The sequence below is a fragment of the Dictyobacter sp. Z7_2 genome (assembly GCF_057551105.1).
In genome coordinates, this window is sequence record NZ_BAAJPE010000002.1 from 4555644 (window position 1) to 4786329 (window position 230686).

190 protein-coding genes, 2 CRISPR repeat arrays and 1 riboswitch (2 of these 193 only partly in view) are annotated in these 230686 nt (G+C 51.7%); of the genes, 113 read left to right on the forward strand and 77 right to left on the reverse strand.

Features of this window, described 5'->3' with window-relative positions; all coding sequences use genetic code 11:
• Positions 1–158, reverse strand: the 5' portion of a protein-coding gene (locus AC27N8_RS32480) for a hypothetical protein (RefSeq protein ID WP_487073354.1). It extends 148 nt beyond the left edge of the window; 158 of the gene's 306 nt are visible here — the first part of the coding sequence; its start codon is at positions 156–158; the stop codon falls past the left edge of the window.
• A 24-nt stretch (positions 159–182) separates the two neighbouring features.
• A CRISPR array of direct repeats spans positions 183–1111; the repeat unit is 37 nt; unit sequence GTAGCAGACTCATCGATCCGAGAGAGGATTCTGTAAG.
• 66 nt (positions 1112–1177) lie between these two features.
• Between AC27N8_RS32480 and AC27N8_RS32485 the strand changes: the two genes are divergently transcribed.
• Positions 1178–3883 (forward strand): tetratricopeptide repeat protein, encoded by a 2706-nt coding sequence (locus tag AC27N8_RS32485; RefSeq protein ID WP_487073356.1) that lies wholly within the window; start codon positions 1178–1180, stop codon positions 3881–3883.
• Between the two features lie 349 nt (positions 3884–4232).
• Positions 4233–6734: direct repeats of the CRISPR family, unit length 37 nt; unit sequence GTTACAGACTCATCGATCCGAAAGAGGATCCTGCAAG.
• Between the two features lie 185 nt (positions 6735–6919).
• On the opposite strand, the gene AC27N8_RS32490 is transcribed toward AC27N8_RS32485, so the two are convergent.
• Entirely contained in the window at positions 6920–7543 is a 624-nt protein-coding gene (locus AC27N8_RS32490; protein ID WP_487073358.1) for a TetR/AcrR family transcriptional regulator, read from the reverse strand.
• A 188-nt stretch (positions 7544–7731) separates the two neighbouring features.
• Here AC27N8_RS32490 and AC27N8_RS32495 point away from each other — a divergent pair, with 188 nt between their 5' ends.
• Positions 7732–8475, forward strand: coding sequence for an SDR family NAD(P)-dependent oxidoreductase (locus AC27N8_RS32495; protein ID WP_487073360.1), 744 nt, complete (start codon positions 7732–7734; stop codon positions 8473–8475).
• 78 nt (positions 8476–8553) lie between these two features.
• Here the strand turns inward: AC27N8_RS32495 and AC27N8_RS32500 are convergent, their stop codons facing one another.
• Positions 8554–9408 carry a TrmH family RNA methyltransferase gene (locus tag AC27N8_RS32500; RefSeq protein ID WP_487073362.1) on the reverse strand — a complete coding sequence of 285 codons (855 nt, stop codon included), beginning with the start codon at positions 9406–9408 and terminating at the stop codon, positions 8554–8556.
• 499 nt (positions 9409–9907) lie between these two features.
• On the opposite strand from AC27N8_RS32500, the gene AC27N8_RS32505 reads away from it, so the two are divergent.
• Entirely contained in the window at positions 9908–10441 is a 534-nt protein-coding gene (locus AC27N8_RS32505) for an NADPH-dependent FMN reductase (RefSeq protein ID WP_487073364.1), read from the forward strand.
• Between the two features lie 61 nt (positions 10442–10502).
• On the opposite strand, the gene AC27N8_RS32510 is transcribed toward AC27N8_RS32505, so the two are convergent.
• Entirely contained in the window at positions 10503–11708 is a 1206-nt protein-coding gene (locus AC27N8_RS32510) for a PQQ-dependent sugar dehydrogenase (RefSeq protein ID WP_487073366.1), read from the reverse strand.
• Between the two features lie 593 nt (positions 11709–12301).
• Between AC27N8_RS32510 and AC27N8_RS32515 the strand changes: the two genes are divergently transcribed.
• Entirely contained in the window at positions 12302–13555 is a 1254-nt protein-coding gene (locus AC27N8_RS32515; RefSeq protein ID WP_487073368.1) for an MFS transporter, read from the forward strand.
• A 7-nt stretch (positions 13556–13562) separates the two neighbouring features.
• Here the strand turns inward: AC27N8_RS32515 and AC27N8_RS32520 are convergent, their stop codons facing one another.
• Complete coding sequence (locus AC27N8_RS32520; RefSeq protein WP_487073370.1) at positions 13563–13712, reverse strand: hypothetical protein; 150 nt, start codon at positions 13710–13712, stop codon at positions 13563–13565.
• Positions 13713–13764: 52 nt separating this feature from the next.
• On the opposite strand from AC27N8_RS32520, the gene AC27N8_RS32525 reads away from it, so the two are divergent.
• A complete protein-coding gene (locus AC27N8_RS32525; protein WP_487073372.1) occupies positions 13765–13908 on the forward strand; it encodes a hypothetical protein in 144 nt (47 codons plus the stop codon).
• Positions 13909–14053: 145 nt separating this feature from the next.
• Here the strand turns inward: AC27N8_RS32525 and AC27N8_RS32530 are convergent, their stop codons facing one another.
• Positions 14054–14695, reverse strand: coding sequence for a hypothetical protein (locus tag AC27N8_RS32530; protein WP_487073374.1), 642 nt, complete (start codon positions 14693–14695; stop codon positions 14054–14056).
• Positions 14696–14739: 44 nt separating this feature from the next.
• Complete coding sequence (locus AC27N8_RS32535) at positions 14740–15792, reverse strand: hypothetical protein (RefSeq protein ID WP_487073376.1); 1053 nt, start codon at positions 15790–15792, stop codon at positions 14740–14742.
• A 573-nt stretch (positions 15793–16365) separates the two neighbouring features.
• Between AC27N8_RS32535 and AC27N8_RS32540 the strand changes: the two genes are divergently transcribed.
• The 3 genes from AC27N8_RS32540 to AC27N8_RS32550 all read left to right on the forward strand — a co-directional run bounded on the left by AC27N8_RS32540 (position 16366) and on the right by AC27N8_RS32550 (position 19724).
• On the forward strand, positions 16366–17616 hold the full coding sequence (locus AC27N8_RS32540; RefSeq protein WP_487074794.1) for an MFS transporter: 1251 nt from the start codon (positions 16366–16368) through the stop codon (positions 17614–17616).
• A gap of 162 nt (positions 17617–17778) precedes the next feature.
• The gene (locus tag AC27N8_RS32545) at positions 17779–18795 is read left to right on the forward strand and encodes a carbohydrate-binding protein (protein ID WP_487073378.1); all 1017 of its coding nucleotides are present in this window, start codon (positions 17779–17781) and stop codon (positions 18793–18795) included.
• Between the two features lie 149 nt (positions 18796–18944).
• A complete protein-coding gene (locus AC27N8_RS32550; RefSeq protein WP_487073380.1) occupies positions 18945–19724 on the forward strand; it encodes an SDR family NAD(P)-dependent oxidoreductase in 780 nt (259 codons plus the stop codon).
• Positions 19725–19751: 27 nt separating this feature from the next.
• Here AC27N8_RS32550 and AC27N8_RS32555 read toward each other — a convergent pair whose 3' ends face one another.
• Positions 19752–20729, reverse strand: coding sequence for a helix-turn-helix transcriptional regulator (locus tag AC27N8_RS32555; RefSeq protein WP_487073382.1), 978 nt, complete (start codon positions 20727–20729; stop codon positions 19752–19754).
• A gap of 121 nt (positions 20730–20850) precedes the next feature.
• Here AC27N8_RS32555 and AC27N8_RS32560 point away from each other — a divergent pair, with 121 nt between their 5' ends.
• Positions 20851–21258, forward strand: coding sequence for a VOC family protein (locus tag AC27N8_RS32560; RefSeq protein ID WP_487073384.1), 408 nt, complete (start codon positions 20851–20853; stop codon positions 21256–21258).
• An 18-nt stretch (positions 21259–21276) separates the two neighbouring features.
• Here AC27N8_RS32560 and AC27N8_RS32565 read toward each other — a convergent pair whose 3' ends face one another.
• The 3 genes from AC27N8_RS32565 to AC27N8_RS32575 are packed head-to-tail and all read right to left on the reverse strand — an operon-like array spanning position 21277 to position 23223.
• Positions 21277–22059, reverse strand: coding sequence for a hypothetical protein (locus tag AC27N8_RS32565; RefSeq protein WP_487073386.1), 783 nt, complete (start codon positions 22057–22059; stop codon positions 21277–21279).
• 19 nt (positions 22060–22078) lie between these two features.
• Positions 22079–22312, reverse strand: a complete 234-nt coding sequence (locus AC27N8_RS32570; RefSeq protein ID WP_487073388.1) for a type II toxin-antitoxin system antitoxin — start codon at positions 22310–22312, stop codon at positions 22079–22081.
• Entirely contained in the window at positions 22309–23223 is a 915-nt protein-coding gene (locus AC27N8_RS32575) for an SPFH domain-containing protein (RefSeq protein ID WP_487073390.1), read from the reverse strand. The genes AC27N8_RS32570 and AC27N8_RS32575 overlap by 4 nt, the downstream gene beginning before the upstream one ends.
• A 346-nt stretch (positions 23224–23569) precedes the next feature.
• Between AC27N8_RS32575 and AC27N8_RS32580 the strand changes: the two genes are divergently transcribed.
• The 4 genes from AC27N8_RS32580 to AC27N8_RS32595 all read left to right on the forward strand — a co-directional run bounded on the left by AC27N8_RS32580 (position 23570) and on the right by AC27N8_RS32595 (position 29846).
• Complete coding sequence (locus AC27N8_RS32580; protein ID WP_487073392.1) at positions 23570–25345, forward strand: hypothetical protein; 1776 nt, start codon at positions 23570–23572, stop codon at positions 25343–25345.
• Positions 25346–26258: 913 nt separating this feature from the next.
• Positions 26259–27419, forward strand: coding sequence for a sugar ABC transporter substrate-binding protein (locus AC27N8_RS32585; protein ID WP_487073394.1), 1161 nt, complete (start codon positions 26259–26261; stop codon positions 27417–27419).
• A 398-nt stretch (positions 27420–27817) separates the two neighbouring features.
• Positions 27818–28591: an ATP-binding cassette domain-containing protein gene (locus AC27N8_RS32590; RefSeq protein WP_487074796.1), complete on the forward strand. Its 774-nt coding sequence runs from the start codon at positions 27818–27820 to the stop codon at positions 28589–28591.
• On the forward strand, positions 28584–29846 hold the full coding sequence (locus AC27N8_RS32595; RefSeq protein WP_487073396.1) for a sugar ABC transporter permease: 1263 nt from the start codon (positions 28584–28586) through the stop codon (positions 29844–29846). Before AC27N8_RS32590 ends, AC27N8_RS32595 begins: the two co-directional genes overlap by 8 nt.
• Positions 29847–29988: 142 nt before the next feature.
• On the opposite strand, the gene melA is transcribed toward AC27N8_RS32595, so the two are convergent.
• Positions 29989–31293 carry an alpha-galactosidase gene (gene melA / locus AC27N8_RS32600; protein WP_487073398.1) on the reverse strand — a complete coding sequence of 435 codons (1305 nt, stop codon included), beginning with the start codon at positions 31291–31293 and terminating at the stop codon, positions 29989–29991.
• A gap of 251 nt (positions 31294–31544) precedes the next feature.
• A complete protein-coding gene (locus AC27N8_RS32605) occupies positions 31545–32477 on the reverse strand; it encodes a hypothetical protein (protein ID WP_487073400.1) in 933 nt (310 codons plus the stop codon).
• A 114-nt stretch (positions 32478–32591) separates the two neighbouring features.
• On the opposite strand from AC27N8_RS32605, the gene AC27N8_RS32610 reads away from it, so the two are divergent.
• On the forward strand, positions 32592–33953 hold the full coding sequence (locus AC27N8_RS32610; protein WP_487073402.1) for a hypothetical protein: 1362 nt from the start codon (positions 32592–32594) through the stop codon (positions 33951–33953).
• A 167-nt stretch (positions 33954–34120) separates the two neighbouring features.
• Positions 34121–35050, forward strand: a complete 930-nt coding sequence (locus tag AC27N8_RS32615; RefSeq protein WP_487073404.1) for a lysophospholipase — start codon at positions 34121–34123, stop codon at positions 35048–35050.
• Here AC27N8_RS32615 and AC27N8_RS32620 read toward each other — a convergent pair.
• Complete coding sequence (locus tag AC27N8_RS32620) at positions 35026–36279, reverse strand: MFS transporter (protein WP_487073406.1); 1254 nt, start codon at positions 36277–36279, stop codon at positions 35026–35028. The two genes, AC27N8_RS32615 and AC27N8_RS32620, sit on opposite strands and share 25 nt — an antisense overlap.
• A 400-nt stretch (positions 36280–36679) precedes the next feature.
• Here AC27N8_RS32620 and AC27N8_RS32625 point away from each other — a divergent pair, with 400 nt between their 5' ends.
• Positions 36680–37123 carry a zinc ribbon domain-containing protein gene (locus AC27N8_RS32625; RefSeq protein ID WP_487073408.1) on the forward strand — a complete coding sequence of 148 codons (444 nt, stop codon included), beginning with the start codon at positions 36680–36682 and terminating at the stop codon, positions 37121–37123.
• A 48-nt stretch (positions 37124–37171) separates the two neighbouring features.
• Here the strand turns inward: AC27N8_RS32625 and AC27N8_RS32630 are convergent, their stop codons facing one another.
• The gene (locus AC27N8_RS32630) at positions 37172–37954 is read right to left on the reverse strand and encodes a hypothetical protein (RefSeq protein WP_487073410.1); all 783 of its coding nucleotides are present in this window, start codon (positions 37952–37954) and stop codon (positions 37172–37174) included.
• Positions 37955–38326: 372 nt separating this feature from the next.
• Here AC27N8_RS32630 and AC27N8_RS32635 point away from each other — a divergent pair, with 372 nt between their 5' ends.
• Positions 38327–38788, forward strand: a complete 462-nt coding sequence (locus AC27N8_RS32635) for a hypothetical protein (RefSeq protein WP_487073412.1) — start codon at positions 38327–38329, stop codon at positions 38786–38788.
• Positions 38789–38982: 194 nt separating this feature from the next.
• On the opposite strand, the gene AC27N8_RS32640 is transcribed toward AC27N8_RS32635, so the two are convergent.
• Positions 38983–41751 (reverse strand): tetratricopeptide repeat protein, encoded by a 2769-nt coding sequence (locus AC27N8_RS32640; RefSeq protein WP_487073414.1) that lies wholly within the window; start codon positions 41749–41751, stop codon positions 38983–38985.
• Between the two features lie 283 nt (positions 41752–42034).
• Here AC27N8_RS32640 and AC27N8_RS32645 point away from each other — a divergent pair, with 283 nt between their 5' ends.
• Positions 42035–43642, forward strand: a complete 1608-nt coding sequence (locus AC27N8_RS32645; protein ID WP_487073416.1) for an alpha-amylase family glycosyl hydrolase — start codon at positions 42035–42037, stop codon at positions 43640–43642.
• Between the two features lie 107 nt (positions 43643–43749).
• Here AC27N8_RS32645 and AC27N8_RS32650 read toward each other — a convergent pair whose 3' ends face one another.
• Positions 43750–44082 carry an ArsR/SmtB family transcription factor gene (locus tag AC27N8_RS32650; protein WP_487073418.1) on the reverse strand — a complete coding sequence of 111 codons (333 nt, stop codon included), beginning with the start codon at positions 44080–44082 and terminating at the stop codon, positions 43750–43752.
• A gap of 198 nt (positions 44083–44280) precedes the next feature.
• Here AC27N8_RS32650 and AC27N8_RS32655 point away from each other — a divergent pair, with 198 nt between their 5' ends.
• Positions 44281–45495, forward strand: coding sequence for an MFS transporter (locus AC27N8_RS32655; RefSeq protein ID WP_487073420.1), 1215 nt, complete (start codon positions 44281–44283; stop codon positions 45493–45495).
• 87 nt (positions 45496–45582) lie between these two features.
• Here the strand turns inward: AC27N8_RS32655 and AC27N8_RS32660 are convergent, their stop codons facing one another.
• Positions 45583–46743 (reverse strand): GntR family transcriptional regulator, encoded by a 1161-nt coding sequence (locus tag AC27N8_RS32660; RefSeq protein ID WP_487073422.1) that lies wholly within the window; start codon positions 46741–46743, stop codon positions 45583–45585.
• 186 nt (positions 46744–46929) lie between these two features.
• Here AC27N8_RS32660 and AC27N8_RS32665 point away from each other — a divergent pair, with 186 nt between their 5' ends.
• The 5 genes from AC27N8_RS32665 to AC27N8_RS32685 all read left to right on the forward strand — a co-directional run bounded on the left by AC27N8_RS32665 (position 46930) and on the right by AC27N8_RS32685 (position 53791).
• Entirely contained in the window at positions 46930–47121 is a 192-nt protein-coding gene (locus tag AC27N8_RS32665) for a hypothetical protein (RefSeq protein WP_487073424.1), read from the forward strand.
• 221 nt (positions 47122–47342) lie between these two features.
• Complete coding sequence (locus tag AC27N8_RS32670) at positions 47343–48242, forward strand: carbohydrate ABC transporter permease (RefSeq protein ID WP_487074798.1); 900 nt, start codon at positions 47343–47345, stop codon at positions 48240–48242.
• Positions 48243–48361: 119 nt separating this feature from the next.
• On the forward strand, positions 48362–49252 hold the full coding sequence (locus AC27N8_RS32675; protein ID WP_487073426.1) for a carbohydrate ABC transporter permease: 891 nt from the start codon (positions 48362–48364) through the stop codon (positions 49250–49252).
• Positions 49253–49335: 83 nt separating this feature from the next.
• On the forward strand, positions 49336–50694 hold the full coding sequence (locus AC27N8_RS32680; protein WP_487073428.1) for an ABC transporter substrate-binding protein: 1359 nt from the start codon (positions 49336–49338) through the stop codon (positions 50692–50694).
• Positions 50695–50785: 91 nt separating this feature from the next.
• Positions 50786–53791: an alpha-mannosidase gene (locus AC27N8_RS32685; protein ID WP_487073430.1), complete on the forward strand. Its 3006-nt coding sequence runs from the start codon at positions 50786–50788 to the stop codon at positions 53789–53791.
• Between the two features lie 41 nt (positions 53792–53832).
• On the opposite strand, the gene AC27N8_RS32690 is transcribed toward AC27N8_RS32685, so the two are convergent.
• Both AC27N8_RS32690 and AC27N8_RS32695 read right to left on the reverse strand, forming a co-directional pair.
• Positions 53833–54354 (reverse strand): hypothetical protein, encoded by a 522-nt coding sequence (locus AC27N8_RS32690; RefSeq protein WP_487073432.1) that lies wholly within the window; start codon positions 54352–54354, stop codon positions 53833–53835.
• A gap of 31 nt (positions 54355–54385) precedes the next feature.
• Complete coding sequence (locus AC27N8_RS32695) at positions 54386–56113, reverse strand: S53 family peptidase (RefSeq protein ID WP_487073434.1); 1728 nt, start codon at positions 56111–56113, stop codon at positions 54386–54388.
• 475 nt (positions 56114–56588) lie between these two features.
• Between AC27N8_RS32695 and AC27N8_RS32700 the strand changes: the two genes are divergently transcribed.
• From AC27N8_RS32700 to AC27N8_RS32715, 4 genes are all read left to right on the forward strand, one after another.
• On the forward strand, positions 56589–58352 hold the full coding sequence (locus AC27N8_RS32700) for a Kelch repeat-containing protein (protein WP_487073436.1): 1764 nt from the start codon (positions 56589–56591) through the stop codon (positions 58350–58352).
• Between the two features lie 359 nt (positions 58353–58711).
• Positions 58712–59629 carry an ABC transporter ATP-binding protein gene (locus tag AC27N8_RS32705; RefSeq protein ID WP_487073438.1) on the forward strand — a complete coding sequence of 306 codons (918 nt, stop codon included), beginning with the start codon at positions 58712–58714 and terminating at the stop codon, positions 59627–59629.
• A 5-nt stretch (positions 59630–59634) separates the two neighbouring features.
• Positions 59635–60483: an ABC transporter permease gene (locus AC27N8_RS32710; protein WP_487073440.1), complete on the forward strand. Its 849-nt coding sequence runs from the start codon at positions 59635–59637 to the stop codon at positions 60481–60483.
• Between the two features lie 204 nt (positions 60484–60687).
• Positions 60688–60903, forward strand: a complete 216-nt coding sequence (locus tag AC27N8_RS32715) for a hypothetical protein (RefSeq protein ID WP_487073442.1) — start codon at positions 60688–60690, stop codon at positions 60901–60903.
• Here the strand turns inward: AC27N8_RS32715 and AC27N8_RS32720 are convergent.
• Positions 60871–62439, reverse strand: a complete 1569-nt coding sequence (locus AC27N8_RS32720) for an MptA/MptB family glycosyltransferase (RefSeq protein WP_487073444.1) — start codon at positions 62437–62439, stop codon at positions 60871–60873. The two genes, AC27N8_RS32715 and AC27N8_RS32720, sit on opposite strands and share 33 nt — an antisense overlap.
• 294 nt (positions 62440–62733) lie before the next feature.
• Here AC27N8_RS32720 and AC27N8_RS32725 point away from each other — a divergent pair, with 294 nt between their 5' ends.
• From AC27N8_RS32725 to AC27N8_RS32760, 8 genes are all read left to right on the forward strand, one after another.
• Positions 62734–64041 carry an L-fuconate dehydratase gene (locus tag AC27N8_RS32725; protein WP_487073446.1) on the forward strand — a complete coding sequence of 436 codons (1308 nt, stop codon included), beginning with the start codon at positions 62734–62736 and terminating at the stop codon, positions 64039–64041.
• A gap of 97 nt (positions 64042–64138) precedes the next feature.
• Positions 64139–64915, forward strand: coding sequence for an SDR family NAD(P)-dependent oxidoreductase (locus tag AC27N8_RS32730; RefSeq protein ID WP_487073448.1), 777 nt, complete (start codon positions 64139–64141; stop codon positions 64913–64915).
• 142 nt (positions 64916–65057) lie between these two features.
• Entirely contained in the window at positions 65058–65429 is a 372-nt protein-coding gene (locus AC27N8_RS32735; protein WP_487073450.1) for a hypothetical protein, read from the forward strand.
• A 3-nt stretch (positions 65430–65432) separates the two neighbouring features.
• Positions 65433–70148 (forward strand): DUF4132 domain-containing protein, encoded by a 4716-nt coding sequence (locus tag AC27N8_RS32740; protein WP_487073452.1) that lies wholly within the window; start codon positions 65433–65435, stop codon positions 70146–70148.
• Positions 70149–70528: 380 nt separating this feature from the next.
• Positions 70529–71269, forward strand: coding sequence for a (Fe-S)-binding protein (locus AC27N8_RS32745; protein ID WP_487073454.1), 741 nt, complete (start codon positions 70529–70531; stop codon positions 71267–71269).
• Positions 71269–72690: a LutB/LldF family L-lactate oxidation iron-sulfur protein gene (locus AC27N8_RS32750; protein WP_487073456.1), complete on the forward strand. Its 1422-nt coding sequence runs from the start codon at positions 71269–71271 to the stop codon at positions 72688–72690. Before AC27N8_RS32745 ends, AC27N8_RS32750 begins: the two co-directional genes overlap by 1 nt.
• A complete protein-coding gene (locus tag AC27N8_RS32755; RefSeq protein ID WP_487073458.1) occupies positions 72687–73316 on the forward strand; it encodes a LutC/YkgG family protein in 630 nt (209 codons plus the stop codon). The genes AC27N8_RS32750 and AC27N8_RS32755 overlap by 4 nt, the downstream gene beginning before the upstream one ends.
• Positions 73317–73341: 25 nt before the next feature.
• Positions 73342–73635, forward strand: a complete 294-nt coding sequence (locus AC27N8_RS32760; protein WP_487073460.1) for a hypothetical protein — start codon at positions 73342–73344, stop codon at positions 73633–73635.
• 40 nt (positions 73636–73675) lie between these two features.
• Here the strand turns inward: AC27N8_RS32760 and AC27N8_RS32765 are convergent, their stop codons facing one another.
• Together AC27N8_RS32765 and AC27N8_RS32770 are read right to left on the reverse strand one after the other, a co-directional pair.
• Entirely contained in the window at positions 73676–74935 is a 1260-nt protein-coding gene (locus AC27N8_RS32765) for an MFS transporter (RefSeq protein ID WP_487073462.1), read from the reverse strand.
• A 113-nt stretch (positions 74936–75048) separates the two neighbouring features.
• Positions 75049–75525 (reverse strand): Rrf2 family transcriptional regulator, encoded by a 477-nt coding sequence (locus AC27N8_RS32770; protein ID WP_487073464.1) that lies wholly within the window; start codon positions 75523–75525, stop codon positions 75049–75051.
• Between the two features lie 288 nt (positions 75526–75813).
• Here AC27N8_RS32770 and AC27N8_RS32775 point away from each other — a divergent pair, with 288 nt between their 5' ends.
• From AC27N8_RS32775 to AC27N8_RS32800, 6 genes are all read left to right on the forward strand, one after another.
• Positions 75814–76557: a response regulator transcription factor gene (locus AC27N8_RS32775; RefSeq protein WP_487073466.1), complete on the forward strand. Its 744-nt coding sequence runs from the start codon at positions 75814–75816 to the stop codon at positions 76555–76557.
• A gap of 239 nt (positions 76558–76796) precedes the next feature.
• On the forward strand, positions 76797–77708 hold the full coding sequence (locus AC27N8_RS32780) for a CPBP family intramembrane glutamic endopeptidase (protein ID WP_487073468.1): 912 nt from the start codon (positions 76797–76799) through the stop codon (positions 77706–77708).
• Between the two features lie 115 nt (positions 77709–77823).
• Complete coding sequence (locus AC27N8_RS32785) at positions 77824–79290, forward strand: ATP-binding protein (protein ID WP_487073470.1); 1467 nt, start codon at positions 77824–77826, stop codon at positions 79288–79290.
• A 275-nt stretch (positions 79291–79565) separates the two neighbouring features.
• Positions 79566–81305 (forward strand): hypothetical protein, encoded by a 1740-nt coding sequence (locus AC27N8_RS32790; protein WP_487073472.1) that lies wholly within the window; start codon positions 79566–79568, stop codon positions 81303–81305.
• A gap of 403 nt (positions 81306–81708) precedes the next feature.
• Positions 81709–82491, forward strand: coding sequence for a hypothetical protein (locus AC27N8_RS32795; RefSeq protein WP_487073474.1), 783 nt, complete (start codon positions 81709–81711; stop codon positions 82489–82491).
• A 71-nt stretch (positions 82492–82562) separates the two neighbouring features.
• Positions 82563–83114 carry a COG4315 family predicted lipoprotein gene (locus AC27N8_RS32800; protein WP_487073476.1) on the forward strand — a complete coding sequence of 184 codons (552 nt, stop codon included), beginning with the start codon at positions 82563–82565 and terminating at the stop codon, positions 83112–83114.
• A gap of 162 nt (positions 83115–83276) precedes the next feature.
• Here AC27N8_RS32800 and AC27N8_RS32805 read toward each other — a convergent pair whose 3' ends face one another.
• The gene (locus AC27N8_RS32805; protein WP_487073478.1) at positions 83277–85409 is read right to left on the reverse strand and encodes an RICIN domain-containing protein; all 2133 of its coding nucleotides are present in this window, start codon (positions 85407–85409) and stop codon (positions 83277–83279) included.
• A gap of 498 nt (positions 85410–85907) precedes the next feature.
• On the opposite strand from AC27N8_RS32805, the gene AC27N8_RS32810 reads away from it, so the two are divergent.
• Complete coding sequence (locus tag AC27N8_RS32810; protein WP_487073480.1) at positions 85908–87986, forward strand: heavy metal translocating P-type ATPase; 2079 nt, start codon at positions 85908–85910, stop codon at positions 87984–87986.
• Here the strand turns inward: AC27N8_RS32810 and AC27N8_RS32815 are convergent.
• Together AC27N8_RS32815 and AC27N8_RS32820 are read right to left on the reverse strand one after the other, a co-directional pair.
• Positions 87981–88562: a hypothetical protein gene (locus AC27N8_RS32815; protein WP_487073482.1), complete on the reverse strand. Its 582-nt coding sequence runs from the start codon at positions 88560–88562 to the stop codon at positions 87981–87983. The two genes, AC27N8_RS32810 and AC27N8_RS32815, sit on opposite strands and share 6 nt — an antisense overlap.
• A 306-nt stretch (positions 88563–88868) precedes the next feature.
• A complete protein-coding gene (locus AC27N8_RS32820; protein WP_487073484.1) occupies positions 88869–89633 on the reverse strand; it encodes a DeoR/GlpR family DNA-binding transcription regulator in 765 nt (254 codons plus the stop codon).
• A 674-nt stretch (positions 89634–90307) separates the two neighbouring features.
• Between AC27N8_RS32820 and AC27N8_RS32825 the strand changes: the two genes are divergently transcribed.
• From AC27N8_RS32825 to AC27N8_RS32870, 10 genes are all read left to right on the forward strand, one after another.
• The gene (locus tag AC27N8_RS32825) at positions 90308–91567 is read left to right on the forward strand and encodes an ABC transporter substrate-binding protein (protein ID WP_487073486.1); all 1260 of its coding nucleotides are present in this window, start codon (positions 90308–90310) and stop codon (positions 91565–91567) included.
• A 202-nt stretch (positions 91568–91769) separates the two neighbouring features.
• Positions 91770–92645 (forward strand): carbohydrate ABC transporter permease, encoded by an 876-nt coding sequence (locus AC27N8_RS32830; protein WP_487074800.1) that lies wholly within the window; start codon positions 91770–91772, stop codon positions 92643–92645.
• A gap of 135 nt (positions 92646–92780) precedes the next feature.
• Positions 92781–93635: a carbohydrate ABC transporter permease gene (locus AC27N8_RS32835; RefSeq protein ID WP_487073488.1), complete on the forward strand. Its 855-nt coding sequence runs from the start codon at positions 92781–92783 to the stop codon at positions 93633–93635.
• Positions 93636–93722: 87 nt separating this feature from the next.
• A complete protein-coding gene (locus tag AC27N8_RS32840; protein WP_487073490.1) occupies positions 93723–94961 on the forward strand; it encodes a Gfo/Idh/MocA family protein in 1239 nt (412 codons plus the stop codon).
• A 41-nt stretch (positions 94962–95002) separates the two neighbouring features.
• A complete protein-coding gene (locus AC27N8_RS32845; RefSeq protein WP_487073492.1) occupies positions 95003–95986 on the forward strand; it encodes an ROK family protein in 984 nt (327 codons plus the stop codon).
• Between the two features lie 12 nt (positions 95987–95998).
• The gene (nagA, locus tag AC27N8_RS32850) at positions 95999–97174 is read left to right on the forward strand and encodes an N-acetylglucosamine-6-phosphate deacetylase (protein WP_487073494.1); all 1176 of its coding nucleotides are present in this window, start codon (positions 95999–96001) and stop codon (positions 97172–97174) included.
• A 42-nt stretch (positions 97175–97216) separates the two neighbouring features.
• A complete protein-coding gene (locus AC27N8_RS32855) occupies positions 97217–98302 on the forward strand; it encodes an SIS domain-containing protein (protein ID WP_487073496.1) in 1086 nt (361 codons plus the stop codon).
• 4 nt (positions 98303–98306) lie between these two features.
• Positions 98307–99248, forward strand: coding sequence for a 1-phosphofructokinase family hexose kinase (locus tag AC27N8_RS32860; protein WP_487073498.1), 942 nt, complete (start codon positions 98307–98309; stop codon positions 99246–99248).
• Between the two features lie 69 nt (positions 99249–99317).
• Positions 99318–100340, forward strand: a complete 1023-nt coding sequence (locus tag AC27N8_RS32865; RefSeq protein ID WP_487073500.1) for a tagatose 1,6-diphosphate aldolase — start codon at positions 99318–99320, stop codon at positions 100338–100340.
• A gap of 128 nt (positions 100341–100468) precedes the next feature.
• Positions 100469–100771 (forward strand): hypothetical protein, encoded by a 303-nt coding sequence (locus tag AC27N8_RS32870; protein ID WP_487073502.1) that lies wholly within the window; start codon positions 100469–100471, stop codon positions 100769–100771.
• Between the two features lie 97 nt (positions 100772–100868).
• On the opposite strand, the gene AC27N8_RS32875 is transcribed toward AC27N8_RS32870, so the two are convergent.
• Together AC27N8_RS32875 and AC27N8_RS32880 are read right to left on the reverse strand one after the other, a co-directional pair.
• On the reverse strand, positions 100869–102353 hold the full coding sequence (locus tag AC27N8_RS32875) for an IS4 family transposase (protein WP_487064900.1): 1485 nt from the start codon (positions 102351–102353) through the stop codon (positions 100869–100871).
• A 419-nt stretch (positions 102354–102772) separates the two neighbouring features.
• Positions 102773–102904, reverse strand: coding sequence for a hypothetical protein (locus tag AC27N8_RS32880; protein ID WP_487073504.1), 132 nt, complete (start codon positions 102902–102904; stop codon positions 102773–102775).
• A 142-nt stretch (positions 102905–103046) separates the two neighbouring features.
• Here AC27N8_RS32880 and AC27N8_RS32885 point away from each other — a divergent pair, with 142 nt between their 5' ends.
• On the forward strand, positions 103047–103532 hold the full coding sequence (locus AC27N8_RS32885) for an Lrp/AsnC family transcriptional regulator (RefSeq protein ID WP_487073506.1): 486 nt from the start codon (positions 103047–103049) through the stop codon (positions 103530–103532).
• A gap of 99 nt (positions 103533–103631) precedes the next feature.
• On the forward strand, positions 103632–106022 hold the full coding sequence (locus tag AC27N8_RS32890) for a S9 family peptidase (protein ID WP_487073508.1): 2391 nt from the start codon (positions 103632–103634) through the stop codon (positions 106020–106022).
• A gap of 40 nt (positions 106023–106062) precedes the next feature.
• On the opposite strand, the gene AC27N8_RS32895 is transcribed toward AC27N8_RS32890, so the two are convergent.
• The 3 genes from AC27N8_RS32895 to AC27N8_RS32905 form a co-directional block, all read right to left on the reverse strand.
• On the reverse strand, positions 106063–108204 hold the full coding sequence (locus AC27N8_RS32895) for an ArnT family glycosyltransferase (protein WP_487074802.1): 2142 nt from the start codon (positions 108202–108204) through the stop codon (positions 106063–106065).
• Positions 108205–108445: 241 nt separating this feature from the next.
• Positions 108446–110443, reverse strand: coding sequence for a protein kinase domain-containing protein (locus tag AC27N8_RS32900; protein WP_487073510.1), 1998 nt, complete (start codon positions 110441–110443; stop codon positions 108446–108448).
• 249 nt (positions 110444–110692) lie between these two features.
• Positions 110693–112183 (reverse strand): carbohydrate binding domain-containing protein, encoded by a 1491-nt coding sequence (locus AC27N8_RS32905; protein WP_487073512.1) that lies wholly within the window; start codon positions 112181–112183, stop codon positions 110693–110695.
• Positions 112184–112638: 455 nt separating this feature from the next.
• Between AC27N8_RS32905 and AC27N8_RS32910 the strand changes: the two genes are divergently transcribed.
• Both AC27N8_RS32910 and AC27N8_RS32915 read left to right on the forward strand, forming a co-directional pair.
• Positions 112639–114762, forward strand: coding sequence for an alpha-galactosidase D (locus tag AC27N8_RS32910; RefSeq protein WP_487073514.1), 2124 nt, complete (start codon positions 112639–112641; stop codon positions 114760–114762).
• A 247-nt stretch (positions 114763–115009) separates the two neighbouring features.
• Entirely contained in the window at positions 115010–115546 is a 537-nt protein-coding gene (locus AC27N8_RS32915) for a hypothetical protein (protein ID WP_487073516.1), read from the forward strand.
• Positions 115547–115623: 77 nt separating this feature from the next.
• Here the strand turns inward: AC27N8_RS32915 and AC27N8_RS32920 are convergent, their stop codons facing one another.
• A complete protein-coding gene (locus AC27N8_RS32920; RefSeq protein WP_487073518.1) occupies positions 115624–115992 on the reverse strand; it encodes a nitroreductase family deazaflavin-dependent oxidoreductase in 369 nt (122 codons plus the stop codon).
• Between the two features lie 217 nt (positions 115993–116209).
• Between AC27N8_RS32920 and AC27N8_RS32925 the strand changes: the two genes are divergently transcribed.
• Positions 116210–117010 carry an alpha/beta fold hydrolase gene (locus AC27N8_RS32925; protein WP_487073520.1) on the forward strand — a complete coding sequence of 267 codons (801 nt, stop codon included), beginning with the start codon at positions 116210–116212 and terminating at the stop codon, positions 117008–117010.
• Between the two features lie 48 nt (positions 117011–117058).
• Here the strand turns inward: AC27N8_RS32925 and AC27N8_RS32930 are convergent, their stop codons facing one another.
• Positions 117059–117706, reverse strand: a complete 648-nt coding sequence (locus AC27N8_RS32930) for a PadR family transcriptional regulator (protein ID WP_487073522.1) — start codon at positions 117704–117706, stop codon at positions 117059–117061.
• A gap of 197 nt (positions 117707–117903) precedes the next feature.
• Between AC27N8_RS32930 and AC27N8_RS32935 the strand changes: the two genes are divergently transcribed.
• Positions 117904–118713 carry an alpha/beta fold hydrolase gene (locus tag AC27N8_RS32935; RefSeq protein ID WP_487073524.1) on the forward strand — a complete coding sequence of 270 codons (810 nt, stop codon included), beginning with the start codon at positions 117904–117906 and terminating at the stop codon, positions 118711–118713.
• 253 nt (positions 118714–118966) lie between these two features.
• Positions 118967–119329, forward strand: a complete 363-nt coding sequence (locus AC27N8_RS32940; RefSeq protein ID WP_487073526.1) for a hypothetical protein — start codon at positions 118967–118969, stop codon at positions 119327–119329.
• Positions 119330–119474: 145 nt separating this feature from the next.
• On the opposite strand, the gene AC27N8_RS32945 is transcribed toward AC27N8_RS32940, so the two are convergent.
• The gene (locus tag AC27N8_RS32945) at positions 119475–120044 is read right to left on the reverse strand and encodes an HNH endonuclease (RefSeq protein WP_487073528.1); all 570 of its coding nucleotides are present in this window, start codon (positions 120042–120044) and stop codon (positions 119475–119477) included.
• Positions 120041–121189, reverse strand: a complete 1149-nt coding sequence (locus AC27N8_RS32950) for a phosphotransferase family protein (RefSeq protein WP_487073530.1) — start codon at positions 121187–121189, stop codon at positions 120041–120043. The genes AC27N8_RS32945 and AC27N8_RS32950 overlap by 4 nt, the downstream gene beginning before the upstream one ends.
• 124 nt (positions 121190–121313) lie before the next feature.
• On the opposite strand from AC27N8_RS32950, the gene AC27N8_RS32955 reads away from it, so the two are divergent.
• A complete protein-coding gene (locus tag AC27N8_RS32955; RefSeq protein WP_487073532.1) occupies positions 121314–121898 on the forward strand; it encodes a nitroreductase family protein in 585 nt (194 codons plus the stop codon).
• A gap of 64 nt (positions 121899–121962) precedes the next feature.
• Here the strand turns inward: AC27N8_RS32955 and AC27N8_RS32960 are convergent, their stop codons facing one another.
• From AC27N8_RS32960 to AC27N8_RS32970, 3 genes are all read right to left on the reverse strand, one after another.
• Positions 121963–122400, reverse strand: coding sequence for a hypothetical protein (locus tag AC27N8_RS32960; protein ID WP_487073534.1), 438 nt, complete (start codon positions 122398–122400; stop codon positions 121963–121965).
• Positions 122401–122671: 271 nt separating this feature from the next.
• Positions 122672–123535, reverse strand: coding sequence for a DUF72 domain-containing protein (locus AC27N8_RS32965; RefSeq protein WP_487073536.1), 864 nt, complete (start codon positions 123533–123535; stop codon positions 122672–122674).
• Positions 123536–123574: 39 nt separating this feature from the next.
• Entirely contained in the window at positions 123575–124096 is a 522-nt protein-coding gene (locus AC27N8_RS32970) for a GNAT family N-acetyltransferase (RefSeq protein WP_487073538.1), read from the reverse strand.
• A gap of 241 nt (positions 124097–124337) precedes the next feature.
• On the opposite strand from AC27N8_RS32970, the gene AC27N8_RS32975 reads away from it, so the two are divergent.
• Together AC27N8_RS32975 and AC27N8_RS32980 are read left to right on the forward strand one after the other, a co-directional pair.
• Positions 124338–124613, forward strand: a complete 276-nt coding sequence (locus tag AC27N8_RS32975; protein WP_487073540.1) for a hypothetical protein — start codon at positions 124338–124340, stop codon at positions 124611–124613.
• A gap of 456 nt (positions 124614–125069) precedes the next feature.
• Positions 125070–126551, forward strand: coding sequence for an RICIN domain-containing protein (locus AC27N8_RS32980; RefSeq protein ID WP_487073542.1), 1482 nt, complete (start codon positions 125070–125072; stop codon positions 126549–126551).
• Positions 126552–126605: 54 nt separating this feature from the next.
• Here the strand turns inward: AC27N8_RS32980 and AC27N8_RS32985 are convergent, their stop codons facing one another.
• Entirely contained in the window at positions 126606–127784 is a 1179-nt protein-coding gene (locus tag AC27N8_RS32985; RefSeq protein ID WP_487073544.1) for a WD40 repeat domain-containing protein, read from the reverse strand.
• A 274-nt stretch (positions 127785–128058) separates the two neighbouring features.
• Positions 128059–129150: a WD40 repeat domain-containing protein gene (locus AC27N8_RS32990; RefSeq protein ID WP_487073546.1), complete on the reverse strand. Its 1092-nt coding sequence runs from the start codon at positions 129148–129150 to the stop codon at positions 128059–128061.
• A gap of 368 nt (positions 129151–129518) precedes the next feature.
• Here AC27N8_RS32990 and AC27N8_RS32995 point away from each other — a divergent pair, with 368 nt between their 5' ends.
• Positions 129519–131186, forward strand: a complete 1668-nt coding sequence (locus tag AC27N8_RS32995) for an RICIN domain-containing protein (protein ID WP_487073548.1) — start codon at positions 129519–129521, stop codon at positions 131184–131186.
• Between the two features lie 5 nt (positions 131187–131191).
• On the opposite strand, the gene AC27N8_RS33000 is transcribed toward AC27N8_RS32995, so the two are convergent.
• Positions 131192–132067 carry a tachylectin-related carbohydrate-binding protein gene (locus AC27N8_RS33000; RefSeq protein WP_487073550.1) on the reverse strand — a complete coding sequence of 292 codons (876 nt, stop codon included), beginning with the start codon at positions 132065–132067 and terminating at the stop codon, positions 131192–131194.
• Positions 132068–132426: 359 nt separating this feature from the next.
• On the opposite strand from AC27N8_RS33000, the gene AC27N8_RS33005 reads away from it, so the two are divergent.
• Positions 132427–133392 (forward strand): collagen-like domain-containing protein, encoded by a 966-nt coding sequence (locus AC27N8_RS33005; RefSeq protein ID WP_487073552.1) that lies wholly within the window; start codon positions 132427–132429, stop codon positions 133390–133392.
• A gap of 21 nt (positions 133393–133413) precedes the next feature.
• Here the strand turns inward: AC27N8_RS33005 and lacZ are convergent, their stop codons facing one another.
• Positions 133414–136497 (reverse strand): beta-galactosidase, LacZ type, encoded by a 3084-nt coding sequence (gene lacZ, locus AC27N8_RS33010; RefSeq protein WP_487073554.1) that lies wholly within the window; start codon positions 136495–136497, stop codon positions 133414–133416.
• A 184-nt stretch (positions 136498–136681) separates the two neighbouring features.
• Between lacZ and AC27N8_RS33015 the strand changes: the two genes are divergently transcribed.
• The 3 genes from AC27N8_RS33015 to AC27N8_RS33025 all read left to right on the forward strand — a co-directional run bounded on the left by AC27N8_RS33015 (position 136682) and on the right by AC27N8_RS33025 (position 142508).
• Positions 136682–137473 carry a methyltransferase domain-containing protein gene (locus AC27N8_RS33015; RefSeq protein ID WP_487073556.1) on the forward strand — a complete coding sequence of 264 codons (792 nt, stop codon included), beginning with the start codon at positions 136682–136684 and terminating at the stop codon, positions 137471–137473.
• Positions 137474–137596: 123 nt separating this feature from the next.
• Positions 137597–140683 carry an FxSxx-COOH system tetratricopeptide repeat protein gene (gene fxsT, locus AC27N8_RS33020; protein WP_487073558.1) on the forward strand — a complete coding sequence of 1029 codons (3087 nt, stop codon included), beginning with the start codon at positions 137597–137599 and terminating at the stop codon, positions 140681–140683.
• Between the two features lie 340 nt (positions 140684–141023).
• On the forward strand, positions 141024–142508 hold the full coding sequence (locus tag AC27N8_RS33025; protein WP_487064900.1) for an IS4 family transposase: 1485 nt from the start codon (positions 141024–141026) through the stop codon (positions 142506–142508).
• 201 nt (positions 142509–142709) lie between these two features.
• On the opposite strand, the gene AC27N8_RS33030 is transcribed toward AC27N8_RS33025, so the two are convergent.
• From AC27N8_RS33030 to AC27N8_RS33040, 3 genes are all read right to left on the reverse strand, one after another.
• Positions 142710–143714, reverse strand: a complete 1005-nt coding sequence (locus AC27N8_RS33030; RefSeq protein ID WP_487073560.1) for an extracellular catalytic domain type 1 short-chain-length polyhydroxyalkanoate depolymerase — start codon at positions 143712–143714, stop codon at positions 142710–142712.
• Between the two features lie 151 nt (positions 143715–143865).
• A complete protein-coding gene (locus tag AC27N8_RS33035; RefSeq protein ID WP_487073562.1) occupies positions 143866–145404 on the reverse strand; it encodes a sensor histidine kinase in 1539 nt (512 codons plus the stop codon).
• An 8-nt stretch (positions 145405–145412) separates the two neighbouring features.
• Positions 145413–146114, reverse strand: coding sequence for a response regulator transcription factor (locus AC27N8_RS33040; protein ID WP_487073564.1), 702 nt, complete (start codon positions 146112–146114; stop codon positions 145413–145415).
• Positions 146115–146395: 281 nt separating this feature from the next.
• On the opposite strand from AC27N8_RS33040, the gene AC27N8_RS33045 reads away from it, so the two are divergent.
• The 3 genes from AC27N8_RS33045 to AC27N8_RS33055 are packed head-to-tail and all read left to right on the forward strand — an operon-like array spanning position 146396 to position 150689.
• Complete coding sequence (locus AC27N8_RS33045; RefSeq protein ID WP_487073566.1) at positions 146396–147790, forward strand: MFS transporter; 1395 nt, start codon at positions 146396–146398, stop codon at positions 147788–147790.
• A gap of 5 nt (positions 147791–147795) precedes the next feature.
• Positions 147796–149388 carry an AMP-binding protein gene (locus AC27N8_RS33050; protein ID WP_487073568.1) on the forward strand — a complete coding sequence of 531 codons (1593 nt, stop codon included), beginning with the start codon at positions 147796–147798 and terminating at the stop codon, positions 149386–149388.
• 2 nt (positions 149389–149390) lie between these two features.
• Positions 149391–150689, forward strand: coding sequence for an acyltransferase (locus tag AC27N8_RS33055; RefSeq protein WP_487073570.1), 1299 nt, complete (start codon positions 149391–149393; stop codon positions 150687–150689).
• 69 nt (positions 150690–150758) lie between these two features.
• Here AC27N8_RS33055 and AC27N8_RS33060 read toward each other — a convergent pair whose 3' ends face one another.
• On the reverse strand, positions 150759–151157 hold the full coding sequence (locus tag AC27N8_RS33060) for a winged helix-turn-helix transcriptional regulator (RefSeq protein WP_487073572.1): 399 nt from the start codon (positions 151155–151157) through the stop codon (positions 150759–150761).
• A gap of 247 nt (positions 151158–151404) precedes the next feature.
• Here AC27N8_RS33060 and AC27N8_RS33065 point away from each other — a divergent pair, with 247 nt between their 5' ends.
• The 3 genes from AC27N8_RS33065 (at position 151405) to AC27N8_RS33075 (ending at position 153458) form a co-directional block, all read left to right on the forward strand.
• Positions 151405–152256 carry an NAD(P)H-binding protein gene (locus AC27N8_RS33065; RefSeq protein WP_487073574.1) on the forward strand — a complete coding sequence of 284 codons (852 nt, stop codon included), beginning with the start codon at positions 151405–151407 and terminating at the stop codon, positions 152254–152256.
• Between the two features lie 63 nt (positions 152257–152319).
• Positions 152320–152586, forward strand: a complete 267-nt coding sequence (locus AC27N8_RS33070; protein WP_487073576.1) for a hypothetical protein — start codon at positions 152320–152322, stop codon at positions 152584–152586.
• 227 nt (positions 152587–152813) lie between these two features.
• Positions 152814–153458, forward strand: coding sequence for a class I SAM-dependent methyltransferase (locus tag AC27N8_RS33075; protein WP_487073578.1), 645 nt, complete (start codon positions 152814–152816; stop codon positions 153456–153458).
• On the opposite strand, the gene AC27N8_RS33080 is transcribed toward AC27N8_RS33075, so the two are convergent.
• From AC27N8_RS33080 to AC27N8_RS33090, 3 genes are all read right to left on the reverse strand, one after another.
• Positions 153406–153933: a GNAT family N-acetyltransferase gene (locus tag AC27N8_RS33080; RefSeq protein WP_487073580.1), complete on the reverse strand. Its 528-nt coding sequence runs from the start codon at positions 153931–153933 to the stop codon at positions 153406–153408. The genes AC27N8_RS33075 and AC27N8_RS33080 overlap by 53 nt on opposite strands.
• Before the next feature lie 41 nt (positions 153934–153974).
• Positions 153975–155468 carry a discoidin domain-containing protein gene (locus AC27N8_RS33085; protein WP_487073582.1) on the reverse strand — a complete coding sequence of 498 codons (1494 nt, stop codon included), beginning with the start codon at positions 155466–155468 and terminating at the stop codon, positions 153975–153977.
• Between the two features lie 312 nt (positions 155469–155780).
• Positions 155781–156815 (reverse strand): Gfo/Idh/MocA family protein, encoded by a 1035-nt coding sequence (locus AC27N8_RS33090; protein WP_487073584.1) that lies wholly within the window; start codon positions 156813–156815, stop codon positions 155781–155783.
• A 148-nt stretch (positions 156816–156963) separates the two neighbouring features.
• On the opposite strand from AC27N8_RS33090, the gene AC27N8_RS33095 reads away from it, so the two are divergent.
• The 9 genes from AC27N8_RS33095 (at position 156964) to AC27N8_RS33135 (ending at position 167319) form a co-directional block, all read left to right on the forward strand.
• The gene (locus tag AC27N8_RS33095; RefSeq protein WP_487073586.1) at positions 156964–157563 is read left to right on the forward strand and encodes a hypothetical protein; all 600 of its coding nucleotides are present in this window, start codon (positions 156964–156966) and stop codon (positions 157561–157563) included.
• Positions 157564–157613: 50 nt separating this feature from the next.
• Positions 157614–158654, forward strand: a complete 1041-nt coding sequence (locus tag AC27N8_RS33100) for a GNAT family N-acetyltransferase (RefSeq protein ID WP_487073588.1) — start codon at positions 157614–157616, stop codon at positions 158652–158654.
• 140 nt (positions 158655–158794) lie between these two features.
• Positions 158795–160891, forward strand: coding sequence for a TerD family protein (locus AC27N8_RS33105; RefSeq protein WP_487073590.1), 2097 nt, complete (start codon positions 158795–158797; stop codon positions 160889–160891).
• Between the two features lie 381 nt (positions 160892–161272).
• Entirely contained in the window at positions 161273–162001 is a 729-nt protein-coding gene (locus tag AC27N8_RS33110; protein WP_487073592.1) for a DUF7873 family protein, read from the forward strand.
• A 529-nt stretch (positions 162002–162530) separates the two neighbouring features.
• Complete coding sequence (locus AC27N8_RS33115; protein WP_487073594.1) at positions 162531–163508, forward strand: DMT family transporter; 978 nt, start codon at positions 162531–162533, stop codon at positions 163506–163508.
• A gap of 100 nt (positions 163509–163608) precedes the next feature.
• Positions 163609–164373: a DUF2232 domain-containing protein gene (locus tag AC27N8_RS33120; protein ID WP_487073596.1), complete on the forward strand. Its 765-nt coding sequence runs from the start codon at positions 163609–163611 to the stop codon at positions 164371–164373.
• Complete coding sequence (locus tag AC27N8_RS33125) at positions 164339–165211, forward strand: energy-coupling factor transporter ATPase (protein ID WP_487073598.1); 873 nt, start codon at positions 164339–164341, stop codon at positions 165209–165211. The genes AC27N8_RS33120 and AC27N8_RS33125 overlap by 35 nt, the downstream gene beginning before the upstream one ends.
• Positions 165204–166079 carry an energy-coupling factor transporter ATPase gene (locus tag AC27N8_RS33130; RefSeq protein ID WP_487073600.1) on the forward strand — a complete coding sequence of 292 codons (876 nt, stop codon included), beginning with the start codon at positions 165204–165206 and terminating at the stop codon, positions 166077–166079. Before AC27N8_RS33125 ends, AC27N8_RS33130 begins: the two co-directional genes overlap by 8 nt.
• Before the next feature lie 454 nt (positions 166080–166533).
• Positions 166534–167319, forward strand: coding sequence for a TIGR01458 family HAD-type hydrolase (locus AC27N8_RS33135; protein WP_487073602.1), 786 nt, complete (start codon positions 166534–166536; stop codon positions 167317–167319).
• 10 nt (positions 167320–167329) lie between these two features.
• Here AC27N8_RS33135 and AC27N8_RS33140 read toward each other — a convergent pair whose 3' ends face one another.
• Entirely contained in the window at positions 167330–168232 is a 903-nt protein-coding gene (locus tag AC27N8_RS33140) for a helix-turn-helix transcriptional regulator (RefSeq protein WP_487073604.1), read from the reverse strand.
• A 177-nt stretch (positions 168233–168409) separates the two neighbouring features.
• Between AC27N8_RS33140 and AC27N8_RS33145 the strand changes: the two genes are divergently transcribed.
• Positions 168410–169354, forward strand: coding sequence for a zinc-binding dehydrogenase (locus AC27N8_RS33145; RefSeq protein WP_487073606.1), 945 nt, complete (start codon positions 168410–168412; stop codon positions 169352–169354).
• A gap of 249 nt (positions 169355–169603) precedes the next feature.
• On the opposite strand, the gene AC27N8_RS33150 is transcribed toward AC27N8_RS33145, so the two are convergent.
• Together AC27N8_RS33150 and AC27N8_RS33155 are read right to left on the reverse strand one after the other, a co-directional pair.
• Complete coding sequence (locus tag AC27N8_RS33150; protein WP_487073608.1) at positions 169604–170407, reverse strand: SDR family NAD(P)-dependent oxidoreductase; 804 nt, start codon at positions 170405–170407, stop codon at positions 169604–169606.
• Positions 170408–170545: 138 nt separating this feature from the next.
• A complete protein-coding gene (locus AC27N8_RS33155; RefSeq protein WP_487073610.1) occupies positions 170546–170917 on the reverse strand; it encodes a hypothetical protein in 372 nt (123 codons plus the stop codon).
• A 130-nt stretch (positions 170918–171047) separates the two neighbouring features.
• On the opposite strand from AC27N8_RS33155, the gene AC27N8_RS33160 reads away from it, so the two are divergent.
• The 3 genes from AC27N8_RS33160 (at position 171048) to AC27N8_RS33170 (ending at position 174097) form a co-directional block, all read left to right on the forward strand.
• Entirely contained in the window at positions 171048–172079 is a 1032-nt protein-coding gene (locus AC27N8_RS33160; protein WP_487073612.1) for an energy-coupling factor transporter transmembrane component T family protein, read from the forward strand.
• 66 nt (positions 172080–172145) lie between these two features.
• A complete protein-coding gene (locus tag AC27N8_RS33165) occupies positions 172146–173012 on the forward strand; it encodes a DUF1003 domain-containing protein (RefSeq protein ID WP_487073614.1) in 867 nt (288 codons plus the stop codon).
• Positions 173013–173239: 227 nt separating this feature from the next.
• On the forward strand, positions 173240–174097 hold the full coding sequence (locus AC27N8_RS33170; RefSeq protein ID WP_487073616.1) for an EamA family transporter: 858 nt from the start codon (positions 173240–173242) through the stop codon (positions 174095–174097).
• Positions 174098–174143: 46 nt separating this feature from the next.
• Here AC27N8_RS33170 and AC27N8_RS33175 read toward each other — a convergent pair whose 3' ends face one another.
• Together AC27N8_RS33175 and AC27N8_RS33180 are read right to left on the reverse strand one after the other, a co-directional pair.
• On the reverse strand, positions 174144–174284 hold the full coding sequence (locus AC27N8_RS33175; protein WP_487073618.1) for a hypothetical protein: 141 nt from the start codon (positions 174282–174284) through the stop codon (positions 174144–174146).
• Positions 174272–174538 carry a hypothetical protein gene (locus AC27N8_RS33180; protein WP_487073620.1) on the reverse strand — a complete coding sequence of 89 codons (267 nt, stop codon included), beginning with the start codon at positions 174536–174538 and terminating at the stop codon, positions 174272–174274. Before AC27N8_RS33180 ends, AC27N8_RS33175 begins: the two co-directional genes overlap by 13 nt.
• 164 nt (positions 174539–174702) lie before the next feature.
• On the opposite strand from AC27N8_RS33180, the gene AC27N8_RS33185 reads away from it, so the two are divergent.
• Positions 174703–175260, forward strand: a complete 558-nt coding sequence (locus AC27N8_RS33185; protein WP_487073622.1) for a transposase — start codon at positions 174703–174705, stop codon at positions 175258–175260.
• A 28-nt stretch (positions 175261–175288) separates the two neighbouring features.
• Here AC27N8_RS33185 and AC27N8_RS33190 read toward each other — a convergent pair whose 3' ends face one another.
• On the reverse strand, positions 175289–175489 hold the full coding sequence (locus AC27N8_RS33190; RefSeq protein WP_487073624.1) for a hypothetical protein: 201 nt from the start codon (positions 175487–175489) through the stop codon (positions 175289–175291).
• A 153-nt stretch (positions 175490–175642) separates the two neighbouring features.
• Here AC27N8_RS33190 and AC27N8_RS33195 point away from each other — a divergent pair, with 153 nt between their 5' ends.
• From AC27N8_RS33195 to AC27N8_RS33220, 6 genes are all read left to right on the forward strand, one after another.
• The gene (locus AC27N8_RS33195; protein ID WP_487073626.1) at positions 175643–177865 is read left to right on the forward strand and encodes a S53 family peptidase; all 2223 of its coding nucleotides are present in this window, start codon (positions 175643–175645) and stop codon (positions 177863–177865) included.
• Between the two features lie 54 nt (positions 177866–177919).
• Positions 177920–179170 (forward strand): WD40/YVTN/BNR-like repeat-containing protein, encoded by a 1251-nt coding sequence (locus AC27N8_RS33200; protein ID WP_487073628.1) that lies wholly within the window; start codon positions 177920–177922, stop codon positions 179168–179170.
• Between the two features lie 136 nt (positions 179171–179306).
• The gene (locus AC27N8_RS33205; RefSeq protein ID WP_487073630.1) at positions 179307–180041 is read left to right on the forward strand and encodes a cytidylate kinase-like family protein; all 735 of its coding nucleotides are present in this window, start codon (positions 179307–179309) and stop codon (positions 180039–180041) included.
• Positions 180042–180232: 191 nt separating this feature from the next.
• Positions 180233–181528, forward strand: coding sequence for an MFS transporter (locus AC27N8_RS33210; protein WP_487073632.1), 1296 nt, complete (start codon positions 180233–180235; stop codon positions 181526–181528).
• A 354-nt stretch (positions 181529–181882) separates the two neighbouring features.
• Positions 181883–182617, forward strand: coding sequence for a LuxR C-terminal-related transcriptional regulator (locus AC27N8_RS33215; RefSeq protein WP_487073634.1), 735 nt, complete (start codon positions 181883–181885; stop codon positions 182615–182617).
• Positions 182589–183089 carry a hypothetical protein gene (locus AC27N8_RS33220; protein WP_487073636.1) on the forward strand — a complete coding sequence of 167 codons (501 nt, stop codon included), beginning with the start codon at positions 182589–182591 and terminating at the stop codon, positions 183087–183089. The genes AC27N8_RS33215 and AC27N8_RS33220 overlap by 29 nt, the downstream gene beginning before the upstream one ends.
• Here the strand turns inward: AC27N8_RS33220 and AC27N8_RS33225 are convergent.
• On the reverse strand, positions 183063–186617 hold the full coding sequence (locus AC27N8_RS33225; RefSeq protein ID WP_487073638.1) for a WD40 repeat domain-containing serine/threonine protein kinase: 3555 nt from the start codon (positions 186615–186617) through the stop codon (positions 183063–183065). The two genes, AC27N8_RS33220 and AC27N8_RS33225, sit on opposite strands and share 27 nt — an antisense overlap.
• Positions 186618–187154: 537 nt before the next feature.
• Between AC27N8_RS33225 and AC27N8_RS33230 the strand changes: the two genes are divergently transcribed.
• On the forward strand, positions 187155–187895 hold the full coding sequence (locus AC27N8_RS33230) for an SGNH/GDSL hydrolase family protein (RefSeq protein ID WP_487073640.1): 741 nt from the start codon (positions 187155–187157) through the stop codon (positions 187893–187895).
• Positions 187896–187940: 45 nt separating this feature from the next.
• Here AC27N8_RS33230 and AC27N8_RS33235 read toward each other — a convergent pair whose 3' ends face one another.
• From AC27N8_RS33235 to AC27N8_RS33255, 5 genes are all read right to left on the reverse strand, one after another.
• Positions 187941–188897, reverse strand: a complete 957-nt coding sequence (locus AC27N8_RS33235) for a 2-hydroxyacid dehydrogenase (protein WP_487073642.1) — start codon at positions 188895–188897, stop codon at positions 187941–187943.
• Between the two features lie 221 nt (positions 188898–189118).
• A complete protein-coding gene (locus tag AC27N8_RS33240) occupies positions 189119–190150 on the reverse strand; it encodes a ribonucleotide-diphosphate reductase subunit beta (protein ID WP_487073644.1) in 1032 nt (343 codons plus the stop codon).
• 248 nt (positions 190151–190398) lie between these two features.
• Positions 190399–192888, reverse strand: coding sequence for a ribonucleoside-diphosphate reductase subunit alpha (locus tag AC27N8_RS33245; RefSeq protein ID WP_487073646.1), 2490 nt, complete (start codon positions 192886–192888; stop codon positions 190399–190401).
• Between the two features lie 160 nt (positions 192889–193048).
• Positions 193049–193187, reverse strand: a riboswitch (cobalamin riboswitch).
• Positions 193188–193314: 127 nt separating this feature from the next.
• Positions 193315–194175 (reverse strand): aldo/keto reductase, encoded by an 861-nt coding sequence (locus tag AC27N8_RS33250; RefSeq protein ID WP_487073648.1) that lies wholly within the window; start codon positions 194173–194175, stop codon positions 193315–193317.
• Between the two features lie 428 nt (positions 194176–194603).
• Positions 194604–196070 carry a cytochrome P450 gene (locus AC27N8_RS33255; protein WP_487073650.1) on the reverse strand — a complete coding sequence of 489 codons (1467 nt, stop codon included), beginning with the start codon at positions 196068–196070 and terminating at the stop codon, positions 194604–194606.
• Positions 196071–196455: 385 nt separating this feature from the next.
• Between AC27N8_RS33255 and AC27N8_RS33260 the strand changes: the two genes are divergently transcribed.
• Entirely contained in the window at positions 196456–197814 is a 1359-nt protein-coding gene (locus AC27N8_RS33260; RefSeq protein ID WP_487073652.1) for a cytochrome P450, read from the forward strand.
• Positions 197815–197824: 10 nt separating this feature from the next.
• On the opposite strand, the gene AC27N8_RS33265 is transcribed toward AC27N8_RS33260, so the two are convergent.
• Both AC27N8_RS33265 and AC27N8_RS33270 read right to left on the reverse strand, forming a co-directional pair.
• Positions 197825–199093, reverse strand: a complete 1269-nt coding sequence (locus AC27N8_RS33265; protein WP_487073654.1) for an MFS transporter — start codon at positions 199091–199093, stop codon at positions 197825–197827.
• A 342-nt stretch (positions 199094–199435) separates the two neighbouring features.
• Complete coding sequence (locus tag AC27N8_RS33270; protein WP_487073656.1) at positions 199436–199720, reverse strand: hypothetical protein; 285 nt, start codon at positions 199718–199720, stop codon at positions 199436–199438.
• A 226-nt stretch (positions 199721–199946) separates the two neighbouring features.
• Between AC27N8_RS33270 and AC27N8_RS33275 the strand changes: the two genes are divergently transcribed.
• A complete protein-coding gene (locus AC27N8_RS33275) occupies positions 199947–201338 on the forward strand; it encodes a hypothetical protein (RefSeq protein ID WP_487073658.1) in 1392 nt (463 codons plus the stop codon).
• A gap of 183 nt (positions 201339–201521) precedes the next feature.
• Positions 201522–202148 (forward strand): hypothetical protein, encoded by a 627-nt coding sequence (locus AC27N8_RS33280; RefSeq protein ID WP_487073660.1) that lies wholly within the window; start codon positions 201522–201524, stop codon positions 202146–202148.
• 508 nt (positions 202149–202656) lie between these two features.
• On the opposite strand, the gene AC27N8_RS33285 is transcribed toward AC27N8_RS33280, so the two are convergent.
• Positions 202657–203175, reverse strand: a complete 519-nt coding sequence (locus AC27N8_RS33285; RefSeq protein WP_487073662.1) for a methylglyoxal synthase — start codon at positions 203173–203175, stop codon at positions 202657–202659.
• 363 nt (positions 203176–203538) lie between these two features.
• Between AC27N8_RS33285 and AC27N8_RS33290 the strand changes: the two genes are divergently transcribed.
• Positions 203539–204297 carry a YjbE family putative metal transport protein gene (locus tag AC27N8_RS33290; RefSeq protein WP_487073664.1) on the forward strand — a complete coding sequence of 253 codons (759 nt, stop codon included), beginning with the start codon at positions 203539–203541 and terminating at the stop codon, positions 204295–204297.
• Between the two features lie 97 nt (positions 204298–204394).
• Positions 204395–205621, forward strand: coding sequence for a calcium/proton exchanger (cax, locus tag AC27N8_RS33295; RefSeq protein WP_487073666.1), 1227 nt, complete (start codon positions 204395–204397; stop codon positions 205619–205621).
• 54 nt (positions 205622–205675) lie between these two features.
• Here cax and AC27N8_RS33300 read toward each other — a convergent pair whose 3' ends face one another.
• From AC27N8_RS33300 to AC27N8_RS33310, 3 genes are read right to left on the reverse strand one after another with little or no spacing between them, the layout of a single operon-like run.
• Positions 205676–206437 carry a response regulator transcription factor gene (locus AC27N8_RS33300; protein ID WP_487073668.1) on the reverse strand — a complete coding sequence of 254 codons (762 nt, stop codon included), beginning with the start codon at positions 206435–206437 and terminating at the stop codon, positions 205676–205678.
• 34 nt (positions 206438–206471) lie between these two features.
• Positions 206472–207545: a sensor histidine kinase gene (locus AC27N8_RS33305; protein WP_487073670.1), complete on the reverse strand. Its 1074-nt coding sequence runs from the start codon at positions 207543–207545 to the stop codon at positions 206472–206474.
• 60 nt (positions 207546–207605) lie between these two features.
• Positions 207606–208025: a FixH family protein gene (locus tag AC27N8_RS33310; protein ID WP_487073672.1), complete on the reverse strand. Its 420-nt coding sequence runs from the start codon at positions 208023–208025 to the stop codon at positions 207606–207608.
• A gap of 267 nt (positions 208026–208292) precedes the next feature.
• On the opposite strand from AC27N8_RS33310, the gene AC27N8_RS33315 reads away from it, so the two are divergent.
• From AC27N8_RS33315 to AC27N8_RS33330, 4 genes are all read left to right on the forward strand, one after another.
• Positions 208293–209075, forward strand: coding sequence for a GntR family transcriptional regulator (locus tag AC27N8_RS33315; protein WP_487074804.1), 783 nt, complete (start codon positions 208293–208295; stop codon positions 209073–209075).
• Positions 209068–209922, forward strand: coding sequence for a sulfite exporter TauE/SafE family protein (locus tag AC27N8_RS33320; RefSeq protein WP_487073674.1), 855 nt, complete (start codon positions 209068–209070; stop codon positions 209920–209922). The genes AC27N8_RS33315 and AC27N8_RS33320 overlap by 8 nt, the downstream gene beginning before the upstream one ends.
• Before the next feature lie 65 nt (positions 209923–209987).
• On the forward strand, positions 209988–210254 hold the full coding sequence (locus tag AC27N8_RS33325) for a DUF1634 domain-containing protein (protein WP_487073676.1): 267 nt from the start codon (positions 209988–209990) through the stop codon (positions 210252–210254).
• A gap of 131 nt (positions 210255–210385) precedes the next feature.
• A complete protein-coding gene (locus AC27N8_RS33330) occupies positions 210386–211456 on the forward strand; it encodes a 1-aminocyclopropane-1-carboxylate deaminase/D-cysteine desulfhydrase (RefSeq protein ID WP_487073677.1) in 1071 nt (356 codons plus the stop codon).
• Positions 211457–211577: 121 nt separating this feature from the next.
• On the opposite strand, the gene AC27N8_RS33335 is transcribed toward AC27N8_RS33330, so the two are convergent.
• Positions 211578–212339: a DeoR/GlpR family DNA-binding transcription regulator gene (locus tag AC27N8_RS33335; RefSeq protein ID WP_487073678.1), complete on the reverse strand. Its 762-nt coding sequence runs from the start codon at positions 212337–212339 to the stop codon at positions 211578–211580.
• Positions 212340–212525: 186 nt separating this feature from the next.
• Here AC27N8_RS33335 and AC27N8_RS33340 point away from each other — a divergent pair, with 186 nt between their 5' ends.
• Complete coding sequence (locus tag AC27N8_RS33340; RefSeq protein WP_487073679.1) at positions 212526–213743, forward strand: MFS transporter; 1218 nt, start codon at positions 212526–212528, stop codon at positions 213741–213743.
• Here AC27N8_RS33340 and AC27N8_RS33345 read toward each other — a convergent pair.
• The 3 genes from AC27N8_RS33345 to AC27N8_RS33355 all read right to left on the reverse strand — a co-directional run bounded on the left by AC27N8_RS33345 (position 213740) and on the right by AC27N8_RS33355 (position 217028).
• On the reverse strand, positions 213740–214246 hold the full coding sequence (locus tag AC27N8_RS33345; protein WP_487073680.1) for a hypothetical protein: 507 nt from the start codon (positions 214244–214246) through the stop codon (positions 213740–213742). The two genes, AC27N8_RS33340 and AC27N8_RS33345, sit on opposite strands and share 4 nt — an antisense overlap.
• A 954-nt stretch (positions 214247–215200) precedes the next feature.
• Entirely contained in the window at positions 215201–215746 is a 546-nt protein-coding gene (locus tag AC27N8_RS33350; protein ID WP_487073681.1) for a hypothetical protein, read from the reverse strand.
• 55 nt (positions 215747–215801) lie between these two features.
• Entirely contained in the window at positions 215802–217028 is a 1227-nt protein-coding gene (locus AC27N8_RS33355; RefSeq protein WP_487073682.1) for a hypothetical protein, read from the reverse strand.
• A 562-nt stretch (positions 217029–217590) separates the two neighbouring features.
• Between AC27N8_RS33355 and AC27N8_RS33360 the strand changes: the two genes are divergently transcribed.
• Positions 217591–219147 carry a cache domain-containing protein gene (locus AC27N8_RS33360; RefSeq protein WP_487073683.1) on the forward strand — a complete coding sequence of 519 codons (1557 nt, stop codon included), beginning with the start codon at positions 217591–217593 and terminating at the stop codon, positions 219145–219147.
• The gene (locus AC27N8_RS33365) at positions 219147–220298 is read left to right on the forward strand and encodes a sugar ABC transporter substrate-binding protein (protein ID WP_487073685.1); all 1152 of its coding nucleotides are present in this window, start codon (positions 219147–219149) and stop codon (positions 220296–220298) included. Before AC27N8_RS33360 ends, AC27N8_RS33365 begins: the two co-directional genes overlap by 1 nt.
• A gap of 80 nt (positions 220299–220378) precedes the next feature.
• On the opposite strand, the gene AC27N8_RS33370 is transcribed toward AC27N8_RS33365, so the two are convergent.
• A complete protein-coding gene (locus AC27N8_RS33370; protein WP_487073687.1) occupies positions 220379–221161 on the reverse strand; it encodes an alpha/beta fold hydrolase in 783 nt (260 codons plus the stop codon).
• Positions 221162–221697: 536 nt separating this feature from the next.
• Between AC27N8_RS33370 and AC27N8_RS33375 the strand changes: the two genes are divergently transcribed.
• From AC27N8_RS33375 to AC27N8_RS33385, 3 genes are all read left to right on the forward strand, one after another.
• Entirely contained in the window at positions 221698–222969 is a 1272-nt protein-coding gene (locus AC27N8_RS33375; RefSeq protein ID WP_487073689.1) for a glycosyltransferase family 4 protein, read from the forward strand.
• Positions 222970–223438: 469 nt separating this feature from the next.
• On the forward strand, positions 223439–224602 hold the full coding sequence (locus AC27N8_RS33380; RefSeq protein ID WP_487073691.1) for a hypothetical protein: 1164 nt from the start codon (positions 223439–223441) through the stop codon (positions 224600–224602).
• Between the two features lie 57 nt (positions 224603–224659).
• Positions 224660–225346, forward strand: a complete 687-nt coding sequence (locus AC27N8_RS33385; protein ID WP_487073693.1) for a GNAT family N-acetyltransferase — start codon at positions 224660–224662, stop codon at positions 225344–225346.
• Positions 225347–225496: 150 nt separating this feature from the next.
• On the opposite strand, the gene AC27N8_RS33390 is transcribed toward AC27N8_RS33385, so the two are convergent.
• From AC27N8_RS33390 to AC27N8_RS33400, 3 genes are all read right to left on the reverse strand, one after another.
• Complete coding sequence (locus tag AC27N8_RS33390) at positions 225497–225766, reverse strand: hypothetical protein (RefSeq protein ID WP_487073695.1); 270 nt, start codon at positions 225764–225766, stop codon at positions 225497–225499.
• Between the two features lie 260 nt (positions 225767–226026).
• Positions 226027–226710 carry a VIT1/CCC1 transporter family protein gene (locus AC27N8_RS33395; RefSeq protein ID WP_487073697.1) on the reverse strand — a complete coding sequence of 228 codons (684 nt, stop codon included), beginning with the start codon at positions 226708–226710 and terminating at the stop codon, positions 226027–226029.
• Between the two features lie 103 nt (positions 226711–226813).
• On the reverse strand, positions 226814–227185 hold the full coding sequence (locus AC27N8_RS33400) for a hypothetical protein (RefSeq protein WP_487073699.1): 372 nt from the start codon (positions 227183–227185) through the stop codon (positions 226814–226816).
• Positions 227186–227555: 370 nt separating this feature from the next.
• Between AC27N8_RS33400 and AC27N8_RS33405 the strand changes: the two genes are divergently transcribed.
• Both AC27N8_RS33405 and AC27N8_RS33410 read left to right on the forward strand, forming a co-directional pair.
• On the forward strand, positions 227556–228092 hold the full coding sequence (locus AC27N8_RS33405) for a response regulator transcription factor (protein WP_487073701.1): 537 nt from the start codon (positions 227556–227558) through the stop codon (positions 228090–228092).
• 33 nt (positions 228093–228125) lie between these two features.
• A complete protein-coding gene (locus AC27N8_RS33410) occupies positions 228126–228314 on the forward strand; it encodes a hypothetical protein (protein WP_487073703.1) in 189 nt (62 codons plus the stop codon).
• A gap of 121 nt (positions 228315–228435) precedes the next feature.
• On the opposite strand, the gene AC27N8_RS33415 is transcribed toward AC27N8_RS33410, so the two are convergent.
• Together AC27N8_RS33415 and AC27N8_RS33420 are read right to left on the reverse strand one after the other, a co-directional pair.
• Complete coding sequence (locus AC27N8_RS33415) at positions 228436–228675, reverse strand: hypothetical protein (RefSeq protein WP_487073705.1); 240 nt, start codon at positions 228673–228675, stop codon at positions 228436–228438.
• Positions 228676–228902: 227 nt separating this feature from the next.
• On the reverse strand, positions 228903–229193 hold the full coding sequence (locus tag AC27N8_RS33420; protein WP_487073707.1) for a hypothetical protein: 291 nt from the start codon (positions 229191–229193) through the stop codon (positions 228903–228905).
• Between the two features lie 244 nt (positions 229194–229437).
• Between AC27N8_RS33420 and AC27N8_RS33425 the strand changes: the two genes are divergently transcribed.
• Positions 229438–230686: the 5' portion of a M20/M25/M40 family metallo-hydrolase gene (locus tag AC27N8_RS33425; protein WP_487073709.1), read on the forward strand. It continues 110 nt past the right edge of the window; 1249 of the gene's 1359 nt are visible here — the first part of the coding sequence; it begins with the start codon at positions 229438–229440; its stop codon lies beyond the right edge, outside the window.

Here is a 230686-nt window from a genome sequence, read left to right on the forward strand (position 1 = left end):
TCCTGGTGCCTTCCGAAAATCGAGCGGGTTTTGATGACAGAAATCGATTTTTGAAATTGCCCGAAATATGCTATACTGGATGGGTAATCTGTAATAAAAACAATGCATTCAGAGCCTAAAAAAGTGGCATTGCTAGCATTTTTGGTTAAATATAACATTGGTATGCTCCTACAAGACCTGCGGTAGCAGACTCATCGATCCGAGAGAGGATTCTGTAAGTGTTTGAAATAGCGAACCTGTGGCAATGCTTTGGTTTGTAGCAGACTCATCGATCCGAGAGAGGATTCTGTAAGATGCTGTAGGCATCTACGGCAACACAGGAAGCAAGTACGTAGCAGACTCATCGATCCGAGAGAGGATTCTGTAAGCATCAATAAATTGCCGACTTGGTTTGACATTCCGGTTAGTAGCAGACTCATCGATCCGAGAGAGGATTCTGTAAGATGTAAAATCGTCTTGATCTCCTCAAGGCTCTTTGTCGGTAGCAGACTCATCGATCCGAGAGAGGATTCTGTAAGTAGGTGAAGATGTCATATTGCAGAAGATAGAGAAAACTGTAGCAGACTCATCGATCCGAGAGAGGATTCTGTAAGGACATGAGCAAGCTGTCAGGTGACATAGCTTTTTGAAGTAGCAGACTCATCGATCCGAGAGAGGATTCTGTAAGTGATTATCTGCATGGATAGTGTTGGATACAGCATCACGTAGCAGACTCATCGATCCGAGAGAGGATTCTGTAAGGTGTCAAAAGCTTGTATACTCTTCCCGTTATTCATGGTAGCAGACTCATCGATCCGAGAGAGGATTCTGTAAGTATGAGAAGGCAATCACAATCGCAGATCCATCATGCTTTGTAGCAGACTCATCGATCCGAGAGAGGATTCTGTAAGTGCTGCAATGGATGCGATGCTGACACGCCTTGAATGAGTAGCAAACTCATCGATCCGAGAAAGGATTTTGTAACTACGTTGTTAAAGATCTCGTCGCCAGGGTATTTAGGTAGCAGACTCATCGATCCGAGAGAGGATTCTGTAAGTGCCACTGGTCGCATCAGAAGGCAAAACACGTATAGCAGTAGCAGACTCATCGATCCGAGAGAGGATCCTGTATCAAAATAAACTCATTTTCCTGTATATGTTGAATGAAATGAAGAAAGCTTTGATATGGAGTAGCGGAGATGTCTGCAACGCGGAAGCCAGTTGAGATATTTTGTTCCTATGCGCCGCTGGATGAAGCTTGGCTGGGTCAGCTAGAGAAACATCTAAGCCTGCTTAATCGGCAGGGTTTCATCTCAGTTTGGCATAGACGACTCATTGAGCCGGGTATGAACTGGCAAATGGATATTGATGCCCATCTGGAAACGGCATCAATTATTTTGCTACTAATAAGTGCTGATTTCTTTGCTTCCGATTATTGTTATGGTATTGAAATGTGTCGCGCTCTTGCTCGACATAATGAAGGGGCCGCACGCGTTATTCCGATCATTGTGAGACCATTTTACTGGAAAGATGCTCCATTTGCTCATCTTAAAGTTCTTCCGGTTAATGAGGAGCCACTTACAAAGTGGACAAATCAAGATGAGGCCTTTGCAGACATTGTGGCCGAGCTTAGTGAGGTTATAGAAGAAGTGCAATCATCGCTGGTTGGTGGTACGCTTCGCCCGATCTCATCCACCATCGAGAACATTCCGTATCAGCACAATAATTTTTTCACTGGCCGCGACGATGAGCTACGCGAGCTGTATGAGCAGTTGCTGGGAGAGCGTCGTGCGACGATTGGTCAGGTGCTGGCGATTAGCGGATTAGGTGGTATTGGAAAAACGAGTCTTGCGCTTGAGTATGCTGATCGCTATGGGAGCAAATACACGGCCATCCTCTGGGTGCGTGCGGAAACTCTAGATGCGTTCAACGCTTCTAATCTTGCACTTGCTCAACTTCTCAATCTGCCTGAAAAAGAGGAGCATAATTCACAAAAAGTCGTATCGGCGATCAAACACTGGCTCCAGACCCATCAAGACTATCTGCTCATCCTGGATAACGTTGAGGAGCCAGATATAGTTCATCCCTTTACTTCTGCGCGAATCGGTGGTCATCTCCTTATCACCACACGCTCTGCTCACATGCGTAGCCAGCACATCGCGCATCCCCTCGAGCTCAAAACACTTGCGCCTGCACAAGGAGCGCTTTTGTTGTTGCATCGCTCTGGATTGCTAGAGCCTCAAGCCACTTTGGAGCAAGGATCACCAGAGGAGCAGTTGCTGGCACAGCAGATCAGTCAGATGTTCGGTGGATTGCCGCTGGCATTAGAGCAGGCTGGAGCCTATCTTGACGCTACCAGAATGAGCCTGGCAGAATATAAGGGCCTCTATGAGCAGAACCATGCTAGATTGCTTGCAGAGAATGGACCAGCATCAGAAATTTATCCATACACCGTTGCCACCACCTGGCTAATCTCATTTCGCAAGGTTGAGGATAGTAGTCCTGCGGCCGCAGACCTGCTGCGCTTCTGCGCCTTTTTAGATCCTGATGCCATCCCGGAAACCTTTTTTGGCAGAGGCGCTGACGAACTTGGTCCTGTACTCTCACCCATTGCTCGGGATGCATACTTATTTAATCAGGCATGTATTGTTCTGAATACCTACTCGCTTATCAAGCGTGATCCCAGTAAGAGAGCTATCAGCATCCACCGACTCGTTCAGACAGTCTTACGGAATAATCTTGATGACGATCAGAAACGTATCTGGGCGGAACGTGTGATCAGCGTAGTAAGCAAGGCCATGCCCGAGCCTGATGTTCTCGTCTGGGAAAAAGATCAACCAAAATGGCAGGCATATGCTCCTCAGATTCAATCTTGCGCTCTACTCATCGAGGAGTATAAGCTTACCTCGCCGACTGCCATGCTGTTCTTAAATCAAGCAGGCGGTATGTTACGTCATTACTCGCGGTATGCCGAGGCGCAAAAAATATATAAGCAAGCATTGCAACTCCATGAAAGCGTTTTAGGGAGAGAGCATCCAGACACAGCCACCACCATTGATAATCTTGCCACAATTCTGGGTATCCAAAAGCAGTTCGATGACAGCCAGAAGCTTTTTGAAGAGGCTTTACAGATTCGGGAACGCCTGTACGGTCCTGACCATCTCTCAATCGTTAGTACCCTCAATGGTCTGGCCTTGCTTTACTTCAAATGGGCCAAGTATGAGCAAGCGCAAAAGATGTATGCGAGAGCTTTACAGATCTACGAACGTGAGCTTGGTCCCGACCATCTTGATACTGCCAGGACACTTGATAATCTGGCTATGGTCTATCGTAAATGGGAACACTATGAGCAAGCCGAGCATGTCTTCTTGCGAGCGTTGCAGATTCGTGAACATGTATATGGCTCTGAACATTTAGAGACTGCATCAACCCTCAATCATCTGGCAGGACTATATCGCTTCGAAAAGAAATACGAACAAGCCGAGTCATTTTACATGCGTGCACTGGACATTCGAGAAAAGAGATTAGGACCTGAACATTCTGTCACCGCGACGGCAATCGGTAACCTTGCCTTGCTCTACTGTGAGCAAGGTAGATATGAGCAATCACTAGAAAAGTATTATCAAGCGCTGGCAATTAGAAAAAAAATATGGGGTTCTGATGATTTCCAAACAACCATAACACACTTCAATATTGGAGAACTGTATTGTGCTATGGGGGCGTATGAGCAGGCAAAAAAATATATGGAGCATGCATTGAGAACGCATGAGAGCGTGTTTGATGATAAAAATCCGAGGCTCAAAAAAATTCTAGATGGATATGCTCAAGTGTTACGCAAACTAGGACAAGATGAGGAAGCTGCAAAGATAGAGGCACGCTTGCTACCGATCCGAGCACGTAAGTAAATATCTATGTTTGGATGCATGAATACAAACCAAAAAGGATAATAAGACCCCAAAAGGAGCCTGAAATGGGTCTGTTTCGAAAATCGGATGGAGCGCTGGTTTAATCAGGGCAAAAATGTCCTAATTAAACCTTTAAAGGCTATTTATTGTGAACTCATGACGCTTTTGATGCTGGTTGCACCTCGAAAATCCCCCCTGTTTTGACGCAGAAATCGATTTTCGAAAATGCATGCAGTATGGTATACTAGATGATAGATGACGCATGAAATTGAAGCTCTCAGAGCCCAAAAAAGGGCCTTAGACAAGCGTTTTTGATGAATATGCCTCTGACTATTGTGACAAGATGTGCGTTACAGAGGAATCGATCCGAAAGAGGATACTGCAAGCTTCATTGCGTCCGGTCAATATCATCGCTGTATTACGTTACAGAGGAATCGATCCGAAAGAGGATACTGCAAGGAACGTTTGTTGCTCCGCTAGGATAGGCGGCAAACGTGCGTTACAGAGGAATCGATCCGAAAGAGGATACTGCAAGGACATTTCATCTTTCACTTGCGATGTACCATACAACGTTAGTTACAGAGGAATCGATCCGAAAGAGGATACTGCAAGAAAGTTTGACAGTCCTGTAACTGCCAGTCCTGTTATAGTTGTTACAGAGGAATCGATCCGAAAGAGGATACTGCAAGCAGAGGCTTGCCATAGCATCAGGCAGGTATCAACTCCGTTACAGAGGAATCGATCCGAAAGAGGATACTGCAAGTTTGCGTATCTTCGATTGTGTCATGTGCGACAGCCGGAGTTACAGAGGAATCGATCCGAAAGAGGATACTGCAAGTTCCGAATAAACTCACACCTTCAGCATGCAGCACCGTCTCGTTACAGAGGAATCGATCCGAAAGAGGATACTGCAAGTTGGGACTGGGCTGGGCTACAGCATTTTCCCTCCCGATGTTACAGAGGAATCGATCCGAAAGAGGATCCTGCAAGTGTCGTCCGGGTAGATCCGGTGTGGTCTACCCGGTGTTACAGAGGAATCGATCCGAAAGAGGATACTGCAAGTGTCGAACGGGGCTGTTGCTGGTCGTGGGGAGAGCGCTGTTACAGAGGAATCGATCCGAAAGAGGATCCTGCAAGTCGCTGTTTTCGTCTTTTTCTGGGCTGATTTTGAGGTTACAGAGGAATCGATCCGAAAGAGGATACTGCAAGGTTAGCAGCTTGTGACGTGCTACCACTAGTATTACTGTTACAGACTCATCGATCCGAAAGAGGATACTGCAAGTCACATGGCTCACAGGTATAGGAACGGAGCACTTCACCAGTTACAGAGGAATCGATCCGAAAGAGGATCCTGCAAGATAGCCGTTGTTGTATGCATCATCCACAATATCAATGTGTTACAGACTCATCGATCCGAAAGAGGATCCTGCAAGTGAAAAGATAGGGCTGTTGTGAGCTGTTAGCGGAGAGCAGTTACAGAGGAATCGATCCGAAAGAGGATACTGCAAGGGTGGTAAACAGCGGCAAACTAAACGTTTGTTGTGGGGCAGTTACAGACTCATCGATCCGAAAGAGGATCCTGCAAGTCACGCACTGGGGGAGGTTTGTGAGGGAGTTGGGGAGAGTTACAGAGGAATCGATCCGAAAGAGGATCCTGCAAGCTATAACTCCCATGATGATCTACTCCATAGTTCCGAACAGTTACAGACTCATCGATCCGAAAGAGGATCCTGCAAGCACATGCCGCAGGAACTGCGGGTGGAGCAACGGCAACGTTACAGACTCATCGATCCGAAAGAGGATACTGCAAGAGCGGTGATAAACCTCCGTCACCAACAAATCCGTTGTTACAGAGGAATCGATCCGAAAGAGGATCCTGCAAGCATATAATCCGCCGTATTCGTTGCATACCTCTAGCTCGTTACAGAGGAATCGATCCGAAAGAGGATCCTGCAAGAATATCCAACGCCATAGCATGATTGGACTCCATTCCTGTGTTACAGACTCATCGATCCGAAAGAGGATCCTGCAAGATACGTTTGTGTTCGTGGAGCACGCGAAGATGTCTAGTTACAGACTCATCGATCCGAAAGAGGATCCTGCAAGGCTGGACAATCTCCAGCATATCGCCATTGTCTTTCGGCGGTTACAGACTCATCGATCCGAAAGAGGATCCTGCAAGATGCCGGACATAGATGTCCAGATGGTCATCTTCGCGCCGTTACAGACTCATCGATCCGAAAGAGGATCCTGCAAGGCGTGAATGTGACCGCGAGCAGCGACTCGACTGTGTAGTTACAGACTCATCGATCCGAAAGAGGATCCTGCAAGGATAGTTATAGCCATACACTGTGTTGGCTTGGCTTGCGTTACAGACTCATCGATCCGGAAGAGGATCCTGCAAGTGTCTCTAAACTCTGGGAGACGTGCTTTAGCGAGGAGTGTTACAGACTCATCGATCCGAAAGAGGATCCTGCAAGTCGACTAACTGTTGGGCCACAGAGCGAATTTTAAGCGTTACAGACTCATCGATCCGAAAGAGGATCCTGCAAGACAAGGAGTAACAATGGCGACAAAGTCTATATGCGGGTTATAGACTCATCGATCCGAAAGAGGATCCTGCAAGATCACTGATGGAATATCAAAAAGGTACCTCTAATATAGTTACAGACTCATCGATCCGAAAGAGGATCCTGCAAGACTACGAATACGGACATTGCGTTTAACAGCTTGAGCAAGTTACAGACTCATCGATCCGAAAGAGGATCCTGCAAGGTGCTGAGATTGCTGTATTACTTGTCGGGTGGTATCAGCTTTACAGACTCATCGATCCGAGAGAGGATACTGTGGCACTGCCTTTGCTCCTGGAGGATTTTCTTGCGAAGAACGTATTGCTGGAGAGAAAAAGCTATATAAATCTAATGAGGGGAAGAACTCTCAAGCCAATTACCGCATGACAATCCTGTTTAGATTGCATTGAATCACGATGCTTATCGAGGGAAGGGCTTGCATTACGCGCAACTCGACACAGCATTTTTAAGAAGCATCGAGCCGAGAGGCAAAGGAGCGGACATAGGTAAATGCAGCATGAAGGGCAATCTGCAATGGTCGCGTCGTCTTGCGAGTCTGAGACAGGAGGAGTCCTCCCTGCAAGCTGGTCATCACGGCGACCGCGAGTTCGGCTGGATCAGCATCCTTGCGGAGTTCACCACGCTCTTGCAGAGAAGTCAGCCCCTCGATCAGGTACTGCTCCCATTGATCGAAAGAAGAGACCAGAGCAACGCGACTGGTCTCGTTGTGATCTGCCAATTCACTCGCCAGTGAGCCGATCGGACACCCTCCGACGCACTGACGTTCTTCTAAAGAGGCAACGAGCAATGCCCCCCAGCGTTCAAGATTCTCCCAACTGTCGAGATGATCGAGGAAGGGCTGTTGTCCGGTCAGGACCGTGCTTGTCTGTTGTTTAATGATTGCCAGAACGAGGTCTTCTTTATTCGTGAAGTAATGATACAGCTGGCTTTTACTGACAGAAGCTGCCTTGCAGATGTCATCAAGGCTGGTGCCCTGAACACCCTTCTCATACACAAGCTGAGTGGCTTGCGTAAGAATACGCTCACGACTACTGTGACCACGTGCGGTGAGGAACTCTTTCGGCATCATTAATACTCCTTTTTTTCCTGCTCCAATGCGCGTCATAAGAGGACGTGGGCGGAGAGGATGCTTGATCTTGAGTATATCATACTCTGGACTTTCTAGTCCACTTCGTTTATAATGGACTACATGGTACATTTAAATAAACCATGTAGTCCATTATTGAGATATTTCCAGGGAAGAAAGAGGCAATATATATGCGTTTACAAGAAAAAACGGCGCTTGTCACCGGATCTACCTCGGGCATTGGGCAGGCCATTGCGGAAGCCTTTGCTCGTGAAGGAGCGAGTGTCGTCATTTCCGGACGTGACGAGCAACGTGGAAAGACCATTGTCGAGGCGATTCGCTCGGCTGGTGGATCGGCTGCGTTCGTATTTGCTGATCTGTCCTCAAAAACGGAGGTTGATCGTTTGGCGAAGGAAGCAATTGAAGCGTTCGGGCAGATCGATATCCTCGTAAATAATGCTGGTATATCTGCAATGGGTCCAACCGCGCACATAGACGAGGCGACCTTCGATACTCTACTGAACATCAACGTGAAAGCTCCTTATTATCTCACAGCCGCCCTTGCTCCTCACATGGCGGAGAGAGGAGCGGGAAAAATCATCAACATTACGAGCATGGCTGCTCAGATAGGGATGCCTGGATTGGCGCTCTATGGGGCAACGAAGGCGGCTTTGACGCTTCTCACGAAGTCCTGGACTGCGGAGTTTAGTCCAAGCGGGGTTAATGTGAATGCTATTGCGCCTGGACCGACACGCACTCCTGCGAACGCAGCTTTCGGAGAGGCTCGACTGGCTCAATTAACCAGTACCCTGCCAGCAGGGAGAGCGGCCGAGTCCTCCGAGATTGCGGAAGCTGCTGTCTACCTCGCCAGTTCCGAAGCCAATTTTGTGCATGGAGTCACGCTCCCTGTTGATGGAGGGCGTACAGCCATCTAAAAAACAGCATGAGAACTGTCAAGGAACAAGCTCTACTAAAAAAGAGAACCTTGTCATAAGATTCCTGACTTTATATAACTAATCTCGCTGCTCAAAGATCTCGTAGAGCACGATCGACGTCGCCACAGCCACATTCAAAGAATCGCACCGTCCATGCATCGGGATGCGGACCATCTGATCGCAAAGACTTTGCTGTTCTGGAGAAAGCCCCTGTCGCTCGCTGCCCATGAGCAGGATCACGGGTGATGGATAGTTGACTTTCCTATAGTTTAGCTGTGCGGCATCCGAAGTGCCTATGATGGGATATTGATGCGTATGTTTCCAGGAGGTGAAAGCGTCAAAGCTGGATTTGACCAGTCGACGTGAGAAGATAGCTCCCAAACTGGCGCGCAGCGTGACCGGATCGTAGGGATCGGTGGCGTTATCGAGTAGCATGACGCCGCAACTGCTGGTGGCGTCGCAGCTGCGCAAGATTGTTCCCAGATTGCCCGGGTCCTGGATCGCTTCAAGTGCGATCCAGACGTCGCCGGGCGACAGCCTCAACTGCTGTATCTGTTCCCAGCGTTGTGAGATGACGGCCGCAATCCCCTGGGGACCCTCTCTGAGTGAGAAACTTTGAAATGCTTCGCTGCTGACATGTAAGATTGGATGTCCCATCCTCTCATGTTCATGAAACAGTTTTTGTCCATGTGGACTTTTCAATAGTTCTGGAGCGACTATAAGTTGATTGACAATCTCTGGATGACGCAGTGCCTCGGTGACCTGACGTAGCCCCTCTACGAGGGCTAATCCTGTTTGCTCGCGTTCTGAGCGTTTCAGGAGAGCGCGGATCTGCTTAATCTTTGGATTATTTCTGCTCACAATGATGGCATCTGACGCGTGAGCTGTTGTATATGATGGTGCTACTTTTGAATGATGATGTTGTTTATCCATAGCAAATGTGTTGTCTGCTTTCCTGATCTCATAGAAACGATGAAGGAGAAAAGCTCAACCATCCTCGCTAACATGTCTACAGACAGAGTGATAGTGGAGGTGGTGAGAAGGGGGGCAAGAGCCTGATGCAGACTTTTGATGGAGGAGGAATTGCAGGCAGGAAAACATACTACTTATCTACTAATGGATAAGTAGCTATAGAATTGAAAAACATCCGCTATTGATACCCGGCCTCCTTGTAAGCGTAGCGTTCAGGCTCCCAAGGAGGCTGGGACATTTGCTTGGACTATGCGTAAATTGATAAGATTCATGAAAATAATGTAACATAGTTCATCTCTTGCTGTCAATATTGGCAGTGGCACTGTGTTGTTGTCTGATCGTGCGTATCCGCTTGAACGTAGTCATCATTCATAAATAGTTGCAGCGTGATAAAATTCACTTATAATAAATCATTGGAGATACCATCCCTGAGGTGGCGAGAGATAGAAAGGAACGAGGCATGCGTATCCTGGCGATATCGGGGAGCCTGCGGGCGAGTTCGACGAACGCGGCCCTTGTACGTTTAGTCAAGTCGTTGGCGCCTGAGAACATGGAACTGATCATCTATGAGGGTCTGGGAGATCTCCCGCACTTCAATCCTGACATTGATGGAGAGGCTTCGCCGGCTTCGGTACTGGACCTGCGCAGGCTGCTTACTACAGTTGATGGAGTGCTCATCTGCACGCCCGAGTACGCCTTTGGAGTTCCTGGAGTGCTCAAGAACGCCTTCGATTGGACCGTCTCCACGGGCGATTTTTCGGGCAAACCAGTTGCCTTAATCAGCTCATCCTCGCTGTGGACTGGCGGGGATAAGGCTCATGCATCCCTGCTGCTGACTTTGGCTGCCGTTGGTGCGAACGTGCCTGAGGCAGGGACTCTAATGATCGGAACCATCAATAAGAAACTGAATGCTCATGGCGATGTGCTGGATGCGGCACTTCCTCAATCCCTCACAGAGGTTCTCAATGCACTCGCGCAAGCAGTCAATGCCTGATTGTCAAAGTAATTAGACTCTTCCGTGAGTGCATTTGTGTTGAGCCTGAGCAAAAAGAAGGTTATCCGCGATACCAGATATGGTAAATGACGTTGAAGGTATCGTCGCTGACGAACAGAGATCCATCGGGAGCGACTGTGACGCCTACCGGTCTGCCATTCACCTTGGTACCTGACAGCCAGCCAGAGGCAAAATCCTCGGCGGGACCAGACACTTTCCCATCCTTGAGCGGAATGCGCACGACCTTGTAGCCGGTGGGAGGTGTGCGGTTCCATGATCCATGGAAGGCGACATAGAGGCTGTTTCGATATTGCTCAGGAAACTGCTTCATGGTATCGGTATAGAACGCCAGACCGAGCGGAGCCGAATGAGCTTGCATCTTTACCAGAGGAGCCTGGACACCCTGACAGGCATCACCGCCCGTGCCAAACTGAGGATCGGGGATATCCCCCGAGTGACAGCGAGGCCAGCCATAATCGCCTTGATCGATCAGATTATAGACCGTTTCTGGTGGAGTATCATCACCCAACTCGTCGCGCCCGTTATTAGTGGCCCAGATCTGCTGATTCCAGGGATTGATTGCCAGTCCGACTGCATTGCGGAGTCCTTTGGCGAACATCTTGCCTCCGGTGCCGTCGAGATTGTAGACCTGGATAGTGGCGAGGATTGGATCGGTCTCCTCACAGACGTTGCAACTTGATCCAATTGAGACGTAGATGCGGTTATCCGGGCCGATGAGGACGGTCCGCGTGACATGATCCGTGCTCGCCGGGATGCCTGTAATGATGCGCTCGGTTTGTCCAGGCTTAAGATCATTGCCGAGTTTCACTCGTGAGATACTGGTCCGCTCGCCGATATAAAGATAGCCTGCATGGAGATCGAGGCTGCTTGGATCATTGAGACCAGTGATCAGCGTCCGAGACTGTGCGGCCTGCTTGGGATCTGATCCAGGGGACAGAGCCACTATCGAATTGTTCTGTCGATTTGCGACTAACAATGTGTTGTTAGGACCAATCGTCATAAGGCGAGAAACTTGCAGGTCCTTCGCATAGATGCTGATCTGGAAGCCAGCCGGAAGCGTGATTCCGGGAAGACTCGATGTTGGCAATGATGTGGTCACGTTTGTTGCGCTGACCGCAGGTGAAGGCGTTGTCGTAGCCTGATGTGTTGCTACCTGCGTGGGTACCTGTGTCGTACCTGATCCGCTGACGTCGCAACTGGACAAAAATACTACAGCGAAAACGAGTAAGTAAACATATCGTCGCATGAATGCTTTTCTCCTATATGGTGAGAGCGTTAGGATTGTAACTGAACCAGATATTGAAGAAGTCCATGATTGATTTGATGGTGGGAACTAACAGGTTACTCTTACCTTTCTTGTACCTTTCTCGACAGCGTAATTTCTCATCTATTTACGTCGTCTAAGGACATTGTAACATGTTGTCTGGAGCCTGTGGGATGCATGATGATGCTGTCGTAGAGGATTGTCTTATGTCTCTTTCTATGGTAATCTTGTGAAAGACAGCAATAGAGTTACAAAAGGATATTTCTATGTTAAGTAGTGGGGACTTTATTCCCACCGCTGCCATAGCCGCTCGGGTAAATACACCGGACCTGGAGTGGCTGATGATGACAATAGAAGAGTAATCGCTTTTTCATCCGGGATGATCTCTGATCTGTGGGTATCCGGGATGATCTTCTCCAACCGCGTGTATTTGCCGTACCGGGCATTCCTCGATGCTCCGAGTGTCTACGGCTCCTCTTTGTTGCACGCTGTTTTCTCCTCTGAGTGTTGATAAATGCCATCCTTATGACTTTTTCTCCAATGTGACACTTTGATTGAAAAGGATGTGCACTTCAATGAAACAATCGGATACCGCCTCTTTACAGGCATCGTCAAAACCTGCTGCGCTCTGGCGTAACCGGAACTTTTTGATTTTGATTAGTGGACAAGGTGTCTCGCTGACCGGGACTCAAATCACGCAGGTAACGTTGCCATTGCTCTTGCTGGCTTTGACGCATTCGCCCGCCGTCGCAGGATTGATCTCGGCGATCGGATCGCTTGCTCTGCTGTTGTTCTGTCTGCCAGCCGGCGCGCTGGTGGATCGCTGGGATCGCAAGAAAGTCATGATCATCTGTGACACGCTCAGCACGCTTGGATTAACAAGTCTTGTGCTGGCCTTGCTCTTTGATCGACTTACCTTGATCCACGTGGCTCTTATCGCCTTTAGTAATGAATCGTTAGGTATCTTCTTCAGCCTGGCGAATTCGTCGCTACTGCCGAACGTTGTTGAGCGTGAGCAGATACCTCACGCACTGGGTGCTAATGAGTCTGCATATTCGCTTGCCAATACCGTCGGCCCGGCTTTAGGGCCGCTGCTCTTTGGAGTCGGTCAGGCGTTTCCCTTTCTGGTCGATGCTCTCTCCACAGCGACCTCGGTGCTCTCGCTGCTGTTCGTGCGCACGAAAACTCAGCCCGAGCGTGCAGTTGCGGGCGACGCCCTCTTGACCGAGATCTGGGAGGGGATTGTCTGGCTCTGGCATCACAAATTGATCCGCTTTCTGGCGCTGCTCACCTTTGGGATGATCGCGCCCTGTTCCGGCTATCTGCTGATTATCGACCTGATGGCCCAAAAGCTGCATGCCGATACGACTGCTCTGGGACTGATCCTGGCCGGAGGGGGGATAGGCAGCATTATTGGATCTCTTATCGCAGGCCCACTGTATCGGCTGCTGGGCCTGGCGCGTTTGATCATTGGATCGGTCTGGATCTGGGGATTGACCTGGCTTTTGTATGCCTTTGCCTGGAGCCCCTTTATCCTTGGCCTCGTCAACATGATAAGTTTTATTATCGTCCCTGTCTATATGGTCCTCCAGACGAGCGTGCGGATGACATTAATCCCTGACCATTTGCGTGGTCGCATCAATGCTGTCTTTCGCTTGATTGCGTTCAGTAGCCTGCCGCTTGGTCTGGCGCTGACAGGTATCCTGCTCCAATATCTGGAACCGGCTGTGGCAGTCGTGATCCTGTTTATCCCGCAACTTCTGCTGGGGATCAGCCTGCTTTTTCGTATCAAGTTCCTGCGTCAACTGGAGCAAGAAAACCAAAAGTAGTACTTTGTCAAAGGTCATCGCACCGATGTCGCATGGGAGACGCGCATCCCAATGGGGTGAGACGCCCACCGACGTAGCGGCGCGGCAATTCGCTTGATCGCGACGTACCGCCGTGCTGTCTGTGACTCGTACGACCACGCTCCTTATGAAGTTCCATTGCGTGATCTTTCCACTGCGGATCGTCTCGTTTGCGTTGCTTTTAGATACAGGTGGGACATTCTCGTGCGTCCAGTGACAGCACGGCGGTACGTCGCGATCAAGCGAATTGCCGCGCCGCTACGTCGGCTGGCCTGTCACCCCACTGCTTCACGGATCTGTTTTGGAGACAGGTCTCCTCTGCGGCCGAGGCGTAATGACATTTGACAGAATAGTAGCGTCGCACGCTCGCGTGCGATGTCCCAGTTTTTCGTACGAGACAGTTGGATTCAGGTGAGCAACGCAGTCCTGCCTGATCGTACGTCGAGTGGGACATCGCACGCGAGCGTGCGACGCTACTAATTATCCTGCCAGGACGGCGACAAGTAATGTGATCAGACCTGAGGCGCGTACAATATCTCCAATATTATCGAAAATTTGTGTATTCGATGTGTAGTATTCTTGCGCTATGATGAGATAGCCGAAGCCGAGCAGTAGAAATCCAATGCCCATCAGCAAGCTAAAGCGTGTCTGTTTGCGCAGGAAGGCGGAGATGTAGAAGTAGAAGATGCCGAAGCAGAGGATGCAGCGTGTTCCTCGCAGGATCGTTTTGAGTAAGATGTTTGAGACTGGTGGCAGGGCAGGTGATAGGAATAACAATGCCACCAGTAGCACAGAGGCGACGATCTGCCAGCGTATGAGCCCCTGGAAGTAGCTATCTTTGTTGCTGCTCAAGCTCAATAAGATAAAGAGGAGGCTGACGGCCTGACCAATATAGAGGAACCAGTTGGTACTGAGTGTGATGGCTGTGACGTTACTCGAGATGAAGTCAGCCAGCGCTGAGAGGGCGAAGATACCCATCGACAATCCCAGGATGAGCAGCCGTGGATTGCTGACCTGGCTGTTGACGGAAAATGCACGAATCGAAATAAAGAGTGTCACGAAAAATAGTAAGATATCGAGAAGATCGGGGATGAGAATAGTGCTTATGAAATCTGCTGACATGCTGAAAACTCCTTGATGAAAGAGATAGACGAGATCTGTTTGTATTAAATGTCGTTGTGCCAGGGAGGAATAGTGACTATTTGTCCATTTGGTTGATAGAGTTCAATGCGCTGTTGCGTGATGAGAAATTGCAGGGCGAGATAGACCTCTTTCGTACTCATGCCTGTATCGTTACTGAGCTGAGCGATGGTGCTTTGACCATTGATGGCTGCGAACAGACGGCGAGCTTTCTTATCAGAGATGACATCCTTTTTGTTGGCGAACGGATTATCTGAAAGGAGGAGATCAGCATTTTGTTTGCGATGCGGGATGAGTTGCTCCAATGTTGGCAGCGTTGGTACGATCTCCGGCTGCGGAGGAAATGGCGTGAATGGGTCGGCTGATCGCGGCGTGGGCGTAAATTGTGCGTTGATGGGCGGTGGGGCAGGCGTAAATTGATTCGATACAGCCGGTGCGGGTGTGAATTGCGCTCCTGCCGCTGGATTGTAGGGATTTACTCTGGGCGATTGGAGTAAGCCACGACGTTCTGCAATCGCGGTAGCTTGATCCAGCAGCGAACTGATGGTGATGGCGACGTCAGGCTGGGGATGCTGTTGCATAAAGAGCAATGTTGTCATCGCCAGAGGGACAGCTTGTCCTTGATTGAAAAGCATATTTTCTGGAGCAGCAATGAGAGCATTTCTACTGATAAAGCAAGCGCCGCAATAATAGAGCCCGTAGCGTTTGAGTAATAATGCTTGATACGATGGAAATATGGTTTCTACTGCCTGCGGCTGATACGATCGCCTTTCACTCATGACGCGCTGAGCTAAAGATGTCATGAGCTCATTGATCACTAATTGCTCCGGTATTGTCGTATCCAGACGTACAATCGTCCTCAAGTGTGCGGAGAGCCGCCCCGATTGATTAAGTTGATTCGTCCAGCATTGGATGAGTTGGATATTGAAGCGTCGTGCGAGCGTATAAGCCAACCACTGAAACAACTCATCGATATGGTGCATCGTTGCGGTTGCCTGGAAAAGCTGATTCAAAAAAGCTTTTTGCTGTCTTCCCATATCATTTGCTAGAGAGTTGCCATCTGTCTCATCTGGGTTCATCGAGAAACACCTCTTTGTTTTAATCGTGCTTATGCTACTTGATCTTTCATGCCCCTTCCAAGGTAATGGCGTCAAGGTTTCTGAACACGTAGCGCATTATATATTGAATAATGAAGCGATAGTAAGTAAGGCCTCTGATGCAAAAATATGTAGGCAGTAAATGCGCCAGTATACACACTAAAAGTAGGATACAGTACTAAGCTACCAAGTATTTGCAACCATGTCAAATGAAATAGTACTAAATAGCCTGTAAGTGAATTTTTATGCAATTTGTGAGCCACATAATTCTTCATGACTATACTAAAGATCGTGAAACTTACAAATGAATAACGGGAGACAAATTTTTCTATTGATGACTTTTTTCTCTGCCGGGGGATGTGATGTATTTATCCGGCTGTGCTTAAAAAACGTGTGATATTGACCCTGAATGCTACTAGCCTGACAGGCCTATACTGGCTCATACTTTGAGTACATCTATCTGGATGTGCATATTTTTTGCCATCATGTATCGCCGGTTGGCACATGATGTTTGTCCACAATCTATACGGAGAGAAATAAGGAGAGGGGCTAATAATACAATCAAACACTGTTTCTCTAGATACCTATCAGGAGCCTGTCGCGCTCAGGCGTAACAAGAACTTTTTGATCCTGGTTGGTGGACAAGGCATTTCGTTGACCGGAACTCAAATTACGCAGGTGACCTTGCCTTTACTCCTGCTGGCTTTGACAAATTCGCCTGCCATTGCCGGTCTGATCTCCGGGCTTGGTTCGCTCTCGTTACTGTTTTTCTGCCTTCCGGCGGGGGCTCTGGTGGATCGCTGGAATCGCAAAAAAGTCATGATCGTTTGTGACACGCTCAACGCGCTGGGGCTGACGAGCCTTGTGGTCGCCTTATTTTTTAATCGACTTACCTTGATCCATGTAGCTCTTATCGCCTTTACTAATGAATCATTGGGTATCTTCTTTAGCCTGGCGAATACATCGCTGTTGCCGAATGCCGTTGAGCGCACGCAGATTCCTCGGGCGCTGAGTGCTAATGAGATAATCGTTTCGCTTGCTAACACAATTGGCCCGGCTCTTGGCCCGTTCTTGTTTGGAGTGAGGGGAGCTTTTCCTTTTCTCGTCGATGCCTTTTCTACCATAATTTCAGTGCTCTCCCTTTTTTTTGTCCATACGAAGACGCAGCCTGAGAGCACGGTGGCACGTGGAGCTTTATTGATCGAGATGAGAGAGGGGATCTACTGGCTCTGGCGTCATAAGCTGATGCGCTTCCTGGCGCTGCTCACACTGGGATTGATTGCGCCCGGTTCAGGCTACCTACTCATTATCGATGTCATGGCTCAAAGACTGCATGCGGATACAACTGCGCTGGGACTGATTCTTGCTGGAGGAGGACTCGGCAGTATCATCGGATCGCTTATTGCAGGCCCGTTATATCGACGCTTAGGCTTGACGCGTCTGATCATAGGATCTGTCCTGATCTGGGCATCCACCTGGCTTTTGTATACTTTTGCCACTAATTCACTGATGTTAGGCATTGTTAACGTTGTCGGTTTTATCATCGTGCCTATCTATATGGTTCTCCAGATGAGTGTGCGCACGACATTGACCCCTGATCATTTACGCGGTCGTATCAATGCTATCTTTCGCATGATCTCCTTTGGAGGTCAGCCGATTGGCCTGGCACTGATTGGGATTTCTCTCCAATATCTGGGACCGATCATCACTGTTGTAATGCTATTTGCTTTACAATTCTCTATGGGAGTAAGTCTGCTTTTTCGCATTAAGTTTTTGAGTCAGTTGGAAGTAAGTATGACCATGTAGCCCAACAGGCCTATCTTCTCACTTATTTGGGAGGGCTACATTGATAGACGTGTATAATTTCTTATATTGTCATTATGTATTACCTATATCACGGCAAACAAGGAGGTAGTACACGCGTTCCCTGGGATGCAAGCATGCTAGCGAATGTGTGTCATCTGAGCTATGAAGGCAATTCAAAATAGCCAGAGTAAACGCCTATCCCATTGGCGTATGGCTCATATCGGCTTTTTCTTAGTCTGTCTCAGTTTGATTCTTGCGCTCTTCCTGAGTCCATTCTCTCCCCTGCGCGCAGCAGCGGCGCCAGCCTGGAGTGGCGACTCGGTCTCGTATCAGACAGGAGATGTGGTCTCCTATGAGGGGAAGGACTATATATGTCTCCAGGCGCACACCTCTAACGCTGCCTGGGACCCGGCGGATACGGTGGTGCTCTGGGGACTGCAAGATGATACCTCGGACTCGAGCACGTCTTCACAGGGAGGCTCTACTCCAGCCTGGAGTGGAAACTTCATCTCCTATAAAGTAGGAGATGTGGTGACCTATAAAGGAAGCAGCTATAAATGCCTCCAGGCGCACACCTCCGAGTCCACCTGGGACCCGGCGGATACGGCAGCGCTCTGGACTCTGCAAGCGGGCGATACGCTGACCACTGCTGCATCCCCAACTGACACTGCTACCGCGGAGGATACTCCAACGCCAACGCCGACGCCAGATAGTGATACGCCACCAGTGAATGTAGCTACGAATGATACGCCGACGCCGACGCCGACGCCAACTGCGACTCCAACCTCGACGTCGACATCCGTGAGCACCTCGACTGATGGGCCGATAACGGTTTCGGTGACCTTTTATACCGATGAAGGTTTTATGGCAGATGGTCAGCAGGCTCATCTGGGTGCGTGCGCAGTCTGGTCTGTCCAGTTTCCATTGGGAACGAAGATCGAGCTCTATGATCCCGGCGATCTCAATCATGCTGTCTATACATGTACTGCCGAGGATACTGGGACTCATATCTGTGTCAACGATATCGATGTTGCCATGCCGGGCCAGATCACGGAAGCCATCCAGCTTGGTGTCAAATCGATGGTGCTTAAAGTTGTGGGCTTTGATCAAACGGTGGCCGACGAAGCCGTTGCCAATCATCCGAGCAGCCAGGGCTGTGAGCTAGGGATAACACACTGATCATGTTGATCGGGATGATCCTTCTTTGCACTCTTGCTGGCGTTTGTGTCGAGAGTTATCATGGAACGTCCATACCTCCGTGTGGACGTTCCATTTGTTATCTCTTGAATATTTAGGCGTTTGGATAGTATCAGGGGGAAGATATACATATGTACACCTATCAAGGAAAGACAGCATTAGTAACAGGTGCCTCGTCAGGTATCGGGAAAGTTATGGCGTCTGCATTGGCGTCTCGGGGCATGAATCTCATACTGGTTGCACGCTCTGAGGAGGCGCTCAATCAGATTGCTCAGGAGCTTGCGCAGTTGCATTCTGTGCGTACCGAAGTGATTGTTGCCGATTTAAGTCAGTCAGCAGCCATTGCAGAGATCCGGAACGTCGTGCACGAGCGCGAACTGGTGGTTGATCTACTGGTAAATAATGCCGGTTTTGGTACCTATGGTCATTTTGACACGCTTGATATCCAGCGCGATCATGATGAGGTTATGGTCAACGTCACAGCGGTTGTCGACCTCTCCCATGCATTTCTGCCTGCCATGGTTGCTCGTGGCGAAGGAGCTATCATCAATATCTCCTCCATTGCCGCCTTTCAACCATCTCCATATATGGTTGTTTATGCCGCGAGCAAGGCATTTGTGCTTTCGTTCAGTGCCGCACTCTGGGCAGAATACCGCCAGCGTGGTATCCGCGTGGTAGCAATCTGTCCCGGGCCAGTCGAGACCCAATTTTTCCATGTCGTCGGCTCTAAAAAAATGGAGACCGGCCAGAAAGTTTCGCCCCAGGTGATTATCGCCAGAGGATTAAGAGCGTTGGAGCATGGAAAGAGTCACGTCGTTCCGGGTAGCGGGAATGTCATCCTCTCGATCGTAGCCCGCCTGTTGCCGCTTGGATTCTCCACACGCATGCTTGAACGCATGATTCGCGCGTAGCTGTAGCTCATAGGCGTGTATATGACGCTACTGTTGGCCTTTCCCGGCGTCGTCGGTAGCCGTCGCTATCTGGACAATTTGTTGTGCCAGTTGCATCATTGCTGTACGTAGCTCTTCAGGCTGATGAATGATAAAGGGAATATTGAGACCTATCAGGTAACGTGCCATGGCGATGAGGTCGTTATGATGTGTTTGGAATAGTGCACCTGTATCCGTTTTTGTCAGGGTGCCGGTGGTCGAAGGAATTCGTTGTTGTACTGTATAGAGTTCAGTTTGAAATTCGACTTCGATCGACCAGGTAGCGGGGATGCTGGTTAGATGCTTGATCACATAATCCAGACAATCGAAGTCGGCGGGACGTGTGAACGTTGCGGAGAGGTCTTGTACGCGACTGATGCGATCGAGTCGAAAGGTGCGTAGTCCCCGGCGCAGGCAGCAATAGCCGACTACGTACCAGTGTCCGCGCCAACCAGTGACGCCATAGGGTTCAATTTGTCGCAGCGTTGCTTGATTATGATATGAAGTGTAGGTGATCTCGACCCGATGTTGCTCCTGCGTTGCTTCATGAATCTTGACCAGGAGCGACACATCTGGTTTGACTCGATCCGGCAGAGGTGAGATCAGCGTGTGTTCAGAGAGTGATTGCAAGCGTTCGCGCCCTTGTAAGGGGAGGATACGATAGACTTTGGCCAGTGCACCCTCAACGGCCATCCCGGAGAGATCGATCCCCAACCAGGGAGCACCTAACAAGCTCAGTACAATTGTTGTCGCCTCCTCCTCCGTAAACAGCAAAGGTGGTAATTTGAAGCCCTGTCGCAGGCGATATCCGCCACCGGGACCCTTCATCCCCTCGATTGGCATGCCTAACTCCTGAAGCATCATCACGTAACGACGCACCGTGCGAGGCTCGACCTCCAGGCGGCGTGCCAGCTCATCGCCGCTCAGATGAGCATGCGTTTGTAGTAATTCCAGGATCGTTAGCAGCCGTGTCGTTGGATGATACATCAAAATCTCCTGCAGCCAAAAGACTCGCTCAATGTAGGACATATCTTAACCTATACATCCGTTATACTGCAAGAGATACCAGTGATAAAGCAATCAGATGAGAACTATCAAGGAGATCAACATGAAACTTTTTTCTTTCCGCCTACTTGTTGGAGATTTTTCTGCCTCGCTTCGCTTCTGGCGCGACGTCATGAAGCTCAAGCTGACATTTAGCGACGATGAGATAGGCTATGCTTACTTTGAGACTGGCGGTTCTGGATTGGAACTCTTTGATCGTCAAAAATCGGCCGACGCCCTGGCGGAAGCCGATCCGGCGCCAGCCTCGGTGGCTCGCTCGCTGATTATCACCTTCAGCGTCGACGACGTTGATGCCAGCTATGCCGAGCTCGTGGCCCTTGGAGTCCCCTCCATCGCCGTCCCGCAGGATCGGCCCGTCTGGAGGGCTCGCACGGCCCATCTTGCCGATCCTGATGGTTACATCATCGAAATTTACACCTCCTTGAGCGATGACGCCGTCCCGACAGCCTGAATCTCCAGCCAAGAAGTGTTAAGACGAGCTGGGGGCAGCCTCACTCAACTTCTCTCCTCGCGAGGTCATATCCTCGCGAGGACGAGCTGGCAGAACAGGCTTCTCCCGGTCGCGCAAAAAGAGCGAGATGGCTACCGCAAAGGCCACGATTTTGGAGAGTATGTTCATTGCTATTGGAAAAGGCGTGGAGGGATAGGCAAAGCCAGTCAGTGCCCAGATGGTGAAGACAAAGAACATCCCGGCTAACAGGAAGAAGGTGGTCTTCGAGAGCTTCATGGCCGGGGAAAGGGTAAGCAAGGCGAAGCTGAGGATTTCTATGAGATAAAGCGGGAAAAAGAACAGGAGCGTGTATAGGATTGGCGGCGATGGCGGAAATGTCCGCCACATTACGATGAGATCGAAGGGCAGCTCAAAGATCAGCGGCGCGGCGATGGTGCCAACGATGGCGCTGCCAATGGCAGCTCTGGCTCCACTTGTGCGCGTCAGGTACAGGATGACACAAAAGGTCATGATGGCCGTCATCAGAGTGACAGGGGTAATAGGATTGGTGGACGTAAAATGTATCCCCTGTTGTACGTCAGCCATTGCGTAAAGCGAGATAGCTGTCAGAAAGGTCAGAACAGCTAAGACCAAACTGCTTATGAGCAGCGTGGCGAGAAATCTCCCTGGTCGGCTCCCAGGCTGCCCTTGTCGAAAACGCATACCACCATATATTAAAATGATCGTGGCGAGGAGTAACATCCCCGCCAGTATAAAGGAGTTACTCCCCGCATAGGAGCTCCAGTTCACATCATGTGTCATTGCAATCTCCTTCTGTGGTTTATTGCGCCGTATCTTCCTCCTCCCCTTGCTCGCTATCGGCGGCCAGTGGCCGACCTCGGCGCGGCAAGGGAGCAGCATTCTTAGGCATCCTGCCTGCATCGATAAGAGCTTGTCGTAGCAGCAGCTCGATCTGTGCGTTGAGGCTGCGGAACTCGTCCGCAGCCCATCCGCTCAGCGCGTCATGCACGGCTGGATCGAGGCGAAGCAGGATAGGTTTGCGTTCTCTACTCATGGATAAAGGGTTCCCGCATTGATAACTGGCGAGGCTGGTTGGTCTCCGCAAAGCACTACCATCAAGTTACTAACCATGCTGGCGGTGCGCTCCTCGTCGAGTTCCACAACTCCTGTCTGGGTCAGCCGGCTGAGGGCCATCTCCACCATGCCCACCGCACCCTCGACGATCAGTGACCGTGCGGCAACCACGGCGTTAGCTTGCTGGCGACGCAGCATCGCCTGGGCGATTTCGGGGGCATAAGCGAGGTGGCTGATTCGAACTTCCACTATCTCGATGCCCGCTATAGCTACGCGCTCGGCGACCTCTCTGGCAAGTTGGTCAGCGACGGCGTCGGTTGAGCCGCGCAGTGAGGTTCCTCCTCCCTGGGTATCCTCATAAGGATGACCCATGGCGACATGACGAAGTCCCGCTTCTGACTGGATCGACACGAAGTCGGGGTAGTCGTCTACCCCGTAGACGGCCCTGGCCGTATCGGCGACCTGCCAGACCACAATGGCGGCGATCTCGACCGGATTACCGTCGGCATCGTTGACCTTGAGACGATTGGTCTCGAAGTTGCGCACCCGGATGCTCACGACGCGGCGGGCCGTCAACGGATAGACACACCAGAATCCTGGCCGGCGGACCGTGCCCACATAGGTTCCGAAAAATTGCACGACCCGGCTCTGGCCAGGCGGAACGATAACAATCGAGCTCGTGACCAGGACGAAGGCGATGATGGGCAGGCTGATCACCCAACCCTCCGCCTGCGCCTGAATGGCGGCATAAACTGCTGCCGCCAGCGCGAACAAGGCAAGTACTCCCAACCAACCGGTAATTGTGGCTGCCTGCCGCTGCTGGATCTCTACCCTCGCCCCTTGACGGCCGACCGGCTCGATCATCGAGGTGGGGTGCTCCTGCTCACTCATAAGTGACCTCCCAGAAAAGTGATATCAAATTGATATCTATATGATATCGAATTTTCTGGGAAAATGCAAGAGGAGTGTCGAGCGAAGCGAGGACACCGTAGCGTCGCACGCTTGCGTGCGACGCTACTCGACCTTTTGGTGCAAAAAATGAAGTGCATTTCTGGCCTGGGAAACAGTGGAAATTTATCATATTATGTGTATAATATAGTAGATACGCTTATAGATGTGTAGACGGCGCTGTAAAATATCAGGGAAGATGATGCGTACTGCAAAAGATTTTTTATTGCGAGTTGTGGCTGTATTCCGTCATTCTATAATGGCTGTGCGGATCCGCTCGATAAGGAGCGTGCTACGTTCCCTCTGGCGCGATCGTCGACGATTGGCCGCATTTGGGACAGCCTTGATTCTCTTATGTATCTCGTTGGTAGCGCTCTACTTACAGTATCAGGGCACGCAGGCCAGTAGAGAGACATCTCGTCGTGTCGAGACGGGTATGTTTCCGCAAAAGACGCCGAAACTTACAGTGACGCCTGGGATCTTCCCGACTGGCACGCCTGGATATCCGCTCACACCTGCCTCTGGAACAGCCACACCATCATTTTCTGTGCCACCATCTGGTGTCCTGCCCTCAAACAACAACAATAACATTTACCCCACCATTGTAGTGACGCCGACGATCGCCGCAAACCCTCCTCCATCGAACAAGAGCGCCGGGACGAATGCGGGAACGGCGACACCCAGGTCGCTTGCGCCGAAGTCGACCGCAACTCCGCGGCCAACCCGAACATCTGAGCCGACCGTAGGACCAACCATTCAACCGACGTCAACTACTCCTATAAATCCGACGATCATTGTGACAGATGTGCCAGATCCGACGCCAACCAGTGAACCAGAACCAACGATCACGCCGTCGCCGATTGTTGGAGTGCCGACGTTGACCCGGCTTGAGCGGGTGACGAGTAATGCTTATGGCGTAGATGGCAATTATGTGCCGAATAGCTGGGGTGTGCAGAAGAACAGACTCATCCGTACATCCAATGGAGATATCTTCACGGTCTATATCTCCGCTGGGGTGGGTGCGAACAATCGTGAGTGGCATTTGATGCGCCGGGATCAGCAGGGAGTCTGGCAGGAAATGGCTAGCGGCAATGCTGGTGAGGAGGAGATTAATATTCTGTTGGGACCACACGATCAGATTAATTTGTTTGTGTGGCCGGGAGCCCAGGGGATTCTGGAGCATATTGTCTCGACCGATGAGGGGAAGACCTTTCAGACAGAACGTGTGCCGGGTCAGTGGCTCGTGGATCAGGGATATAGTGGCAGCACCATCGATCCTGCAGGCAACATGATCATCTTTCAGTCGGGAGCGGATAAGCCGGGGAGTTTTCTCTGGTCATATTACTCTGTGCGGACGCGGCAGTGGACGTTTCATAAGACGACCTTTGATTATCGCTATACCTATGCCTTTTTCTTTTTGATGCCCCATCCTGGTCCAACCGACGAACTGACGATAACCGCTATGCGCGATGTGTTGCGTCAGGAGTTGGGATATCCTCCGGCGCCGAGTGGAGATTTTGACTATATCTTTAATGCTATCGAATACTTTCATCTGGCGGATATCTCGCAGCCAACCTTTCAACAACTTCAGGTGGCCGAAGTTGAGCCACAGAGCAATAGCGATGCCGATGTGACCTACATTCTTGATAGCTATGTTGATAGTTATGGTCGCACGCATATTATCTATAATGACCTTTATGATGGCACTCATCACGTTATCCTTGTAAATGGCAAGGTGATCAAGAATGTTCTGATGAACGTCTCTTCGCCATTGAAGGTCAGGATCACTCAGGATGCTGCTGGCCATTTTTATGTCATCACCATGAGTAGTGATGGGAAATCACTCAACGTCTATCCTGGTGTGGCTGGTGACACCGATGGCACTCAGTTGGATACGGCTGTGCATCTTGATATCTCCGCCTTGCCTGGCTGTAACGATTACGATTTTTGTCACGAGCCGACCTTTACTATTCCGCGAGCTGGCAATGCGACCTCGGATATCATCGATGGTGTCTACGGTAACTATGACAAAGAAATCTATTTTCAGATCAATCTGCATGGGTAGGTTCAAGCTACGTTTGAGCCTCATATCTGCACGATCGATCAACATTTTTTCGCATCTTTCCTACGAGGAGGGGTGGATCGTTGCGCGATTGTGCAAAGATCGAAATACTTATATAAAATGTGTAATCTTCATCGTTCTGATCTCTACTTATTAAATACTAAAAATGCAAATCGAATTGCGCAGTAGCAAATCGAATTGTATCTTTCTTCTGTAGATAAATACTTTGCCTTCTACCCACGATTGGCGGACGAGACGAATTTGCTTTATTGACAAACTTCTATCGCTGTGATACATTCTCACTGTTAGGTAACTTGTCCATAGTACCAGAAGCAGTGTTGCTTGCTGGTGGTGTCTTTTATAGCATCCTTGATAATTATCGCTCTACCATTCTGGCCTTGAACACATGTGTGGATTGGTTGTAAGCAAGAATTACAAAAAGTTGGATGAGGTAGGCTTTTCAATCTGAGGCGCTAGCATCGCTTAGAGTTTTTCTGAGCTTTGTATACGTGTTGGGTTGGATTGTCTTACACACGAAAGGCTTTTTTTTGTATTCTTTATTACACAAAAGGTCGAGCATTCTTGATATAGTGTCAGTTCGCAACGCGTTTTATTATTCATTATCGTATGATCTCTCATGCGTATTTCTTTGAGTATGTTCCGCTGTGAATCGATCTGTAAAGGATCGAGCTGAGGCTCAGAAATTCCTGTCGAGAGTGTTTAGCGACTGCCTATTTGTCTAGTTCTCGGAATTATGGCTTTCTTACAGCTATAATCTGCTTGTGTGGTTCTTGCGCGAGAGTGGTAAATATAACTATCAGGATCTAGGAAGCGTTCGTTTGAGTGTTACTTTCTGTATAGATGAAACATACACGGTTTCAAAAAGAAAGTTTGCTTAAAGAAGGAAGGTTTCACGATGAAACTCTCAAAGGGTCAACGCAGCAGATGGGGCCTCATGGCAGGTCTAATTTTGTTCACACTTCTTCTCTCAGCCTGCGGTAGTTCAAACACTGGTAGTACCACTACTGGTACATCAACTGCAACTACATCTACTTCGAAAGGGGTTGGATGTAAAAAGGTTGGTATCTCCTTTCCTGAGACCAACACTTCATATCGTTGGGATAACCAGGACAAGCCTTTGCTTGAAGCCGATCTGAAGAGCACATTGGGTTTGACTGACGACCAGATCATTTATAATAATGCGAATGGTAGTTCAGCCACACAGCAGACTCAGGCTGAGTCTGAGCTTACCAATGGCGCTTGCCTTCTCATCGTTGCTCCCAATGATGCCAGCGCAGCAGCGGCCATTGTAGCGAAAGCCAAAGCACAGAACGTCCCTGTTATCTCCTATGATCGTTTGATCGATAGCGCAGACGTCACAGCTTATGTCTCTTTCCAGGGACAGACAGTTGGCCAATTGCAGGGTCAGTACATCTCTGATCATTATGCCAGCTATGTTTCGGCTAACGGTAACAACAACATTGCAGTCATCAACGGCGCACAGACGGATAACAACGCTATCCTTTTCCGTGAAGGCCTGCACACTGTGTTGGATCCTCTGGTTACCTCGAAAAAGCTGACCAATGTCTACGAGCAGTACACCGACTGGACTGGTCCTACAGCGCAGAAAGACATTCAGGCTGCCCTGTCCAAAACAGGTAACAAGCTTGCTGTGGCCTATGTTGCCAATGACAACATGGCTGAGTCCGTTATCGCAGCTCTCAAAACTGTTCACCTGGACAAGAAAGTGCTCGTCACTGGTCAGGATGCAGCTCAGATTGCTATCACCAACATCCTTTCTGGTGAGCAGGCGATGACTGTTTACAAACCATACAAAAAAGAGGCTCAGGATACAGCTAACGTTGCCAAAGCTATCATTGCCGGTACGGCTGTAACATCGGTAGCTACTGTGACTTCACAGACTCCTACTGCCAAAGCCTCGATCCCATCCGTTCTGGAGACCCCTATTGCTGTGGATATCAAAAATGTCAGTTCCACCATCATTGCTGATAATTTCTACACCAAGGCTCAGGTCTGCACATCAGCTGTTCCAGCTGGTGCTGGCGGCGTTTGTTAATAGCGTGCCTGTAGAATAGTTTGGTGGGAGCAGCTATTATTGAGCCAGATATTCATCGTATGAAGAAGATCACGGCAAGCTAAGGTTGTTCCTTCCGGACAATGCAGAACACCGATCTCGGACCCGCGTATGAGCCCTGGTACCGTGTTCAACCAACATTGTACCAGGGCTCATTGTTTTGACAGGATGGAGTGGTGATAGCTGCATTGCCAAAGATTTTTTGCATCTATCATCGCCAAGCCATTCACGGATGGCTCCTTTTTTTCTGTTAGTAGAGGATGTTTACCTTCTTTTTACTCTAGTGAGAGGTCAATATGGCTGATAATGAGAAACTGCCAGAGAGCCAGAGCGAACAATCTGTTGCAGTGAATACGGGGCGTAAAGATCCGTTACTGCGAATGGTCGGCATTGGGAAGACCTTCGGTGCGGTACGCGCATTGTCCGGCGTCAACCTTGAGGTCTATCAAGGGGAAGTACTCGGCTTAGTTGGAGACAACGGTGCCGGTAAATCGACGTTGGTCAAAACCATTTCTGGCGTGGGACCAGCCGATGAAGGCGAAAGTTTTTTTGAGGGACGACCGGTCGTGATCAATAGTCCGCAGGCTGCGACAAGGCTGGGCATTGAGACTGTGTATCAGGATCTGGCTTTGTGTGATAATCTTGATGTTACTTCGAACCTCTTTCTTGGTCACGAGCTGCGCACACCATATAGAACACTCAATAGCACCGAGATGGAGAAGCGTGCACTGGCTGTTTTAAGAACACTGGATGTGAAGCTTCCCTCGGCCAGAGCCTTAGTGGCTATGCTCTCTGGTGGTCAACGTCAGTCCATCGCGGTTGCCAAAGCCATTCTGCGCCAGGCTAAAATCGTGATGCTCGACGAGCCCACTGCTGCCCTTGGTGTGGCGCAGACTCGTCAGGTACTGAATCTAATTAAACGTCTGCGTGATCAAGGTCTGGCTGTCGTAGTCATTTCGCATAATATGGCTGACGTCTTCGAGGTTGCTGATCGTGTCGTCGTGATGCGCCTGGGCAAAAATGTCGCGACCTTCAATGTGAAAGAGTCTACATCAGGACAAGTTGTGGCTGCGATTACAGGTGCCGAATACGGCAACGGCCAGGGAGCATATTCACAGACCAACGCTGCTATCGGAGGAAGTACAAATGAGTGACAAAATTATAGAGCAACATGGAGCTGACGCCAGTGCCGAAGATGTACAAGTAGCAGCGAGCGCAGTCGAAGTTCCCAGCTATCAGCCGAAACAATCGATTGGTCAATTGTTGCGTAATGACCTTGGGTTTTTACCTGTTCTGTTTACGCTGCTCCTGATTATCGTCCTGTTCGAAGCTCTTAACCCTATCTTTCTGCAAGGTGAAAACTTTACCAATCTTCTCTCGCAAAGTGCCTCCCTTGGTATTTATAGCTCTGGTATCGTGCTGGTGCTCCTGTTGGGTGAAATTGACCTCTCGGTCGCAGCCGTTGGAACACTTTGCGCTGTGGTGATGGCCATTTGTACCGAGCGCCTGCATTGGCCTGCGGCCCCGGCAATCCTTGTTGCCTTGCTACTGGGAGCGCTGGCGGGTTTCATCAATGGCTTCTTCGTCGCCATCCTGCGTATCCCATCCTTTATTGTGACGCTGGCCTTCTTTATTGTCTACTCGGGACTGCTACTCTTCCTGCTGGGAACGCAGACGACGCAGAGTATCGGCAATCCTTTCATCCTGGCGATTGCAGGCACAAGCGTGAGTTACTTTACAGACACGCTGGGTGTTGGTTTGCCAACCATTGCCGTCCTGCTGTATGTTGTCAGTCTGATCCTGGAGTATCGTCGCCGCAAAAGTGCCGGCTTGCGTACTATGTCCATGACGCGCCTGATTATTCAATCAGTGGTAGCGGTTGCCATCGTTGAAGGCATCGTGGGCGTGCTGGAGAATTATCAAGGCGTGCCATACTCGATGGGCTTGCTCTTTGGTATTCTCCTGATTTTATGGCTGGTGTTGACCCGTACAGCCCTCGGACGCCATATCTATTCCGTGGGTGGCAACGCCGAAGCTTCCCGCCGTGCTGGTATCAACGTGGTTGGGATCAGAATTCTGGTCTTTGTACTGTGTTCTATGATCGCAGCGATTGCGGCCATCGTGAATACATCGCTTCAGAACTCGGTTGCCAGCGCCATCCCCTCCATGCTCCAATTGGATATCATTGCCGCCGCCGTTATCGGTGGAGTCAGCCTCTTTGGCGGACGTGGTTCTATCTGGGCAGTGGTGCTAGGAATGCTCATCGTGCAATGTCTGGACAATGGTCTGGCACTGCTAAACCAGACCACCGATGTACAGCAGATGGTCGAGGGTCTCGTCTTGATCCTGGCTGTTACCTCTGATGCCCTGATCCGCCGTGCGCAGACACGTAGCCGCAGCGGTCGGTGACCTTAACGCTTGCCAGGGGAGACCGGAGCGTCTCCTGCTGGCGCAGCAGCAGCGCCTGACTTGTGAGAAAGATATCTTCACAGTGTCAGGCGCTTCTTTCTTTTTAGCCTGAATGGCTTCTTCGTATAGTCAAGGTTTCCTGCTATGCAAATGGCTGTAGGTAGTCGCGCTCGGCCTCCCACATCTCATCGAAGAGCGTACTGATCTCCGCTGGCGAGCAGACCGCCGCGCTGAGTGGATCAAGCAGAAGTGCCATGCGAGCTGCCTCCTTATTGCGTGTCAGCAAGGCATCGCACATCAGCGTATGGATCGCCATATGGCTTCGATTGAGCGCTGCCAGCTGTTCCGGCAGGGCACCGAAGTGACAGGGCTGGACGCCATTTTGATCGACCAGACAGGCGACCTCAACGCAGCCATCGGGCAGATTATCGATCAGACCGGTGTTGCGCACATTGCCATAGATCACTTTGGGACTTCGTGTGGTGATGGCTTCGATGATAAACGATCCATATTCATGACTACGCTGCAAAGGGATCTCACGCGTGCCGGCCAGCATCTCCTGAATCGAGGCATCATTTTTGGCACGCCATGCCGGCCAATTATTGGCATAGAAGCCTGTCTCGCCCAGATAGCCGTCGCGACAATAGCGCTCAATCAGCTCGGGACGCTTGCGGAAATAGGGGACATATTCCGAGAAGTGTCCACTGCTCTCCGTCACAAAGGCTCCGAAGTAGCGCATGAACTCGAAGCGGACAGGATCACGTTCGTAGAGCTCCGGTACCTGGATGCGCTCGCGCAGCCGTGGATACATATCCTGACCCTGATACGTCAGCTCGGTAAACCAGGCATTGTGATTAATCCCCGCGCAGCGCCAATGGAGTTCGTCGTAGGGAACATCCAGATAATCGGCCAGCTGCTTGGACGATCCCTGGACACTATGACATAATCCAACGGTCCGCATCTGAGTCCCCTTGAGTGCCGCCAGCGTCAGGATCGACATCGGATTGGTATAGTTGAGCACCCAGGCCTCCGGACAGAGCTGTTCCGCATCGTGCAAAATATCGAGCCACGCCGGACCAGTTCTGAGCGCCTTGAAGATGCCTCCCGGACCGATCGTATCGCCGATACATTGATTAATCCCATGTTGCATCGGCAGATCAAAATCGTGGCGCACATTCGCCATCCCCGCCACCTCAATCGAATTGATAATAAAATCGCTCCCCGCCAGGACATCGCGACGCTCAGTCGAAGCAAGCACGCGCCAATGTTTCTTCTCCTGAAGAGCAACCAGACGCTCCGCAATCTGACGCGCCAGATCCAGCCGCCTGGGATCGATATCCACCAGAGCAAACGTCCCCTCATCCAGACCCTCGACCTGGAGAATATCTGTCATCAACTGACGAGCGAAGACAGTGCTTCCCGCTCCCAAAAGCGTAATATATGGCATCCAATCAACCTCCTGACAACTACAGACAACATGTGGTCATCTTGCAAGTTAATGCATCGCTGCTTGGTATTGTCAAGTGCTGTTCAGTAGGAAGAAGACTCTTTCACTCGTGATGCAAACGCCCACTCACATAGCGTCAGGTCTTGGGCCTGACGCTACGTGAGTGAAAGGGACGCTTCGGCTTATAAGATGCGCAACGAGCATGGGCATCTTGTTGCTCATCCCTACCACGCTCCTCTTTTAGTCAATCGTTATGTATTTATGCTCAGGGCAAGCCAGCAGACGAGCACAAGTGTTTGAATATCGGTGGGCAGAGAGTGGAATATCTCCTGCACATCGATATTCCAGCGTGGATAGTCTTCGGGGAGTCGATCCCGATAGCGCCTGGCGTATCCCTGGCGCATCAGCCAGGAGCGGAGATTATCGCGTGCCTGGAGCAGCTCGAAGTCGGTCACGTGCGGCAAGATCTGTTCCCATTGTATCTTTTGCAGCTTGCCAAAGAGCCAGCGTAGCTGTGGGATAAATATCTGCACAAGATAATATTCGAGTGAAACCTGCTTCTGCACAAAGCGCTTCTCCAGACCCAGTCCCAGGGCGAGGATGCGCAGATTCAATAGTCGCTCATGATTATCATATACGCTGGAGATTTCATTATCCTTCTCAGTATCCTCGGTTGCCAGCTCAATCAGGAGACAGAGGAATGTGGGAAAATGAGCACGCCCAATCCGTTTACGTATCCGGCGTAATGCTTGCAGGTTGAGAGGTCCAGCCGCATAACGTTCGATGCTATCGAGAGCCTCTTCAGACGTGCTACCTTCCTGGAAGGTATGCGCTAACGTAGCGAACCATTGCATCCCCTGTGAGAGGCGTTGAGCCGCATCGTACATTTGTGGCCGAATAGTCTGCGTTGGCACGCGATAGCCGAGCAGCCACAGTTGCCAGGCCAGGTGGGAGAGGCGGCGCTCGTGCTGACGCAATGAGCAGAGCGTCAATAATTGTTCGCTCGTGCCAATTGGATAGAGCGCGTACGTTCCTCTTGCCTCCTTGCGTGGCTGCTGCTGTGGACGCGGTAGTAATCCTGCGCGATGCCAGCGCGCCAATTGAAGTCCCGTGATATTGTATCCTTGCTGTCGCGCCAGGACTAACAGATCTTCACTTTTCTCATATGCTGCATTGGTCTTCATGGATAAAGTATAGCAGAATTTATCCGTTTGATCAGCCTGACGTGAAAGCCGTCCAGAAGTGCAGAGTGGTTTATGCTACAGTGTGGGAAAAAGAGAAATGAGAGAATCATTGCTATGCACTTCCTTTATACACGTAATTCCTGGTCCTACAGTATTGATTATAGTTATGCGATCGACTTCTGTCTCTGGGCTTTGCAGGTTGACGGACTACAGGTGCCGCCATTTGATCAGCATAGCGCGGGTGATGGCTCATTACGCGCTGCCGGAATGACGGCCAATACCTGGCAAGCATGGTTTCTGCATGTGATGGATCAGCAAAGTGAACGAAAGCAAGCCCTACAAAAGCGATTACAGCAACAGAGAGAGGAACGGCAGCGTGCTCTTAATCCTTTCAACGTTCAGCAGGATCAGTTGTGGCAATATATAGTAGAGCCTGATCCTCCTTCAACCTGGAGCGGTAGTGAAGCGGTGGGAGAAAGGCTAGTCGAAATATGGGATCTGTATGGATCGGTCGCCAATCAGCGAAAAAAGCGAGAGGCTACATTTAGTCTCTCATTGAACAAAGCGGAGAGGAAATCTGGCAAATACCTGTATGACGAATTGCGTCCATATCATACACGCCTCCCACCGTTATTTATCTATCTCGCTGAATATGAGCGACCACTTGACTATCTGATGGCTCCGGCAATGCTCTTGATGACGGTGCAGGAAGGCCAGCCCGATCCGGAGGAGTTTCGCGAGCGCGTACTGACAGCCGTGGCGGAACTGAGCGCACGTCCGAGCCAGCGCAAGGGCAAACGCTCAGAGTATATCAGGATAGAAGATGCTGATAGTCCTTTTAATGCCGTGTATCGTCCCTATGAGCGCAAGCCAATTCCACCCATGCCTGTACGTCAGCCCGTTCCCCAACTTGAAGATCCTATCAGGCAGCTGATCGTGGATCAACTGGCTGATGAGACGAATCCATCCTACGAAATTGTAGACATGGCCACACTCCAATTCTTGCGCGAGAAGCAGAGACCGGGATGGAAACTCTATGAAGTCACTTTCCAGGAGATCGATGGAGAGTTTCATCGTAGCATTTTTATATTCCAGCAGAATGCAGAAGGTTCCTGGGATATTACTGTAGGAGGAGAAACCAGCGCCGATCCACAGCATCTGGTTAAAGCCGATGCACCCGTGCGTGACCATCCCCAGATTTTTCTCTCTGTGGGCTGGGTCGGTCAGCGTACGTTACGACATGCATGTGGTCATGTCATCGACAATGGCTTTCACGTTGCTCGTATGCGTCTGATCAACGATGCCGGACAGATCCTCGAAGATGCTGTTGAGGATGGCTATGTCTTTTTTGCCCCTGGACCGGGAGAGCAGATACAATTGCCCATGCAAGCCGAGCTCTATGATCAGCAGGGCCAACTCGTCTGGCGGCAGACCGTACCCGATATCGGCCAGGGTCGGCTCCCCTGGCAGAAGTGATCGCGTGTTTTGTCTTGGAAGGCCAGCAGAAAGCTGTCAAGCGAAGCGAAGACACAGGTTGCCCTATCCCAGGTAATTGTAGAGTATGCTATACTCATAATCTAGCGCGATGACATGCATAAATCCCTGTAGAGGCATATATGGGTGCAAAAAGGTGGAATGTAAAGATGCGTTATCAGCCAGAAGCCCCTGGAGTATGGGGCGAGATCGGTACAGAGCAGGCCGATCATTATAGTAGCGAATACGTGACGCTCAAAGACCAATGTAAGCTTTTCGTGCGCTCGTGGAAGCGTTCAGAAGGTGATGTCCTGCTCATCCTCCATGGCCTGGGTGGACACGGCGGATGGTATGTGGATATGGGTAATGAGTTGTTTGCGCGTGGCTTGAATGTCTACACGGTCGATCATCGAGGCTTTGGCAACTCGGGAGGCATCAAAGGTCATATCGATGCTTATCAACAATACGTCGCAGATATCGCCGAGCTGCTTGCCGAGTTGCGTCGGCGTCATCCAGATGCGAAGATTTATCTGCTGGGACACAGCATGGGAGGCATCTTCACCACCCATGTCGCCGCCACCTATGGACAGCTGCTTGGCGGCGTGATTTTTCTGAATCCCTGGATTCAAGATACTACCCGCATTTCACTGCTCACAACGGTGCGTATCTTTGTTGGAGGACTGCTCAAATCGCAGCGTCCCTGGCAAGTCGGCGGGGGACACGAGAATATGACAACGAATCCGGAAGCCGCCCGCATGCTCGATGCAGATCCCTACTGGGTTCGTGCCCAGACCGCAACCTTTCTCCTTCAGATCATGCGCATGCGTCTGGCGGTACTCAAGCTGGCTGCAAAGATCACCATCCCAGCACTCGTCCTGCAAGCGGCCAGCGACAAAGTCGTCGTCATCCCGGCAACCCGCACATTCTATGAGGCACTCGGCAGTGCCGATAAGACCATGCATAGCTATCCCGACTGGTATCACGACACCCAGTTTGAAGCCGACCGTACCGCCCTCGATGACGATATCGCCAGCTGGATACAGAAGGATCGCCGTACACCTGATGGTGAGATTCCTCAGAAAAGGGAAACGTCCCTCTGAAAAGAGCCGCGTCGCAATGTGGTGAGCCATCCGATCATCACCACCAGCAGGCAGAGCAGGGCGCCAATGAGCAAGGCGATGGGTGCTCCATAGAGGCTTGAGAGCCAGCCTATCAGCAGATATCCCAGTGGTAGGCTGCCATCGAAGAAGAGCATCTGCACACTCATGACGCGCCCGCGTAAGTGATTGGGCGTGACGGTCTGGAGTGTGATGAGCGACTGGGTGGCGAAGGCGTCCTCTAAAAATCCGATACCAGCGATCAGGAACAGGGAGAGGAGATAGATACGCGAGATGGCAAAGATTATTTCTACAATGCTGAAGAGGAGCATGTAACTGAAGAGGCTGCGGATCGTGGGCTTCTGATTGCTCCAGGCCAGCCAGAGCGTCGCGACCAATGCACCCGCGCCGCTGGCAGCCGAGAGAAAGCCAAAACCTGTCGCGCCTCCATGCAACACATCATCCGAGAGGAGAGGAAGCACAACATTAAAGTTTGATCCAAAGAGCAAAATCAGGCCGACCACAAAGATCACTAACAGCACGGTGGGAGTCTGCCAGACATAGACCACGCCTTCACGTAGACTCTGCCAGGTAGTTTGTCGTGCGCCGTCACGCATATGGGGAAGTGCCTGAGCATGGAGGGCCTGTACATCGATCATAGCCAATCCGATGAGTAGCGCCAGGAAGCTGAGCGCGTTCAGGAGAAAGAGCATGGGGATGCCGCTGATGGCTATGATGATACCTCCAAGACCTGGACCGACAATGCGTGCCAGGGTGGAGAGCGAGGAGTTCAAAGCGATCGCGTTTGGTAACGCTTCGTATCCTACCATCTCGACGATAAATGCTCTGCTGCTTGGAGTGTTTAAGCAGCGGGTGATGCCCAGCAGCGTTACCAGGAGGTAGAGATGCCAGAGCTGGATCGTCCCAGTGGCCACCAGCGTCCAGAGCAGGAGCGCCTGAATCATATTTGCTGTCTGGGTAAAGAGGAGGATACGTCGCCTGGGCCAACGATCGGCGAAGATCCCGCCGAAGACCGAGAAGAGCAGGATCGGGAGCGCCTGGAGAGCTCCTACCAGACCGATCTGCCAGGCACTATGTGTCAATGTTAGCACCAGCCAGACCTGTCCAATGCTTTGCATCCCCGAACCAATCAAAGAGATCAACTGACCAAACCAGAACAGGCGAAAATTGCGCTGACGTAATGACGTAAAGGTGCGCAGCAGCTCTTTCATAATTGCAATCCTCAATGTGACTATTTATAGATATCTCCGCAGAAGCCTGACACCTGAACGTCTTTTTTGTCTCAGCGCCAGCCAGGAAATGCCTTTACTTTGTGGTAAAAAGGCCCAGAGGAGAGTATATGGGAGCTGCAAGCAAAAAACACCGTCCCAAAGGACGATGTAAGTTATTGACAGGAGTGGTACAATTAAAATAAGAGTTGATACTTCTGCCTACGTTAGCTGCAAGCGCTATTCTACTATTTGTAAACATGCCTCCTCTCAAAAACTGTGCTGGACTTACATTGAAGCTGTGAAATGCACCATAAAATGTACTCCGATGGAGCTCTGGCACCTTTTTTTCATGCTCATCCGTATACTATATAAATACAGACAAATCGGAAGGAGAGTATCTATGTTTTGTGCAGCCTGTGGGAAGGGTGTGAAGGATGGAGCCCATTTCTGTGATAACTGCGGTGCTCCTCTACAAAATCCTGGAGCCGTGACGGATTATGAGCCCGGGGTACCTATGCGCCCATCACGTGGACGTTCATCTGGTGATCCCTACAAGGATCAGATCAGTCAATTACGCTTGCAGATCAAGCAGGTAAAGTTGAACTTGAAACAGGTCAACACTGGTATGTCCAAGACGCGTTCTCGCTATTATCAGACCGCCGCCTTTGTGCCGCGAGGTATCCTGGACGGTTGGCTGAGGCGCGGTTATAAGATGACTGAGGATATCCAATTGCTCGGACCTCAGCAGGAGAAGCAGCGCTTGCAGCAGGAAATTATCAACCTGGAACAGCAATTATTGGGGCTTCAGCAAGCGCAAGCAGAATGGAAAGCAGGACGGCGTTAAGCCGTCCTGTTTGATCGGGATAGGTGTCTTTACGGTGAGACCCTGGTGCTAAAAATTACCACTGGCACCACCACCGCCGCCACCGCCGCCACTGCCACTGCTACCACCACCGCTGTTGCCGCCGCCCCAACCGCCTCCGCCATAATATCTTCTTCTGTTGCTATACCCGTCCCCTGAATTGCCAGAGATCACCGAATAGCCAATACCGATGATCACTATCAGGCCAATGATAATAAATGGAAGTGCCTTTCCCACGCCACTCCAGAAGCGATTAGAGGAATCTTGTAATGTATTGAGCGCTGCTACCGTTGCTTTTGTGTAATCATCATTATTTTTATGCATCGTATCGCTAAAAGCAGTGATCGCCTTCGAGTAAAGATCACGATCGATTTTGACCTTCTTGCCTGAGTAGATTGCGACGTGTCTTGTGGCGGCATTGATACCAATCTCGACGCTTGAGGCTGGATCTCCCTCTCTGTATTGCGTGGTATAGCTACCGGAACCAACTTCTGAGTAGAGCTCACAGCCAACATCCTTTGCTGGATCACAGGACGTATCATACATATCGTAGGAAGAAGTAAGCCTTTCTATCTCATCATCGAAATCGTTGTCGCTGCCCTCGAACGTTCTCGTTGTAAATATGTCAACCGTGTAAGAGAATGAGGCCGTAGTCTGTTCCACCGTTGTAGTATTCAAGACATCCGCATGATCGGCGATCGTGCCCGTCTGCGCCAGACTCTGAGTGGGAAGTAAAAACCATGCCAGACTGGCGAGCATACAAGGTATCCAGATCCAGGACAAAGATAGCTTATCGCGATGAAATGCAGTCATAGTTTATATGATCCTCCTTGATTTATGATAGTATTTAGCTAGAAAGTGATGCGCTAACTTTCTATATAAGTAATAAACGAGCAAACGCCGATCTTTTCAAATCCTCACTTTGTATAACCCCTCTTCTGAAAACCATGCAGATGAATATTGATAGGCGAATTACTCGCAGGATATGACACTATGAGATGATGGATAGGCACATTCGTGCTGAATTCTCTGCTTAAAAAGAGTGTCATCTATAAAAGATAATTTATACGATATTTCAGATAAAGTGTCACAAAGGTGACAGATGGTTGTCATGGTTAAAACCGGTATGCATACCTATACTTTCAATAGATAGTTTTTAGAACAAGAAAGGTAAGGATTCAGACATTGAAAAAACTCTTTCTATTATCCTTTATTGCAACGTTATTGGTAGCTCTGGCACTGTTTTCACCTATCGCCATTGGAAATGCCTCAGCACATGCCAGAGCAGTGCAGCCACAATCTTCTGTTAGTCACTCTATCCAATTGCAGCCGCTAAACACTTCTGTCTACATTTGGGGAACTAATGTTAATGGCCGATATTTTTCCTCATCAGGCCCGTTTACTCCATGTTTTTACTATCCATCAACTAATTGTAGTGTTCTCACGCATTTCAGCCGGCAATGGGTAAGTGCCCTATGCCAACAACAAGGTGAAACTGTTACAGCTGAAGGCATTACTAATAACTGGTGGTCTTTGATCTATTCATCAAGTCTCCAGCAATATGTATGGGTGAGTAACATTTATATTCGAGGCGGACAAACAATAGATGGTGTTCCTTACTGTGAATTTAGCGTAACTCCATTGTAACTTTTCTTGAGGTGATGTTTCACTGAGCTGCGGCCTTGTACCGATGTTTATTGGGCACGCGAACTAATAGTCGCATGTTCTTTGCGCCTGATCGCATACTTTTACTGGTGTCTCTCAAAAGTATGCGATCAGGCGCATTATTATGCCACTGAGCTGCTAAAGGGAATAGCGATAAGTATGAAGATATGCAGGCTTCAAGAATTTTTAGCAGTACTACTGATATCTTCTTGTTGAGCTATTACCCAGAGCAATTTAGAATAGGCCTTTTGCGTTATCATGGCCGTTGGATGCTGTACTCCAAAGATCTGTTCTTGGATTGCCAGTGCACGTTGATACAGGATTGATGCTTCCTGGTTTCTGCCTTGCCCTGCACGAAAAACAGCGAATTCAAAGATTATATGTGCTGTATCAGGATGCTGTAACATCAGATGTTTTTCACGAATATGTAAGGCTCTCTGGAATGATACTCCTGCCTGTTCCTCCATATGCAATTTTTGGTAAAGGTCAGCTAATCTAGTGAGAGGATAGATTGCGAAAGGATGTTCAGGGTCCAGTGCTTGTTCAATAATAGCCAGGCTTTTCTTGAATAGGAGTTCGGCTTGCACATATTTGCCTTGCGTGCTATAGAGTTCAGCCAGATTATTGAGGCCGAGGGACGTGTCTGGATGCTCAGGTCCTACTGTATGCTCCCAGATCTTTACAGCTCGCAGGAGTAATGTCTCTGCCTCTGTATACTTTTTGTTCTTCCTATAGAGAGTGGCTAAATTGTTAAGTACCAAAGCGACCTCAGGATGCTCTTGCCCTAACGTCCGTTCGCGGATATGCAATGCTTGTTGATATAATGGTTCTGCTGCTTCATATTTGCCTTGTTCAGTATAGAGAGTTGCAAGATGGTTGAGTACTGAAGCAACTTCTGGGTGCTCCGGTCCCATCTCCTGTTTGCGAATATCTAAGACCTGACGATACAATGGTTCAACTTGCTCGTATTGTCCCTGTCGATAATAGATGCGAGCTAATCCCATCAGTGGCTCTGCGGCATTGGACGGTTTCAATCTTAGCGCTTGTTCGTAGATACCTGTAATCTTTAGGAAGAGCGACTTCGCCTGTTCGTATTGTCCCTGTCGATAATAGATGCGAGCTAATCCTATTAATGGGTCTGCTCCATCAGGATGTTCCAGTTTTAAGGCTTGTTCGTAGGTATTTGCAACCTTTAGGAAGAATGACTTTGCTTGCTCGTATTGTCCCTGTCGATAATAGATGCGAGCTAATCCCATCAGTGGCTCTGCCATATCGGGATGTTCTGGCCCCAATACCTTTTCATAGATATGTATCGATTGTTCATACAACTGTGTCGCACGCGATATTTGGCCCGATTTCTTATAGGTTGTCGCTAAATGGTTGAGTACGGCGGCCACATCGGGATGCTCCGGCCCTAACATCTGTTGGCGAATATGCAGGGCTTGTTGATATAGCAATGCCGCTTGCTTATAGAGGGCAGACACTTGTAAATAGGTGGCAGTCCGAAAAAGCAGTGATGATGCTTCCGCACATGAGAGTTGGTAGTCCTGGATCAATCCATAACATGACTGCGCTTGAGGGAGGTAGTTGCGACAGCGAGTCCATGTGCTTACCTCAACATACTCCGGGAATAATGCATTAATCGCCTGGACAGCTCTTTTTGCCCATTGACACTGTATCTCTCTTTCCATAGTTTCCTTGAGTACTGCTTGCACCAGGCAATGGATGCGTAGTACCCCGGTTTCTGGATAGCGTTGAATTAAGGAAAACTTACGCAGTTCTTCAATGGCTTCATTTAATTTAAATCTGTTGGTTGCTATGATACTTAGAACAGGACCAAGGTACATTGCCCCTTCAATGATAAGATCTTCTGGGATTGTGTCCGGCTCCAGAAAGCCGCACAGGCGTAGAAGGTCTGCTGCTGCAAGGTTGGCTTGTTCGACTTTCTGAAACGAGAGAGACCAGGTTGTTGCTACTGATTCGGGATGAGCCGCTGGGAGGTGACCACGTCGTTGAAGGAGTTCTTTCCGATGAGCTTGATAGAGTTTCAGGTATTCAGTGAGGCTACATCCAACCTCTTCGATGTATGCTCCTGCCTGATCGAGCGCGAGCGGGAGAAACGCTACTTCGAGTACGATCGCATTGGCGATGGCAAGTTCTTTTTCATCCATCATATCAAGAAATGTGTCAGGCTTAAGTAGTTTGGCCCGGCGGAGTAAGAACAGCGTTCCTTCAGCGAGCCCCATCGTCTCAACATCAATTCGTTGGGCCAGTGATCCCAGAGCTTGCGCACGGCTAGTTAGTAGGAGATGTCCTGAGTACTCGGTTGGGAGGATGTCGTATATCATCGTTACGTCATCTGCATTATCCAGTATCCAGAGCCATTCTTCATGTGTGGCGAACCATTGCTTCACTGCCTGAAGTGCTTTTTTTTGACCCTGCTCGTGGCGTTCGGGTAATTGCAAGAGATTCGCAAGCGTTACTATCTCAGCCTCTAGTGTCTCGCGTGTTGCTGCATTCATCCAGCAGATGAAGCGATAGTCTTGACGATACATATAGGCATATTCGAGTGCGATCTGAGTTTTGCCAATGCCGCCAAGTCCACTAATCGCCAGCGATCGTGTTGGGGCCATTGCGTGTTCCTGGTTAAGTTGTTCGTGAAGCGCATGAAGGATTTCTTTTCGTCCAGTGAAGAATGGATTGCGAGGATAGGGCACATTCCAAGATGGCGGATTGGGCGTATGCACTTTATCGTCTTCGAATAGCTCGTTGGGGCGAAGGCTGAAAAACTGGCTGAGGAGTAGTCGTACAGATGCTTGTGGAATGGCTTGACCTTGTTCCCAGCGCACGATACTCCGTGGAGAAACACCTACTGATTCTGCTAATGCTTCTTGAGTAAGATGGCGGCGCAATCGTTCCTGATGTAAACGCTCAGCAAAGCTCATAAATTCTTCCTTGCCTTTCTGCTTCTCTATTCTTAATTTGGAGCGTGTTAGAAAAAATGTTAATAAAGTGTTTGCGGAAAGAGATATGCTGTATATGATATTCACTATATAATATAAATGACGCTTAATTTGGGAAGAATCACTCATTCTTTTTCACATCCTGCATGAGAGAAAACCTCTCAGGTACCAATCTCTATGAGCTACTTGGTGCTGCTCAAACGTTGTACTGGTAGAAGTAAAAGCTTGTCAGTATTAGGTATTAGCTAAAAAGGTGATAGATTTTATGGCACAACTATTTTCGTGGTGGCAGACTGGAGTGATCTATCAGGTCTATCCGCGTAGTTTTATGGATGGGAATGGTGATGGCATTGGTGATCTGTCAGGCATTGAGCAGCGTCTGGATTATCTCAGCTGGTTGGGCATAGACACGTTATGGTTATCGCCGATCTATCCATCGCCGATGGCCGATTTCGGCTACGATATCGCCGATTATACCAATGTCGAGCCGCTCTTCGGCTCTCTGGATGATTTTGACCGCCTGGTGGACGCTACCCATCGGCGTAACATGAGGTTTGTGCTCGATTTTGTGCCGAACCACACCTCCGATGAGCATCCCTGGTTTCAGGAGTCGCGTTCGAGTCGGGAGAGTGCCAAACGTGACTGGTATATCTGGCACGATCCGGCTGTTGATGGAGGACCTCCGAACAACTGGACCAGTTTATTTGGTGGCCCGGCGTGGCAGCTGGATGAGTCCAGTGGACAATACTATCTGCATATGTTTGATGTCAAGCAGCCGGACCTCAACTGGCGGAATCCGCAGGTGCGACAGGCTATGTACGACGTATTGCGCTTCTGGCTGGAGCGTGGCGTGGATGGTTTTCGCGTCGATGTGATCTGGATGATGATCAAGGATGATCAGTTGCGCGATAATCTGGAGCGACCGCATTGGCAGCCGGGAGATCCTCCATACGCTCGCCAGGATGGTCGCTATACCGAGAATCAGCCCGATGTCCATCAAGTGATCCGCGAGATGCGTAGCGTGACCGATGAGTACGAAGATCGTGTCCTGATCGGTGAAATCTATCTACCGGTGCCACAATTGATGGAATATTACGGCCATAGCCGGGATGAAGTACAGCTACCATTTAATTTCCAACTTTTGGAATTGACCTCCTGGGATGCCCAAACTTTGCGTCAGTGCGTCGATGACTACGAAGCCGCCTTACCGCCAGATGCCTGGCCGAACTGGGTCCTGGGCAATCATGATCGCCCTCGGATCGCCAGTCGCATCGGACAAGCACAGGCACGCGTCGCACAGATGCTTCTGCTCACGCTGCGCGGCACCCCGACCTGCTACTACGGCGACGAACTGGGCCTGCTGGATACCACTATTCCAGTCAGCATGATCCAGGACCCTCAGGGTAAAATCAATCCTGCGCACAGCCGCGATCCCCAACGCTCGCCGATGCCCTGGCATCCAGGACCCAACGCCGGTTTCTCCGCACCCGATACCAGTGCCGCCCTCTGGCTACCCCTGCCTGATGACTATCAGAGCCACAACGTGGCCACCGAGCTCGCCGACACGCATTCCTTTTTGATGCTGGTCAAACATCTGCTCACCCTGCGTCGTGAGCATCCAGCTCTGGCACGTGGCAGCTATCGCTCGCTTGATCAGGTCCCGGAGGCATGCTTTGTCTATCTGCGCACATACGAGCAGAAACGCTATCTGATCGCCCTGAACTGCTCCGCTACCGAACAGACCATCGCGTATCCCCAGCTGGGAACTGGTCGCGTCATGCTCTCAACCCATCTCGATCGCACTGAGGTAACTGATCTATCCGCTTTCCATCTGCGTGCCAACGAGGGATGTATTCTGGAACTCGATGCTTGACAGGATGCATCTCGTCTACGTTTCTGCATCAGAGATATTGAGGATGTTTATAAGTCAATGCCTGTATTCCTGATAAAGGCAAAGCATTTCGTCTTCTGTGGGTACCTCTATCTGGCAGCGCCAATGGAGGTATCCTGTTCTTCTTTTGCGCAGGCAGCGAGAATGGAGTCGAGCAGGCCGGGGAAGCGTGCGTCAAGATCCTCGCGTCGCAGCGATACAAAGCACATCGTTCCGCCCTGCTGAGTCTGCGTCAGGCCAGCTTCGCGTAGCGTTTTGAGGTGATGTGAGAGTGTCGACTTGGCAACCTCAGACTCAAAGTTTTTAGCATTTAATACCGTTTTTTCAGCCAAATCTCTGACAATGCTCTGCCGGGTAGGATCGCTTAAGGCGAAGAAGATATCCGACAGCTTGATATCATCTCTGGCTGGATGATGCAACATCCTCACTTGAAATTCCTTTTTTTCTATGGTACAATCTCGATTGTTCGATTGTTGTAGAACAATGAAAATTACTAGGAGAGAAACAACGCGTTGCTTGACACATCTGGCGATGTTCTCTTTAATCCCTATTGTAGCACTTTTGGGAGCATAATTTCAATTGTTCGTAAAGAATGAAACGAATAGTTGAGGAGAAACTATATGTGGTTTCGTATTCTGGTGCTGGCGGTGGGAACCTTTGCGTTAGGAACTGACGCATTTGTAATTTCCGGCATTTTGCCTGATATTGCGCATCAGCTCAATATATCGGTTGATCTGGCAGGCCAATTAGTGACTGTATTTTCCCTGACCTATGCGCTGGGAGCGCCTGTGCTGGCGACGCTGGCTGGTAATGTAGGACGTAAGCGATTATTATTATTCAGCCTGGCTCTGTTTGTCGTGGCGAACGTGCTGGCGGCTGTAACGACCAGCTTTGCTATCCTGATCGTAGCACGAGTCCTGGCTGCAATCGGCGCGGCTTTATATACCCCCACTGCATCGGCGGTAGCGGTGGCCTTAGCCCCGGTTGAGAAGCGCGGGCGAGCGCTCTCGTTGGTACTGACCGGGATGACTGTTTCGTTGTTCCTGGGCGTGCCGCTAGGCATTGTGATCGGCTCGCAATTTGGTTGGCAGATGACCTTTGTGCTGATTGCGACCTTGAGTGCGCTTGCCCTGGTTGGGGTACTGACTCTCTTTCCGACTGTTGCCAATCCTCCAGCGGTTAAGCTGAGTACGCGTCTGACTCTTTTACGCAAGCCAACTGTATTTGTGACGTTGCTGGTCACGCTTGCCTGTATCTTCGGCAATTTTACCGTCTATACGTATCTTGGTCCCTTATTACAGCAGGTGACGCATCTGAATGGCGTTGGCATCAGTGGTATCTTCTTCCTTTACGGAGTGGTGGGTTTACTGGGGAACGTCATTGGCGCCTATAGCATCGACCGTTGGGGAGCTGTACGAACCATCGTGCCCTGTCTGATCGTAGTCGGGCTGGCGTTTCTAACGCTCTCCCTGACGGCCACTTCGTTTCTTACCGTGGCCGTGGCAATTGCCATGTGGAGCATCGCCGGAACAACGATCTTGCCTGCCCAGCAGCATCGTTTGATCACGTTGTCGCCGGAAGGGGCGGGAGTAGTTCTCTCGCTTAATAGTTCCGCGATCTACCTTGGCTCTGCCGGAGGGGCTGCTCTTGGTGGTCTGGTGCTGCGTTTTGCTCCACTGACCACCCTTGGCTGGATAGGGAGTGGCTGGGAATTGATTGCTCTTGTCGTGTTGTTCTGGAGTATCTGGTTGATAAACAGGGCGGTGCGGCGAAGCGATCAGCCGGAATATGCGATTGAAAAGGGTGATGAGGAGCGAGTCTATGAAACATTTTAAGTACAGATTTTTTTGAAATCCTTGATAAGAGGGACAGATTACCTATGAGGATCTGTCTCTCTTATGAGCGCTTCCGTCGCGCTATCCCTACTGTGACTGAGAGGAGAGCATGTGATTCTTAATTTTGAGTCTGGTCCCACAAGATTCGCGTACAACGAGCTGCGTGGGCAGTTCAATATGTCTGGGGGGACCGACGATCTTTCCCTCAATGCGATCCAGCAGTAGGTTGGCGGCCTGGATGCCGATCTCCTGGCGTGGCTGCGCGATCGTGGTGAGCGCGGGATAGACATGCGTAGCGTAGCTGACATCGTCGAAGCCGACGATCGCCAGTGCTTCGGGAATCGCAATCTGAGCGCGTTGCGCGGCGCGCACGAGTCCCAATGCAATATAGTCATTGACCGTAAAGATGGCGTCGGGTCGGCCCTTGCGCTGTATGTATTCATCGTAGGCATTGGGCGCTGGTGCCGTCGATAATGGAGCATCACGGAGTAGCATAAGATTGTCATCGTAGGGTAAATTATATGCCTGGAGCGCTTTCCGATAGCCTTTCCAACGGTCACGAACCGAGGTTGTCTCCAGGCGATCACCGGCTGAATAGCCGAAGCCAATCCGCAGATGACCGAGAACGATCAGATGCTCTGTCGCTCGGTAGCCGCTTTCGATGTTATCGACGCCGACATAATCGCTATCGATATCGCTCAGATAGCGATCGGTTAAGACATAGGGGATCTGTTGCTGCTCCAACTGCTTGATGGCTTCAATGTAGGGAGTATCGCCAGTAGGAAAAATGATCAGTCCAGCCGTACGCTTGCGCAGGCGATCGATAATTGTAGTGAGCTGTGTCGTATCATTGTCGACAAAAGCGACATTGAGATGATAATCGCGTGCTTTAGTAATCTGTTCCGCGCCCAGCAAAATCCCCATACTGAGCTCATCGGCAGTCGAACCACTCAAGATTAGCCCGATACTTTTCTCATGAGGAACCTCAAGCGACTCATCAGGGAGCGCAGGCACTGAGCGTACAAACGTCCCTTTCCCTTGCACACGTTCAAGCAGTCCCTCGGTGACCAGCAACATCAGAGCCTGTCGTACCGTTCCCCGGCTGATCTGATGCTCCTGAGCGATCTCCATTTCTGTCGGTAGCTGCGTTCCTGCTGGTAGAGCCCCACTGAGAATACGTTCTCGATAAAAAGACATGATTTGTGCATAGCGTAATTTTGCATGTGGTTCATTATGCGATGTTTGCACTATATACCTTCTTATTTTTTAGATGAGTTTTATACATAAGATGAAACGTCTTTCGCTGCTAAATTAAAAGATACATTTCATTGCGAAAATTGTCAAGCCATTTGTATAGACAAATTCCACTTGGTAGTAATGCTCTCCGATGTTGTACCTGTCAAGACTCAGCGAAATGTAGCTCGGCAAAGAAAGATGACCCCTTTGCACCAGGCGCACAGGCCAGCCGACGTAGCGGCGCGGCTCCGCCGTGCTGTCACTGGACGCACGACAACGTCCCACCGTGGGAAGATCGCGCAATGGAACCTCATGAGGAGCGTGGTCGGACGAGTCACAGACAGCACGGCGGAGCCGCGCCGCTACGTCGGTGAGCGTCTCCCCCATTAGGATGCGTGTCTCCAATGTGACATCGGTACGATGACCCTTGCCTGAGCACTACGTCGGCTGGCTTGGGTATTTGTGGGGCAAGGAAACCTCGTGGTGGGCCTGTGTATGTTCATGAATGTATAGACAACCATTGACAAATGCACATGTAAAATGTACAGTGTCTGTAAGAGGTCGAGGTTGACTTCATGATTGTATCTGCTAGGAGGCATAATTTGATTGCAATGAAACATACCCGCATGAGCAAGCGTGAACGCTCTAACCTGTTCAAGGGCTTATTATTTATCAGCCCATGGATTGTCGGCTTCTGCGCTTTTGTGCTCTATCCCCTGATCTACTCGCTCTTCATCAGCTTCACGCGCTATTCGGGTATTAAGCCACCTGTCTGGTTGGGACTCCAAAACTACGTGCGCTTGTTCACCGATCCCATTACGTGGCAATCGATCAACAACACCTTGTTCTACACGATCCTGGCCGTGCCGATAGGTATCGTCGTTGCCATCCTGCTTGCCATGGCGATGAATACCTCGGTGCGTGAAGTTCCCGTCTATCGAGCGGCTTTTTATCTGCCATCGATCCTGCCCATCTTCGCGCTCTCGTTTATCTTTATCGTGCTGGTCAATCCGCAATACGGCCTGGTCAACTCGGTCATGAACCTCTTTGGTGCTCCTACCACCAACTTCCTTGGAGATCCGACCAGTGCCAAAGTCGTAATTGTCGCTCTGGCGCAGCTCGGAGCTGGCAATGCTGCTCTGATCTTTTTAGCCGGTATCAATGGCATTCCCTCGACCTTATACGAGGCGGCTCGCCTGGATGGCGCTGGTCGCGTGAGACGTTTCTTCAGTATCACATTACCGCTGCTCTCTCCTGTCATCCTCTTCAACCTGATCACCGGTCTGAGCCAGGGATTGCAGGTTTTCACACCATCGTACATCATGACCCAGGGTGGTCCGAACAACGGAACGCTCTTTTACATGTACTACATGTATCAGAACGCCTTCAGCTTTGCCGAGATCGGCTATGCCTGTGCACTTTCGTTGATGCTCTTTCTCTTTGGAGTCGCATTGGCGTTGATTCTATACGCAATCTCCAGACGCTTTGTCAACTACGAGATCGTCGGCTAAAGGGGATGAAGATGCTGCACGTGGCGGCATCGAGATGATTTTCGACGCTCCTCCGCAGCTTTGAGTTCCTGACTGGAACATTGTGACGATGCGTGAGGATTAAAAAGAGAGAGGCAATTATGAAAGCAACTATTGATACACCTGTGATACAGCCAGAGATCCATCATCCGAGTCGTAAGCCCATCACGCTGCAAAAAGTATGGCAGCAGGTAGGGCCGCGCATCTTTCTGATCATCATGGCGATCCTGTTTCTGACGCCTATTTATTGGATGGTGATCAGCGCCTTGAAATCCAACGCTGAATTCGTGCTTTTCCCGCCGACGCTCTGGCCTGCGAGTCTCCAGTGGGAGAACTTTGCCAAAGCGTTCCAGACAATTCCTTTCGGCACCTACTTTGTGAACACGCTGATCATCACGATCCTGAGTGTGGTTGGAGCGGTCGTCTCGAACCTGATCATCGCCTACGGCTTCTCCTGCATCGAATGGCCTGGACGCGAGGTCGTCTTCTATCTTGTGCTGGCCACGATTTTTATTCCTTTCTCGCTTGTGATCATTCCGCAGTTTGATATGTTTGCTCGCCTGCACTGGATCAATACATTCTTGCCATTGATTGTCCCCACGTTTTTTGGTAGCGCCTTCTACACCTTCTTAATCCGTCAATTTCTGCTGCAACTGCCCAAAGATCTGCTTGAGGCGGCGCGTATCGACGGAGCCAGCGAATGGAATATCCTCTGGCGCATCGTCACGCCCATGGCGCGTCCGGCCATCGCGGCGGTTGCAATCTTTGCCGCCGTGGGAGCCTGGAATGACTTTCTGGGACCGTTGCTCTATCTCCAGGATGACTCGGTCCATACGCTCGCCATCGGACTTCAATCCTTCCGCTCGACGCACGACATTCAGTTCAACTTGCTGATGGCTGCATCGGTGATGGTCGTGATCCCGGTTGTGATCCTCTTCTTTGCCTTCCAGCGCTTCTTCATCAAAGGCGTCACCATGGGAAGCATCAGATAGGAAAGGCACGTGGCTACAACGATGTTGCGACACATTTGTTCTCTGAATGCACAGATATATCAAGGTTGAGGAAGGATTCAATTATGAAGCGACAACCATCTACGAGCAAGCTTATGCTTGCCCTGCTGGCGGTCCTGATGATCTCAGTACTGTTTGTTGGATGCTCGTCTGGCTCTGAGCCAGCGCACACGGTGACATTCTGGTCCTCGGATACAGCCACGCTCGATATGCAGTCCTATCAAAGAATCGTCGACGCGTTTGAGGCGGCTAATCCAGATATTCATGTCAATCTCGTTGGTCAGCCAGCGCAGGCGCAGGGAGATAACTCATCGATTGTCACCGCCGTGCGTGGCGGACAGCCTCCCGACGTCTATCTGACGGACCGTTTTACCGTAAACCAGCAGGCGGCCACGGGATTGCTGACAGATATCTCTTCCTATATCCAGAAAGACGACCCGACGCTCTCGCAGAGCTATCTGCCGTATGCCTGGAACGAAGTCCAGTATCAAGGGGGAGTGTATGGTATGCCCATGGATACTGATGCCCGTGCCTTGTTCTATAACAAGGATATGCTCAAGCAGGCAGGCATCGATCCCGGCGTCCTGGATGCTTCTCATGGACCGATTACTCTGGATACGCTTGAGCAGATCGCTTTGAAGCTGACCAAGACCGATGCTCGTGGCAACTATACTCAACTGGGCTTTGTCCCCTGGGCCGATGAGGGCTATGCTCTGACGTGGGCGCTTGATTATGGGGCCAATTTCTTCAATAATAGTAGCTGTCAGGTGACGGCAACCGAGCCGGCCATGATCAAGTCTCTGACCTTTTTGCACGATTGGGCCAAGAAGCTAGGATATCAGAAAGCCAACGCCTTCCAGGCGACCTATCAGCCGCCGAACGCGCCACCCAGCGAGACGCCCTTTTACACAGGTCATGTCGCCATGCAACTCAGCGGAACCTGGAATATCGCCTCTTTGAAGGAGTATGCTCCGAAAATCAATTACGGCATTACCTACGTTCCGGTGACTGAGGAAGGACAGAAGCCATTTACCTGGTCGGGAGGCTATGGACTTGTGATGCCGACCGGCGCTCAGAATCCCACCGATGCTTATCGCTTTATGAAATTCATGACCGGCTCTCAAGGCCAGAGCATCTACACAAAAGATACCGGACACTTACCAACCTGGGCCGCGTTGAATAACGATCCCCAACTGGTGAACGGGAGCATCAAGTTTTTTGCCGACCTGCTACCGCATTCAGAGAGTCGAGCACCGTTGCCAGCGGGAGCACAACTCTGGGCAGCACTCTATACGGCGCAGCAAGGAGTCACGATTAGCGATGAAACGCCACAAAGTGCCGCGCAACAGGTGCAACAGCAAGTTCAGCCTGATATGCAGCAATATTGTCCCTATGAGTTACAATGGGAAAGGCCTGCTCGCTGATAGCATGGCCTTCTGGCCTTTTTTGTAATCCATCGGGATTTTAATCGTTGTGATGGGTCCTGGGTTTGATGATAGAAAGAGCAGGGATACTTTGCCGTACTATACGTCACAGACACTTCTCGCGGTCGCGAAGACGCTGGAAAAGATTGAACAGGCTATTTATACGCCTTTGTCAGAGCTGACTATCGAGGGCTGGATCACTCCTGAGCCGGTTCCCTTTGCCGATCGTCAGTCAGGAGAGTATCAGAGTTTCATACTTGGACAAAGCTGGGGCAAGCTCTGGGATTGTGCCTGGTTTCATTTTCGCGGTCGTGTGCCGGAGCGTGCTCGCGGGAAGTCGGTGGTGCTGCTGATTGATCTGAGCGGTGAGGCTGCTGTGGTTGATCATGAGGGCTGTCCGATATTGGGATTGACAACGGTCAGCTCTGAATTCGATTATAGCCTGGGACGTCCCGGCAAGCGCGTCGTGCCGTTGTATCAGGAGGCGCATGGTGGCGAAGAGATTGATCTGTGGGCCGACGCTGGCTGTAACGATCTATTTGGGAAATATCCCGATAGTGGTACGCTGAAAGAAGCCCATGTGGCGCTCTGTGACGAGGAGATGTTTCAACTCTATCATGACTTTGCTGTGCTGCACGAATTGATGCTGCAACTGTCAGCCGAGAAAGCTCGTTATCAGCGCATTTTGACTGCCTTACGTAAAGCGTCCAATGTGATGGCGGACTACACGACGGAAGAGGCACAGCAAGCGCGAGCGTTTCTGGCGCCCGAATTGGCGAAGACCGGTGGCACGCCCTCATTGAACATCAGCGCGATCGGGCATGCGCATATCGATCTGGCCTGGCTCTGGCCGCTACGCGAGACGATTCGTAAGGGAGCCCGTAGCTTTTCGACGGTCCTTGCCAACATGGAGAAGTATCCTGACTACATCTTTGGAGCCAGTCAGCCGCAACTCTATCAGTGGATGAAGGACTACTATCCGCAACTGTACAAAAAAGTGCAAGCGAAGGTCGCCGAGGGACGCTGGGAGACGCAAGGAGCGATGTGGGTTGAGCCCGATACCAATCTCTCGAGCGGAGAGGCTCTGGTGCGACAGATTATGCACGGTAAACGCTTTTTCCGTGAGGAGTTTGGCACCGATCCACATATGTTGTGGTTGCCTGATGTCTTCGGCTACTCGGCCGCCTTGCCTCAGATTCTGAAGAAGGCAGCGATCGACTACTTCCTGACCATCAAGATCTCGTGGAACACCTTCAACGTCTTCCCGCATCATACCTTCTTCTGGGAAGGCATTGACGGCTCACGCGTGCTGGCCCACATGCCTCCGGAGGGGACCTATAATAGCTCGGCGGCGCCGCGAGCGCTGGCCGCGATCGAGACAAATTTCGCCGATAAAGCTGTCTCCGAGCATGCCGTGCTCCTCTATGGGATCGGGGATGGTGGTGGCGGCCCTGGCACCGAGCATCTTGAGCGGCTCAAGCGTGAAAAGAATCTTGCTGGTCTGGCCCCCGTGCAGCAGGAGCATATAGAACCCTTTTTTGAACGCATCGCGCAAAGCAGCGCCGACTATCAGACGTGGACTGGTGAGCTCTATCTGGAGAAGCACCAGGGCACCTACACCACCCAGGCCAGAAACAAGCGCTTCAATCGCAAAATGGAACTGGCGTTGCGTGATCTGGAATGTATTGCCACGCTGGCCTTTCTCCAGGCTGAACATCCCTATCCGCGTCGGGAGCTGGATGCGATCTGGAAAGAAGTGCTTCTCTACCAGTTTCATGATATTCTGCCAGGCTCCTCGATCACACGTGTCTACGATGAATCCCTGGAACGCTATCGGCAGCTACTGGATCAGACTCAGCGACTGACGCTGGCTGCGCAGAATGCTATCGTACAGCCAGATCTGGCTAACACGGCGGTCACTATCTTCAACACGCTCTCCTGGGAACGAAATGAATGGCTCTCTATCCAGGATCAATGGTACTACGTCACCCTACCGCCGCTGGGTTATGTCACGCTTGATCTCGCCGCGCAGACCAGCTACGACATAGAGAGTCAGGCTTTAGAGATGGCCTCGCCAGGCACCGATATCCTGGAGAATGACCTCTTACGGATTCAATTTGCGACCGACGGAGCGATCCAGGCCATCTTTGATAAAGAGCGGCAACGTGAGGTACTCGCCAGTGGAGCATCCGCCAACAAGCTTGCCGTCTACCTTGACGACGGCGATGCCTGGGATTTTTCCATCGCCTATGCCGAGCGAGCTCCCGACTACTTCGTTCTGGCAGGCACAACCGCCTTCACCGATGGTCCGCAGAGCATCGTGGAGCAGGACTACACTTTTGGTCGATCGACTCTGAAGCAGAGGATTGTCCTGACGGCTGGCAGTCGTCGCGTCGATTTTATCACCACAGCCGATTGGCGTGAGGACAACAAGATGTTGCGCACCAGCTTCCCGGTCAGTGTGAGAAGCACGGAGGTCACCTGCGACATCCAATTTGGATCGATCAAACGGCCCACGCACACCAATACCAGCTGGGATATGGCGAGGTATGAGATCTGTGCGCACAAGTGGATCGATCTCTCGCAGTGGGATTACGGAGTTGCTCTGCTCAACGACTGTAAATATGGTCATAAAGTTACCGAGAACGTTCTGGACCTCAACCTGCTGCGTAGTCCCGGTTATCCAGACCCGCAAGCGGATCGAGCTCAGCACGAATTTACCTACTCGCTGTATCCGCATCCTGGCAACCATATCGTTGGAGACGTCATCCATGCTGGCTACGAACTGAACGTCACTCCGATTATTGCAGCAGGTAGTGCATCTCTCAGTGGAATCACACTTGTCCAGATCGGAGCCGAAAACATCATCCTGGAAGCTGTTAAGCAAGCCGAGGATGGCGATGACATGATCCTGCGCCTGTATGAGGCCACTGGTGCCACGACCACAACAGCCATCAGCTTCGCCATGGAGATCGCTCAGGTCTGGCTGACTAATCTGCTGGAAGAGCAGCCCGAGCCGATCGAGATGCAGAACAAAGGTATCTCTCTGGCCTTCCAACCATTTGAAATCCAGACCCTGCGTATCCGAAAAAAGTAGCGTACGATGCTCCTTTTGCCAGAATGAGCGCGAAGTATGTATCATGAATGCTGTGGTGGTAACAGCGTCGAGTGCAATATTCGTTGAATCGCTTTGACATCATGGTAGAGCGCTTCTCCTAGATGATCGGATGAGCAAGAAACGTCAGGACTTTTTTGTGTTTGTAGGATCAGGTAGATATTGCTACTGAAACTGACAGATTTGAGGCATCCATGGTTGTCGGGAAGCGTGTTTAAGGGGAGCGCAGTATGGATGTCTTGAAAGAATGTATTTGTCAGTTCTTTTGAAATGATGATGAATTTTCGCAGCAGGCAGGAGAAATAGACAACAGAACCATTAGTCCGTACAAACAAGATTTGTGCACAATTATTGGTCGTTCCTGAGATGGAAATGATCACTGTCTCTACGGATGTATTGCTTGGATTTCCCCAGAATTCTATTTGATATGTATTTTGTACACCTGTAAGCGGATCAGCCAATATTGGTGTTGCCTGCAAGCTTTGAGTGAGAAGTGCTCCCAGTAGTGTGCAACTGGCAAAGAACAAACGAGATTTCTTTCGCATATGTTTCTCCATTTTTTGTCTCTATGACGAGTTATTTCCTCGGCAGATAGAAGATGCCCGTCAGATCGCGGGCAAAGTTCCAGGCATCGGGAGATCCAAGCCCGGTGGCCAGATCGTAGCCGCTGCCGGCCTTGTAAAAGAGATTGGTCCCGGTAGTGATATCGTGGTAGGCTGGATAGGGTTGTGAGGTATTGTAGAGCGTATATAAGGTGGCATTGATATTGCCCACTATCCCCTTTTTTTGCGCCCCGAGATAGCCGTTGATATCAGCGACGATTGCGGCCCACAAGGGAGCGGCCGCACTGGTGCCACCGACCACGCTCCATTCCTGTCCCTTTTCTGCGTTGACGCTGCAATAGATGGAGTAGCCAGTGGCGGGATCGGCGTTGGCGGAGACATCGGGAACCATGCGAAAGTGATTGACGGCGTTTGGGCCTTTCTGATAGACCGGATGTGTGAAGTAGAAACTAAGACCCCCTCCACCTCCGCCCTGGGTTGTATTGTTGGACCAGGCTGATTCGCTGTTATAGGAGCCGTCCGCGTTGGTGATGAGCCTGGTGCCACCGACGCCGACGACATTGGGCTGATTGGCCGGGGAGTCGACGGAGAGACTATTATCGCCACAATCATAGGCCCCCGCATCACCGCTGGCGGCGAAAAAGGATTGCCCTTGTGCGGCTCCCTGACGAAAGATGTCACGCAAGGTCTCGATCTCCGCGTTTCCTGTGCCCGCCTCGCATTGTCCCCAGCTGATACTGACGATTTTGGCGCTGTTGTCGTTGACGATCTGACTATAGATATCATTGACCCCCTTGGTTGTATTGGGGCCGATGTAGACTTTCTGCATGGCATTGGGGGCGAGCGCGGAGATCACCTCCATATCGAGGGTGGTTTCGATGGCACCTTCGCCAGGCGTATTGGTCGTGCCATCCACCAGCACGTCTGAGTACTTCTTTGGGCCGAGTCCATACTTGTTGAGATAGGTATCGATATCGCTTGGTTTGTAGCCATCGAGTTCAAAGAGGGCGATGGTTTGTCCTCTGCCATCGGCACCGGAATTGATAAGCGGATTGACATCATAGGCGCTACGCAGGTCGTTGGGCGTGTAGCCGCCAGCTTGAAACGTGTGGTGGGATCGTGGTGTCTGGTAGTGAGGTTTGTAGACGGAGAGGTTGTCCAGACCGGTGATGTTTTGGAGGCTGGGGACGATGTGATCGGGAATGGCAGGATTTAACGATGGCGCGTAGATGGTATGGCCGTCTATCTGGTAGTTGTGGATCGAGAGCAAAAAGGTTTTTTCGACCGTGGAGACCGATCCCGAGGCATGAATCACGAGGTTGTTGGGGGCGATTGATGTGATGCGGAGATGATGGCTTTGCAAGAAATCGGTCACACTATTGATTGAATCCGTGGTTGGTCCAAATTGGCTCTTGAAGACTTGTGGCGTCAGGTAATGATGATAGAAGGGCGAGCGAGGGTCCGACTGCCCGGTCAGGAGTGTATCCAGGAGGGTCTGGTTGCGTAGAGAGAGATGCAGCGAGATCTGTAACACTTTGCTTTGTAGTGTCAGACCGGTGCTGGCATGGTTGAAGAGGCGAGGTATGACCACACCCGGAATACGGTAATAATGAGTGGTTGTCATTCTGGATATGGCAAGTGTAGGTGTGGTGTGCATGAACGCTTCAGCGATTAAGCATGCTAGAAGCATAAAAATACGTATATTTGCCCTTTGTCTTTCATCCGTTGCTGATACAGACATTTTAATGGACCTCCTGAACAACTGAGAGCCTGGAAATAATCGGTGATGCATCTAAATGATTAAGTTATGTCAATCCTGCGCAGAACCAGGAGTATGAAGGAAGGATTCGATAATGAATGATCTCTTTATCAATATGCCTGATAAAAAGGATGTCTTTAGTTTAGTATAAGTGTAGGTGGAAATATTTATTATCTATATAATATATACTATATAGATAATCTTTAAAATGAAGTATTGATCGTGTGGCATGTCTGACTATTCATCTGTTTTATCTGCATATGCGCAGGAGGTAAGCGTATTGACGTGAATAACTTGTGTTCCATGTTATGGTGAAAGTGGGAGGGATTTATCTGTCAAAGGCAATGAACTGGCACATTTTTTACTGGCTCATGGATTGTGATTGTTCTGCTCGTCTCTTGAACTCACAGTAATAGTTTAACTCCCTGTTTAAATGAGAGAAAAAGTGAGGAACCTGATGAAGAGAATCTCTATCCTGCTCGCATTGCTGCTCGGAGTAAGCGCGCTAACTGCATTACCACGCATGCATGTGCACGCACGGGCTCTGGTTGGACCCTGGGTGGTGACAGGCTCGCTCCATGGACCCCGTTATTTCTATACGGCAACGCTCTTGCCTAATGGGCTCATACTGGTGGCTGGCGGCATTGGTCGCAATGGTGATGTAGTTGATACGGCCGAGTTATATAATCCAGCCAGCGGGATCTGGTCTGTAACAGGCTCTCTTCATGTGGCGCGTGAGAATCACTCAGCTGCTCTTCTGCCGAACGGACAGGTATTAGTGGCGGGTGGTGATAGCATCAATGGGAGCCTTGCGACGGCTGAGTTATATAATCCGGCGAGTGGGAGCTGGTCTATGACGGGCTCAATGCATGTGGCACGGACGCTGCGTAATGCCGAGCTCTTGCCCAATGGTTTGGTGCTTGTGGCCGGCGGGATTGATCCCTCAGGAGAGATTGCCTCGACGGCTGAGTTATATAATCCGACGAGTGGGAGCTGGTCCATGACTGGCTCGATGCATGTGGCGCGTGAGAATCACACGGCGACACTCTTGCCCAATGGAAAGATATTGGTCGCAGGTGGCATTGGTATCTCTGGCGGCGCTGTCTTTACCGCTGAGTTGTATGATCCAGCCAGCGGGTCCTGGGTCCTTACAGGCTCGATGCATAGCGCGCGTGCGTTGCGAGCGGCGACGCTCTTGCCCAATGGGAAAGTGTTAGTGGTTGGTGGTGTGGGTTCCAGCGGCGTTATTGCTTCGTCTGAGCTCTATGATCCAGTGAGCGGAACCTGGACGCTAACGGGCTCACTGCATATAGCGCGTTGTGAATATACGGCAACGCTCTTGCTCAATGGGCAGGTGCTGGTCGCTGGGGGTATTAGTGCCACCGGTGTTACTATGGCTTCTGTGGAATTGTATGATCCAGCCAGCGGCATCTGGACACCTATCGAATCAATGCATGCGGCGCGTGAGAATCATACGGCGACGCTCTTGCCCAATGGGAAGGTCTTGATTGCAGGTGGCTTTGGCAATGGCAGTTTTGTCGTAGGGGCATCCGAACTCTTCATACGCAGTATCAATCCGGCTATCCAGGTACCTATCACGATTACGACCATGGCGACGAGTACGCGGGGAGCGATCGTTCAGTATAAGGTGACTGCCCTCTATCCAGATAAGCCTGTCCATCAGGCTACCATTACCTGCACGCCTATTTCGGGTAGCCTCTTCCCGATCGGAACCACTACGGTACATTGCCGTGCGCTTGATCTCTCTGGTGTGGTGGCAACGGCCAATTTTCAGGTTATCGTAAAGAATTCTTCGCCAAATGCGAGTGTCACGCCACCTCTTCTCAACATTATCAAGCTTCCCGAGTATGGTTTTAACTATCATATCGGACAGCTGGTCATCTACGACATTACTGTTCAGAATGATCGACACGCTGGGCCGGAGCAACAATCGGTCACGGTGGTCGATACTCTTCCTGCTGGATTCAGTCATCTGACCTTCTCGGGGAGTGGATGGAGTGGGTATTTCAGCTCAACGACCAGTCCCGCTATCTTTACGGCCATGCATACGGGGGGATTTGGTCCCGGTGTATCGTTGCCCACGCTTAAAGTGATCGGGGTATTAAATAAGGACGCTGTTCCTGCTATGACAAGTATTGCTGCCGTTACCTCGTCGGATAATGCGAATATTCCAGTTGTGACCATTTTTGTCTCGCCGTAGCCATCAAGCTTTCTTTGTCTCTCAAAATCATGTTTGTATGGAACCTTTTTGATGGTGCGTCGTTATTTGGTTCCTTTACTGATGATCTTTCCATCTGAGTACTCGTTGGCATGACAACGCTGTAAATGAAAGAAGGAGAAGATATGATAGTGAGGCAGAGTTTACGTCTATATTAATAGCAAATTCTTGTCTGCCTGTAATACATAGTGGTGGCTACCAGGTCTGGATAAAAAAGATATGAGCAGACTTATGTGTGTGCAGTTGCTAGATGAGAAATCAATGCTACAATGGCGCTATGGACACATAGAGATCGTCTCTTGATGAAAAAGATATTCTGATAAAAGATGAAAGGCACGTTCTTGAGTACCGAATTGGTTCTTACAACGCATCATTTAAAGAAATACTATCGTTCTGTGCATGCCGTTGAAGATATCTCCCTCTCGATTAAAAAAGGAGAAATCTTCGGCTTTCTTGGTCCCAACGGTTCTGGCAAGACGACGACGATTGGTATGATTCTCGGCCTGATTGCTCCGACGGGTGGCACGGTTGAAGTGTTTGGTCAGCCGGTTACCTCGGCACACAATGCTGTGCTGCGGCGCGTAGGGACGATGATGGGCGCTCCTTCTATGCTGATGGGCTATTCTGCTCGTCAGAATCTGCGTATGCTGGCGCGTCTCTATCCCGAGGTGACGGAGTCACGGATCGAGGGGCTGCTGGCAACGGTCGGCTTGAAGGAGATTAATAATCGACCGGTGAAACAGTTTTCAACCGGTATGAAGCAGCGCCTGGGGATGGCGATGGCCTTGCTTGGTCAGCCTGACCTGCTGATCCTCGATGAGCCCACCAATGGTATGGACCCGATTGGCATGCACGAGATGCGCGAGTTGCTTCGACGACTGGCGAGCGAGGGCATCACCATCTTTCTCAGTAGCCATCTCCTGCACGAGATGCAGATGATCTGCGATCGTGCGGCTATCGTGAGCAAAGGTATGGTGGTGACTGAGGGCAGCATTACTGATTTGATGGCGGTTGAGGCGTCGACACGCGTCAAGGTGGCCGACCTACCGAAGGCTATGAGTGTATTGAAAGATATCGATGCTGGTGTCGTTCTCACGCAGACTGGCCCGGATTATCTCGATGTTCGAGGCATTACGGCCGACAAGATCGTCATAAGTCTGGTGCAGCATGAGGTTGTGCCCACGGAAGTGTTTCCTGTGACAAACAATCTGGAGAATGTTTTCCTGCAATTAGCGCATACTTCCGGGGAAGGGAAATAAGTAACATGTTTTTGCAACTTTTGCTTTTAGAGAAGGATAAGTTAGCCGGACGACTTGTGTTATGGATCGAACTGGGCATCCTGGCTCTGGTGATTGTGCTCGTTGATCTGGTTGAGTACTTGATCTCGATTAATTCTTCCGGAGTGACTCAGGCGGGCTTGAACGGGATATTAGAATGGCCGCATTCCGCCATCAACGCGGTCTCTTTCAGCGAAGTACACTCTCTGGGAGGCATACTCCTTGTGATCATCATCGCCGTCGTAACGGCCAGAGAATATACCTGGCGTACGTTTCATCTCTGGCTGAGTCGAGGCGTCTCGCGTCTGTCATTGATGGGAGCTAAGAGCGTTGTCATCATCGCGCTCAGCCTTTTCCTGGTGCTGACATCGCTGGTAGTCGGATTGATCGTCACCGGCATCATCACGCTACTGTTGCATGGATCGCTACAACTCTCGCAGGATAACGTGCAGCAACTGGTGCTTAACTTCCTGGCTACCGATCTGGGATTACTCCCTTACGCGGCACTTACCTTCATGTTTACTATCCTGTTTCGCAATTCAGCCGCCTCAATGGGCATCGCCCTGGTCCTGCTCTTGCTGGTCGAAAATGGAGTATACGCCGCTGCTATAACCTTCGGAACTCCATTCATGGCCCAGGCCGCTCAATACCTGCCGGTCGGTTTAGGGGAGAGCATCCAGAATGCCATCTTCAACCCGTCAACGCCGGCGGCGGCGGCGCCTACCACTTATCACCTTGCTACACCTTTAGTGGCTTGCATCGGCCTGGGCGTATATACCATCGTCTTCGCGGCCATCGGTGTCTGGCGCTTCACACGTCAGGACTTCACCGACTAGACGCTAAGACCTCTTGATCCTGCTGGGAAGACGGCGGGATCGGCGTATGACCGATGATGGCGACTGCTCAGACCGATGAGTGGTCGCCATCTTTGTCTCTGCCGCGCGCGTAGAGCTCAATACTGTTAAGATAGAAATAATCCTTTGCCCACGGCGTCAACGCTCACCGACGTAGTACTCAGTCAAGACACAGAAGGACGTTGCGTGGCAAAGGAGGATGGCTCCTTGAACCAGGCACTCAGGCTCGCCGACGTAGCGGCGCGGCTCCGCCGTGCTGTCACTCGACGCACGAACACGTCCCATGCGCATCTGAAAGCAACGCAGACGAGACGATCCACGGTGGAAAGATCACGCAATGGAACCCTATGGGGAGCGTGGTCGGACGAGTCATGGGGTTCCATTGAGACGGCCGTCCCTTGAGATGCGCACCCGAGCCGAATCATACGAGTCGCTGACAGCACGGCGGAGCCGCGCCGCTACGTCTGCTGGCTTGATCTCTTTGGGGGTGAGCTTGCCTCGCAGGTGTATCTGTCCCAGCAGCAGAAAGAGCGCCGGGCCAAAGAGGAGCAGGTAGGTGCTACTGTTTATGATGGTGAAGCTTGCTCCTCCCAGCGAGACGCTCCAGGGCCAGATATAGGTGTGAACAAGCTCGGTCATGGAGGCCATGTAGGTCAAGAAGAAGGCGACGTGGCGTATCTGCTTGTGCGGTATCAGTATCGCTGGTATGATCGCCCAGATGAAATACCAGGGCTGGAGATACACAATCGCAAATGCCAGCAGCGCGAATTGGCTACAGAATAAGCTCAAGAGGAAGCCATCGCGGCTGCGAGCTGCCAGGAGCAGGCAGCCGATGTAGCAGAGCAGAAAGATTGCGTATCCAATATATTTGTACTGCGTATTCATGGTGTGGGTGGGAGATAGGTCGGAGAGAAAGGTATTGAGCGAGTATAATGGCACTTGCGAGATATTGATGGCGTTGGTAAACGTTTTTGTTCCGGCCCAAAAAGGTGCAAAAAAGATCAGCAGCATGCAGAGGATACTACCGCTCAGGCGTAGGAGGTAGGTGGTTTTGTGCTGGCGCTCTTCTGTGCGGCAGAGGATATAGATGATGAAGAGTGGGAGTAGTGGTAAGAGTGAGTACTTGATCAGGATGCCTGCTACTAAGGCCAGGATGGCGAGGGTGTTTTTGCCTCTGAGCAGGAGAAAGACTGCCAGGAGAAAGAAGCTCATCATAAAAATATCGTTGTGGCCATTGATAATATACTCTAATTGTACATAGGGATTCCATGAGAAGAGCAGGAGGGCCGGAAGTGCCAGTCCAGGCTTCATCTGCTGCACGATTTTGTAGATCAGATACCCTGAGCCTGCCACGCACAAACCGCAGACGATTTTTAGTCCCAGCACACTTATAAAAAGATTGTAGCCCGCGAGCAATGCCGGTAGCGCAGCGATCATCATGGCCAGCGGACCATAGGGGGTTGGTACTCTTCCAAAGGCGGTCAGTGACTGGCCAAGGGTATCGTGATAAAAGGAGCCCGGCGCGACTAGCATCGGATTGGCATGATAGAAGGCCCAGACACGACTTTGCGCGATCCAGCCATAAATATCGATGGCGGTAATCGGATACACAAAAATCGAGGTACTCGAAAAGAGCAGACCAAAGCCCATCACCAGTCGCGGAGAGACAGCTATCCTGGAGGTGGCACAGGTTTTCCATGCCAGTATAAACAGGCCAAACAGTGCACTGAATATCAGGACAAAGAAAAGGAAGCTGGCATGCGTGTATTGGTTGAGACGGCCCAGATCAGTTAAACTCAAGATGTAGGTGTTGAGGGGGAATTTGTAGAGAAAATAACACAGATAGATACATTCAAGCGCGCTTCCCAGGATACAAAGCCAGATATTGGTCCAGATATACGCGCAGACCCGCAGGAAACGGCTCTGTAGTGTACTCATGCTATACTTTTCCTTTCCATTTATGTCTCCTTCTACATCCATGATACGCGCTCGACCTACAAGCGAAGCGAGGACACCGTAGTGTCGCGCCCTCGGGCGCGATGTCCCACTCGACGTACGATCAGGCAGGCTAGCGTGGCTCGCCGAGATCCTGCCGTCTCATACGAGTTACAGGGACATCGCACGCGAGCGTGCGACGCTACGAGGTCTTCGCTTTCGCTCGACCTCTTTCGATGACGTATACTTATATATATGGTGCTTGCTTGCCAACGACCTCGATGAGCAAGAGAGGAGATGCTTGTGGTACTGACGATTACTCATCTGGAGACGCATGATGTGCGCTTCCCGACTTCTCGTACGCTGGATGGCTCCGATGCGATGAATCATGATCCCGACTATTCGGCGGCCTATGTGATCCTCTTTACCGATGATCCGGGCGGCCTGGAGGGGCATGGACTGACCTTTACGATTGGACGCGGCAATGAAGTCTGCGTGGCGGCGATCCATGCTCTGGCCCCGCTGATTGTGGGACGTACGCTGGAGTCGTTTACGACGAACATGGGCGCGTTCTGGCGGTACATTACCAGCGACAGCCAGTTGCGCTGGATTGGACCAGAAAAGGGAGCGATCCATCTGGCGACGGCAGCCATCGTCAACGCTGTCTGGGATCTCTATGCCAAAGTCGAGAGGAAGCCGCTCTGGAAGCTGCTGGTAGATATGACTCCGGAGCAACTGGTGGACTGTCTCGACTTCCGCTATATTACTGATCTGCTGACACGTGAGGAAGCTCTAGCCCTGCTGCGTCGTCATGCGGACAGCAAAGGTATACGCGAGGCTGAGATGCTACAATCCGGTTATCCTGCTTATACCACCTCTGCCGGCTGGCTTGGTTATTCCGATGAGAAGATACGCCGCTTGTCTCGCGAGGCGATCGCGCAGGGCTGGACGCACTTTAAGCTGAAGGTGGGATCTGATCTGCAAGATGATATCCGCCGTGCGACGCTGATGCGCGCCGAGATTGGTCCCGAGCGCTACTTGATGCTCGATGCGAATCAGGCCTGGGATGTGGGTGAGGCTCTGACACAGATGCAGCAGTTGGCAAGCGTCAATCCCTGGTGGATCGAGGAGCCAACCAGTCCCGATGATGTTCTGGGCCATGCGACGATTGCGCGGGCGATCGCTCCGATCCGTGTGGCGACCGGCGAGCATGTCCAGAACAGGATTATCTTTAAGCAGCTCTTGCAGGCGCAAGCGATCGGCTTCTGTCAGATCGATGCCTGCCGCCTGGGTGGCGTCAACGAGGTGCTGACCGTCCTGTTGATGGCGGCCAAATGCGGTATCCCCATCTGTCCGCACGCGGGAGGCGTGGGATTGTGCGAATATGTTCAGCATCTCTCGCTGTTTGACTACATCGCCGTGAGCGCCTCGCTGGAGGATCGGATCGTCGAATACGTCGATCACCTCCACGAACATTTCGTCACTCCGGTCGTGATTCGTGATGGACATTATATGCCACCACAGGCTCCCGGCTACAGCATTGAGATGTATCGGTCCGTCTTCCCTGTGTATGATTTCCCGGATGGAACTGTGTGGCAGTCATAACTGTTGTCCGTTCATTGAGCTGTTTTTGCATGATGCGTCAGGATATTTTCTGCGATGCATGATCGATCAATGTCGATCAGTAATGAGAGGAAAAGCTATGTTTCGTTTAGATCATAAAGTGGCCATCGTGACCGGTGCCGGTTCTGGCATCGGACGTGAAATCGCTCGTCTGTATGCTCGTAGTGGTGCTACCGTCCTGGTGGCCGACGTGCAGACTGAGCCAGCAGCCAGCGTGGTCGATGAGATCCGCGCCGAGAGTGGCAATGGAGAAATTCTTCCACTCGACGTCCGTTCGGAGGAGGATGTCCAGAACGCCATCGCCACGGTCGCTCGGCAGTATGGTCGCCTGGATATTCTTGTCAACAATGCAGGCGTCAGCCACGTCGGAAACGTAGCCGAGACCAGCGCGGACGATTGGGATCGTGTCATGAACGTCAATGCGCGTGGAGTCTTTCTCTGTGCCAAGCATGCGATCAGGCAGATGCTGGCTCAGCAGCCAGCGGGAGGTGTCCTGGTCAATATGGCCTCCACGGCAGGCATGATCGGCGTCGAGCGCCGCTTCCCCTACAGCGCCAGCAAAGGAGCCGTCATCAGCATGACGCGCTCGATCGCTATCGACTATGCCACACAGAACATTCGCTGTAACGCCATCTGTCCCGGAACGGTCCACACGCCCTTCGTCGACGGCTATCTGGCCCGCGATTTCCCCGGACGTGAGCAGGAGGTCATGCAGCAATTGCACAATCGACAGCCGATTGGACGCATGGGCCTGCCTACGGAGATTGCCTCAGCGGCGCTGTATCTCGCCTCCGACGAAGCTGCCTTCGTCACCGGCTCGACCCTCGTCATCGACGGCGGCTGGACCGCTAAATAACAGCGTGATCAGGTGACATTGAACCCAACGTTTTCGGAAGGCCCACATAGCTAATAGTACCTCTGGCTCACATCCTTTCCGTTTTAGGCCAGAAGGCGCAGAATAGAATAGCATCAAGAAAAAAACAGGGAGGTTTAATAGAATGCCAACGATTACCGTGAAGGACGCAACACTCCAGGGCACACAACCCGCCTGGGAATTCGCATTGAACCAACAACAGACCACGCTGCGCGAGCTTATTCGCGGCCGCATCTACCAGGAGGTTCGAGAATATAACGCCAAAAAGCGCAGCAGCCTTCATTGCCTGATTCCTCCCACACCAGCATGTCAGGAGACCGGCGAACTGGCCGCAATGGTAGATTGGCAGGCACAATACGAGCGAGCCATCACAGCCTTCGAGAAGAGAAGCTACATCATTATCGCGGATGGTCTCCAGATCACCCAACTCGACACCCCACTCCAGACCCCCGAAACCATAACATTTTTACGATTAATCCCACTTATTGGAGGTTAAAGCATGACAGCCAGCACCTTGGAGCAGGCTTTACCGATCTTACAGCGTTACTATGAAGCTTGCGAGCAGGGCGCGGAGGCGCAGGCAGCATTCGTGGCACAAATCGATCGCGCCTACGTTGGGGCTTTGATGTATCAAGCCCTCTCCGCCCTGAGACAGATGGTAGCAGGCTTTACCCATCATCCCAACGAACAACAACGGCGAGAGCAGCACCACTACCTGATTACTGCACTACACAAGCACACACACACATACATTGTCGATGAGATCAGAGCTATCCTCCCCATCCTGACCGATCTCAGCCAGATAGACAAGTACGATCACTATTACAAAGAGTGCCTGGTCTGGGGTTTGAGCAGCCTTGAGCTCGCCCTCCAACAAACAGAGATTCTGGAGGCCTGCCGCCAGGAGTTGGAAAAACTCTACAACTATAGCCATCTCTGGATAGGATTTCCCCCCATTCAGGAAAGCTACCGCCTGCACATTCTGCTGGGAGACGTATTGTATGGTGAGCAAGCCGTGGGCCTGGCACAATACTTGCGCAAGAGCACACACCATTCCCAGCCATTAGCAGAACAGGCAAAAAGTGTCTATGAGCTCTATCAGCAAGAATTTTGGTCCCGCCCACCCGCATCCGATCATCCCGTTTTCGCCCTCATCAAAGGGCAGACCAGCAAGGCATTGCAAACACGCATCATTCTGGAAACCTTACGCAGTGTGCAACACAAAGACCAGTATAGCCTGTATCAAGATGCGGCATTGCTCAAAACGCTTCTCACTGAACCACCTCTCTATGAGAGCGACGCGGAGATTCGCGAACTTCTGCGACAGATAAGCATCCTTTGTGTGAAGGATCGGACTGACTGTAACGAAGCGATATTCCGTTTGCTCCAATACCTCGCCCCAGAGTTCAGGCAGGCCGAGAAACGTGCGCAATGGCGTGAGGAACTGGAAGCGATCTACACTCATGTCCAGACATGGGTTGGGTATTATCCTCTGGAACAGGCCTATCAAACGCGCCTCCTCCTCGAAGAGGTACTTCAGATAGAGCGGACGAGCACACACTCGCTCTTGCAGAAACAGGGGCAGGTCGCGGATGCCGAACTGGCCCCCCTGCTCCTGATCAGCTATAACGAAGAAATCTGGGCAAATATCAGAGACTGGGACATCACGCCCGCACTGACATCCATCCAGAATCAAGGCAGCCCCCGTCTAAAAATCGAACTCATGCTTGCTGTCATCAACAAGCTCGTCACAGAGCTGCCAGATGCACATTGGAATCACGGCTCGATCTCTTATACCGTCACGCTTTTTTCAGTGCTGGTCCAGGAGGAGCTCCCCTATACGGTCGAGGATATTCACACCATTATCAATCACTTCATCGCAATTGTCTCTCAGGAAAGCTATGCTAACGGCGAGTATCGTTCCTTTAATCATGACTTAAATACAGGCATTTTTCGTTTTCTGCGCAAATTTGAAGGGGAATGGGGCCAGGGAGCAACGTTTGAGCAGTGCAAAGCAGATCTGGAGCGCCTCTACGAGCTTGCACACATTTGGGGCAACATGAGCCCACAGGATCAGGCCTACCAGTTACGCCTCATGTTGGGCAACCTGCTTTTCGCCGGCAATCAAGCAGGTGTGGACAGAGAGCTGCGTGAGGCGGTCCAGGATCACACTCTCGCCGAGCACGAGATGCGGGCAAAGGCCCTACTGGCCATCATCCAACAGGAACTTGGTGGTATTCAGTATAACTCATCGAACCCATCACCGATGTTCGCCCTTATCGACCAGCAAGGTAGCCCAGAATTGAAAATCTGGTTGCTGCGATTGGGCCTGCGCAAAGCAAGTGCTGAGATCATCAGGGCAGGCTCGACCAACCTCGCACTCCATACTGTCAAATTACTACGTAGTCTGACCCTGGCCGATCTGCCATACACCCAGGAAGATATACGCGACCTGATCGATTATATTGGCTACAGCTATAAGCACCTGGATCCCAAGGCCTACGAGATATTGGATGAGCATTACTACGATCCAGAGAACAGATCGTTTTTGAATAAGATCCTTTTGAGCTTCTCTGATCGGCTCCAGGAAAAAGAGCTTCGCGCTTATTGCTGGCAAGCAGTGATACAGCTTTATGAGGCAGGGATGGAGACTGAATGGGCGCAGGGCAACGACACTAATGGGCTACAACTACGCCAGATCGTCCGCTCTATCGTCTATCCAGGAACCCAGGGGCCACTACTAGATTACATCCATGATCAACACATCACATTCACGAGCGAGGCCGATTTCCAGGGTTTGCTCCTCGCCTTCCATCAGGAATTGGGGCGCACAAGCTCATTTCATAGACTGAACGCAAAATTGTTGGCCCCGGTGCGCAAACGCCTCAAACCGCAAGGCACTATTCGCCTGATCTGTCAGGCGCTGAAAGAGTGTCAGAGTCCTGAACTTCCTGATCACCACAAATTTGACACTCAAAGGCTTATCACCCTGCTCTGCACCAGACAGCTTCCATTTAGCAGCGAGGATCTCGCAACCATTTTCCAGGAACTGGCAAACCTGGCAACAGAAGAACTATGGCTAACGGTAACGATCCTCCAGCGACTTGGCCCCCTGCTTGAGAATCCCGAGGCCGTAGCACGTTGCTATAGCTCTCTGGAGAAAATCCAGCGGATCGCAAACGAGCTCGTCCCTGTCAATAACGACCTCCCCCGGCCAAGAATCGATTGGATCGATGCACCTCAGAAACGCCTCTTCCTGTTTCAGTTGGATACGCTGCTCGCAAGCCAGCAAAGCTCACACCCTCCCTTTTTACCGGACACCTGGACTACCCCTATTATTCAGGAACTTGCACAACTTCCTCAACCCACACAACAGGCCTGGGTCAACATCCTGAAACACTGCGCCGCCGCCAAAGCGGTCGCCCCCTCTACAAGCTGGATCGCACAAGGGCAAGACCTTATACAAACCACAGACATCGAGGATGCACTCGGCACTATTCAACGCTGGATTGCCAGCTTTGCGGTCAAACGCGATGAGCGCATGGACGCACACAATAGCGACATCCTGCGCGGCCTCATCTACCTCTGCTGGGGCAGCGATAAGCGCGGCCTGGCCGCCACCCTCGCCGATGCCGCCATCGAGGGCTTCCGCAAAATACCGAGCGTCGGGCCACGCTGCCCTAAAGCCGGCGATGCCACCATTCCTGTGCTAGAGAGCATGCGCGGACACGCAGCCATTAGCCAGCTTCAACGCGTGCGCCTGCACGTCAAACAGCCCTCCTACCAGGGCAAGCTGGAACAGGTCCTCAACTCTATCGCCGAGCGCGAACAGATGACACGTACTGATCTCGAAGAGCTGCTAGTGCCCACCTACGATCTGCGCGATGGCGAACTGGAGATGGCAGTGGGTGCGTGGAAAGTGATCCTGAAGGTTGGTGGCCGCAAAATCGAGCAGGTCTGGCTCGATGAACAGGGTATTCCCCAGAAAAGCCTGCCGCCCAAAGTGAAGAGCGGACTCAAGGCGGAACTCAAAGAGGTGGAGCGCATCACCAATGAGATCGAGCACCTCTTTATCACGCGTCGCGACCTCATCGAGCGCCAGTTTCTCGCTGAGCGCCAGTGGAGCCTGGAGGATTGGCACGAGCGCTACCTGGAGCATCCTCTCGTCAGGCTGCTGGCGAGACGCCTCATCTGGCAGGTCACGGCTGACGAGCAGGTCTGGTTGGTGATCTGGCACGAGGGGCGACTCGTCGATGTTGAGGGACAGGCGGTCGAGCTGCCAGCGCAGGCCCAGGTGCGGCTCTGGCATCCTCTCATGAGCGAGGCCGAGACGGTGCGAAGCTGGTGTCTCTGGCTGGAGGCGCAACGTGTCACCCAACCTTTTAAGCAGGCCCATCGCGAAACCTATCCCCTCACCGATGCCGAGCGGGCCAGCGGACGCCTCTCCCAGCGTTTTGCGGGCCACTACGTTCGCCAGCATCAACTCAATGCCCTGGCCCGTGCACGCAACTGGCGCTTCTCCCTGTACAGCAATTACTCCGGTTCGATAAGTGACGATCCCGCCACCCTCCCACTCACTCCGTACGGCATTCGCGCCGAGTTCGCTTTACACATGGAGGAGGACGAGCAGGAAATCCCGCGCTACCTGCTCACCCAGGAGGTACGCTTTCCCCTACTGCACCTCGCGCCTCACCACTACCACAACATCATGCAACTCCAGCCGCTCGAAAAGATTCCCGCGATCGTCTTCTCGGAAGTCATGCGCGACGTCGATCTCTTTGTAGGGGTTGCCAGCGCCGGAGCCGACCCGCACGGCTTTGAGCAGCAGCAGGGGATGCTGCTGGACTACTATCAAGCCTACAATCATGGCCCGCTTACCCAATCCGCAGTATCCAGAAGACAGGTGCTGGAACGCCTGATACCCATGCTGGAAATTGGCAAGCGCTGTACCCTGGAAGAGCGCTTCCTACGGGTGCGCGGCGACCTCTGCACCTATCGCATCCATCTCGGCTCTGGCAACATCTTGATGGAGCCCAATCAGCGCTATCTCTGCATCGTCTTCGATAGCAAGCAGCGCGAGAACGCCGAGGAGACCTACTTCCTCCCCTTTGAGGGCGACCCCCTCTTAGCCATAATCCTCTCCAAAGCCTTCCTGCTGGCCGAGGATACCAGGATCAAAGATAAAACCATCTTAAGCCAGATCAATCGCATGTAAAAACGGAGTTGCTGTCATGCTGTATGGCCGGTCTTTTTGATGCAAACCGGCCATGCAGCATAAACGGCACAACGATTTTTTCTACTTAAACAGTAATTCGGGAGAAAGATTCGCCTCCATTTGACGCGCCCTCCAAAACGCCAGGGATCGTGGTTTCCGTGCGCTTGCGGCTTCGCCATATGACCAGGCTCATCGGAAGATCTCTTGTGTTGAATTGACACCTGCGTTTCGCCTTGTCGGGAAGAGTCGGATTCAGTGATCCATCCAGAGGCACTCCTCTACGGTATATAATGTGAGAAAATGAGATGAGAGGGGGATGCAACGATGCTTTCATTGTCAATCATCGATCTATGTGTTCAATCCTGGAAAGGATTTCACTGATGCACATTGCGCTCTTTATTACGTGCTTTAATGACACGCTTTTTCCCGGAGTTGGGATTGCCACGACGCAGTTGTTAGAGCGTCTTGGTCATACGATTGATTTTCCTGAGGCTCAAACGTGTTGTGGGCAGATGCACTACAATACCGGTTATCAGCGAGAGTCTCTTCCATTGGTGCGTCATTTCGTGGACGTCTTTAGCGACGCTGAAGTGATTGTTGCTCCATCGGCATCCTGTGTCGGGATGGTGCGTGATCTGTATCCGAAGGCGGCGGCGCTCTCGGGGGATCGGGGATTAATCGAGGCGGTTGAGAAGCTGGTCCCACGTGTCTACGAGCTCACCGAGTTTCTGGTCAAGCGTCTGGAGGTGGTTGATGTGGGAGCTTATTATCCACATCGTGTTACCTATCATCCGACCTGTCATAGCCTGTGCGTGCTGCACGTTGGAGATGCTCCGCTGCAACTGCTGCGCTCGGTGAAGGGGATCGATCTGGTGGAACTTCCCAACGCGGCCGAGTGCTGTGGCTTCGGGGGCACTTTTGCAATTAAGAATCCCGACACCTCTCTGGCGATGCTGAGCGATAAGATGCGCTGCGTGCTTGATACCTCGGCTGAGATTGTCTGCTCGGCTGACACATCGTGTCTCTTGCATATAGGTGGTGGCTTGTCTCGTCAGCGTACCGGTGTGGCGACGCGCCATATCGCCGAGATCCTGGCGAGTACGGAAAGCGAGGTGGCTTGATGGCTGCCAAGGCGTTACCGATGTTTCCCGCTTCGGCGAAGACCGCGCTGGCGAACACGCAGCTGCGTCGCAACATGGGCAAGGCGACCTCGACGATCCGTCAGAAGCGCGGGCTGGTAGTAAATGAGGTGCCCGATTGGGAGATCCTCCGTTCCGCTGGATCGGCGATCAAAGCTCGCGTGATGAGCCATCTGGACGAGTATCTGCTTCAGCTTGAAGCGTCTGTCCAGCGTGCCGGGGGACAGGTGCATTGGGCCAGCGACGCGGCGGAAGCCAATCGCATCGTGACCGAACTTGTCCAGGCGACCGGAGCGGAGCGCGTCGTGAAAGTGAAGTCGCTCACCACCGACGAGATCCGCCTGAACGAAGCGCTTGCAGCGGCTGGTATCCAGGCGATTGAGACAGATCTGGCGGAGCTCATTATCCAGCTGGCACACGAAAAATCCTCGCATATTCTCGTCCCGGCCATCCACAAGAACCGCAGCGAGATCCGCGACCTCTTCAGACGCACCATTGCTAAGGGACAGGATCTCTCTGATAATCCCTCCGAACTGGCCGCTGCCGCTCGCCATTATCTGCGCGAACAATTCTTCAGCGCGCAGGTGGCCATCAGTGGTGCCAACTTTGCCCTTGCCGAGAGCGGATCGGTCTGCGTGGTTGAGAGTGAGGGGAATGGTCGGATGTGTCTGACCCTGCCACAGACGCTGATCACGGTGATGGGAATCGAGAAGATTCTGCCGAGCTTTGACGATCTGGCGGTCTTCTGGCAGCTTCTCCCGCGCAGCTCGACCGGCGAACGTATGAATCCTTATACCAGCCTCTGGACCGGCGTGACTCCTGGCGATGGTCCCCAGACCTTCCACTTGATCCTCCTCGACAACGGACGCACCAATGTCCTCGCCGACGAAGTCGGGCGGCAGACCCTGCATTGTATTCGCTGTAGCGCCTGCCTGAATATTTGCCCGGTCTACTCGCGCACAGGTGGGCATGCCTATAACTCTGTCTATCCTGGCCCGATTGGAGCGATCCTGACGCCACAACTGCTGGGCGTGGAGCAGGCGAAGACGCTTCCTTATGCCTCGACGCTGTGTGGCGCGTGCTATGAGGTCTGTCCGGTAAAGATCAACATCCCCGAAGTGCTACTGCATCTGCGCGGACAGGTGGCCAGTAAAGCCTCCGCACTTGATCCCGAGGCCATCGCCATGCGTCAACTGTCGCACATCTTTGCCAGCCCCAAACGCTACGCGCAAGCGCAGCGCCTGGCGCGTCGTGGACAGCGCTTCTTCATGCACGCAGGAGTCATCGATCACCTGCCCGGCATGCTCTCCGGATGGTCGACCGCACGCGATCTTGCTCCCGTGCCAGCTCAGAGCTTTCATGATTGGTGGAAGCAGCGCCAGAAAGATGGGGGAAAATCATGACACAGAGCGCGAAAGAAGCCATGCTGGCGCGTATTCGAGGAGCCATCGCCAACGCCTCAGAGGCGCCAGCCATCCCCATGGATTATCGCCAACGCGATGAGAGGGATCATGCCGCCATTGAGGAAGATTTCATCGATCGGCTGCTTGACTACAAAGCCAGTGTTGTCCAGACAGAAGCCAGCCAGCTTGCACAAAGCATCGCCGAAGCCTGCCAGCGTTACAGCATCCAGCGACTCGTCATCCCGGCGGACATCCCCGCAGACTGGCTGCCCGCCGCCGTCCAGGCTCTTCCCGACGATCCACCTCTCACGCTCGCCGAGATCGACGCCAGCGATGCCGTCCTGACAGGCTGCGCGTGCGCGATTGCTCAAACGGGAACCATCATCCTCGATGGAGGAGCCATGCAGGGACGGCGCTTACTCTCGCTGGTACCTGATCAGCATCTCTGCATCGTCCGCGCCAGCCAGATTGTCGGTATCGTACCCGAAGCCATCGACGCCATGCGTGCCCGAGCCACGCAGCCGATCACCCTGATCTCAGGACCCTCCGCCACCAGCGACATCGAGCTCAACCGCGTCGAAGGAGTCCACGGCCCGCGCCACCTGCACGTCATCCTCGTAAAGTAGTGCTCTGTCAAAACACAGAAGGACGTTGCGTGGCAAAGGAGGATGGCCCCTTGAACCAGGCGCTCAGGCTCGCCGACGTAGCGGCGCGGCTCCGCCGTGCTGTCACTTCCCGCACGAACACGTCCCATGTGCATCTGAAAGCAACGCAGACGAGACGATCCACGGTGGGAAGATCACGCAATGGAACCCCATGGGGAGCGTGGTCGTACGGGACGTGACAGCACGGCGGAGCCGCGCCGCTACGTCGGCGAGCCTCACACCCCATCGCCTTCTGGAGCTGTTTTGGACACACATCACCAATGCCGCATCGGCGCGATGACTTTTGACAGAGTTGTAGCGTCGCACGCTGGCGTGCGACGCTACTCGGGCAGGAGTACCAATTCCTGGGCTTCGAGATTCTCGTGTGCCTCTGCTATTTCTGTGGGACGCCGGGCGTTCATGCGGCTGCTTAATGCGAACGGTACGAGTGCCAGTAGGATGAATGCCGCCCCGAGCCAGTTAAGGTTTGTGATCGCTATGGCATGGAGTGCCAGGCCGCCCAGCGCGGCTCCGCTGGCGATGCCCAGATATAATGAGGAGTTGTTGAGTGCCAGGATCACATTGGCGTGTTCGGGTGCTATACGGAGCAGGCGTTGTTGCTGCGGAGTAAATAGCATTGCTCCCGACAATCCCCAGATGAAGAGCATGAGTAAGCTGCCGACGAATGTGGTGGTCGTTGCTGCGAGTATGGCTTCTATCGCTGCCAATAATATGACAAAGACCACGATTGGACGATTGGGTCCGAAGCGATCGACCAGGATACCGCTCAATAAGTTTCCACTTACCGATCCTACGCCGATGGCGACCAGCAGTCCACTGATGTCCAGGATGTGCATGTTTTGCTGAAGTAATGGTGCAATATAGGTATAGACTATATAGAATCCCAGGTTCCACAGGAGCGCTGGCAGTAGCGTTAGTGCCAGGCGCGGTTGCGTGATTGGAGCTAGCCGTGCTTTCAATGACAGGACTGGTTGCGGAGCCGATTGAGGCAGGCCACATATCAGGAGCGCCAGAAAAGCGATGCCAGCCAATCCGACGACCAGGCCGAACGAGAGTCGCCAGCCAAAGTTTTCTCCGACCCATGTTCCCAGCGGGGAGCCAATGATGGTCGCTCCTGTAAGTCCAATCACGACCAGAGCCAGGGCTTGTCCGCGCTTAGCCGGCGGTGCGAGCGAGATGCCAATGGTATAGGCCATCGGTGCATAGGTGGCGGCAAAACAGCCTGCCAGGATACGTGTCAGGAGCAGGATGGGAAACGATGGCGCGAGCGCTGAGGCTATATTGGTCAGACAGAAGAGTCCTAGCGATCCAATGAGCACGCGATTGCGCGACCAGCGACTGGTAAACGCGGCCAGCAAAGGAGCACCTAATCCATAGGTCAAAGCGAACGCGGTCACCAGTTGACCGGCCAGACCCTCTGTGATCGTGAGCTCCTTGGAGATGACTGGGAGCACTCCCGCAACGACAAAAGCATCCGTACCCAGGGCGAACATCCCCAATGTGAGCAGGAAAATACGTGGATTGATACGCTCTGGTTGCGTTTGCTTATCGGCCGCAACGGATTGTATAGTTTGTGACATGTGGAAGAATACTCCTTACCATCTTATCGGACGTACGCGATATACTAAAAATCATACCTGTGTTGTGCTCTGGATGTAACAGTTTCTGTTACATCCAGGCTCAAAAAAACTCCTTATAGTGAGCTTACTTCCGCATCATTGGCTTGTTGCTGCTTTATCGCCGCCGTTGCTGCAAGCGTCGAGCGTACAACGTCGGCGATCGTCGTACGAGCTAGCTCCTGATCCAGAGCGCTCTGGACATTCGCATAGACCCCTTCCAGTGCGGAACCAATGCCACAGCCAATCACGCATTTTGGATTGGGCTGCGTGTGATGGAGCGCAAATAGCGCATCGGGCTTCACCGCATGATAAACATCCAGCAGCGTGATATCCTCTGGTTCGCGGGCCAGCTTCCAGCCCGCATTGCTACCACGCTGGACGTTCACCAGATGATGCTTCTCCATCATCCCCAGCAATCCACGCAGAATCACCGGATTGGTGTTCACACTGTAAGCGATCCGCTCCGACGTTGTAAAATCGTCCCGATAGGTCGGCCTTGCCATCAAGGCCAGCGTGTGGACCGCTAATGATAAACGACTGTTGGCACTCATAAAAAATCTCGCTCTGATCGATGCCAGCCTCATGGCTTGCATCTCTGGATGTAATAAAGGTTGTTACACCCATGGCTAATAAAAAATAGTTGCAGCGCATCACAAAATAAATTGCTGAAACTAACTTCCTCTAGTATAGAAGATCCTATCTGGAAAGTCAATGGCGATAAGGAAGAGGAAGAGAGAAAGTTTAACTTATCTCATCCTATACAGAATGGGCTCCAGATAGTATGATGGTAGTAAGCGTTAAGATCCGATGCGCAAACATCGACGAAAGAAAGGCTCGCGATGGCAAATATCCTTGTCGTGGAAGATGAAATTGATATCTGTAATCTGATTTGTACCGAATTGGAGGCTGAAGGTTACACCGCCTATCAGGCATTTGACGGACAGACAGCGCTTGCACGTGTTGAAGAGTATCATTTTCACTTAGTGATCATTGACTGGATGTTGCCTGGTCTTGATGGCCTGACTGTCTGCCGACGTATTCGAAGACAGCATCTACTGCCTATCATTATGCTCACGGCACGTGACAAGGAAGACGATCGTATTCTCGGGTTGGAAGTAGGCGCTGACGATTACATCAGCAAGCCATTCAGTATACGCGAGCTGCTTGCGCGTGTGCGTGCACTCTTACGACGCGTTGAGCTTGATCGTCAAGTCTTGCCAACACAAGTGAGCAAGTCAGAAAACACACTTCAGAGCGATGCTTCATCCCCGACGAGAGCCGTCGCAGCTCTCGGATCGATCACACATGGGCCACTCTCTATTGATCTCGACTCACGCGTAGTGCTGCTCAATCATGACGAGATCAATCTCACACCAAAAGAATATGAATTACTGGTGTTGTTTCTCTCTCATCCGGACCGCGCCTTCAGCCGAGAATATCTTTTACAGCAACTTTGGGGCTATGACTACGATGGCTTCGATCGTACCGTAGATACTCATGTAACGCGTCTGCGTAAAAAAATTGGCTCGCAAGCTGAGAAGATAGTGGCAGTATGGAGCGTCGGATATCGCTTTGTGCCCTAACAATCTGGCAATGCTCTCCTCCGTGCATTAATCTTTCTAAGGGATGCCTACCTCGCCATTCTTAATGCAGGCTGATGTCAAATCTGAAACGAGTACATGCCCCAGGTGACACAAAATCGTCACATTTCCGACGTCAAAACGTCATAGCTCAGCGCTATCCTATGTCCATAAAGAGAAACGAGTAAGGGCACTGATCTGATAACATGTGCCCCTACCACCAAAAGAAAAGGGATATTCTTATGGAACATAGAAGTATTGCGCATCTGAGAGAGGTTCAATCTACCGCCACACCTACGCCACAATGGTTATCGCTGCTCCGAAAGCATCCATTGTTTGGCTACTTTTTTATCGCGTACGTTATCAGTTGGAGCATTGGCTTTGCGTATATTGTTGTATTGCATTCCCCTACTACTTCCTGGTTGGGAATTCTTTTCGCACTAGGACCAACAATCTCGTCGTTTATTATGACGGCAATCACTGAAGGTCGGGCCGGAATCGGCAAATTATTACGGCGTTATATTCTCTGGCGCGTTAACATTTCCTGGTATCTCGTCGTTGTAATTGGTATTCCTCTACTTTTCTTACTCTGTGCTCTGATTGTGTCCGGAAGCCTGGCAAGCTTGAGTTTTATGTTGCAATATCCTCTCCTCTACATCCTGATTTTCTTTGCAGGTGGCCCCTTTCTAGAGGAGCCTGGTTGGCGCGGTTTTGCCCTTCCTCGCTTGCAACAGCGCCTCGGCTCGTTACGTGGAAGCCTCTTACTTGGTGCTCTCTGGGGGATCTGGCATCTGCCATTGTTCTTCATCCCAGGCTATAACGGAGCTGGAACTGGACTTGTAGGTATCAGTAGTGCATTCCTCATATTCACTGGTATAACAATAGTCATGACAGTCCTCTTCACCTGGATCTTTAACAACACACGTGGTAGTCTGCTCCTGGTCATGTTATTGCATGCATCCATTAACACAATTGGAACTCTTCCTTTGGCTTCCGCTTCTGCTGCCACAATAAATCAAATTGTATCGTATATTATCTTTATTGGGCTAACGCTACTGATTGTCGTGTTCACCCGAGGACAGCTCTCTTACGATCGTTATAAGCATCAAACAATGCAGCCGACGTCTGAACCACCGACAGAAATATCAGCATAAGAGATCCATGCACCTACCTGATTGTATCGATTTTATATCAGGTGGGTGCATGTTAAAATTCAGTCAATGAAGTCTTCCAGGCAAGCGGGGGTAATCTTCTCTATAAGGATCAACTATGTCAGGCAACAAATTGATTGCAATCATCATCCATCCTATACGAGATAGGCAAAGCTATAGTAATCTTCTCTACTTGTTCGTAAATTTCATATTCGGAATAGCCTATCTTATATTTCCCGTTGCGTTTTTCTCTGGAAATATTGCTATTATATTAGCTATTCCTCTTACGCTACTTTTACTCTCTGTGTTGCAGCCACTGGCAACAATTGAGCGTTCCATGATACGTCTATGGCTCAAATTAGATATTCCTGCTCTTCCCGCTGTAAAGACAGAGAAAACCAGTCTGTGGAAAAGCTATTATACGTTCTTGGAGAGTGGCGTCGTCTGGAGAAACCTGACTTACCTGATCGCCAAATCCTTCTTGAGTGTCTTGATAGCGGTAATGGTCTTAGCCGCTTTCTTGCTGAGTTTTACGCTCTTTTTCGGCTCCTTGATCTACATTATCGGGCTAAGCACAGGGCTCCAGTATTTTTCGGCGCTCGATTGGGCAGACATACGTATCGCTTTCAATCCATGGATCCAGTTAGTTCCTTTTGCTGGTATCGACAGGTTGCCCCTGGCGTTCGCCCTTATATGGCTAGGATGTCTACTACTGCTTTCGCCCCTTTTATTTATCGGGGCGTTCCATCTCAGTAATGGCTTCGTGATAATCTGGAGACGCTTTGCTTTTTACGCCCTTATCGCCAGCAAAAGAGATCTCCAATTAATCGAGGCAAGAAGAGCGGCGGAACAGGAGCACGCCAGGGCAGAGGTCGCCGACCGGAAGCGTCGCGAATTGATCACGAATGTATCGCATGAGCTACGTACCCCTGTTGCCAGTATCCAGGGCCATGTTGAGTCGCTATTGCATGCTTGTGGAGAAGCAGAAGCAATGGTCCCACCAGCCGACATCTTACGCCAATATCTTACGATTGTGCATCGCGAGTCGCTTCGGCTTGGTGCACTGGTAGATGATCTCCTCTCACTTGCACGAGCCGAAACGGATGAACTCCATTTGAAGTTAGAAGCCATCGCGGCTGAAAAAATAGTTGAAGAGGTGTACCAAACACTGATGCCTCTGGCACGTCGTGAACGACAGATTACTCTGATTCATCACGTGGCACCTGGGTTGCCTTTGGTGCGAGTAGATCGCCAAAGACTCACACAAATCCTGCTCAATCTGGTACGCAACGCACTTACACATACCCATGATGGAGGTATTGTTTCAATTTCGCTAGACAAAGCGGATGAGATTTACTTATCTCTACTCATTGCTGACACAGGCATCGGCATTTCTCCCGCAGAACAAGAGCATATCTTCGAGCGCTTTTATCGCGCCGATACATCACGCTCACGGCATGCGGGAGGCGCTGGCCTGGGACTCGCGATTGTGCGCGATTTGATACTTGCGATGCATGGATCGATCACGGTCGAAAGTACTGTAGGTAAAGGGAGTACGTTTCGCGTCCTGCTGCCCATTGCGTAGTATCCTTCTTTGTGCTCCAGAAGCGGCAACTCAATCCTCTGAGCCGCAAAATGCACTGTCTGAATATAGCCTGTGGGCCAGGGTGGCTCCTTAATTCCTGGCTGGGAGATGGCTGTCTAGGATTTCTCTATGATCTTTAATGAGGCGTAAACGTTTTAACGAGCGTAATTAATATATATAACCAGACGTATCAATGTAACAAGGGATAAGTGTCATCTGCAAGGAAGTATTACAATTGTTTCTCTAATTTCTATCTGTTATATATGGGAGCATCTATGCGTAATTTGAGTATAAAGGAAAATAAACAGATCGATCCAATCTGGCGTAGTGTATGGGTGGATCGGATTGCGGATGGTTTATGGTTGTGCTTTACTCTTGTTTATCTCGGTGCCAATCTTTTTTTTCATACCGGGATACTCTATTTTATTCTGTTAGGTGTCTTTAATCTGCTGGGAGCGGGTAATGGAGTGTTTAAGGAGATCAGGCAGGAGAGATACTGGCGACGCGTGGCGATGAGACGCAGTGCTGCATGGCATGATCCAGATGCCTTGCGTGCTCGTAATCAGCTTGTTGAAAAAGAGATCACCTTGCAATTTCCAGTCAAGATCCGGTCAGGAATCAATCTCAAATTTATTGTTGGCATTTTAACTAGTCTGCTTCTCCTGATGTGTGTAAGTTCCATCGTCTTCTTCTATCTGGCAGATGGGAAGCCTATAAATTGGTCAGTTTTGCTGCTTATGCTTGGAATCTTTCTGGCAGTCTGGGTTGTATTCTTTTTGATGATGTATTTGGTAAAAGGACGTGCTCAATCTCAGGTGATTGAAGTAACGGAAGAGGGAATAACGACAAAATATCGGGGCCAGCGGAGGAGCATACTCTGGGAGGATGCCCATATCTTTGCGCATTATCCTGAAAATCTCTTGACGAAGGCTCTTGGTCCATCAATTTTCGAGCTCTCTAACCAGCAGACAGTTGTGCGTTGGTCGCAGCAACGCATTACCGGATTCAATCGAAAAGTACAGCATAATCAGCATCAGATAGACGATTTCAACCGTCTTAACGGTCAACTGAATGCCTATATCGCCAGGCGTACGGAGCTTCCGTTACTTGATTTCAGCGATCAAATGGCTGCTACAGCCACCAACAAGCGGGATGGCCAGTTGAATGATCCTTTAACTCCCCATCTAAAACTAAACGGTCAGCAGCTTTGGAGCTTTGGGATCATGGGGTTGTTTGCGCTTGCTATTGTCATTTTGAGTCTCTCAGGAACTCTTTTTTCAGGGATGGATAAAATTACTAGCAGATTCCCCGGTGTGATAAGTGGGATCTTCCTTTTAAGTGGTCTGCTGATGTTGGTAGGGCTTTGTAGCATTGTTGTGATCTTTCTGGTTGTCAGACTCTATTGGCAACGATTACAGATACGGCGCGCAGTGAGCAAAAAAGATCCAACGCGTTTTCATGCCCAGATCCAGCCCACTCCGAGTGCCACGCCGCCCCAACCGGATAAATTAAACATCCAGGTCAATCGCTTATACACCTTCGCCATCAGCTTTGCGCTTCTTGCAATCGTCTGCATCGTTTTGTTAGAAGCAGTCTTCAGGCAAACAGGTATTAATCTGCTCATTCTGCTGCTGATCGCGCTTGGATTAGCGCTCTTTTCAGCGGGATTTGGTTCCTTCGTGACTGGTAAGCGGCAAGCCCGGTGGATCGAAGTGTGGTCTGGTGGCGTGAACGCGCAGATAGGTGGCTTTGAGCACCAGATTAACTGGCAGGATGCTCGATCCTTTGCTCGTTATAGGGGTCTGCACTTGCTGCGTGGACGTTCTAAGCTTTACATATATGAATTGTCCGGTGAGAATACAGTGGTGCGCTGGCACTGGATCCATTCACTACGTTCCGTCAAGATCGATCCACCGCTGACAGCCGATGAGTACGATCGCTGGATGACACAATTTACCGGCTATGTCATCGCCCAAACAGGGCTCCCGCTGCTAGATCTGGACGAGGATAGGTAGTGTCGAACGCCTGGTGCCATTGAATCCGGCTCATTCGGAGGAAATTTCAAATGGATGTGAAGTGTTCTTCCGATGTGCCTGTTCGTTATTTTCTTTAATCTTGACAGAGTCCCAATTTATGGATTTCTCCGGCGTCAATGGTCTTGCGCTAACCGCCTCTTTATCGTATGATCTGCACCATGAAGTTTCCTATGAGGAATATGTGTGGTCTCTTCTCAAATATCCTGTCCTCCTGTAAGATGATCCACTTTCATTCTAAGAAACGCTGTATATATTTTTCTCACTGTATATATTTATTTGGGAGTCTCTATTGGGTAATACAAATATAAGGACAAGCAATTCACTTAATCCTGCTTGGAAACAGTATTGGAGTTTTGGGTTGAGAGGGGGATGCGCGATCGCTTTGATTGTTATTAGTTTAACTGGAGAACCTTTTTATAGATTAGATGAAACATCTGGCGATCTTTCAAATTTCTTGCGCGGCTTTCCATTTTTAGTAGGAACGCTGATCTTGATAGATACACTCTATTCACTCTGGGCTCTCTTGACTATCCAGCGTTATTGGAAACGGTTGCAACCAATGCTCCTGCTAAGCGAAAAAGATCCAGATCGTTTTCGTGCTAAGATCCAACCCATATCAAGTGCTACTTCCCCACAACCCGGAAAATTACTTCTTGGGACCAATCGGCCACAGTTCTTCATACTCCGTTTTGTACCCATCGCTATTATTAGCTTCCTCGTACCTGAAGTAGTCTTCAGGCAAACTGGTCTCTATTTGTGGTTTGTTCTTCTTTCCGCACTTGTAATAGCACTTCTGCAAGCAATCATCGATGTCGCATTGGCTCGTAAGCGACATTTGCGGCAACTAGAAATCTTGCCAGATGGTATGGCCTTGCAGATTGGCTTGAGCAAGTGGCGTATGAACTGGCGAGATGCTCGGCAATTCAGGCGTTATCAAGGCTTACGTCTATGGCCTGGACATCCTAAGCCCTGCCTCTATGAACTGGTAGGAGATGATGATCGCCGAGTGCGCTGGTACTGGTTTGCTTCACTACCTTTTATCAAGCCTGATCCCGCGATGGACATTAATGGGTACGATCGCTGGATGACACAATTTACCGGCTATGTCATCGCCCAGACAGGGCTCCCGCTGCTAGACCTGGACGAGGATCATCAAAGTGTGTAACTTGCCGACGTATGAACATGTAGTTAAATGAATACTGCATTGATTCTCTTGGGAGGGAATACATCTTGAAAATGTTAAGAACATCCACACTCATCGGGATTTTCGTTCTTTTTATATTTGTGCTGGCAGCCTGTGGCGAGACGTCGACTGTGGGCACGCCGACCATCAATAGCACCACAACAGCAGCCACACCGACCACTGATTCTTCAGGCTCATATTCGTATGGAAATGGCTCAAAAGCGACGCCGACCACAAGTGCCAGCACATCGGGCTCATCTTCTGTCAAGACGGCCAGCGGGACCGTGAGTGGCAAGAGTGCTACGATCCTGACGGATGCTAAGGGAATGACTCTTTACTACTTTACTCCTGATACCAAGACGACCAGCGCCTGCGGGAGTGGTTGTACGGGGACCTGGCCTCCGTTACTGGCGGCAGGTTCTGGTCAGCCAGCCAGCGTTGCTGGTTTATCGGGCAAGCTGACTGTTGTATCCGACGCGAACGGCCAGCAGATCCAGTATAATGGCCATTTTCTCTACACCTACGCGGGCGATTCCGCTGCCGGACAAACCAATGGAGAGGGAATCGGCGGCAAATGGTTTGTTGCCACATCAAGCCTGACATAACATTTCATCGTGCGAATGCCATTTGTGGCAGCGCTGAATGGAAGGTAGAGGCGTTTTTGTAGGCTCGCGAGTCTACAAAAACGCCTCCTCTGCTGCTCATATTAGTGGCGGTCAAGTCGCCGCTGAGGGCACCGTGAGCGAACGGATCAAGCCAGCTCTGCCCTAGTTGCTATCGGCTGGTTGCAGTTTCCATTCTTGATTTGCTTGATGACCGACCTTGGTCCATTGCTGAATCAAGGCTCCATCTTCGACCGACATATCGGTGGCATCGAGCACATCGTGACTGTAGCGATTCTCAATAGAGAAGTAGCCATCTCCAGTCGGCACGAGTGACCATTGCTGGTTCTTCTGTCTGCCATACTTGCTCCATTGCTGCATGACCGTGCCAGTACGTCTCGACCAGTCGGTATCGTCGAGGACTTTACCACTATTCTTATTCACGATATAGTAGGTTTCGTGGCCGGCTGGGACAAACATCCACTCCTGGTTAGCCTGACCGTCGACGAGCGTCCATTGTTGGATTTGGGCACGATTGTCCATTGATTGATCCATGACGTCGAGTGCCTTGCCACTGTTCTTATTCATAATATTGTAGTAGACGCCGGGCGATGGGTGTAATATCGTACCAGGTGGTGTCGGCGGCGTAGGTGTGGGCGTGGGTGATGCAGTCACCGTAGGTGTGAGCGTAGGAGTTGAAGTTGGCGTGGCTGTAGGTGTCGGAGTAGGAGTAGCTGTAGGTGTGGGCGTTGGCGTAGCTGTGGATGTAGGCGTCACTGTTGGTGATATGTCCATTGTAGGTGTAGATGTCGGTGTGACTGTGGGTGTGCTGGCAGTGGGAAGCGACCATTCGAACGTGGCGGCAGCTCCGGCTGGCAGTGTATAGGAGAAAGTCTCGTTGTTCCAGTTCACCTGGAAGGTATTGCTACCTGATCCGGAGTTATAGGCGACGAGCACTTTTGAGCCGTCAGCGTTTTTGAAGGCAACGTCTTCAAGATTGCCAGCTCCAAAGGAGTTTGAGTCGATGCGATAGGCTCCGGGTGTGACAAATTTGCTGGCCTGTCCGAGCGCATAATAATCGGAGTTATAGGTGACGTCTCCTGTACCCTGATCGACGGTGACTACTCCACGACAGGTGGCGCATGACCCAGGGGTGTTGAGATAGGGACCGTTATTGGTATCCAGGGCCATGCCCCAGCGCACCACACTCTTGCTCCAGTTACGCGTCGAATCGATCAGGAGCTGCATCGTATCCTGAAAGCCATCGGGCCAATTCGCGCCGACCCAGGTACCGTCCGAGCACTCTGTCTCATAGATATCCTTGGTTGGAAAGGCGTTGTGGAAGGTCGTCATCGCGCTTGCATCACCGCCATAGCAGTGCCAGGCGGTGGCCGCCGTATAATTTTTGGCGGTCGCATTATTCAAGACGGTGGTTGGATAATCTGCAATATCCCAGTTATGATCAAAGGCCATAATTTTGGTCGTGAGTCCAGCTTGCTCTAATGCCGGTCCCAGATTGTTGGCGATAAAGGTGGCCTCATCATCCGGAGGAAAGCTCAAGGTTGGCATGGCGTTGCTGTTGTAGGGCTCGTTCTGTGGCGAGATGCCGTAAATAGGGATGCCTTGAGATTGATAGGCTTTGATGTAATCGACAAAATATTGTGCATAGGCGGCATACGCGCTGCTGTTCAACGTTCCCCCGCTGTCGAGCTGGTCGTTTGATTTCATCCAGGCGGGTGGACTCCAGGGCGTTCCCATAATCGTGATGTGGGGATTGATCTGCACGGCTTGCTTGAGTACCGGGATTAAATAGGTGGCGTCGTGTTGGATAGAAAATTGGGCCAGCGTAGGATCTGTCTGACCTGCTGGAACGTCGTCATAGGTGTATTCGTTGAGCGCGAGATCGGAAGCTCCAATGGGTTGGCGCAGAAAATCGAGTCCAATGCCGCTGCTCGCGTTGAAGAGATTGTTCATCAGGGTAGTGCGTTGGGTCTCGCTCATCTTGTTGTAAATGAGATAGGCCGAGGAGTCGGTCATCGAGGCTCCGAAGCCTGACATCTGTTGATAGGTGGTTGCGTCGTCGATTGTGATCGTATTGCCACCAGAGCTACTTGTCCCAAAGGTGAGATCGCTCTGCTTGGCCAGTAGCTTTTGTTGATCGGGTGTAGTGAGCCAGACTGAGATTGTCTCGTCACTTGCATGAGCCTGAAAAAGATGGTTTGTGTTGAGGGCTATGAGGCCTAGCACCAATACACTAACCAGTATCGAGGCGCCTATTGCGTACTGGAAACGTGTCATCTCTTCTCCTGAAATGTGGCGTGTTTGATAAAAAGAGAAAATGTGGATAAAATAGTGCCCCTCTTACTTTTTGGGCAATTTGGCCTGTGTATGCAATTACAGAATGAGTATAACAGAAGACTTACTCTGTAGTCCAGATAACTGTACTATTTTACATATCTAATCATATTTTGTGTTATTTCTTTCATGTAAAAAGATGGAGCCTGAAACTTTTTTGAGAGGCTTAACGTGCGAGCTTCGATATGCAGGATAGCCCTCACCTGTCATGTATTTGCGGATGAATTTGTCACTTTCAATCGCTTATGGCCTCCTTTTTGTGATGGCGCAGGTCTCAGCTGAGATAAGTTTGTGCGATGTGTCAGCTATACTGGGTAAGAGACTTGTATTATGGGTAGAATAAATTGATAACAGCGCTATTTTGCAAAAAATAGAATAGGATAAATAATCATGGCTGAACTATTTTGATGGTGATAAGAGGCAAAACGAGGGGGATACATCATGCCAGATAAACAACGTATGGACCTTTTGACGATTCCGGCTACGCAATCACCAATGCCTGAAGACGAGCATACCTCTGTGAGTGCAACTCCTGATAGACCGCCGCAGAGTTGGCTCGGGCGCTTAGGGTCGATCGTGAAAGACTATCCGATTCCGAGCGGGACGGTGGCATTGATGCTGGTGAGCCTTGGATGCTGGCTGGCCAGGTACGGGGTGCTGGCTAATTGGACGTTGCTTCTGGTGGTGCTTTTGGGTGGGATTCCGTTGCTCTGGAGAACTGTGCAGCAGTTGTGGCGCAGGGAGTTGGGAGTTGATATCATCGCCATTCTGGCGATTGCCGGGTCGGTAGTGCTGGGACAATATCTGGCGGGTGCGCTTGTGGTCCTGATGTTGTCGGGGGGTGAAGCATTGGAGGTGTATGCTCTCTCGCGTGCACGTTCGTCGCTCTCGGCTTTGGCGGAACGTGCTCCGCGTGTGGCGCATATCTGGCACGGAGATGAGCTTATCAACATCCTGGCCGATCAGGTTGAGGTTGGGATGGAGATCGTGGTCAAACCAGGCGAACTGATCCCGGTTGATGGGGTCGTGACTGCTGGTTCGGCCAGTCTGAGCGAGGCGGATCTGACAGGTGAGCCTGTGCCTGTGCGGAAAGCTCCTGGCATGCTTGTTTTGTCTGGGAGCGTGGATCTGGATGGTGTTCTGAACGTTCGCGCCAGCAAACGCAGCGCGGAGAGTAAATATGCGCAGATTGTACATCTGGTAGAGGAAGCTCAGACGCAGAAGGCTCCGATTCATCGTCTGGCCGATCGTTACAGTGTCGGCTTTACCCTGTTGACAGTGGGATTGGCTGGCCTGACCTGGTTTCTCTCGGGGGATAGCATCTATGCGCTGGCGGTACTTGTCGTAGCATCTCCCTGTCCCTTAATCCTGGCGACTCCGATAGCCATTATATCCGGCATCGATCTGGCGACGCGTAACGGCATCATCATCAAGAGCGGTGGAGCCATCGAGCAACTGGGAGAAGTGACGGTTGCCGTCTTTGACAAGACAGGTACGCTCACTTTGGGCGTCCCCAAAGTGACGACGATTGTGCTGGCGCAAGCTCATGAGCCCACCGACGATGGGATGATCGCTGCTCCGGCTACCACGCAGCACGGTTCCAGCACATATGATGAAAATGCATTGCTACGTTTCGCTGCCTCTGTGGAGCAGCTTTCGGCCCATATTCTGGCACGTTCCGTCGTTGAGGCTGCTCTGGAGCGAGGGTTATCTCTTAGTTCCGCCAGCGCTTTCGAGGAGGTCTTTGGCAAGGGCGTGCATGGACGTGTACCGCTGCTCGGTAACGGGGAGGAGCCGCAAGATGCGATGGAGGATGTGGAGGTTGCGGTGGGCAATCGTACATTCATGAAGCATCTGGAGATTATCGTCCCGGCGGACCTGCTCGCCGAGCGTGAGAGGCGCGTCGAACTGGGACAAATCTGTAGCTTCATCGCTGTGGAGAAACAGGTCGAAGGTATCCTGGTGCTTGAAGATGTCCCACGCCCAGAATTGGCACTCCTCTCGGCGGACCTGCGTGCGGCAGGCATCAAGGAGACCATCTTGCTGACCGGTGATGGTGATGTGGTGGCGCAGCAGATTGGGAAGATCGCGCAGGTGGATCGGGTGATTGCACGCTGCCTGCCGGAGGATAAGGTACGCGTTGTCAAAGAGCTTGAGCAGCAGGGACAGCGTGTGCTGATGGTGGGGGATGGCATCAATGATGCTCCTGCACTGGCCAGTGCTAGCGTTGGCATGGCATTGGGGACGCAAGGCTTAACGGCTGCCGCCTCGGCCGCTGATACCGTTCTGCTTTCAACCGATATCCTCCGTGTCGTACGAGCGGTCCGCCTGGGACATCATGTGATGCGCGTTGCCAGACAGGGGATCTGGGTTGGCATGGGATTGAGCGTAGTCGCGATGATCTTTGCCGCCTTTGGCTTTATTAGTCCGCCCGCTGGCGCTCTGTTGCAGGAAGGCTTTGATGTGATTGTGATCCTGAATGCCCTGCGAGCGGGACGCTATACCTTCTCATCTTTATGAAACCGCCTGTTCCTGGCGCGCTTCTGGCACTATCCGCGTGACCTTTCCATAGAGCGTGACCCTTAGTCGATACGTTGACTGTTCATCAAGAGCACTCCACTCGCTTTCAGGTAGCTTGCTTTTATACGTTTGTCCATTAGCGTCCTGGAAGCATGCCAGATACGTTTCCTTCGTCTTGCGAACCCGCTCGTGATGGCTATCGTCGAGAGTATAGGGCGGCCAATAGACATTGCTTCGCTCATTGCCTGCAGACGAGAGTTCCCGACTGTCTAACCAACGCTGAACCTCGTAGAAATAAGTGATCCGTTGACGAGGAGGCGTTTCATAGATAGTCGCGGTGAGCATAACTGGTGTTCTGGCGGTATTATCGCTGCGCATATACCGATTTCTAGATCCTTCAGGATAGCCATCCCTGGAACTCTCTTTGACCCAGAGATAGTGTTCCAGCCATACATCTCGTTGCCAGGAGAATCTTTCGGTCGTCGCGACCACCGTGCGACGGATCAGCAAAAAGAGGAGTGTGAGCAGAACAACTGTGCCTATAATAAGAATGACGAACACAAGCTGCGTATCCATAAAATGTAACCTTCCCTGGATTAGCATCATACGCGATAAACATAGCTGTATTAGCTACTATCTATGAGGACGAACTGCCTCGCGTGCTATCAAACCGCCTATGCACATCAACATGGCGTTGCTGTATCCGACTTTATCCGATGTAATGCAACCCGAGAATCGATCCAACGTGAGCGGTCTTTCGATGTGCCTGTATCACACGTGGAGGGTGGATGGACGCGCGAAAGTGCAGACAATCAGCCAGCCTGATCGTATGGCGCCCGCTCCCTCGCCTGAGAGGGGAGGAGCCGTTTTAATCGTTAATCTTCATGCTTGAATGACATCTATGCCCAGCAGGCGGATCTGCGTGACTATCTCGGGATCTGTCTGCTGGTCGGTGACGATGCGCTGGACGGCGGTAATCGGCGCGACGATCCCTGTGGCGGCTTTACCGAATTTGGTGTGGTCGGCGACGAGGATGACTTCTCGGGCGCATTGGATGATGATGCGGTCGGTGATGGTCTCCAGCGGGTCGATGTTGGTGAGCCCTTCCTGGATGCTGATGGCTCGCATGGAGATGATGGCTTTGTCGGCCCGCAGATCTTTCAGGGTCTGCTCGACGATGTGTCCGATCATCGAGAGCTCCGAGTGACGGACGACTCCTCCGGTGATGATCAGGGTGACGTTTTCGTTACTCTCCAGTTGATGCGCGACGTTGAGGGCGTTGGTGATGACGGTCAGGTTCTTTTTGCCGTCAAGGTAGCGGGCGACCTCCAGGGTGGTGGTCCCCGAGCCGAGAAAGATCGTTTCTCCATCGTGGATCAGGTCGGCGGTGGCGTGTCCGATGCGGTTCTTCTCGGCAAGCGATTCTGTGAGACGTTGCAGGATAGGCGGCTCGGCCGCTGCTCTCTCGGCGACGCTGACTCCTCCATGCTCACGGCGTACGCGTCCCATGGACTCGAGTTTCTTGAGATCTCGTCTGATTGTCGGTTCGCTGACTTCTAAGAGCTCACTGAGCTCCGTGACGCGAATATGTTGCCGCTTCTTAACTATATGCTCAATTTCCTGGAGTCTCTCAGTTGTTAGTTGCATTCACCCTCCGCCAAGCGCATAAGCCTGTGCTGAATTTTCAACTAAAGATTACACTAGCTTCATGAAAACTTCAATAGTATCTTTAGCTCTATGTTGAAAAGTCACATAGATTATAAATATCTCGATTCCCGCGTTATCCAGATGGTGTAACCATAGCTCGGTACGCCTGGTTGTTTCTGCGAGAGCCATTGGCTGGAATATGTGAAGAGCATCTTTAGCGCGATGCTTTGCTTCCTTGACCTCTTTGCCAACTATTTGCATGATCGATTGTGACAAAATTATAGCTTTTTTGACCGTTTCTGTCAAATTGTGATCGATTGTGACGGATTGAGCTTGACATTGATCAATTTCGATGGTATATTCCTGGAAACGATGATCGTTTGATTGATCAATTTTGAAGGATTCAAACTTTTTTTTTATTTAGCGAGCGTGTCAGTGTGCGGATGCGCTTCTTCTACGATGAACTGTATTTTTGTCTCTACTTATAATTATTCGGGCTGCTCTTTCAGACGTTTTCAGCGCCTGCCCTGCCGGGCGAGCTATCTTAGCTTTGATAGAGGAAGAAGACCTGGGTGATTCTCTGTGCTTTTGTGCTGACGCGCTGGCTGGAACTGGATCGGCGAGAGTATCACGCACAATATCAATCGTGTCAAGGCCAAAGGAGTATGTATCGTATGAAAAAACTCTTTTCCCTGAGCTGCATTGTCGTGTTGCTCGCAATTGTTCTAAGCGCCTGCGGTAGTAGTGGCTCCTCCTCCTCCTCGGATAGCAATGTGACGCTGACGTATATGATCTGGGACAAAAATCAGAAGCCCGCCTTGCAGACTATCGTCAACGATTTCGAGAAAAAGAATCCCCACATCAAAGTCACGATCGATGTGACGCCCTGGGAGGCCTACTGGACCAAGTTGCAGACGGCTGCTACTGGTGGGAGCCTGGATGATGTCTTCTGGATGAATGGCCCCAATTTTCAGACGTACGCTTCTAATGGCGTGATCGCTCCCCTCGATGATAATATCAAGGCTGATAATGTGAGCATGAGCAATTATCCGGCCTCGCTTGTCAACCTGTACAGCTACAATGGCAAGCATTACGCTCTCCCCAAAGACTTTGATACTGTCGGACTCTGGTATAACAAGACGCTCTTTAAGGCGGCTGGTGTGAGCGTCCCCGACTCCACCTGGACCTGGCAGACGACCGAAGATGCGGCAAAGAAGCTGACGAACGCCTCAAAGGGTGTCTGGGGGATCGCGGCTCCGATGTCCAATCAGGAAGGTTTTTATGACACGATTCCTCAGAATGGTGGGACCGTTATTTCCAGCGACGAGAAGAAGTCGGGCTATGACTCGGCGGCCACCATTGGCGGCCTCCAGTACTGGGTCAATCTGATCGAGAAAAAGTATTCGCCCACGCAGGCACAGATGACCGATACGACACCGCTCACCCTCTTTGAGTCAGGCAAAGTCGCGATGATGTATGGCGGCTCCTGGGATGCGGTCGAGTTCAATTCGAATACCTACACCAAGACCAATGCGGATGTGTCAGTCTTGCCACAGGGCAAAGTACGCGCTACCGTCATTCACGGACTGGGCAACGTAATTTCTGCCAATACCCCTCATGCGACGCAAGCCTGGGCTTTTGTCAAGTACCTGGGCTCTAAGGAAGCCGCCGATACCGAAGCCTCTTCTGGTGCCGTCATTCCCGCGTACAATGGAACTCAGGATACCTGGGTGAAGGCTTATCCACAGTATCACCTTCAGTCGTTCCTCGATGAACTATCCTACGCCGTGCCCTATCCAGTCTCCAAGAACACAGCCGCCTGGCAGACAGTGGAGACGACGATTCTGACAAAGGTCTGGTCGGGACAGATGACGATGGAGGCCGGTACGAAAGAGCTGGCAACGCAGATGAATGCTCTGCTAGCGAAAGAATAAGGAGAAGGTATCTATATTTTCTACCTGCTCGTTTAGGTAAACAGGCAGGTAGAGAGTACCTGTTAGATTGTATTCCATTGTGAAAGCATCGTCAGGAATGATTTGGAGGTACCATTTGGGGACAGCAAAAATAGAGTTGATGAATCCTTCTCATGCTAAAGCTCTTGAGATCAGAAAGAGGCGGCCACGCCCCCGGCTAAGTATGAAGCAGAAAGATGCTCTCTGGGCGTATGGACTGATTGCTCCTTTGATGATCGGCCTGCTTATCTTCTATCTCTGGCCGGTGATCCAGACGTTCTACTTCAGCTTTACAAGCTGGGGCTTCTTTGGCGGTTATAAATGGTCTGGCCTGACTAATTATCAGCAGATGCTCACCGATTCAGATCTGAGGCAGGCGTTATGGAATACCTTCATCTACACGATTTTATCGGTGGTGGGTGGTGTCTCCGTCTCGCTCTTTGCCGCGGTGCTGCTCAATCAGAAGATACGCGGGGTTGGCGTCTATCGGACGCTCTATTTTCTGCCCGTTGTGACGATGCCCGCCGCGATTGCTGTGATCTGGCGCTGGCTCTATAACGGCGATTATGGTTTGATCAACTATTTTTTGAAGTTCTTCCATATTCAGGGACCAGGCTGGCTGACCGATCCACATACTGCCCTGTATGCCATCATTCTGGTATCCATCTGGGGAGCCGTCGGCAACAATATGGTGCTCTTTCTGGCCGGCTTGCAGGGTATACCCTCTACCTATCTGGAGGCCGCTTCCATCGATGGGGCCGGACCAGTCAGGAGGTTCTTTCAAATTAGCCTGCCGCTCTTAAGCCCAACCATCTTTTTTGTCACCGTGACCTCGCTGATTGGCGCATTTCAGATCTTTGATCTGGTCTATCTGATGATCGGTCAAAATAGTCCCGCGCAACAGGAGGCGCAGACGATTGTCTATCTCTTCTATAATCATGCATTTATCGTCGGCGACAAAGGATACGCATCCGCGATTGCCGTCCTGTTGTTTGTGATTATCCTGGTTGTCACCATTGTCCAGCTCAGATTGCAGAGGCGCTGGGTGCATTATAACTAACCGTGCGACGTACACTCGCGTGCGATGTCCCACTCGGCGTACGTGGCTCGCCGAGATCCATCTGGCTCGTACGAGCTACTGGGACATCGCACGCAAGCGTGCGACGCTACGGGTGGTGTATCAAGGAGCGATACTATGATTGGTCAAACGATACGCAAGCCGGTAAGAAGAACGCCAGTGAAAGCGACGTGGGGAATCCATCTTCTCCTGATCATTGGAGCTTTATTTTTTGTGGTGCCGTTCGTCTGGATGGTATTGACTTCCGTGAAGACACTGACTGAGGCGACACATGTGCCACTGATCTTTTTTCCGGCGGCATTGAGGTGGAGCAACTACGCGAATGTGCTCTCCACGCTTCCATTCCTGACCTTTTATTTCAACACGATCGTGATGACTGTCGGTCGGACTCTGGGCCAGTTGCTTTTCTGCTCGCTGGCTGCCTATGCCTTTGGGCGGATCGAGTTTCCGGGTCGTAATATTCTCTTTCTGCTGGTGCTCTCGGTTTTGATGGTTCCCAGCTACGTGTTTCTGATCCCACAATATCTGATCATGCGTGATCTGCACTGGTTGAACTCGCTCCAGGCTCTGATCGTGCCGGGATTGTTTAGTTCATTTGGGACCTTCTTGTTGCGTCAATTCTTTATGGGGCTTCCCGTCGAGCTTGATGAGGCTGCCCGCCTGGATGGTGCTAATCACTTGCAGATCTACTGGCATGTGATTCTGCCGTTGGCCAAGTCGGCCATGATCGCTCTCGCCATCCTGACGATCCTGTGGTCCTGGAACGATCTGATCTGGCCGCTGGTCGTCAACGACTCAACCGATAAGTTGACATTGGCGGTCGGACTGGCTAGCCTACAAGGAGAGCATGGTACCGACTTCCCAACTATTATGGCGGGAGCCGTTCTCGCATCGTGGCCGATGCTCCTGATGTTTATCTTCTTCCAACGGCATTTTATTGAGGGGATTGCTATCACGGGAACGAAGGGATGATGCTACGTGTGATCTTGCACGTGGATGGATGAGTCGTTAGCATGTGTGTTGTGGAAATGCATGATTTCTGGAAAGGATTGAGAAAAGATGAAGCCTGTAACAGTTTTGATCATTGGGGCCGGCAGTCGCGGGAAGATGTATGCGAGCTATGCGTTGAAGTATCCAGATGAGGTGAAGGTGGTTGGTGTCGCGGACCCGCGTGAGTTCTTCCGCGTTCAACTGGCGACCGCCCATCAGATTGCTGCCGACAATGTGGTCACCGCCTGGCAGGATCTGGCGCAGCGACCAAAATTCGCCGATGCCGTGGTGATTGCCACTCCCGATGTGCTGCATCGTGATCCGGCAGTGGCCTTTGCTGAAAAGGGGTACGACATCCTGCTTGAGAAGCCGATAGCACCTGATCCAGAAAGCTGCAAGAGTATTGTCGATGCCGTTATAGCCGCTCAAAGCATCTTTGCGGTCGGCCACGTGATGCGCTATACCAGCTACACGCAGCGCCTCAAAGGATTAGTCTCCTCTGGCCTGATCGGAGATATCGTGAGCGTTCAGCATCTGGAGCCAGTTGGCTTCTGGCATTATGCACACTCATTTGTCCGTGGCAACTGGCGCAACGAGGCTCAATCATCCTTTATGCTGCTCGCAAAATCCTGTCATGACATCGATTGGCTTCGCTACATCATCGGCGAGCGCTGCGTGCAGGTCGCATCAGCGGGATCACTGATGCACTTTAAAAAGGAGCGCAAACCCATCGAGGCAGGTGAAGCGACGCGTTGTCTGGATTGTGCCTATGAGTCATCCTGTCCCTACTCGGCCAAACGCTTTTATCAGAAGCGCCTGAGCCAGGGAGATACTGGTTGGCCGCTTGATGTGATCACTACCAACTTCACGGAGGCGGGCGTTGAGGAGGCGCTCCGTACTGGTCCCTACGGACGCTGTGTCTACGAATGTGATAACGACGTCGTGGATCATCAAGTCGTGAATCTGGAGTATGAAAGCGGCGCGACTGCTTCTTTCACGATGGTTGCCACCAGCGAGACACGTGACCGCGAGACGATTATCTTTGGTACACGGGGCGAGCTGCGCGGCAACGGTGAGAAGATTGTCCACTACGATTTCCTGACCGAGACCACTGAAACCTTTGAGGTCGAGCAATCCGATAGCGGACATTCGGGCGGCGATTATGCCTTGATGAGAAGCTTTGTGACCGCCGTGGCACAACGAGACCCATCGGGTATCCTCTCCGGTCCGAAAGAAGCGCTGGAGACGCATCTGACCGTTTTCGCCGCCGAGCAGGCGCGACGTGAGCATCGTGGTGTCCATGTTTGATGTTCTGTCTAGCCAGTTTCTTTTGAAGGGGGGAAGAAAAGATGCTTGATGAGCGCGCTCCGTCTGATGACGCTCTGGTGGTTGGTGTCGATGTGGGGGGGACGAAGATTGCTGCCGGCGTGGTGGACAAGCAAGGGAATGTCTTGGGGCGTGTGGTGCTGCCGACCGATACGAGCTCGTCAGAGAGCACGCTACGCTCGATTGCGGAATGCGTTCGACGCGTGATCCGCGAGGTGGGAAGCGATGCGGAACGCATCAGTGCGATTGGTTTAGGGATTCCGGGCATGATCGATCCTGTGAATGGGATATGTCTGCTGGCGGTCAATCTTGGCTGGCGGGATGTGCCAGTGCGCGATTGGCTTGAGCGGGAGCTGTCTCTGCCTTGCTGGATCGAGAACGACGTGAGTGCTGCCGCGCTGGGAGAGAGTATCTACGGTGTCGGCAGAGGTCAGGAGCATATGCTCTATCTGAGCCTGGGGACGGGGATCGCTGCGCGGGCGATCCTGCATGGACGCCTTTATCGTGGTGCTCATGGCATGGCTGGCGAGATCGGGCATGCGGTATTTGATCTCACTGGACCTCTCTGTCGCTGTGGAGCTCGGGGATGTCTGGAGGCTCTGGCGGCTGGTCCTGCGCTGGCACAGGCGGCTGCGCGAGCGCTCCAGAGTGGTAAGTCCTCGCGTTTGCAGGAATATCAAGTGGATAGCTTACGCTCTGAGCATGTCTTTGAGGCTGCCGCTCACAATGATGCGCTGGCCCTCCAGATCTTGCAGGATGCGGGAGCTCAATTGGCCTATGGCATCTACATGTTGGTCATGAGTTATGATCCGCAACTTGTCGTCATCGGCGGTGGATTGGCCAGCGAGCAGAGTCCGTTGCTGGCGGCCATCCGCGCCGGTATCGAGCGCTGGAGGGTCCAGTCTCCCGTTTTTCGTGTCATGCTGGATGCCGCTGCTATTCGTGTCACTGGTCTACAACGGGATGCTGGTATAGTAGGGGCGGCGGCCCTGGTCGCTGCTCAGTAGAGGGGTGGAATTATGAGCTTACTCGCATTGATCAATGGTCGTATCGTTTCCGATAGTCAAATTCTTGAAGGGCGCATGCTCTTGATGAAGGATGGTTATATCAAGGATATACGCCCTGGCAATACGGTGCCTGCCGATGCCGAGGTCGTCGATGCTCGGGGATTGCTGGTTTCACCTGGCCTGATCGATGTGCATATCCATGGCGGCAATGGCTACGACACAATGGATGCTACTCCGCAGGCGCTGGCAGGCATCGCGACGTTTGTGGCGGCGCATGGCGTCACGAGCTTCTTGCCGACGACGATGGCGGCCAGTCAGCAAAAACTGCTGGCCGCCGTAAAAAATATTGGCTACTGCCAGCAGCATGGACAGGATGGCGCACGTATTCTAGGAGCTCATCTCGAAGGGCCATACATCAGCACCGCGCACCCGGGAGCCCAACCGGTCGAGCATATTCATCCGGCTGACGCACTTGAATACGAGCCACTCTTTGCGGATGGCACGATCGCTCTGATCAGCCTTGCGCCCGAGATCGCGGCCAATCTGGAGCTGTTACGCTATGCCGTGGCTCGTGGCACCAGGGTTGCGGTAGGGCATTCGGCTGCGACCTATGAAGACGTTATGATGGCGGTCGGATATGGTTTGACGCAGGCCTGCCATACATTCAATGGCATGACAGGCCTGCATCATCGCGATCCGGGGACGGTCGGAGCTATTTTGAGCTGCGATGAGATCTATGCGCAAGTCATCGCCGACCTGATCCACGTGCATCCGGCGGTGCTTAAGATCCTGCTGCGGGCCAAAGGAGTCGGGCGTACGATCCTGATCACTGATGCTATGCGTGCCACCGGCCTTCCCGATGGTCAGTATGATCTGGGTGGACAGGTGGTGACGCTTGAGCATGGAGCGGTACATCTGACACACGGAGCCAGTCATAGTCTGGCGGGCAGCGTGCTGACTATGGATCAGGCGGTGCGCAATATGATGAAAGCAACGAACCTATCATTTCTCGATGTTCTCCCGATGGCGACCAGCGCGCCTGCCCAATCCCTGGGACTGGATCGTACGATTGGTCATCTGGCTCCTGGCTATCGGGCTGATCTGGTGGTATGGGATCGAGATATCCAGGTTCAAGCGACGCTGGTGGGCGGAAATGTTGTTCATCGGGCGGCACATAGCTACGCGTAAGATTGCTCTAATGTGCATTGAGATCATAAGGAGATTTCTATCATGGGTATTGATGAAGCGACTGTGGCGATTCCTGAGGGTTACGAGACGCATACACTTTATGAGATCCTCACGCAGCCAGAGGCCTGGCGGGCGGCTCTGGCTGAGGTTGAGGCAAAGCGGGATCTAATCAAGGCGCTCTGGGTCTCCGGACAGTTTTCCGAGATTATTGTGACTGGTTGTGGCTCAACCCATTATCTTTCGCAGGCCGTTGCCCCATTGCTTCAGCAACAGCTTGGCGTGCGAGCGCGTCCGGTGCCAGCCTCGGAACTACTCTTATTTCCTGAGACCGTGCTCTCTCCTGGCAGCCGACCGCTTTTATTTACCATCTCGCGCTCAGGTCACACGACCGAGACCATCCGAGCGGCAGCTGCCTTCCAGCAAAGCTATCCTGAGCAAGAGGTTGTCACGGTAGGATGTTATCCCGAGTCAGAACTGGTTGCGCTGAGCGATCTCGCTCTGGTGGTCACCGCCGGACAGGAGGAGAGTGTGGTGCAGACGCGCTCATTTAGTGCGATGCTGGTGGCCTCGCAGGCGGCGGCAGCGCTCGCTCATGAGGGACAACTTCAAGCCATGCAAGCGCTACCGGCACTGGGCGAGCGTTTGATCGCGACCTATCACAGTCTGGCGGAGCAGTTAGGACGAGATCGACAGTTTGAGCGTTTCTATTTTCTTGGCTCTGGCCTGCAATATGGACTGGCCTCGGAAGCGAATCTCAAGATGAAAGAGATGTCTCTGTCCATCTCGGAGGCGTTCCACTTCATGGAGTTTCGACACGGTCCGATGTCGATGGTGAATGAGCATACTTTGATTGTGGCTTTGCTCTCAGATAGCGCTCGTGACTATGAATTGGCCGTCGTGCGCGAGATGCGTGCCCTGGGGGCGCATGTATTGATCATCGCCGATCAAGCCGTCAGCGAGACCGAGAGCGACTATCAGGTGGTAATTAACTCGGGCCTGCCCGAAACGCAGCGTGGAGTGCTCTATCTGCCGATGCTGCAGATGCTGGGATATTATCGTGCGCGCAGCAATGGACAGAATCCTGATCAACCGCACAATCTAACGGCTGTGATCGTCCTGGAGCAGTAGCGTTATGATCATCTCGGTTGTTCCCAATCCCGCATTGGATAAAACTATTGTCTTGCCAGGATTTCGCGTCGGACAGATCCATCGGGCCAAAGAGGTGCTCACATTGGCTGGAGGCAAGGGCTTTAATTGTGCCCGTGCTCTCCAGACGCTTGGTGAGTCGGCGCAGGTGATTGGACCTATCGGTGGCTACACGGGACAGCAATTGCTGGCCTTAGCAGCGCAGGAGGGCATAGCCGTTGACCCGCAGCCCGTGGCCTCGGAACTGCGTACCTGCCTGACTGTGATTGATCCGCAAGAGGATTATCGGCTGACCGAAATCTATGAGCAAGGATCTCCTCTGAGCGGCGACGAATGGTCGGCCCTCGTCAGACGTGTCGGAGCGGCCAGCGAGCACGCCGACATGCTGATTATTTGTGGGAGCTTTCCTCCCGGAACTCCATCTGACGGCCTGTCTGCACTCATCCAGCAAGCCAATCGGGTGGCCGTGCCCGTCTTGCTGGATACGCATGGACCTCAAGTTGCAGGCATCCTGGCCTTGCAGCCAGCCTTGCTGAAAATCAATCAATTTGAGGCGGGCGAGCTCCTGGGATGGGATATCGGCACGCCTGCTCAGGCGTTGGATGCCGCTCACGAGCTCCAGCAGCGCGGTGCGCAAGCCGTCGTGATCTCATTGGGAGCGAGCGGCGTGGTTGGACGCTCCCAGGATGGACACTCCTTTGGCTGGACGTCGCCACACGTCGACGTTGTCTGCGCGACCGGGAGCGGCGATTGCTTGCTGGCAGGCATCGTCGCGGGCCTGACTCGTGGACAATCCCTGGCGCAAGCGACGCGTTTAGGGGTTGCGGCCGGTGCCGCAAACACCTTGCTGATCGGCGCTGGACGCCTGGAGCTCTCCAGCGTCGAGAGGCTATTGCAGACCGTTCAGGTCATGAAAATAGGTGATTGAAATCACTGCATATCTATACGTTTCTCTGTTTGATTGTTTGAGACTCCGTGCTGAAAAAGAAAGTTTGTTGTGAAAATGATACAGATGACCCGAGGCAAATTTGAGAATATCCAGGCCTGCGCCAACGAGCGAGGCATTATCGCCGCCGTCGCCATGGATCAGCGCAGTTCGCTAAAGAAAAGCATCGAGAAGCTCGCGCCAGGACGTGGCACGCCCGAAGTCATCTCGACGTTCAAGCGCAAAGTTGCTCAGATTTTGACGCAGCATGCCAGCGCGATTCTGCTTGATCCCGAGTATGGCCTGCCCGCCCTTGAGGAGCGAGCCAAAGGGAGTGGTGCTTTGATCTCCTACGAAGAGACTGGCTATGATCCCGCTGTGCCAGGACGCCTGCCGCACTTACTACCCCATTGGAGTGCTCGTCGCCTGGTTGAAGCGGGGACAAACGTCGTCAAAGTGCTCCTCTACTACAATCCGTCCGACGAGGGATCGATTAATGATACGAAACAGGCGCTCATCGAACGCGTCGGCGCAGAGTGTCAGGCGCTCGACGTTCCCTTCTTCTTAGAGCCTCTCGCCTATGACAATCTCTATCAGGAGCAGAGTCTGGACTTCGCACGCTTAAAACCAACATACGTGCGTCAGACCATCGAAGAATTTTCTAAGCCCCGCTATGGCATCGACATGCTCAAGGTTGAAGTGCCGATTAACGTCACGTATCTGAGCGGCAGTCGAGCCTATCAGGGCGGCGACGTCGCGTATGATCGACAGGCAGCCAAAGAGCACTTTCAAGCCGCGGCCCAGGCGTCGAAGCTCCCCTTTATCTACCTGAGCGGCGGCGTTGATGACATCGTCTTTCGCGAAACGCTAGAGCTGGCCGCCGAAGCAGGTGTTCCCTTTAGTGGCGTTCTCTGCGGACGCGCTACCTGGAAGGGAGGCATCCCTGTCTACGTGCACGATGGCGAGGACGCTCTTGAAGCCTGGCTGCTCGATCAAGGCGTCAAAAACGTGCAATCCCTCAATCAAACCCTGAGCGCCTGTGCCCAACCCTGGTATACCATCTACGGTGGCCTCGACGCCATTGACGTAGAGTAGCGCTCTGTCAACGGTCATCGAAACGTCGTGTGACCAGCGAGCAATGACCTGCTCGCAATTCGCTTGATCGCGACGTGCCTGGCATCCAAGCTCGCCAACGTAGTACTCAGTCAAGACACAGAAGGACGTTGCGTGGCAAAGGAGGATGGCTCCTTGAACCAGGCACTCAAGCTCGCCGACGTAGCGGCGCGGCTCCGCCGTGCTGTCACTCGACGCACGAACACGTCCCATGCGCATCTGAAAGCAACGCAGACGAGACGATCCACGGTGGAAAGATCACGCAATGGAACCCTATGGGGAGCGTGGTCGAACGAGTCACAGACAGCACGGCGGAGCCGCGCCGCTACGTCGGTGAGCCTCTCACTCCATCGCCTTCCGGAGCTGTTTTGGGACACACATCACCGATACCGCATCGGCGTGATGACTTTTGACAGAGTAGTAGCGCCGTGGTCTTGTGCCCAATACTTCTCAGTTAAACATGTTTCTTTTCTTCTGTTGTTCACCATTGTGATGGTCAGAAAACGGATCTCATGCGATGACCTCCTGGGGTGGGGAGGGCTTTTTGCTCTTCCACTCCTGTTCACGTGGATCCACCCCCTCTGGTCGCTCCCAGATCTTCACAAAATCGAGGAAGCTTTCTCCTGGAGCAAAGGTCGCATAGGGAGGGACGTCCCGCTTTTTTCGATGCCATTTCTGGTAATACAGCTTGAGCTCCCGTCGGTTCATGCGGACACGCTGTGCGGGCAAGAGCGTGAGCATGGACACGTGTCGGATGAGGCGGTCCAGCAGCCAGCTTTGACACGAGGGATCAGCCAGAAGACTCTCTCTGATTGCTTCTTTGAGTGCATGCTTGGTCTGCGTAAAGCTGATCTGATCCGCATCGACCTGTCGCTGAGCGGCTGCCTCCCATTTCACCGCGCTCACCGCATAGTGAGCCAGGAAAAGGGCGTACACCTCTTGCTTTACCCCCTCAGGCGTTCGTGAGCGCAGCACGTTGATCTGCTCTCGCAAGGACGATTTGATTTCTTTCAACATCGTCTCCACTTCCCAGCGTTCACGGTAGATCTCGATGAGTTCACTGGCAGGGTAAACCTGTTCATCCAGCAGCGTCGTTGCCAGTCGATAGCATCGTCCGGGCGTGCCAAATCTGGCATCTGTCATCACATACTCGATCACACGGATCGTAACGGGGCGTGTCCCCTGATGGTTGCTCGCACGACGATTGGGGGTGACGGTGGTCAGATAACTTCCATCGCTGAGACGTTTCTCGACGCGACGTCCCACGGTGCTGCTCAGTGCACATATCACCTGGGCGTTGAGCGTATCCTGCACGTGTTCAAAAAACCAACTGCTGAAAAAGCCACAATCCCCCAGAATGAGCATGTCGGATCTCACGTGGGGAAAGAGCTTGGGCAAGGCATGGATCTCGGCCTGCGCGTGCGTTCCCAGAACCACATCAAGCACGCAACGACTTCCACATTCTATGAGTGCCACCGCTTGAATTTGGGGATAGGGACCCTCACCATGCTGGTTGGAGGAACGCCCAAACGCTTCGACGTTGGCCGCCGTATCAGGCACATTGAACTTGGTCCCATCAAGAGCTACCAGACGATGCCCTCGATAAAAGGAGGCGGGGTGACGGCTGCAATGGGCTCGCGGGCGACAGCACGCGATCATGACGCGATGGAGGATGTCCGCATCAAAGCGTTCCCGTTGATAGCTGATCGTTCCCGTCGAGAGGGATGGGAAGATCTCTGATGGATGCAGCAAGGCAAAGGGATGGGCCAGTGCATGCCACACCCGGTGCTGAGACTCGTCGGGGCAGAGCCCGTTCATGAGCAGTTGAAGGAAGAACAGGGTTCGAGTAAAGACGCGTGTGCGGCGTTGCTTGGCTGGGAGCAAAGATGCAAAGCACGTATCGAGGATCTCTTGCGGGAAGAAGGACAGCAACAGATGTCCGTTGAGCTGGTCACTCAATTTGTCTTGAGCCTCAATATGGCGTAAACTATACATGAAGAAGTTCCTTTCTGGCGACTGGAATATCGGTATAAAAAGAGTGTGCCAGAAAAGAACTTCTTTTTCTATCTCTCTAGGATATTTTTCTTTGCCTAACTGAGAAGTATTGTGGTCTTGTGCCCGGCGGCCAGTTCACGTACGGAAACGTTCCCATTACCAATCTTGCGTCTCATCTTGCCGCATTGGATGGCAAAAAGAGACGGATCATACGTCACGAGGCCGCCGGGCACAAGACCACGGCGCTACGTTGGCTGGCGTATGCGCCAAGTGCAAGGGTTCATCCTTTCGGATTACATAGCTAAATTTCTCGTAAAGAATCGTTCTATTGTCTATGCAAATGATTTTGGGCATGCAATGAGCGCCCACCTCGAGGATCTTTCTTCGGGATGGGCGCTCATGGATAGAACTGACGACGCTTAGATAATGGCATGATGTTTATGATTACTCACCTTCATAGAATGTGAGCTATCGCGGGTATCCTGCCCCCAACGTGCGGCGGCCACTGCAAGAATGATAAACAATAGGAGAATAAAAATTGCGAATAACATTGTGCACCTCCTGATGCTTTGTGTGCTGCTGTGATTGATATGCATCGATTTGATATTTCTATTATACCTTGTTTCATGCTATAATACCTGGAAAAAGCAAAGTGTTTGGATGATTTGACTTACAAAATAAAGGGGAACCGCTATGCAAACTTTAGAAATCGATAAATTGCTTGATGAGACTGGATGGCGTCTACTAGAGGAGTTACAGGATAATGCTCGCCTCTCTTATAGCGAGTTGGGCTTGCGGGTAGGATTGTCCTCGCCTGCTGTGGCTGAGCGCATGCGTCGGATGGAGGAATCGGGTTTAATCAGGGGCTATCATGCCGAGGTGAATATGGCGGCGTTAGGACTGCCGGTGACGGCTGTGATTCGCCTGGGGAGTATTCCTGGACAGAATTGTAGCCGGACTGCCGCTGAGGTGAATGCGATTCCTGAGGTGACGGAGTGTTATCGCGTGACTGGCAGCGATGCGGTGATTGTGACTGTCGCTGCAACGTCGGTTGATCATTTGGAGAGTATCATCGATGGGATTACACAATATGGCTCTCCTACCACGGCACTTGTGCTCTCTAATCCGCGCAAGCGTCGTACCATCACGCAGGATCTGGTTACGAGAGGACAAGAATAATTCTTTGGTAGAACTTCTGCGCTGCATGGGACGTATTATTCAATAGGCGATCAATTACGCTGATTTTTTTTATAGTACGCACTGAAGGGATTTTTTTGTATGAGCACGCTCGAAAATGAAGATCCGACGACGCAACAGCCACAGCCTGTGGAGCAGGATGAAGATTCAACGGCACAGGCTCCAGATACTGCCGGACCGCCAGCGGAATCCTCCCCGGCGCATGGGCCTGCTGAGACTGAGGATCCATCGACTGATGAGTTAGAGGTGGCATCTGTCCATGTGGACAGTGCCGATACGCTCTCATCTTCAGCGAGCGAGCAGATTCCGCCGGCTCAGACGCCTGATACTGATACCCCTACTCATACCGATACTGATACTGATTCCATTGAGCCGATGCCATTAGAGGTCGACTCCTCCCCATTGGCTTTTCCTGCTGCGCAGGCGGCGACCATTCAGGTGCCTCTGGAGCAGACACCTCCCGTGCCTCACGAGCAGGCGATTGGTGCACCAGGAGCGGTTGTGCTGCCCGTGATTCCTCCGATGGATTTTTCTGATTTGATCTCGTTACGGATCGCCTCTGATCCGCAGATCTCTCCAGATGGTAGCTTGATCGCCTATACGATCCTTGAGAGCGACGGCGATGAGGATACAACACGTAGTGCTATCTGGCTGGTTGAGAGCACAGGCAGTAAGACGGTGGTTCCGCGCCAACTCACCAGCGGGACCGCTCATGATATGAAGCCGCGCTGGTCACCTGATGGGCAATCCCTGGCCTTCTTGAGCGATCGTACCGGAGTTCCCCAGCTCTATCTCTTGACGCTCAATGGAGGAGAAGCTCGTCCGCTGAGTGCATCGAGCCTGCGCTATGGAGTAACGGAATATAGCTGGCATCCTGATGGACAGATCTTGCTGGCACATAGTCCCTGGAGTCCTCAAGATGATCTGTCGGATGGGGCTGCTGAGCGCTTGACGACTACGTATACGCGGCTCGGCACGCAATGGGATGGTGCTGGATATAATCATGGACGCCATCTCCAACTCTGGCTGATCCCGCTGAGCGGAAATGCCATGCGCCTGACGTCCGAGCCGGTTGATCTGGTCCAATCCTGCTGGTCGCCCGATGGACAGGAGATCGTCTTCTGCGCGAATCGCCGTGGGGATCCTGATCTGACCGTGAGCATGGCGCTCTGGGTTCTGACGCTCTCAACTGGACAGATGCGCCGCCTGACTCCTGCCGAAGGGCTGGCTCAGATGCCTTCCTGGTCACCCGATGGTCGTCAGATTGCCTATCTCTATTGCGCCGATCAGAGCGAAACCAGCAATGTCTCGCCCTGGCTTGTCGATGCGCATGGTCCGGCGCAGCCTCGGCTGGCTGTGACTGCCGCTGATACCTTGACCTGTCAGACCATGATCATTGATGAACTACGCGATGAATATGTCGCGCCTCCAGAATGGTATCCCGACAGCCAGGCATTGCTGGTCCCGGTTCAGGAGCGAGGTCAGATCCATCTCTACCGGCTGGATCTGCCAACGCAGCGCAGTGAAAAGCTCACCAGCGGCAACGGACGCTATCTCAGTCCCCGACTGAGTCGCAATGGGCAGGCGATCGCTGCGGTACGCGCCGATTGGTTTACTCCCGGCGATATCTGGTGCATGGATAGTCATGGCAAGCAGCAGCGTAAGCTCACCAGAATCAACGATGCCATTCTACAAAGCCATCGCTTGACGCGTCCCAAGCGTATTGTCTGGCAGAGCTTTGACGGATTGGAGATCGATGGCTGGCTCTATCTGCCGCAGTTGCCCGAAGGTGTCAAAGCACCATTGATCCTCATGGTGCATGGTGGACCTTCGCTGGCCTGGGGCGATAGCTATGTGCATGAATTCCAGGTCTTGACTGGCCGAGGTTATGCGATCCTTGCAGCCAATCCGCGTGGTAGCGCAGGTTATGGAGAAGCTTTTTGTCGGCGTGTCCTCAATGACTGGGGCGGGGATGACTTGCAGGATCTATTAACTGGCCTCGATCATGTGATTGCTACGGAGCCTGTCGATGGTCATCGGCTCGGTATCGAGGGACTCAGCTATGGTGGGTATATGACAAACTTTGCCATCACGCAGCAGCCAGAGCGTTTCAAAGCTGCTGTCAGTCGCAACGGTATCAGCTCAATTGCCAGCGCGGCCCTGCTCTCCGATCAGAGTATCTGGTTTGGCTTCTCCATGGATAAGAGTACACAGCCGCAAACTCGCTCTGCTCTCACATATGTCGATAGCGTCCGGACGCCACTGCTGCTGCTCCACGCCGAAAATGACTTACGATGTCCATTCAGCGAATCGCAGCAGTTCTTCGTTGCCCTGCGGAGTCGCAAAAAGGTGGTTGAACTTGTCGGTTATCACAACACCAGCCATCTGATGGATTGGCCGGGAGTCGGCACCCCGCAGCAGCGCCTCGATCGCCAGCGTCGCACTGTTGGATGGTACGAGCGCTTCCTGTAGATTTCTACAGGAAGCAAGTTGCTTGAGTTGTAACCTATCTCTACTTGTAGGTAGGCGTTTGTGTCTTTTTATGAGGCGCAGGCTGCTTCGGGGTAGGATACTTCGGCGCAGGATGCTTCGGTGCAGGATGCTTCGGCGCAGGATGCTTTGGCACAGGCTGATAGCTGTGGAGATAGGCACAATCAAACAGGTTGAGTCCGCTGGTTTTGGTGTGATTCCACTTCATCGTCGGTATTGCTGTGCAGTGAGTACTGACCCAACCAGATAAGGTGGTTGGCTGGCCTTTTGTGACCATGTAGAAGCGAATAATATTCTGCTTGACCAGGGTCTCGAAATTGGCGATTGTCAATATTGGATCTTTGCCACTAAAGCCGCCAACCGACATGACTGGCTTGTTGACGGATAGAATAATCGTATCTGCAACTCCTACGCCTTGCGTTGCCACTAAAAACTTGGTGTGCCCCTGGTTGGCGGTCAGGTAGGAGATGAGGAAGGTGAACCCGCCGGCCACGGCACTGGAACTTCTTATATACTTCTTGACGATCGGCGTCTTGCTGATGCCCAGCAGATTTGTCAAACCTGTGAAGGTCAATGTATTGGCTTGCTTGCTTGAGGGGCCAGCGACCGGGAATGGAGCTTCAAAATTGTGCACGACCGAGTAACCTGACCAGATAGTCGGAGCTAGCAGGAGTATCAGTAGTTGAAGGCTGACTATAAAGGTGCTCAGGTTGTATTGATATTTGTGTATCTTGAGCATCTGCTTGACGCGCAGGTATACTAAGATACCAATTGAGATGAAGGTTACGATGCAGATGAGAATGCTGAGTCGATGGGTAAAGTGTGGATAATGAGCCAGTATATAAATCTGTACCAGGGCTGTTGTAGCCAGCGCGATAGGCAATAACCAGCCATGCCAGTCTGCCCCGCGATAATCACGCCACATCACTACCAGGCCAATCCCGACCAGAGCGCTTAAGCCAGGAGCCATTTCAGTCATATAATAGACCTGAAATGTGCTGCTGATGGAGAAGAAACAGGCCATTGTGAGTAGCCAACCTCCCCATAGAACAAGCCCCAGTGTATTACCAGAAGGTGTATTAGGTGTCATGCGTAGCATGAAGAGGAGCGAGCTGTATCTGGACCGTTTCTTTTCTGGTCCATCGGTAGGATGCTGCACTGGTTGTTGACGATCCACCGGAAAGTCGAAGCGTTTTTGCCAGGCCAGGGCCACAATTGCCAGCAGGGCGAATGGTAAGAGCCAGGAGATCTGTCCCCCGAGCTTTGAGCCAAAGAGGTAGAAGGGTCCAATACTGTTTGTTTGGAAGAAACGGCCCATACCTATATTTCCCGAGTTATTTGGGTTATTAAGGTGCCCTGAAACTGTTCCGGAGGCATTTTGCCTGGCTGGTGCAGGTTTGGAGGCTGTGTTGCCTGTTCCGATATGGAGACGGTTCAATCCATTATAGCCAAAGGCCAGGCTGAGCTCAGAATTATCCTGTGTCGAGTCCACATAAGGACGCTGAGCTGCTGGTATCATATTGACGGTCGCAACCCATGCCAGCGAAAGAAGCAGTGTGATCATCAGAGCCAGCGCGAGGTGCCAGATCTTTGTCCAGAGCTTGCGCGGCGCGCAGACCAGATAGGTCAGGCCCAGTGCAGGTATGATCAGATAGGCCTCAGCCATCTTCACATTGAATCCCAGGCCAACGAATGTCGCGGCTAATAAGAGCCAGCGCAACTTGCCCGTCTCTGCGGCGTGAATTACTGCCCAGGCGGCCAGTAGAAGGACCAGTGCCAATGTTCCATCAATCGTGTTATTGCGATCAGTGACGACACTGATGGGAGTGACTGCCAGTGCCAGCGCTGAGATGAGCCCGGCCACTTTGCCAAAATGACGTTTGACGAGCGCGTATAAGAGTAAGACTGTAAGTACACCGGACAGAGCCTGCGGCAGAAAGACACTAAACGGTGTAAAACCAAAGATTTTTGTGCTGACTACTTGCAGCCAGAAGCCTAGCGGCGGCTTGTCCAGTGTTACAAAACCGCCGGGATCAAACGAGACGAAGAAGAAGTTATGCCAGTTATCCGCCATGCTGCGTACACCTGCGGCATAATAGAGATTCCCATAGCCGTTTTGGCCCAGGCGAAAGAAGTTCATAAAGATGGAGAGTGATAGAGTCATTGCCAACGTAATATGTTCCCAAATTCTAGTTTTTTCTATTTTATGAGATGTTGGAACATATGTTGGCAACAGAGTGATTGTATTGACGCTGCCAGCCATAAGTTATATTTACCTTTCAGAATGTATTAATGTAGAGCTATAAAGAATTCGTATCGAAGTTGTATAACCGCACTAATACGAAGCGAAATAGCCTAAAAGTATTAATCATTCGATTGGTAGAAGTGAGAACGTAAGAAGGATCTTAAACGGCTTCCCAGATACGGACCGTTTCGTCGTCGCTGCCCGAGGCGATACGATGACTATCGCTGGCCCAGGAGATGCTATTGATCTGTTTTGTATGTCCTTTGTAGATAAAGGCGGCTTGATCGGTCTGGTCGGGTTGCCAGACGTGTATCGTCGTATCCTGGCCGCCAGAGGCGATGAAGCGACCATCGGGTGACCAGGATACGCTCAGCACCTTATCGGTATGACCGGTATAGACGGCGATCAGTGGGTCCATTTTGCTGGCATCCGTATCGGCATAGCTCAATATTGTGACCGTCGTATCACTACAGGCGCAGGCGAGGCGTTTTCCGTCAGGAGACCAGCTGAGACTGTTGAATGTGCTGCTTTGTTGCGTATATTTCTGTACGGTTTGCAGCGTATCGGCCTTCCAGAGCAAGATCCTGCCATCATAGCCTGCTGAAGCAATCAGGTTGTTATTAGCGGGCGACCAGGCGATGGCGGTGATCCCTATGCTATAGAGGCTAGAGTGACCTGTAAAGGTTTTCTGCTGCTGCCCATTGGTAGCGTTCCAGATCTGGGCCGTGCTATTGCCCGCAATTGAGACGATCAGATTGCTCGTGCTCTCTGGCGACCAGGAGAGCGCCTGGCTTGTGCCGTATGAGCTGTTGGACTTGCCTCTCGTATAGACTTCTGATGCCTTTGCCGTTTTCTTTTGTGGATCGATTGGCCAGATAGAGACGGTCCGCTCGTTGTCATAGGTTGCGATCGATTTCCCATCGGGAGACCAGGCCAGGCTGATCAGATAGTTATCATGCTGTAACAATGTGGCAAGCACCCCTGACCGGGCATCCCAGACCTGTACTGTCTCATCGTCGCTACCCGAGGCCACATTGTCGCCATTCCACGCGACCGCCTGGACCGCTCCCTTGTGCTGATAGACGTGCGAGGTTGTCCCTCTGGATGAGTAACCGGGCATGTTGGCATAAAGGATGCCTCCGCCCGCCGCCGCGATGGCAACGGCACTTGCACCTGCGATGAGGAGCTTGCGCCGTGTCAGAAATGAGGTGCTCTGCAGGGGCGAGCTGGCTTTGCTGGCTTTTTTGGCCGGTTGCGTGGGGATCAGGCTCGTGTCCAGATGTGAAAATATGACTGGAGCATCTGGCTCGGCGGTCAGCAGGCGTTGCTGGGTGGTGTGATAGGCTTGCTCAAGCGCGTTGGCGAAGGCGCGCACGTTGCCAAAGCGTTGAGTCGGATCTTTTTGCAAGGCAGTCATGACGACGAATTCGATCTCGGGTGAGATTTCTGGTTTTTTGCTACGCAGAGGTGGTGGTGCCTGATTGAGGTGCTTGTTGCACAGCTCTAGAAAATTGCCCACAAAGGGACGCTCACCACACAGCCATTCATAGGTAATCACGCCAAGAGCATATTGATCGCTGGCTGGTCTTGGTTTGCCATTGATCTGTTCGGGAGCCATGTAGGCGGCGGTTCCCTGAATCGATTGCAGTGTGCTTTGCGATTGGGTACTCAGCGTGACGATGGAGATGCCGAAGTCGCTCAGCAGGATCTGGTTGTCGCGGCCGACCAGCATATTTTCGGGCTTGACATCGCAGTGCACGAGATTGTCGTTGTGGGCATACTGGAGTCCCGAGGCGATCTGCTTGACGTAGGAGACCACACTCTGGAGCTCGACAACCGATCCTTTGGGATGATGGTCGCGCAGGCTGCCATGTGGAGCATATTCCATCACCAGGAAGGGGACCTCCTCGTAGGTGCCAAAATCGAGGACGTGAATGATATGGGGATGCGTCAGATGCGCAATGGTACGAGCTTCTTGCAGGAAGCTCTCGAGATCTTTATCCTGGATCTGAGTATGCAGCACTTTGATGGCCGCTTCCGTATTCAAGAAAATATGTTGCCCCAGATACACATCTGCGAAGCCGCCGCTTCCCAGAAGGCGCTTTAACTGGTAGTTGCCAATTTTCTGATTGATACGATTACGTGTGCTTTCGGCCATCGTAAGATCCTTCTTCCTGAATACGTGTTGTATAGAACTCCCCCAATTGTAGGAACAGTTGTGCTAGATGTCAAGGTATCTCTTCTTATTCCCTTGAGATGTCAAGCGAAGCGAAGACACAGTAGCGTCGCACGCTCGCGTGCGATGTCCCACTCGACGTACGATCAGGCAGGCCTGCGTGGTGCGCCGAGATCCTGCTGTCTCGTACGAGCTATTGGGACATCGCACGCGAGCGTGCGACGCTACTGGTTATTTGATAGAGGCGTTATCGATCCAGACTGAACCAGTTGCCTGGGCCAGATTGAAATTAAATTCGGCGTCTGTAATCGTGGTGGTTGGAGTAAACGTATAGGAATATTGCTGCCAGGATGTCGTCAACGTAAAATTCTTCATGAGAGAGACCGTCCAGGGCTGGGCATCTAACTGTACGCAGATTTGTCCCTGGCGCTGCTGTGAGGCTTTCGCAGAGAACGTAATGGTGTACGTTTTCCCCTTGAGAAGCTTGACCTGGTTTTGTCCAAATTGGACATACCATGCATTATCGCTCTCGCTCGCCTTTTTCGTTATATCTATTCTGGCCGCCGTGCTCCCGTCAACTTTCGTGGTCGTATCCTGTTTTTCGGTCGCAGCCGCATCGCCAGTGCTCACCGTATACCAGGGCTGGACTGAGCCGCTCTCGAAAGACGCATTCTGTAGCAGGTTGGTCGCTGTAACCGGCGGCACTGCCGCTGTCGGCGTTGGAGCTACTGGCGTTGGTGTTGGATCTGTTGCAGTCGGCGTTGGAGCTACTGGCGTTGGTGTTGGAGCTACTGCTGTTGGTGTTGGAGCTACTGCTGTTGGTGTCGCGGGTGTAGTAGATCCTGGTAGCGCGATTGGAGTTTCACCAGGAGCAGTGTAACGTACCCAATCGACAAGCATGTATCTTGTGGTGCCGACGGTAGCGACTCCGCCAAAATCTGAGCTATCGGTTCCCCAGTGATTAATCATGATTGGTGCAGCAACTGATGGTACATGGGTGAGATGGTCGGCGACCAGGACATCATCCACATAATACTTTACTTCGCTGGCACTCCAGATAAGCTTGTAAGTTTTAAACGCATTCGCCATATTCGCGACCCTGGCGCTATTCTCGATTTGATCGCCTTCGGTTGGATCACTGGCTGGATTAGGATTGTGCCAGGTAGTCATTTCGGCCTGATTGGGAAATTGCCCCTCAATCTCAAAATCCAATTCCGTCTGCGAGTTATTTACATATGTAAAACCAGACGAGATCTGGCCGCTGACAACTTTTCCTGTTGTATCGGTTGGCGAGGATGCAGTAGAACTTGTCCTCATCCTCCATTCATAGGTACCATAACTGTAGCTGCTATTGGTAGAGATCTCGCCCGCTCGTGAGATGACTCCGTTGGGATTCGTACCCACTGTCCCATTCTCTTGAGTTAGCTTCTCCGTCAGGTAGCCGCCACCGACGCTCACGCGATCCGGCTCAAAATATCCCTGGTGCGTATTCGTGACCGCTCCCTGACTATATGTGTAATTGGAGATAGACCAGAAGTTTTGATTGAGGCTGGTGCCATCGAAATTTTCTAGCCAGCTGTTTTTTGCTGTAGATGCGTGTGATGACTGTAAGTGATTGGAAAATGCTGCGTAAGAGGCAAAGGCAATCAATAAGACGGCACAAGCTCCTCCCACCACAGCTATCACCACACGGCGCTTTTTAGCTAAAAGTTTTGTATCCATACAAACGCCCTCCATAAAGATAGCGACTGGCGCAGTACTATTCACTTGCGTTGCCGAGTCACAGTATTGCAAGTAAAAGCTCAAACGAGCCAGTACTTATCTCACGCCGAGAGCAGTATAAAATAGTGTTATATGTAATGCAACATTTTGATACAAAGTACTACAGAAACGATTTCTGGAATTGTAAGATGATTAAAATATGGGTGTATTTTTTATACAGATGCAATATAGCATGTAAAATCGGGAAAAGATTCAAAGAAGAGCATTAGAAATATTCATTATAAAATAAGTACTGCGTATAGCTTTCCCATCTGTAAAAATAGTGGGGCTAGATGTCGAGGTATCTGTCTCTTTTTCATGTTTTTTGCTGTTAAGCCTTGACAGGATACTTTTTTCTATTATTCTTAGTAGAGAGGGATTGACTTTCGGCTATCTATGAAGCAAGGAGGCTATCTATGAAGAAGCTACGTTTTATTCCCATTCTCCTCATATTTGTGCTGGCTCCTATTTTTACTCTGACCGGTGTAGGAGCGACTGCTGTTGTGCATGCGAGCCCGAGGCTTGCTCTGGAAGACAATGGCCTGGGACAAACTCCTCTGCTTGGTTGGAGCAGCTGGGGCGCGATTCGGAGCGCTCCAACCGAAGCCAAGATTGAGGCACAAGCTCAAGCGATGTCTACCACTCTGAAGTCGCACGGTTATGCATACATCAACATGGACGACTTCTGGTATCTTAATCCATCGACAACTGTCGATCAGTACGGACGCTGGGCCGTTGACACGAGCAAGTTTCCCGATGGGATTGCCGCTATGGCGAGCTATATCCATGGGTTGGGACTCAAGTTTGGTATCTATCTGACGCCTGGGATTCCGGTTGCTGCTGTGAATCAGAACACGCCTATTGCTGGCACAAGCTATCATGCCAGAGACATAGCCAACACCAGCTTCTCCGAAACGAACTACAATTTTGGTGCAGGCGTCATGTACGGCATCGACTATAGCAAACCAGGAGCGCAAGCCTTTGTGAACTCGTGGGCGGATCAACTGGCGTCGTGGGGAGTTGACTTTCTGAAAATCGACGGCGTTGGTGACAGCGACATTGGAGATATCCAGGCCTGGTCGACCGCCTTAAAGCAATCGGGAAGAAGCATCTACTACTCGCTCTCGAACCAGCTGGACATCAATAACGCCAGCACCTGGCAACAGAATGCAAATGGATGGCGCATCGAGAACGATATCGAATGCTATTGCTCGACGTTGACCAACTGGACAAATGTCTCGTATCGCTTTAGCGACGAGGCGAAGTGGACCAGCTATGCTGCTCCGGGTGGCTGGAATGATCTCGACTCGCTCGAGATGGGTAATGGCAGCAAGGATGGCCTGACCAATGATGAGCGTCAATCCTATATGACCTTGTGGGCTATCTCTGCCGCGCCGCTCTCCATCGGTGACGACCTGACCAACCTTGATAGCTATGGTGTGAGCTTGCTGACCAATGATGCGGTGCTCCACATTGATCAGGAAGGTGTTGCCGCCGCGCCGCTGGTGGCAGGAGGCACAACGCAGGTCTGGCGTGCGTACGAGCCTGATGGTTCGTACACGGTGGCCCTCTTCAATCTTGGCTCATCGAGCAGCACCGTCTCCGTCAACTGGACCGATCTTGGCTTTACTGGATCGGCTGCCGTTACCGATCTCTGGAGTCAGAGCAGTCTTGGATCATTCTCCAACAGCTTTAGTGCCACCCTTAACAGTCACGCCTCACGGCTACTAAAGGTCGTACCAGCCAGCCCGAATGCCATCCCCAGCTACGAAGGTGAAGCAGCCAGCAACACCTTTGCTGGCGGAGCCGTCGCCCAAAACTGCTCAGGCTGTTCAGGAGGGCAAGCAGCTGGCTATGTTGGTAATGGAGGTGTTGTGACCTTCAACAACGTCAAAGTTAACACTACAGGAGCCTATACGCTGGCCATTGACTATGCCTCGGGTGAAGTGCGCAACGCCAATATGAGCGTCAATGGAGGAGCTACGACCTTTCTGAACTTCACCAGCACCGGCAGCTTCTCGACCGTCAGGCAGCTTAATGTCTCAGTCAACCTCAAAGCGGGCAATAACACTATCGCGTTCTCCAATCCCAATGGTTGGGCACCCGACTTTGATCGCATCACCTTGCCGCCGCAGCTCAATCTTAACCCGACCTACTACGAAGCCGAAGCCGCGAGCAACACCATCGCAGGCGGAGCGAGAGTTGCCACCTGCTCGGCGTGCTCAGGCGGCCAGGCCATTGGCTATATTGGCAGCGGAGGCACCTTGACCATCAATGGCGTACAGGCGAGCAGCAGTCGCAACTATGTCCTGATCCTCGATTATGTCGACGCCGATGGTGGACGTACCGTCAATCTCAGCATTAATGGTGGCGCAACCACCGCGATCTTTCTCGCAGGCACCAATGGAGCCAGCTGGGATACATCTGTGCATCGCTACACCATGATTATCACCTTGAACGCAGGCAGCAACACCATTGGATTCTCCAATAGTGCCGCCTACGCTCCCGATATCGATCGCATCGGTATCAGCACGTATTAGCCGCAAATTTTGGAAGCACGGGATTCATACACGCACTTCGTGAAGGGCTCGCTCAAGCAAGCGAGCCCTTCACGAAGTGCTCTCCTCCTCCGCAGATCGACCTTTTTGCATGCACCCTGTATCTTTTAATTAAACGCTTCTATATAGGTCGTATGCCCCATGTGTGCCTCATCCTTCTAAGCTATATTTTCTCTATACCATTATTATTTTATTCTATTCCAATAAAGCACAGATGGAGGGGAAAATTATGAAGCCATACGGTACATTAAAATTAGCATGGTATATTACAGCACTTCTATTAGGAGTTATACTTGGTATCTGGCCCGGGGTTGCTTTAGCTCAGTCGGAAAACTGGGTCTTTTTCGGAGGAATATTCGGATGGTTCGCTTTTTTATTGGTGTTCATGAATATACTGGCTGGAGTTAATTACGCAACGCTTCCATCTCTGGCATTGGCTGCTTGTGGTTATCCATTGGCAATGTTGGGATATAGTATTTATGCATATTGGGCAATGCAGCACATGCCGAAGCGCAATGTGCTATTCCTGCTGCTTGCCTCAGCGGGTGTGAGCGCACTGGTAAGCCTACCAATCGATGTGATTACTCAGAGTATAATTCACAGCCAGGATGTATTAATGCACAGCTTTGGTGGTGTTGTGAGGGCGTACATGCTTGTTCTGTTGGAAATGATCATCTCTGTTATGCTAGGATGGTTACTGGCGACATTCCAGCAACGCAGAAAGAGTTACCACCATCGATCCTTGGGGGGAGTTTCGGAAAGCTAAACATGGCACAACCCCCATATAGCCTCTCTATTGTAGCATATGGGGGTACTTCTCCCTGCGATCGTTGAGGGATGATGTCATTGTGAGAGATCGATAAGCAGATCGATGGCGATGGGGAGCGCGGTAGCGGCCCAATCATCGAGATCCTCTTCGCTTGCTGCATACTTATCATAGACAAGATGTCGTGCCAGCGAATCTTCCGTGTGATCATGGACGCGGCGAGCCAGCCCGGAGAAATGCTGATTATCGATCCTGACACTCACCCCGGGTGTCTTGAGTGCGTTTTTCACCCAATCGCTCTTCTCGCCTCCGCCTGAGAGTATATAGAGCGTTGCATTATTCAACGCAAACCAGATTTCGATCGTATGTGCATTTCCGGTACGACGTCCGGTCGTTGTCAGATAGCAAAACGAGTGCAGAGCTAACTCTGTCAGATGATTATCCACAACTTCTCCTCTTATAGAATATTCGGCCAGGAAAGCTTCTTAAGATCGCTTCTTCATAGCATAGCAGATCACATTGCGGCTGTCATTGTCCACTTGGACAGGTTTTTGAGGATAATGTCAGGCACACTCTTGACAATTGCTCGCGTAAAGACTACTATAACTAATAGACATATGACTTGAAGACATAGTAACTTGGATTTTATCGAGGAGAAAATCAATGGTAGCTCGCATACAACGTAGCGATGTCTACATGTCCACGCGTGGAGCCGGTCCAGCGATCCTTTTTCTGCACGGGGCTCCTGACTCCGCCGAGCTGTGGGATGGCGTGATTGAGCGTCTGGAGGATCGTTATCATTGCTTCGCGCCCGATCTGCCGGGCTTTGGACGTACGGCGACGCCTGCGGATTTTGAGGCCTCGCTTGACTACATGGCAGGTTTTATTGATGAGATGGTACTTGCGTATGAGCTGCCGGTGCCGTTGCATCTGGTGGTAATGGATTTCGGGGCTACCTATGGACTTGCCTGGGCGGTAAAGCATCCGGAAAAGGTAAAGAGTATTGTGATCGCGGGAGGATCAAATTTCAGTTCGGGCTATCGATGGCATCGGGACGCGCAGATGCTGCGCACGCCACTGCTGGGAGAACTGGGGATGCTGATGATGTCTCGTGCAACGCTGGAGGCGATGATGCGGAAGAATGCGCCACATCTGAGTCGGGAGTATGTCCAGCAGGAATACGAGCTCTCGCTGAGCAAAACTGCCACGCGGCGTATGATGCTCCGTCTCTATCGAGGCATCGATCCGCAGGACTTTGTGGGCTGGGAGGAGAAATTTGCTGAGTTGACGACACATGTACCGACGCATGTCTTGTGGGGAGATCAAGATCCATATGCGACTCCCGCTGCTGCTGAACGCTTTGGTCGGGCGCAGGTGGAGCATTTTCCGGAATATGGACATTGGCTACCGGTCGAAGCTCCTGCGCAGGTGGCCGAGCGTTTAGCCACGTTCTTTGCGCAGTAGTAATGCAAGGTTGCCTCATACTATAACCTACGTATCGGTTCCTATGTTTTACGCTTCTGGCTCATCCCTGGCTGTATATATCGCCTTGGAACTGGTAGGTAGATCGCCATGTTCGATCAACTCGAGCGCATCCTGTAGCCACTTGATGTAAAGATGTTCGAAGTCGATGGCGAAACGTGAGACAAGTCGGAAGTAGGGATCTTCTTCGCTCTCGGAGAGATAGGGATTGGGACGTCCGCTGGCCTGACGCTGCTGATTAAAGATTGGCAGTTGCTGCATCGTTTGTCGATAATGGAGGAGGCGTTGCTCATGGAAATCGATCCCGAGGCGCATGTTTTCGGCGATATCGGTTGGCGCTGCAAATGAGCCAAAGATGACTTTGAGGAGCAACTCGTCGCGCAGTTGCAGAACGATCGGTGGCTGTTTTTGCCAGGCGACCAGAGCATCCTGTCCTGCAGGAGTAATTTGATAGACTTTCCGATCCGGACGCGACTCCTGTTCTTCGCGCTCCATTTCCACCCATCCGAGCTCCTTCATGCGGCGCAACTCATTATAGATCTGACTGTGGGCTGCCCCCCACATCGCCGACAACACATGATCGAACAGGCCCTTAATATCGTAGCCTGAAAGTGGTCCCCAATATGCCAACAATCCGAGCACTCCATACGTGATCGGATATGCTTCCGGTCTATCCATAGTCATCCTTCTCCCATAAATCGCAAGGTAGAGTACGCTTGAGCCTGATCAGCCTTTTGTCTGTAGACTGCCTGCGGACATTTATGATATCACGTCATATCATGGCTTGACAATCGATGAGCTTTTATATATGCTTGCTCCCGTCAGTATATGATTGGCAAATATATCATACGGATGCATTAGGAGTAAAAAGTTTTATGGACGTGAAAACGCCATCTAGCAGCGCTATCTATCTATCTGTGCGGGGAACTGGCCCCGCTGTGCTTTTCTTACATGGAGCGCCAGACTCCGCAGACTTGTGGAACGGAGTCATCGATCGTCTAGAGGATCACTATCACTGTTTTGCCCCCGATCTGCCCGGTTTTGGACGTACTGCGACTCCCAGCGATTTCGTTGCGTCGTTAGACTATATGGCGAATTTCGTCGATACGCTTATTGTAACGTATGCGATCCCGGTTCCCCTCAATCTTGTTGTCATGGACTTCGGCGCCACTTATGGATTATCCTGGGCGATCAAGTATCCGGAGAAGGTAAAGAGTATTGTGATTGCCGGAGGTTCCAATTATAGCTCGAAGTATCGCCTGTATACGACCGCACGCCTGCTAAGTATCCCGCTGCTGGGAGAGTTGATCATGTCGCGAATGACGCTCCCTGCCTTCGAGAAGCTCATGCGTAAAGATGGTCCTAACCTCAGTCCAGAGTATGTGCGGAAGAATTATGCTCTCTCGATTGGAAAGCCAGAGACGCGGCGTATGATGCTGAGGCTGTACCGGGGCATTCATCCACAGGATCTGGTGGGACGCGAAGAGAAGCTGGCTGATCTCACTACCAAAGTACCCACGCATGTTTTGTGGGGAGATAAGGATCCATTTATCCCTATCCAGTTTGCCGACTCCTTCGGTCAGGTAGAGGTGGAACACTTTCCTGAGTATGGACATTGGCCTCCAGTTGAAGCTCCTGACGTCGTGGCGCAGCGCCTCAGTACCTTTCTTGCCAGAGTTAACTAAAACGAGATTGAGGTCACTTTATTCAACCATATGAATGCCATGTGACATTCATAATACAATACAGATATCTTTTCCATTCATTTTTGCACGAATATACCATTTGGACCAAATTCTCCTATCTGTTTGGACAAATGGTATTGGGACAAACTATACTCTTTTTAAGAACCGTTTCTCACAGAGATATACATGGATGTTTTTCTATTAAGGGTTCTTGATTGTTTCGTTCTTTTTAGGATATAAAAGGAGAAATACTTTGAAAAGTTTGTTCTTGCGCGTAGCTTTGACTCTCACCTTGTTGGCAGCTTTCGGCATCTTTTTTGGAGGAGCTAATTCCTCTGCCTTTGCAGCGCCAGCATCTTCACATAGTATTGCCAGCCCTGCTATCTACTCTGCCAACTGTACGAATAATACAGTTGATTTTTTTACCACGAATGGTAATGAATACTGTTTTGCCGATTCCGGGTACGCCCCTGCGACCATTCCTAACATTAACATAATATGTGGTGGCGTCTATTCAGGAGAGGCGTATACCAGTGATGGTAGTGGTTACCCTATTGTTTCAGGCCTCTGTTATAGAATAAGTGTATCGACATTGGTATCAGTCCAGATTTATTAATCAGCCAGAGTAAGTTGTTCCACGTCCTCTGGTTGTCAGAAAGAGTCTGATCATGGTGCTTCTGCGAAGTTGAGGAGAGCATAAAAGTAGTCCTTTTTTCTGCAATGCTCATATTCTTGCAGAGCATCATGGTTTTTATCCGATATTATTTTGTCAGACATTGCCATTTCCAGACCCGCTCGGGGAACCCTTTCCATGGGCCTTCCTCATGGAAAATCACGCCCAGACCCTCAGGGAGATAGGCGCGATAGTCGGGAGGCTGGATCGATGTCACCAATGCGTTCGCGTAGGTCAGAGAGCGATCTCTATCGTACATACTGCCGCCGGAGCGTCGAAACGTCCCAAAGATAGAGACCTCGATATCCTCCAGTGGCCAGCCCTCCTTGACCAGCGTACGCGTTGAGCTCACGATAGCGGACATGTCGGTGAGGCTTTTCTTGCACTCAAAGAGCGTGATGACTCCTTGCAGGACGTTGATGCCTAGATGCATGACGCTATGACAGGCGGGACAGACGGTCTCGAGATTTTCGGCACTATGATCATCCTCTGCCCCAATATGATTGACCTGCATAAACTTGCGGCTCGTATGCTCGCAATAGACACAGGTATACTTATCGCGTACCAGGATTTGCTGGCGTGTGAGCCTCCACTGCTTTGGATCGCGCTCCTTAAACCACTCGCGCGCAGCCATCACCGACGGACGCAGTACCTTCATATTTTCTCCTTAAATGCGGCCCATGAGGGAATATTTTCTCCGGTGATATCCGGCCAGAGCGTCTGGCAGCGTTTGAGCAATTGGGCGGCAACATTTGAGAATATCTCGAACCCTTTGATTTCACGTGTAGCTTCCTCCCATCTACTCAGACCAACTATCACTGCCTCGCGCCTGCTCCATGCATCGACCCAGGGCATATTGTGTTGCAACAAATCTAGAGGCATCCAGGAAAGCAGAGCCATGGCTCGATAGGTGCACATGCTTGCCCAGGCGGATTGATAGACCTCATCGCTTTCTACTGTCGGGCAGGCGGACGCCAGGACGGCACGCAGATCATTGCTCATCAGACGGACGCAGGACCTGGGGAGTGGACAAAGAATATTCCATCCAGTCAGGTCGTAGAGAGCATGACGAAAGCCCGCGTATTCAAAATCGAGCAGATAGATCTTCCCTTTGCTGAGTTGGTTATTGGTGGGGGCTGGATCTCCATGTGTAAAGGCCAGAAAGTCGCCTGGATAAGCGAACGTCCTGGCAATGTGCTCGCATGCCTGTTCAAAGCCAGCGGCTGGGACATATTCCAATGCCCGACACCAAAGCTCGACTTTTTGGCTGTCCACCAACCATTTTTTTGCTTCTTGAAAGCGCACAGGAGTCGTTGCAAGTGAGAGGTCCTTACAGGTGCGTTGAAACAGCTCCTCATTGCCCATGGTGAGTGCGTGGAGTGTCCCCATTTGACGGGCCAGCATGCGGAACATGGTCAATACCAATGCAGCATCATGTCCCTGTAAGATGTGCTCGATATTTCCCTCATCTCCCAGATCTTCCATCACAAAAAGCCGCTGTCCTGTATCGCCTCCAAACAGATGCGGGACAACTGCATCGCTGCCGGCAATGCGAGAAAGAAACGCCAGACTGGTCCAATCGTTCAAGCCACGGATGGTATCGTGAGGATCTTTGATCCATTTCACGATAACACTGTCCGGAAGCGTTCCCTGGCTCTGGACACGGCAACGCAGCACCTGGTTTCGATCACGATCGCTGACCAGAATGGTAGGCTCAAGAAGAAAATCTTCTTTCCAGCAGCGTCGCAAAATAATTGTAACGCCGTCGTCGATGATCTCCATGCCAGTTTTTGTAGAACTCAAAATTCACCCCTTATGAATGCCATATGACATTATAATACAATATAGATATCCTTCCCGCTCATTTAGATTGAGTTAAATTGATGACATGGTAATGCATACTCTACTCGGAGGAGAATCGAAGCATATGGATTTCGTTGAGGTGATGAAGAAACGCCGTATGGTGCGTAACTTTACTGATGAGCCAGTCGCGTTTGAGGTGATTGAACGCCTGATGGATATAGCACAGAGAGCGCCAAGCGCAGGCTATACTCAGGGACAATCATTTATTGTCGTCACGAAGCCAGAGGTGAAAATCGAGATTGGCAAGCTTTGTCATGAGCAGGCATATGCCGATCCCTTTGTCTCGCGTGCGCCTGTGCTGGCCGTTGCCTGTGTGAGCGAAGCCGCCTATCACCATCGCTATCAGCAGGCTGATAAGGTCAATGATGACGGTAACGAGATCGAATGGCCGATTCCGTATTGGTACATGGACATTGGCTGCTCCGTGATGGCCTTGTTGCTTGCTGCCGTCAACGAAGGACTCGCCGCAGGCTTTGCTGGCATGGATAAAGAAGGATACACCCAATTGCGTAAAATGCTCAATATCCCTGAAGAAGTTATACCGGTAGGAGTCATTCCCATCGGACATCCAGCGCCAGACGTGCGTTCGGGATCGTTGAAACGTGGACGGAAGTCTCGCACTGACTTTTTTCATCTCGAGACGTGGTAGGCTGATCCGGGATACGCCTCGCTTTAAAAGCGAGACGTATCCTCATATCTGATCTTCTGTGACTTCATGCCCTGGACGGTTTGGCTATAAGCGCAAGAATTTGTGTCAGCAGTTTTGTGTTTTCATTAAGCATCTCCGTATGTTTGTCGAGAATGGCGGTATGTTTGTTGAGAATGGCGGTATGTTTGTCGAGAATGGCGGTATGTTTAGCGAGAATGGCAGTGTGTTCAGCGAGAGTGGCAGTGTGTTCAGCGAGAGTGGCAGTGTGTTTGTCGAGAATGGCGGTGTGTTCGTCCGACTTAGCCTCAAGTCTTTGGATCTGTTGACCATGTGTCGTAAGAATTTTTTTTATTTCGCTAATTTCTGGTTGCTGTTTGTATACCAGGCCGAGAAGCATCGTCGTATCGTGGTTTAAATGCTGAATGTCTATGCTATCAAACCTTTTCTGTAGCCATGCGACATCCTTTTCTAATGTGTTAATGCGCTCTTCTTGTGTTAGCATCAAAAATTTCCCCTCTCTACCTGACCCGAAGCATAAACTGATTGTATGAGAATGTGCTACTTTCTTTTGCCTTATAAGATGTTTGAGATTTACTGGATCACATCAATTTTTTGCTTTAATAGGCTGCACTACTTATATCTGAAGATTTTATTATACACGAAAGACCAGCAGGTACCAAGATATTAAGCAATCATTAGGAAATATTAATGTAGTTGAAATGTAGCCATTTTGATTACTATCATCAATGTGCAAAAGGAGGCGCTAGTGACTGCTAGAAGAGGCGCATCTGCTCAGGTTCGGGATCTTGATCATCATTGATAGGAGCAGATATGGCGGGTATGGCCGGAATGAGATGATGGATGCGCTGCGATAATTCACGGCAGATGGTCGGCGAGTGCTTCTCATAGGGACAGTGGCAGAAGGCGTAGACGGTGATGCCTTGCTGATACCAGCGAGCGATCTGTTTGGCCCATTGATCGAGGAAGGGAGCATTGACATCCATCTGGGGATGGCCGATATAGCGCACGAAGACGAAGTCGGCGGTGGTCATGATCTGGACCGGCAGATGCGGTTTGCGCTCACGGGCCTGAAGCTCTTTTTGCTCTTTGAGCGAGCCGGTCTGGATGGGACGCGTATCCATGATCACACGGGCGGCATGATGCTGTTGTAACAGACGTTTCAGCATGCCTGCGTGTGGCTCCTGATAAAAATCGGGATGGCGTACCTCGACCGCCAGTTGGAGATCCTGCGGCCAGGCTTCTAAAAAGGCGGTGAGCTGATCGCTCTGGGCGGGCGCGAATGTCGGTGGGAGTTGTAAGAAGATTGTTCCCAGGCGCTCGCCGAAGTAGCGCATGCGCTCGATATAAGCGGCTGTCTGTCTTTTCATCTGGGAAAGATCACCCTCATGGCTGATGCTACGCGAGACTTTGGGGCAGAAGCGAAATGTCGCAGGAGTCTCCTGAGCCCAGCGCAGTACTGTATCGACGGAGGGTAAAGCGTAGAAAATCGTATTGCCTTCCACCGTATTGAGTATCTGGCTGTAGAGGTGTAAGAAATCGTTCGCAGGCGTACGCGCTGGAAAAAAGTCTCCGACCCACTCTTTATAACCCCACATCGGGCAACCGATATATAACATCGACATTCGCTCCTCGCAAAACCGTAAAGGATATTTATATTATAAATGCATTAATGAGGAAAGATCTGCCCATCCATAAGCCAACTCTTCGTAGGCCACTCCACCAATCCGATCCTGCTTTTGCTTGATGACCTGTCCGCCAAGTGCTGCGTAAAAGCGACACGCGGGATTGCTGGCCAGGACCCAGAGCATCATCGACGAAAAATGGCGCTCCGCTAATTGTCCTGCGAGTTCCCTCACCAGACGGCGTCCCAACCCGTGGTGCTGCACTTCTTGGAGTAAATAGATCGCATAGAGCTCACCTCTGGCAGCGGCGTCTCCTTCTCGTTCGGGACCTCCATTGATGAATCCAACCATCTTGCCAGCTTCATCTTTAGCCACAAAGGTGATTTGTGTTGGATCGTTTAGCACCTGCTGCCAGACCGGTTCACGCCGTTCATATGAGAGATTGGCTAGCAATTCTGCGGGAAAGATTCCCGCATATGTCGTACGCCAGCTGTCAACATGGATACGAGCGATACCTGTGGCATCCTCCATTTGAGCTGCTCGAATCGTTTCCATACCGTTCTCCTTTTGGCCAGGAACCTTTTCTGCCTGTGATGTGTCTTTGCACATTTTTCTTAGAATACCTGAGTGATAAGAGAATTGCAATACTTTATACAGGGTTCCCCGCATCCGTGTCCTCGCTTCGCTTGACCTTTTACTGCTCTATGAGACGGAAATCAAATTCGGATCTATCCATTAGTTGTCAACGTGTTCTAAATACGACCACTGATTGATGAGATATGAGAGGAGATAGAATTTGGAGACTCGACTTGTAGGTATTGAGCGCGGTGCTACCACGACCGAGGTTGCGGCAAGTGCCAATGATTTAATTGGGAAGCCTGTTCCAGGATATCCCAACCTGACTGCGGTCAGGATTGTCCAATTCCAGATGAGCCCACGACCTGAGGGCTATGATGCTCTCATCCTGGTTGAAGTTACAGAGACACAAGAGCCATTGAACCTCAAAGAGGCCGACATAGAAGCCATCATCGAGATCACCTCCGCCGTCGATGAACCAGAACAGACTGCCTGACAAAAGCAGCGTCGTGCGCTCGCGTCATTGAACGATGTGGCCGTGCAGGCTCCTGCGCGGCTACTCCACATGGCAACTGATGCCTGGTTCAAACGTTACATGGATTGTATTGATCTCTATCGCATCAGCAAAGACCTCAAGAAGCAGCAATGGTGGCGGGATCAATTGGGGTGAGGATACCTGGATGTTTTTGCAGGCCTGCTACGGCCCGGAGTTTTCCTCCGATGATGAGTTAGTAAATATTCCTGCCTAAAATGGTATATACATCTTGACATCTATAGGTAAGACCAATTATAGTTATCTATAGAGTCTTATATTGATACATAAAGGCATAGAAAAGTACATACTTTCTTTTGTCTTCTGGCGGGTATAGCGAGACTCATGGTGAAAATGGAGATGTTGGGGACTGATATTTTTTTCCAGAGCCGGCATCTAACTTTCATGAAAGAAGGTTGTATGAAAACAAATCGTCGCAGATTGATTTTCGCAACGCTCTGTCTATTAGTGCTTGTAAGCATTGTGGTAGCAGGCGTAACCTCATTCTTTGGGAACCCGTACGATGCGAACGCTGCATCCACGCTTCCTGCTCATTATTTTGCCCCGTATGCTGAAATTGGCGAAGGTGATTCCCTACAAACGGTAGAGCAGACAACCGGTCAAAAGTATTTTACGCTGGCCTTTGCGATTGCGAATGGATCATCCTGTCAGGCCAGCTATCCGCAGCCAACCAGTGACATTGCCTTTATTCGTAGTGTTGGTGGTGATGTCATCCAGTCATTCGGAGGAGCGGCTGGCAAGGAGTTGGCACAAACCTGCACGACAGCCAGCAGCTTGCAAGCGCAGTATCAAGCGGTAGTGAACAAGCTTGGTCTGACTCATCTCGACTTTGACATCGAAGGCGGGGAAGAGAGCGATACAACCACGTACACCCGTCGTAACACTGCTCTGGCTGCACTGCAGCAGGCGAATCCGGGTCTGACCATCTCATTTACGTTGCCGTCGGGGACCGATGGTCTCGAAGGTGGCAGTACAAACCTGTTGAAAGATGCGATCTCCAAAGGCGTCAACTTCAATATCGTGAACTTGATGACGATGGACTTCGGCGCTTCCAACCAAACAGTCGGAAATGAGACCGTCAGTGGTGCCAATGCATTCTACAAACAATTGCAGGCGATCTATCCCTCGAAGACATCCAGCCAACTGTGGGGCATGATCGGCATCACGACCTTGATTGGTCAGAGCGATAACGTTGGCGAGATCTTTACGACCAGCGATGGTGCACAGGTCCTCTCGTTTGCCAAAGCGAACCAGATCGGTGAGTTATCTTTCTGGGCTGTCTCACGCGATAACGGCTCTTGTCCCGGCGCAACTGATGATCGCGATACCTGCGATGGACTTTCTCAGGCATCGTATGCCTTCACCAATAGCTGGAAAAGCTTTACCAGCAGCACTACGACAACTCCAACCCCGACGCCGACCTCAGGCACAGGCACAGTCCCGGTCGCGGGTACAGCCTACAACATAGTGAACAAGAACAGCGGGAAAGTTCTCGACGTCACGAATCAGTCGACCGCCAACGGTGGTGGGATTCAGCAGTGGACGCTTGTCAGTGGCCAGACCAACCAGCAATGGACCTTTATCGCCACAGGTGCTGGCACCTACTACATTATGAACAAGAACAGCGGGAAAGTCCTCGACGATACCAACTGGTCGACGTCCGCCGGTACAGCGATCCAGCAATGGAGCGAAGTCAACGGACAATCTGATCAGCAATGGGCACTTGTCGCAGCGGGCGGTGGCTACTACTACATCCAGAACAACTACAGCGGCCTCGTGCTGGATGTTACCAGCCAGTCGACCGCCAACGGAGCGGTGATCCAGCAGTGGACAGAAGTGGCCGGACAGGCAAATCAGGAGTGGAGTCTGGTCGCAGCATAGCCGCCAACCGTAACGTCGTATGCGAGCGTACGACGTTACGGTTGAAAAAAAGGATTACACCGGGGCTTGCCAGACCTGCACAGTCCGATCATCGGCACATGAGGCAATCCGTGATCCATCAGGTGACCAGGCAACATTTTGAACGTTTGGTTGATGACCCTTGTAGGTCAGAAGCAAAGAGCCTCCGCTGGCGTTACGCACCTCCACCCGAGATGCGGGCAAAATGGCTTGATAGCTCCCAAGTGCCAGTGCAACATACTTGCTCGTGGGGGACCAGGAAATGTTTTTGATACCATTTCCATCCTGAACCAGTGTGGTAGCTGTACCGTGACCAGTTGTAGGAGTCCACATTTGCAGTGTCTCGGCATTATTGATATATTGCTCGGAAGCAATCAGCATGCCGTTTGATGCCCAGGCGACAGCATTTGATTGATATTGGGTACTAAAGACTAAAATGTCATTGCCTGTGGTTGTCTCCCAGACCTTGATCGTTGGCATACTGGATGGTGCACCGCCGCCACGTATACCGGTACTCGATACGATCTGTCTTCCATCGGGTGACCAGGAGAGGGAAACGACCGATAGGTTATTTGCTGATTTGTGTCCATTATAGGTAAGGAGGTGTGCACCAGTGGTGGCTTGCCAGATCTGGACGGTCTTGTCAGAGGAGCTTGTGGCAAGGCGGGTGCTGTCGGGAGAAAATGCCAGGGTAATGATCCCCTGGATCTGTGCGTTATAACTCTTGACGAGTGTGCCACTGCTGGCATCCCAGATGGAAACGAGCGAGCCGCTGGCACCAGCGATATATTTTCCATTGGCCGACCAGGATAATCCGATCATACTTGGTGAGGAGTTCTTGGCCACAAATTTCAGAGAGGCAGTTGCGGCATCCCAGATGTGAACAGCTCCCATTTGTTCATTTGAAGCGATCAGTTTGCTGTCAGGAGACCAGGCGGCGGAAATGACGCGTGAGGTATGTCCTTTATATGTAACTAAGGTTGTTCCGGGCTGTGCTGCCTGGGTCGGGGTCGACGTAGGTGTTGATTTGACAGGTGTGGTGGGCGTAGAAGTAGGTGTCGCTGTGACTCGTGAAGTGGGCGTTTTTTTTGTGCTAGTGCCTTGATTTGTATTATTTGCATCACATCCGATAACAACGAATCCTGCAATACTGGTCATACTCACAAGAGCAGCTCTGCGCGACATCTTGTGTATTGGTATATTAGAATGCACCATTTCAAAATCCTTTTCTTCTGCTGGTCTTTTTGAATATAAGTGATATTAATAAATAGAATAGAGATAGAAAAAAGCTGGTGTGAAACACACGCAAGCCTCCTTTTATAGAATAAGAATTATTATTAGAATAAACTGTGAAATATCTCACAAAATAACTATGAAGTAACTCACAAAATACATATGTAAACCAGTGATGGCAACTTCGGCCTTAAGGCCGAAGCTGCCATCACTGTTCCGTAATTGGATGTTGCTGATGTGTTGCGAACAGATTGGATTACACTGGGGCTTGCCAGACCTGCACGGTCTGATCATCGGCACACGAGGCAATCCGTGATCCATCAGGGGACCAGGCAACGTCACGGACGTTTGGCTGATGACCTGTGTAGGTCAGAATCAAAGAGCCTCCACTGGCAGAGCGTACCTCCACTCGAGATTCGGGCAAGAGGGCTTGAAAACTACCAAGTGCCAGTGCAACATACTTGCTCGTGGGAGACCAGGAAATGTTTTTGATGCTTGTCCCATCTTGGACGAGCGTGGTAGCTGTACCGTGACCGGTTGTAGGAGTCCACAGTTGGAGTGTCTCTGTACTATTGACATGTTCCTGAGAAGCAATCAATGTACCATTGGGTGACCAGGCGACAGCATCAGCGGATAATGTATTGCTGAAGACGAATGTGTCCTTGCCCGTTGTGGTATTCCATACTTTGACGCTTGATGCACTCATCGACGCACCCCCTCCGCGTAGACTGCTGCTTGATACGATCTGTTTTCCATCAGGAGACCAGGAGAGGGAAACGACAGGTGTGCCGTATGCGACATTATGTCCATTATAGGTCAGGATGTGCGCACCTGTGGTGGCTTGCCAGATCTGGACGGTCTTGTCAGAGGAGCTTGTGGCAAGGCGTGTGCTATCAGGAGAAAATGCCAGAGCAATAATCCCGTCTGCTTGTGCATTATAACTCTTAATAAGTGCACCATTGCTGGCATTCCAGATGGAAACGAGCGAGCCGTTGGCACCAGCAATATATTTTCCATTGGCTGACCAGGATAATCCTACCAGGCTTGTCGTTTTCGCCACAAATTTCAAGGCCCCGGTTGCGGCATTCCAGATGTGAACGGCGCCTGTTTGTTCATTCGATGCAACTAACTTGCTATCGGGAGACCAGATAGCAGAGATGATGCTTCTTGAAGTATGTCCTTTATACGTGACCAGAGTAGTTCCCGGCTTTGCTGTTGGGGTTAATGTAGCTGCTTGAGCTGCGTCACTATTACTACATCCAATGAAGGCGAATCCTGCAATACTGGTAAGCGTTACGAGAGCATTTCGGCGTGACATCCTGGACATTGAGGCATCATGATGTACCATTTTGAAAATCCTTTTCTCATGTTGATTTTTTTGAATAGAAACGGCATTTGTGAACTTGAATACAGATAGGAAAAAATACTAAGAAACATAAGGGGTTTCGTATATAGTATAAGCTCTCTTTTTGTAATAAAATGTGAATTAGTTCACAAAAAAAGCATGAGCTAGCTCACAAAAAAAGCATTTTGTGAAGGTATCTGAGATTCTGGTGCTCTTTCCTCGTTGACTTATCGAGTTCTTGCGCTTTATAGTTAAGTAAGGAAGTCTGATAGTAAAAGATGGATACAAGGAAAATAGTCTATTTCTTTTCTCTTCTTCTTTTCTTTTTTTTCTGTATTCAAGGATGATTATTTGTTCAAGGAGGACGGTGTATGCCTGTCAAAAGCCGGCGGCTTATGATTATTATAAGTAGCCTCTTTGTGCTTTTATGTATTGTGCTTGCCAGCCTGAGTCTGGCGGCGGGGAGCCTTCATAATGCCAATGCTGCTCCCACGTTTCCGGCCCATTATTTTGCTCCTTATTGGGAAGGTGGAGTAGGTGATTCACTTCAGGTGGTTGAGCAGAAGACCGGTCAAAAGTATTTCACGCTAGCTTTTGTGACCAGCAGTGGTGGCTGTCAGGCGAGCTCTTTAACCTCCCTCAGCGAGATCCAGGCTCTGCGGGCTCTGGGTGGCGATGTGATTCAGTCCTTTGGCGGCGCGGCTGGACAGGAATTGGCTCAGGTGTGTGGTGATGCCAGCAGCTTGCAAGCGCAGTATCAATCCGTCGTGACCAAGCTTAGTCTGACCCATCTCGATTTTGATATGGAAGGCGGCGTGGAAGGCGATGCCACATCCTATACGCGACGTAATGCCGCTCTGGCGGCCTTGCAGAGGGCGAATCCAGATCTAACCATCGCCTTCACATTACCATCATCCCCTCAAGGCCTGGAAGGTGGAAGCATTAACATGCTGAAGGATGCTGTGGCTCAGGGGGTGAATTTCAATATGGTCAATCTCATGGTAATGGATTATGAATCGCCGAATAGTCCCATGGGCCAGTTTGCCATCTCGGCCGCCAATGGCCTGTTAGACCAGTTGAAGACTATCTTTCCTCAGAAAACCACTACCCAACTCTGGGGGATGGTGGGGCTGACTCCTATGATCGGTAAGAACGATTCCGTCGATGAGACCTTCACCTTGAGCGATGCTATGAGTGTGTTGGCCTTTGCAAAGACAAACCATGTCGGAGCCTTATCTTTCTGGGTGGTGTCGCGCGATAATCCAAGTTGCCCCAATTTCCAATGGGGAGGCGAATCGTCTTTAGATACCTGTGATGGCCTCTCTGAACCCGCCTATGCTTTTACCAAAGCCTGGCAACCTTACTCGGATACTGTCAGTGTGACTACAGATCTTTCGAAGGCATTTGTGATAGACGGTTCTCCAACGGTTGAAGACTCTCCCACATCAACCCCAACGATTGAAGAAACGCCAACAGAGACTCCAACGGTGGAAGCATCGCCAACGGAGACTCCAACCGTTGACGCTTCGTCTACCGCGACCCCATCTGCAAGTGATTTCAGTGGAGATTATTATGTTACCAATAAACACAGTGGGAAGGTGCTTGACGATACCGATTGGTCGATGAGCGATGGAACGACTATCCAGCAATGGAAGCAGGAGGAAGATCAAACCAACCAGCAATGGAGCTTTGAACCTGTCAGCGATAGCGCCTCAAGCGATGGTACTTCAAGCGGTACTATCTCTTACTACTATATCGTCAACAAATATAGCGGGAAAGTACTTGATGATACGGAGGGCTCAAGCGAGGATGGTGCGACGATCCAGCAATCAACCCGGCAGGATGGACAAGCCAATCAGCAGTGGAGCCTCGAAGCGGTCGGCGACGATACTTATTATATTATTAATAAGCAGAGCGGGAAGGTGCTCGACGATACTGATTGGTCTCATCGTAATGGCGCAATGATCCAGCAATGGACCAGGGGGGATAATCAGGACAACCAGGAATGGATTCTCCACCAGGTCCAAAGCCAAAATTGATACGTCTAATGGAGAGCTATCGCCGTCTGGAATTTGCTCCAGTTGATGCTGCTAATTACATGTCCGGAGTTAGCAGCCCAGGCGGCGGTGCCATCGTTTGCAATATCCTTGTACCAGAGTAGCTTCCCATCTTTGGTGATGGCGTAAATGACACCGGCGTTGCCTGCGAATACCTGTGCATACTTGTTCCAGCCACCACTGATAGCGTATCCCGAGCCAATTGTCCAGCCTCCCGTTCCATTATTTGAGCTATCCTTATACCAGAGCAGGCTTCCATCCTTGTTAATGGCATAAATGATACCTCCACTGCCGGCAAAGACCCGGATAAATTTATCCCAGCCCCCATGCGCGATAATGTGTCCTGAAGCTGGTGCCCAGGACTCGTCGCCGTTATTGGCGATATCCTTATACCAGAGCAGATTGCCATCCTTGGTGATGGCGTAGATGACGCCTCCATCTCCGGCAAAGACATTCAAGAACTTGTCCCAGCCGCTGTGAGCGATGATATGTCCTGAAGCGGGCGCCCAGGCTTCGTGGCCGTCAATGGCAATATCCTTGTTCCAGATGAGATTGCCGTCTTTGGTGATGGCGTAGATGACGCCATCGTCGCCGGCAAAGACTCTTATAAACTTATTCCAGCCACCATGGCCGACGATATGTCCTGAGGCGGATGCCCAGGCGTCGGTGCCATCATTGGCGATGTCTTTGTACCAGACAAGATTTCCGTCCTTCGTTACCGCATAGGTCCCGCTCGACGCTCTTTTCGCTGCGATGTCATGTTGCGTCTGCCTTGCCATTGCCGGTCCAGTTATGGCGAGTGATGCTGTTATGAGTATGAGCGCTGTGCCGATCAAGCCTGAAATTATGTGTAGTGCTTTCATTAATGTGCCTTTTAAAAGCTTGTTTTACCATACTGAAGACTTTCGAAATTGTAATATGGTAAAAATAAGACAGTGTCAAAATTAAAGCAAATGCTTATAATAACATTTTAATTGCACTTGCAATTGATCGGTATGAATGAACGCTTTTCATATAGTTACCAATGGGGGCTTGTACTTTTTTTTCCTACGTTAAATTCAAATGTGTATAGGTACATGCTATTTTTTTCTCGTATTAATATAATAGTAGAGGATTGCTGTTTTTATGAGAGGAATAAAGTATCTCGGTTTTGGTATTTCTCTATACAGAGAATAGCTTATCTCATGTTTTTACTATTATTTGTAAAGGAGAAATAGCTTTTATGCGGAAAATGAGCATGTTTTGCGTTGCACTTATGTTTGGTCTACTGGTAAGTTTTGCGTGCCTGGTGGATGGCGCCTCTGCGCACGCACGCAACTCTGTGCGTGATATTACTTTGATAAATCACTGCAACAATGATAGGCATTGTCATAAAGATAATGATAGACCGCCTTTTTGGCCGCGTCCGTGGCCTCCTATCTACCATCGGCCGGTGGTGATTGGCATTCCAGGACCAGTGGGACCAATGGGACCAATGGGACCGCAAGGAGTTCCGGGTGCGGCTGGAGGTCCGGTGGGACCGGTTGGTCCAGTAGGGCCGATGGGACCAATCGGGCCAGCAGGACCGCAAGGGATTCAGGGGCCTGCGGGAGGACCAATCGGGCCAGCAGGACCGCAAGGGGTTCAGGGACCTGCAGGAGGGCCAGTGGGGCCGCAAGGGCCAGCAGGGCCGCAGGGAATTCCAGGGCCGATGGGACCGCAAGGAATTCCAGGACCGGCAGGAGGGGCAGTAGGACCAGCGGGACCAACTGGACCGGCCGGAGCCACGGGAGCCCGTGGACCTATTGGTCTGACAGGAGCCACGGGAGCTAACGGAGCCGCTGGAGCTACAGGAGACACAGGACCTCAGGGACCAATCGGGCTGACAGGGGCCACGGGAGCTAACGGAGCAGCAGGACCAACAGGAGCCACAGGAGCCCAGGGACCGATTGGGCTAACAGGAGCCACAGGAGCCCAGGGACCGATCGGGGCCACGGGAGATACAGGGCCTCAGGGACCGATCGGGCTAACAGGGGCCACAGGAGCCCAGGGACCAGCCGGGCCAGCCGGAGCGGATGGGCCAGCAGGACCAGCAGGACCAGCAGGACCAACAGGAGCAACAGGGGCCACTGGAGCAACCGGGCCAGCGGGACCAGCAGGACCAACAGGGGCTACCGGAGCAACTGGACCAGCGGGACCAGCTGGCTAAACAAACCGATCAAGCTGACAATCAGCGTATTGGTTTTAGCTTGATCTGGAATTGGAATTCCCGGGTAAGGAGCTCATATTGCGGGAGTGGGCCTGGGCCGCAGCTCTCACTCCCGAGTCCATGCTGGGCGTAGTCAAGGTGCAGAGTGACCTCCGGGCGCTTGATGAGCTCGTAGGGATGCCTGGCCTGTTCCAGATCGTTGGCTGTATAGTGATGGGCGCTAAAGTTGAGTTGTGGCGTTGCCGTGGCCAGCAATCCCACTCCTCGGGAGGTGGTCACGGCAACCCGGCGCACATCGGTGCGGTTGCCGTTCTCCTGGGGACGCTCGTAGGCGGTGGCAAGTTCGTCGATGGTTTTGCGATAGGCTCCCACGCGATTCGCTTGCTTGCTGTCGCTATAGGACTCGCCGGGACCGCGTCCGTACCACTCAACCTGATCGAACTCGGCGGGCAGGGTCAGAGCAAGTCCGATACGGGGAAGCGTGCGGGGAAACGCTCCATGTGGCGTGCCGTGCACGTCGATGAGGACCTCGCCGGTGCCGTCTATATGGTAGCTGATACTGCTGTTGATGCCCCAGGCGAGGACCGGCGGTGCCAGGCGTGCCTCGACGACGATGGTGACCGCTCCATGCTTGGGCTGCTGCTGCCACGTGATCCTTTTGACGCGACTCTGAAGGCTGTGGAGTCCCGCTTTGCGCCAGGCAGGCTCAAAGTGAGGAGCATCATTATCGGTGGGGGCGCGCCACAGATCGAGCCTGGGTCCTCGCGTCAGATAGGATTGTCCGTTGTGCGACCAGCGCTGGATCTCTCCATGGATGAGATCAAAGTCGATGACGAAATCATTGCCCTCGATGTGGATCAGGTTGGCTGTTTCCTGGCAGTGCAACGCTGGAATCTGATCAGGTTGGCTGGCTGGCTGTGCCTCGATGGCGCTTTTGAGCTCAAATTGTGCCCAGGCGACTTCGTGTCCGCTGCTGGCCCAGGATGTATCGGAGGCCAGTTTGAAGCTGAGGTTGAGCCAGTAGTCGTGATAAGAGTCTGCCGGCTGCTCGTAGGGAATCTCAATGGAGGCACTTGCTCCGGCTGCGATCTCAGACAGGGGGAGCGTGCCCGATTGGACGATCTGTCCCTCTTCGGCAACGTTCCAGGAGAGTGTGAGATGACCGAGATCGCTGAAGTCATAGCGGTTCAGCAGCGAAATGGTCCTCGCCTTGAGATCAATCTCCTGTACTCTGATCGGCTCAAGCACCTTTTTGTATTCGAAGAGTCCCGGGGTTGGCGTGTGATCTGACTGCAATAAACCATCCATGACGAAATTGCTGTCATTGGGCTGATCACCGAAGTCGCCACCATAGGCAAAGAAGTCCTGTCCGTTGGCTGTCCGATGGCGCAGACCATGATTGTTCCACTCCCAGACGAATCCGCCCTGTAGCTCCTTATGTGCATAGAACAGATCCCAGTACTCCTGGAGATTGCCTGGTCCGTTGCCCATGGCGTGCGCATATTCGCAGAGGATGAATGGCTTGGCTGGATCTTTCTTTGTAATGTAGTCTTCGATGAAGTCGATGGTGGAGTACATGCGACTGTAGACATCGGTTGTCTCGGCCTCGTAGTCGGCCTCGTAGTGGACGAGTCGGCCCGGATCGAATTCTTTGGCCCAGCGATACATGGCGGCGTGATTGCGTCCATAGAACGATTCGTTGCCCAGCGACCAGAGGATGATGCTGGCATGATTCTTATCGCGCTGCACCATGCGCTCGATGCGGTCAAGATAGGCATCCGCCCATTCGGGATTATCGGAGGTCCATTGAGCGGGCTTGATGTTAGCTTCGTCGACCAGTGCGAAGCCATGACATTCGAGATCGGCCTCGTCGATCACGTAGAAGCCGTACTCGTCGCAGAGATCGTAGAAGCGCGGATCGTTGGGATAATGCGAGGTACGTATGGCATTGATATTATGCTGTTTCATCAGGAGCAGATCTTTGCGTATCCAACTCAATGGGAGCGTGCGTCCGAGCTCCGGATGGTGCTCGTGGCGGTTGACTCCTTTGAACATGATCGCTTTCCCGTTGACCTGGATGTTGCCATCCTTCAGCTCGATGCTTCTGATACCAACGCGTTGTGCCACGCTCTGAAGGATCTTGCCATCGGCATCGCGCAGCGTCAGCAGCAGATGATAGAGATAGGGAGTTTCTGCTGTCCACTTGTGCGCGTTGGGGACGGATAGCTGCAAATGATGCTCTGACCGTTGTCCAGGTATGGTTACGACCGAGCTAGAAAGCGTATCGACATCGCGCAGAGGCTGCTTGTGGGCATCCAGCAATTGCAGCGATAGATGATACTCGGTGGCAGCGACATCCGCAGCCTGTTCAAGCGTCGCCAGCACATCGAGGGTCGCATGCTGATAGTGATCATCGAGGAGCGTGCGCACGAAATAGTCGTCCAGATGAGTTGGTGGAAGCGCCAGCAGATAGACATCGCGGAAGATGCCGCTCAGCCACCACATGTCCTGATCCTCGATATACGAACCGTCGGACCACTGATAGACACGCACCGAGATACTATTGCTGCCCTCATGGATCATCGGGGTGATATCAAACTCCGACGCGTTGCGACTCCCCTGACTGTAGCCAACCTCAATGCCATTGATCCAGACCTGGAACGCGCTATCCACGCCCTCAAAGCGCAGCCTGACCTGCTGACCGCTCCAACTGGTCGGTATTGAGAAGCTGCGTCGATAGCTGCCCGTCGGATTCTCAGTCGGCACGTACGGCGGATCGATAGGGAATGGATATTGCACGTTAGTATACTGTGGACGTCCATAGCCCTGGAGCTGCCAGCAGCCCGGAACCGTAATCGCATCCCAGCCTGAGACATCGAAGGTCGCCGCAAAAAAATCTTGAGGAGCCAGGGCAGGCGTCGTCGCGTACTGAAACCTCCAACTCCCGTTGAGCAGCTGGAACGCCGCAGCATTCCCGCGTTTATACGTCAGAGCGGTCTCCTCGGCCTGAAAGGGAATAAAATAGGCGCGGCTCTTGAGTCGGCCTCTCTGGAGCAGATGTGGATTTTCCCAGTCATGGGGCGCTTGACTGTGTGTGTCATGCATGTGATTTTTCCTGATCTTCGTTGATGCTAGCAGCAGGGACAATGCCTTCGTTGATGCCAGCAGTAGGACAATTGATGATGCTTTTCACTTCCTCCCTATTGTATCTCACATCACAAATATCGTCTCTTAGAAAGAGATGAATTTTGTTGGCTGGATGCCGTTATCCGATAGGGGAGCAACAATCATGCAAGAAAATTCAGAGGAGTTCAACATCCGACAGGGAGCCGCTTTTCAAGATACTGTGGTGGTGGATGCTTATCGCTATCGAGCTCCGTATCCGCCGGAAGTCTTTGATTTATTGACCGGGCTGATCTCAGGAGAGTCACGGGCCGTACTCGATGTTGGTACTGGCTCCGGGGACATCGCTCGTCAGCTCATCTCGCGTGTCGAGAGCATCGATGCCGTCGATCTTTCTCAGAGCATGATCGAGCGGGGCAAGCAGCTGCCCAACGGAGATCATCCCCACCTGCGCTGGATCCACGGCAAAGTCGAAGACGTCGAGCTTAATCCTCCCTATGGACTCGTCACTGCTGGGTCGAGTATCCACTGGACCCAGTGGGAGATTGCCTTCCCACGCTTTCGCTCCATCCTGACTCCAGGAGGCTTCGTCGCCGTTGTGGCACGGCGCACCCTGCCGATGCCCTGGTCCGACGAGCTCAGAGCTCTGCGCGACCAATACGCCGTCGTGACCAATCATCGGGGACCTGTCGCGCATCGCATTCTCATAGAGGAAGGCTTTTTGCAACAGGCAAAAACGCAAGAAACCGCTCCCGTTCTCTTTCAGCAATCGCTTGATGACTACGTCGAGGGACAACATTCTTATAGTCGTTTTACTCGCGAGCGCATCGGACTGCAACGCTCATACGAATACGATCGGCAGGCAAAATCGATCCTTCAAAAGTACCATCCGGATGGCATCTTGCCGCTGCAAGTCGTCGGCGTCGTCACCTGGGGCATACCCGCTGGCGGAGCGTAAAGAACCTCTTAACGTAATATCCTCTTTAATAGGAGAAATATCCTCACGAATAGAGCGTTCATGATTTTCACTCGTCTCTATAGTATATGGGGTAATTCTTTCATGTAGAGGATAGGATATTGTATGAGCATTAGCATTGTAGGTACGGGCAACGAGATATTTTGCGCCTATGCTCGCCAGGATCAGTCATATATTGAGGCGTTTCGCAAACATCTGAGCTTGCTCCAGCGCGATGGCATGATCAGCAGCTGGTATGATGGCTTGATCGAGGCTGGTCAGCATCGACAACGCGAGATCGAGACCCATCTGAATAGCGCGAACATCATCCTCTTGTTCGTGAGCGCCGATTTTTTGGCCGACGATCTGTGCATGCAGACCATCTTGCCCGTGGCGCTGCAACGTAGTAATCGTCAAGATGCGCTCGTTATTCCCATCATTGTGCGAGAGTGTGCTTGGCAGAGTGCTTCATTCGCTCATCTGCAAGCCCTACCTGCTGATGCCAGGCCGATTGCCGCCTGGCGACTGCGCGATGAGGCGTACACTGATATCGTCAAGCACCTGCATTATCTGGTCTCCCGTCAGCAGGTCCCTCCCATGCGTGGCTCTCTGCTGAACGTGCCTTTTCAACGAAATATCCTATTCGCCGGCCGTGAAGAGATCCTGCAAAAGATCCATACCGCACTAGAAAGCCGGAAGGAGACAGCCTTGATGCAGGCGATCAAGGGCCTGGGCGGTATCGGCAAGACACAGACCGCCCTTGAGTATGCGTATCGTTATCAGAGCCACTATGCACGGATTATCTGGCTCAATAGTGGATCACGCGAGACTATCTCCTCCGACGTGATGAAGCTGGCGCGTGAGATGAATACTCCTGGCTGTCACGACCAGGATCAAAATATCGTCGTGCAAGGCTTCCTGAACTGGCTTGAGCGCCAGCGCAACTGGCTCCTGATCCTCGACAACGTAGAGGACATGAAACTGGTACGCGAGTATATGCCGCAAGGCAATCAAGGTCACCTCCTACTGACCACTCGTCGACAAGCTGTCGGCGGAGCCATCGAAGGCATCTCTTTGGATACAATGGGCGACAAGACCGGCGGCGTATTCTTGCTTAAACGTGCAAAGCGGATTGCGATCGATCAGCCCTTTGAGCAGATTCCGTCCATAGAGATAGAACCTGCGATGCGTCTTTCTCGCCTGCTTGGTGGCTTGCCGCTTGCGCTCGATCAGGCTGGCGGCTATATCGAACGGAAGCAATGCAGCTTGGAGCGTTACCAACGCCTTTACAAGCAAGCCCATCAACGATTGCTGGCTGAAAGCGGCTTCCCCGAAGATACTACCTCTTATAAGGATACCGTGGCAACGACGTGGTCCCTCTCATTTGAACAGGTTGCGCAGTCGAAGTATGGTCAGGCTGCAACGGACATCTTACGCCTCTGCTCATTTCTGGCTCCCGACAATATCCCTGCGGGCCTTTTCGAACAGGAAGAGGAGGCAACGTCGCTTCTGGGATCGACTCTTGGTGCCATTGCAACTGATCCTTTTGCCGTTGAAGAGACGCTTGAAACGCTCTTGAGCTACTCGCTCATCCGACGTGAAGATGATCTTCTCTTTATTCATCAACTTGTCCAGACCGTGATCCGCGATGCCATGTCTGAAGAAGAGGTCCCTCTCTGGATGGAACGAGCCGTGCGGATTGTCAATGCCATTTTTCCAAGTGGGGAGCATGGGACATGGTCGTTGTGCGAGCTTCTCCTTCCACATGCCCTGATATGTGTAACGTGGATTTCTTTCTTAGGACAGAAGAAAATTAAATATGTGAGATTACTCGATGTAGCAGGTCGATATTTGTATGAACGTGCTCAATATGAGGAAGCGGAACCCTTGTTGCAACAAGGGTTGGAGAGATCGTTAGAGCAGTTGGGAGGGACCCATCCTCAGACCGGGGCGTGTCTGAACAATTTAGCAGAACTCTATCGGGTACAGGGAAGATATGAGGAAGCGGAGCCATTGTATAGGCGAGCGCTGGAAATAGCGGAAAAGCAGTCGGGAGGAACCTCCCCTGAGACCGGGGCATGTCTGAACAATCTAGCAATTCTCTATCGGACGCAAGGGAGATACGGAGAAGCGGAGCCGCTGTTGCAGCGAGCGCTGGAAATAGCGGAAAAGCAGTCAGGAGAGACCCATCTTGAGGTAGGGACTAGCTTGAACAATTTGGCGTTACTTTATCGGGCACAGGGGAGATATGAGGAAGCGGAACCACTGTTGCAGCGAGCATTGGAAATAGCGGAAAAGCAGTCAGGAGGGACCCATCCTCAAACGGGGACGAGGCTGAATAGTCTGGCAGGACTCTATCAAGCGCAAGGGAGATATGATGAAGCGGAACTGTTATATATGCGAGCATTAAAAATAGTAGAGGAGCAGTTGGGAGGGACCCATCCTGAGACGGGGGCAAGCCTGAACAATCTGGCGTTACTCTATCGAGCACAGGGGAGATATAAGGCAGCGGAACCGCTGTTGCAGAGAGCGTTGGAGATAGCGGAAAAGCAATTGGGTGGGACCCATCCTCAGACGGGGACGAGCCTGAACAATCTGGCGTTACTCTATCAAGAGCAGGGGAGATATAAGAAAGCGGAGCCATTGTATAAACGAGCGTCGGAGATAGCGGAAAAGCAGTTGGGAGAGACCCATCCTCAGACGGGGACGAGGCTAAATAATTTGGCAAGCCTCTATCAAGCGCAGAGGAGATATGAAGAAGCGGAACCACTGTTGCAGCGGGCATTAAAGATAGCAGAAGAGCGGTTAGGAGGGACCCATCCTCAGACGGGGACGAGGCTAAATAATTTGGCAAGCCTCTATCAAGCACAGAGGAGATATGAAGAAGCGGAACCACTGTTGCAGCGGGCGTTAAAGATAGCGGAAAAGCGGTTAGGAGGGACCCATCCTGAGACCGGGATGATTTTGAATAATCTAGCGTTACTCTATCAAGCACAGGGGAGACATGAGGAAGCAGAACAGTTTTTCCTGCATGCAGTCGAGTGTGCTCAAGTATCCTTGGGGCCGGAGCATCCCCAAACACAGACTATTATAAGAAATTACTTGTCCCTCTTAGCGGACATACACACGAATGGAGATATGGATGTTCTGATTGAGAGACTCTCACGAGACAATCATGACGAGAATACAAACGAAGGGAGTCCTCAAGCATAATAGCTCCACTGCAGAGAGTAAGCAAGCAAGCGTAGCGCCGTGGTCTTGTGCCCGGCGGCCTCGTGACGTACGTAAAGTTCGATTTTGTTAACTAATGTCGAAAAAAGAAATATCATGCGAAGAAGATCTTTATACCTGTCATCTTTGCTCGAAAAGATAGACAATTGTGTATACGGGACCTTATATTGAATGTTTTCGTGCGTGAACTGGTCGCCGGGCGCAAGACCACAATACTTCTCAGTTAGGCAAAGAAAAATATCCTAGAGAGATAGAAAAAGAAGTTCTTTTCTGGCACACTCTTTTTATACCGATATTCCAGTCGCCAGAAAGGAACTTCTTCATGTATAGTTTACGCCATATTGAGGCTCAAGACAAATTGAGTGACCAGCTCAACGGACATCTGTTGCTGTCCTTCTTCCCGCAAGAGATCCTCGATACGTGCTTTGCATCTTTGCTCCCAGCCAAGCAACGCCGCACACGCGTCTTTACTCGAACCCTGTTCTTCCTTCAACTGCTCATGAACGGGCTCTGCCCCGACGAGTCTCAGCACCGGGTGTGGCATGCACTGGCCCATCCCTTTGCCTTGCTGCATCCATCAGAGATCTTCCCATCCCTCTCGACGGGAACGATCAGCTATCAACGGGAACGCTTTGATGCGGACATCCTCCATCGCGTCATGATCGCGTGCTGTCGCCCGCGAGCCCATTGCAGCCGTCACCCCGCCTCCTTTTATCGAGGGCATCGTCTGGTAGCTCTTGATGGGACCAAGTTCAATGTGCCTGATACGGCGGCCAACGTCGAAGCGTTTGGGCGTTCCTCCAACCAGCATGGTGAGGGTCCCTATCCCCAAATTCAAGCGGTGGCACTCATAGAATGTGGAAGTCGTTGCGTGCTTGATGTGGTTCTGGGAACGCACGCGCAGGCCGAGATCCATGCCTTGCCCAAGCTCTTTCCCCACGTGAGATCCGACATGCTCATTCTGGGGGATTGTGGCTTTTTCAGCAGTTGGTTTTTTGAACACGTGCAGGATACGCTCAACGCCCAGGTGATATGTGCACTGAGCAGCACCGTGGGACGTCGCGTCGAGAAACGTCTCAGCGATGGAAGTTATCTGACCACCGTCACCCCCAATCGTCGTGCGAGCAACCATCAGGGGACACGCCCCGTTACGATCCGTGTGATCGAGTATGTGATGACAGATGCCAGATTTGGCACGCCCGGACGATGCTATCGACTGGCAACGACGCTGCTGGATGAACAGGTTTACCCTGCCAGTGAACTCATCGAGATCTACCGTGAACGCTGGGAAGTGGAGACGATGTTGAAAGAAATCAAATCGTCCTTGCGAGAGCAGATCAACGTGCTGCGCTCACGAACGCCTGAGGGGGTAAAGCAAGAGGTGTACGCCCTTTTCCTGGCTCACTATGCGGTGAGCGCGGTGAAATGGGAGGCAGCCGCTCAGCGACAGGTCGATGCGGATCAGATCAGCTTTACGCAGACCAAGCATGCACTCAAAGAAGCAATCAGAGAGAGTCTTCTGGCTGATCCCTCGTGTCAAAGCTGGCTGCTGGACCGCCTCATCCGACACGTGTCCATGCTCACGCTCTTGCCCGCACAGCGTGTCCGCATGAACCGACGGGAGCTCAAGCTGTATTACCAGAAATGGCATCGAAAAAAGCGGGACGTCCCTCCCTATGCGACCTTTGCTCCAGGAGAAAGCTTCCTCGATTTTGTGAAGATCTGGGAGCGACCAGAGGGGGTGGATCCACGTGAACAGGAGTGGAAGAGCAAAAAGCCCTCCCCACCCCAGGAGGTCATCGCATGAGATCCGTTTTCTGACCATCACAATGGTGAACAACAGAAGAAAAGAAACATGTTTAACTGAGAAGTATTGGGCGCAAGACCACGGCGCTACGTTGGCGAGCATTGACGCCTGGCACGTCGCGATCAAGCGAGTGCCGGCGTAACTGAGAAGTATTGGGTACAAGACCACGACGTTACGTCGGCGAGCTTTTGCGTCGTGATATTACACTTTGGCGCTGGTCTTCAAGGTATACTTTTCCAGGAATGTCCAGATAATGGGAGTGGCATCGACGATCCCCATATCGGTATGCTGGGAGGGCCAGATATGCGTCCCATTTGTGATCCGATAATGGATAATAGTCGTGCCGCCCTTGCAGCCGGACCACTTCTCGACGGTAAGTCCGGGTTTCTGTGGGGAGACGTTTGGTCCACTGGTACAACCATCCAATTTAGCCCAGCTGGCGAGCCAGGTGGGGATAGCGGGCTCGTGGTCGTTGGCGGGATTCCCTTGATAGGGTACGACGTGATCGTGGGTGCCATGGAAGTCGAGGATGGCGACTGGGCGCGCTGGATTGCATCCTCCGGCGACCGGGTGGATGCCTCCCGAGACGATGGCGAAGGCGGCGATGCGATCCGCGAGTTTGCAGGCGAGTACGTTGGTCATGCTGCCACCATTGGAGAAGCCGGTGGCGTAGATGCGATCGGGATCAATACAGAGCGTCTCTTCCATGTGGGTGATGAGATTGTTGGCGAAGAGGATGTCGTTGGTGCGGGGATACGCCAGAGGACCTGTATTCCAGCCATTGCGCTGATCGGCTCCCACGGAGCCCTGCGGATAGACTACGACGAAGTCGGCCTGATCGGCGAGCTTTGACATGTTTGTCGCCCGTTCCTGAACCACATCATTGCTGCTGTGTCCATGAAAGTTGAGTACTAAGGGCTGGGCGTTGTCGGACGAGTAGGTGAAGGGGATGTGCAGGCGATAGTGCCGTGTGAGTCCTGCCGATTGAAGTAAGGCATCTCTGCTTGATCCATACGGCTGGCTGACTGTTTTGCCGCAGCCTGTAGAGTGTACGGTGCTATGCCATATGGTCTGTTGGATAGCTGTTCCCTCTATTTTGATGGCTGTCTGGGTGATCGGGGCTGGCCTTGTGCCACATGCTGCTAATAAACATGCCAGCACAAAAAAAAAGAGGATAGATATCTTTCGCGCAACATTGACGTGCATCTATTTTTGCTCCGAGCTCATATTCAGCTTAAAATCATGGACATTTGCTATCTGTATACTTTTCCTGAAATAAGACAGAAAAAATGATCACGGATGTAATAATGTCTATATTTTCATCCTTGATAGATATACGTGCTTGTCCCTGATAAGTTCAATCTTCTTGCTTGCTGCATTGTTGAGGTAGAGCAACGGGCTGAGCGGTGCGCAGGCGCAGCGTGACGATAGTTCCTCGTGCCGGGGCGCTCCTGATCAAGATCGTACCGCCTTGCGCTTCGATTATTTCTTTAGCGATTGCTAAACCTAATCCATTGCCCCCCACCTGCCGTGGTTGACGACTGCGTGCTTGATCGGCGCGATAAAAGCGCTCAAAGACGTGGGGAAGGTCCTCTGGAGGGATGCCTCTCCCATTATCGTGTACCTCGACCACAATGGCTTCTTGTCCCTTATTATACGCTAAAATCTTGATTTGTCCATGCTCCTCGGTAAATTTGAGGGCGTTATCGATTATAATGAGAAGAACCTGTTGCAGTCTATCTGCATCGGCCAGGGCGCGCAGTGAGTGCGTGTTGGCCTTGCAGATGATTTGTTGTCCGTGTGCGAGCTGTTGCGCTTGATCGTAGACGAGTCCAAGGAGATCCTGCATATCGACGGCATCCTCGCGCAGCACGAGACGATCTTCATCCAGGCGTGCCAGTACAAGCAGGTTCTCCACCAGACGCTGCATCCGCTGGATCTCGGCGTACATACCGCGCATGAGACGACGCGATGTTTCGGCATCCCCGTTATCGGCTCCGATCAAGAGCATTTCCAGGCTACCCCCTAAGGCGGTCAGAGGTGTTCTCAGCTCGTGGGAGACGTTGGCGACGAAGCGCTCCTGTTGCTGAAAGGATTTTTCAAGCTGCGCGACCATCTGATTGAAGGATTTTGCCAGATCGCCGATCTCGTCGTCGGGCAGGACGGTGTTCAAGCGTAAGCCCAGGTCTCCGGCGGCGATGCGGCGACTGGTGCGCTCCATCTCGACCAGCGGATAGAGGGCGGCGGCGATCAGAGGAAAGGTGATGGCTGTCGCCAGACTGAGCGCTCCAATGCCTCCGATGATTAAGACCAGGCGTAAGGTCGTGATAAATTCATCTGTATCCGCGGTGGGGGTGCTGATTTGCAGCAGAGCGATGGTATGATTCTGCTGTGCGAGCGATATGACGACGACCAATTGGCGGTGTCCCTGCGGATCTTTTGTGATCAGGTAGGTATTGACGTCCTCCTGATTGTCGGCGAGCTGGTAGAGTTGAGTGCGGGTGAGGTTTACGTGTGCCGGCGTAAAAGGAGAATCATTCCCAGACGCGATGATCTGTCCATTGGTGGAGATGATCGTGGCATCATTGGTGGAACTGGCAAGCTTTTGGACGATCGCGTGGGCCGTCTGTACGAAGCCGGGAGGAGGTGGCTGCGTGCCTGGATTGAAGGTCTCAGATGGCATCAGTGGATGGCCTTTGATATCGTTGGTGGCCAGGCGGACGTTGTTGCGCAGATCGACAGCCGCTCTGACATAGAGCGCTTTTTCAGCGGTGATTAAAATCACGACACCGAGCGAGCCTAGCAACAAAGTCAGCAGGCCAAGTGAAACAAAGGTCAGGCGCAACCGGATGGGCACGCGCGCGATAAATGTGCGTATAGATTGTAATATCCGCATGATCGACTCTAGCCCCGCAGCGTATAGCCTACACCACGTACAGTTTGCAGCAAGTGCGGTGGATTATCATTCAGCTTCTCGCGTAAATGTCGGATGTAGACCTCAATGATATTATCGTCACCTGTATAGTCATAGCCCCAGATCCGTGCCAGGATCACGTCACGTGTCAGCACCTGGCGTGGATGGATCAAGAAAAGCTCAAGCAGATCGAATTCGCGTGGTGTCAGGTCAATCTGCTGCTGCTGATAGGTGACCAGATGCGCTCCGCGATCCAGCATGATATCGTGGAAGGTCAGGATATCCGCGAAATTGCTTCCATTGCGCCGCATCACGGCCCGCACTCGTGCGATCAGTTCCTTAAAAGCGAACGGCTTCGTTAAATAATCGTCGGCTCCGATATCCAGGCCGTTTACCCGATCGTTCACCTCATCTTTCGCCGTCAGCATAATGATCGCCGCATCGAGCGTTTTACGCAACTGCCGTGTCACCTCAAAGCCATCGAAGCCAGGCAGCATGATATCCAGAATAATGATATCGGGCAGATGCTTGCGAGCCATCTGCACCGCTTCGGGTCCTGTGGACGCTAGCAGGACCAGGAAACCTTCATAGGAAAAACCGATCTGTAAAAAGTCGATAATTTGTGGTTCGTCGTCAACGATTAAAATTGTTGGCTGCTTATTGATGTGCGTACTTTCACTTGATATTGTCATACTGTGTGGTTTCTATGGATGATAGATACGATTCTGTGAATATAAGTGCCGCTCCTCTTATTTTAGCACCTGCGTTCAAATATCTTCGCCGGTGCTGATGTTTCTCTGAGCAGATAGATGAAGTGTAGCAGATGGGGCTGAAGCAATCGTCAAGATTCTGTAAAATTTTTCTCCATTCAGCAAAAATTCAGCTTTATACATTTAAACCTTCAGGAAGCGATGCGAAGATAGCAAGAGAGAGAAGCAAAAATCATTGGATCTTGTTATGAAGGAGACGTAAGTTGTACACCGCAACACAATTGCAACGCGCTATTCCCGAGCGTATCGATCGGCTTCCCGCCACGCGGGAGACATGGAGTATCCTGTTGCTAGCTGGTATCGCCTGGCTGATCGAATCCTACGATATCGGTATCGTCGGCAATGCCTTGCCATCGCTAACCGAACAATATCATCTCAGCAGCTTTTTAACGGGAACGATTACAACGGCCTCCACGATTGGACTGGTCCTGGCGATTATTCCTGCCGGTCGTCTTGCTGACACTATCGGACGTAAGAAGGTCCTGATGTTAGGAACAGCCTGGTACGCATTCTTTACCTTATTATGCGGCTTCGCTCCGAACATTACGCTTCTGATCGTGTTCCGTTTTATCTCCGGATTGGGAATGGGAGCGGTCTTTCCGATTCCTTATGCCATGGCGTCCGAGATCACTTCGCGACATATCCGTGGAGCTATGACAGCTTTCCTGGACTCATTTCTTTCCTTCGGCTACTTCCTTGCTCCGCTGTTGGCGCTTTTCTTGATTCCTCATCTGGCCGTGGATACAGGTTGGCGTATCCTCTTCTATATAGGAGGGATTCCGCTGCTCTATGTTCCTGTATTGTATAAATGGATGCCGGAATCGCCTCGTTGGCTTCAGGTCAAGGGGAGAGGTGAGGAGGCCGATCAGATTGTGAGCTCTTTGGAGCAAGCTGTTGAGCGTCGTAGAGGGACGCCTCTGCCTGAGCTTGAGTTTGACGCTACCCCGCTTACTGAGCCGGTGGCTGAAAAGGGAACCCATACCAAATTTCAGCGTGAATATGTCAGACGAACCATCATGATGTGCATCGTTTTTGCGTGTATCTTCATCATCTTCTATGCCGTACAGACGTACACCCCGACCGTCTTGATTAAGCAAGGGTATGGAGTGGGCAATTCGTTCCTGCTAACCACCATCATTGTCCTGGCCTCGATCCCTGGTAAATATGCCGCCGGTTACGCCGTCGAGCGTTGGGGACGCAAGCCCACGCTGGTCTGGTTCTCCACCATCGCAGCCATCAGTGCAGTGATCTTTGGTTTCGCTCCCAACGCAGTGCTTGCCATCATCTTTGGTTGTTGCATGTCCTTCTTTGGCATCGGAGTTGATCCCGTGGTCAAGGTCTACGGAGCCGAACAGTATCCGACACGGATTCGCGAGACCGGTGTCAGCATCTTCGAGGGCGTTGGACGCCTCTTCAGCGGAGTGCTGGCCCCCTATATCATGGCCTATATGCTTGCCAGCTTTAACGTCGCAGGCTCATACATTTTTGTTGCCGTCGTTGCATTGATCGGCGTCGCGGTTGTTGTGCTCCTTGGCACAGAGACAAAAGGCGAAACCCTGGAAAAAGTCTCTGAGGTTGCATTTTATATGGAGAAATAATAGCTATGTTGGATATATATAAAGATACTAAAGTAATTGATAATTCATCGCATGATGTAGATGTCTCCTCACTTGTGACAGGGAATGTATATCAATCATTAGTCAACTGGGCTACCAGGCAGCCGCAGGCGACGTGTATCGTTGAGGCGGACACCGGACACGAATATAGTTATGCTCAAATGTTGGCTGTGGTCAATGCGATGCGTCATTTGCTTGGAGACGATTCGCAGCACGTCGTGATGGCATTATCCAGTGGGATGCTGAACGCGGTGGTCTGGATTAGCGCTCTCAGTGGTGGACATCATCTCTTGCCTCTCTCGCCGGATGCTTCGGAGAAAGAGAAAGCTCGAGCCATTCACAATCATCAGCCTGATATCATCTTTATCGAGCGCGCTGAGGCGGCGGAACAGTTTATGCCAACGCAGGCCCGCTTTATCACATCTGAGCAGTGTGCCAGCCTGTTTGAGCAGGTGACCGAGCAACAACAGAACCTCTCACCGATCGAGGGAAGGGTCTATCTGGCAACATCTGGCACGACAGGCGAGCCCAAAGGTGTGATCCTGGGTGAGAGCCAGATTGCCTGGACGGCTGAACAGGTTCGTCTCAGCCATCAACTAAGCAGCGATGATCGTGGCTTAACTGTCCTGCCTTTCTCGCACGTCAATGCGCCAGTGGTCAGCCTCTGTGCCTCGCTGCTGGCAGGCAGCGCGGTCGTGATCGCGCGACGATTCAGTCGCCGCAACTTCTGGTCATGGATCGAGCGCTATCAGATCACCTGGGCCAGTGTGGTGCCGACGATCGTGGCGATGCTCCTTTCGACCGAGAAGCCGGACTTTTTACCCGGCACATTGCGCTTTCTGCGTACCGGATCAGCTCCTCTGCCGGCTGTGGATCTGAAGGCCTTTGAGGAGAAGTTTGGCATCCCCGTGCTTGAGACCTATGGCTTGTCAGAAGCTGCCAGCCAGATTGTTGCCAATCCCTTGCCGCCGGCCGTACATAAGCCTGGATCGGCTGGTATTGCGGTTGGTGTCACGTTGAAGATCTGTGCGCTTCCTGATGAGCAGGGCTTCCATGATTTGCAGGCGTTGCCGCGTGGTCAGACTGGTGAGATTTGTGTCTCTGGTCCTCCTGTGATCACCGAGTATCAGGATCATGCTGGCTCGGATGCTTTTCAGGATGGATGGTTTCGTACGGGCGACCTTGGCTATCTTGATGAGGATGGCTATCTGTTTATCACCGGTCGCTTACGCGAGGTGATCATTCGCGGCGGAGAGAATATTGCTCCACGTGAGATTGAGGAGGTGCTGATGCAGCATCCAGCGATCCGTGAAGCCGCTGCTGTGGGACGGCCCGACGCCCTCTATGGTGAGCAGGTTGTGGCGTACGTGGAGACGGATCAGTCCTGGAACTCCGATCTGAAGGCCGATCTGCATCGCTTTGCCGTCCAGCATTTGAGCGCCTATAAAGTGCCAGTCGATTTTATCCAGATGGACAAGTTGCCGCGTAATCATATTGGAAAGATTGAGCGTCACATCTTGCGCGACCGTGAGCGGGGACAGCTTCAGGAGCCGCACGCTTCAAGTTTTAAGGGGGAGTAAAAGTGGGGGATATTGCCAAAGTGGGGGATAGCGCTAAAGGACCGCCTGTGGCTAAGGAGCCATCCAGCCATCGATCGTATATCTACGAGTTAGATATTATGCGTGCTGTCACCGCACTATCGGTGATTGTCGTGCATACACTTTCCTTTACTATCGCATTAAATAGTACGCATCAAGGCCAGGCAGTGCAGTATGGTGTGATTAACACCTTTCACTTTACCCGGGCCGTCTTTATGTTTGTGACGGCCTTCGCGCTGATCTATGTGTATGGTGGAAAACCGTTTTCGCTTACTCGTTTCTGGCGCAAGCGTGGTATCACAACGATCTTGCCCTATGTAGCCTGGACGATCATCTATATCTGGTTGAATGGTCAGATCCTGACGAGCACTCCAGTCGCTATGACGCCGCTCTCGTATATCCACACGCTCGGTTATGCTTTATTGACAGGACGAGCCTCATATCAGCTCTACTATGTGCTCTTAACGATTCAATTTTACATCATCCTGCCCATATTTTTATTCTTTATTGCGAAGACCGCCCGCCATCCCTGGATTGTCCTGGTGATCAGCTTCCTCGTGCAGGTGGCTCTCTTCGAGTTTAGCTATAAGGAGCTGCAGCAGGGGACATTGGCTTCATCGGGCTTCTGGCAAGTTTTTAGATCCAATCAAGATAGCATGTTTTTTTTCTATGAATTTTACTTTACCCTGGGTGGTATGGCGGCTGTCTACTACAAACAGGTCAGCGCTTTTCTGCTCCGCCATGGGAGAATCGTGATCTGCACTTTTCTGCTGGGATTAGCAATTCTCTGGTTTCATTTCATCTATCAGGAGCGTATCGAGCGTTTATCATTGGGGTATACCAACTCAGTGCTTCAACCAGTGCTGGTACTCTATAGCTTCGTTGTGATCCTCCTCCTCTTCTGGCTGGCCAGCGTCTGGGCTCAGAGACGCCAGGCCGATGGGAAGCCGCGTGGATATGCTTTCTGGCATACCTTGTCGGATGCCTCGTTTGGTATCTACCTGATCCATCCGATTTTTCTGAACATTGCCCTCATGTGGATCGTACCGGCTTTGCCTGTCACATGGCCCTCGGTCCTGCGTGAGTTTCTGGCCTGGATTGTAGCTGCCGGCGGATCAGCTCTCCTGAGTATGCTGCTGGTTAAGATTCCTGTTCTCAGCTATCTGGTTGGACGCGGCTGGCTGTTTCCACAAAAACCTAAAGTGAAGACCATCACGAAAGCATCCGTTACCCAGCCGTTGCCCGAGCTCGAAACCGCTCAAGCTGCCTCAAAAGACGTGTAACATCGTATGCAAGCCGACGCCACTACGTGGGTAAGCGTGTGCGTCGGCAACCAAAGGCTCATCTGGCGATTATTTTCTGCTGGATATCTGTGCATCGTACTGCTGCTGAGACGCAATGATCTCTCCGACGTTGGTATTGGACCACTCTCTGACGGTTGCGATCAGGTCGTAGAGGGACTGTCCCAGAGGGGTCAAGGCGTACTCGACACGTGGAGGTACTTCTGCATACACAGTACGCTGCACCAATCCATTGCGCTCCAGACCACGCAGCGTCTGCGTGAGCATTTTTTGCGAGATCCCTCTGATCCTCCTGTGGAGCTCACTAAAGCGCAGCGTTTGTCTTCCGAGAAGTCCGATAATCAGGGCGGCCCACTTATCGACCATGACATTGAGAGCATGACGCGTCGGACAATCTGTATCATAGATAAGTTTGGGATTATTTTTAGAATATGGAAGAGTTTCTGCCAAGGAACAACCTCACTTTTGATATCCATCACACTTTTTGTGTCCGCTTGCAAGTCGCAGGTTGGGTCTCGTCTGGGAGATCCCTTACTGCAAAGTAAGTATGCCACTTTGCAGTGCCATCTTGTGAAAAGGAAGTAGCCACTCTATAGTAGCACAAAGCGGTGGCACAGTTCACCATGTTTTGTGACGAAACCACGGTGGTTTTGTCTTTTGAAGCACAATCATTCTTATAACAAAAAGGATTATGTTTATGTATGCTCTCACTGGTGCAAACGGGCAGCTTGGTCGCCTTGTGATCAAGCATCTGCTGACGCAGATTCCCGCCGATCAGATTATCGCCACCACGCGCGATCCACAAAAGCTTGCTGATATCGCGTCCCTTGGAGTCGTCGTGCGCCGCGCAGACTTCTCCGAGCCGAGCACGCTGGTCGACGCGTATGCAGGAGCAACCCGGCTGCTGATTATCAGTACCTATGTGGCTGGTAAGAGTGTCGAGTTGCATCAAGCGGCGATATCTGGCGCAGTCGCGGCTGGAGTCAACCATATTGTCTATACCTCAACTCCACACGCTGACCCTGACAGCAAGCATCCCCTCCTTGCCGATCAAGGACGCAGCGAGCTTGCTCTAGCAGCGTCTGGTGTTGTGTGGACAGCGCTACGCAACAGCTTTTATTCCGAGATACTCAGAGATTTCCTCAAGCTCCTGCTGGTTGATCGGCAATTGCTCATTCCAGAAGGATCGGCCAGACACAGCTGGATCTCTCGCGAGGATTGCGCTCGCGCCGCCACAGGCGCACTGATCGGCAAGTTGACCGTCACTGGCGCTATCGATGTTACTGGACCAGAGGAGCTGAGCTTCGCAGATCTGGCATCACGCCTTGCCAGCCTCTCCGAACACCAGATCACGGCCCGGACGCTACCAGATCAAGAGATCATCGCTCAAATTGTCGCCAAAGGAGTACCCGCAGAAGTTGCAAACTCCACGGTAGGACTTATCAGCTGGATCGCCCGTGAAGCGCCATCGACTCCGACCGACGTGGTAGAACGAGCCAGCGGCAGTAAACCCGTTTCGGTCGATACCATCTTGCGCACATTATTGTAGGAGGACCCCGTAGCGTCAGGCCCAAGACCAGACGCTACTGCTCTGTCAAAACACAGAAGGACGTTGCGTGGCAAAGGAGGATGGCCCCTTGAACCAGGCGCTCAGGCTCGCCGACGTAGCGGCGCGGCAATTCGCTTGATCGCGACGTACCGCCGTGCTGTCACTTCCCGCACGAACACGTCCCATGTGCATCTGAAAGCAACGCAGACGAGACGATCCACGGTGGGAAGATCCCGCAATGGAACCCCATGGGGAGCGTGGTCGTACGAGTCACAGACAGCACGGCGGTACGTCGCGATCAAGCGAATTGCCGCGCCGCTACGTCGGTGAGCCTCTCACCCCATCGCCTTCTGGAGCTGTTTTGGACACACATCACCGATACCGCATCGGCGCGATGACCGTTGGCCGAGTACTTACGTTGGCTTGCTTGATCTCTTTGAGGGTGATGATTCCTTAACGTAACAGTATTGCACGCGACGTGATTGGAGGGATGGACTTTATTTATGTCCAGAGAGTTGGTACACTAAGAACAGTATTTTCAGAAAGAGGAAAGAGCGATGATACAGATCAAACGGGTCTTTGATACTGTCCTGGATAAACACTACGTCTGTCCACAAGGAGTGGTAGGCCGTTACGTGGGCGAACTGATGGTGCGTCAACATGCGGAAGAGACGCTCTGGACGGTCTCGTTGGCGGATGTGCAGGCAGACGATCGCGTGTTGGAGATTGGCTTTGGAGCAGGAAAAGCTATCACATTGTTGGCAGAAAAAGCCACGCATGGCAGTGTCGACGGAATTGATCTTTCGCCTACCATGGTCAAGCGTGCCGGAGAGCGCAATGCGCAGGCGGTCAGGGAGGGGCGGGTGACTTTACTGCAAGGAGATGCGGCCCGGTTGCCTTTTGCTGAGCATAGCTTTGACAAAGTGATCAGTATTCATACCTTCTACTGGTGGTCAGATGCTCAAATGATGCTGGCGGAAATCTTTCGGGTTCTCAAGCCGGGAGGCAAGCTTCTTTTTACTCTGGCCAGCGGGAAAGTTGGAGAGCAAGACTACTATCAGGCAACGCTAGAAGAGCAGATCCTCCCACAGATGAAAAACATGGGTTGGATCGGGGCTGAGCTCGTGCCAGGCCCGCTCTCGCGTCAGTTCAAGCATCTTGCGGTTGTTGGAACAAAGCCCTCTCTTTCTCCTCAGAGTTGAGTTCTTTTACCATTGTGAAAATCGGCGTCCCGAACAGTGTGTCAGGACCTTTATCGCTGCGTAGAAAGCCGAATTGCTTATACAAGGAAATAGCACGTGTGAGAAACGGAGCCGTACTTAAGAAGAGTTGCCTGGCACACTGTTGGGAGGCGAAGGTTTCAACCTCTGCTAGAAGGAGTCTTCCGAGGTGCCGTCCCCGTGCGGCAGGAAGAATCGCCATACTGCGTATATAGACAGCCTTGTCCTGCAATACGCCAGAGACGGTACCGAGAATAGTGCCATTTTGATGTGCGACCCAATAAGGTCCCTCATTCATGCGCTGGTGAATGTCCTCTGCTGATGGGGTAGCAACTTTAAATGCTTCCTCTGTGTAGAATCTTTTATACTCCACAAAAGAAGCGAACAGAACCTCTGCCATTGATGAAACGTCGTCGGCTGTGGCTCTTCGTACCATCCCTGGTATTCGTTCGTGCATTTTTTCCTCCTTGTTATATGCGTGCGCTGTTGGCTGCCGGACTACGAACGAGAGTAGGCGGTGACCCAATCGACTTGCAGATTGCCCGCTGTACTGGCGGCGGGACAGCCTGTCAGGCATGCCTCTGTCTGGAGCACCCAGTGCATGGGAGTATTTGGGAGGCGTGTGGTGGATGTACCAATCGAGTTTCCGTCGAGGATAAAATTGATGTCATTGGGGGTCCACTCGATGCTGGCAGTGTGCCAGGACGTGTACGTTGCGCTACTGCTATAGGCGTCTTGATCGCTGCCGGAGGAGGCGTTTTGATGATGCATGAAAGCATTGATGGTCTCCGAAAGATCGCTTTCGGGGAAGTCGACCTCGCCATCACCGGGCCAGACGCCGCTATCGGGCCAGAGCAGCCAGGCAACTTTGAAGCCTTTGAGGGCATCCGAGCGGAAGCGTACGGTGTATTTGCCGTAGAGATGGTTGCCGGGGATGGTCGGCAGGATGGCGGCCGCCATGGGAGTGCCGTTCTGCGTGTGGAGATAGAGGTTGAGCAGACCATTATTGACGCTTACGACTTTTGAGGGATCATAGCGCGATGGAGCTCCTTGCTGACCGGCGGTGTCGGGAGTATTATCGGCGTAGGTTGTGAAGTCGTTTCCATAGGCAGTGCCTGGAAAGTTGCCGAGTGAGACATTGGTATTAAAGTCATTGGCGAAGATCTGATGCCATCCCGAGAGATCGCCCAGGGGCATGGCCTGTCCTGAGGGATCGTTGCCCGTGCTGGTGCCTCCTGTGCCTCCCGTGTTGCCGCCACCGCCGCTATTTGTGCCACCGTTGTTGCCTGTTCCCGTCCCTGTGCCGTTTTTTGGCCCTCCATTTGAGGCTGCAATCGAGGTTGGCTTGATCGATGTCGGCGTCGGGCTGGTCACGGTAGGCTGGGCCGGTAGGGCTCCAAGAGCTGGCATTAATAATGGGCTAGAGACTGGTTTGATGGTGTTGGTATCTGTTTGAGCCTTGCCGTGTTGCGTATAGACATCAAAGGCCCACAGCGAGTAGCCATAGGTTGTCGCTCGCTGGATGCCATACATGCGGATGTATTGGCCTTGAGCTGAGAGGTTGATCACCTCTGTATCGCCTTTCCCGTGGCTCTGTGTATAGACCGTTGTCCATTGCAGGCCGTCGTTGGATATTTGTAGCTGGTACGCCAGGGCGTATGATGCTGTCCATTCCAATTCAACTTGATCAATATGGGCGTCGGGAGAGCCCAGGTTGATGGCGATCCACTGTGGATCGCTCCAGGCACTCGACCAGCTGGTCTTGGGATTATCGTCGACGGCCGCCTCGGGCGGAAACAGGACTGATTCTACTGATGAGGCAATCACTGGCTGATTATGTGAGATCTGTTGAGTTTGTGCGAGTACTTGCCCGGTCGGCATGAAGCGTGTGGTGACGAAGAAACCCAGGGCGGCGCTGAGAATCAGCAGAACGACCAGGAGAAGGCGGAAACGTTTCATGCGCTTCCAGCCTTCGGAAATAACCGTACGCATTACAATCTCCTAGTTTTCAGTATTCTCAATTTTCAGTATCCATCAAGTTCTCAGTATTCTCAATTTTCAGTATCCTCAAACGGATCGACATTTCGTCTCAGTCAGGCTGCTTATTGATTGAGGAATGATGCGGGAAAGCCGCAAGATCAAGCGTGATTGCATCAGGAATATGAGCAAGGGTGCATTTTTTTAATGTATCATACTTTGCCTCATTCCATTTGGGACTATCCCTTTGCTGGCATAAAAGTACTAATGTACTACTGCGAAAGTACTTGCAAGAAACGGAGGAAGCGAACCTTCTGTCACAAACAATCACAGGTCCGTAATCGCCACTTTCAGACCCGTTTCAGCACTTTTGATTGCTCCAAACACCATCGCCAGACTCTGCATATTATCTGCTGCTGCCGTCTCGGGCTGCGTGCCGCGCTGGATACAATCGAAGAACTCGGCGATAATTCCTGCATGGCCTCCGACGTTGCCGCCTGCATACGCTGGAATCTCGGCCTCGCGATACCTGGGACTGAAGCCATCCAGACTCTCGACGATCTGCGCCTGCGCTTGATCACCACCATTCCAGAGAGCACTTCCATCCTGACCAATGAAGCGCCAATCGCACTCCCAGCTTGTCGGCAGACCATTCGCGCACCAGCTCCCGCGATAGGTGTAGACCAGTCCATTCGACATCTCGAAGATCGCGATCGCCGAAGCATCCTGATCGTACCAGGAGCCCGCTGGATTCCATTCATGGCAGTACACGGAGACTGGATCTGCTCCTGTCAGCAAACGAGCGGCATCAAATGAATGGATCGCCATATCCAGCAACAGCACATGTCGCATATTATCGCGGAAGCCGCCGAAATGCGCCGGTATGTAGAAATCGCTATTGACAGTTGTCAAAGCTCCCAACGCGCCCGATCCCAGGAAGGATGTCACGCGCCGGATGTTCTGATCATAGCGACGGTTCTGGATCACCGCAAAAATCTTATTCGCCTTCTGAGCCGCCGCAACCATCTCACGAGCGTGCTCCATCGAATCAGCCAGCGGCTTTTCGCTCAGGACATGACAGCCATGCGCGAGCGCTTGCATCGTCACCGTGTAGTGCGCTTCCGGGATGGTACAGTTGAAGACCGCATCGGCATCTGTCTGCTTGAAGACGTCCTCAAGATCTGTGCCAGTGACCGCATCCGTCAGATGATAAGTCGCCGCCTGCTTCTGCGCGGCCGCCTCGATCACATCAACCAGCCCGACAATCTCCACCTCTGGGATGCTGAGGGCCGCTTTGAGCCATGCGTTGCTCATGTTGCCACATCCCACCAGAATCGTACGAATAGAACCTTGATTGTGCATCGTCAAATTTCTCCCCTGATAAAAGTGATACTGCCTGTCAGTTTATCACAGGACGATGGGGTTATTTCCCAAATGGCAGGATAATTTCCTGCTATGATATGCTAATGGAGTCGTTGTTACCTCCCAAAGATGCTGGATGGAATGTCTCATGAAAAAGCTGGCTATGTCTTCTGCTCCCAGGACAAATGGACGCTTTGATTGGAGCGGTTGGTTGAAAATATTTGTGATTATCGCCCTGATCGTTGGCTTGACATTGATGTTAACTTCGTCGGCGAGCCGACCTGTGTCTGCCAACCGGTCTGTACAGGTTCCCGTGGATTATAGCGATCCAAGCGCGATCTGTACCTATGCGCTCAGCATTAAGACACATATCCACATGCATCTATCCATCTACGTCGATAATCAGCGGATTATCATTCCAGGAGGAGTCGGCATCCATGTTGGTCATGGCCGTACCTGCTATTACTGGCTGCATACGCATAATAGTAGTGGCGTTGTGCACGTTGAGGCTCCCAGCCCACATACATTTGTCCTGGGCGATTTTCTACGCATTTGGGGCGAGCATTTCCAGCAGCAAGGATATCCCGCGCAGCTTAATCAACCTGGCTGGCAGGTCTACGTCAATGGCAAAACAGCTTCCAGCGACTTCTCTCATCTGCCCTTGAGCGAACGCCTGCTGGTTACACTGGCCTATCACAGCCCGCAGATCCAGCCCGATACAACGTATAACTGGCCCGGAAACTATTGATTAATTAATGAATGTGACAAAAAGATTATTTTGCGAGGAGGCAACGTTTGATGAGTGCTCAGGATTTTGTGGTTGTGCCCGCGACGCGTGAGAAGTTTGGAGCTATCCGTGAGCTTTTGCAGGCGCAGCAGAGGCGCTGGCATGCGCTTGATGGGCGTCTGGAGGCTGATCTGTCGGAGGATCTGATCTCGCGTTGGTTGGTGGTGCCTGAAAAATCTGATGATGAGCGTGCATTGATGGTTCTAAATGATCAGGGAGATGTGCGTGGCTATGTTCGTGTGGGCGTCTGGAACATTGAGCCTGGGGATGGGATGCTGGCCTTTTTTACGTCGCGCAATGGGATGGCTGAGGCTCTGGCCTTGCCCGATCCCACGGATGCCGATGCACTTTCTGTGGCCGATGCTCTACTGACAGCCTGGAGTGAGCAATGGCATGGCATGCGGACGTTGGGAGATATCTTTCGCTGGCCGTGTTGTGATCTGCACTGGTTGGAGGGCCTCTTGCTGACGCATGGCTTCATTGTGGATAGTGATCTTGTTACGCGTACAACTGCTCCACTCCCTGCTGCTCAACATGAGGCAGCGCCAGATTTGCATGCACGACTGGCCCTCCCGACCGACGAAGAGGCTCTGGTGGCACTATTTATAGAGGAACTCCTTTTTCACGTGCCGTATACACCTTTTGTCCGCATGAGTGAGAATGTTGAACGTGACTTCCGCAAGCGCTTGTTGCCTCTCTGGGCCGGCGACAGCCCTGAAGATGGAGCTCCGCTTGTGGTCGTGGTCGAGCGTGACGGTGTTCCGATCGCGATGTCTGAAAATGCTCTCTCGGTGGTGGATGAGGATGACTATCCACGTTTCTTGCCGCACGGTCGCTATGGGTATCTTAATAACGTTTCCGTCAGCCAGTCGGCTCGCGGTCAGGGCGTGGGACGTCTCCTGACGCAGGCTACCTTTGATGCTTTCGCTGCGTACGCAGTAGAAGGCTATTATCTCTGGTATAGTCTGACCAATCCCTTATCTGTCCCCTTCTGGCTCCATATGGGCTTTCAGCCACTCTGGCGTACTTATCAGCATCGTCATGGTGAGTAGGATAGGACCTCTCCATCAGCAAAGGGAAGAAATACAATGTCTCGGCCTTTTTCTATATAAATTTTGTTCTATATATGCTATAGTCATCTTTGCCGAGATTGATTTATATTCTTCCCTGCTCTTTTTTGAATGGATGAAAGATGTTACAAAAGATAATTAAAAGGACTTTGCGCGTACCTGTCTTATCGCATACGCCAGGCGAGGGTGAAGGCGTGACGCGGCAACTCGATGTGGCGCTGATGAATGTGGGATTTAAGCTTTCCGCACAGTTGTTTGATCATTTATCGCAGCAACATCCAAGCAGTGTCATCGAGACGGGACAGGCAGTGCTGGCGGCCGTCAAAGAACTTGTGGGGGAGCACGTTGAGCATAATGTCTACTTCATTGATTTCCCCACGCATGTGCCAGAGATGACAGATTTCTGGATCACTGAAGTTGTCCGCTTTTTGTTCACGGGCGAAACACGTTATGGACGCTATCAGCACTCCTATGAAGAGATGCTGGCACATCACGACGAATTCATTACAGAATATAAAGACAAGGTCACGCTGCTCCATCTGGGCAAGACGCTGCCGGAGGAACAACTGGATCTGTATTATCAACTGGCGCGGAGCCCGATTCCGCTCAATAATGCGGACAGCGAGCTTATTAAGGAGCTGGCAGAGGCGTGCGTGGACGATCCATCACCGGGATATATCGCGATGAGAGAGACAAAGGCGCTGATCAACGCAGTTCTCATCAAGCATCATCGACAGATCCAGGTTGATACCAGCACCGACATCTTGCGGCTTGCCTGTGCCTTATCCGCTGGCGATGTCTCCTTGCAGGAACCGACACGCTTTGTCTCTTTGAGCAGGGTCGTGCGTCGAACCTTACTTCAGGATCTCAGTGCGATTATTCAGCGTGCACCGCAGCAACTCGCTGATGTGCATCGCCATCGCGAGCCCTGGAAACGCCTGGGAGAGCGCATCCATCCTCATGAATATCCGCGCTACCAGGGAGCTCAAGACGTCTTTGCGGTCGCCCGTGGCGAGAAAGCTGTTCGCACGTTCGAGTCCCAGATAGAGGAGGCGTTTCACAGTCAGGATATGCTGGCGACGATGCAGCTTCTCGCGCTGAGCCCGGGCGTTTTCGTGCGCAATATCGATCGCTTGCTGCGCCACACCTCTCCACACGAGCGTGAGCTGCTCCTGACGGCTTTCCAGGATATGGTAAGCAACGTTTCAGGACGCGTGCTCCTCTCGCTGCGCGAGCATCTACAGAACCGGACCGCGAAAAGACCGAGCCGGCTCTTTATCAATCGCAAAGGGACAGCCTGGGTAACCTCCGATAAGCTCGTTTCATTTGATGAGGCCAGCGTGCACAAGTTCACCAATCTGCTCGATCAGGAAATTTTGCGACGCTTGCCACCGCGACAACGTCTGATAGTCGATCCCGAGATCAGGTCGCTGGCGATCCCGTTGTCCAGCAAGAACCAGGGCAACGGCTTTGGCATCATGCCGCGTGGCTCTATCGTGCCTGTGGAGGCGGAGATTTTACGCTTCTTCATCTACTGGAAGCAGAAAACCGAAAGCACCGATTATGATCTCTCGGCCATTATTCTCGACGAGAATTATACCTATCTTGATCATCTTTCCTATACGAATCTTGCATCGGTTGGAGGAATCCATAGCGGCGACCTTACCGATGCGACCGATGGAGCATCTGAGTTCATCGATATAGACCTGAGTAAAGTGCGTGGTAGATATATCATTCCACTGGTGAACATCTTTAGCGGTGAAAAATTTACTGAGGTTGCAGAATGCTTCTTTGGCATGATGGCACGTACATATGAGCAAAAAGGGAAGCCATTTGAGGCAGCGACTGTGCGCATAAAATCGGATATACGTGGAAGCGGTCGCGTATCATTGCCTCTGGCGTTTATCCGCGGGGAGGATGGAAGCTGGTCTGCCAAATGGCTCCATCTCTATCTCACCGGGACGCCCAATTACAATCGGGTCGAAGAGAACGCCGGGCACGCCAGTCTGATGACTCAGGCCGTGATTGAGCGTTCCTATCTGACACTGGAGTATCTGATTGATCTCATGAGACAAAAATCAGCTGATTTTTCCTGGCAGGCAAACGATGTTGAGATGTCCCCGGCAGATACCTTTGTTGGTTTGCAAAGACCTGATGCCAGTCTTGAGCAATCATCTATCTATACGCTGCAAAATCTGCACGAATTACTGCCATCTTAACATTGACAATAGCGTCACTGAAGCGTAAAATGCTCATGAAGGCCATTGGTAGGCTTCCTTCTATTGCCAAATAGTCTATCAGCTCTCCTTCATCGTAAAAAAGCGTCGCTCGATCAGGGGCGACGCTTTTTGCATTGACAATAGCGGCGCAGAAGCGTAAAATGCCCATGAAGGCCATTGGTAGGCTTCCTTCTACTTCTTTTTAGGTAAGTAGCCTATCAGCTCTCCTTCATCGCAAAAAAACGTCGCTCAATCAGGGGCGACGTTTTTTTGCACCAAATATGCAACATTGGTGGGCAGATAAGTTGACAATATTGGTTATACTGGTAAGATATTATCTCTGTATTTGAACATAAAGATCTTTGAGGATAAGAACGAAGAATGAAATTAAATCAAGTTATCGCGATTGAAAAAGGAACGAAGGGTCGTTCTTTACAGGATTTGACTGAGGCTCATCATAATTTGCAGAAGGCGACGCTTTTATCTGGTATCTCGCGTACCTATCGACCGAAGGACGAGGACGGCGATCCGTTGCCACCAGAGTCGACGCGTGTGCAGCTGCGGGCCGAAGATGTTATCCGGTCCACATCTGAGACGCTGACGAAGTTGTTTGACGTGGTGGCGACCAAGGATTGGGCTAATTGTGAGGCCAAGGCCGATGTGGTCGTGGATGGTAAGGTGCTGCTGGCACAGGTACCGGCCACCTATCTGCTCTTCTTGGAGAAGCAGCTGGTTGATCTGTACACCTTTGTCAAGAAGTTACCAGTACTGGACGCCTCTGAAAGCTGGGTCTTTGATGCCTCCGCCGATTGCTGGGCCACCGAGCCAGTCTCGACGCTCAAAACGAAGAAGATTCCGCGTAACCACGTCAAGGCGGCCGCCACCGATAAGCATCCAGCGCAGGTCGAGGTCTATTATGAGGATGTGCCGATCGGTAGCTGGCGCACGGTCAAGTTTTCGGGATCGCTACCGGCACGCCGTATCAATGAGCTTGTTGACCGTGTCGAGAGGCTGCAAGAGGCGGTCAAGTTTGCACGCGAAGAGGCCAATAATCGCGATGTCACCGAGCAAAAAATCGGTGCCAGTGTTTTTAACTATCTCTTCAGCTAAATAAAGCTTGCTTTTTGGGGAGTTTTGCACTAAAATAGGCGTCGGAGTAGAGACTTATATTCAAACTGAGTTTTATGGCAAACACGTACAGGGCAGGTTCGAATCCTGCACCCGCCATACGCGGCGGGGTAGCCCAGTGGCAGAGGCAACGTGCACGCTCCCCCAGGATGAGATTATTACTCCAAGCTCAACATTCGCCGTCGAACGCCAAATCAAGAACGGAAGTCGAATTCACGTCGAGATGCTAGTGCAATTCTGGCCCGGTCTGCCGATGTTTTTCATCGCTCGCTTACCCATATATAGGCCGGTAGTTCATTTAGAAGAACGCGCACGTATACTAAACTGAACTTACGTTTAAACGCTGTTGGTGTGTGCAAATGGATGGCACCCTCTTAATAGGGAAATGGGGGCCGAGGCAGGCTACGCTTCGGCCCTTTCTTCTTTTTCATTTCCTCATTTTTGTGTCATAATGATGGAGCTTGATTTTTTTGCCCCATCCTGGCGATGGATTGAGAAAAAGGTATCTATATTGCTCTCTCCTCTCTTCATTTTGCGCGCTAAAGCTGGTAAATCTCGTAGCATCCTGCTGGGCATTGTGGCCTCACTTTTTTTTGCAGTCACCTTTATTTTGAATCACGCCATGAATCTGGCCGGTGGCAGCTGGATCTGGAGTGCTTCACTCCGCTTTCTCTTTATGCTTCCTTTCTTGTTGCTGATCGTGATCAGTCGTAAAAATCTGACCCCTCTGTTGCGGGATATGCGCCAGCACTTCTGGGCGTGGTTCATCTGGAGCATGATCGGCTTCGGTTTATTTTATGCACCGATCAGCTTCGCGTCGGCCTTTGAGCCCGGCTGGCTGACGGCTGGTACCTGGCAGGTGACCATTATTGCCGGCACGTTGCTGGTCCCTTTCTTCTCCGAAACATTGATGACTGTCGATGGTCCTGTACGACGGCGTAGACGTTTGCCCTATAAGGAACTTTGGCTCTCGTTGATCATCTTGTTGGGCGTGGTGATCATGCAGGTTGATCAGATTACAACGATTGCCGTACGAGATGTCATCTTCGGCATCGTGCCCGTTATCGTCGCCGCCTTTGCCTATCCGCTGGGCAATCGGAAGATGATGGAGGTCACTGGCGGCAACTTCGACGTCTATCAACGTATCCTCGGCATGACTCTCTGTAGCTTGCCGCTCTGGCTACTGCTGGCCGTCTATGGTCTCCTCAGCGTTGGACCTCCAAGTGAGGGACAGACGTTGCAAGCGCTGATTGTCGCCATCTCGTCGGGGATCATCGCAACAACTCTGTTCTTTACCGCCACCGATCAGGCCAAAGGCGATGTACGGAAACTGGCCGCCGTTGAAGCCACGCAGGCTGGCGAGGTCCTCTTTACCTTGATCGGAGAGATGCTCTTGCTCTCCACGGCCCTGCCATCGCTCTTTTCGTTGTTCGGTATCCTACTGGTGATTGCCGGCATTATCTTGCATAGTCTGGCCGAACTTACGTAGCATTGCTACTTTGCTGGGAGAGTAGCTAGAGTTGATCTGATGCTGTATAGTGTGGGTGGTGATGTATATCGATCGCTAATCAGGCAGAGTAAGAGGTAGGATGTTTCGAAATCTGACCGCAATTGAAATTGCTGAAGGGGCTTTGCTGGCTGATATAGCCGTGGTGTTTCATTTTTTGTCGGTCTTTTTGCCGATAGGCTCACATATCTTTTCGGAGCTAAACTTTACGATCTTTACGATCCTGGTGCTGCGGCGCGGAGGCTATGTGGGTGTGATAGGGATGGGTGTGGCTCTTTTTCTATTATGCGTATTGGTGGGTCCGCAGTCGATTTTTTCGATGGTGGCTGAAGGCTGTGGAGGTATCTTCCTCGGATATACGATGAAACGTCGCTTTCATCCCCTGCTGATATGGGGGCTCGGGATGGCCTGTGGAACGCTGTTCACCTATTTCTTTATCCTGGGCTTCAGCTGGCTGTCAGGGGTGGGATTGGGTGTGTATCTGCATAGCGCCCAACATGCGTATCAAGCCGCGACGAAGTTTTTCGCCTGGTTAGCACAGCTGTGGGGTTATGAGACGGCCTGGCGGTCTCAGATCTATCCGCAAGTGAATGCCGTGGTGAGTTGGAGCTTTCAACATTGGACACTGGCGTTGCTGGGCTTTATTCTGATCGCCTCTTGCCCAATTGTCGCTGCTACCTATGCATTCAGTAATGTGCTGGCAATGATACTTGGCTATGATGTGCAGCCTTTTATTGGCCGACATCTGGGGTATTTTCAGAAAGCGTTCAAGGAGCATATGGCTCGCAGGATAGGAGAGGACGAGGACAACGATGAAGCAGCATCCGATGACGCCGCCTTTGATTGATATCCAGGGGATCACCTATCGCTATCCTGTCCAGCGTCTGACGCTGCTGGAGAAGCAGGCATCTGATCCCGCGTTGAATGCGGTGAGCTTGCAGGTTCAGCAGGGTGAGTATGTGGCGGTGTTGGGACATAATGGCAGCGGAAAATCGACGCTCGCTCGCCATTGCAACGCCTTGCTGCTGCCGGATGAGGGCTCCGTTTTTGTCGATGGCATGGATACACGTGATGTGACGAAGCAGTCTCTGATCCGGGCGCGTGTGGGGATGATCTTCCAGAATCCAGATAACCAGTTGATTGCTACTGTGGTCGAGGATGATGTGGCCTGGGGCTTGACGGTGCTTGGCTTTCCTGCCGCTGAGATTCGCCAGCGTGTCAATGAGGCATTAGAGGCGGTCGGCATCACCCATTTGAGATATCTGCCGCCGCATAAATTGTCGGGGGGACAGCGTCAACGGCTGGCCGTGGCAGGCATTCTGGCGCTGCGTCCGCGCTGTATCGTGGCGGACGAAGCAACCTCGATGCTAGATCCGGTCTCACGTCAGGAGATTGGGCAACTGTTTTCCTACCTGCATCGCGAACTGGGATTGTCGATTATGATCGTGACTCATCTATTGGAGGAGGCAACTCTGGCGGATCGCGTTGTGCTGATGGAGCATGGACAGATCATCGATCAAGGGACTCCAGCGCAGATGTTTACCGATCTGGCCCGCTTGAAAGCACTCAAGTTGATCGTCCCTGATCCGCTGGAGCTGGCGGCCCGCTTGCGTGCCAGTGGTTTTTCGATCACCGAGGACGCGATCACGATCGAAGCGATCGCGCAGGAGATTGCTCATGCCTGACACAATCATCTGTGTAGAGCATCTCTCGCATAGGTACGCGACCCCGCCGGTGCCGAAACTGGCCCTGGATGATGTCAGCCTACAGATCGTTCGTGGGACATGCGTCGCGATCATTGGCGTCAATGGATCGGGCAAATCGACGCTGGTCCAGCATTTCAACGGCCTGCTGCGACCCTCGAGCGGATCAGTTGTCGTCGACGGCATCGACGTTGGTGCGCGTCGCTCTGATCTGCGCGTGTTACGGCAGCAGGTCGGTCTCTTGTTCCAGTTTCCAGAGTCCCAGATTTTTGCCTCGACCGTCTTTGCCGATGTCGCCTTTGGTCCGCAGCGCATGCATCTGGACGAAAAAGAGGTCAAGCGGCGCGTGCGTGCGGCTTTGGAGATTGTTGGCTTGCCGTTTCGTGACTATGCTGATCGCTCGCCGTTTGAGTTGAGTGGAGGTCAACGTCGGCGGGTTGCCCTGGCTGGCATTCTCTCGATGGCCCCTCGCATCCTGATCCTGGACGAGCCGACCGTCGGCCTCGATGGCGAGGCCCGTATGGACTTTTATACCTATCTTGAGCGCGTGCGTCGTGATCAGGGCGTCACGATTATCCTGATATCGCATGACATGGCTGAAGTCGCAGCTATTGCCGATCAACTTTACATCCTGCACCAGGGGAAATTAGTCATGGAAGGTACGCCGCGTAGCGTCTTCGCGCAGAGCGAGCAGCTTCAGCGCTGGGATCTCGTTGTGCCATCGCTGCATGCACTCTTTGCCATTCTGAGGCAGCAAGGAATTGCCATCCCTGAAGGCATCCTCAACATCGATGAGGCCTGCGACTTCTTACAAGCCTGGCGGCAAAAAAGACAGCTTCCGGATGGCTGATCCATCCAGAAGCTGAGACAGATCGACATCAACCACGTGGATCAATGGACCTGAGCGAGCACAGACGTCAATCCAGGGAAGTCCTTGCAGGCATGCCACGCCTCAAGGTCGCACGATCAGGTACGGCCTGCCTGCGTGGGCATACGGCATTGGACTGATGAGGATCGGACGTTTGTTTGAGCTGTGTTCGATAAAGTCGAACATATGTATTATACCATACTTTTCTTAGATGCTAAACAAAGTATCCATGCCAGAGTATAATTCATTTGTTGCAAGCAGAAAGGTGTCGAGCGAAGCGAAGACCCCGTAGCGTCGCACGCTCGCGTGCGATGTCCCAGTGGCTCGTACGAGACAGCCCGATCCTGGCACGCAACGCTGGCCGGCCTGATCGTACGTCGAGTGGGACATCGCACGCGAGCGTGCGACGCTACCGCTCGTCAGAAGGAGCTCAAAGATGCAAACGATACGCGGTGTTTTGTCAGATATTGATGGCGTATTACATATCAGCATGCAGCCGATCGCAGGAGCTGCTGAGGCGTTGACATGGCTGGAGCAGCAGGGATATGCAACCTATTTTGTCAGTAATACCACTGTCATGGCGCGTGCAACGCTGGCCCAGAGGTTGCAGCAGGTCGGTCTCCCCGTGACGGAAGATCGTCTGATTACAGCGCCAGTCGCCGCTGCCAACTATATCCGACAAAACTATCCTGGCAAGCGCTGCTGGCTATTGACCAAGGGCGATACCGCTCGTGATTTTGCTGGCATCGATCTGGTGGAGACACGCGCCGATGTGATCGTGATCGGCGGCGCCGAGGAATTGTTATCCTATGAAGCCATGAACGCCGCCTTCAGGATGCTCATGGATGGTGCGACGTTGCTGGCTTTACATAAAAATATGTATTGGAAGACCCAGGCTGGCTTGCAGCTTGATAGCGGTCCATTTGTCCGCGCCCTGGAGATCGCCAGCGGCAAGGACGCTCTGGTGCTTGGCAAGCCAGAGCGGGCCTTCTTTGAGCAGGCGCTCAAGGCCATCGGTTGCTCGGCTGACGAGACGATCATGGTCGGGGACGACATCGAAAATGACGTTGGCGGAGCTCAGAAAGCAGGCTTGCGAGGTATCCTTGTCTGTAGTGGCAAGCATCAAGCCGACTCGCCCCTCCTCCAGCGGATCACGCCCGACGCTATCCTGCCTTCGCTGGCCGATCTGCCTGCCTGGCTGCAAAAGCAAGCGGGCAGGTGACTGCTCGGCGCTATTGGGTGATGGGAATGTTTTCTGCCTCATCGGAAGACGGGTGGCCCATTGGCAGGCCTGACTCAAGAGTGAGTAGTCGCTCGATTTTCTCGGCAGTTCCAGAGTTGCTACGCGGCGTGTGCATCAGTAGTCGCAGATAGTGGCAATCGACCGTCTGAAACCAGAGAAAATCAAAGGCCAAATCGCCCACCAGCGGATGATGCAGTGTTTGATGCCCTTCTGAGACGTTGAGCACATCATGATGTGTCCATAACTCCCGAAACTTTGGACTGATCCGGGAGAGCTCGGCGATTTGTGTTGCCCACCAGGGATCATTGATGAAACGGCCATAGGCAGCGCGAAATTGTGCCAGATACACGCGGGCTAGCTCCTCCCACTCCTCATTTGCTTGCCACACAGATGAAGTGAACAATTGCCAGATCAAGTTCCGTTCTTGTGAGGTGCGTGTGGCGACGTCACCAAAAACGACACAATAGGCCGCATTCCCCTCTACGACGTTCAAACGAGCATCAACGATGCACGCTGGGATGGCTCCAAGTTGGGTGAGAAGCTGCTGAAAGGTGGAGCTGATCGTCGGTGGTGAGAACATCTCAACTGGAGGAGGCTGTCTGAGAGCGAGCAAAAATACATGGACGCGTTCGTTCGCATCCAGTTGTAAGGCGCTAGCCAGACGTCCCAACACGTGCGCGGAGACGTGAATATCTCGTCCCTGCTCCAGCCAGGTATACCACTCCGGGCTGACTCCGGCCAGTAGAGCCACTTCGCCTCGGCGTAAGCCCGGGGTCCGTCTGCGTGTCCCCCCTGGTAATCCCGCCTGCTCTGGTGAGACGCGAGCGCGGCGGCTCCGTAAGAACTGTGCTAATTCGTGATGACGATCTAACTCCAATTGCTTTATAGGCATGCAACACCTTCCGCTCTGTTGTGCGATCGGAAACTAGGATTGCTAGTTCCGGGATAAACGCTTCTCTCGTCAAAATCTGCCTCTCATTATACACTAGTGGCAGATGAGGTGAAGTGAGTAAACCTTGCGTCTAATGGGGAAGTTCCTCCATGATTATCAGAGAAAAGGAAAAGATATATGAGCTCAATACGTGCGATTGTCGTTGATCCTGAGGTTCCAGAGAGGCTGGTCCTCAAAGAGGTCGAAGCACCTCAGGCTGGCCCAGCGGAAGCACTGGTTCAGGTTGATAGCGTTTCGTTGAATCGAGGAGAAGTAGTGTTTGCTATGATGGCCGAAGCGGGTACCCGTTTCGGTTGGGATCTGGCTGGAACCGTCATTGCGCAGGCGGCGGATGGGTCAGGGCCGAAAGTTGGGAGTCGCGTGATAGCTCTGGTTAATTCAGCTTCATGGTCTGAGCAGGTGGCGGTTCCAACGAACAGGCTGGCCGAAATTCCCGACAGCTTGACGTTTGCTCAGGCGGCCACCTTACCGACAGCTGGACTTACGGCGCTTTGGGCGCTTGAGAAAGGAGGCTTGCTCTTGCACAGGCGCGTATTAATTACTGGTTCTACTGGCGGAGTGGGACTGTTCGCGCATCAGCTCGCCCGGCTTGGCGGTGCCTATATTGTCGGCACGGCACGTGATGCTCGCAACGAGGCAGTCGTACAAGAAGCGGGAGCCGATGAGGTGATTGTAGGGGAAGATCTTGAGCCTGCGCGGGCCTATGGCCCGTACCAGTTGATTATCGAGTCGCTTGGTGGAAAGGCTTTGGCGAGCGCGTTCTCTCTATTGGCACCAGGAGGAACCTGCGTCACATTGGGCTGGTCAGCATCTACAGAAGTTACCCTTGATGCCAGGAATTTCGTAGTTGCCGGAGGAGTCACTCTTTACAAGCTGAGGATGTTTGCAGAATTAGATCGTCGTGCTGCATCTGAAGATCTGGCCTGGCTGGCACAACTGGTTGCCGAGCGGCGCTTGCGCACGTCAATCGAGGTGGAGGCTTCCTGGCACGACATCAGTGAGGTCGCGCAACGCTTGCTACAAAGACAATTCACCGGTAAAGCAGTTCTACATCTGGAGTAGAGAGTCCTGAAGCTGCCAGAATCTTCAGTCGCATGACTGCCATATGTGCCTTCTGACTGCTCAACTTTTATGTGAGGGTAGGCATGGACATCGCCGATGATCGATCTAACGGGGTCCGTTAACATCGAACTTTTTTGTCCATGCCCATATGGTTTTTCATATAGTTTTTCTTCGGCGAAGAGGTTGTAAAAATTCATGCTCATCGTATTTGCATCATTGCTGAAAGCCAAACACCTCTCTGAGATGCCTTCAAGGCAAGTAACTACCACCGCCAACCGCGAGATAGTTGCCGGTAAGATAGCTGGCCTCATCAGTCGCTAGCAACAGAATAGCTCCGGCGATATCCTCTGGCTGCCCAATCCGACGTAAAGGCAGGGTAGCGCCAACCTGCTGCAACCGCTCAGACATGACTTCTGTTGATGAATCCGTCTCAGTCAGACCCGGTGCCACTACATTGACGCGGATACCATGAGGACCAAGTTCGCAGGCCAGCACTTTCATCAGTGCTTCAACCGATGCTTTGCCTGCGGCATGTGCTCCACTTCCAGGCGGCGTTTTCCGAGCGATCAGACTACTAACCGCAATGAGATTCCCATGTTTTCGCTCAATCATGAGGGGAGCCAGGACGCGTGCGGGATGATAAACACCCGCCAGTTCACCTAATACTACGTCCTGATACGCTTCCCAATTTGATTCGAGGAAAGAACCAAAGAGCGCTGAGTTATCGTGGACGGCTGTAGCATTCATCACGCACGTATCGATTGGTCCTAGTTGTTGTTCAACAACCTCCACCATTGCCAGAATCTGAGCTGGATTATCGATGCTCGCTTGCACCGCAAGCGCACGCCCCCCGTCGGCTTCAATGGATCTGACCACCTCCTTGGCACGCTCAGAACTGCTATGATAATTGACCGCGACGGCAGCACCATGGCGGGCAAACAGACGAGCGGTGGCCGCACCAATTCCTCGGCTTGCTCCCGTAATGAGTGCCACATGTCCCTGTAACAGTTGAGTTGGTCGTATCCCCGCGCCGTTGGTAAGGTTTTCTCTCATGCAATATTTCCTTTGCTAGATATCATCACTCCTGATAATCGTCGTTACCGTTTGTGGTCGTCCCAGACAGTTTCTCATAGAAAGCCGCAAGGCCTCGGACGTCTTCTGTGCCTGCACGGTTTTTTATATAGTTTTTCTTCAGCGCAGAGGTTGTAGAAATTCATGCTCATCGTATCTGCGTCCATTTTTCTCCGTCGCAGCAGGGCGGAAGAAGGTAAGGCGTTCGATGAGGCGCTTGCCTAAGGGTTTGCGCGGTGTCGTGTTGTCGTGTGGGGGAGTATCCAGGTTCCAGACGGTTTCGTGCAGGGTGATAATCTCCCGCACTTCGCTCTGGATCTGCTCCGGCAAGAGTTCATTGACCAGCGATAATGTGACTATCGCTGCTGCATCAACTTCGATACGTTTCAATGCACGTTCGGATGTCCCAGCAATATCCTGCTCGATACGCTTTTTTGCCTCTGTCAGATGTTGATAGACGCGCTCTTCTTTTTGTGCCTGTGTTTCCACCAAATTCTCAAGCCTCCAATCAGATATACTCACACATCTACTATATATAGTATACGGTTTCGAGACGAAAATCGATAGCCTCATCCTTATTTCTCTCTCGCCAGTGCTGCTCAACAATGGTATACTAGGCGCTATGATCAAGAACATGATGCCTGGCATATTTTATCCTGGTGACAGCCTGCTCCACCGCCTGCAAGCGCGTACCAAGCTGTTGACCATTGTTGTGCTGATAGTGATGTTGCTGATAGCCAACCAGAGGGAGTGGCACTTTGCCCCTTATATCGTGGCTGTGGCACTGATTATCTGCAGCGTGCTTTGCTCGGGAATTGGTTTTCGCGAGCTTGGGAGGAAGCTTGCCTTTCTTGTCATTTTAGTCTTTGTAAGCGTCTTGCTCTCGATCTTTGGATCGTCTTATGATAGCCCTGTGGTCTGGAAATTTGGTCCCTGGTACTTTTTAGGGGCGTTTATTCATCAGATCTTATTGATAGCCTCCTTTGTTCTGGGCGTCCTCTGGCTCTTGAGCTTGCTACCCTCGATCCGAGCCTGGTATCGCCGCCGTCTTTTATTGCACCTCCTCCAACGCATGCTCTTTTTGGTTATGCTGCTATCTTTCTTTTGTCTGTGGCTGGTAGGAAATGTGGCTCCTCAGCGCACTTTGACGTTTGGTCCGTTGGTGTTCACGCAGGATAGCATCTGGATCATGATGGTGAGCTTTGTCGTCTTCATGATCCTCTATACGAGCTCGATCCTGTTAACGATGACGACCAGTCCGGTCGCCCTCATTGAAGGATTGACCATCCTGCTCTCCCCCTTGCGACGCCTGAAGCTGCCGGTCGATGATTTTGCCCTGATGGCTTTGCTGGCTCTGCGCTTCATCCCTACTCTCATGGATGAGGGCGAGCAACTCCTCAAAGCTCAGATAGCTCGTGGTTCCGATGTCATGCATGGTAGCCTCAGGGAGCGCTTTCAAAGTCTGCTGATGTTTGTTCTTCCGCTTGTCCATGGCACATTGCGTCGCGCCGCCGAGCTGGCGACTGCCCTCGATGCGCGTGGCTTTCGCAGCGAGGGCGCACGGACCTTGCTCCATGAGCGACCACTGCAACGCCTTGATTATAGTGTACTCATCTTCGTTATCCTGATCGCAGCCAGCTCTTTTTTCTTCTAATATGCTTGTTGATTTCTATTAACTCATGTATACTGAGCTCGTCTGATTAAATTAAGGAGGATTTCTATGGATCATGCAACCGTGCGGTTACTGGCTGAGATCCCGCTTTTCTCAAATATGGATGATGATGAGCGTAGCGAAGTCTATTCGCTGATGACTGAGCGCATCTTCCACGCGGGACAGGTTATCATGAAGGCAGAAGAGCAAGGGAACGCTTTTCAAATTATCCAGCAGGGAGAGGTTGAGCTCTGGTTGCTCGATAGCGATGGGAAGAAAGTGACCCTGGATGTCCTTGGTGAAGGCAAGTTCTTTGGCGAACTGGGCATGCTCGCGGGCGAGACACGCAATGCGACAGCGGCCTCAGAAGAAAAAGTTATCACGTTAGAATTGAGCCGTAGTGAGTTCTTCGATTTTTTACGTCGTCGGCCGGATGCGGCTCTGGACGTGCTCACCGAGCTTGGGGATCGTCTCAAGCGCACCGACGATATCCTCAGGACACGTGTCAGCCGCAATCCCAATGATGCTCTTGATGAGCGTGTCTCTGTGGGGCAGCGTGTCGCTGATGTGATTGCGACCTTCAGCGGTTCATTGCCATTTCTCTTTCTCAACCTGATCGCCTTTGTGATCTGGATCACCCTGAACCTCGTCGGACCCGCAAGTATTCATTTTGATCCCTATCCTTTTCAATTTCTGACCATGTCAGTCTCCCTTGAAGCCATCTTCCTTTCCATCTTCGTCCTTGTCAGCCAGAACAGGCAATCAGTCAAAGATCGCCTCAAGGCCGATCTCGACTATCAAGTAGACGTCAAAACCGAGCTCGAAATGAGTGTCATCGCCGCGCACGTACGCGACATCGAACGGAAACTGCACCACATCCACAGCGACATCATCGAGAGCCGAGGAGGGAAGACCGACAGCACCGTTATCTCTTGAACAACTTGCTTGACAAGGTACCAGGCGAATGGTATAGTTTTTTTAATCAATTCACCAGGTAGCTAGGGTTCCGATCAAGCTTTGATGGCTGGACCGAGCGCTACAGACTGTCAGATGCTGGCAGGCACCTTGAGGATTAAAAAGCCAGAGGGGAGAGGTTGAGGTATGTAGTCATATCTCCTTCTCTCTGTTTTTTGTGCTTCAACGCACTGAAAGGCCGTCTCTCAATGAGTGTGCTTGCGATTGTACTCGTCTTGCTTTCTGCTGTCCTCCATGCCACCTGGAACCTTCTCGCTAAAAGAGCGCAGGGTGGTGCCTCCTTCACCTGGTTATATGATGTCATTGCGCTTACCATCTTTGCTCCTGTTGTCCTGGGCTACATCCTGATCTTCCACATCACCTTCTCCATCTGGACCTTTGGCTGGATCATCGGTAGCGGCTTATTAGAACTCGCCTACTTTATCCTGCTCCAGCGCGGCTATCGGCAGGGAGATCTTTCATTAGTGTATCCTGTGGCGCGTGGCACCGGACCGCTTCTGACTACTATTGTAGCCGTCCTGATCCTGAAAGAGCATCCGACACCGCTCGCTTTGCTGGGGACAGTCTGCGTCGTCGGAGGCGTCATGCTGATCGCCTGGGGGCCGCAACGCTTGAGCAACAAACGCTCGCGTCTGGCCTTGATCTACGGCGTCCTCACTGGTTGCTGTATCGCTGGATATACATTATGGGATAAAGAGGCACTGAGCGTCGGATTGCTGGCTCCACTCGTCCTGTACTACGGCACCGTCTGCCTGCGCGTCCCGGTTCTGACTCCTTTTGCTATGCGCCACTGGGACGAAGTTCGTACGCACTGGCGTATCCATCGTCTCGAAGCCTTCGGGATCGCGATCCTGAACACGCTCTCCTACGTCCTTGTCCTTACGGCCCTAACCTTTACCCCGGTCAGCTACATCGCTCCATCCCGAGAGATCAGCGTCCTGTTTGGCACGCTCCTGGGCACACAAGTGCTCGCCGAAGGAGAGACCAAACGTCGACTTATCGCCGCTGCTATCATCGTCGTCGGCATTATTGCTCTCGCTTTGTAGAGGGATCTTGCTTCGTTCCAGACACGAATTGCTGCGCCGCTACTACTCAGTTAAAGGTCATCGCGTCTCTATCGCATGGGAGATGTGTCTCCAAAACAGGTCCGAAAGGCGATGGGGTGAAACGCTCACCGACGTAGCGGCGCGGCTCCGCCGTGCTGTCTGTGACTCGTATGATCACGCTCCCCATGGGGTTCCATTGCGGGATTTTCCCACCGTGGATCGTCTCGTCTGCGTTGCTTTCAGATGCACATGGGACGTGTTCGTGCGGGAAGTGACAGCACGGCGGAGCCGCGCCGCTACGTCGGCGAGCCTGAGCGCCTGGTTCAAGGGGCCATCCTCCTTTGCCACGCAACGTCCTTCTGTGTTTTGACAGAGCAGTAGCGGCGCGGCTCCGCCGTGCTGTCTGTGACTCGTATGATCACGCTCCTCATGAGGTTCCATTGAGATAACCTTCCCACTGTGGGTGAGCGTGGACAGTATGGTAACGTTGCGACATTTGCTTGATCTTTTCGATTGAGCAGGATTCATTTCCGCTTTTTCAGCGATCAGTTGGTATAGAAGTATACGTAAGGTACTTTTTTAGTAAAGAGAAAAGGGGAAATAACGTGCCAACACCTTCAAAAAAAGTGAGCCAAACACTTTATAAACCTCGTTCACGTATGCATCTCATCAATTATGATTATCAAACGGCTGGAGCTTATGCAATGACCATATGTGCCCAAGATCGCCACTGCAACTGCGACCTTTTTCATCTACCAATCGTAGAAAGCATCCTCATAGAGAAATGGCATCAACTCCCTCAACATTTTGCGAGCGTCACACCAGACCTTCTTGTAATCATGCCAGACCATCTACACTGTATCATATGGCATCATGGACGAGGGGAAAACACAAAAAGCATCATCGATGTCATTGGAGCATATAAATTGTCTTGCTCGAATACATGGCGACGATATGTCAATAACCGAAAAGCTGATGATTCTCGAGGTTTGTGGCAAAGAAATTTTTATGATCACATCATCCGGAACGAAAAAGATCTGGAAAATCAGAGGTTATATATGTTGAACAATCCTATTGCAGCGGTGTTGAAACGAGGAAAGACAGCAATAGAAGGCACATGTGAATATAACTCATGTGGGCATATCCCATTTCCTCCTGAATAATCTCATTTGACTCGTACAAACACGCTCCTCATGGGGTCCCATTGAGTGATCTTCCCACAACGGAGCGTTTTGTCGGCGTTGCTTCCATCAGCATGTGGGACGGTGTCGTGCGTGCAGTGACAGCACGGCGGAGCCGCGCCGCTACGTTGGCTTGCTTCCTTGCTTTGGGGAAAACGTTTCGTTTTTTGAGAAGTATGGGACGCAAGCCCCGAAGTGTGAGATAGATCATAGCAATAACTTCCTGTTGCAATTAATCTATATGTATATATGCGCATGTTTATGTACATAATTGCGGACTTGCATATGTATCATATACTGATCATATCTTGAACATATGCTGGGCTTTCGCTCGACTGTTTGTGATGTTATTCATGGAGGTAATGTGAAACAGTTTTTACGACAAGGAATGTCGTCTCGTTTTGTTTTGCTTGGATGTGCTTTCCTTCTCACACTATTGATCACTGCGACAGGTGATAGTTTCTCGCCTGCTTTTGCGGCATCTCCGAGTGGTCGTCATACCTTAGCTGGCCATCTTGCGCCGGTGCTCAAGCGTTATACAGCTGAGCATGCGACTAATAAAAGCAATCAACTTCAGCTCTCAATCAGCTTGAACCTGCGCAATCAAGATGCCTTGACCGCGCTCATCGCGGCGCAGAATGATCCAGGTTCGACCTCGTATCATCGCTATTTGACGCCACAGCAGTTCACCGCCGAGTTTGGTCCTACGCAGGAGACGGTTAACACTGTTGTTGCATATTTAAAGGGACAGGGCATCCATGTCACGTCGGTGGCCTCGAATCGTCTGCTGGTGGATGCTTCGGCTTCAGTGGCAACGGCTGAGCAGGCCTTTGGCGTCACGCTGGACGATTATGTGATGAATGGGCGAACCGTCTATGCCCCTACGAGCGATCCAAGTGTTCCAGAAGCTTTGGGATCAGCGATCCTTGGCATCGGAGGACTGGACAACATCGCGCAATATCATCATGCGGGCATGATGCAACAGGCTCATCCTGCGACTGGTCCTGATGGTGGTTACACTCCGACCGAGTTGCGCACCGCTTATGACGCGAACTCGCTGCTAAGTCAGTCCGGCACGGGATCTGGTCAGACGACAGCCATCTTCGAATTGGATGGATATGATCCCTCAGATATCGCGACCTATCTCAATTACTATCACCTGGGCGCTCCGAAATATTCGGATGTGCTGATTGATGGAGCGACAAATACTCCCAGCGATAATGCCGTTGAGGTGGAATTGGATATGGAGATCATGTCAGCTCTTGCTCCCGACGCTGCACAGAAGATCTATATCGGCCCTAATTATAATGCTGGCGTGAACGATACTTATAATCAAATCGTGACGGACGATCAGGCCCGGGTGGTCAGTATTAGCTGGGGAATCTGTGAAGCGGCTTCCGGTAGTGCAGAGCTCAGTACACTGGATGCTATCTTTGAGCAAGGAGCCGCTCAAGGGCAGGCGTTCTTTGCGGCCTCCGGCGATTTTGGTGCGTATGATTGTCGGGATGGTTCAACTTTGGCTGTTGATTCTCCGGCCAGTGATCCACACGTGGTTGGGGTTGGCGGTACAAATTTAACGCTGGCCAGCGATGGTAGCTACAGCAGCGAAGCTGCATGGGGAGTTGCCAGTAGGGGGCTGGGTGGAGGTGGAGGTATCAGCAGCTACTTTACGCGTCCAGCGTATCAGACAGGTCCTAACCTGACTAATCTCAATCGTGAAGTGCCCGATGTATCAGCCGATGCCGATCCAGCGACAGGCTATTCGATCTACTGTACCGTGGCCGAGTCAGAGTGTCCGGCGGATTCGGGTTGGGTCAAGATTGGTGGCACCAGTGCGGCTGCCCCTCTCTGGGCCGCAATTGCCACCGATGTGAACACCTACCTGACTGCACAAGGGAAGGCCGGGCTGGGCAGTGCCAGCGCTCGTCTGTATGCTCTCTATAACACGACGCAGCCCTACAGTGCCTACCACGATATCACCTCGGGAAACAATCTGTACTACACAGCAGTGGCCGGCTATGATACTGCCTCCGGTATTGGGAGTCCCGATGTCTGGAATATCGCGCGCGATCTGGCTCAAGCAAACACTGGTGGAAATAGTGGTGGTCCGATCCAACTGCTCAAGAACCCGGGCTTTGATACCGGTCCAACGTCGTGGATAGAGAGCTCTTCCGGTGCGTACGAGATTGTCAGCAGCGCCAGGCCGCATGCAGGCGGGACGAGTGCTGATCTCTGTGGCTATGCGACCTGTAAGGATAGTATCTATCAAACGGTGGCTCTCCCAACTGGGACGAAAAAGATCGTGTTGAGCTATTGGGTTTTTATCAGTACGCAGAAGAGTGGTCACTCCTGCTCAGATTATCTCTATGCTCGCCTGCGGACGAGTAGCGGAGCGGTGATTGCGACACCACAGACGCTCTGTAATGCCAACGCTGGAGGATGGACACAGCATTCCTTTGATGTCACTGCTACGCTGGCTCGCTACGCTGGGAAGAGTATTGAAGTGTTCTTCAACGCGACCACGAATGCTTCCGTGACGACCGACTTTTTTGTCGACGACGTTGCTCTGACCGTCACCCCTGCCTGATGCTTGTTGTTCTGTCGTGGTATACATACACACGTTCTGTTAAGGAGTTTTTCTATGCATCCGTTTTCACCTCCGGGCACCACCTTCCGTGAGAGATTTGTCAGCTGGCAACGGTGTATCTCTTTCCTCATGCTGAATACCTGCTTGCTTGTCGGAGTCTTGTTGACTTTATGTGCCCCTTCAGCAGCCAAAGCCAGTGCCATTCCGGTGGTAAGCCACCAGATCCAAATCTCATCACTAACGATGATTGATCAACAGCACGGATGGGCGTTCAACGCGGATAAGACTCATGTCCTGGTGACGCGTCAGGGACCCGAACACTGGATTGATGTGACACCTCCGCTGCTACTCGACACGACGGCTGGCAATCCGTGGGTGACTGCCTCGGCCTTTCCTGATGCCATGAGTGGCTATCTTGGTGTGTCGCAGGATAATAAGACATATCTGCTCAGCACGCACAATGGTGGCCAGACCTGGCAAACAACTCCCTTTAGCTTTTTACTGGACGGCGAAGCCGCTATTATTTATCAGATTACCTTTCTGGATCGCCAGCATGGCTGGCTCGCCTTCGATCGAGGTCAGGCGCAGCCGGGACAGTTCTGGATTATGCTGCTGAGCACCAGCAATGGTGGCAGTACCTGGCAGACCTTGTTTGATACCAGCGAGGACCCGGCGAGCCTGCCAACTCCCTACAGCCTGAGCGCTCAATTTACCTTTGTGAGTCCTCAGAATGGCTGGGTGACAGGCATCTGGCCTGGAGGATATGTCTACCTGTATGCCACGCATGATGGAGGCAAGACCTGGGCAGCAGCGAACCTTCCGCCCATCAAAGATGAGAGCGATCTCGACTTCACGCAGGGATATGGACCCTTCTGGCAAAATAGCCGCACCGGTACGTTCTTTGTCAGATTTGATGTTGGTACCGCCAATGGCACATCGCATCTCACCGCCTATCAAACCCAGAATGGCGGCAAGATCTGGACCTTGCAGCCATCAACGCCAGCCACCTCCTATCAGGAGCTCACGAGCTTCAGTGCTCTCAATGCTCAAAATGGCTGGAGCTTCGGCTTTGACGGGCAGGGACGCTATGTCATTCATCATACCAGCACGGGCAGTCAATCCTGGGAGCTCATCTATCCCACCGGATTGCCGCCCGCCCAGGCCGATCTACAGGTAGTGCTTGACCTGACATTCCTGAATGTTCGAACTGGCTGGCTGGTTATCAAAGATGATGCGGGCAACCTGTCGCTGTTCCAGACCAACGATGGCGGTCATAGCTGGCAGATACTCCATCCTGTAATGTGAAACATCATGGTATGGTCTGGCGTGTTAGCAGTTAGATACCCCATAGCGAAAGTAAGGGGACTCCAAATTTAGGAGGGCGTTGATGATTAACTTTGTTTAATAATTGGCTATATTGATGATAGCCAGGGAGAATTTTATGGAGCAACTGGCTGGTATTGGGCTGATGCGTGCGATTACGATCTCTCGGCAATATGGAGGCGGTGGAGGCGAGATCGCACGACGTGTGGCGCAGCGTTTGAACTGGCGTCTTTTTGACCACCAAATGGTAGAGCATGTGGCGCATAATTTGGGGATTAGCAAGGATGAGGCAGCTGTTCTTGATGAGCGTTTGCCGAGCATCTGGGATGAGCTCCGGAAGTCGTTACAATTTATTCAGCCATCCGCTCGCATTGATCGGCTGACGGCCAATCAGCCGGTTGAGATGCGCTTTTATCTCCAGATGCTGCGTCGTGTGCTGGGGAATGCTTACGCTGAGGGGCAGGTCGTAATTGTCGGTCGTGAGTCGCAGGTGTTGCTGGCCGGTCGCAATGATGTCCTGCACGTACGCGTTGTTGCCCCTCTAGATATGCGCATACGCTACGTGATGCAGCGTGAAGGAGCGACTTATGACGATGCGGAGGAGCGTATCTCCAAAAAGGATGCCGATCGGAGCCGACTTCTCAAGACAGAATATCACACGTCAGCTGATAATCCTGTGCTCTATGATCTGATGGCTAACTCGGATTTTCTAGCGTTGGATCGCATTGTGGAGATGATCTTGCTGGCTTTAGCCGCCAAAGCTGATCAATGCCTCCTGTCCGAAAATCTGCGAGGACCGGCCTCGGATGTTACGCTGTATTCTGGTATCCAGCCAGCGGTACCCATCTCTTGAGAGCGAGAGATGGGTTACCATGTTGTAGCTAAATCTGTGAGTATAGCGGTTTAGATCTCTTGCGTTAAGCTTGTTTTGTTTTGCTTTTTTCCCAATCCGTCCTATAATGGACGTATTGGTTTTGCTTCAACGCTATTTGGAAGCAGGCAATCACGGATACAAAATAGCATTCAAGGGAAAAAACAAAACACATGCATCTCATACCGGACGATCGAGAAACAGTTACCATCGAGGCACCATTATTAGAAAGTACTGTAGCTACGACGAGACTATCAAAGCGCATTGTGACTGCGCTGGTATTTCTTTCTCTCTGCATTGCTTTAATCATGACAGGCTTCGGTATTATTCTCCCCATCTTTCCACAGCGCCTGCAAGCGCTGGGCCTGGGTGCTGGTATGCTGGCTTTGATGGAAGGGGCCTTTGGGCTAGGGATGTTTCTCTTCAGTACTCCGCTGGGTGTGCTGGCGAATCGGCTGGGTCGTAAGCCAATTGTCCTTCTCTCGTTGGCTGGCTTTATCGTCACCAACATCGCGCTGGCGCTGGTCAATGATCCAGTGCTTTTCGTGCTCATTCGTTTTGTGGAGGGCGCGCTGATTGCTGGTCTGATGCCTACCGCGATGGCGATGGTGGGCGATAGTGTGCCGCTGGGACGTCAGGGACGCTGGATCGGTTTTATGACGGCTGCTCAAGCAGCTGGCCTGGCATTAGGTCCGGGGATCGGCGGCCTGTTGTATCAAGTCTGGGGTGGAACGCGTCCCTTTCTACTGACGGCGGCCATCGCCCTGCTTGCATCCTTGATCGCATTTTTTGTCTTGCCGGAAACCTTACCCGCCTCGGTAAAAGCCTCCACGCGTCTCAGACCATCTCAGCCGAGCATAAAGCTTCCTGACTTGCTCGACAAACCTAAACGGCTCCTCAATCTCAGCCGCTTACCTCCCATCCTTTGGACGATGCTGCCTTTGCTCCTGATTGATTTGAGCTTAACATTTATCTATCCCTTTGTGCTACCGCAATATCCTTTCTATCTGGTGAATGTGCTCAAGTACACCTCTGAAGATTTTGGCATTATTGCCAGTGCCTATGGGCTCTCACTGGCGATCTTTCCGCTGCTGCTGGGACGTCTTAGTGAGATCTGGCCGAAGAAGTTACTGATCATCATCGGAAGCGTGCTCTTTGCGGCGCTTAACGTTGCCATGCTCTGGTTTCATCAGTATCCGCTGTTGCTCACTGCGGCGGTGTTGACAGGGATCGGCGACGCCCTGCTCTTGCCAACGCTGGGGACTATCTATCTCAGCCTGACGACCGATCAGAATCGCTCGCAGGTCATGGGGATACGCGGATCGGCTATCTCGCTGGGAGTCCTGCTTGGTCCGCTCGCGCAGGCGCTGGCTAGCTATTGGATCACTCCACAGATAACCTTTGCGATTGCGGTTGCTCTCTCTCTGATGATCAGTTTGCTGATCGTGATTGGATACCGGGAGCGTTAGCAGACTCCAGGCATCAATGTATCGAAATCTATAGATTATAGTATCCATTTGATGCTTGGAGCGCTTGCTACAACTTATCACTTGGGAAGCCGATATTATCCATAAAAACTTGTAGAAGGCTTTTTTGTCATGGTCACTGGCCTTTTTTCTTCCCTTGGGCACTCTATAAGTACTGTCAACCAGGGCATATGCGGTACTTTTTTCCCACTTTCTGGTATAGTTTTGTAGCAAAGGCATGTTTGTACCGGGATTTGTATCGCGGTCACGAGCAGGTCCAGGCGTGAAAAGATGTCTAGCAGAGAAGTAAAAGGCACATAAGTGCTGTCTTCTTCTCATATGAGAGGATGGCTATGGATGGCTATAATAAAAGTTATCATTGTAAGTGATCTGCCCTTGTTTTGTTGTGGTATTCGCTCGACGCTTGAGCGCAAGGGTGACTGTCTTGTGGTAGGTGAATCGACCGATAGTGTTGAGATCATCGAACTTGTTCGCCTCCATCAGCCGGATGTTGTGCTGATTGATGGCGCTCTTACTTCTGTCAACGCATTTGAGATTGTTCAGTTATTGCATCAACATGATGTCAATGGAGGCATCTTTGTTTTTGCCCCGTCGAGAGACGAGGAGTATCTCTTCCAGTTTGTCCGGCTGGGAGCAGTAGCCTATGAGCTTTCGACGATCGCTCAAGATGATCTGATTGACAAAGTTCTGCGGGTGAGTCGAGGTGAATATCTTATTTCTAGTGAAGTGCTCTCAAACTTGCCGCGTCCGCTGATGCCGTTGCAAGCCCATGATGATCTCCAGGAGTTGGATAATGAGACTGCTCTGAAATTGAAAGCGTCACCACTCTCTTCGCGTGAGATGGAGATTCTTGAGAACATCGCACGCGGCAATAGCAATAAAGAGATCGCCAAGATCCTGAAGATCAGCGACCAGACAGTCAAAAATCATATTACATCTATCCTCAAGAAGCTGGATGTCAATGATCGCACTGCCGCCGTTGTCTATGCCTTGCGCAAGAAGTGGATCAAGATTGAAAGCCTGGCCGATGTTCATGGAGGCCGTGAGCAAGCCGTCGCCAGCCGAGCCTGATCGCTTTTCCTATGTAGCGTCGCACCGCTACTACTCTGTAAAAGGTCATTGCGCCGATGCGGTATCGGTGATGTGCGCCCAAAACATCTCCGAAAGGCGATGGGATGAGAGGCTCACCGACGTAGTACTCAGTCAAGACACAGAAGGACGTTGCGTGGCAAAGGAGGATGGCTCCTTGAACCAGGCACTCAGGCTCGCCGACGTAGCGGCGCGGCTCCGCCGTGCTGTCACTCGACGCACGAACACGTCCCATGCGCATCTGAAAGCAACGCAGACGAGACGATCTACGGTGGAAAGATCACGCAATGGAACCCTATGGGGAGCGTGGTCGGACGAGTCACAGACAGCACGGCGGAGCCGCGCCGCTACGTCAGTGAGCGTTGACACCATGGGCGAAAGGAGTTTTATTTCCTCATTTCACAGTATTGGGCGCGAGCGTGCGACGCTACATCCAGAGGCCTTCAAGGGCTAGTTGATAAAAATGTGGGCGACCTGATGTGCCTCCCAGATCGACGAGCGTCAGGTGGGTGCTGTCCTGCCAGAAGATCTCGCCAATCTGGTTGATCGCTGTATAGATGCCGAGTAGCTTGCCTGAATCGGGCTCTTGTGCGCGCCAGATGTAGAGCCAACCGCGAATATCCCAGGTGATCACAAAGCGGCCGTCGGGCGAGAAGGCGATGCGATCGATGTAGTTGGTGAGCCCATCGAGACGATGCCCTTCCAACCGGCTCAACTCGTATCCGATGCCCAGGTTCCAGAGGCGGATCGTTTTGTCATCGGCAGAGGTCACCGCGAGTTGTCCGTCGGGCGAGAAGGCGATGCGGGTCACTTTATCTGAATGTCCCTGTAGCTTTTGTATCTCGTGTCCAGTGGCGACATCCCACAACTGCACGGTGTTGTCAAAGAGGCTGAGAAGTATGTATTGTCCATTTGGCGAGAAGGTGGCATTGGCGATGCCGCTGGTATATCCATCCAGCTTTTGATGCTCGCGCCCCGTTCCGATGCTCCAGAGGCGAACGGTGGCATCGTCGGAGGTGGTGAGGACGCGTTGTCCATCGGGAGAAAACGCGCCGTAGTTGACTTTGTCTGTATGACCCTCCAACTTGCACAGTTCGCGTCCGTTACTGACATCCCAGAGGCGTGCTGTTTTGTCGAGTAAGCCGGTGGTGAGTAACAGTCCGCCGCCGGGAGAAAAGGTCAGGCTGCCGATACCATAGGTGTGGGCGTCGAGCTTCCACAACTCGCGTCCGTTGCTGGTATCCCAGAGGCGAACGCTGGTATCACGAGCGGTCTGATCGCCCGATCCAGTTATCACCAGACGGCCGCTGGGCGAGAAGGCGATTCTGTTGACGTGGCCCGTATGACCTTCGAGCTTCCACAACTCGCGTCCGCTGTTGATCTCCCAGATGCGAGCGGTATTGTCGTCGGAGCCGGTGAGGGCGAGGTGTCCATCAGGCGAGATAGCGGCGCAATTGATGTTCCGTGTGTGGCTTTTGATATCCCGGAGCTCCTGGCGCGTGCTGACAGCCCAGAGGCGAGTGGTTTCATCGCTGGAGCCGGTGAGGGCGAAGCGTCCATCGGGAGAGAAGGCGACGCTACTGACCCCAAGGATGTGCCCCTCCAACTTGCGCAGCTCGCGACCACTATCTACATCCCAGAGGCGAGCGGTGTTATCGCTGGAGCCGGTGAGGGCGAGGCGTCCATCGGGAGAGAAGGCGACGCTATTGACCCAATCGAGATGCCCCTCCAATTTGCGCAACTCGTGTCCACTACCGATCTCCCAGAGGCGGGCCGTCTTATCATGGGAGCCGGTGAGGGCGAGGCGTCCATCGGCTGTGAACGCAGCCGTATTGACGTCGCCCGTGTGCCCTTGCAATTTCCATAGCTCACGACCGCTATTCAACTCCCAGAGGCGAGCGGTTGTGTCGGCGGAAGCGGTGAGGGCGAGGCGTCCATCGGGAGAGAAGGCGACGCTGAGCACTTTATCTGTATGACCCTCCAGGCGACGGAGCCCGCGACCGCTACTGACCTCCCAGAGGCGAGCGGTATGATCACTGGAAGCGGTAAGGGCGAGGCGTCCATTGGGAGAAAAAGCGACGCTATTGATCCAATCGGTATGGCCTTCCAACTTGCGCAGCTCGCGACCACTATCGATTTCCCAAAGGCGAGCCGTTTCGTCGGCCGAGCCAGTCAGCACGAAACGCCCATCTGGAGAAAAAGCCACATCCTGCACCCAGTTTGTATGACCTTCCAGGCGACGTAGCTCGCGACCGCTATTGATATCCCAGAGGCGAGCAGTATTGTCGAATAAGCCAGTGAGCACTTGCAAGCCCGTCGGAGAGAAGGCGACGCTCGTCACCCAGCTGATCCCATACGCTAAAATGCGAATCAGCGCCTGATCGTCGGCATTGACCTGTCCGATCTGCCGTACCCAGTGATCCGGTTCCTGACCCATCGTCAGGGGTAGTCCAGCCTCCACCGAACGGTTGTAGAGTTGCTGATAAAAGAGGTTCGCTAATGTTTCTGGCCACCAATATTGATCCGCCAGCAGATAGCTTTCCCTATCCAGCCAGCGCTTCACCTGTGCCACCTGGCGCATATGATCTTCGTAGCCTGGCATGTTCAGATACGCTCGGACGGTGCGTAACTGCTTCTCGATTTCGTAATAGCCAACTGCACGAGCGCGTTCCTCCAGGAAGTCAAGCTCGGTAAAGATACGCATCACGCGCTGGACCGCATCTTCGATCAGCATGCTGCCCGTTGAGCTATTGGTCTGCATCATTTGACGTCCAAAGACGCGCTTTTGGGGATGCAGGCGTATCTTCTCCTCTGTCACCTCTTCAAAAAAGCTGAGCTCTTGCAGATGCTGACAGGCCTGTTTCAGGCGCTTGGTATGATCCTCTTGCTCGTCGATCCCGGTTGCCAGGGCGATCAGCCAGAGCGGAATCGAGGTATTCTCAGGGAACGCGGTCGTGATCAGGAAAAGATGGCGCTCCTCCTCGTTCTGGAGGCGATCCCAGGCCGTCATGACCAACTGCTTCGATGGCATCGATTTCTGAGCCAGCATGATCGATGGTGCCGGATCATTGGAGGGAGTGGCGGATGATGAAATTGGACCCTGTCCTCCGCTCTCGTTCACGGTGGACATCGGAAGGGTCGAGAAGAACGTTTGCCTGGCCAGCTTCGCATGTTCAAGCGCATCTGAAAAGTCCAGGATACTTGCAAAGCGTTGCCTCGGATCTTTTGCCAGCGCAGTCTGTACGACGATCTCTATCTGGGGCGTGATCGATGCGTTGAGCGCTCGCAATGAAGGTACCGGCGCGGTGAGATGCTGCATGCCAACGGAGATGGGATCTCCTATATAAGGAAGCTGTCCACAGAGCCATTCATAGACCATCACCGCCAGAGCATATTGATCGCTGGCCGTCACAGGCTTGCCGCGTAACTGTTCGGGAGCCATATAGGCGGGAGTACCAACGTATCCCTGCGTCTTCATCGTCGATGTGTGATGAGCAATCGTTGCGATGCCAAAATCGCTCAAGAGAAGCGTCTCATGCTCATTCAGCAGCACATTGGCGGGCTTGACGTCGCGATGAATCAAGCGGGCCGTGTGCGCATACTGCAATGCCTGAGAGAGCTGCTTGACGTAGGTGATGATCGTGTCTATCCCTACCTGGACGCCTCGTGTGTGACGTTGTAGCAGCGTGCCATTAGGAGCATACTCAAGGACCAGGAAGGGGACCGCGGCATCATCCACGCCGAAGTCCATGATGCGCAAGATATTGGGATGTTTCAGTTTCGCAATGCGCTGTGCCTCTTGCAGAAAGGATGATCGAAAGCTATCACCACTCATACTATCCGGATCATCCAGGAGCACCTTGATCGCCGCTGGCGTCTTGAGATAAATATGCTCTCCCAGATAGACCTTCCCAAATCCACCCTTGCCCAACTGACGAATTAATTGATAGTTGCCGAGTTGTTTTCCGACGCGCTCACTCATTAGATGTTTCCTTACCTGCTTGTTCCGTCCGTGCAAATATTTCAATTGGAGATTGTGCTATCCCTACCTGATATCACGTCCTGGCCGCATAATATTGTACCAATGTTCCAGAAAGTACGTTCTGTCAAAAATAATAAAGCAAATGAAATGTTTGCAAGCGTATTGCCCTTGTTGCTTCTGCCCCCATAGTAACAAAAAACAACGCAATGCTGCAAGTATATTTACCTAAAAGTAGCCTCAATTTGGCAAGGTTCTCTATTTAAGGAACAGTACACAGATTGACGCAACTCCTCATTGATCTCTTAATGCGTGGAGGTATCTGGGGATGAATTATACATGATGTTATAGCAACATATAATTCTCTGCTTTTTCGCCTCAAATTGTACCCCCGATTTTAGTAGTCGCAGCGTTTACGTAGATGTATGTCATGTATATAAAGAATTTTTTGAAGAAAGGTTATAGACATTGAAGCATAGCTTACGTGTAATACTCCTTTGTTGTTCTCTATTGTTGTTCACTGGTGGATATAGTTTAGTTGTGAGTGGAACGGCCCATGCGGCAACCCCTGACAATCATAATGCAAAGATCAAAGCCCATTACCTGGCGCTAGGTGACTCAATTGTGTTTGGCTATCAACCAAATGGAGATTTTCAGCACGGATATACGACCGACCTGTTTACGGCTTTGCAAGCCAAGGGTGTACAGGATGTCGTTGATCTGGGCTGTAATGGCGAGACAAGTACGACCTTTATCACGGGACCATGTCCTTTCGCTCCTGCCGGGACACCTCCACAACTGACGAGCGCTGTGCAGTACTTACAGACTCATCAGGGGACCGTGGGGCCGATTACGCTCCAGATTGGTGCCAACGATGCATTGCCGGCTATCGATGTTCAGACTTGCACTGTCAATGATGCCCAATTTCAGACCAGTCTGGCCACGCTCGACACGAATCTACGCCGGACCATTTTGCCACAGCTACGTGCTGCCGCCGGACATCGTCTGGATATCCTGCTGCCCAACTATTATGATCCCTTCCAAAATTTCTGTCCGAATACCGTCCCTTATATCACCACCCTCAATCATCATCTCGCTGCCGACATCATAGGCTATGGCAGTGTCGTCGATGTCTTTTCGGCCTTTGGTGGCGCAACTGTACCGAATCCAAATGTTTGCACATACACATGGATCTGTAGCTCGTATACCGATATTCATCCAACCAGCCAGGGCTATCAGGTGATCGCCGATGCCATCTATAACAAGTTATTCTGCTCATAACTTGTCTCTTCCACACGAGTTGGATTCAATGGTAAGCGCCGCAATTTAGAAGAGTAGATAGTGCGGTCGTTCGCCTCGGATGAAGCGGGTCACGTTCTCGATGGTCATGCGCATGATGCGCTGGAGAGCATCCTGACTTATGCCTCCTGTGTGTGGTGTCACAATCACTTGTGGGAGGTCGGTAAAGATGTTCCCACCGGCTTTTTCTTGCGCGATGACATCGAGACCTGCCCCGGCGATTTTGTGATCCAGCAAAGCCTGTCGCAGAGCCTGTTCGTCGATGAGGTCTCCACGTGCTGTATTGATAAGTAGTGCATCCGAGCGCATCTGGGTGAGCTGATCTGCTCCAATCAGATGATACGTTTGCTGATTCAAGGGGAGATGCAGGCTGACGATCGTCGCCGTTGAGAGCAGTTCAGGCAGGGAGGCATAGTGGATGCCGAGTTGATCCTCCTCCTCACTGGTGAGGCGATGCGGTGTCGTATACAGGATGCGTGAGCCAAATCCCCGCAGTCGTTGGGCGACGGCGCGTCCAATCGCACCAAAGCCGATCAGCCCGACCGTCGCCGCCCCGAGATCACTGATCCCGGCCTGCATCAAGCTCATTGTTTCCCATTTGTTGGCGCGGGCCAATTGCTCCGCTTGATTGTATTTTTTGAGAAGGCTGAGCATCAGCAGGAGTGTATGCTCTGCGACCGCGGTGGCGTTTCCGCCGGGAATGTTGGCAGTCAGAATCTTTCTGCGTTCGAGAGCTTTAAGATCCAGAAGATCATAGCCCGCGCTTACCTGCTGCACAAAGCGCACGCGGGGAGCCAGGTTCAAGCGTTCATCATTGAGTGGGCGAAATAGATTTATCAAGACTTCGGCATCGCGCGCATGCTGCTCAAAATCTGCTAATTCGAAACTCGGAACCATTCCCACAGTAACGTCAGCTCCCAGAGTGGCCTGTAAGCCCTGGATCATGATGGGATTAAATGGTTGGGTGACTAAAACTTGAGACATGCTGTTCCCCTCCTTCTTATTACAGGATGACTTATTATAGGATAGCATATTTTGCAATTGAATAGTCTTCGGCCCATAAGTGTCGAGCGAAGCGAGGACACCGTAGCGTCGCACGCTCGCGTGCGATGTCCCAGCGGCTCGTACGAGACAGCCCGATCCTGGCACGCAACGCTGGCCGGCCTGATCATACGTCGAGTGGGACATCGCACGCGAGCGTCGTATCAGTCCCACTGTAAGGTGGAGGCTGATTGGTATTCGGTGACGCGTGTCTCGAAGAAGTTTTTTTCTTTGCTCAGGTCGATCGTCTCGCTCATCCAGGGAAATGGATGGGGGGCGTGGTAGAGGATCGGCAATCCGATGCGCTCCAGACGTCGGTCGGCGATGTGCTGTACGTATTGACGAAAGGCGTCGGCGTGAAGTCCCAGGATGCCTTGTGGGAGGCAATCCTGAGCGTAGGCGATCTCCAACTCGACGGCTTCCTGGATCAGTTCGATGATGTGTTGCTCAAATGCCGGAGTCCAGAGCTCCGGGTTTTCGGCTTTGATCCCGTTGATGAGGTCGATGCCGAAGTTGAGGTGCGTGGTCTCGTCGCGCAGGATGTATTGAAATTGCTCGCCGATCCCGGTCATCAAGTTGCGCCGATGAAATGAGAGGATCATGGCGAAGCCGCTGTAGAAGAAGATCCCTTCCATGATGACGTAGTAGCCGATGAGATTTTCGAGCAGTTTCTGAGCGCCCTCGAAGCTGTCGGTGCTGAAGTCTGGATCGAGCAGGGAGGAGGTCAACTGCATCTCAAAGGCATCCTTGCGGGTGATGGCCGGGATCGTATGATACATCGTGAAGATCTCGCGCTCATCGAGTCCCAGACTCTCGACGATGTAGAGGAAGGTGTGCGAGTGCACCGCCTCCTCAAAGGCCTGTCGTAGCAGATACTGTCGGCATTCGGCGTTGGTGATGTGTTTGAAGATGGTGAGCACGAGATTGTTGCCCACCAGACTTTCAGCCGTGGCAAAGAAGCCCAGATTGCGCATGATTACAAAGCGTTCCGCCTCCGAGAGGATGGAACTGCGCCAGATCTCGATATCCTTGGTCATCGGGACCTCGTTGGGCATCCAGTGGTTGGCGCAGCCGTTCAGATAATGCTCCCAGGCCCAATGATACTTCAAGGGCATCAATTGATTGACCGTCACCTGCTCACCATTGATCAAGCGCTTCTGCTCAACCAGAGCATCGTTGTGAAAAGAAATATTCATTTGTATGTTAGCTCCTTCATTTCTTTTAATCCATATAGGATAACTCTTTGCACTCGGCGTCTAAGCCAGCCGACGTAGCGGCGCGGCTCCGCCGTGCTGTCTGTGACTCGTACGAACATGCTCCTCATGGGGTTCCATTGAGAGATCTTCCCACGGTGGGACGTTATCGTGCGTCCAGTGACAGCACGGCGGAGCCGCGCCGCTACGTCGGTGAGCCTCTCACCCCATTGGGATGTACGTCTTCAATGCTACTGGCAGGCTTCGCAGTCTTCATCCATGGAGCAGACGAGAGGAGCTTCTTCAACGATGGGCGTGGCCTCTCGGGTGATCTGGATGTTGCTGGAGGCGCTGCTATGCTTCATCCAGCGTGGTTGGATGCCCCAGCGGTTGATGTCGACGGTCGATTTTTCGAGCTGGGTGGCTGCGAGTGTGCGCAGATAATAGGTTGTCTTGAGTCCTTTCTTCCAGGCGAGCTGGTAGATGTCGTTGAGCGCTTTGCCGCTTGGCGCAACGAGATACAGGTTGAGTGACTGTCCCATGTCGATCCATTTCTGACGGCGGCTGGCGCATTCGATCAGCCAGGTGGGTTCGATCTCGAAGGCGGTTCGGTAGCGCTTTTTGAGCTCTTCGGGGACCATGGGGAGCGGCTGAAGCGAGCCGTCGTAGTACTTGAGCGCGTCGAGGAGTTCGGCGCTCCAGAGGCCGGCGGCCTTGAGGTCGTTGACGAGGCAGGTGTTGATGGTGGTGAATTCTCCTGAGAGGTTGCTTTTGGCATAGAGGTTTTTGTATTCGGGCTCGATCGATTGGCTGACTCCTGCGATGGTCGAGATGGTGGCGGTGGGTGCGATGGCCATCACGTTGCTGTTGCGCATGCCATGGCGCTTGATGGCGTCACGGACAGGTTGCCAGTCAAATGTCATTGAGCGATCCATCTCGACGGGCACGCCGCGCTCGGCTTCAAGGAGCTCGATGCTGTCGATCGGCAGGATGCCGCGCTGCCACTTGGAGCCCTGATAGCTGTCATAGCTACCACGCTGCTCGGCCAGATCCGCCGAGGCGCGAATGGCGTAGTAGGAGATGGCTTCCATGCTCTGATCGGCGAACTCGACGGCTTGCTGACTGGCATAATCCAAGCCCAACTGAAAGAGAGCGTCCTGGAAGCCCATCAAGCCGAGGCCGATCGGTCGATGACGCAGGTTGGCCTGCTGCGCTTCTCTGGTCGGATAATAGTTCAGGTCGATGACGTTGTCGAGCATGCGGATGGCGGTCTTGATGGTCTTCTGGAGCTTCTCATGATCGAGCTGTCCGTTGGCGAGGTGCGCGGCCAGATTGATGGAGCCGAGATTGCAGACCGCAGTCTCGTCGGCCGAGGTGTTCAGCAGGATCTCGGTGCACAGGTTGCTGCTATGGATAACTCCGGCGTGATCCTGCGACGAGCGGACGTTGGAGGGATCTTTCCAGGTGATCCATGGATGTCCTGTTTCAAAGAGGCGTGTCAGCATCTTGCGCCAGAGATCCAGCGCGGGGAGCCGTCTGAATTGCTTGAGCTTGCCCTCATCGGCCAGCTGCTCATACTCGCGATAACGCCGAGCGAATGCTTGTCCATAGAGATCGTGCAGATCCTCGACCTCGTCGGGACTGAAGAGCGTCCATAGCTCTCCCGCCTGGACACGGCGCATAAACTCGTCGGAGATCCAGCAGGCGGTATGCATATCGTGCGTACGCCGGCGCTCGTCGCCTGTGTTACGACGTAGATCCAGGAAATCCTCGATGTCCAGATGCCAGTTCTCCACGTAGGCGCAGACGGCTCCTTTGCGCTTGCCTCCCTGGTTCACGGCCACCGCTGTGTCGTTGACGACCTTGAGGAAGGGAATGATCCCCTGGCTGCTGCCGTTGGTGCCTTTGATATGTGATCCCAGTGCCCGTACGCGTGTCCAATCATTGCCCAGGCCGCCGGCCCATTTGGAGAGCAGTGCGTTGTCCTGGACGCATTTGAAGATGTGTCCGAGATCGTCGGAGACGGTCGTCAGATAACACGATGAGAGCTGTGGATGGTTGGTGCCGGCGTTGAAGAGTGTGGGCGTCGCAGGCGTGAAATTGAGCTGCGAGATAACCTCATAGAACTCGATCACGCGCTCCTCTTTATGGGCCTCTTGCAGAGAAAGCCCCATCGCAATGCGCATCCAGAGTAACTGGGGGAGCTCGAAGCGCTGCGACTCGTGTTGCAGCAGATAACGATCGTAGAGCGTTTGCAGCCCTGGATAGTTGAAGAGCAGGTCGCGCTCTGGATGGATGGCCTGTGCCAGTCGGGCGAGATCAAATTCAAAGAAACGTGGATCTAGTTGTCCCGCCTCGATGCCACGGCGTACATAGAGCGCGAAATAGTCTGTGTAGATGCTGGAGGCATCAGCCAGTTGGATCTGTGGCTGCTGAGCATTCCCCTGCGCTTCCTGATAGAGAGAGAGCAGGAGTATTCTGGCGGCTGCATAGGAGTAGCCTGGATCAACTTCAATTAATGCGCGAGCGGCCATCGTCATCGTCTGCCAGCACTCCGAAACCGAGAGGCTTGCATACATATTGGACTGCACCGCGGCCAGCAGGCGTGGATGATCTATTGGATGAACGCTATCCTGACAGATATCGATAAGAACCGCCTGCCAATCGAAGCTCTGATCTCCAGGTGCATCCTGGGCCACAGTCACGGTTGACGTTTCCGCCTGACGGGTTGAAAAGGACATAGCATATACCTCATCAAAAAATAAAAACAAAAAAGCCTGTCTCCCTTCACAGGAACAGGCTGGAATCACAAGCTGATGAGATATGTTCTGGCTGACCGAGCATAAACGCTCCAGAGCACAGCACACTCACGCGGTTCATCCCCTTTGCACGCGAAGGGAGGTATCCATAAGCTCATAGGTGGGCATTCGGGCTTGACAATCTTGCCTTACCGTTGCGCGACAGCGCCGGACTCTCACCGGACTTTCCCCAATATGGACGTCACGTTACGATCACGTGACCCTATGAGTTTCTCTTTTTTATTGTAAAGGACACAACATATAGTAGTTACTGACGCTACTCTACCATATGTTGTGTTTGCCGTCAAGCTGTCTGGTGTATAGGTTTGTCGCCGAGGTATTTCCCTTTTGTGGACTTCCCGCATTTTCTCAGGTCGTACGTGGTGTCTGGCTAAGCGTCTTCACGATGTTAGGATCACGGTGGTCAAAAAAACTGCTCGTTTTGGTGTCCAGTGTCCTGATCGCCGTCATATCATCCGGGCTGAGATCAAAATCGAAGATGTTGAAGTTTTCCACGATCCGTTCCTTACGGACGGATTTGGGAATCGCCACGACTCCTCTCTGGGTCAACCAGCGCAGAATGACTTGCCCCACGGTTTTCTGGTGCGTGCTTGCGATAGAACGCAGCACCTCATTCTCAAAAATGTGGTTTCTGCCTTCCGCAAATGGTCCCCAGGATTCGATCTGAATCTGGTTGTCCTGCAAGAATTGCTGCGTCTCGAGTTGTTGATGGAACGGATGGGTTTCCACTTGATTAACGGCAGGAACGATCTGATGATGGACCATCAGATCCATGACCCGGTCAGGGGGGAAATTACTGACTCCGATGGCGCGTATCTGACCTTGCTGGTACAATTTTTCCATTGTACGCCATGCGCCATACACATCCCCAAAGGGCTGGTGAATCAGGTAGAGATCCAGATACTCCAGTTGCAAGCGCTGTAATGATCGTTCAAACGCTGGCCCGGTGCGTTCGTCCCCGGCATCCTGAATCCAAAGCTTGGTAGTGATGAATAGTTCTTCCCTTGGCACACCGCTTCGCTTGATAGCTTTGCCAACGGCCTCTTCATTCCCATAGGATGCTGCCGTATCAATCAGGCGGTAGCCGGCGCGAATAGCATCGTACACGCTGCGTTCGCATTCCTCTGCGTCGTGCATCTGGAAGACGCCAAACCCCAGGAGGGGCATTGTAACCCCGTTATTGAGACTAATTGATGGAATACCTGACATGTATCCTTCTCCTTTCGCTCATTGACTGTGTATCATGCAGGTTTGCTACCGGCTCTGCGCTTGAAGAGAAGTCTGGTTTCTCTACAAAGATAAAGCGGTAAGAGTCCTGTCTGAGGATAGTATAGATGTGCCAAAGCCCTGGGTGATAGAATGATTGTCGCGAATGGTTGGAGGATTCTGCAAATCTTTCCAGGGAGATGAGAATGGCAGGAAAGGACTGAGCAATGGATTGACGAGATGACCAGCAGCGAGAACGCCAGCTGACAAAGATTTGCTTGAGAAGGTCCTCTGAGAAGCTGAATTGCAGTAATCAGATATGACATTTATTGTGAGATAGGTACGTACCCATAAGAGTATAATTTTATACATACCTATCCTCACAATAAATGGTCATTTGTCGGTGGATCAGAGCGATAAAGAAATGAACGTTAAACTGCTTTACCGGTATTTCCTGCCTGATCTGTTTCTGCGGTCACCACCGGGCATGCGTCCGCGCTGGTTGAAGGCATTGGATGGCCTGCGTGATATGGGCACGTTCCGGTCTCGGTAGAATGACTGGTTGACTGTTCGCTGTTTGTGGTTTTGCGCGTATAACGGACGAACGTTTTTGTCGGTCGATTTGCGCCCATCGTGCTATCAACCTGTGGATCTTTGGTGATCAACGTCAGATCGAATTGTTGCAGAAGCAGAGCGGTAATCATCATCATCTCATTGTTGGCAAAGTTCATGCCGGCACACTTATGCGTTGCGCCGCCGAAGCCGATGATCGAGAAACGATGCTTGTGATCCTCTTCTCTTCCGGGAGCGAAGCGCAGAGGATCATAGGTGTCGGGCTCGGAGAAGATCTCCGGGAGTCTCTGAGCCACTTTTGCCGAAACGATCAGATTCCAATCTTTCGGAATGCGATACTCTCCAATTTCCACCTCTTCCTCTGCTCTACGCATGAGCATGTTGGCCGATGGATACATGCGTGTGGTTTCCTGGACTGCCCAGAAGATGTGCTTGAGTGCGCTGAGCGTTTTTGCATTCATTGGTTGATCCTGGGCGAGCTGATCGGCGAGCTCCTGTTGGACCAGATTGAAATACTCGGGCGTCTGGAGGAGCTTGATAATGGTCCAGGTGGCCTGACCGGCTGTCGTTTCGTGTCCAGCGAACATCAGCCCCATGATCAGAGACAAAATTGCCTCATCTTCCAGAGGACTCCCATCTTTATATTGCGCCGTCGCAAAGTCCAGCAAGAAATCGTCGTACTGATCAGGATTGGCACGCCGGGCGGCGATAAGAGGCCAGATCATCTCGCGCAGCTTCTTTTTGGCGCGGTCGCGACGAATAAACTTGGGTAGCGGCAGATTAGGGGGGAGGGCTGCGTCGATAGATTTTCCCAGGATAAGGTAGAGTCTCCAAAACTCAGGGCCGACGTAATCACGGAAGTCTTTGCCCATTAACGCATGGGCCGCCACGTTCTGGACGACCTGTGTTATCTCCGCACGCAATTCCATCTCGCCACTTGCTGGCAGAGTATCAAGCCATTGTTGCACCTCTAATTGCATGATCTCCAGATATTTGATCATTTTTTCACTTTTAAATGGCTTGAGCAAGATGGGACGCTGCTTGAAATAGACTTCTGGTGGTCCGGTAAAGCCTACTTCCCCTAAGGCCGCCTTCAAGAATTCATATGTCTTATGCATGCTGAGTTTCTTGTCTGTCTCTTTGAAGAAGAACTCTTGATATTCTGGACCAATCAGGACGGCAACTGGTTGATTGACTAATTTGAAACTATAGATGGAGCCAAGCTCATCAAATCCCTTCTGTAAGAAGTGATCACTATCTTTCATAAACTCGAAAAGATTGCCCACCACAGGGGCTCCAGAAAGCATCGGCGGTGTCATTTTCATGAATCTGTATCCTTTAATAGCAATTTCACTACGCAAACCGTAAATCCATATAGAGAGGCTATCTTTCATCTTGTATAATATACTACCATATATTGCTCATCAAATCATCCTGATATCATGCCTGATTGTGCGTAAAATGGTTGATTAATGATTCATTGGTTTTCGAGATCGTTAATAGGTTTCTCTCGTTCGGCGCAAGCTTGCTGTTATTGAAAGGTATCAAAATGAGGCTAAAGAGCAGGCTGATATTTTTGGGTTATAGTAGTAGTTTTTTGTAGGAGCGATTTGTAGATATGCAGTAGGTGAAATAGATTTTATAAAAATGTAAAATGTGGTAAGCTACTATTTGGATATATTATTAAGGTAAGAGGGGAGTTATTTGTATATGGATGCTGTTGAAAATAAAAAAGATGTACAGAGCTTACCGTTACCTCCACTGGTCGCTGGGCTGCCGATCCTGGGTAATGTGCGCGAGATGCTTGCAAACCCATTACAGTTTATGGTGCGTAGCTATCAGGAATATGGGGCTATCTTTCGTATGCGTGCGCTTCGGCTTGAGTATACGGTTCTGGCCGGTATCGAAGCGAATCAATTTGTGACAGGAAAAGGGAAAGAATATCTGAGCGTGCGAGAGACGTATGAGGGGGTAGCTAGAGGGATGCAATCCAGCAACTTCCTGTTAAGTCATGATGGTCAAAAGCATCGCGAGCTACGTAAAGTGTTGCGGCGTGCGTACTCAAAAACGGCGGTGTCTCCCTCGGTTCCTACGCTGATCCAGCTGGCTCAGGAGGAGGCTCGCTCCTGGACAGACGGTGAACGTGTCCTGATTGTTCCCATGATGAAACGCTTGATTACGACTCAATTAGGTGTTGTATTATTGAACCATAATGGTATCGCGTATTTTGAAGCTATCCAGAAATTTTTCACGATCACCTCTGAAACGTCTGCCACGCATCAATTGCCAATGTTTGTTTTGAGAACGCCTTACTTCCACCGCATCCAGGCGCGTATCTTTCAACTGGCTGACGAGGTTATTGCGGCGCATAAAGCTTCACCCAGGACTCCAGAGAACCGGACGCTGATTGATGATGTCCTGGAGGCTGTCGATGAAAATGGAGCGCCTTATCCACCTGATTTTTTGCGTGCGGCCATCATTGGGACCTATATTGCGGGTATCGATACCGTGGCTCTGACCTGTAGCTTTGCCATCTACGCCTTGCTCAAGCATCCGCGTGTCTGGGAGCGTGTTGCGGAGGAAGTGCGTGCTGTGTTTCGCCAGACAAGTACTCCCACGATGCAGGATTTCAAACGTATGAAGGTGTTGCATGCTGCGATTTTGGAGATTTTACGCTATTACCCCGTCGGACCAGGAATGCCACGTACGGCCGCTGAGACCTTTGAATTCGAGGGCTATAAAGTTCCAAAGGGAGCGAACGTTCTGGTTGGAACAGCAGTGACACATTTTCTTCCACAGTTCTTCCCTGATCCATACACCTTTGAGCTTGATCGCTATCTCGAACCGCGTCACGAGCATCATCAGGCCAACATCTTTGCCCCATTTACCGTCGGCGAACACACCTGCCTGGGAGCCGGTATGGCCGAGATCCAGGTGATGGCGACCGTGGCGGCGATCGTCAACCAGGTCGACTTACGCCTGGATCCAATAGATTATGTTGTGCAGTTCAAAACGGCACCCAGCCTTGGACCAAAACCCAATCTGGCCGTGCGCGTCAGCACGCTCTGACCGCTCAACGCTACATTGGGTCTGCATTGAGCCTGATCGCCAGCCAGATGGCGATCAGGAGCATGCCTATGGCGCCGTACAGCAGTGTTGTGCGTACGCCCAGATATTCACTCACGATGCCAGCCAGCAGAGTGCCAAGCGGCGCAATGCCATCGATGAGGAAGCCGATCACGGCGCTAACGCGCCCCTGGACGGCGATGGGAAGGCTCATCTGGCGCAGGCTGATCTCGTTGAGGGTGTAGAGCTCAAAGCCGATATCACCAATCAACTGGGAAATGCCAAAGATAGCAATCATTGCCGCAGTGGGTCCGCTCACCAGCGGAGTCAGTAGGGCCAGCATACCATGCAGCGATGCACCGGTGACGAGCATCTTTTTTGCGCCGAAGCGGCGTGTGAGGCGTGGCATGACGAGCGAACCTATCAGAGCCCCCACGCCGCCGAGCGCGACAAGTATGCCATAGAAGACTGGTGCAATGCCGAGGTCGCGTACGATGTAGACTGTGTAGAGGGCGGCAAAGGTGCCGCCGAAAAAGGTTCTGATGGTGCTGTTGATGGCGAGCGTGCGTAGCAGCGGATGATTGAATAAGGCGGCTATACCCTCATGGATCTGTCGCCATACGGACGCTTGCTCTTTTTCTGGCACAGGATGCTGGATCTCATGTGGTCGTAGCATGGCGATGCTCAGAGCCGACAGTAGAAACGAGAACGCGTCGAAGAGGACTGCCAGCGGTGCGCCCAGCAACTGGACCAGTCCACCAGCCAGAGGAGGGCCTCCCATTTCGGCGAGGGATTCGCTGGTGCCAAGCCTACTATTTCCTTCCATGATCTGATTGTCCTCGACGATCCGTGGCAAGAAAGCCTGATAGGCTGTATTGAAGCAGAGTGTACAACTGCTCAGCAGCATCGTCACGAGGTAGAGCTGTACGATGTGGATCTGTCCATTTAGCGCCGCGATGGGGAGACTGATCAGGAGCAGAGTGCGGATAAGATCCATCAGGATCATCAGTGGTCGCTGTGGGAGCCGATCGACCCATGCACCTATCAGCAGACTAAAAAGAAGGCTGGGAAGTGCGCTCAAGGCGACAAGTAGTCCTATCTGCGCGGGCGACGCTCCCAGGATCAAGATGGCGATCAGCGGGAGTCCTGTATCGGTGATATGCGAGCCCAGCGTTGAAATGGTCTGCCCGCTCCAGAGCAGTCCAAAGGCTCGACTGAGATAGATCGGTCGTTGTCGCGGCTCACCTGTCTGGTGTTGACTTGTATCTGTTTTGGAAGACATAAAGCTACTCCATGCAGAGAAAACTGAATGCAGGCATCCAGCAATAAAAAGCGGTGAAGCGGTCTGAAGCAATGGAGTGGTGTCGCCGCCAGGATATCTCATCTGCACTCCTGGTAAGATGCGTAAGATACCTACCTTGAGGATTTCATAGAGAGTGAAGATGCGTGGAAAAGAGGACGTTTCCAAAAGAAGACGGACAGACGCCGCTTTAATATCGGCGCAGTCTCTGTGATGGCCTTGTAACTATTTGGATTGGTTCCTCAAGCTAGCGTTGCGACACTAGTTGAGGGTGGTGATGCTGGTACCCATCGGGGCACCTCCCATCTTTGACTATAAGGCGTTTTATCGCATAATAGCATGCAGCTTGATCACTGTCAATGGGCAAAAAGAGGTCGAGCGAAGCGAAGACCGTGTAGCGTTGCGCCCTCGGGCGCAATGTCCCAGTGAGTCGTATGAGACGGCCTGCACACGGCGTGGATGGCTTAAGCGCCAATGAGGTTTCTCAACGAAAACGAGCAGTTCGTCCGTCCAGTGGAACATTGCGCCCGAGGGCGCAACGCTACGGTGTCCTTCGCTTCGCTCGACACTGGTCATGGGAACGCTGTATGCAGAAGCCACGAATTGCAAAACAATGAAATATCCCCATATAGGGTGTTTGTTAATTTTCTTTACAAAAAACTCCTTTTATGCTAAAGTTTCTATGTAACTATATATGCATAGTGCATCGAACTTGTCATATTTATTTCTTGTTGTTAATGATATGCCTCATGCATAAAATGTGTGTGCACTGGCACTTATTGCACTGGATAGCATGGACCTTTCTTGTGGGTGTATTTTGAAAGGATGCGTTTTGATGCGAAGAGATGTTGATACGAATGAGGGAATATTTGCGAAGGTGACCAGACGTAAGAAGAAACTTGCGCTGGGGGTAGCAATACTGAGCACGATGATTGTGCTGGCGATTGTCTCGATGTTGCTGGCGAACTCCAGAGTTCTGTTTGCCAGTGCGGCCGGCGATCCTCCTCTGGCGACGGCGACAGCGACACAGCTTCCTACCTATGTGAAGAGTGGGGATGGGAAGCAGCAAAATCTTTTGACGCTGATTAGCTGGTACGATTATAACGAAAATACTGGAGCGGATTTGCAACAGCAAGGATCATCGGTCATTGCCTATCCCAAGAGCGCAGGCTATCCGACGCCCCATAATGAGGCGATGGAGGGGAGTGGTACCTATACAGATCCTATCACGTTCGCAGCTTCGCACAAAGCCGTGAAGACGAGTTTTCCTATTGGCAGCATTATTTATGTTCCGATAGTCAAGAAATACTTCATCATGGAAGATGATTGTGGCGATACTTCCTCCTGTAAGGATGGTGGCAATCATGTGAACCTGTGGATGGGACCTGCTAATCCTATGAACGATGCAACGATCAAGGCATGTATGCAGAGTGCTATCCCTACGTCAGCGGTTGATATCACGATTAACCCCAGTCCTACCCTGGCGGTTAATCCCACGGCGATGTATACGAGCGATAATAAATGCACACTCAAGCTCTATCCCAATCCGCTTGCCACAGGCAGTCCCACGGCGGCAGCCACAAGTAGTCCCACGGCGACAGTTGGGAGTCCGACGCCCGTTCCGACACCTGTCCCGACATCTGCACCTACCCCAACAGAGCCTGCCGTGACTGCGACCGCCACGCCCTCCTTTGTGACACCAGATACGGCGCGTTATGTCAAGAGCGGCAACGGGACGCAGCAGAGTATCCCCACAACGATCACCTGGTATGGCTATAATGATAATTCCGGTGAGACCGAGGAGCAGCATGGCTCAGCCCTGATTGCCTATCCCAAAAGCGATGGCTATCCCACTTTGCATAATGAGGCTCATGAAGGTACCGGCGCTTATAACGATCCAGTGACATTCGCCGCTCCGAATAAAGATCTGAAATCCAGTTTCCCGATTGGTAGTGTGATCTATGTGCCGCTGGTCAAGAAATACTTTATCATGGAAGATGAGTGCGGCGATGATGATCCAGAAGGCTGTCAGAACGGTACCAACCATGCCGATCTGTGGATGGGTCCCGCTCAGGATATGAATGTGAACACGCTCGATGATTGTGAAGGCAATGCCACTCCTGGTGGTTCTGTTAACGTCACAATCAATCCCAGCCCCACTCTGCCGGTAGACACCACTGTGATGTATACAAGTTCCAATCAATGCACTATTAAAGTCTATCATTAGAAGCAAGCTTGAGCTATTCCTCAGGAGGTTTGTAAATAACATTTACAAACCTCCTGTTTTTGTGGTATTCTTGTCTATACATCCATATATATGGTATGGATGACGCAAGCGCTACTATCACACATGAATGGACCTGGATTATTGTAACCTTTCTTTGGAAGGGATTCTGAAAGGATGCATTTTATGCGCAGACGTGTGCTTACTTCGACATTTTTTAGTATGCTGGCTGTTCTGGCCGTGGTATCATTGCTCCTGATGCATGCCTCGACCAATGCTCATGCGGCCAGCCCCTCGTACGTCAAGAGCGGTGATGGAACGCAGAAGAGTATCACGACGACGGTGACCTGGTATGGCTATAATGATAATTCTGGTGAGACTGAAGATCAACATGGCTCAGCCGATATCGCCTATCCCAAGAGTGATGGCTATCCTACCCTGCACGATCATGCCACCGAGGCTGGTCGGGGCACCTATACTAATCCAGTTACCTTTGCTGCCCCGAACAAAGATCTCAAGACCAGCTTCCCGATTGGAAGTATTATCTATGTGCCGCTGGTCCAGAAGTACTTCATCATGGAGGACGAATGTGGGGATGATGATCCGGAAGGCTGTCAGAACGGCACCAATCATGCCGATCTGTGGATGGGTCCCGCTCAGGCCGTCAATGGCGATGATCTGGATGCTTGTGAAGCTAAGGCGACTCCTGATGCGCCGGTCAAAGTTATTATCAACCCGAGCTCTACCCTGACTGTAACCACCAATATCATGTACACCACTGGCAACGCATGTAACGTCAAACTCTACTCGTGAGCAATTTTTTCAGAGCAGAAAACAGAAGCGGACAAGCAGCATGTTATGCAACATGCTGCTTGTCCGCTTCTGTATCTCCAGATAATTTTAGGTGTATAATTATGTATATATGTAAAATAGATGATATTAGATGTTGTTTTCTTAACCAAAAATGTTTTAATGCACTGAATCTTTATCATATCTCAACGAATCGTCAACTCAAAAACTCTTTGCATCCAGTATGCTATGTTCATGGGGAAACGTGACTTAGTTACTCCGTACGTGCTACGTGCGCCGTAACAATCGTCGGTAGGGAGAGTCGTGCAAGGGGGATTTTTTGCCGGCTCTCTTTACAATCTTTTATGGAATTGTACAAGCCATCTCGCCAGGTTGTGGCGGAGTGCAGAATCTGGCAACGTTGCCAGCCAGGTGTACAGTGGATAAATCCTTCTTTGGTGAAATGTGTTGTCCTAAACAATCATTGCTTGTTCCTGGCAATAGGGGCGTTCCTGTCTCACATCTTCATCTTTTATGACTGTGTGAGCGCCTCATCTGAATCCATGCGATGGATGTAGGCATCGTAGGACGAGGGGAGCAGGCGTTCGTAGTTTAAATGCATCAGAGGAGACGAAATGATGAAGTCGGCGCTGGCGCGGTTGCTGGCAACTGGGACGTTCCAGACGGCGGCAATACGTAGTAAGGCTTTGACATCGGGATCATGTGGCTGAGACGCCAACGGGTCCCAGAAAAAGATTAAGCAATCGATCTCGCGAGCCACGATGGCTGACGCGATCTGAAGATCTCCCCCGAGTGGACCACTCTGGAAGCGCTGCACCTCTGTCTGTAAAACTTTCTCCAGCATCGTGCCGGTTGTACCGGTCGCAAAGAGATCGTGATCGCGCAGCAACTCGCTATTGAAGCGAGCCCATTCGACGAGCTCAATCTTCTTGTTATCATGGGCTACCAGCGCGATTTTCTTTTTTGAGCCGCTCGTGATCGCATTATGCGGCGTCGTGAGGGCGGCGGGTTGATAATCTGTGTTAACCAATAAGGCACTCCTTGTATATTCTTTGACTTTCAAGAACGACAGTTCTCCTCCAGTGTATCATGTTTGCAAGATTCATGTGTCGGCCTTGACGCTGCTGCTTCAGCAGGAGATGATGTCGCTTCTTTCGTTGTATTCGTCTCCTCGTTTTGGATCGTTGTTTGAATGTTGTGGCGACGATTTGATATTGCCAGAGAGATTACGTTTATAAAATAATGGCATGAAAATAGCCTGCCGCGCTGCTATGCGGCATGAGTTACAGTGTGAAGGATCGAACTTGTTGGCTTCGCGAGGGGCATATATTTTATACGCTATCTTGGTGGGGTGAGGGGATCCTGGTGTGAGAGGATAGAAGAAGGAGCTGTTATGCAAATATGGGAATGGATTGGCATGATCGGAAGCATTTTTTTGCTGGATCTCGTTCTCAGTGGTGACAATGCGCTTATTTTAGGAGCGGCCGCTGCTGGTCTGCCGCGCCAACAGCGCTGGTATGCGTTGTTGTTCGGTGGATTAGGAGCCATTGTACTGCGCATTGTGTTTGCTTCGATAGCGACGCTTGTGTTAAACATCCCCTGGATTCAAACATTAGGGGCGCTGGTGCTGCTGGGGATTGCGCTGAAGCTTCTGACGGGACGCGAGCAGATGCAGTCAGGATCGGATGAGAAGGAAGATGTCGGTGGGAAGCCTCGGCCCAAAGGGAGCCTCAAGGCGGCTGCGCTGGCGATCGTGGCGGCCGATGTGACGATGAGTCTGGATAATGTGCTGGCGGTGGGCGCAGCCGCTAATGGGGGGCTGATCCCCATTATCTTTGGCTTAGTTCTCAGTATTGCGATTATTATCTGTGGCAGCGCATTGGTGGCTGAATTGATGAATCATTTCATCTGGCTGCTGGATCTGGCTGCTCTGGTGCTTGGTTGGACAAGCGCGACCATGATCCATGATGATCTGGTTCACCTGGCTTCAACCTCCCATATCGACTGGCTGACAACTCTGAGCCAACCGAATTTACCCTTACACCTATCCTGGTTACTTCTCATACTTGCGCTGTTCACCTGTAGTCTTGTGCTTGTCTTTGATCTTTATGTCCATGCGCGAGCACGTTATACACGTGTCCTGGCATCATAGCCCGACCTTCCTCTGGTCAAAAGAGGCGTTGGCAAGGATCTTGATACATCTGTCATAGAAAAAATTGTAATAGAGAAATTGGAGATTGTTAAAAACGATGAATCGTTGGATTTTATCCCTTTTAGTAGCCATTCCGGTCGCTCTGGTGGCCGAAGTATTGCATGCACCGCCACTCGTCACATTCGCTCTGGCGTCATTGGGACTGGTCCCTCTGGCGGGCCTGATCGGTGCAGCCACTGAGGTTCTCGCTGAGCGGATGGGACATAGCATTGGTGGCTTGCTCAACGCCACCTTTGGCAATGCTGCTGAGATCATTATTGGTATTACCGCGCTGGCGGCTGGCTTGAAAGATGTTGTGCTTGCCTCGCTTGCTGGTTCTATCATCAGTAACATCCTGCTCGTATTGGGGTCATCCATGTTGATTGGCGGCTGGCGTCATCGCCAGCAGGTCTTTGATAAGCGTATCGCCGGACAGTATTCTGTGATGCTGGCTCTGGTTGTGATTGGCCTCTCGATTCCCGCGCTGCTCTCGACTGTGGGGGAGAGCGCTCGTCCCGGCGCTGATGTCGTGCGTGGCGCTTCCTTACAGGAACTCAGCGTTGGCGTTGCTATCGTCCTGCTATTCTGTTACGTTGCTTATATCGCTTCCTCGATTTTTGGCCTGCGGACAGTTTCACGCGTGCAAACTGGCGCCCTCCCCGCTCAAAAAGGACATACCGCGCAGGCAGAAGGAGATACAACGCATCAGGAGAGCAATCCTGCTGTGAGGAGTACAGAAGCCTCTCCCACCTCCGAAGAGAGCAAGGCACCTGTGCATGCCGAGAAGAAGAACTTTTTGGCTACACTGCCGACGCTGTGGACAACGACGCTCTGGCTTCCTCTGGTCGTCCTGGCGGCCGCCACGGCCGTTACTGCTTTCGTCAGTGAAATTCTGGTTGGCTCCATCGAGCCCTTGACCGAACAGATCGGACTAAATCCTTTATTTGTTGGACTTATCGTCCTACCCATCGTAGGGAACGCCGCCGAACACTTCTCCGCTATCACCTCGGCTGCCCGCAACCACATGGAGATCTCGCTGGCGATTACCGCTGGCTCATCGATCCAGGTTGCGCTCTTCGTGGCCCCACTCCTTGTCCTGGTCGGCCCACTGGTCGGCACACCCTTAGATCTTACCTTCTCGCTCTTTGAAATCACGCTGTTTGCGCTGGTCGCCGGCATCTACGCGCTCGTCTGCCTCGATGGTGAATCGACCTGGCTCGAAGGATTGCTCCTCTGCGCCTTTTATGCTATTCTTGCGCTGGGCACGTTTGTACAGGTCGTGTGAACGTGAGAGAGGCACATGGCAGCAGCGCCGCCGCTATGCCCTTACACCTCCTTTTTATTGCTCAGGCGTCGCCGGTATGAGGCCGTGATGAATGGCGAAGCGGACCAGATGCGTGATATTATGCAGTCCCAGCTTTTCCATCACGTTGGCACGATGGGCCTGGACGGTTTTGATGCTGATGATGAGCTGATCGGCGATCTCCTGATTGGTATGTCCGGCGGCCACGAGGGTGAGGATCTCGATTTCGCGTGGCGTGAGGATGGTCAGGGCCTGGGCGAGCGAGACGCTTTTCTCACGCCTCTGCTCCTGGCGGGGCGTATTTCCTATAGTTGTGGCCGTCTGGGCGTGTGTGGAGACATAGGCGCGAATGAGGGCTTTGGCGAGTCCGGGGTAGAGATAGATCTCTCCCCGCGCCAGGGTGCGGACCGCCAGGCTGAGCTCGGCGGGGGCGGCTTTTTTGACGAGATAGCCGGAGGCTCCGATACGTAAGGCTTTGAGGAAGTATTCTTCGCTCTCGTGCATGGTGAGGATCAGGACTTGTGTGGCTGGATAGCTCTTGCGGATCTGTTGGCAGGCTTCCAGCCCATCAATGTCGGCCATGCTGATGTCCATGACGACGATGTCAGGTGCCAGCAGCCTGGTCTGCTCGATCGCTTCGCGGCCGGTGCGTGCTTCTCCGATGACGCAGATGTCGTCTTGCGTCTCGAAGAGCAACTTGAGTCCCTGACGCAGAAGATCATGATCGTCGGCGAGTAGGATCTGGATGCTTTTCGCAGAAGTCTGTTGCTCGGACAACTCGTTTATCCTCTGTGGCATAGTGAGCGTTCCTCCTCTTGTGATAACGCAGGCTTCACGGTAACGATGGGACTGGCAGTACCGCTTTGATAATGGTGCCCTGTCCCGGCTCTGATGTGATGCTTAACTGTCCATCGAGCGAGCTGGCACGTTCGCGCATCCCCAGGATACCCGAACCAGGTTTCTGCCTGGCGCACTGATAGCCGAGTCCATCGTCCATCACCGTCAGGCTCACCTGGTTGGATGTTGCAGTGAGAGCGATCAGGACATCCTGAGCGTGGGCGTGCCGGGCGACGTTGGTCAGGCTCTCCTGCGCGATGCGGAAGAGGGCTGTCTCGTGGCTGGCGGGCAGGCTATCTATGATCGGCTCAAGGGCTGGCAGATCAATATCGAGATCGACGTGCAGGCGCAGGCGTTGCTCGCTATCCTCGCCGAGCCAGCGGAACGCGGCCAGCAGCCCTAGATCATCGAGGACACTTGGCCGCAATTGCTGCGCCAGAATGCGCACATTCTCCAGGGATAACTGTGTCAGGTGCGTTAACTGCTGAAACTCGGTATCCAGCGTCTGCTGCGAGCGCTCGGAGAGTCCTTGCTCAGAGAGCAGCCGGAAGTGTCGATGCAGCACCTCGGTATGGATCAGCAACGCCGTCAAATTCTGGCCGGCCTCATCGTGGAGCTCCATCCCGATCCGCCTGCGTTCGTCCTCCTGAGCTTGCAGAATCGCACGGGTCTGCTCACGGCGAGCCAGCTCCAGGCTATCGAGCATCGAATTGAACGCTTGAGCCAGCTCACCCACCTCGCCCGCAGTGCTGGGGATGATCGCTCGCGTCTGATGTTGTCCCGTCCCCACCTGTCTGATCGTGGTCAGGAGATGGAATAAGGGACGAAAGGTGGCTTGCAGAATGACAATGTTGGTCAGCAGAATGATCAGTGCGGCTGCGACCAGAAAGATCGTGTCGATTAAATAGTGATGGCTCTCAAGCTGATGGCTTGTGACCCACAGCGCCGCTAGAGCCTCTACGATCAGCATCAGACTGTTCACCAGAATGACCTTCTCGAATAGCGAGAGGTTCCATCGTTTCCACCAACTGTCCAGTTTCTGAGAGATTCTGCTCACCACACGACGCATACTTTTTCTTTTCAGCTCTAGCGACATCTACTGCAAGCGCTCGACCGCTGAGCGCTCTGGTTAAATTATCGCATAATATGACACGGCATGAGCGTCGTCAACCATCACCTGCAACGTCTTCTGCTGTGGAGCAAAGCCCGGTGCCCGCGTCTGGATCGTGATCGCCCACGGGCCAGCCATATCGAGATTGAAATCGATCAGGTAGGTCCCGCCTCCCGATGACTTCACATGACTTTGCTGTGCGATCATATCCATATTCGTCATCCGAGCGCTCGGGATCACCTGAGCTGTATCGATCGGCTTCCCACTTGGATCGGTCAGACTCAACTCCAGACTCGAATGGCCGCCAGCCACAAACTGCTGCTGTCCCACACTGATCTGCAACATTGTGGGCACATACGGCTGATAGATACATGCCAGAGCCAGCACACTCCCGCATGTCACAAAGAGGATCAGCCAGAAAAAAGGTCGAATGCGCATAGCTTCTCATATCCTTTCTTTTTACTTTGAGCATACGACACTTTGAGCGGCACGTCTATCAGGTGAAATACCTAGTTTTTGCGATTCTCCTCGGATTTTTGCATTGTATTGTACGTTTCTTACTGCATTTAATTTATATCAATATTAAGGTGCATATAATGTGCACACTTTTTGAAGAAAAGATTGTGATTGCTTATTAAGGAGGTGGTTCCGATTACACTGGTTAGTAGAGCATCGATCTTCCGAGGAACATTTTTATTGGACATAATGACGTCATTATGTTACTATATCGTTATGAATAAAAATAGCCGCATACCATTGTATGCTCAAGTTGAGGACATCCTCATCTCGCGAATTGCCAGTGGCAAATTGCCTCTTGGCAGCAAGTTACCTACAGAAGATGATTTGATTGAGGAGTTTGAAGTTAGTCGAACAACGATCAGGAAAACCATTCAGAGTTTGATTCAGCAAAATCTTGTCGAGATTCGGCGTGGCAAAGGCACCTTTGTCGCACATCCCAAGATCACTCAAGAACTGACCGAACTGACTGGCTTTGTCGAGGACATGCAGGTGCTGGGCCGACAGGCGACAGCGAGGGTTCTTGGTCAGCGAATTATCGCGGCAAACGATGCGGTAGCGCGTCAATTAGTATTACCAGGAGGAACACCAGTTGTGCAAATTCATCGTGTCCGTTTGGCTGATGATATTCCAATTTCGTTTGACGAGACCTACCTTCCACGAGATTTGGGTGAGAAGATCATGGCCGAAAATCTTGCGATAGAACCCATTTTTTCTTTGCTTGAGCAAAGATATGATACCCCATTATTAGAAGCTAGATATCAACTGGAAGCGATAGCAGCCGACACCGTTGTAGCAGCCGCGCTTGGTGTTGAAGTTGGCAGCCCAATGTTTCTTATTGAGCGTACATCCTACACCGTGGGAAATCGGCCAGTCGACTACGAAAAGCTGTACTACAGAGGTGATCAAATTCGTTTTGTGACCCAATTAGCACGTCGGGCAGGGAAAAAAATACAGGTGAACGATGTTTGAGATAACAACAGGAAGTGTGCTTTGGCTATTTGCCATCTCAATAGGTGCCAGTATGCTAGGTGGCATGTTGGGCATGGCCAGTGGCATTTTTATCGTGCCAATTCTGACAACTTTTGCCCATATCGACATACATCTAGCTATTGGCGCTAGTATTATTTCTGTGATTGCCTGTTCGTGTGGCAGTGCTGCGCCTTTTCTCAAAGGTTGCCTGACAAATGTTCGTCTTGCTATCGTTCTGGAAACGGGCACAACACTTGGCGCATTAACCGGGGTTTTTCTGTCCGGGTGGATTCCAGTTCCCTTCCTTTTTTTTACTTTTGGCGTTGTTTTGTTACTCTCGGCCAAGCAAATGCTGTCCCGGCACCAGGAACCTGAGATCCTGCTTCTGGAAACTTCCTCAGAATCGTGGGCACGCTGGCTTGATTCCAGTTACCCCAATCATGCACTTGGCTGTGATATACCTTATCGGGTGCAACGCCTGCCTGTGGGTCTGCTACTCATGTATGGGGCGGGTCTTCTATCGGCCCTCTTGGGTATTGGTAGTGGTGTACTCAAAATTCCAGCCATGGACACTATACTTCGTCTACCGATCAAAGTTTCGTCGGCAACCTCGAATTTTATGATCGGTGTGACGGCGGCCGCCAGTGCGGGTGCTTATTTTGTACGTGGTGATATTGTTAACTCAATTGCTGGTCCCGTTGCGTTAGGTTCGGTTGTTGGCGCCATCCTTGGCGCACGCATACTTATGGCTCTCTCAAATGAGAAAATCCGCTTGCTCTTTGTCATGATTCTTGTAATTCTTTCGGCTGAAATGATTTTTAGCGCTTTCAATATTTATTGGATGTAAGAAGTAGAATGATAAACAGCAAGCAGAGAAAACCTACTCGACTTGACCTTATTCTGGCAGGGGTATTGAGTTACGGAATATGGATAGCTTCAGCGATTATTGCAGCATGGCTTGTGTTGTCCTGGTTGGGCCAAAGACCTGTTCTGTCTATTGGCGGTGGCTTGCCGTTAGTCACTGTGGGTATTGCTATTATTATCATGCTGCCGGTCCTGCGGGTCATTCTCATGGTAATCGCTTTTTTGTACGAAGGAGACTATCGTTTTGCCACTATAGCAGTTCTGGTACTCCTGATTATCCTTTTCGCTTTTGTCATAGGGGCAACCTCAGCTTAATAGCTGATAGATCCATTGACGCTTCTATGTTGCGCTATCCGGCGTGTGCATGTTCTCACGTACGGATCTGTAAAAATGAGCAAATTCACTTTGGCATATACACGATGGCCATAAAATAAAGGAGAAGTAATTTGAATGAACAAGAAAGAAACGGGCAGGGTTCACTCGAAGCGGCCTTAGAGCGCTATCCGCGTATTTCTCTGACACGCTTGCCTACACCCCTCCAATCCTTGCCATCACTCAGTGCAAAGCTCGGTCCGCATCTCTTCATCAAACGGGATGATTTGACCGATCTAGCATTGGGTGGGGACAAACCACGCAAATTAGAATACGAAGTGGCACGAGCGCTGGCACAAGGGGCTGATACCCTGGTGACTAGTGGGAGTTCCCAAAGCAATCACGCACGATTGACGACCGCTGCTGCTCGCAAGGTTGGTATGGATTGTGTGGTGATTTTGAGCCACGACCAGCACCAAGCATTCCAAGGCAATCTCCTGGCTGTTTATTTAATGGGAGCACAGGTGCATTTTGTCGAAGCATCCAGTCATTGGGACTTAGAATCCTCTGTTCAGAGCATTTGTCAATCATTGCTTGCGCAAGGGCGGAAACCCTATGTGATTCCGGTGAGCGGTACAACCCCACAAAGCTGTCTGGGCTATGTTCGCTGCGGGCTAGAGATAGTACAGCAAATAAGAGAGCAAGGTCTCCATGTGGATGCGATCTATACGCCTTTTGGAACGGGTGGTATCTTCACTGCGCTACTGCTTGCTCTCCGAGAGTTGGGGATTACTTGTCCCTTAATCGGTATCAGTGTCAATCAAAAGCAGAGCGCCTGTTATGAGCGGCTCGAAATCTGGTGGATAGAACTCTGCCGTCTGCTTGATCGCGATCCAGAACGCTCACGTGGCGTGTTTGAGATTGATGACGGGTTCATTGGGCAGGAATATGGTGATCCAACTGAGGAGTGCTTGGATGCCATCATGTTGATGGCGCAGGCAGAGGGGATTCTTCTTGACCCGGTTTATTCAGGGAAAATGATGGCAGGTTTTCTGGCTCATCAGGCAGCAGGGCGCTGGTCAACCAGACATCATATTCTGTTACTTCACTCAGGCGGAGTTCCTGCTCTCTTTGCATATGCCAGAGAACTACAGGCGCATCTCAAGAAACGTGGGAGGGATATACAGCCTTTCATTCAGATATGAAATACATTAACATTTTTATCGATAAAAAGGTACAATAATATGATAAACCCACCTTCGTAAGTACCTGTGCTGTATTTGGGATTTATCATCATATAATTGACATTAAATGCTTTAAAGGTATTCAATTTAGAGGCAAGCGTATGACGGTGATTCCCTGTTGCTGATAAGGTACGAGCTCGTGCGGTTCAATCGAATTGTCGGTGATCAAATAGGTCAATGAACTAATTGGGCCAATCACGTAGGGACCAGCTGTTCCAAGTTTGGCCGCTCCCGCAACTGCGGCCACCTCGGCGGCTTGCTCAATCATTGTCTGTTTGACGTACGCCTCCTCGGGTTCAAGCATGCTGATGCCTATCTCAGGATGCAAGCCACAAACTCCCAGCAGGCACAGATCGGCTCGTAGATGTCTTAAGGCTTCTACCACAGGGATGCCAATCATGGCCTGAGCTTCTTTTTTGAGTCGTCCACCCAGGACATGCACTTCGATGGTGGAATGACTCATCAGGGCTATTGCTACGGGGACGCTATTGGTGACGATGGTTGCGTGCAGATTAGCAGGCAGATAGGCGACGATTTCGAGAATAGTGCTCCCGCTATCCATAAAAATCAGTTGACCATCACGAACCAGATTGGCCGCTGCCTGAGCCATTGCTTGCTTGGACACATTAGATGCCTCGACTCGCTGCTCGTATGGCAGGGAGGGGACACGCGGTAATGCTCCTCCGTGCACGCGCTGGAGTATTCCTTCTTCAGCCAGATCGTTCAGGTCGCGCCGAATAGTATCCTCGGAGACATGCAAACGATTGATCAGGTCGGCGACCAGTACCTTACTATCACAACGTAACAGGTTAATGATCTCTCTTTGACGTTCTTCTTTTAGCATAGTACATTTCCATCCCGCATGAATATATAGATCTGAGGCCATGTCTGCGCTATTATGCGCGCAACACGCCATATTTATTTATTGATATGCGCTTGACTTTGCGTGTCTTTGCGTGTATTCTCTGGTGTGTTGCAAGTTTATGCGGGTTCTTGTGGATTGTCAAGTGCATTTATGAGGGAAAGTCGTATGTTAAGAGATCAGCAGCAGATAGGGATACCTGTACCACGATCGGCAAGGATCACGGTAAGCATTATATTTTTCTTGAATGGGATGATTATCGCAACGTTTGCCACGCGCATTCCCGCAGTACAGGCCAAGCTTATGCTCAGTGCTGGCTTGCTTGGGCTGGCGCTGCTCGGAGTAGCGATCGGAGCTTTGGTCGCGATGAATCTCTCTGGATATCTCTCGGCTCGCTTTGGAAGTCGAACCATCACCATCATTGCCTCCATCTGTCTCTGTATCATGCTTCCTCTGCTGGCGCTTGCGCCCACGCTTCCTGTGTTGGTCATCATGCTTGCCCTTTTTGGGGCGAGCAATGGATCGATGGATGTAGCTATGAATACTCAGGGTGTGGTTGTCGAGAAACGTTATGGTCGCCCCATCTTCAACGCATTTCACGCCTGCTTTAGTCTTGGAGGTCTGATCGGCGCATTTATTACGAGCGTCGTAACCTCTTTGGGTTTTCCTCTCTGGATACATTTTCTGAGTGTCTCGCTCTGCTGTGCTCTCTTCTTTCTTGTGCTTGCTCGCTTTCTTCTCCCTGCCAGCTCTGATGCTCAGGGGACAGAGAGCACTTTTGCTTTGCCCTCACGTGCCATGCTGGCTCTTGGATTGGTGGCTTTCTGTGTTGTCCTCAGTGAGGGCGCGGTTGGAGATTGGAGTGCCATCTATCTCAATGGGACCTTGCACACGGGAGCCGCGCTGGCGGCAACCGGGTACGCTGCTTTTTCCATTATGATGGCTGCTGGTAGGGGAATTGGGGATCGGTTGACACTACGGCTTGGTGCCAGGAATATGGTGCGGCTGGGAGGACTCATTGCGGCGCTAGGACTGACAATCGCTCTGGTGGTAAGCTGGATTCCGCTGGCTCTCGTCGGCTTTGGACTGGTTGGTGTCGGATTGTCTGTCACATTCCCTCTGACATTGAGCGCGGCCGGTCGTACCTCGACCCAGGCCTCGGGGACGGCGATCGCGGCAGTCGCGACCTGTGGATACTTTGGCTTCCTGGTCGGACCACCGGTCATCGGCTTTGCGGCCGATGCTGTAGGTCTGCGCATTGCCCTTGGTTTTGTCGTCGTCCTCAGCCTCTGTGCCGCGCTCTTAGCTCGTGCCGTCAGCGATGACCGGCAATCGAAGTCGGAGCAGCCGCTTGAAAGGATCGAGATCCCAGAACCATTGTCCTAAGTCTCGTCCTCGTTATCCTCGTCATCCGATTCATCCTCAAGCTCGGGCTGCTCGCTCAGATCGTCGAGGATGAGTCCGAGCTCCTCAGCAGCCTCCTCGATCTTTCCATACTCCTGCTCCAGAGTGACCTGCCACTCATCGATCAACTCAAGCATCTCCTCTTGCTGCTCGTAGGCCTGCTGATATTGCTCATGCGCCTCATTGAGGAACCCTGGCTCTGTCAGATCGCTCTGTGACCAGCTTGCCAACCAATCCGTCGAGCGGTGAAAGCGGCGTATGAGATCAATCCCATAGAGACTGCGGTCCCGTGGCAGATCAACACCCACAAGCTTCGGTAGATCATCGAGTAGCACGCGCAAGAGCGCCAGAGTCTGCTGTCGCGTGAGTTGGAAGTGTTGCCCATCGCTCTCCATGGACAGATAACGCTCCGGCTGCTCGGGATTGTCCTCGATATGATAGGATAAGCCATCATCCAGTGGAACGTGCGCATCGTGTGATTGCATCTCTGTATTCTGCTTTCTAAAATGTTATCCCCAAAAAAATGTTTGAATGCAGGGAGATATTTGCTCTGTCTTCTTGTCTAGTATAGCAGTTTGAGATGGATGTGTGGAACTGCACCGCTAGAGGCTGTGTCAAAGGTCATCGAGACCAAATGATGTGGCATTGGGGACGTGCATCGTATGAGCCGAAACATCAGGTCTTGGGCCATTGAATCCAACTTATTCAATCACACGGCGCGAAAAGTGGAGACGAAGTGACCTGTCGGGCAAGCAATGCAGCCTGGGAGGGTAGCGGACGCGATCGAAAATCTGTCTTTTACCCATATCTTTCTCGGGCAGCAGAACAGAAATGCAAGCGATGGAATAATGATTTTTACATCTTTCATATGAATATACCGCAAATGTAGCACAGGGGTTTTACGCCCCTGTGAGGTACCCATACCACTCATGTGCCATATTTGGCTCCCAGCGCCTCCCTGGCAATATAATCAATGGAGGGCCTTTAAAGCAATGGGAGCTCGCAGGGGTGTAAAACCCTCGTGCTACATTTGCGGTATATAAAGACAGAAGTGCAATTCACACACAAAAAATTTGAAGAAAAGGTTGTGATCGCTTACGTTCGCACCTATGGGTTTTACGCCCCTGTGAGGTACCCATGCCACTCATGTACCATATTTGGCTCCCAGCGCCTCCCCGGCAATATAATCAATGGAGGTGCTTTGACGCAATGGGAAATCACAGGGGCGTAAAACCCCTGTGCTACATTTGAGAATTTTACGGGTAAAAGGGAAAATTTGATATTCTATGGCACTCACAAGAGCATTGTGGGTAAAAGACAGTTTTTCGATCGCGTCCGCTACCCTTCCCTGGCGCATGGTGTCTACGTCAGGCCACTTCCGTTGCCGGATGAAACACGCTGGAAGGATGTTGTTGGATTCAATGGTCTTGGGTCTGACGCTACGTTGGTTGGTGTTGTGCTTTTCGGGAGAGGAACTGCGATCCGCTCCAGGCCAGGAGAGCGAAGAATGGCACGGTCCCGATCGACCAGGCCAGCCAGACAGGCATGGCGCCGGGAGCTGCTGCGACTACATCGATGCTGGCATTGCCTGGACCTTGAGCTCCCTCCAATTGAGCTGTAATGTGCCAGGCGCCCCGTACTGATAGGCGTAGCGAACCTGAGAGGCTATTCTGTTGGGTATTGAGCTGCTGCAAGCTTGCATAGATGTTTGCGGCATCGGTACCAGGTCCTGGACTTGCGATAAGCTGTCCATGGATCTGCTGCCCGTGAGCGTGGGGAACGATCGTGACGCTGAGCGGCTGATCTGTTTGCGGTGTGTCTCTTGATAATGTGATGTCAACGATGTATGCGCCCGCCTGGACAGTCGTTGTGCGGCCAGATGCGTTATCGCTGGCTTCTGCGTGTGTGGCCGCAAACGAGCAGCATGCAATGATGCCCAGGCAGACGCCGCCGAAGCTGATGAGCAGTAGAAGCAATGTGCGCATGATGAGATCCTCTCAAGTTTTTGCTATGTGCTATGGCACTCATTTTTTGTAAAGATTACTGCTCGTTGTGCTGCCAGACGCGTCCTTGACTGGCTCCCCAGTGAGCTCCCAGGATGCCCATGATCAGAATGACCGGTAGTGCAATAAGTGTGGTGATGCCTCGCAGGTCCGGCGTAATCAGCAGATTGGGCATGTTGAGAAAGGCTTGCCAGGGATTGATGCTTTCCATGATGATGCATGGTGCAAGGATGATTTCCAGCAGTGTGGTGAGTAGACCCAGTTGCCACAGCATGCGTGGATTGCTCTCGATGTTTTTGCCCTGGCGTTGCTGCCAGTAGACGAAGATGTCGAGTGCCAGCGCGGATGGGAGTATGAAGAGTGGCATGAGTGCAATGTTCAGGCCGAAGTGTGGTATGACATTGGGGATACGATAATGTAGGTGATCATAAATGACGAGCTGATTGGTTGCCCATGGGACGAATAGTTCGGTGGCAAACGAGGCCAGACAGACAAAGATGGTCATGCTGCTGGCTGCGCCAGGACGCTTGATGAAAAACGTGCAGCCAAACAGGCTGAGACCGGCGCAGGCGACCGCTGGTAGCAGATAGGTCGGAATGCGTAACAGTCCCATCTCAATGACTGGAAAGAGCAAAAAACCGTTGAGTGTGAGTTTGAGCAAGCTGCCGATAGTATAGAGCGTGCACCATTCGATCCATGTGAAACCCAGCCGGCGTGTTTGCGTTGTTCCTATCCGACGCTCTATGGCGATCTCTGACGCGAAGATGTATACTATGCCCAGTGTACCAATGAAGCAGCCGCTAATTCCCATAATGTGAAATGGGGACCAGAGAGAGATATCGATCCCATAGAGTTGATGCCAGTAATTGTCAAAGGGAGCAGCAAAGAGAGCGGTCAGAGCACCAAAGCCGACCACATAAAATCCCAGTGGAGCGTGAAAGAAGCGCCCCAGAGAGATTGTCGAGCTGTCGTCAACCCCGGGACGCTTTCTGCGATAGCGTAACGTCTCCAGGATGACCATGCTGAGAGCAATCAGGCCAGCACCACTGACACAGGTGTAGATGAGAATATGGGGAGGCGTCCAGAACCAATCGCGACCGACATAGGCATGCCATTCTCCATCCCAGGGGGCACCAAGTAATCCTGTCAGCATACAGAAGAGGAGTGAGACAGCCGCCGTACGACGTAGTGTTCGCTCGGTCTGGAACGATTGATGCACATGTTTCGATGTATAGTGTGCCATAAATGTATCTGCAAAAGCCATAATATTCTGCTCCGATATACTGTAGGAATAATATCATTTGTATATATTTGATACATACGATTTCTTGATACGCTTTCTTCCGCGCTTGTATGGAGTATATCAGGAGTGCTAGTTTGACGAATGGGACAAACGACCCATTTATTTTATCCTATGCAACATGAGTCGTCATATTGAAAGTCATCTGTCTCACACAACTGAGCAGGTAAGAAGGCGTTTTTCCTTCTACCAGACCTTGCCAGCCCTCTTGAAAAGACTACCACAAGTCCTATAGGTACTATACGCGACTACTGGTTTGCGGTATATTGTACACAAGGTCTATCTATTGCTATGAATTATTAATTTAAACCTTCATCTCTTCAGCGAATGAGATAGAGGCGACAGAAGAATTTGGCTAGGAGATTCGATGCGGGATCATTATTTTTATCCTATCTGTGCCAACAGAATGCGATCCTGTAAGGATGCAGGGATTTCCACTTATTCTGTGCCCGGCGACCTCATTGACGAGTTGATACATGTATAAGTGTATATGTTATGGGTGAAATGTATGAAAAGGAAATAGTCTATGGCTTCATCAAAGGTGTTCCCTTCATCACGCAGAGGTATCACGCTGACTGCAAGGTTTTCACTGCTACTGGTCCTGGCGGTAATTATTCCGCTGGGAATTACCGTATTTGGTAGCGAAATGATCTTGCGTCCAACCCTGATCAATCAGGCGACGACTCAGATGAATAACGATGCGCAGTCACACATGCAAGATATCGATGCATTACTGGTGGCGCGTGTGCAGGCTCTCGACTATATCAGCCGTTATGCGGCTATCCAAAATTATCTGAATGGTCAGGCGCTGTATAAGGATCAGGCGATTGCAGAACTCAAAGTTGGTAATTCGCTTGATGCGAACTATGGAGACTGGACTCTATTTGACACGCAGAGTAAGGTACAGCTTTCGTATCCAAACGTTCCGACGCTACGTGGAAAGTATCAGATTCCTCCTGCGATCGAGCAGCAGCTTCAGTCCCCGAATAAATCGGTTATTTCGGATGTCTATTTTGATGTTACAAAGCGTGCTGCATATGTAGATATCTATGCATCTATCACAACAACTGACTCAAAAACAACAGACTCAAAGTTGCTTGGATATGCACGTTCGACCCTGTATCTCAGCGATCTATGGACGGCGGTCAATAACGAGTCGAACACCGCGCCGGGCAGTTATGCGATGGTGGTTGATGGCAATGGGGTACGGATCGCTTATACGAATCCGGATGCGACCTTAACTACTTTTCCGAAGGCACTTTTCCGCTCCGTTGGGACGATCAGTCCTACCTTGCAACAGCGCATTAATGATGAGAACTTATACGGAAACAGCACACTTGGGAAAGTCACTGAGGTAGCTGATTCGTCGCTGGCACAGTACCAGAGTGACGATACCAATACCTCCTCGACCTGGAGCTTTCAGCCTGCCATGCAGAATCAGAGCTATCAGGCGTATCAAGTGAAATCGGTTGTGGTTCCCTGGACCTTTGTGGAACTGCGGCCTGTGAGCTCGATTACTGGTCCGGCTACTCAGCAGGACGTCTATCTGGTCGTCATTGCGGCCATCGTGATGTTATTAGCAGCTGTTGTCGGTATCATGTTGGGACGTAACATTACGCGACCAATTCTGCAATCGGCCACTCTGCTGAGTGGAAGTAGTGAGATGCTAAATACGCTGGCGGCACGAGAACAGGTGACGGCTACCGAGCAGAAATGGATTGTAGAATCCTCGCAAACGGCCCTGCAATCGGTGCAGTATTACACCGAAGCGACGAGTATTGCGGCTCGTAAACTGGATGAAGTCGGTGGTGAGCTGACGCGTAACCTTGAAGAAGGAAATATGAAGCAGGCCAGACGGCATCTGAGTGAGATTCTTGAGGCTGCCAAATACCTTGAGAAGGTTGCAGTGCATCAGGAGAGAAGCAGTCAAAGTCTCTCAACTGCCATCCGCATTGCCTCGCAAGTGACCGAGCAATTGATCTCAGGAGCAACGTCGGCCAACGAAGCTGCGGCACAGTTGCAAACGGTTATCAAGCAGCTGCGTCAAATCGTTGGAAATGACGAAGGAAGGACTGCGAAATAATGATGTACTCTCGTCGTAAAGGTGACTTCAGATCTCTTTTCACCGCCAGCCTGCTTCTTGTGAGCCTGCTTCTCTCATCCTGCGCAATCGGGGACACGGGTACGAGTTCCTCGGGTGGAAACCTTGTCTCGGGGAATGCTGGTAAGGGCTGCATGCGCGTCGGTATTTTGCTTCCTGACACCACCAGTTCGGTGCGCTGGGAACAAAGTGACCGACCGAACCTGATCAGGGTGATCAATGAAGCGATCCCCGGCGTTCATATCGATTATGCTAATGCTGATGCTGACTCTGCGAAGCAGCTCCAGCAGGCTGAAGATGATCTGGCGGCTGGCGATTGTATTCTGGTTGTGGCACCTCATGATAGTGTTGTGTCCGCCAATATTGTTGCCAAAGCCAAAGCTCAGAACGTACCAGTCATCGCGTATGACCGGTTGATCCAATCTAAGGATCTGAGTTACTACGTTTCCTTCGATAACATTCAAGTGGGAGCGCTCCAGGCTCTCTATATCAAGAATAATTATCTCACCTATGCCAGGCCTGGTCAGGCTGCCGTCAACATGGCCACCATCAGCGGCTCGCAGACGGATACCAACGCGCTTTTGTTTAGCATTGGTATGCATAATGTCCTTGATCCTTTGCTGGCAAGGCACGATATAATCAACTTAAAAGAGACCTTTACGCCCGACTGGATTAATAGTACTGCACAGACCGAAATGGAAACGGTGCTCTCTGAGAACAATATCCAGATCGCTTATGTTGCCAATGATGGTATGGCGGGAAGCGTGATTACTGCCCTGAAAGCCGCTGGATATGGCAAGGGGCAAGTGCTCGTGACTGGTCAGGATGCCACTCCTGCTGGTATTAACAGCATCCTGGCGGGCTATCAAAGTATGACCGTCTACAAGCCAGCCACGAAAGAAGCACAATCAGTGGGAGATCTGGTGAAAGCTATCCATGATGGATCAAGCACCCAGTCGCTCACCGCCGGAAAGTTGACCGTTACCTTTGACAATGGTAATATTCCCTCAATTTTGGATCAACCGATCTCGGTTGATGCTACCAACATCGAAAAAACTATTATCCAAAGTGGATATCTGACGCAACAAGATATCTGCACCAATATTCCGCAAGGCACAGACAAGGTCTGTTAGTACAACGGATAACGAACAAAGCGCTCAATGGAAAGAGATTCTCCTTCCATTGAGCGCTTTTTCATATAAACAGAGAGAGGTTATGCTTTTGTGGCTGATGGGCTGGTTTCACGCAGGAAGTCTACGGCGGGTTGGTAGACGGTGTCGATGGCGCTGATCTCCTGGCTATGGTCGAGTTGATCAAAGATGCGTAACAGGATGCCGGCATCATCGATATCATCCTGACGTGAGAGCAGCGGCCTGGTGATGCGGCGGTCGTTGGTGCCGGAGTAGATGTAGAGCGGACAGCGAATATCCTGGGGATTGTCGAGGATCGGCCAGTTGATAAGCGCTTGCCAGCAGGCGATCAAAGCGGGTAGATGACGTTCTTCCACCCAGCGGATATCCTCCGCAGCCATGCCGAGCTCTCTAAGTTGTCCTTCTTTTTGCGCTTTATCGAGTGCACGCAGATCGGCGGTAATCTGATCGATACGCTCTTTATAATAGATACGTCCAAAGAAACTGCCGGCAACGATGGCCCGCGTGATGCGCTCGGAGCGTGCGGCCAGATGAAGTGCCAGTGTGCCCCCGAAGGAGTGTCCCCAGACGAGGAATGTGGCGGCCTGACAGGCGTCGGCGACGGCATAGACGTCTGCCATCATCTTCTCTATCGTGTAGGCTTTGGGATCTTCTGGATGGTCGCTTTCGCCGATACCACGACGATCCATTGTAATCACGCGAAAATGCTTGCTTAGACGTTCAACATATCCCAGGTCATGCCAGATCTGACGCATCTCATCGAAGCCTTGAAAAAGCAGCAGAGTTGGCCCCTCGCCCTGTACATCATAAGCGATCCTGGTCGTATCGGTTGAAGTAAGAAACATTTCTACCTCTCTTCTAAATGTCAATACGTGAGTATGTATGTATAGCTGTCATTTGCCTATTGCTATGAATGTGCTATAATTTCTTTATGTGCATATTCACGTGTGACAATTCTAAAAAATACGTATAAAACATAATCTGCACATATGATAGAGTAAGATGTACTCCCACGTGCAAGAATAATCCTCTCCCTTAACATGAAAGAAAAATATCTGTGCTTGTAGTAAGAAGTATATTTGATGGATCAACTGAAATGCAAATGCCAGAAACGCCTTTGCAAGCCAGTCGATAGGTGTTTCCTCGGTAAGGTTTAAGAGGTTCTTGAGCATTATTTGTGCTCATACCAAAAAATGAAGCGTTGTACAGGCGAGGATTTTGTAACTTGTTTCCCTCCAGGATGAGTTTCTTTATGCTATCGTGGGCATTGCGTTTGTATCTTTCTTTTGGAAGGTAAGCGTATAACTAGTAGGGGCCGATTACCTGAAGCGGTTGTTATGTAGCATTGAACTTTGAGAATGAAAGAAGGAAAAGGTCTTCTATGAAAATAGCTCATATTGCACCCCCTTGGATTGCCATCCCGCCAAAGAATTACGGCGGTACAGAGAACGTCATTTATACGATAGTAGAGGAGCAGGTGGCCCAGGGTCATGACGTAACCCTCTTTGCGGCTGGAGATGCAAAAACATCAGCCAAACTTGTCTCATTTTTCCCTCGATCATTGATCGACAGTGGAACCCCCTGGCAGGCGAACTTAAAGGCCTATTATCATACCTATAAAGCAGTTGAATACATCAAAAATCATAGCTTTGACATCGTGCATACGCATTTATCCTCGAGCGGCGACATGTATACCTTTCCTTTGACCTCTCAATTGACGACGCCAATGGTTACCACATTACACAGTCGTTTCCCCTTTGATCGAGATCAGTCATGGTGTGGCGATGCGGATGACTATTATATGGAGTGGATGAAAGAAGTTCCTTTTGTTGCCATCAGTGAGACTGCTCGCGCCGAAGTAACATATCCGATTCAGTTTGCGGGAGTCGTTCCCCATGGTTTGCAGATGTCGTATTTCGAACCATCCTGTGAGCGGCCAGAGAATTATCTTGTCTGGCTGGGACGTTTTGTGCCCGAAAAAGGGGCTCATCTCGCGATACAGGTCGCGAAAGCAACTGGTTTACCTCTGATCCTGGCCGGTACGATTGACAAGCATGTCCCTATGTCCATCGCTTATTTTGAGCGTATTATCAGCCCACAGATCGATGGTGGTCAAATTAAATATATTGGCCCCGTTAGCATGAAACAAAAGGTTGATGTATTGAGTCGCGCACGCGTTTTTCTTAATCCCATCGAATGGGAGGAGCCGTTCGGTATGGTCATGATTGAAGCCATGGCTGTCGGATGTCCGGTGATCTCATTTGCGCGGGGAGCCGCGCCATCCATCATTAGAGACGGCCAGAGCGGCTACCTTGTGAACACTTTGCCGGAGATGATCGATGCGCTTGAACGCGTTGATCAGCTTGATCGCCACCGTGTACGAGTGCATGTTCAGCAAAATTTCTCAGCTCAAGCAATGGTAGAAAAGTATGTACATATCTACCATCAAGTACGTTCCACTCATCTGTTAAAATCAGCGCGATTGCAGCGCTCCCTTACCGACAGCATCAGTGTCAGCAGGCCGATCAGGCCACGGATCTCATCGATCGATTCGCTTCCCACAGGGAATCATGCTCTTGAGCCAATCTCAGCTAATTACTCTGGCTCTCTGATACAAACAACGCTAGAAGCGGAGCCCGACCTCATGCAATGAGCGGCCTGTTCTTGTCCACAGCCTGGGATTGAAGCGCATTCGGGACTCATCTTTTGCAGCAAAAGTTCAAGCGAAGCGAGGACACCGTAGCGTCGAACGCTTGCGTGCGATGTCCCACTCGACGCACGACCGGAACGGCAGTTGGCAAGCGCCACGCCCACGTGCAACGGTGACCATGTTACACCCCGAATCCCAACTGAACAGGGTGGCACGCGTACAGTGTCGCCTGTCTGCTGCCTTCGGTCGTGCGTCGAGTGGGACGTCGCACGCAAGCGTTCGACGCTACACGGTTAATGAATCACACCCTCGTAAAAGATGCTGCCTTGCTCATCTGATGGGTTTCACTTACAATATATGAAGTGATTCTCGTAGGACGGTGGTCTGATTGGCTAAAAAAGCATCTCGTTTGTGGCATTGGTTGGCGCGGCCCGGCATACGTATAACATTTTCTATCGTGCGCAGAGTGTGTGTGATTTTTCTTATTTTTGCGCTCGTAAATAATTTTTATCACACGGGGGTCCCCTCTCATGGATCTGTGGTACCTTCAACTATCTCGCCGGATATGAACTACTTTCGTCTGCAACTGCTTCCCTCGTGGGGGACCTGGTGGCTGGATAATCGGGCGCTTGCAGTGGTTCCAACGATCGATGATGGTATTCCTGACGGTCTTCCTCCATTGGCTATCGCCAGGGGACGACATCAGCTACGCTGGCAGGGGACACCATTTCCTGCGCTGACCTGTAGCTTTGTGGTTCCCTATCAAGCGACACAAGCGGACCAGACCTGTCAGGTGACGAAATTGGAGACGGACGCTCAGGATGAAGCTTTTGTCCTTGCATTTTCCACGCATCTCTCGTTTCAGATGTTATCGCGGGAGCAACAGGAGAATCTCGATCTTGCCACCAGAGCCTATCTTCAGACGCTGACCTCCACGACCACCGTCGCCCGTGGAGAGCGATATCGCGCTAATACCGCTGCTCCTATTCAGATGGCCACGCAGCCGATGCAAGCCACGCAGTCGTTTGTGCTCGATACGGATACTCACAAGGCTGCCGACTGCCAGGGATATCGCTTTGGGGCTGGCTGTAGCTATCCTGCGACCGGCGAGGATTGTCGACATTTCTGTACGATACAATGGGCCGATCGAAGCAGCTATCATTACTGGAACGTTGCGGTCGTCACGCGGACAGCCTGGAGCTATACCGCCTCTGATCCGTCACGAACTGCAAAAGATCAGGTCGTGATCTCCCAGGAGCAAGGCGAGCAACAGATCACCAGCCTGCGTATTGGCTGGCAAAACAATCACTGGCAGGTTGCCACGCATCAATCGGGCGACAGTTACTATGATGATCCTAATTGTGGTAGCACTATTTATCGTGTCAGTACAACTATTTCCTCTACCAGTGTCACGGCATCCGCGTATCCGATCTGGAAATTCATCAGTGCAGATAACCGCGCTCTTGGCTGTCTGGTTACCAACAAAGGCACCGATACCGTCTTCATTGAGCGCTTTAATGTCCTGCAGGCTGCCAACCCGGCAACGCAGCGGAGATATCCCGCGCTCCCTTTGATCAACATTGACGGAGCGCGCTTGGCTCAGGAGATTCTACAGCATACCGCTTTCATCTCTTGATCGGTGAATCTATGATAAAATGGACGCAAGGTTGGGTCTATTTGGGAAGGATACTTTATGTCATTTTCTGATCGGGCATTTGTACGTTTACATCTTGAGGCTGTATGGGGTATTCAACTTCCTGCCGCCCTTGAGGATGATAGTCTGGTGCTCCCGACAAGTGAGCAGCCTGTGTGGAAGTTGTATGTCGCCGAACTGCTAACTGGTGAACGTCTCCATATCTGGCGTCCCGATGTCGCGGCGAGCGCTCGCGATGAGTTACGCCAACGTGGAGATCGTGCTCTGGCACTGCCTCCGCATGCTGCTGATGAGCCGAATAGTCAGCGTGAGATAGCTCTGCATCAGATAGAATCTCCTGTTATTGATCTCGCCACGGCGCATCGTATCACGTGTCAACTCACAGATGCCGATCAAGATCTGCTTGAGGAATTTAATCCTGGAGAGGCGGAGCAGTATACCTATTCTGCACTCCAGCCTTTGATTGGCGTCATAGATGCTGGACGCCTGGTAAGCCTGGCCCATAGCTCTCGCCGCACGGAGCAGGCGTGCGAATTGGGCATCGATACGTTGCCAGACGCACGCCGGAAAGGATATGCTCTGGCTGCGACGGTCGTGTGGGCTGAACTGGTTGCTCAATCAGGACTTGTCCCCATCTACAGCGCTCTGGCTACCAATAGCGCATCGTTGCGCCTGGCCGCGGCAGCTGGATACCGTCCCTTCCTGCGCGGCACGACCGTCCGCTGAGTCTTGCCCGCTTGCGCGTGCCGATCTGCGTTGTGATTTGGCAGACAGGCATAGTCTTACTGATAATGTGATCGTGACCAGATGATGCGCCTCTGTGACCTTGCTTGTTTACTCGGGCTGAGACTATGCCTGTTTATTTATGAGCTGCGCTTAGTAGTGGCAGCAGTGATGACGATGATGTGGATGGCAGGGACGTGGCAGGGGATACCAGATGCCGATGCCTTCTACAAAGCTGATATTCTCTCCACCGCCGTAGTTACCCTGTCCGCCAGGGAAAACAGGAATGATTGGGTCCTGATGTCCGCCGCAACTGCCACCACAGCCGCCGGAAATGGCGCCGAGCTCCTGCTCGCTGAGCTCAATACCCGTATTTTGCATTGTATCGCTGCTCGCATTCTGTGAAGAAGCAAAAAGTTTCATAATTGATGTACCTTTCTGATAACGATAATACTGTTCTGTGAACTGCTATAAGATCCAGGCCCCTTAACATCTTCTAACTTGACAAGCGTGCAACCCAGGAACCTGCACCATTAGAGATTATTGTGTATAAGATGCATCTCTAATGGGGACATTCTATCCTGGAAATGTAGTACACACTATGAGCGGCGACACAATTTGAAGGTGATATATATCACAATTTATGAATAAAGCAATCTATTAAGCAAAAGTAGCGTCCGAAGCTACTGGGTGTGGAGGAGGATGCCGAGGGCTACGCCGGCCAGGGTGCCGATGGTGACGACGATCAGAAATTCGAGGCCGGCCCTCAAGGGTCCCTTATTGGTGTAGCGGGCTTTGATGGCTCCCAGGCTGAGCGCGGTCATGGCGGTGAGTCCATAGGCCCACCATTGCTGGTTGGGGAAGGAGAGGATGAGGGGGATTGAGGGGATGAGCCCTCCCATGACGAATGATAATCCGATCTGGATGCCGCGTAGCCAGGGATTGATGCGTGTGTCCTCGACAATTCCTAGCTCGTCGTGGACCATTGCCATATGCCAGCGATCCTCGTTGGCGGTCAGATGATTGATGACGCGATCCAATAGCGGTCCCTGGAAACCTTTCCGTTCATAGATACTGCGCAGCTCGGCGCGTTCCTCATCAGGTTCATGTGTTACCTCATAGCGCTCAATCGCTATCTGATGATCGCGTACCTCTTGCTCTGTCCGCGCCGACAGGAAGCCGCCCAGTGCCATTGAGATGCCACCGGCCATCACCTCACCCAGCACGATTATTTGTAGATGCGTCATGGCTGTGGCACTAACCGCCATCAAGAAGACCAGCGTGGTCACCAGGCCATCATTGAGGCCAAATACAATCTCGCGGAGCCAATCGCCTCCATGAGGATGCTTTTCTTCGATTTGCTGCATAACTATGCTTGTGTTCTCTCTCTTTCCTGAAATCATAGAGAGACATCATAAGCTATTTTGATGCCCATCACAAGAGGTATCGATGGGATACGATCTCTTGTGTTCATGCTTTTCTTCTGGTATTGAGCACGGCGGTCAGAAAGCCTCCCAGGATGAGGAGCAGGACGATCAGGAGCAGGAGAATGTCGAGTGCGTTCCAAAAGAGCGTATTTGGGAAAAAGTGCGTGGTGGTTGCTGAATCGATGAAAATGGCGATCATGCCAAGCGTGACCCCGAGACAAAATAGGAACGTGGGACGCGTATACCAACGTTTCCTGGCACCTGCATCCCGCTGCTTGCGCCAGACCTTGAGGTCGACATAGATGGCAACGGATGCGGAGATTACAACGATGGCGATAAAAACGATCTGCGCAATGATCAAATTATAAATAAGAGCATCGAGAGCAATGGCTGCATAATCTATCTGAAGTGGCATAAATTGATCCTTTCGATAGAATTTCTTCTTCTTTTGTACGAAATGGGAGGGAGAAAGGTTGGCTTTCTTCTCGAGAGGAGGATTTATGGATAGGTGAGTTGGTGATGTTCTCCTGCTGCCTGTGACCATCTTTGATCAGAGCCTCTGTGTCTGTGACGAGAGAAATGGAGTATCATTAACTAATTTCACACGGTTTTCACAGATGGCGCATAATCTTTACGTGTTTCTCACGCCTGATCAGGTAAGCTCTACGTAGAGAGGAAGTATCGCATACGTCGCAGTTGAACGTAGAGAGAAACGATCCTCTGTCCTGGCGATGACGATGTTCTTTGTAGATCCTTTGGTAGCCAGCGGAAGCAGGATGTAGGTCATGCATGACAACCGTGCTGCGAACGCATCATCAGAGAGCGGTGAAAAGAATGCGTTGGAGTGGTCGCCTGAAGCTGATCAGACGCACCCGCCGCGCTTCTCGGACTCAAGACAAGCCGCGCAAACCGCCGACCAACATTATGGAGGGCAGCCGCAGAAACAAACTATCCTGGTGGTCGAAGATGATCTGACGTTAGCCACGTTGGAAGCTGATATCTTAACGGCCCACGGTTATACTGTCGACTTTGTCCATAGTGGTGAGCAAGCCATTACGAGACTGCGTTACGCGCTTCCAGATTTAGTGGTGCTCGATCTTGAACTTCCCGGAGATATTCATGGCTGGGATGTCTTACAGGCCTTACGTGCCATGGCTGGCATTCCTGTTCTGATTACTTCAAGTTCCGTGAGTAGCGTCCGTAAATATTTGCGTCAGAGTGAAGAGACGCGTCAGACGCTAGATCATCTATCGAAACCCTATCCTTTACCGGCCCTGCTGAAGTGCATCGAACGCATGTTGCCGCTTTCACCTACACCTTAGATCTTTTCTTGTTAGTTCCGCAGGAGGTACCAGATGGACCGCTATGAAGATCGAGAAATTTTGCGTAAGGGTGGATTTGCTGAGACGGAGGTTGTTCAGCTTAGTAAGCTTCGTAAGGTTTACTCTGAGAAAGAGAAGAGTCAAGCGCAAATTGCCAATCGTCGCCTGGAATTTATCCGCTGGCTGGTCTCTACCGGCAAACTCTCTGAACAAATCGCCTGATTGTGCAACTCTCTGCATCAAATAGAGAACGTCTTTCAAGACGCTGAGCGACTACGCTGCTGGCTAGTCGCTCTTTTTGTGTCGCCGCTACTTCTTTATCTTTTCACCCCGGGATGCTGCATTAAGAAGGCTCTTTATCATCGTACCAGACGGTCATGCCATCCTGATCGGTTAATGCGCCCTGCTTCTGGAGCTTCTGTAGCTGTTGAGGCGATGGCAATTTCGCGACCGCTCCCATAATGCGAGCAACCATATCGGGAGGAGGATTGATCTTTTCAAGTTTGCTGAATAGTCTATCGACATCCTCAAATGTATCGGTTTCATCATTTGAGCGAGGTGATGGTGAAGAAGCATTCTGCATATCTATTTCCTCATTTCGTCTTCAGGTCAGCTATAGATATAGTACGAGTTATCAATCATGAAGGTTTCATTTTTTCCAAGCTTTCTTATCTAATTCCAGGGAATTTCACATTTTTCTCAGGATATAATCGAATGTCCTTCGCTCTTGGTGAGCAACACTGGCCTGCCTGATCGTGCGTCAAGTGGAACATAGTGCCCGAGGGCACGACGCTACTACTCTGTCAAAAGTCATCGCGCCGATGCGGTATTGGTGATGTGTGTCCAAAATAGCTCCAGAAGGCGATGGGGTGTGAGGCTCACCGACGTAGCGGCGCGGCTCCGCCGTGCTGTCTGTGACTCGTACGACCACGCTCCCCATGGGGTTCCATTGCGTGATCTTCCCACCGTGGATCGTCTCGTCTGCGTTGCTTTCAGATGCACATGGGACGTGTTCGTGCGGGACGTGACAGCACGGCGGAGCCGCGCCGCTACGTCGGCGAGCCTGAGCGCCTGGTTCAAGGGGCCATCCTCCTTTGCCACGCAACGTCCTTCTGTGTCTTGACTGAGCACTACGTCGGTGTGCGTATCACCCGATAGCTTCCCGACTCATTGACAGCTAATCATTCTCACGCATACAATAAAATGTACTTATCGTGTAATTCTTGTGATCGTGTTTGCTCTCTGCACCAAAGATACTATTTTCGTCTATCAGAGAGCAATACCTTTGTGACCACTATGATGCTATGAAATGCATAGTTACTTATGCATATGTAAGGAGTAAGGAATGTCTGTAGTGTCCCCCGCCATCGACTGGGAGCGAGCGAACCAGGAAATCGTCACACACCTCTGCGAACTCTTGAGGATTGACACACGCAACCCACCAGGCAACGAAGGGAAGGCTGCTGAGTATCTCTATCAGATCCTGCATCAGGCGGGGATCGAGGCAGAGATCGTTGGTCCCAGTGCCGAGCGTGGATCGCTGATCGCACGTCTGCGCGGAGATGGGTCCGCGCCTCCGCTCCTGCTGATGTCCCATACCGACGTTGTGGCGGTTGAGCCAGATAAATGGACACATGATCCTTTCTCCGGCGCTATCGTGGATGGCTTTATCTATGGTCGTGGTGCGCTGGACATGAAAAATATGGTCTCGATGGAGTTGATGGTGCTTTTGTTGCTCAAGCGCGCCAACGTCCCACTGAAGCGTGATGTGATCTTTATGGCCTGTGCCGATGAAGAGGTCAGTGGCACCTATGGATCGGGTTGGATCGCGCAGAACTGTCCCGAGTTGATCCAGGCGGAGTATGCTATCAGCGAGGGAGGCGGAGAAGGACTTGAGATCCTGGGTAAGCGCTACTACACGGTCGAGGCCGCTGAAAAAGGGGTAGCGCGTTTTCGTCTGCGCACCCGAGGACGTCCCGGCCATGGATCGGTTCCCTTTCAGGACAACGCTATCCTGACCCTGGCCACCCTCATCAGTCGCCTCAACTCCATCCGTACACCCGCACACTTCACCCGCACCTTCCGCGCCTACATCGAAGCCATCGCCAGCACGCAGCCTCCCGATATCGCTCAAGCCTTCCTCGCTCTCTTGATCGATGAGGCTACCGTAGACGACGCTATCGATGCTCTACCTGTTCCTCTGACCATGAAGGATGAACTCCACGCCATGGTGCGCAACACCACCGCGCCAAGTATCCTGAGAGCCGGCTCGCAGGGCAACGTCATCCCCTCGGAGGCCGAAGCCATCATCGACTCGCGCCGCCTGCCCTGCTGTACCCTGGCTGAGGTCGAGGCCGAGTTGCGCGACATCTTTGGCCCCGAGCCCGAGATTGAATTCATCAGCCCCGAAGAGCCCCTGGAATTTGATTCCGCCTCGCCCTTACTTGATACCATCCGAGAAGTCATCCAGCAATTTGATCCGGAGGCTACCGTCCTGCCAACTATCCTGACCGGTGGCACCGACGCTGGCAACATCGTCCCACTCGGCATCAAGGTCTATGGCTTCGAGCCGCTCCTTTTCGAGCGCCATGGCG

Bases quoted from the DNA above. Each gene is read 5' to 3' on its own strand.
- AC27N8_RS32485 (WP_487073356.1), top strand. From the start codon at position 1,178: ATGTCTGCAACGCGGAAGCCAGTTGAGATATTTTGTTCCTATGCGCCG.
- AC27N8_RS32490 (WP_487073358.1), bottom strand. From the start codon at position 7,543: ATGATGCCGAAAGAGTTCCTCACCGCACGTGGTCACAGTAGTCGTGAG.
- AC27N8_RS32495 (WP_487073360.1), top strand. From the start codon at position 7,732: ATGCGTTTACAAGAAAAAACGGCGCTTGTCACCGGATCTACCTCGGGC.
- AC27N8_RS32500 (WP_487073362.1), bottom strand. From the start codon at position 9,408: ATGGATAAACAACATCATCATTCAAAAGTAGCACCATCATATACAACA.
- AC27N8_RS32505 (WP_487073364.1), top strand. From the start codon at position 9,908: ATGCGTATCCTGGCGATATCGGGGAGCCTGCGGGCGAGTTCGACGAAC.
- AC27N8_RS32510 (WP_487073366.1), bottom strand. From the start codon at position 11,708: ATGCGACGATATGTTTACTTACTCGTTTTCGCTGTAGTATTTTTGTCC.
- AC27N8_RS32515 (WP_487073368.1), top strand. From the start codon at position 12,302: ATGAAACAATCGGATACCGCCTCTTTACAGGCATCGTCAAAACCTGCT.
- AC27N8_RS32520 (WP_487073370.1), bottom strand. From the start codon at position 13,712: ATGGAACTTCATAAGGAGCGTGGTCGTACGAGTCACAGACAGCACGGC.
- AC27N8_RS32530 (WP_487073374.1), bottom strand. From the start codon at position 14,695: ATGTCAGCAGATTTCATAAGCACTATTCTCATCCCCGATCTTCTCGAT.
- AC27N8_RS32535 (WP_487073376.1), bottom strand. From the start codon at position 15,792: ATGAACCCAGATGAGACAGATGGCAACTCTCTAGCAAATGATATGGGA.
- AC27N8_RS32545 (WP_487073378.1), top strand. From the start codon at position 17,779: ATGAAGGCAATTCAAAATAGCCAGAGTAAACGCCTATCCCATTGGCGT.
- AC27N8_RS32550 (WP_487073380.1), top strand. From the start codon at position 18,945: ATGTACACCTATCAAGGAAAGACAGCATTAGTAACAGGTGCCTCGTCA.
- AC27N8_RS32555 (WP_487073382.1), bottom strand. From the start codon at position 20,729: ATGTATCATCCAACGACACGGCTGCTAACGATCCTGGAATTACTACAA.
- AC27N8_RS32560 (WP_487073384.1), top strand. From the start codon at position 20,851: ATGAAACTTTTTTCTTTCCGCCTACTTGTTGGAGATTTTTCTGCCTCG.
- AC27N8_RS32565 (WP_487073386.1), bottom strand. From the start codon at position 22,059: ATGACACATGATGTGAACTGGAGCTCCTATGCGGGGAGTAACTCCTTT.
- AC27N8_RS32570 (WP_487073388.1), bottom strand. From the start codon at position 22,312: ATGAGTAGAGAACGCAAACCTATCCTGCTTCGCCTCGATCCAGCCGTG.
- AC27N8_RS32575 (WP_487073390.1), bottom strand. From the start codon at position 23,223: ATGAGTGAGCAGGAGCACCCCACCTCGATGATCGAGCCGGTCGGCCGT.
- AC27N8_RS32585 (WP_487073394.1), top strand. From the start codon at position 26,259: ATGAAACTCTCAAAGGGTCAACGCAGCAGATGGGGCCTCATGGCAGGT.
- AC27N8_RS32590 (WP_487074796.1), top strand. From the start codon at position 27,818: ATGGTCGGCATTGGGAAGACCTTCGGTGCGGTACGCGCATTGTCCGGC.
- AC27N8_RS32595 (WP_487073396.1), top strand. From the start codon at position 28,584: ATGAGTGACAAAATTATAGAGCAACATGGAGCTGACGCCAGTGCCGAA.
- melA (WP_487073398.1), bottom strand. From the start codon at position 31,293: ATGCCATATATTACGCTTTTGGGAGCGGGAAGCACTGTCTTCGCTCGT.
- AC27N8_RS32605 (WP_487073400.1), bottom strand. From the start codon at position 32,477: ATGAAGACCAATGCAGCATATGAGAAAAGTGAAGATCTGTTAGTCCTG.
- AC27N8_RS32610 (WP_487073402.1), top strand. From the start codon at position 32,592: ATGCACTTCCTTTATACACGTAATTCCTGGTCCTACAGTATTGATTAT.
- AC27N8_RS32615 (WP_487073404.1), top strand. From the start codon at position 34,121: ATGCGTTATCAGCCAGAAGCCCCTGGAGTATGGGGCGAGATCGGTACA.
- AC27N8_RS32620 (WP_487073406.1), bottom strand. From the start codon at position 36,279: ATGAAAGAGCTGCTGCGCACCTTTACGTCATTACGTCAGCGCAATTTT.
- AC27N8_RS32625 (WP_487073408.1), top strand. From the start codon at position 36,680: ATGTTTTGTGCAGCCTGTGGGAAGGGTGTGAAGGATGGAGCCCATTTC.
- AC27N8_RS32630 (WP_487073410.1), bottom strand. From the start codon at position 37,954: ATGACTGCATTTCATCGCGATAAGCTATCTTTGTCCTGGATCTGGATA.
- AC27N8_RS32640 (WP_487073414.1), bottom strand. From the start codon at position 41,751: ATGAGCTTTGCTGAGCGTTTACATCAGGAACGATTGCGCCGCCATCTT.
- AC27N8_RS32645 (WP_487073416.1), top strand. From the start codon at position 42,035: ATGGCACAACTATTTTCGTGGTGGCAGACTGGAGTGATCTATCAGGTC.
- AC27N8_RS32650 (WP_487073418.1), bottom strand. From the start codon at position 44,082: ATGTTGCATCATCCAGCCAGAGATGATATCAAGCTGTCGGATATCTTC.
- AC27N8_RS32655 (WP_487073420.1), top strand. From the start codon at position 44,281: ATGTGGTTTCGTATTCTGGTGCTGGCGGTGGGAACCTTTGCGTTAGGA.
- AC27N8_RS32665 (WP_487073424.1), top strand. From the start codon at position 46,930: ATGACCCCTTTGCACCAGGCGCACAGGCCAGCCGACGTAGCGGCGCGG.
- AC27N8_RS32670 (WP_487074798.1), top strand. From the start codon at position 47,343: ATGAAACATACCCGCATGAGCAAGCGTGAACGCTCTAACCTGTTCAAG.
- AC27N8_RS32675 (WP_487073426.1), top strand. From the start codon at position 48,362: ATGAAAGCAACTATTGATACACCTGTGATACAGCCAGAGATCCATCAT.
- AC27N8_RS32680 (WP_487073428.1), top strand. From the start codon at position 49,336: ATGAAGCGACAACCATCTACGAGCAAGCTTATGCTTGCCCTGCTGGCG.
- AC27N8_RS32690 (WP_487073432.1), bottom strand. From the start codon at position 54,354: ATGCGAAAGAAATCTCGTTTGTTCTTTGCCAGTTGCACACTACTGGGA.
- AC27N8_RS32695 (WP_487073434.1), bottom strand. From the start codon at position 56,113: ATGTCTGTATCAGCAACGGATGAAAGACAAAGGGCAAATATACGTATT.
- AC27N8_RS32700 (WP_487073436.1), top strand. From the start codon at position 56,589: ATGAAGAGAATCTCTATCCTGCTCGCATTGCTGCTCGGAGTAAGCGCG.
- AC27N8_RS32710 (WP_487073440.1), top strand. From the start codon at position 59,635: ATGTTTTTGCAACTTTTGCTTTTAGAGAAGGATAAGTTAGCCGGACGA.
- AC27N8_RS32720 (WP_487073444.1), bottom strand. From the start codon at position 62,439: ATGAGTACACTACAGAGCCGTTTCCTGCGGGTCTGCGCGTATATCTGG.
- AC27N8_RS32725 (WP_487073446.1), top strand. From the start codon at position 62,734: ATGCTTGTGGTACTGACGATTACTCATCTGGAGACGCATGATGTGCGC.
- AC27N8_RS32730 (WP_487073448.1), top strand. From the start codon at position 64,139: ATGTTTCGTTTAGATCATAAAGTGGCCATCGTGACCGGTGCCGGTTCT.
- AC27N8_RS32735 (WP_487073450.1), top strand. From the start codon at position 65,058: ATGCCAACGATTACCGTGAAGGACGCAACACTCCAGGGCACACAACCC.
- AC27N8_RS32740 (WP_487073452.1), top strand. From the start codon at position 65,433: ATGACAGCCAGCACCTTGGAGCAGGCTTTACCGATCTTACAGCGTTAC.
- AC27N8_RS32745 (WP_487073454.1), top strand. From the start codon at position 70,529: ATGCACATTGCGCTCTTTATTACGTGCTTTAATGACACGCTTTTTCCC.
- AC27N8_RS32750 (WP_487073456.1), top strand. From the start codon at position 71,269: ATGGCTGCCAAGGCGTTACCGATGTTTCCCGCTTCGGCGAAGACCGCG.
- AC27N8_RS32755 (WP_487073458.1), top strand. From the start codon at position 72,687: ATGACACAGAGCGCGAAAGAAGCCATGCTGGCGCGTATTCGAGGAGCC.
- AC27N8_RS32765 (WP_487073462.1), bottom strand. From the start codon at position 74,935: ATGTCACAAACTATACAATCCGTTGCGGCCGATAAGCAAACGCAACCA.
- AC27N8_RS32770 (WP_487073464.1), bottom strand. From the start codon at position 75,525: ATGAGTGCCAACAGTCGTTTATCATTAGCGGTCCACACGCTGGCCTTG.
- AC27N8_RS32775 (WP_487073466.1), top strand. From the start codon at position 75,814: ATGGCAAATATCCTTGTCGTGGAAGATGAAATTGATATCTGTAATCTG.
- AC27N8_RS32780 (WP_487073468.1), top strand. From the start codon at position 76,797: ATGGAACATAGAAGTATTGCGCATCTGAGAGAGGTTCAATCTACCGCC.
- AC27N8_RS32785 (WP_487073470.1), top strand. From the start codon at position 77,824: ATGTCAGGCAACAAATTGATTGCAATCATCATCCATCCTATACGAGAT.
- AC27N8_RS32790 (WP_487073472.1), top strand. From the start codon at position 79,566: ATGCGTAATTTGAGTATAAAGGAAAATAAACAGATCGATCCAATCTGG.
- AC27N8_RS32800 (WP_487073476.1), top strand. From the start codon at position 82,563: ATGTTAAGAACATCCACACTCATCGGGATTTTCGTTCTTTTTATATTT.
- AC27N8_RS32805 (WP_487073478.1), bottom strand. From the start codon at position 85,409: ATGACACGTTTCCAGTACGCAATAGGCGCCTCGATACTGGTTAGTGTA.
- AC27N8_RS32810 (WP_487073480.1), top strand. From the start codon at position 85,908: ATGCCAGATAAACAACGTATGGACCTTTTGACGATTCCGGCTACGCAA.
- AC27N8_RS32815 (WP_487073482.1), bottom strand. From the start codon at position 88,562: ATGGATACGCAGCTTGTGTTCGTCATTCTTATTATAGGCACAGTTGTT.
- AC27N8_RS32820 (WP_487073484.1), bottom strand. From the start codon at position 89,633: ATGCAACTAACAACTGAGAGACTCCAGGAAATTGAGCATATAGTTAAG.
- AC27N8_RS32825 (WP_487073486.1), top strand. From the start codon at position 90,308: ATGAAAAAACTCTTTTCCCTGAGCTGCATTGTCGTGTTGCTCGCAATT.
- AC27N8_RS32830 (WP_487074800.1), top strand. From the start codon at position 91,770: ATGAAGCAGAAAGATGCTCTCTGGGCGTATGGACTGATTGCTCCTTTG.
- AC27N8_RS32835 (WP_487073488.1), top strand. From the start codon at position 92,781: ATGATTGGTCAAACGATACGCAAGCCGGTAAGAAGAACGCCAGTGAAA.
- AC27N8_RS32840 (WP_487073490.1), top strand. From the start codon at position 93,723: ATGAAGCCTGTAACAGTTTTGATCATTGGGGCCGGCAGTCGCGGGAAG.
- AC27N8_RS32845 (WP_487073492.1), top strand. From the start codon at position 95,003: ATGCTTGATGAGCGCGCTCCGTCTGATGACGCTCTGGTGGTTGGTGTC.
- nagA (WP_487073494.1), top strand. From the start codon at position 95,999: ATGAGCTTACTCGCATTGATCAATGGTCGTATCGTTTCCGATAGTCAA.
- AC27N8_RS32855 (WP_487073496.1), top strand. From the start codon at position 97,217: ATGGGTATTGATGAAGCGACTGTGGCGATTCCTGAGGGTTACGAGACG.
- AC27N8_RS32860 (WP_487073498.1), top strand. From the start codon at position 98,307: ATGATCATCTCGGTTGTTCCCAATCCCGCATTGGATAAAACTATTGTC.
- AC27N8_RS32875 (WP_487064900.1), bottom strand. From the start codon at position 102,353: ATGTATAGTTTACGCCATATTGAGGCTCAAGACAAATTGAGTGACCAG.
- AC27N8_RS32880 (WP_487073504.1), bottom strand. From the start codon at position 102,904: ATGTTATTCGCAATTTTTATTCTCCTATTGTTTATCATTCTTGCAGTG.
- AC27N8_RS32885 (WP_487073506.1), top strand. From the start codon at position 103,047: ATGCAAACTTTAGAAATCGATAAATTGCTTGATGAGACTGGATGGCGT.
- AC27N8_RS32890 (WP_487073508.1), top strand. From the start codon at position 103,632: ATGAGCACGCTCGAAAATGAAGATCCGACGACGCAACAGCCACAGCCT.
- AC27N8_RS32895 (WP_487074802.1), bottom strand. From the start codon at position 108,204: ATGACTCTATCACTCTCCATCTTTATGAACTTCTTTCGCCTGGGCCAA.
- AC27N8_RS32900 (WP_487073510.1), bottom strand. From the start codon at position 110,443: ATGGCCGAAAGCACACGTAATCGTATCAATCAGAAAATTGGCAACTAC.
- AC27N8_RS32905 (WP_487073512.1), bottom strand. From the start codon at position 112,183: ATGGATACAAAACTTTTAGCTAAAAAGCGCCGTGTGGTGATAGCTGTG.
- AC27N8_RS32910 (WP_487073514.1), top strand. From the start codon at position 112,639: ATGAAGAAGCTACGTTTTATTCCCATTCTCCTCATATTTGTGCTGGCT.
- AC27N8_RS32915 (WP_487073516.1), top strand. From the start codon at position 115,010: ATGAAGCCATACGGTACATTAAAATTAGCATGGTATATTACAGCACTT.
- AC27N8_RS32925 (WP_487073520.1), top strand. From the start codon at position 116,210: ATGGTAGCTCGCATACAACGTAGCGATGTCTACATGTCCACGCGTGGA.
- AC27N8_RS32930 (WP_487073522.1), bottom strand. From the start codon at position 117,706: ATGGATAGACCGGAAGCATATCCGATCACGTATGGAGTGCTCGGATTG.
- AC27N8_RS32935 (WP_487073524.1), top strand. From the start codon at position 117,904: ATGGACGTGAAAACGCCATCTAGCAGCGCTATCTATCTATCTGTGCGG.
- AC27N8_RS32945 (WP_487073528.1), bottom strand. From the start codon at position 120,044: ATGAAGGTACTGCGTCCGTCGGTGATGGCTGCGCGCGAGTGGTTTAAG.
- AC27N8_RS32955 (WP_487073532.1), top strand. From the start codon at position 121,314: ATGGATTTCGTTGAGGTGATGAAGAAACGCCGTATGGTGCGTAACTTT.
- AC27N8_RS32960 (WP_487073534.1), bottom strand. From the start codon at position 122,400: ATGCTAACACAAGAAGAGCGCATTAACACATTAGAAAAGGATGTCGCA.
- AC27N8_RS32965 (WP_487073536.1), bottom strand. From the start codon at position 123,535: ATGTTATATATCGGTTGCCCGATGTGGGGTTATAAAGAGTGGGTCGGA.
- AC27N8_RS32970 (WP_487073538.1), bottom strand. From the start codon at position 124,096: ATGGAAACGATTCGAGCAGCTCAAATGGAGGATGCCACAGGTATCGCT.
- AC27N8_RS32980 (WP_487073542.1), top strand. From the start codon at position 125,070: ATGAAAACAAATCGTCGCAGATTGATTTTCGCAACGCTCTGTCTATTA.
- AC27N8_RS32985 (WP_487073544.1), bottom strand. From the start codon at position 127,784: ATGGTGCATTCTAATATACCAATACACAAGATGTCGCGCAGAGCTGCT.
- AC27N8_RS32990 (WP_487073546.1), bottom strand. From the start codon at position 129,150: ATGGTACATCATGATGCCTCAATGTCCAGGATGTCACGCCGAAATGCT.
- AC27N8_RS32995 (WP_487073548.1), top strand. From the start codon at position 129,519: ATGCCTGTCAAAAGCCGGCGGCTTATGATTATTATAAGTAGCCTCTTT.
- AC27N8_RS33000 (WP_487073550.1), bottom strand. From the start codon at position 132,067: ATGAAAGCACTACACATAATTTCAGGCTTGATCGGCACAGCGCTCATA.
- AC27N8_RS33005 (WP_487073552.1), top strand. From the start codon at position 132,427: ATGCGGAAAATGAGCATGTTTTGCGTTGCACTTATGTTTGGTCTACTG.
- lacZ (WP_487073554.1), bottom strand. From the start codon at position 136,497: ATGCATGACACACACAGTCAAGCGCCCCATGACTGGGAAAATCCACAT.
- AC27N8_RS33015 (WP_487073556.1), top strand. From the start codon at position 136,682: ATGCAAGAAAATTCAGAGGAGTTCAACATCCGACAGGGAGCCGCTTTT.
- fxsT (WP_487073558.1), top strand. From the start codon at position 137,597: ATGAGCATTAGCATTGTAGGTACGGGCAACGAGATATTTTGCGCCTAT.
- AC27N8_RS33025 (WP_487064900.1), top strand. From the start codon at position 141,024: ATGTATAGTTTACGCCATATTGAGGCTCAAGACAAATTGAGTGACCAG.
- AC27N8_RS33030 (WP_487073560.1), bottom strand. From the start codon at position 143,714: ATGCACGTCAATGTTGCGCGAAAGATATCTATCCTCTTTTTTTTTGTG.
- AC27N8_RS33035 (WP_487073562.1), bottom strand. From the start codon at position 145,404: ATGCGGATATTACAATCTATACGCACATTTATCGCGCGCGTGCCCATC.
- AC27N8_RS33040 (WP_487073564.1), bottom strand. From the start codon at position 146,114: ATGACAATATCAAGTGAAAGTACGCACATCAATAAGCAGCCAACAATT.
- AC27N8_RS33050 (WP_487073568.1), top strand. From the start codon at position 147,796: ATGTTGGATATATATAAAGATACTAAAGTAATTGATAATTCATCGCAT.
- AC27N8_RS33065 (WP_487073574.1), top strand. From the start codon at position 151,405: ATGTATGCTCTCACTGGTGCAAACGGGCAGCTTGGTCGCCTTGTGATC.
- AC27N8_RS33075 (WP_487073578.1), top strand. From the start codon at position 152,814: ATGATACAGATCAAACGGGTCTTTGATACTGTCCTGGATAAACACTAC.
- AC27N8_RS33080 (WP_487073580.1), bottom strand. From the start codon at position 153,933: ATGCACGAACGAATACCAGGGATGGTACGAAGAGCCACAGCCGACGAC.
- AC27N8_RS33085 (WP_487073582.1), bottom strand. From the start codon at position 155,468: ATGCGTACGGTTATTTCCGAAGGCTGGAAGCGCATGAAACGTTTCCGC.
- AC27N8_RS33090 (WP_487073584.1), bottom strand. From the start codon at position 156,815: ATGCACAATCAAGGTTCTATTCGTACGATTCTGGTGGGATGTGGCAAC.
- AC27N8_RS33095 (WP_487073586.1), top strand. From the start codon at position 156,964: ATGAAAAAGCTGGCTATGTCTTCTGCTCCCAGGACAAATGGACGCTTT.
- AC27N8_RS33100 (WP_487073588.1), top strand. From the start codon at position 157,614: ATGAGTGCTCAGGATTTTGTGGTTGTGCCCGCGACGCGTGAGAAGTTT.
- AC27N8_RS33105 (WP_487073590.1), top strand. From the start codon at position 158,795: ATGTTACAAAAGATAATTAAAAGGACTTTGCGCGTACCTGTCTTATCG.
- AC27N8_RS33110 (WP_487073592.1), top strand. From the start codon at position 161,273: ATGAAATTAAATCAAGTTATCGCGATTGAAAAAGGAACGAAGGGTCGT.
- AC27N8_RS33120 (WP_487073596.1), top strand. From the start codon at position 163,609: ATGTTTCGAAATCTGACCGCAATTGAAATTGCTGAAGGGGCTTTGCTG.
- AC27N8_RS33125 (WP_487073598.1), top strand. From the start codon at position 164,339: ATGAAGCAGCATCCGATGACGCCGCCTTTGATTGATATCCAGGGGATC.
- AC27N8_RS33130 (WP_487073600.1), top strand. From the start codon at position 165,204: ATGCCTGACACAATCATCTGTGTAGAGCATCTCTCGCATAGGTACGCG.
- AC27N8_RS33135 (WP_487073602.1), top strand. From the start codon at position 166,534: ATGCAAACGATACGCGGTGTTTTGTCAGATATTGATGGCGTATTACAT.
- AC27N8_RS33140 (WP_487073604.1), bottom strand. From the start codon at position 168,232: ATGCCTATAAAGCAATTGGAGTTAGATCGTCATCACGAATTAGCACAG.
- AC27N8_RS33145 (WP_487073606.1), top strand. From the start codon at position 168,410: ATGAGCTCAATACGTGCGATTGTCGTTGATCCTGAGGTTCCAGAGAGG.
- AC27N8_RS33150 (WP_487073608.1), bottom strand. From the start codon at position 170,407: ATGAGAGAAAACCTTACCAACGGCGCGGGGATACGACCAACTCAACTG.
- AC27N8_RS33160 (WP_487073612.1), top strand. From the start codon at position 171,048: ATGATCAAGAACATGATGCCTGGCATATTTTATCCTGGTGACAGCCTG.
- AC27N8_RS33165 (WP_487073614.1), top strand. From the start codon at position 172,146: ATGGATCATGCAACCGTGCGGTTACTGGCTGAGATCCCGCTTTTCTCA.
- AC27N8_RS33170 (WP_487073616.1), top strand. From the start codon at position 173,240: ATGAGTGTGCTTGCGATTGTACTCGTCTTGCTTTCTGCTGTCCTCCAT.
- AC27N8_RS33175 (WP_487073618.1), bottom strand. From the start codon at position 174,284: ATGGGGAGCGTGATCATACGAGTCACAGACAGCACGGCGGAGCCGCGC.
- AC27N8_RS33180 (WP_487073620.1), bottom strand. From the start codon at position 174,538: ATGGAACCTCATGAGGAGCGTGATCATACGAGTCACAGACAGCACGGC.
- AC27N8_RS33190 (WP_487073624.1), bottom strand. From the start codon at position 175,489: ATGATCTATCTCACACTTCGGGGCTTGCGTCCCATACTTCTCAAAAAA.
- AC27N8_RS33200 (WP_487073628.1), top strand. From the start codon at position 177,920: ATGCATCCGTTTTCACCTCCGGGCACCACCTTCCGTGAGAGATTTGTC.
- AC27N8_RS33205 (WP_487073630.1), top strand. From the start codon at position 179,307: ATGGAGCAACTGGCTGGTATTGGGCTGATGCGTGCGATTACGATCTCT.
- AC27N8_RS33210 (WP_487073632.1), top strand. From the start codon at position 180,233: ATGCATCTCATACCGGACGATCGAGAAACAGTTACCATCGAGGCACCA.
- AC27N8_RS33215 (WP_487073634.1), top strand. From the start codon at position 181,883: ATGGCTATAATAAAAGTTATCATTGTAAGTGATCTGCCCTTGTTTTGT.
- AC27N8_RS33225 (WP_487073638.1), bottom strand. From the start codon at position 186,617: ATGAGTGAGCGCGTCGGAAAACAACTCGGCAACTATCAATTAATTCGT.
- AC27N8_RS33235 (WP_487073642.1), bottom strand. From the start codon at position 188,897: ATGTCTCAAGTTTTAGTCACCCAACCATTTAATCCCATCATGATCCAG.
- AC27N8_RS33240 (WP_487073644.1), bottom strand. From the start codon at position 190,150: ATGAATATTTCTTTTCACAACGATGCTCTGGTTGAGCAGAAGCGCTTG.
- AC27N8_RS33245 (WP_487073646.1), bottom strand. From the start codon at position 192,888: ATGTCCTTTTCAACCCGTCAGGCGGAAACGTCAACCGTGACTGTGGCC.
- AC27N8_RS33250 (WP_487073648.1), bottom strand. From the start codon at position 194,175: ATGTCAGGTATTCCATCAATTAGTCTCAATAACGGGGTTACAATGCCC.
- AC27N8_RS33255 (WP_487073650.1), bottom strand. From the start codon at position 196,070: ATGAAAATGACACCGCCGATGCTTTCTGGAGCCCCTGTGGTGGGCAAT.
- AC27N8_RS33260 (WP_487073652.1), top strand. From the start codon at position 196,456: ATGGATGCTGTTGAAAATAAAAAAGATGTACAGAGCTTACCGTTACCT.
- AC27N8_RS33265 (WP_487073654.1), bottom strand. From the start codon at position 199,093: ATGTCTTCCAAAACAGATACAAGTCAACACCAGACAGGTGAGCCGCGA.
- AC27N8_RS33275 (WP_487073658.1), top strand. From the start codon at position 199,947: ATGCGAAGAGATGTTGATACGAATGAGGGAATATTTGCGAAGGTGACC.
- AC27N8_RS33280 (WP_487073660.1), top strand. From the start codon at position 201,522: ATGCGCAGACGTGTGCTTACTTCGACATTTTTTAGTATGCTGGCTGTT.
- AC27N8_RS33290 (WP_487073664.1), top strand. From the start codon at position 203,539: ATGCAAATATGGGAATGGATTGGCATGATCGGAAGCATTTTTTTGCTG.
- cax (WP_487073666.1), top strand. From the start codon at position 204,395: ATGAATCGTTGGATTTTATCCCTTTTAGTAGCCATTCCGGTCGCTCTG.
- AC27N8_RS33300 (WP_487073668.1), bottom strand. From the start codon at position 206,437: ATGCCACAGAGGATAAACGAGTTGTCCGAGCAACAGACTTCTGCGAAA.
- AC27N8_RS33305 (WP_487073670.1), bottom strand. From the start codon at position 207,545: ATGCGTCGTGTGGTGAGCAGAATCTCTCAGAAACTGGACAGTTGGTGG.
- AC27N8_RS33310 (WP_487073672.1), bottom strand. From the start codon at position 208,025: ATGCGCATTCGACCTTTTTTCTGGCTGATCCTCTTTGTGACATGCGGG.
- AC27N8_RS33315 (WP_487074804.1), top strand. From the start codon at position 208,293: ATGACGTCATTATGTTACTATATCGTTATGAATAAAAATAGCCGCATA.
- AC27N8_RS33320 (WP_487073674.1), top strand. From the start codon at position 209,068: ATGTTTGAGATAACAACAGGAAGTGTGCTTTGGCTATTTGCCATCTCA.
- AC27N8_RS33335 (WP_487073678.1), bottom strand. From the start codon at position 212,339: ATGCTAAAAGAAGAACGTCAAAGAGAGATCATTAACCTGTTACGTTGT.
- AC27N8_RS33340 (WP_487073679.1), top strand. From the start codon at position 212,526: ATGTTAAGAGATCAGCAGCAGATAGGGATACCTGTACCACGATCGGCA.
- AC27N8_RS33345 (WP_487073680.1), bottom strand. From the start codon at position 214,246: ATGCAATCACACGATGCGCACGTTCCACTGGATGATGGCTTATCCTAT.
- AC27N8_RS33350 (WP_487073681.1), bottom strand. From the start codon at position 215,746: ATGCGCACATTGCTTCTACTGCTCATCAGCTTCGGCGGCGTCTGCCTG.
- AC27N8_RS33355 (WP_487073682.1), bottom strand. From the start codon at position 217,028: ATGGCTTTTGCAGATACATTTATGGCACACTATACATCGAAACATGTG.
- AC27N8_RS33360 (WP_487073683.1), top strand. From the start codon at position 217,591: ATGGCTTCATCAAAGGTGTTCCCTTCATCACGCAGAGGTATCACGCTG.
- AC27N8_RS33365 (WP_487073685.1), top strand. From the start codon at position 219,147: ATGATGTACTCTCGTCGTAAAGGTGACTTCAGATCTCTTTTCACCGCC.
- AC27N8_RS33370 (WP_487073687.1), bottom strand. From the start codon at position 221,161: ATGTTTCTTACTTCAACCGATACGACCAGGATCGCTTATGATGTACAG.
- AC27N8_RS33375 (WP_487073689.1), top strand. From the start codon at position 221,698: ATGAAAATAGCTCATATTGCACCCCCTTGGATTGCCATCCCGCCAAAG.
- AC27N8_RS33385 (WP_487073693.1), top strand. From the start codon at position 224,660: ATGTCATTTTCTGATCGGGCATTTGTACGTTTACATCTTGAGGCTGTA.
- AC27N8_RS33390 (WP_487073695.1), bottom strand. From the start codon at position 225,766: ATGAAACTTTTTGCTTCTTCACAGAATGCGAGCAGCGATACAATGCAA.
- AC27N8_RS33395 (WP_487073697.1), bottom strand. From the start codon at position 226,710: ATGCAGCAAATCGAAGAAAAGCATCCTCATGGAGGCGATTGGCTCCGC.
- AC27N8_RS33400 (WP_487073699.1), bottom strand. From the start codon at position 227,185: ATGCCACTTCAGATAGATTATGCAGCCATTGCTCTCGATGCTCTTATT.
- AC27N8_RS33405 (WP_487073701.1), top strand. From the start codon at position 227,556: ATGCATGACAACCGTGCTGCGAACGCATCATCAGAGAGCGGTGAAAAG.
- AC27N8_RS33410 (WP_487073703.1), top strand. From the start codon at position 228,126: ATGGACCGCTATGAAGATCGAGAAATTTTGCGTAAGGGTGGATTTGCT.
- AC27N8_RS33415 (WP_487073705.1), bottom strand. From the start codon at position 228,675: ATGCAGAATGCTTCTTCACCATCACCTCGCTCAAATGATGAAACCGAT.